At 55.7% G+C, this 230,686-nt stretch carries 203 protein-coding genes, 9 tRNA genes, 3 rRNA genes and 2 pseudogenes (2 of these 217 cut by a window edge); 110 read left to right on the plus strand and 107 right to left on the minus strand.

The window, feature by feature from the left end:
- A protein-coding gene (locus OR573_05485; GenBank protein ID XGA81100.1) for a VWA domain-containing protein crosses the window boundary here: on the minus strand, positions 1-949 show its 5' portion. Its footprint begins 1,046 nt before the window's first position; the window shows 949 of its 1,995 coding nt (coding positions 1-949); the start codon lies at positions 947-949; its stop codon lies off the left edge, out of view.
- A 236-nt stretch (positions 950-1,185) separates the two neighbouring features.
- Between OR573_05485 and thiO the strand changes: the two genes are divergently transcribed.
- Complete coding sequence (thiO, locus tag OR573_05490) at positions 1,186-2,292, plus strand: glycine oxidase ThiO (GenBank protein XGA81101.1); 1,107 nt, start codon at positions 1,186-1,188, stop codon at positions 2,290-2,292.
- On the opposite strand, the gene OR573_05495 is transcribed toward thiO, so the two are convergent.
- Entirely contained in the window at positions 2,273-3,490 is a 1,218-nt protein-coding gene (locus OR573_05495) for a CoA transferase (GenBank protein ID XGA81102.1), read from the minus strand. The two genes, thiO and OR573_05495, sit on opposite strands and share 20 nt — an antisense overlap.
- A 180-nt stretch (positions 3,491-3,670) precedes the next feature.
- Between OR573_05495 and OR573_05500 the strand changes: the two genes are divergently transcribed.
- Positions 3,671-4,360: a type 1 glutamine amidotransferase domain-containing protein gene (locus OR573_05500; protein ID XGA81103.1), complete on the plus strand. Its 690-nt coding sequence runs from the start codon at positions 3,671-3,673 to the stop codon at positions 4,358-4,360.
- Between the two features lie 179 nt (positions 4,361-4,539).
- Here the strand turns inward: OR573_05500 and OR573_05505 are convergent, their stop codons facing one another.
- Positions 4,540-5,886 (minus strand): M20/M25/M40 family metallo-hydrolase, encoded by a 1,347-nt coding sequence (locus tag OR573_05505; GenBank protein XGA81104.1) that lies wholly within the window; start codon positions 5,884-5,886, stop codon positions 4,540-4,542.
- A 365-nt stretch (positions 5,887-6,251) separates the two neighbouring features.
- Here OR573_05505 and OR573_05510 point away from each other — a divergent pair, with 365 nt between their 5' ends.
- The gene (locus OR573_05510) at positions 6,252-7,187 is read left to right on the plus strand and encodes an alpha/beta hydrolase (protein XGA81105.1); all 936 of its coding nucleotides are present in this window, start codon (positions 6,252-6,254) and stop codon (positions 7,185-7,187) included.
- Positions 7,174-8,226, plus strand: a complete 1,053-nt coding sequence (locus tag OR573_05515; protein ID XGA81106.1) for a patatin-like phospholipase family protein — start codon at positions 7,174-7,176, stop codon at positions 8,224-8,226. The genes OR573_05510 and OR573_05515 overlap by 14 nt, the downstream gene beginning before the upstream one ends.
- Here OR573_05515 and OR573_05520 read toward each other — a convergent pair.
- Positions 8,223-8,789 carry a Smr/MutS family protein gene (locus OR573_05520; GenBank protein ID XGA81107.1) on the minus strand — a complete coding sequence of 189 codons (567 nt, stop codon included), beginning with the start codon at positions 8,787-8,789 and terminating at the stop codon, positions 8,223-8,225. The genes OR573_05515 and OR573_05520 overlap by 4 nt on opposite strands.
- 241 nt (positions 8,790-9,030) lie before the next feature.
- Here OR573_05520 and prmB point away from each other — a divergent pair, with 241 nt between their 5' ends.
- From prmB to phaC, 5 genes are all read left to right on the plus strand, one after another.
- Entirely contained in the window at positions 9,031-9,966 is a 936-nt protein-coding gene (gene prmB, locus OR573_05525) for a 50S ribosomal protein L3 N(5)-glutamine methyltransferase (GenBank protein XGA81673.1), read from the plus strand.
- A gap of 14 nt (positions 9,967-9,980) precedes the next feature.
- Positions 9,981-11,072, plus strand: a complete 1,092-nt coding sequence (aroC, locus tag OR573_05530; protein XGA81108.1) for a chorismate synthase — start codon at positions 9,981-9,983, stop codon at positions 11,070-11,072.
- A 110-nt stretch (positions 11,073-11,182) separates the two neighbouring features.
- Positions 11,183-11,617 carry a DUF6489 family protein gene (locus tag OR573_05535; GenBank protein XGA81109.1) on the plus strand — a complete coding sequence of 145 codons (435 nt, stop codon included), beginning with the start codon at positions 11,183-11,185 and terminating at the stop codon, positions 11,615-11,617.
- A 182-nt stretch (positions 11,618-11,799) separates the two neighbouring features.
- A complete protein-coding gene (locus OR573_05540) occupies positions 11,800-12,225 on the plus strand; it encodes a phasin family protein (GenBank protein XGA81110.1) in 426 nt (141 codons plus the stop codon).
- A gap of 165 nt (positions 12,226-12,390) precedes the next feature.
- The gene (gene phaC / locus OR573_05545) at positions 12,391-14,253 is read left to right on the plus strand and encodes a class I poly(R)-hydroxyalkanoic acid synthase (protein ID XGA81111.1); all 1,863 of its coding nucleotides are present in this window, start codon (positions 12,391-12,393) and stop codon (positions 14,251-14,253) included.
- Between the two features lie 129 nt (positions 14,254-14,382).
- On the opposite strand, the gene lnt is transcribed toward phaC, so the two are convergent.
- The 5 genes from lnt to miaB all read right to left on the minus strand — a co-directional run bounded on the left by lnt (position 14,383) and on the right by miaB (position 19,794).
- Entirely contained in the window at positions 14,383-15,864 is a 1,482-nt protein-coding gene (gene lnt, locus OR573_05550) for an apolipoprotein N-acyltransferase (GenBank protein XGA81112.1), read from the minus strand.
- Positions 15,865-15,914: 50 nt separating this feature from the next.
- Positions 15,915-16,808, minus strand: a complete 894-nt coding sequence (locus OR573_05555) for a CBS domain-containing protein (protein ID XGA81113.1) — start codon at positions 16,806-16,808, stop codon at positions 15,915-15,917.
- Positions 16,809-16,834: 26 nt separating this feature from the next.
- Positions 16,835-17,302, minus strand: a complete 468-nt coding sequence (ybeY, locus tag OR573_05560; protein ID XGA81114.1) for an rRNA maturation RNase YbeY — start codon at positions 17,300-17,302, stop codon at positions 16,835-16,837.
- The gene (locus OR573_05565) at positions 17,299-18,363 is read right to left on the minus strand and encodes a PhoH family protein (protein XGA81115.1); all 1,065 of its coding nucleotides are present in this window, start codon (positions 18,361-18,363) and stop codon (positions 17,299-17,301) included. Before OR573_05565 ends, ybeY begins: the two co-directional genes overlap by 4 nt.
- An 87-nt stretch (positions 18,364-18,450) precedes the next feature.
- On the minus strand, positions 18,451-19,794 hold the full coding sequence (gene miaB / locus OR573_05570) for a tRNA (N6-isopentenyl adenosine(37)-C2)-methylthiotransferase MiaB (GenBank protein XGA81116.1): 1,344 nt from the start codon (positions 19,792-19,794) through the stop codon (positions 18,451-18,453).
- 172 nt (positions 19,795-19,966) lie between these two features.
- Between miaB and OR573_05575 the strand changes: the two genes are divergently transcribed.
- The 4 genes from OR573_05575 (at position 19,967) to OR573_05590 (ending at position 20,786) form a co-directional block, all read left to right on the plus strand.
- A tRNA-Asn gene (locus OR573_05575) sits at positions 19,967-20,042 on the plus strand.
- Between the two features lie 74 nt (positions 20,043-20,116).
- A tRNA-Asn gene (locus OR573_05580) sits at positions 20,117-20,192 on the plus strand.
- 25 nt (positions 20,193-20,217) lie between these two features.
- Positions 20,218-20,293, plus strand: a tRNA-Asn gene (locus OR573_05585).
- A gap of 151 nt (positions 20,294-20,444) precedes the next feature.
- Positions 20,445-20,786: a metalloregulator ArsR/SmtB family transcription factor gene (locus OR573_05590; GenBank protein XGA81674.1), complete on the plus strand. Its 342-nt coding sequence runs from the start codon at positions 20,445-20,447 to the stop codon at positions 20,784-20,786.
- A 106-nt stretch (positions 20,787-20,892) separates the two neighbouring features.
- Here OR573_05590 and OR573_05595 read toward each other — a convergent pair whose 3' ends face one another.
- Positions 20,893-22,986, minus strand: a complete 2,094-nt coding sequence (locus OR573_05595; GenBank protein XGA81117.1) for a carboxy terminal-processing peptidase — start codon at positions 22,984-22,986, stop codon at positions 20,893-20,895.
- Positions 22,987-23,223: 237 nt separating this feature from the next.
- On the opposite strand from OR573_05595, the gene OR573_05600 reads away from it, so the two are divergent.
- The gene (locus OR573_05600; protein XGA81118.1) at positions 23,224-24,543 is read left to right on the plus strand and encodes a M18 family aminopeptidase; all 1,320 of its coding nucleotides are present in this window, start codon (positions 23,224-23,226) and stop codon (positions 24,541-24,543) included.
- Between the two features lie 74 nt (positions 24,544-24,617).
- Here the strand turns inward: OR573_05600 and OR573_05605 are convergent.
- The 9 genes from OR573_05605 to OR573_05645 form a co-directional block, all read right to left on the minus strand.
- Positions 24,618-24,694 (minus strand) — tRNA-Met (locus tag OR573_05605).
- Positions 24,695-24,772: 78 nt separating this feature from the next.
- On the minus strand, positions 24,773-25,864 hold the full coding sequence (gene ychF, locus OR573_05610; GenBank protein XGA81119.1) for a redox-regulated ATPase YchF: 1,092 nt from the start codon (positions 25,862-25,864) through the stop codon (positions 24,773-24,775).
- 116 nt (positions 25,865-25,980) lie between these two features.
- Positions 25,981-26,574, minus strand: coding sequence for an aminoacyl-tRNA hydrolase (gene pth, locus OR573_05615; GenBank protein ID XGA81120.1), 594 nt, complete (start codon positions 26,572-26,574; stop codon positions 25,981-25,983).
- Between the two features lie 119 nt (positions 26,575-26,693).
- Positions 26,694-27,341, minus strand: coding sequence for a 50S ribosomal protein L25/general stress protein Ctc (locus OR573_05620; GenBank protein XGA81121.1), 648 nt, complete (start codon positions 27,339-27,341; stop codon positions 26,694-26,696).
- Between the two features lie 109 nt (positions 27,342-27,450).
- On the minus strand, positions 27,451-28,392 hold the full coding sequence (locus tag OR573_05625) for a ribose-phosphate pyrophosphokinase (GenBank protein XGA81122.1): 942 nt from the start codon (positions 28,390-28,392) through the stop codon (positions 27,451-27,453).
- Positions 28,393-28,450: 58 nt separating this feature from the next.
- Positions 28,451-28,525, minus strand: a tRNA-Gln gene (locus tag OR573_05630).
- Positions 28,526-28,605: 80 nt separating this feature from the next.
- Positions 28,606-29,484 (minus strand): 4-(cytidine 5'-diphospho)-2-C-methyl-D-erythritol kinase, encoded by an 879-nt coding sequence (ispE, locus tag OR573_05635; GenBank protein XGA81123.1) that lies wholly within the window; start codon positions 29,482-29,484, stop codon positions 28,606-28,608.
- Positions 29,485-29,494: 10 nt separating this feature from the next.
- On the minus strand, positions 29,495-30,136 hold the full coding sequence (lolB, locus tag OR573_05640) for a lipoprotein insertase outer membrane protein LolB (protein XGA81124.1): 642 nt from the start codon (positions 30,134-30,136) through the stop codon (positions 29,495-29,497).
- A gap of 93 nt (positions 30,137-30,229) precedes the next feature.
- On the minus strand, positions 30,230-31,999 hold the full coding sequence (locus OR573_05645) for a tetratricopeptide repeat protein (protein XGA81125.1): 1,770 nt from the start codon (positions 31,997-31,999) through the stop codon (positions 30,230-30,232).
- A gap of 171 nt (positions 32,000-32,170) precedes the next feature.
- On the opposite strand from OR573_05645, the gene hemA reads away from it, so the two are divergent.
- The 9 genes from hemA to OR573_05690 all read left to right on the plus strand — a co-directional run bounded on the left by hemA (position 32,171) and on the right by OR573_05690 (position 41,031).
- A complete protein-coding gene (gene hemA / locus OR573_05650) occupies positions 32,171-33,481 on the plus strand; it encodes a glutamyl-tRNA reductase (protein XGA81126.1) in 1,311 nt (436 codons plus the stop codon).
- Positions 33,478-34,569: a peptide chain release factor 1 gene (gene prfA, locus OR573_05655; protein XGA81127.1), complete on the plus strand. Its 1,092-nt coding sequence runs from the start codon at positions 33,478-33,480 to the stop codon at positions 34,567-34,569. The genes hemA and prfA overlap by 4 nt, the downstream gene beginning before the upstream one ends.
- Positions 34,566-35,423 (plus strand): peptide chain release factor N(5)-glutamine methyltransferase, encoded by an 858-nt coding sequence (gene prmC, locus OR573_05660; protein ID XGA81128.1) that lies wholly within the window; start codon positions 34,566-34,568, stop codon positions 35,421-35,423. Before prfA ends, prmC begins: the two co-directional genes overlap by 4 nt.
- Positions 35,424-35,443: 20 nt before the next feature.
- Positions 35,444-35,947: an Lrp/AsnC ligand binding domain-containing protein gene (locus OR573_05665; protein ID XGA81129.1), complete on the plus strand. Its 504-nt coding sequence runs from the start codon at positions 35,444-35,446 to the stop codon at positions 35,945-35,947.
- A 26-nt stretch (positions 35,948-35,973) separates the two neighbouring features.
- A complete protein-coding gene (moeB, locus tag OR573_05670; protein XGA81130.1) occupies positions 35,974-36,726 on the plus strand; it encodes a molybdopterin-synthase adenylyltransferase MoeB in 753 nt (250 codons plus the stop codon).
- Positions 36,727-36,852: 126 nt separating this feature from the next.
- The gene (locus OR573_05675) at positions 36,853-37,956 is read left to right on the plus strand and encodes a polyamine ABC transporter substrate-binding protein (GenBank protein XGA81131.1); all 1,104 of its coding nucleotides are present in this window, start codon (positions 36,853-36,855) and stop codon (positions 37,954-37,956) included.
- 133 nt (positions 37,957-38,089) lie between these two features.
- Positions 38,090-39,271: a polyamine ABC transporter ATP-binding protein gene (gene potA, locus OR573_05680; protein ID XGA81132.1), complete on the plus strand. Its 1,182-nt coding sequence runs from the start codon at positions 38,090-38,092 to the stop codon at positions 39,269-39,271.
- Positions 39,272-39,286: 15 nt separating this feature from the next.
- Entirely contained in the window at positions 39,287-40,192 is a 906-nt protein-coding gene (locus OR573_05685; GenBank protein XGA81133.1) for an ABC transporter permease subunit, read from the plus strand.
- Positions 40,189-41,031 carry an ABC transporter permease subunit gene (locus OR573_05690; GenBank protein ID XGA81134.1) on the plus strand — a complete coding sequence of 281 codons (843 nt, stop codon included), beginning with the start codon at positions 40,189-40,191 and terminating at the stop codon, positions 41,029-41,031. Before OR573_05685 ends, OR573_05690 begins: the two co-directional genes overlap by 4 nt.
- Positions 41,032-41,041: 10 nt before the next feature.
- On the opposite strand, the gene OR573_05695 is transcribed toward OR573_05690, so the two are convergent.
- The gene (locus OR573_05695) at positions 41,042-41,251 is read right to left on the minus strand and encodes a CPXCG motif-containing cysteine-rich protein (GenBank protein XGA81135.1); all 210 of its coding nucleotides are present in this window, start codon (positions 41,249-41,251) and stop codon (positions 41,042-41,044) included.
- A 152-nt stretch (positions 41,252-41,403) separates the two neighbouring features.
- On the opposite strand from OR573_05695, the gene OR573_05700 reads away from it, so the two are divergent.
- The gene (locus OR573_05700) at positions 41,404-41,829 is read left to right on the plus strand and encodes a DUF3617 family protein (protein XGA81136.1); all 426 of its coding nucleotides are present in this window, start codon (positions 41,404-41,406) and stop codon (positions 41,827-41,829) included.
- Between the two features lie 76 nt (positions 41,830-41,905).
- Here OR573_05700 and OR573_05705 read toward each other — a convergent pair whose 3' ends face one another.
- Together OR573_05705 and OR573_05710 are read right to left on the minus strand one after the other, a co-directional pair.
- Positions 41,906-45,022, minus strand: coding sequence for an efflux RND transporter permease subunit (locus tag OR573_05705; GenBank protein XGA81137.1), 3,117 nt, complete (start codon positions 45,020-45,022; stop codon positions 41,906-41,908).
- Positions 45,022-46,050: an efflux RND transporter periplasmic adaptor subunit gene (locus OR573_05710; protein XGA81675.1), complete on the minus strand. Its 1,029-nt coding sequence runs from the start codon at positions 46,048-46,050 to the stop codon at positions 45,022-45,024. Before OR573_05710 ends, OR573_05705 begins: the two co-directional genes overlap by 1 nt.
- A 441-nt stretch (positions 46,051-46,491) precedes the next feature.
- Between OR573_05710 and OR573_05715 the strand changes: the two genes are divergently transcribed.
- The gene (locus OR573_05715; GenBank protein ID XGA81676.1) at positions 46,492-47,676 is read left to right on the plus strand and encodes an NAD(P)/FAD-dependent oxidoreductase; all 1,185 of its coding nucleotides are present in this window, start codon (positions 46,492-46,494) and stop codon (positions 47,674-47,676) included.
- A 69-nt stretch (positions 47,677-47,745) separates the two neighbouring features.
- Here the strand turns inward: OR573_05715 and OR573_05720 are convergent, their stop codons facing one another.
- From OR573_05720 to OR573_05735, 4 genes are all read right to left on the minus strand, one after another.
- Positions 47,746-48,060, minus strand: a complete 315-nt coding sequence (locus OR573_05720) for a YqjK family protein (GenBank protein XGA81138.1) — start codon at positions 48,058-48,060, stop codon at positions 47,746-47,748.
- The gene (locus OR573_05725) at positions 48,035-48,439 is read right to left on the minus strand and encodes a phage holin family protein (GenBank protein ID XGA81139.1); all 405 of its coding nucleotides are present in this window, start codon (positions 48,437-48,439) and stop codon (positions 48,035-48,037) included. Before OR573_05725 ends, OR573_05720 begins: the two co-directional genes overlap by 26 nt.
- Entirely contained in the window at positions 48,440-48,772 is a 333-nt protein-coding gene (locus tag OR573_05730; protein ID XGA81140.1) for a DUF883 family protein, read from the minus strand. It lies immediately after the preceding gene.
- Positions 48,773-48,856: 84 nt separating this feature from the next.
- Entirely contained in the window at positions 48,857-49,942 is a 1,086-nt protein-coding gene (locus OR573_05735; GenBank protein XGA81141.1) for a phospholipase A, read from the minus strand.
- 242 nt (positions 49,943-50,184) lie between these two features.
- Between OR573_05735 and mscK the strand changes: the two genes are divergently transcribed.
- Entirely contained in the window at positions 50,185-53,487 is a 3,303-nt protein-coding gene (mscK, locus tag OR573_05740) for a mechanosensitive channel MscK (protein ID XGA81142.1), read from the plus strand.
- Here the strand turns inward: mscK and OR573_05745 are convergent.
- From OR573_05745 to OR573_05755, 3 genes are read right to left on the minus strand one after another with little or no spacing between them, the layout of a single operon-like run.
- Positions 53,475-54,239 (minus strand): TlyA family RNA methyltransferase, encoded by a 765-nt coding sequence (locus OR573_05745; GenBank protein XGA81143.1) that lies wholly within the window; start codon positions 54,237-54,239, stop codon positions 53,475-53,477. The genes mscK and OR573_05745 overlap by 13 nt on opposite strands.
- Before the next feature lie 7 nt (positions 54,240-54,246).
- Positions 54,247-56,292, minus strand: coding sequence for a hypothetical protein (locus OR573_05750; GenBank protein XGA81144.1), 2,046 nt, complete (start codon positions 56,290-56,292; stop codon positions 54,247-54,249).
- A 31-nt stretch (positions 56,293-56,323) separates the two neighbouring features.
- Entirely contained in the window at positions 56,324-57,547 is a 1,224-nt protein-coding gene (locus OR573_05755) for a carboxylate--amine ligase (protein ID XGA81145.1), read from the minus strand.
- Between the two features lie 212 nt (positions 57,548-57,759).
- On the opposite strand from OR573_05755, the gene OR573_05760 reads away from it, so the two are divergent.
- The 3 genes from OR573_05760 to OR573_05770 all read left to right on the plus strand — a co-directional run bounded on the left by OR573_05760 (position 57,760) and on the right by OR573_05770 (position 59,427).
- Positions 57,760-58,086 (plus strand): DUF1820 family protein, encoded by a 327-nt coding sequence (locus OR573_05760; GenBank protein ID XGA81146.1) that lies wholly within the window; start codon positions 57,760-57,762, stop codon positions 58,084-58,086.
- Positions 58,087-58,170: 84 nt separating this feature from the next.
- A complete protein-coding gene (locus OR573_05765; protein ID XGA81677.1) occupies positions 58,171-58,767 on the plus strand; it encodes a TIGR04211 family SH3 domain-containing protein in 597 nt (198 codons plus the stop codon).
- Between the two features lie 12 nt (positions 58,768-58,779).
- On the plus strand, positions 58,780-59,427 hold the full coding sequence (locus OR573_05770) for a thiopurine S-methyltransferase (GenBank protein ID XGA81147.1): 648 nt from the start codon (positions 58,780-58,782) through the stop codon (positions 59,425-59,427).
- Between the two features lie 38 nt (positions 59,428-59,465).
- On the opposite strand, the gene OR573_05775 is transcribed toward OR573_05770, so the two are convergent.
- The 5 genes from OR573_05775 to cysP are packed head-to-tail and all read right to left on the minus strand — an operon-like array spanning position 59,466 to position 63,949.
- Positions 59,466-60,059, minus strand: coding sequence for a YajG family lipoprotein (locus tag OR573_05775; protein ID XGA81148.1), 594 nt, complete (start codon positions 60,057-60,059; stop codon positions 59,466-59,468).
- Between the two features lie 56 nt (positions 60,060-60,115).
- Positions 60,116-61,219: a TOBE-like domain-containing protein gene (locus OR573_05780; protein ID XGA81149.1), complete on the minus strand. Its 1,104-nt coding sequence runs from the start codon at positions 61,217-61,219 to the stop codon at positions 60,116-60,118.
- A complete protein-coding gene (gene cysW, locus OR573_05785; protein XGA81150.1) occupies positions 61,216-62,043 on the minus strand; it encodes a sulfate ABC transporter permease subunit CysW in 828 nt (275 codons plus the stop codon). The genes OR573_05780 and cysW overlap by 4 nt, the downstream gene beginning before the upstream one ends.
- A complete protein-coding gene (gene cysT / locus OR573_05790) occupies positions 62,043-62,906 on the minus strand; it encodes a sulfate ABC transporter permease subunit CysT (GenBank protein XGA81151.1) in 864 nt (287 codons plus the stop codon). Before cysT ends, cysW begins: the two co-directional genes overlap by 1 nt.
- An 8-nt stretch (positions 62,907-62,914) precedes the next feature.
- The gene (cysP, locus tag OR573_05795) at positions 62,915-63,949 is read right to left on the minus strand and encodes a thiosulfate ABC transporter substrate-binding protein CysP (protein ID XGA81152.1); all 1,035 of its coding nucleotides are present in this window, start codon (positions 63,947-63,949) and stop codon (positions 62,915-62,917) included.
- 214 nt (positions 63,950-64,163) lie between these two features.
- Between cysP and rpe the strand changes: the two genes are divergently transcribed.
- The 6 genes from rpe to trpC all read left to right on the plus strand — a co-directional run bounded on the left by rpe (position 64,164) and on the right by trpC (position 69,599).
- Positions 64,164-64,865: a ribulose-phosphate 3-epimerase gene (gene rpe, locus OR573_05800; GenBank protein XGA81153.1), complete on the plus strand. Its 702-nt coding sequence runs from the start codon at positions 64,164-64,166 to the stop codon at positions 64,863-64,865.
- Between the two features lie 11 nt (positions 64,866-64,876).
- Entirely contained in the window at positions 64,877-65,575 is a 699-nt protein-coding gene (locus OR573_05805; GenBank protein ID XGA81154.1) for a phosphoglycolate phosphatase, read from the plus strand.
- The gene (gene trpE / locus OR573_05810) at positions 65,575-67,059 is read left to right on the plus strand and encodes an anthranilate synthase component I (protein ID XGA81678.1); all 1,485 of its coding nucleotides are present in this window, start codon (positions 65,575-65,577) and stop codon (positions 67,057-67,059) included. Before OR573_05805 ends, trpE begins: the two co-directional genes overlap by 1 nt.
- Before the next feature lie 78 nt (positions 67,060-67,137).
- Positions 67,138-67,728, plus strand: a complete 591-nt coding sequence (locus OR573_05815) for an aminodeoxychorismate/anthranilate synthase component II (protein XGA81155.1) — start codon at positions 67,138-67,140, stop codon at positions 67,726-67,728.
- Positions 67,729-67,765: 37 nt separating this feature from the next.
- Entirely contained in the window at positions 67,766-68,785 is a 1,020-nt protein-coding gene (gene trpD, locus OR573_05820) for an anthranilate phosphoribosyltransferase (GenBank protein XGA81156.1), read from the plus strand.
- A gap of 10 nt (positions 68,786-68,795) precedes the next feature.
- Positions 68,796-69,599, plus strand: a complete 804-nt coding sequence (gene trpC / locus OR573_05825; GenBank protein ID XGA81157.1) for an indole-3-glycerol phosphate synthase TrpC — start codon at positions 68,796-68,798, stop codon at positions 69,597-69,599.
- A 72-nt stretch (positions 69,600-69,671) separates the two neighbouring features.
- Here trpC and OR573_05830 read toward each other — a convergent pair whose 3' ends face one another.
- From OR573_05830 to OR573_05860, 7 genes are all read right to left on the minus strand, one after another.
- Complete coding sequence (locus OR573_05830) at positions 69,672-72,815, minus strand: FAD-binding and (Fe-S)-binding domain-containing protein (protein XGA81158.1); 3,144 nt, start codon at positions 72,813-72,815, stop codon at positions 69,672-69,674.
- 174 nt (positions 72,816-72,989) lie between these two features.
- A complete protein-coding gene (locus OR573_05835) occupies positions 72,990-73,148 on the minus strand; it encodes a hypothetical protein (protein ID XGA81159.1) in 159 nt (52 codons plus the stop codon).
- 162 nt (positions 73,149-73,310) lie between these two features.
- Positions 73,311-73,565, minus strand: a complete 255-nt coding sequence (locus tag OR573_05840; GenBank protein ID XGA81160.1) for a PD-(D/E)XK nuclease domain-containing protein — start codon at positions 73,563-73,565, stop codon at positions 73,311-73,313.
- A 49-nt stretch (positions 73,566-73,614) separates the two neighbouring features.
- Entirely contained in the window at positions 73,615-73,959 is a 345-nt protein-coding gene (locus tag OR573_05845) for an AAA family ATPase (protein XGA81161.1), read from the minus strand.
- Between the two features lie 122 nt (positions 73,960-74,081).
- Positions 74,082-74,843, minus strand: coding sequence for a DUF1828 domain-containing protein (locus tag OR573_05850; protein ID XGA81162.1), 762 nt, complete (start codon positions 74,841-74,843; stop codon positions 74,082-74,084).
- Positions 74,840-75,082 carry a hypothetical protein gene (locus OR573_05855; GenBank protein ID XGA81163.1) on the minus strand — a complete coding sequence of 81 codons (243 nt, stop codon included), beginning with the start codon at positions 75,080-75,082 and terminating at the stop codon, positions 74,840-74,842. Before OR573_05855 ends, OR573_05850 begins: the two co-directional genes overlap by 4 nt.
- A 120-nt stretch (positions 75,083-75,202) precedes the next feature.
- On the minus strand, positions 75,203-75,352 hold the full coding sequence (locus OR573_05860) for a hypothetical protein (GenBank protein ID XGA81164.1): 150 nt from the start codon (positions 75,350-75,352) through the stop codon (positions 75,203-75,205).
- A gap of 254 nt (positions 75,353-75,606) precedes the next feature.
- Here OR573_05860 and serS point away from each other — a divergent pair, with 254 nt between their 5' ends.
- Entirely contained in the window at positions 75,607-76,884 is a 1,278-nt protein-coding gene (gene serS / locus OR573_05865) for a serine--tRNA ligase (protein ID XGA81165.1), read from the plus strand.
- On the opposite strand, the gene OR573_05870 is transcribed toward serS, so the two are convergent.
- The gene (locus OR573_05870) at positions 76,874-77,587 is read right to left on the minus strand and encodes an SIMPL domain-containing protein (protein ID XGA81166.1); all 714 of its coding nucleotides are present in this window, start codon (positions 77,585-77,587) and stop codon (positions 76,874-76,876) included. The genes serS and OR573_05870 overlap by 11 nt on opposite strands.
- Positions 77,588-77,911: 324 nt before the next feature.
- On the opposite strand from OR573_05870, the gene OR573_05875 reads away from it, so the two are divergent.
- The gene (locus tag OR573_05875; protein XGA81167.1) at positions 77,912-79,036 is read left to right on the plus strand and encodes an AI-2E family transporter; all 1,125 of its coding nucleotides are present in this window, start codon (positions 77,912-77,914) and stop codon (positions 79,034-79,036) included.
- Positions 79,037-79,099: 63 nt separating this feature from the next.
- Here the strand turns inward: OR573_05875 and trxA are convergent, their stop codons facing one another.
- Positions 79,100-79,420 carry a thioredoxin gene (gene trxA, locus OR573_05880; protein ID XGA81168.1) on the minus strand — a complete coding sequence of 107 codons (321 nt, stop codon included), beginning with the start codon at positions 79,418-79,420 and terminating at the stop codon, positions 79,100-79,102.
- A 285-nt stretch (positions 79,421-79,705) separates the two neighbouring features.
- Between trxA and cysB the strand changes: the two genes are divergently transcribed.
- Positions 79,706-80,680: an HTH-type transcriptional regulator CysB gene (cysB, locus tag OR573_05885; GenBank protein XGA81169.1), complete on the plus strand. Its 975-nt coding sequence runs from the start codon at positions 79,706-79,708 to the stop codon at positions 80,678-80,680.
- A gap of 1 nt (position 80,681) precedes the next feature.
- Here the strand turns inward: cysB and pabB are convergent, their stop codons facing one another.
- A complete protein-coding gene (pabB, locus tag OR573_05890) occupies positions 80,682-82,046 on the minus strand; it encodes an aminodeoxychorismate synthase component I (protein ID XGA81170.1) in 1,365 nt (454 codons plus the stop codon).
- Positions 82,047-82,352: 306 nt separating this feature from the next.
- Between pabB and OR573_05895 the strand changes: the two genes are divergently transcribed.
- The 5 genes from OR573_05895 to prpF all read left to right on the plus strand — a co-directional run bounded on the left by OR573_05895 (position 82,353) and on the right by prpF (position 89,268).
- Entirely contained in the window at positions 82,353-83,093 is a 741-nt protein-coding gene (locus tag OR573_05895) for a GntR family transcriptional regulator (GenBank protein XGA81171.1), read from the plus strand.
- A gap of 68 nt (positions 83,094-83,161) precedes the next feature.
- Complete coding sequence (gene prpB / locus OR573_05900) at positions 83,162-84,064, plus strand: methylisocitrate lyase (protein ID XGA81172.1); 903 nt, start codon at positions 83,162-83,164, stop codon at positions 84,062-84,064.
- Positions 84,065-84,139: 75 nt separating this feature from the next.
- Positions 84,140-85,267 (plus strand): 2-methylcitrate synthase, encoded by a 1,128-nt coding sequence (gene prpC, locus OR573_05905; GenBank protein XGA81173.1) that lies wholly within the window; start codon positions 84,140-84,142, stop codon positions 85,265-85,267.
- 104 nt (positions 85,268-85,371) lie between these two features.
- The gene (gene acnD / locus OR573_05910) at positions 85,372-87,984 is read left to right on the plus strand and encodes a Fe/S-dependent 2-methylisocitrate dehydratase AcnD (GenBank protein XGA81174.1); all 2,613 of its coding nucleotides are present in this window, start codon (positions 85,372-85,374) and stop codon (positions 87,982-87,984) included.
- A 105-nt stretch (positions 87,985-88,089) separates the two neighbouring features.
- The gene (prpF, locus tag OR573_05915; GenBank protein ID XGA81175.1) at positions 88,090-89,268 is read left to right on the plus strand and encodes a 2-methylaconitate cis-trans isomerase PrpF; all 1,179 of its coding nucleotides are present in this window, start codon (positions 88,090-88,092) and stop codon (positions 89,266-89,268) included.
- A gap of 103 nt (positions 89,269-89,371) precedes the next feature.
- On the opposite strand, the gene OR573_05920 is transcribed toward prpF, so the two are convergent.
- The gene (locus tag OR573_05920; GenBank protein XGA81176.1) at positions 89,372-89,650 is read right to left on the minus strand and encodes a ComEA family DNA-binding protein; all 279 of its coding nucleotides are present in this window, start codon (positions 89,648-89,650) and stop codon (positions 89,372-89,374) included.
- A gap of 217 nt (positions 89,651-89,867) precedes the next feature.
- Here OR573_05920 and pyrF point away from each other — a divergent pair, with 217 nt between their 5' ends.
- Complete coding sequence (gene pyrF / locus OR573_05925) at positions 89,868-90,563, plus strand: orotidine-5'-phosphate decarboxylase (protein ID XGA81177.1); 696 nt, start codon at positions 89,868-89,870, stop codon at positions 90,561-90,563.
- Between the two features lie 31 nt (positions 90,564-90,594).
- Here pyrF and lapB read toward each other — a convergent pair whose 3' ends face one another.
- The 3 genes from lapB to OR573_05940 form a co-directional block, all read right to left on the minus strand.
- Positions 90,595-91,794, minus strand: a complete 1,200-nt coding sequence (gene lapB, locus OR573_05930) for a lipopolysaccharide assembly protein LapB (protein ID XGA81178.1) — start codon at positions 91,792-91,794, stop codon at positions 90,595-90,597.
- Entirely contained in the window at positions 91,795-92,100 is a 306-nt protein-coding gene (locus OR573_05935; GenBank protein XGA81179.1) for a LapA family protein, read from the minus strand.
- Between the two features lie 113 nt (positions 92,101-92,213).
- Positions 92,214-92,510 (minus strand): integration host factor subunit beta, encoded by a 297-nt coding sequence (locus OR573_05940; protein ID XGA81180.1) that lies wholly within the window; start codon positions 92,508-92,510, stop codon positions 92,214-92,216.
- Between the two features lie 254 nt (positions 92,511-92,764).
- Here OR573_05940 and OR573_05945 point away from each other — a divergent pair, with 254 nt between their 5' ends.
- Complete coding sequence (locus OR573_05945) at positions 92,765-93,058, plus strand: succinate dehydrogenase assembly factor 2 (GenBank protein XGA81181.1); 294 nt, start codon at positions 92,765-92,767, stop codon at positions 93,056-93,058.
- A gap of 500 nt (positions 93,059-93,558) precedes the next feature.
- Here the strand turns inward: OR573_05945 and nadB are convergent, their stop codons facing one another.
- The 7 genes from nadB to uvrY all read right to left on the minus strand — a co-directional run bounded on the left by nadB (position 93,559) and on the right by uvrY (position 99,098).
- On the minus strand, positions 93,559-95,151 hold the full coding sequence (gene nadB / locus OR573_05950) for an L-aspartate oxidase (GenBank protein XGA81182.1): 1,593 nt from the start codon (positions 95,149-95,151) through the stop codon (positions 93,559-93,561).
- A 241-nt stretch (positions 95,152-95,392) separates the two neighbouring features.
- Positions 95,393-95,479, minus strand: a tRNA-Leu gene (locus tag OR573_05955).
- A 47-nt stretch (positions 95,480-95,526) separates the two neighbouring features.
- A tRNA-Cys gene (locus tag OR573_05960) sits at positions 95,527-95,600 on the minus strand.
- Between the two features lie 193 nt (positions 95,601-95,793).
- Positions 95,794-95,868: transfer RNA gene (locus OR573_05965), tRNA-Gly, on the minus strand.
- A 74-nt stretch (positions 95,869-95,942) separates the two neighbouring features.
- Positions 95,943-96,491, minus strand: coding sequence for a CDP-diacylglycerol--glycerol-3-phosphate 3-phosphatidyltransferase (gene pgsA, locus OR573_05970; GenBank protein XGA81183.1), 549 nt, complete (start codon positions 96,489-96,491; stop codon positions 95,943-95,945).
- Between the two features lie 90 nt (positions 96,492-96,581).
- Complete coding sequence (gene uvrC, locus OR573_05975; GenBank protein XGA81184.1) at positions 96,582-98,396, minus strand: excinuclease ABC subunit UvrC; 1,815 nt, start codon at positions 98,394-98,396, stop codon at positions 96,582-96,584.
- 51 nt (positions 98,397-98,447) lie between these two features.
- Positions 98,448-99,098 carry a UvrY/SirA/GacA family response regulator transcription factor gene (gene uvrY, locus OR573_05980; protein ID XGA81185.1) on the minus strand — a complete coding sequence of 217 codons (651 nt, stop codon included), beginning with the start codon at positions 99,096-99,098 and terminating at the stop codon, positions 98,448-98,450.
- A gap of 177 nt (positions 99,099-99,275) precedes the next feature.
- On the opposite strand from uvrY, the gene OR573_05985 reads away from it, so the two are divergent.
- Positions 99,276-99,351 (plus strand) — tRNA-Ala (locus OR573_05985).
- 95 nt (positions 99,352-99,446) lie between these two features.
- Here OR573_05985 and argF read toward each other — a convergent pair.
- On the minus strand, positions 99,447-100,364 hold the full coding sequence (gene argF, locus OR573_05990; protein XGA81186.1) for an ornithine carbamoyltransferase: 918 nt from the start codon (positions 100,362-100,364) through the stop codon (positions 99,447-99,449).
- Positions 100,365-100,575: 211 nt separating this feature from the next.
- Here argF and grxD point away from each other — a divergent pair, with 211 nt between their 5' ends.
- From grxD to OR573_06025, 7 genes are all read left to right on the plus strand, one after another.
- Complete coding sequence (gene grxD / locus OR573_05995) at positions 100,576-100,926, plus strand: Grx4 family monothiol glutaredoxin (protein ID XGA81187.1); 351 nt, start codon at positions 100,576-100,578, stop codon at positions 100,924-100,926.
- A gap of 114 nt (positions 100,927-101,040) precedes the next feature.
- On the plus strand, positions 101,041-103,038 hold the full coding sequence (dnaX, locus tag OR573_06000; GenBank protein XGA81188.1) for a DNA polymerase III subunit gamma/tau: 1,998 nt from the start codon (positions 101,041-101,043) through the stop codon (positions 103,036-103,038).
- A 73-nt stretch (positions 103,039-103,111) separates the two neighbouring features.
- A complete protein-coding gene (locus tag OR573_06005; GenBank protein ID XGA81189.1) occupies positions 103,112-103,438 on the plus strand; it encodes a YbaB/EbfC family nucleoid-associated protein in 327 nt (108 codons plus the stop codon).
- Between the two features lie 3 nt (positions 103,439-103,441).
- A complete protein-coding gene (recR, locus tag OR573_06010) occupies positions 103,442-104,047 on the plus strand; it encodes a recombination mediator RecR (GenBank protein ID XGA81190.1) in 606 nt (201 codons plus the stop codon).
- A 54-nt stretch (positions 104,048-104,101) separates the two neighbouring features.
- Entirely contained in the window at positions 104,102-105,226 is a 1,125-nt protein-coding gene (gene rnd / locus OR573_06015; protein ID XGA81191.1) for a ribonuclease D, read from the plus strand.
- Complete coding sequence (locus OR573_06020) at positions 105,223-105,576, plus strand: YcgL domain-containing protein (GenBank protein ID XGA81192.1); 354 nt, start codon at positions 105,223-105,225, stop codon at positions 105,574-105,576. Before rnd ends, OR573_06020 begins: the two co-directional genes overlap by 4 nt.
- 31 nt (positions 105,577-105,607) lie before the next feature.
- Positions 105,608-106,069 carry a YcgN family cysteine cluster protein gene (locus OR573_06025; GenBank protein ID XGA81193.1) on the plus strand — a complete coding sequence of 154 codons (462 nt, stop codon included), beginning with the start codon at positions 105,608-105,610 and terminating at the stop codon, positions 106,067-106,069.
- A gap of 56 nt (positions 106,070-106,125) precedes the next feature.
- Here OR573_06025 and OR573_06030 read toward each other — a convergent pair whose 3' ends face one another.
- On the minus strand, positions 106,126-108,285 hold the full coding sequence (locus OR573_06030) for a prolyl oligopeptidase family serine peptidase (protein ID XGA81194.1): 2,160 nt from the start codon (positions 108,283-108,285) through the stop codon (positions 106,126-106,128).
- Between the two features lies 1 nt (position 108,286).
- Here OR573_06030 and OR573_06035 point away from each other — a divergent pair, with 1 nt between their 5' ends.
- The 8 genes from OR573_06035 (at position 108,287) to OR573_06070 (ending at position 119,520) form a co-directional block, all read left to right on the plus strand.
- Positions 108,287-108,721, plus strand: a complete 435-nt coding sequence (locus tag OR573_06035) for a hypothetical protein (GenBank protein ID XGA81195.1) — start codon at positions 108,287-108,289, stop codon at positions 108,719-108,721.
- Between the two features lie 73 nt (positions 108,722-108,794).
- Entirely contained in the window at positions 108,795-109,580 is a 786-nt protein-coding gene (locus OR573_06040; GenBank protein XGA81196.1) for a class II glutamine amidotransferase, read from the plus strand.
- A gap of 211 nt (positions 109,581-109,791) precedes the next feature.
- Complete coding sequence (locus OR573_06045; protein XGA81197.1) at positions 109,792-111,450, plus strand: AMP-binding protein; 1,659 nt, start codon at positions 109,792-109,794, stop codon at positions 111,448-111,450.
- A 172-nt stretch (positions 111,451-111,622) separates the two neighbouring features.
- Positions 111,623-115,609, plus strand: a complete 3,987-nt coding sequence (hrpA, locus tag OR573_06050) for an ATP-dependent RNA helicase HrpA (protein ID XGA81198.1) — start codon at positions 111,623-111,625, stop codon at positions 115,607-115,609.
- 157 nt (positions 115,610-115,766) lie between these two features.
- Positions 115,767-116,891, plus strand: coding sequence for a beta-ketoacyl-ACP synthase III (locus OR573_06055; protein ID XGA81199.1), 1,125 nt, complete (start codon positions 115,767-115,769; stop codon positions 116,889-116,891).
- Between the two features lie 109 nt (positions 116,892-117,000).
- Complete coding sequence (locus OR573_06060) at positions 117,001-117,816, plus strand: VacJ family lipoprotein (GenBank protein XGA81200.1); 816 nt, start codon at positions 117,001-117,003, stop codon at positions 117,814-117,816.
- Between the two features lie 8 nt (positions 117,817-117,824).
- Entirely contained in the window at positions 117,825-119,021 is a 1,197-nt protein-coding gene (locus OR573_06065) for a SpoIIE family protein phosphatase (GenBank protein ID XGA81201.1), read from the plus strand.
- Entirely contained in the window at positions 119,011-119,520 is a 510-nt protein-coding gene (locus OR573_06070; GenBank protein ID XGA81202.1) for an STAS domain-containing protein, read from the plus strand. Before OR573_06065 ends, OR573_06070 begins: the two co-directional genes overlap by 11 nt.
- A 67-nt stretch (positions 119,521-119,587) precedes the next feature.
- Here OR573_06070 and tal read toward each other — a convergent pair whose 3' ends face one another.
- The gene (tal, locus tag OR573_06075) at positions 119,588-120,526 is read right to left on the minus strand and encodes a transaldolase (protein XGA81203.1); all 939 of its coding nucleotides are present in this window, start codon (positions 120,524-120,526) and stop codon (positions 119,588-119,590) included.
- A 125-nt stretch (positions 120,527-120,651) separates the two neighbouring features.
- Here tal and OR573_06080 point away from each other — a divergent pair, with 125 nt between their 5' ends.
- The 7 genes from OR573_06080 to arsJ all read left to right on the plus strand — a co-directional run bounded on the left by OR573_06080 (position 120,652) and on the right by arsJ (position 128,813).
- Positions 120,652-121,845: a Bcr/CflA family multidrug efflux MFS transporter gene (locus OR573_06080; protein ID XGA81204.1), complete on the plus strand. Its 1,194-nt coding sequence runs from the start codon at positions 120,652-120,654 to the stop codon at positions 121,843-121,845.
- Between the two features lie 121 nt (positions 121,846-121,966).
- On the plus strand, positions 121,967-122,980 hold the full coding sequence (locus tag OR573_06085; GenBank protein XGA81205.1) for a substrate-binding domain-containing protein: 1,014 nt from the start codon (positions 121,967-121,969) through the stop codon (positions 122,978-122,980).
- Between the two features lie 138 nt (positions 122,981-123,118).
- On the plus strand, positions 123,119-124,369 hold the full coding sequence (gene pstC / locus OR573_06090) for a phosphate ABC transporter permease subunit PstC (protein ID XGA81679.1): 1,251 nt from the start codon (positions 123,119-123,121) through the stop codon (positions 124,367-124,369).
- Positions 124,370-124,387: 18 nt separating this feature from the next.
- Positions 124,388-125,554, plus strand: coding sequence for a phosphate ABC transporter permease PstA (gene pstA, locus OR573_06095; GenBank protein ID XGA81206.1), 1,167 nt, complete (start codon positions 124,388-124,390; stop codon positions 125,552-125,554).
- 34 nt (positions 125,555-125,588) lie between these two features.
- A complete protein-coding gene (gene pstB / locus OR573_06100) occupies positions 125,589-126,452 on the plus strand; it encodes a phosphate ABC transporter ATP-binding protein PstB (protein XGA81680.1) in 864 nt (287 codons plus the stop codon).
- A 94-nt stretch (positions 126,453-126,546) separates the two neighbouring features.
- Complete coding sequence (locus OR573_06105; GenBank protein XGA81207.1) at positions 126,547-127,572, plus strand: ArsJ-associated glyceraldehyde-3-phosphate dehydrogenase; 1,026 nt, start codon at positions 126,547-126,549, stop codon at positions 127,570-127,572.
- Positions 127,569-128,813 carry an organoarsenical effux MFS transporter ArsJ gene (gene arsJ / locus OR573_06110; GenBank protein ID XGA81208.1) on the plus strand — a complete coding sequence of 415 codons (1,245 nt, stop codon included), beginning with the start codon at positions 127,569-127,571 and terminating at the stop codon, positions 128,811-128,813. The genes OR573_06105 and arsJ overlap by 4 nt, the downstream gene beginning before the upstream one ends.
- Positions 128,814-128,815: 2 nt before the next feature.
- Here the strand turns inward: arsJ and OR573_06115 are convergent, their stop codons facing one another.
- From OR573_06115 to arsB, 8 genes are all read right to left on the minus strand, one after another.
- A complete protein-coding gene (locus OR573_06115) occupies positions 128,816-129,118 on the minus strand; it encodes a CC/Se motif family (seleno)protein (GenBank protein ID XGA81209.1) in 303 nt (100 codons plus the stop codon).
- 19 nt (positions 129,119-129,137) lie between these two features.
- The gene (gene arsC, locus OR573_06120) at positions 129,138-129,554 is read right to left on the minus strand and encodes an arsenate reductase (glutaredoxin) (protein ID XGA81210.1); all 417 of its coding nucleotides are present in this window, start codon (positions 129,552-129,554) and stop codon (positions 129,138-129,140) included.
- 19 nt (positions 129,555-129,573) lie between these two features.
- On the minus strand, positions 129,574-130,245 hold the full coding sequence (locus tag OR573_06125) for an NAD(P)H-dependent oxidoreductase (GenBank protein XGA81211.1): 672 nt from the start codon (positions 130,243-130,245) through the stop codon (positions 129,574-129,576).
- A 16-nt stretch (positions 130,246-130,261) separates the two neighbouring features.
- A complete protein-coding gene (gene arsH, locus OR573_06130) occupies positions 130,262-130,990 on the minus strand; it encodes an arsenical resistance protein ArsH (GenBank protein ID XGA81212.1) in 729 nt (242 codons plus the stop codon).
- Positions 130,991-131,126: 136 nt separating this feature from the next.
- Positions 131,127-131,363, minus strand: a complete 237-nt coding sequence (locus OR573_06135; protein ID XGA81213.1) for a thioredoxin family protein — start codon at positions 131,361-131,363, stop codon at positions 131,127-131,129.
- Between the two features lie 26 nt (positions 131,364-131,389).
- Entirely contained in the window at positions 131,390-132,400 is a 1,011-nt protein-coding gene (locus OR573_06140) for a permease (GenBank protein ID XGA81214.1), read from the minus strand.
- Between the two features lie 85 nt (positions 132,401-132,485).
- Complete coding sequence (locus OR573_06145) at positions 132,486-133,031, minus strand: RNA polymerase sigma factor (GenBank protein ID XGA81215.1); 546 nt, start codon at positions 133,029-133,031, stop codon at positions 132,486-132,488.
- A gap of 40 nt (positions 133,032-133,071) precedes the next feature.
- On the minus strand, positions 133,072-134,151 hold the full coding sequence (arsB, locus tag OR573_06150) for an ACR3 family arsenite efflux transporter (GenBank protein XGA81216.1): 1,080 nt from the start codon (positions 134,149-134,151) through the stop codon (positions 133,072-133,074).
- Positions 134,152-134,292: 141 nt separating this feature from the next.
- Here arsB and OR573_06155 point away from each other — a divergent pair, with 141 nt between their 5' ends.
- Positions 134,293-134,700: an arsenate reductase ArsC gene (locus tag OR573_06155; GenBank protein ID XGA81217.1), complete on the plus strand. Its 408-nt coding sequence runs from the start codon at positions 134,293-134,295 to the stop codon at positions 134,698-134,700.
- Positions 134,701-134,720: 20 nt separating this feature from the next.
- On the opposite strand, the gene OR573_06160 is transcribed toward OR573_06155, so the two are convergent.
- Both OR573_06160 and OR573_06165 read right to left on the minus strand, forming a co-directional pair.
- On the minus strand, positions 134,721-135,524 hold the full coding sequence (locus OR573_06160; protein XGA81218.1) for a universal stress protein: 804 nt from the start codon (positions 135,522-135,524) through the stop codon (positions 134,721-134,723).
- Positions 135,525-135,564: 40 nt separating this feature from the next.
- Positions 135,565-136,752, minus strand: coding sequence for an acetyl-CoA C-acyltransferase (locus OR573_06165; GenBank protein ID XGA81219.1), 1,188 nt, complete (start codon positions 136,750-136,752; stop codon positions 135,565-135,567).
- A gap of 119 nt (positions 136,753-136,871) precedes the next feature.
- Between OR573_06165 and OR573_06170 the strand changes: the two genes are divergently transcribed.
- The 7 genes from OR573_06170 to rrf all read left to right on the plus strand — a co-directional run bounded on the left by OR573_06170 (position 136,872) and on the right by rrf (position 147,587).
- Positions 136,872-137,438 (plus strand): TetR/AcrR family transcriptional regulator, encoded by a 567-nt coding sequence (locus OR573_06170; protein ID XGA81220.1) that lies wholly within the window; start codon positions 136,872-136,874, stop codon positions 137,436-137,438.
- A gap of 160 nt (positions 137,439-137,598) precedes the next feature.
- Entirely contained in the window at positions 137,599-139,266 is a 1,668-nt protein-coding gene (locus tag OR573_06175) for an AMP-binding protein (protein ID XGA81221.1), read from the plus strand.
- Positions 139,267-139,293: 27 nt separating this feature from the next.
- Positions 139,294-140,061 (plus strand): SDR family NAD(P)-dependent oxidoreductase, encoded by a 768-nt coding sequence (locus tag OR573_06180; GenBank protein XGA81222.1) that lies wholly within the window; start codon positions 139,294-139,296, stop codon positions 140,059-140,061.
- A 189-nt stretch (positions 140,062-140,250) separates the two neighbouring features.
- On the plus strand, positions 140,251-142,059 hold the full coding sequence (locus tag OR573_06185) for an acyl-CoA dehydrogenase C-terminal domain-containing protein (protein ID XGA81223.1): 1,809 nt from the start codon (positions 140,251-140,253) through the stop codon (positions 142,057-142,059).
- 525 nt (positions 142,060-142,584) lie between these two features.
- Positions 142,585-144,117 (plus strand): 16S ribosomal RNA (locus tag OR573_06190).
- Positions 144,118-144,453: 336 nt separating this feature from the next.
- Positions 144,454-147,341 (plus strand): 23S ribosomal RNA (locus tag OR573_06195).
- A gap of 130 nt (positions 147,342-147,471) precedes the next feature.
- Positions 147,472-147,587 (plus strand): 5S ribosomal RNA (rrf, locus tag OR573_06200).
- Together the 16S, 23S and 5S rRNA genes form the textbook arrangement of a ribosomal RNA operon.
- A gap of 165 nt (positions 147,588-147,752) precedes the next feature.
- On the opposite strand, the gene rnk is transcribed toward rrf, so the two are convergent.
- The 5 genes and pseudogenes from rnk to OR573_06225 form a co-directional block, all read right to left on the minus strand.
- Positions 147,753-148,166, minus strand: coding sequence for a nucleoside diphosphate kinase regulator (gene rnk, locus OR573_06205; GenBank protein XGA81224.1), 414 nt, complete (start codon positions 148,164-148,166; stop codon positions 147,753-147,755).
- A 136-nt stretch (positions 148,167-148,302) separates the two neighbouring features.
- Positions 148,303-149,562 (minus strand): annotated as a pseudogene (gene gdhA, locus OR573_06210) (NADP-specific glutamate dehydrogenase).
- Positions 149,563-149,606: 44 nt separating this feature from the next.
- The gene (locus tag OR573_06215) at positions 149,607-151,202 is read right to left on the minus strand and encodes an IS66 family transposase (protein XGA81225.1); all 1,596 of its coding nucleotides are present in this window, start codon (positions 151,200-151,202) and stop codon (positions 149,607-149,609) included.
- 56 nt (positions 151,203-151,258) lie between these two features.
- Complete coding sequence (gene tnpB / locus OR573_06220) at positions 151,259-151,594, minus strand: IS66 family insertion sequence element accessory protein TnpB (protein XGA81226.1); 336 nt, start codon at positions 151,592-151,594, stop codon at positions 151,259-151,261.
- 32 nt (positions 151,595-151,626) lie between these two features.
- On the minus strand, positions 151,627-151,947 hold the full coding sequence (locus tag OR573_06225) for a hypothetical protein (protein XGA81227.1): 321 nt from the start codon (positions 151,945-151,947) through the stop codon (positions 151,627-151,629).
- Between the two features lie 508 nt (positions 151,948-152,455).
- On the opposite strand from OR573_06225, the gene rlmM reads away from it, so the two are divergent.
- Entirely contained in the window at positions 152,456-153,520 is a 1,065-nt protein-coding gene (gene rlmM, locus OR573_06230) for a 23S rRNA (cytidine(2498)-2'-O)-methyltransferase RlmM (protein ID XGA81228.1), read from the plus strand.
- A 1-nt stretch (position 153,521) separates the two neighbouring features.
- Here the strand turns inward: rlmM and OR573_06235 are convergent, their stop codons facing one another.
- Complete coding sequence (locus OR573_06235) at positions 153,522-153,809, minus strand: antibiotic biosynthesis monooxygenase (protein ID XGA81229.1); 288 nt, start codon at positions 153,807-153,809, stop codon at positions 153,522-153,524.
- A 29-nt stretch (positions 153,810-153,838) separates the two neighbouring features.
- On the opposite strand from OR573_06235, the gene tusA reads away from it, so the two are divergent.
- Positions 153,839-154,084, plus strand: coding sequence for a sulfurtransferase TusA (tusA, locus tag OR573_06240; GenBank protein ID XGA81230.1), 246 nt, complete (start codon positions 153,839-153,841; stop codon positions 154,082-154,084).
- Positions 154,085-154,159: 75 nt separating this feature from the next.
- On the opposite strand, the gene OR573_06245 is transcribed toward tusA, so the two are convergent.
- The 3 genes from OR573_06245 to OR573_06255 all read right to left on the minus strand — a co-directional run bounded on the left by OR573_06245 (position 154,160) and on the right by OR573_06255 (position 157,437).
- A complete protein-coding gene (locus tag OR573_06245; GenBank protein XGA81231.1) occupies positions 154,160-154,858 on the minus strand; it encodes a hypothetical protein in 699 nt (232 codons plus the stop codon).
- Positions 154,859-155,008: 150 nt separating this feature from the next.
- A complete protein-coding gene (locus tag OR573_06250) occupies positions 155,009-156,016 on the minus strand; it encodes a DUF3080 family protein (protein XGA81232.1) in 1,008 nt (335 codons plus the stop codon).
- A 5-nt stretch (positions 156,017-156,021) separates the two neighbouring features.
- Positions 156,022-157,437: an MATE family efflux transporter gene (locus OR573_06255; GenBank protein ID XGA81233.1), complete on the minus strand. Its 1,416-nt coding sequence runs from the start codon at positions 157,435-157,437 to the stop codon at positions 156,022-156,024.
- A 158-nt stretch (positions 157,438-157,595) separates the two neighbouring features.
- Between OR573_06255 and OR573_06260 the strand changes: the two genes are divergently transcribed.
- Positions 157,596-158,180, plus strand: coding sequence for an elongation factor P hydroxylase (locus tag OR573_06260; GenBank protein ID XGA81234.1), 585 nt, complete (start codon positions 157,596-157,598; stop codon positions 158,178-158,180).
- Here the strand turns inward: OR573_06260 and OR573_06265 are convergent.
- Both OR573_06265 and OR573_06270 read right to left on the minus strand, forming a co-directional pair.
- Positions 158,150-158,635 carry a hypothetical protein gene (locus OR573_06265; protein XGA81235.1) on the minus strand — a complete coding sequence of 162 codons (486 nt, stop codon included), beginning with the start codon at positions 158,633-158,635 and terminating at the stop codon, positions 158,150-158,152. The genes OR573_06260 and OR573_06265 overlap by 31 nt on opposite strands.
- Positions 158,636-158,653: 18 nt before the next feature.
- Positions 158,654-159,532, minus strand: a complete 879-nt coding sequence (locus tag OR573_06270) for a TatD family hydrolase (protein ID XGA81236.1) — start codon at positions 159,530-159,532, stop codon at positions 158,654-158,656.
- 159 nt (positions 159,533-159,691) lie between these two features.
- Here OR573_06270 and OR573_06275 point away from each other — a divergent pair, with 159 nt between their 5' ends.
- The gene (locus OR573_06275) at positions 159,692-161,614 is read left to right on the plus strand and encodes an ATP-binding cassette domain-containing protein (protein XGA81237.1); all 1,923 of its coding nucleotides are present in this window, start codon (positions 159,692-159,694) and stop codon (positions 161,612-161,614) included.
- A 108-nt stretch (positions 161,615-161,722) separates the two neighbouring features.
- Here OR573_06275 and OR573_06280 read toward each other — a convergent pair whose 3' ends face one another.
- Entirely contained in the window at positions 161,723-162,175 is a 453-nt protein-coding gene (locus OR573_06280; protein ID XGA81238.1) for a universal stress protein, read from the minus strand.
- Between the two features lie 167 nt (positions 162,176-162,342).
- On the opposite strand from OR573_06280, the gene OR573_06285 reads away from it, so the two are divergent.
- A complete protein-coding gene (locus tag OR573_06285) occupies positions 162,343-162,897 on the plus strand; it encodes a preprotein translocase subunit YajC (GenBank protein XGA81239.1) in 555 nt (184 codons plus the stop codon).
- Here OR573_06285 and slyA read toward each other — a convergent pair.
- The gene (gene slyA, locus OR573_06290; GenBank protein ID XGA81240.1) at positions 162,867-163,328 is read right to left on the minus strand and encodes a transcriptional regulator SlyA; all 462 of its coding nucleotides are present in this window, start codon (positions 163,326-163,328) and stop codon (positions 162,867-162,869) included. The two genes, OR573_06285 and slyA, sit on opposite strands and share 31 nt — an antisense overlap.
- A 211-nt stretch (positions 163,329-163,539) precedes the next feature.
- Between slyA and fadB the strand changes: the two genes are divergently transcribed.
- Together fadB and fadA are read left to right on the plus strand one after the other, a co-directional pair.
- Positions 163,540-165,699 (plus strand): fatty acid oxidation complex subunit alpha FadB, encoded by a 2,160-nt coding sequence (gene fadB / locus OR573_06295; protein XGA81241.1) that lies wholly within the window; start codon positions 163,540-163,542, stop codon positions 165,697-165,699.
- 27 nt (positions 165,700-165,726) lie between these two features.
- The gene (gene fadA / locus OR573_06300; protein ID XGA81242.1) at positions 165,727-166,905 is read left to right on the plus strand and encodes an acetyl-CoA C-acyltransferase FadA; all 1,179 of its coding nucleotides are present in this window, start codon (positions 165,727-165,729) and stop codon (positions 166,903-166,905) included.
- 148 nt (positions 166,906-167,053) lie between these two features.
- Here the strand turns inward: fadA and OR573_06305 are convergent, their stop codons facing one another.
- From OR573_06305 to OR573_06335, 7 genes are all read right to left on the minus strand, one after another.
- Positions 167,054-167,824 (minus strand): IclR family transcriptional regulator, encoded by a 771-nt coding sequence (locus OR573_06305; protein XGA81243.1) that lies wholly within the window; start codon positions 167,822-167,824, stop codon positions 167,054-167,056.
- A 125-nt stretch (positions 167,825-167,949) separates the two neighbouring features.
- Positions 167,950-168,651 (minus strand): hypothetical protein, encoded by a 702-nt coding sequence (locus OR573_06310; protein ID XGA81244.1) that lies wholly within the window; start codon positions 168,649-168,651, stop codon positions 167,950-167,952.
- Between the two features lie 2 nt (positions 168,652-168,653).
- Positions 168,654-171,593, minus strand: a complete 2,940-nt coding sequence (locus OR573_06315; GenBank protein ID XGA81245.1) for a 2Fe-2S iron-sulfur cluster-binding protein — start codon at positions 171,591-171,593, stop codon at positions 168,654-168,656.
- Positions 171,590-171,880, minus strand: a complete 291-nt coding sequence (locus tag OR573_06320) for a sarcosine oxidase subunit delta (protein XGA81246.1) — start codon at positions 171,878-171,880, stop codon at positions 171,590-171,592. Before OR573_06320 ends, OR573_06315 begins: the two co-directional genes overlap by 4 nt.
- 15 nt (positions 171,881-171,895) lie before the next feature.
- Positions 171,896-173,137, minus strand: coding sequence for an FAD-dependent oxidoreductase (locus OR573_06325; protein ID XGA81247.1), 1,242 nt, complete (start codon positions 173,135-173,137; stop codon positions 171,896-171,898).
- Between the two features lie 383 nt (positions 173,138-173,520).
- On the minus strand, positions 173,521-174,057 hold the full coding sequence (locus tag OR573_06330) for a hypothetical protein (protein ID XGA81248.1): 537 nt from the start codon (positions 174,055-174,057) through the stop codon (positions 173,521-173,523).
- 52 nt (positions 174,058-174,109) lie between these two features.
- The gene (locus tag OR573_06335; GenBank protein ID XGA81249.1) at positions 174,110-174,427 is read right to left on the minus strand and encodes a hypothetical protein; all 318 of its coding nucleotides are present in this window, start codon (positions 174,425-174,427) and stop codon (positions 174,110-174,112) included.
- Positions 174,428-174,755: 328 nt separating this feature from the next.
- Between OR573_06335 and OR573_06340 the strand changes: the two genes are divergently transcribed.
- The 4 genes from OR573_06340 to OR573_06355 all read left to right on the plus strand — a co-directional run bounded on the left by OR573_06340 (position 174,756) and on the right by OR573_06355 (position 181,229).
- Entirely contained in the window at positions 174,756-175,616 is an 861-nt protein-coding gene (locus tag OR573_06340; protein ID XGA81250.1) for an ATP-binding protein, read from the plus strand.
- On the plus strand, positions 175,613-176,956 hold the full coding sequence (locus tag OR573_06345; GenBank protein ID XGA81251.1) for a response regulator: 1,344 nt from the start codon (positions 175,613-175,615) through the stop codon (positions 176,954-176,956). Before OR573_06340 ends, OR573_06345 begins: the two co-directional genes overlap by 4 nt.
- 27 nt (positions 176,957-176,983) lie before the next feature.
- Positions 176,984-179,794 carry an EAL domain-containing protein gene (locus OR573_06350; GenBank protein ID XGA81252.1) on the plus strand — a complete coding sequence of 937 codons (2,811 nt, stop codon included), beginning with the start codon at positions 176,984-176,986 and terminating at the stop codon, positions 179,792-179,794.
- Positions 179,795-180,323: 529 nt separating this feature from the next.
- Positions 180,324-181,229 (plus strand): DNA-binding protein, encoded by a 906-nt coding sequence (locus tag OR573_06355; GenBank protein XGA81253.1) that lies wholly within the window; start codon positions 180,324-180,326, stop codon positions 181,227-181,229.
- On the opposite strand, the gene OR573_06360 is transcribed toward OR573_06355, so the two are convergent.
- Entirely contained in the window at positions 181,226-182,305 is a 1,080-nt protein-coding gene (locus tag OR573_06360) for an extracellular solute-binding protein (protein ID XGA81254.1), read from the minus strand. The two genes, OR573_06355 and OR573_06360, sit on opposite strands and share 4 nt — an antisense overlap.
- Positions 182,292-184,010 (minus strand): chloride channel protein, encoded by a 1,719-nt coding sequence (locus OR573_06365; GenBank protein ID XGA81255.1) that lies wholly within the window; start codon positions 184,008-184,010, stop codon positions 182,292-182,294. The genes OR573_06360 and OR573_06365 overlap by 14 nt, the downstream gene beginning before the upstream one ends.
- Positions 184,011-184,139: 129 nt before the next feature.
- Between OR573_06365 and OR573_06370 the strand changes: the two genes are divergently transcribed.
- On the plus strand, positions 184,140-184,829 hold the full coding sequence (locus OR573_06370; protein XGA81256.1) for an aspartate/glutamate racemase family protein: 690 nt from the start codon (positions 184,140-184,142) through the stop codon (positions 184,827-184,829).
- A gap of 295 nt (positions 184,830-185,124) precedes the next feature.
- Positions 185,125-186,525: a xanthine/uracil/vitamin C permease gene (locus tag OR573_06375; GenBank protein XGA81257.1), complete on the plus strand. Its 1,401-nt coding sequence runs from the start codon at positions 185,125-185,127 to the stop codon at positions 186,523-186,525.
- A gap of 96 nt (positions 186,526-186,621) precedes the next feature.
- Here OR573_06375 and OR573_06380 read toward each other — a convergent pair whose 3' ends face one another.
- From OR573_06380 to OR573_06430, 11 genes are all read right to left on the minus strand, one after another.
- On the minus strand, positions 186,622-187,803 hold the full coding sequence (locus OR573_06380) for an acetyl-CoA C-acyltransferase family protein (GenBank protein ID XGA81258.1): 1,182 nt from the start codon (positions 187,801-187,803) through the stop codon (positions 186,622-186,624).
- A gap of 151 nt (positions 187,804-187,954) precedes the next feature.
- Positions 187,955-189,133, minus strand: coding sequence for a VWA domain-containing protein (locus tag OR573_06385; protein XGA81259.1), 1,179 nt, complete (start codon positions 189,131-189,133; stop codon positions 187,955-187,957).
- Between the two features lie 3 nt (positions 189,134-189,136).
- Positions 189,137-189,991, minus strand: coding sequence for a MoxR family ATPase (locus OR573_06390; GenBank protein XGA81260.1), 855 nt, complete (start codon positions 189,989-189,991; stop codon positions 189,137-189,139).
- A 415-nt stretch (positions 189,992-190,406) separates the two neighbouring features.
- Positions 190,407-191,705, minus strand: a complete 1,299-nt coding sequence (gene pepQ, locus OR573_06395) for a Xaa-Pro dipeptidase (GenBank protein XGA81261.1) — start codon at positions 191,703-191,705, stop codon at positions 190,407-190,409.
- 43 nt (positions 191,706-191,748) lie between these two features.
- On the minus strand, positions 191,749-192,669 hold the full coding sequence (locus OR573_06400; protein XGA81262.1) for a LysR family transcriptional regulator: 921 nt from the start codon (positions 192,667-192,669) through the stop codon (positions 191,749-191,751).
- A gap of 37 nt (positions 192,670-192,706) precedes the next feature.
- Positions 192,707-193,774 carry an ATP-binding cassette domain-containing protein gene (locus OR573_06405; protein ID XGA81263.1) on the minus strand — a complete coding sequence of 356 codons (1,068 nt, stop codon included), beginning with the start codon at positions 193,772-193,774 and terminating at the stop codon, positions 192,707-192,709.
- The gene (locus OR573_06410; protein ID XGA81264.1) at positions 193,771-194,787 is read right to left on the minus strand and encodes an ABC transporter ATP-binding protein; all 1,017 of its coding nucleotides are present in this window, start codon (positions 194,785-194,787) and stop codon (positions 193,771-193,773) included. Before OR573_06410 ends, OR573_06405 begins: the two co-directional genes overlap by 4 nt.
- A gap of 5 nt (positions 194,788-194,792) precedes the next feature.
- Positions 194,793-195,734: an ABC transporter permease gene (locus OR573_06415; GenBank protein ID XGA81265.1), complete on the minus strand. Its 942-nt coding sequence runs from the start codon at positions 195,732-195,734 to the stop codon at positions 194,793-194,795.
- On the minus strand, positions 195,731-196,777 hold the full coding sequence (locus OR573_06420) for an ABC transporter permease (GenBank protein XGA81266.1): 1,047 nt from the start codon (positions 196,775-196,777) through the stop codon (positions 195,731-195,733). The genes OR573_06415 and OR573_06420 overlap by 4 nt, the downstream gene beginning before the upstream one ends.
- A 92-nt stretch (positions 196,778-196,869) precedes the next feature.
- Positions 196,870-198,474 (minus strand): ABC transporter substrate-binding protein, encoded by a 1,605-nt coding sequence (locus OR573_06425; protein XGA81267.1) that lies wholly within the window; start codon positions 198,472-198,474, stop codon positions 196,870-196,872.
- A 295-nt stretch (positions 198,475-198,769) separates the two neighbouring features.
- Positions 198,770-199,156, minus strand: coding sequence for a glutathione S-transferase N-terminal domain-containing protein (locus OR573_06430; protein ID XGA81268.1), 387 nt, complete (start codon positions 199,154-199,156; stop codon positions 198,770-198,772).
- Between the two features lie 286 nt (positions 199,157-199,442).
- Here OR573_06430 and mpl point away from each other — a divergent pair, with 286 nt between their 5' ends.
- The 3 genes from mpl to OR573_06445 are packed head-to-tail and all read left to right on the plus strand — an operon-like array spanning position 199,443 to position 202,175.
- Positions 199,443-200,837 carry a UDP-N-acetylmuramate:L-alanyl-gamma-D-glutamyl-meso-diaminopimelate ligase gene (mpl, locus tag OR573_06435; GenBank protein ID XGA81269.1) on the plus strand — a complete coding sequence of 465 codons (1,395 nt, stop codon included), beginning with the start codon at positions 199,443-199,445 and terminating at the stop codon, positions 200,835-200,837.
- A gap of 42 nt (positions 200,838-200,879) precedes the next feature.
- Positions 200,880-201,509, plus strand: coding sequence for a UbiX family flavin prenyltransferase (locus tag OR573_06440; protein XGA81270.1), 630 nt, complete (start codon positions 200,880-200,882; stop codon positions 201,507-201,509).
- A gap of 42 nt (positions 201,510-201,551) precedes the next feature.
- Positions 201,552-202,175: a LysE family translocator gene (locus OR573_06445; GenBank protein XGA81271.1), complete on the plus strand. Its 624-nt coding sequence runs from the start codon at positions 201,552-201,554 to the stop codon at positions 202,173-202,175.
- A 2-nt stretch (positions 202,176-202,177) separates the two neighbouring features.
- On the opposite strand, the gene OR573_06450 is transcribed toward OR573_06445, so the two are convergent.
- From OR573_06450 to OR573_06460, 3 genes are all read right to left on the minus strand, one after another.
- On the minus strand, positions 202,178-203,563 hold the full coding sequence (locus OR573_06450; protein ID XGA81272.1) for a bifunctional DedA family/phosphatase PAP2 family protein: 1,386 nt from the start codon (positions 203,561-203,563) through the stop codon (positions 202,178-202,180).
- A 73-nt stretch (positions 203,564-203,636) separates the two neighbouring features.
- A complete protein-coding gene (locus OR573_06455; protein ID XGA81273.1) occupies positions 203,637-204,587 on the minus strand; it encodes a diguanylate cyclase in 951 nt (316 codons plus the stop codon).
- Positions 204,584-205,417 carry a hypothetical protein gene (locus tag OR573_06460; GenBank protein XGA81274.1) on the minus strand — a complete coding sequence of 278 codons (834 nt, stop codon included), beginning with the start codon at positions 205,415-205,417 and terminating at the stop codon, positions 204,584-204,586. Before OR573_06460 ends, OR573_06455 begins: the two co-directional genes overlap by 4 nt.
- Before the next feature lie 273 nt (positions 205,418-205,690).
- Here OR573_06460 and OR573_06465 point away from each other — a divergent pair, with 273 nt between their 5' ends.
- The 11 genes and pseudogenes from OR573_06465 to lipB all read left to right on the plus strand — a co-directional run bounded on the left by OR573_06465 (position 205,691) and on the right by lipB (position 216,273).
- Positions 205,691-206,992: a glutamate-5-semialdehyde dehydrogenase gene (locus tag OR573_06465; protein XGA81275.1), complete on the plus strand. Its 1,302-nt coding sequence runs from the start codon at positions 205,691-205,693 to the stop codon at positions 206,990-206,992.
- Positions 206,989-207,642 (plus strand): nicotinate-nucleotide adenylyltransferase, encoded by a 654-nt coding sequence (nadD, locus tag OR573_06470; GenBank protein ID XGA81276.1) that lies wholly within the window; start codon positions 206,989-206,991, stop codon positions 207,640-207,642. Before OR573_06465 ends, nadD begins: the two co-directional genes overlap by 4 nt.
- 128 nt (positions 207,643-207,770) lie before the next feature.
- Positions 207,771-208,160, plus strand: coding sequence for a ribosome silencing factor (gene rsfS, locus OR573_06475; protein ID XGA81277.1), 390 nt, complete (start codon positions 207,771-207,773; stop codon positions 208,158-208,160).
- Positions 208,157-208,624, plus strand: coding sequence for a 23S rRNA (pseudouridine(1915)-N(3))-methyltransferase RlmH (gene rlmH, locus OR573_06480; protein ID XGA81278.1), 468 nt, complete (start codon positions 208,157-208,159; stop codon positions 208,622-208,624). Before rsfS ends, rlmH begins: the two co-directional genes overlap by 4 nt.
- Before the next feature lie 121 nt (positions 208,625-208,745).
- Complete coding sequence (gene mrdA, locus OR573_06485; protein XGA81279.1) at positions 208,746-210,650, plus strand: penicillin-binding protein 2; 1,905 nt, start codon at positions 208,746-208,748, stop codon at positions 210,648-210,650.
- A 13-nt stretch (positions 210,651-210,663) separates the two neighbouring features.
- Positions 210,664-211,824 (plus strand): rod shape-determining protein RodA, encoded by a 1,161-nt coding sequence (gene rodA / locus OR573_06490; protein ID XGA81280.1) that lies wholly within the window; start codon positions 210,664-210,666, stop codon positions 211,822-211,824.
- A 34-nt stretch (positions 211,825-211,858) separates the two neighbouring features.
- A complete protein-coding gene (gene mltB / locus OR573_06495; protein ID XGA81281.1) occupies positions 211,859-212,965 on the plus strand; it encodes a lytic murein transglycosylase B in 1,107 nt (368 codons plus the stop codon).
- Positions 212,966-213,291: 326 nt separating this feature from the next.
- Positions 213,292-213,864, plus strand: a pseudogene (locus OR573_06500) (septal ring lytic transglycosylase RlpA family protein).
- A 189-nt stretch (positions 213,865-214,053) separates the two neighbouring features.
- Positions 214,054-215,202, plus strand: a complete 1,149-nt coding sequence (locus tag OR573_06505; GenBank protein XGA81282.1) for a D-alanyl-D-alanine carboxypeptidase — start codon at positions 214,054-214,056, stop codon at positions 215,200-215,202.
- Between the two features lie 103 nt (positions 215,203-215,305).
- Positions 215,306-215,623, plus strand: coding sequence for a DUF493 domain-containing protein (locus tag OR573_06510; GenBank protein XGA81283.1), 318 nt, complete (start codon positions 215,306-215,308; stop codon positions 215,621-215,623).
- Positions 215,623-216,273 carry a lipoyl(octanoyl) transferase LipB gene (lipB, locus tag OR573_06515; GenBank protein ID XGA81284.1) on the plus strand — a complete coding sequence of 217 codons (651 nt, stop codon included), beginning with the start codon at positions 215,623-215,625 and terminating at the stop codon, positions 216,271-216,273. The genes OR573_06510 and lipB overlap by 1 nt, the downstream gene beginning before the upstream one ends.
- An 8-nt stretch (positions 216,274-216,281) precedes the next feature.
- On the opposite strand, the gene lipA is transcribed toward lipB, so the two are convergent.
- Positions 216,282-217,343, minus strand: coding sequence for a lipoyl synthase (gene lipA / locus OR573_06520; GenBank protein ID XGA81285.1), 1,062 nt, complete (start codon positions 217,341-217,343; stop codon positions 216,282-216,284).
- Between the two features lie 382 nt (positions 217,344-217,725).
- On the opposite strand from lipA, the gene OR573_06525 reads away from it, so the two are divergent.
- The 6 genes from OR573_06525 (at position 217,726) to OR573_06550 (ending at position 225,313) form a co-directional block, all read left to right on the plus strand.
- Positions 217,726-220,209 carry a DUF3141 domain-containing protein gene (locus OR573_06525; GenBank protein XGA81286.1) on the plus strand — a complete coding sequence of 828 codons (2,484 nt, stop codon included), beginning with the start codon at positions 217,726-217,728 and terminating at the stop codon, positions 220,207-220,209.
- 277 nt (positions 220,210-220,486) lie between these two features.
- Positions 220,487-223,114 (plus strand): type I DNA topoisomerase, encoded by a 2,628-nt coding sequence (gene topA / locus OR573_06530; protein XGA81287.1) that lies wholly within the window; start codon positions 220,487-220,489, stop codon positions 223,112-223,114.
- Complete coding sequence (locus OR573_06535; GenBank protein XGA81288.1) at positions 223,111-223,572, plus strand: hypothetical protein; 462 nt, start codon at positions 223,111-223,113, stop codon at positions 223,570-223,572. Before topA ends, OR573_06535 begins: the two co-directional genes overlap by 4 nt.
- Positions 223,573-223,714: 142 nt before the next feature.
- Positions 223,715-224,182: a 2-hydroxyacyl-CoA dehydratase gene (locus tag OR573_06540; protein ID XGA81681.1), complete on the plus strand. Its 468-nt coding sequence runs from the start codon at positions 223,715-223,717 to the stop codon at positions 224,180-224,182.
- 38 nt (positions 224,183-224,220) lie between these two features.
- Entirely contained in the window at positions 224,221-224,841 is a 621-nt protein-coding gene (locus tag OR573_06545) for a L,D-transpeptidase (protein XGA81289.1), read from the plus strand.
- Between the two features lie 208 nt (positions 224,842-225,049).
- Positions 225,050-225,313 carry an Lpp/OprI family alanine-zipper lipoprotein gene (locus OR573_06550; GenBank protein XGA81290.1) on the plus strand — a complete coding sequence of 88 codons (264 nt, stop codon included), beginning with the start codon at positions 225,050-225,052 and terminating at the stop codon, positions 225,311-225,313.
- A gap of 196 nt (positions 225,314-225,509) precedes the next feature.
- Here OR573_06550 and OR573_06555 read toward each other — a convergent pair whose 3' ends face one another.
- Positions 225,510-226,634, minus strand: a complete 1,125-nt coding sequence (locus tag OR573_06555) for a L,D-transpeptidase family protein (GenBank protein XGA81291.1) — start codon at positions 226,632-226,634, stop codon at positions 225,510-225,512.
- A 120-nt stretch (positions 226,635-226,754) separates the two neighbouring features.
- Positions 226,755-230,204: a transcription-repair coupling factor gene (gene mfd, locus OR573_06560; protein ID XGA81292.1), complete on the minus strand. Its 3,450-nt coding sequence runs from the start codon at positions 230,202-230,204 to the stop codon at positions 226,755-226,757.
- 210 nt (positions 230,205-230,414) lie between these two features.
- Between mfd and OR573_06565 the strand changes: the two genes are divergently transcribed.
- On the plus strand, positions 230,415-230,686 hold the beginning of the coding sequence (locus tag OR573_06565) for a glyceraldehyde-3-phosphate dehydrogenase (GenBank protein XGA81293.1). 1,186 nt of this gene lie beyond the right edge of the window; only the first 272 of its 1,458 coding nucleotides appear in the window; the start codon lies at positions 230,415-230,417; its stop codon lies beyond the right edge, outside the window.

A 230,686-nucleotide genomic window follows, 5' to 3' on the forward strand; every position in this document is an offset into this window, starting at 1 on the left:
GGCTGGCTTCCACAGGGGTTAGGGTGATGGGGTGACTCGCCAGCGTCTCACTGCTTTGCTGATGCACATAGCGAATCTCGTGATCACCCAGCGCATCCGGGGCGGTAATCGTTAGCGGCGAGCCTGTACGGGTGCGTTCATAGTCAAGGTAGCTACCTTGCGGGGCGCCAGCTTCAACAATTGTGATGTAGTCTTTGTCGTCGTCCGGCCCCGTCCACGCCACCTCAATGATCGAGCCCGCAGGCGCCTGGTCAGGTGCCATCAGCTCGGCAGCGGGTGGAGGTTCTGGCTCGGGCTCGGGCTCGGTGACAGGGGCCGTCGCGGCCTGTTCCACCTGGTTCAGAGCGCTGGCCAACTCAGCCCCGGAATTCGTTTGAAACAGCTGCCCATCGGTCTCTTCGGTCACGCAGGAAAGCTGCTGAATCTCACTGTCGCTAAGCCCAAAGCCGACCACGTGGGCACGAATCGCCATTCCCTGCTCGGCCAGTCGCGCCGCTTCCGCGCAAGGGTCGCCGTCACAGGTCTCCAGACCATCGGTTACCAGGATAATATCGGCAGCTTCGGCGGTGCGAGGGATCTGCTCGGCAGCGAGGCGCAGACTTTCGGCGATGGGTGTCATGCCCTGAGGATTCAGAGCACGAATCTGCTCAGCCAGAGTGTCAGCATCCTGTAGAGTCATCGCGGCGATGATCTCGATATCTCCACAATCGCCCCGGCGGTTATGGCCATAGGCGAGGACACTCAGGGGAGTTTCAGCGTCGCGATCCTGGAGGTATTCTGCGATCACGTCGCGCGCCACCTCGATGCGTGTGATATCGCCGTCCATACGGTTCCACATCGAGCCTGAGGCATCGAGTACCATGACCCCGACGCGTTCGGCCATGGCAGGAGTAGCACCCAGCAACAGTGCTGCTGGCAGGAGGGATACGATCCGGTTCAAGCAAGCCATGCTGTATCTCCAGGTTACTAAGCGTAAAATCCCAGCATAGCAAAGGGGCTGGCACTGCACCCTCTCCATTCAGGTAGGGCCTGCCCCTGATCTTCAGTGCCAGAGAAGTGAGCGTGTAGCAGTAAGTGAAAGTAATACTGCAGGATTGAATAAGAGGAATAGGGTTTTATCAGAGTGGTTATGGTTGCCGGGCTTTGTTATGCAGGCTTGGCAGGTGCTGTTAAATGGAGTGCAATGTGAGTGACTTTTTGATTGTAGGCGGTGGCGTCATTGGCATGATGACGGCACTGCAACTGGCCGACAGTGGCTTTGGTGTAACCCTGGTGGAGCGCGGTGAGACCGGGCGTGAATCGTCCTGGGCAGGCGGCGGCATCGTCTCGCCGCTTTACCCCTGGCGCTACAGCACGGCGGTGTCCAATCTGTCACGCTGGTCAGAAGGTTTCTACCCTGAGCTTGCCCTGCGTCTGCTGGAAGAAACCGGCATTGATCCGGAATATCGCCAGAAAGGGCTTGTCTATCTGCGCGTGGATGATGAACAGCAAGCTCTGGACTGGGCGCGCCAGGTGGGTAAGCCTCTGGAGAGTGTAGCGGGGGACTTTCTCTACGCCAAAGAACCGAATGCTGCACCGGGCTTTGAAACAGCGCTGTGGATGCCGACCCTGGGCAGTATTCGCAACCCGCGTCTGGTACGCGCCCTGAAGGCCCGGCTGATGGCTATGCCAAAGGTAACGCTGCGTGAAGGCGTCAGCGTTAATGGTTTTGCCCGTCAGGGTGATCGGGTGCTAGGCGTTGAGACATCGGCTGGGCGAATCGAGGCTGACCAGATCATCGTGTGCGGGGGTGCCTGGACGGCTGAGCTGCTAGGGAGCCTTGATGTGCATCTGCCGGTGCGTCCCGTCAAAGGTCAGATGATTGTCTTCAAGGCTCCGCCGACCCTGGTCAACCGCGTGGTGCTGATGGACGGGCGCTATGTGATTCCGCGTGCCGATGGACGGGTGCTGGCAGGCTCAACCCTGGAAGAGGCTGGTTTCGACAAGACCCTGAGCGGCGAAGCGCGGGAATCCCTGTGGCACAGCGCCACGCGGATTATTCCTGGGTTGGCCAAGTGTGAGGTGGAACACCACTGGGCCGGATTGCGCCCCGGCTCGCCAGATGGTGTGCCCTTTATTGGCCGTTTGCCGGGGTTGGAGAATCTGCACGTCAATGCCGGGCACTACCGCAACGGCCTGGTGCTGGCGCCTGCCTCCACCCGCCTGTTGGTCGATCAGCTGCTAGGGCGTACGCCTATTGTGGATCCATCGCCCTATCTGCTATCCGCCAGCCTTACGGCACCTCCTGAATAATACCGGCCTGGCGCAGCTTGTCACGGGTATCGTGATCGATACCCAACTCGTCAAGCACTTCCTCGGTATGCTGGCCAAGGGCTGGCCCACCATTACCCAGCCGGCCCGGTGTGGCGCTGAGCTTGGGCAGCACGCCGGGAACCTTGAGCGGCTTGCCGTTGGGGCGCTTAAACGATTGGATCATCTCGCGGGCCAGATAGTGTGGGTCGCTGGCAATATCTGCTGCCGTATAAGGGTAGCCGACAGGCACTCGGGCGTTATCCAGCGCTTCCAGGATTTTTTCGCGCGGGTGCTGTTCACTCCACGCCTGAATGGCCGCATCAATCTTTTCCGCCTGCTGGCTGCGGCCATCGTTATGGGCCAGCGCTGGATCATTGGCCAGGTCGTCACGGCCAATCACGCCCATCAAGCGTTTAAAGATGCTGTCGCCGTTACCGGCAATCAACACATAGTCGCCACCCAGGCAACGGTAGGCATTAGATGGCGTAATGCCGGGAAGAGCGCTGCCGCTGGGTTGGCGAATCTCTCCGCTGGCGTCATATTCCGGTAACAGGCTTTCCATCATGGCAAACACGGATTCATACAGGGCGACGTCGATTTCCTGCCCGAGACCGCTGCGCTGGCGTTCCTGCAGGGCCAGCAGGGTACCAATCACGGCATACAGTGCCGAGAGCGAATCACCAATGCTGACCCCGACACGTACAGAAGGCTTGTCAGGCTGGCCGGTCAGGTAGCGCAGCCCGCCCATGGCTTCGCCTATCACGCCAAAGCCCGGTTTATCGCGATAGGGGCCTGTCTGGCCATAGCCTGAAATGTGCACCATGATCAGCCGTGGATTAAGCGCTGACAGAGCCGACCATCCCAACTCCCAGTTATCCAGAGTGCCGGGGCGGAAGTTCTCGACGACGACATCAGCTTCACAGGCCAGCTGGCGCACCAGTGCCTGGCCTTCTTCGCTACGCAGATCCAGCGCGACCGAGCGCTTGTTGCGGGTTTGAACGTGCCACCAAAGTGAGGTGCCGTCTTCTATTAGTCGCCATTTACGCAGTGGGTCGCCGGTGCCGGGTGGCTCAATCTTGATCACATCAGCGCCAAACTCGCCGAGCATCTTGGTGGCGAAAGGCCCGGCAATCAGTTGGCCAAGCTCCAGAACCTTCAGCCCTTCAAGCGGCAATTGGCGTGCTTCTGATGGTCGCATGGAAAGCTCCTTTTTTGTTGGTATCTTGTTGGTGTCGCGCATCAGTATACAACGCAAAAAAACCAGCGATTGGCAGGTGTGCCCTTGTATTTGCCTTATACATCTCCATCTAGGAGGTAAGCGTTAAGTTAACAAAGTTGAATAGCACTGTTTTCAAGCAGTCAACCTGCAGGAGCATGTATGAGCAAGCAGATTCTGGTAGTCCTGACATCACACGATCAACTAGGCGATACCGGTAACAAAACCGGTTTCTGGCTGGAAGAGCTGGCCGCCCCCTATTACGTGCTCAAGGATGCGGGCGCGACCCTGACGCTGGCATCACCGAAAGGTGGTCAGCCACCCTTGGATCCGGCCAGTGACGCTGAAGAGAGCCATACAGACGCCACTCGGCGTTTCGAGAAGGATGCTGAGGCCCAGGCGGCGCTGGCGTCTACTCATCGCTTAAGCGAGATGAAGGCCGAAGATTTTGATGGGGTTTTCTATCCCGGTGGCCATGGCCCGCTGTGGGATCTAGCGCAGGATGCTGACTCAATCCGCCTGATCGAAGACTTTATTGCCCAAGGCAAGCCCGTCGCCAGCGTCTGCCACGCACCGATTGTTCTGGTCAATGCCAAGACCAGCGACGGCGAGCCGCTGGTCAAGGGGCGCGAGGTGACTGGCTTTACCAACGGTGAGGAAGAAGCGGTTGGCCTTACCCAGGTAGTGCCGCACCTGGTGGAAGAAGCACTGCAAGCCTGTGGCGGGGTCTACTCCAAGGCGGATGATTTCACTCCCTATGTGCGCGTGGATGGCCAGCTGATTACCGGCCAGAACCCGCCGTCTTCAGCGCCCACGGCTGATGCTCTGCTGGAGTGGTTTGAAAAGCAGTGAGTGGTTAAACGTGAATGGTGAATGGTGAATAGTAAGTCGCCTTAACCCCGTCTTCCCGTGAGGCCCACTAACCCCGTCATTCCCGGGTGCTTTTAGCGGGAATGACAAATTAAAGCCCGCCCTGTTCAGACAGGACGGGCTTTTTTGTCGCGGGTGTTTCGTCAGCGCTTTAGCTCGGGTTACTTGCTTTTCTTGGTCTTTTTGGCCTTGGTGTCTTTGGCCGTTGGGGTCTCTTTCTTAGCGCCTTTCTGGGGTTCTTCCTTGTCGCTTTTGCTATCCTCGTCAGGCTTGGCGCTGCCCTGGTGGGCAAGCGGGCTGGCTTTGTCCAGACGCGGGTGGTTATCCAGAAATTCGCGCTTGAGATCCTTGATGCCATCCAGCGATTTGATGGTGTGAGTCAGGGCATGAATGGCGGCCAGCACGTCCTGGGTGTTACCCGTTTCGGAAATGGTGTGCATGTTGCGAATCGGAAAGCCAATTGAGGTGGCGGCGCTGTCTACGGAGGCCAGCACACCGGCCATGCCGTCGGTGCCGGTATCCACGCCGACAATATCGCGCTGCATGGGAATCTCGTTGTCGCTGGCGGCCTTGGCGATCACCCGGTTGAGCTGCTCGCTGGCGATGGAGCCCACGGCCATGGTGAAGCCTTTACCCATTTCCAGCGGCTGCATGCGCTTGTCACCAATGCCCGGTGCGGCGACATAGTCATGGTTAACGTCAACGCCAATCAGCGCATCCGGCTTGAGCTCACCGGCAAACACGCGGCTGCCAAAGCGGCCGATTTCCTCGTAGCTGGCAATCGCAAACATGACGCGTACCTGCTGGGTGCCACCAGCTTCGGCAATCAGGCGTGCCACTTCAGCGGTGACAAAACAGCCCAAGCCGTTATCCAGGTAGGCACCGTAGAAGGTGTCAGGGCTGAAGCCGGGGCGGATAGGGCGGTCAAAAATGATCGAATCGCCCGGGCGCACCCCCAGATTGAGCACCTGCTGCTTTTTATTCTCACCGTGAATCTGCAGATCAAGATAGATCTGCTCTTTCTTGATGCCTTTGTCACCGGTGCGCACCGCCGGGTCAGAGAAGTGGATGGCGCCAAGGGCTTCCACGGTGCCGCCTTCAATGCTGCGGTAGCTGCCCGGGGCTTCCGGGTCTTCGCTGAACAGCTTGACCTCATGGCCAATCAGTACGGTGGGCAGGAAGGAATCGGTGTTGATCCAGATTTTGCCGTCTTCACCAATTGAGCGCACCTGCATGCGGATCTTGTCGGCGTGACCAATGATCATCAGCTTGAACATATCATCCTGGCCCGGATGCGTATCCAGCACGACACCGGCGTTGCCGCGAAACTGATGCAGCTGCCAGCTTTTTGGCGCAAAGCTCTCGAAGTGCGGTTTCAGTACGCCGTAGGTCATCGCACCTTCAAGCCCCACGGGGCTGGGGGCGGCGAGAATGTCGCGCATCAGCTCGAACTGCTTTTCCGGCATGGGCTGTGCCCAGGGCTGGGTATTTGCGCTGCGTTCGCTCATTACAACCTTCTCCTTGATCGTGTGCCGATAGTGAAAAACGGCAAGGTAATTTAACCTGTCCAGTGTGCCAGACAACGGCGTTGCTTGCCTTGTCTATCTTGTGGTGACCGGGCTTCACCGTTAAACGCTGGGTTGATGGTGGTAGGGGGCCCGTCGACTTAACGTGCCAGCCAGATGCCGACTACGACGGCACTGATGACAGTGACAAAAAAGATCCAGTTGCGGCTGCGGGTATCACGGCGTTGATTCATAAAAGCCTCTTGCAGTTTAAAAATGAGCCAAAGTCGAGTTTGCTGATTAAGGCTGTCAGAGCCAATAATGGTAGCGATTCGATACCACAACGTCACCTGCAGATGGGCATAAACATGGGAGATACCAGGCTTTTGGAAACAACCGTATCAGCCGATTCACCGCAAGCGCTCACCCTGGCCGGAGGGCGCCTGGCGGCGCTGAGCTGGGGTAGCCCGTCAGCGCCGACCTGGCTGGCGCTACATGGATGGCTGGATAACGCCGCCAGCTTCAGCCATCTGGCGCCGCGCCTTGCCAGTACCTTGGGGGTGCGTATTGTCGCGCTGGATTTTCGCGGTCACGGGCACTCAGCCAGCCTTGCGCCATCGGAATCTCAGGATATTGCGCTGTGGGACTATTGCCATGATGTGCTGGATGCCATGCAAGCTCTTGAGCTTGAACAGGTAAGCTTACTGGCTCATTCCATGGGGGCCGCGGTCAGTTGCCTGCTGGCCTCAGCATTGCCTGAGCGCGTTAATCAGTTGATGTTACTCGATGGATTAGGGGCCTTGAGCACTCCGCCTGAAGAAACGCCTGACCAGTTGCGCAAGGGGTTACTGGCCCATCGCCGACCTGCATCAACGCCGCCACGTTATTCAGGGCTTGAAAGTGCTGTTGCGGCCAGGGTCGCTGGGGGCGTGACGCCCATTGATGCCGACACCGCACGGCCGTTAATGGCGCGTAATAGCTATACCGGTAACGACGGTGGCTGCTATCTGCGTACCGATAGGCGCCTGATGAAGCCTTCATTAGTGCGGTTTACGCCTGACCAGGTGTTGGCGCTTTTAACTGCAATACGCTGCCCGGTACTCCTAATTGAAGGCGATAAGGGCATTCTGGGGAACCGGCCCTGGGCAGAGCGTTGTCGTCGTGCTGTCGCCGACCTCAGCCGTCATGTGCTGGTAGGCGGCCATCATCTGCACCTGGAAAAACACACGGTTAACCAAGTCGCTGACGTTATTGTCCAACATCAGAATCTTCGAAAGGAAGCGCTTAATCATGCAATCTCATGAACTATCCACTCAGCAGGACTCACCGGCAGCGCAGCGCGAGAAACTGTCTCAGGCGGGCAACAAGGTTGCCCTGATATTGGGCAGTGGTGGGGCGCGTGGTTATGCGCATATTGGCGTGATCGATGCCCTGGAAGCCCGCGGCTACGAGGTGATCGCGATTGCTGGTTGCTCCATGGGGGCCCTGGTCGGGGGCGTGTATGCCGCAGGCAAGCTGGAGGAATATCGCGACTGGGTATCTCAGCTCGACTACCTGGACGTACTGAAACTGGTGGATGTCACCTGGAACCCGATGGGCGCCATGCGCGCCAACAAGGTCATGCAGAAACTCGAAAGCCTGCTCGGCGATAACCTGATTGAGGATCTGGCTATTCCGCTGACCACTGTCGCCACGGATCTGGTGCGCCAGCGCGAAGTCTGGTTTCAGGATGGCCCGCTATTGCAGGCCATTCGCGCTTCTATTGCGGTACCCGGGGTGATTACCCCGGTGCATCTGGGGGATCAGGTGCTGGTGGATGGCGGCCTGCTCAACCCCCTGCCGATTATGCCGGTGATTGCCGCCCATGAGGCGGATATGGTGCTGGCGGTGAATGTTACCGCCCACACGCCACAGCCGGTGACGCTGGAATCCTTGTTACCTGCAAACGCCGATGTTGCCAAGGCTGGCGCCGCTTCATCAGATGGCACAGATGATGACGCTGAAAACGACGATACCAGCAGCTGGGTTGACAACGTGCGCGAGACAACCCAGCGGCTCTGGAAAGGGCTGGGTAATCTGGGCGGTGAGGATGACGCAGGCGCGGAAGAACGTGGCAAGCGAGACTGGGGCAAGCTGGATATGGTGATGGAATCCTTTGATATTACCCAGGCGGCGTTAGCCAAGTATAAAGTGGCGGGTTACCCACCGGATATCCTGATTGAAATACCCAAAACCGTGTGCAGCGCCTATGAATTTCACCGCGCCAAAGAGTTGATCCAGCTGGGCAGAATGCTGACGGACGAAGCCCTCAATAAGCATCACCCACTCAAAGCGGGAAACTAGTGGCCTTTGCGGCGTAACAGCACATAAAGAGCACCGGTGCCGCCATCAATGTCAGTGGCCGAGCAGAAGGCCAGTACGCCCGGCCATTCCCGCAGCCAGGTATTGGTATGGCTTTTAAGCACCGGGTAGTCGGCATCGGTACCCCAGGCCTTACCGTGCACAATCAGGACGCTGCGCATTCGCTGGTTGATGGCATCACGTAGAAAGCCTTCCAGCTGATGGCGGGCTTCTTCCAGTGTATAGCCATGCAGGTCAAGGCCTGCCTGCCAGGCCAGCTGGCCGCGTTTTAACTGGCTGAAGGTGCGCCAGGGCAGATCCGGAACGCTGAACTCCAGGTATTCAGAAGGGCGAACCGCTTCAACACGACCATCAGAGGTACGGCCGTTGGTTTGCAATACCTGGTTTTCAACCGCCGCACGGCGGCGCGCCTCATGGGCTGGCTGGTGCTGTCTGGGGCGGCCAGGGTCAGCGCGGTTAGTGGTGATACGCCGAACGCCCGCTGTTTCCAGCGCATGGCGAAAGACATTGATCTCTTCCTCTTGGGGCGTATGGCGACGAGTCATGGCATGCTCTGATGGAAAAGGACGTAAAAATTGGACGCTAACAGTCGAACGCAAAAGCGCTACTTTAAAACTCTGTTAAAAAATGCAGCAACGCACAGTATAGCGAGATTAACGCTGCTGTGAACCGGCTGGAGTGAAAGGTACAATCATTGTCATACCGCTTACTCAAGTGTGATGTCACCATTAATCAGGAGCCATTGTGGCCACGTTATCTTCCACTGAATTAGCTGACCATGCTGCTATCGGCACCTCAACGCTGTGTTTGAGCGATGTCGAACTGGCGCAGGAACTCTTTACTCTGCGCGACTATCTGCGTTGGACGGCCAGCGAATTTCATCTCGCCGGGTTGTACTATGGCCATGGTACCCAATCCGCCTGGGACGAAGCGGTCGCGCTTTGCCTGGGGGCGTTGCACCTGCCCTGGAACGTTGACCCAGCAGTGCTGGAAGCTCGCCTGCTGCCCATGGAGCGCAGCCGTATCGTGGCGTTGACCCGGGCGCGCGTCAAGACGCGCCGCCCGCTGCCCTATCTGCTGGGCGAGGCGTTTTTTGCTGGCTACCCCTTCAATGTGGATGAGCGCGTGCTGATTCCACGCTCGCCGGTGGGCGAGTTGATTGAAGATGGTTTTGCCGCCTGGTTCCCGGAGGAGCCGCCAGAGCGGGTGCTTGATCTGTGTACCGGGTCAGGATGTATCGGGATTGCCACGGCGCTGCATCTGCCGACCTGTGACGTCATTCTGACGGATATCAGCCAGGAAGCGTTGGGTGTCGCCCGTGAGAATATCACCCGCCACGCCGTGGGTGACCGGGTGCGCGCGGTTGAATCCGATGTGTTTCAGAACCTTGAAGGGCAGCGCTTTGACCTGATCGTCTCCAACCCGCCTTATGTGGATGCCCGCGATCTGGCCACCATGCCGGCTGAGTTTCGCCATGAGCCTGACCTGGCGCTGGGAGCGGGCAGCGATGGTCTGGATATCGTCCGCCAGATTCTGCGCGATGCCCGAGCGCATTTGAGCGATGACGGCTGGCTGATAGTTGAGGTGGGCAATTCTGACCGCCATCTTGAACAAGCATTTCCCCAAGTGCCATTTATGTGGCTTGAATTCGAGCGCGGTGGCCAGGGCGTATTTGCCCTGAGCGCCGCTGAACTCGACGCCCATGCGGCGTCTTTTGCGTAAAGGAAATAACGCCCATGTCCGGCAATACAATTGGCAAACTGTTTACCGTTACGACCTTTGGTGAGAGCCATGGCGTCGCGCTTGGCGCCATTGTGGATGGCTGCCCGCCGGGGGTCATGCTCAGCGAGGCGGTTCTGCAGCGTGACCTGGATCGCCGCCGCCCCGGCAGCTCCCGCCATACCACCCAGCGCAAGGAGCCCGATCAGGTGCGGATTCTTTCCGGTGTGTTTGAAGGCATGACCACTGGCGCCTCGATTGGGCTGTTGATTGAAAATACCGATCAGCGCTCCAAGGACTACTCAAAGATCAAGGATCAGTTTCGTCCGGCCCATGCGGATTACACCTACCACCATAAATACGGCCACCGGGACTATCGCGGCGGAGGGCGTTCCAGCGCCCGCGAAACGGCCATGCGCGTGGCCGCCGGTGCGATTGCCAAACAGTTTCTGGCCAGCCAGGGAGTTCAGATACGCGGCTACATGAGCCAGTTAGGGCCGATCAAGATCGACTTCAAGACCTGGGACAGTGTCGACGACAACGCCTTTTTCAGCCCTGACCCGGCTAAGGTGCCGGAGCTTGAAGCCTATATGGATCAACTGCGCCGCGACCAGGATTCTGTGGGCGCCGAGGTGACCGTTGTGGCCGAAGGGGTGCCCGTAGGGCTGGGCGAGCCGGTGTTTGATCGCCTGGATGCTGAACTGGCCCATAGCCTGATGAGTATAAACGCGGTCAAGGGCATCGAAATCGGCGATGGCTTTGCCAGCATTGACCAGCGCGGCAGCACCCATCGCGATGAAATGACCCCGGAAGGCTTTCTTTCCAACCATGCGGGTGGGGTGCTCGGCGGTATCTCCAGCGGCCAACCGATTGTTGCCCGTCTTGCCCTCAAGCCAACCTCCAGCATTACCACGCCGGGGCGCTCTATCGATATCCATGGTGAGCCTGTCGAGGTGGTGACCAAGGGGCGTCACGACCCCTGTGTCGGTATACGCGCAACCCCGATTGCGGAAGCCATGATGGCCATTACACTAATGGACCACTGGCTGCGCCAGCGCGGCCAGAATGCCCATGTCAAGGTGGATACGCCACGCCTTGGCCAGTGCTGAAAAGCACCAAAGGCATAGCGTTGATAGCCGGGTGTCATAGCAGTGTCATCCGCAGCGGTGAAACTAACTTTTGACTGCTACACTCAGGGGAGAGCGATAAGGAGCCGCCGATGAAGATTAATGTGGAATTTGATCTGACCCCTGATGAATTTCGCCGTGCGCTGGGTCTGCCGGATGTAGAAGCCTTTCAGAAAAACCTGCTGGATAATATCCAGCGTCAGATGGAGTCCGGCGTTGAGGGTTATGATCCGATGAGCCTGATGAGTCCTTTCATGCAGCAGCCAATGATGCAGCAGGGGCTATCGCAGGGGCTGTCAAATTTTGGCACCTATCAACAGATGATGCTGGATATGCTGCGTCAGGCCGGTAATGCCAGTTACTCCTCGGGCGGTACTGATAGCGACAGTTCCGCCGCCAGTGAAAAAGGGTCATCAAGCGGTGATAGCGGCACCGCCAGCCGCAGTAGTCAGCAGAGCAGTAACAGTAAAAGCAAAACCGGTACCGCGTCAGCCAGTTCACGCGCCAAGCGGTCTAAAAGTGATTAGCCTTAAGCCTGACGCAACGGCGTAATAACCATGTTTTCTGCATGAAACGTGGCTAAAGATTAACCCGTTACAGTGTTAACGGTTGCAACGCTGAGTATTACGGGCTAGTCTTTGTGCAGTGCAGCATAGACGACAGGGCAGCTCAGTCGGCCGCCCAAATTTTTCAAAAAAGGGTGATAACGATGCAAGATAAAATGATGGATGCTTTCAACACGCAAACTCGCCAGATGTTTGAGCCGATGCGCAAGGTTAACTCGCTGATGCTTAACAACATGGAAAAGATGACCCAGTACCAGCTGGAAGCCATGAAGCGTTACAGCCAGATGGGTACTGACCGGATGCGTAGTGCCAGCGAAATTGATGACGCTGATGACCTGCGCGAATTTGCTGCCAAGCAGGCAGAAATGCTCAACGAGCTCTCCCAGCAGATGCAGGAAGATGCCAAGACCATGGGCGAGATGAGCATGGAATTTAAAGCTGAAATGGAAAAACTGTTCAGCGAAGCCACTCAGCAGATGAACGACCAGGTTAACACCGCTGCGGCCAAGAAAGACGAGACGCCCGCCAAGGCTACCAGCCAGGCATCTCGCGGTAGCAGCAAAAGCTGAATAAATGATTGCACGGCGCCAGATTAACGGCGCCGTGTTTGTTTTGTCGGTTAAAAAACACTCGCCTTTTCAAGGCTAGTGTTTTTTAGCGTGACGAAGAGAATAACGGTCAATGGCCTATGCGCAAAGCTGTCATGCGTTTGCCATAAGAGTGGGAGAGTAAGTATGCAATCAGGATGGGAAATGCCATCTCAGGTCGATATGGATGCCTGGAATACCCAGTTGAAAGAACTTGGGGAACAGTATCAGGGATTGATGCAGGATCTGATGGCGCGCATGGCGCCCAGCGACGCTGCAGATTCTGTCCATAAGGATATGCGCGAAAGTTTCGAGGCCGGTGCACAGGCGCTGATGCAGAACCCCACGCTCTTATGGCAAACCCAGGCGCGTCTATTGCAGGATCAATGGCTCCTGTGGCAGCAGAATGCCAGAGCCATGGCTGGCGAAAACGTTGACCCCTTGATCAAGCCTGCCAAGGGTGATCGTCGTTTCAAGGACGAAGCCTGGACCAAGGAACCTCAATACTTGGCGATCATGGAGCAATATCTGCTGTTTGCTCAACTGGTCGAGGAGCTGATCGATAACCTGGATGGGCTGGATGAGACGCATAAGCATCATCTGCAGTTCTATGCCCGTCAGTTAGTCAATGCCATGGCGCCCACCAACTTTGTGGCCACCAACCCTGAAGTGATGCGGCGCACCCTGGAAACTCGTGGTCAGAACCTGGTCGATGGCTTGGCGCTTCTACGTGAAGACCTTTCCAATTCGGCTGAAGGTATCAATGTGCGCATGACTGACCGAACCGCTTTTGCGGTAGGTGAGAATATTGCCGTCACGCCCGGTTCAGTCGTGTATGAAAATGAGCTGATGCAGCTGATTCAATATACGCCCACCACCGAAAAGACCTTCAAGACGCCGCTGCTGGTCGTGCCGCCCTGGATCAACAAGTACTACATTCTTGACCTGCGCCAGGATAATTCCATGGTCAAGTGGCTGGTGGATCAGGGCCATACGGTGTTTCTGATTTCCTGGCGTAACCCTGGGCCAGCCCAGCGCGATGTCACCTGGGCAGATTACATGCAGATGGGCCCGATCAGCGCGATTGAAGCCATTGAGCAGGCCTGTGGTGAAAAGTCGGTCAATCTGTTGAGCTACTGCATCGGCGGTACGCTGACGGCGTCTACCCTGGCTTATCTGACCAGTACCCGACGCGGGCGCAAGGTGAAATCGGTTACCTATATGGCGACCCTGCAGGATTTCCGTGACCCGGGCGACATCGGCGTTTTCCTGAATGAAGGTGTTATTGAAGGTATTGAAAAAACGCTGGAAACCAAAGGCTATCTGGATGGCCGTTCCATGGCGTATACCTTCAACCTGCTGAAGGAAAATGATCTCTTCTGGTCTTTCTACGTCAATAACTACCTGAAGGGCGAGCCGCCGGCGGCCTTTGACCTGCTTTACTGGAACACTGACGGTACCAACCTGGCGGCGGGTACCCATGCCTGGTACCTGCGCCATATGTATCTGGAAAACCGTCTGGTTGAACCGGGTGGTATTGAGCTGGATGGCGTCAAGATCGATCTGCGCAAGATTTCCACGCCCTCCTACTACGTTTCCACCAAGGAAGACCATATCGCCAAATGGAACAGCACCTATTATGGCGCCTTGTTACCTAAAGGGCCGATTACCTTCGTGCTGGGCGGTTCAGGCCATATTGCCGGTATTGTGAACCCGCCGCACAAGAACAAGTACGGCTACTGGACCAACAGTGAGCTGCCTGACAACCACGAGGACTGGATGGCCGGTGCGCAAGCCAATGAAGGCTCCTGGTGGCCTCACTGGCAGGCATGGATGGTGGAAAACGGCTTTGTTGACCAGGAGAAAGCGGTTGCTGCACGCCAGCCGGGTGAAGGTGAGTTGCCGACTATCGAAGCTGCACCGGGGCGTTACGTGCGTCAGACAATTCCTGAAATTATCAACGCAGATGAAGAAGCCATCAAGGCTGCCAGCGCTAACAGCAGCCGTTAAAGCATCGATTACTTCAGGTTGTGTTGATGTTGTTGTAGAAAGTACGTACACCACAAGGCGCCCCCAGGGGCGCCTTGTTGGTTTCAGGGTTTGTTTAAGGGCTTGCTTTGGGTTCTGGCGCGGAGGTGTTTACGCCTGATCCTTTCTGCCCAGCCGCAGGGAAGGTAGCACCAGCAGGCCAGCCAGCAGCCAGACCGGCCAGCTACCCATCTGGGTGAAAGGGGTCAGGCCTTGCATGGCATAGAACTCACCGGTCAGGGTGGTAGTTTCAAACTGCGGCGCGCGTTGGGTTATCTGGCCCTGCGGGTCGATGATCACGGTAATCCCATTGCTGGTAGCGCGCAGCACGTAGCGGCCGTTTTCCAGTGCACGAAGGCGTGCCATCTGCAGATGCTGGTGGGGGCCAATTGAGCGGCCAAACCAGGTGTCGTTGGAAATGGTAATGATGGCCTGGCTGTTGCGTGCCCGGCTGGCCACCAACTGAGGGTAGATAATCTCGTAGCAGATGGCATTGCCCAGAGAAATGCCTGCCGTCTGCATCGGTGGCTGTTGATCTGGCCCTGGCGTGATGAAGGAAGTGGGCAGGTCAAAGAAATTGATCAGACCCCGCAGCAAGCTTTCCAGTGGCAGGTACTCTCCAAAGGGCACCAGATGTTCTTTCTGATAATCGCCTTCGACGTTACCAACACCTATCACGCCGTTGAAAAATTGCTGGGCCTGTTCATCCTGTTGCAGGATGCCGGTAATCAGCGCTGTGTCAGCGGGAAGGCTGGACTGCACCTGCTCGAGTACAGGTCGCGCCTGATTTTCCAGCATGGGCAGCGCGGTTTCCGGCCATATAATCAGCTCAACGTCATCGCTGATAGTCTGGGTTTGGCGGGTATAGGTGGTAACGGCTTCGCGCTGACCGTCAGCGGTCCATTTGATCAGTTGGGGCAGGTTGCCCTGCACCATGGCGACCTTGGTGGGCTTCTCGCTGGGGGTCGTCCATTGGGTGGGCAGGATGAAGGGTGTCAACCAGATCGCCGCCAGGGGCGCGATGGCCCACAGGCGGCGCTTGATCAGCAGCGTTACCAATAAGATGCCACTGAAGGCGACCAGTAACGACAAGAGGTAAACGCCACCGATAGGTGCCCAGGCCGCCAGTGGCGAGTCGACAAAACCGCTGCCAAGCAGCAGCCAGGGAAAGCCGGTAAACAGATAAGTGCGTAGCACCTCGGCCAGCACCCAGATGCCCGCAAAGCCTAGCAGCGAGTAGCGCGGTGAGGTAAAACGTCGGTAGACCCACAGCATGGCGGCAAAAAATAACGCCAGTGCAAACACGAACAGCGCCGTGAGCAAGCCGGCAAGCAGGGGGCCGGTATGGCCATAATCGTGAATGGAAACGTAAACCCAGGAAGCCCCGCTGGCAAACAGTGCCAGCCCATAGACAAGGCCCTTGAGCGCGGCGTGGGCGGGCGTTAATGCATGGCTGCCCCAATACACTAGTGCTGCGGCCAAAGGCCCCAGCCACCAGAATTCAAACGGTGAGGCGGTCAGGGTTGTGAAGCCCCCGGCAATAACGGCAGCCAGAAGCTGCCAGCCCAGGGAAGGAGAGAATCCTGTATGCATCAATGACTATCCTTATCGATAGACGCGGGTAATCTGAAGGGTGTCGTCTATCAGCCTGATTGGCTGGTGAGGTCTTCTTCATTTCTGCTGTCGTCGAAGTGCACGTCGAGCAGGCGAATACGCCGATTGTCTGCGTTCATCACCACAAAGTGCCAGCCGCCGAGTGAGGTCTGTTCGCCGCGCCGGGGCAGGTGGCCAAACTGCTGCATGACCAGGCCGCCTACGGTGTCAAACTCATCGTCAGAAAACTGGGTGTTGAAGCGTTCGTTGAAATCTTCAATGGGGGTCAGGGCGCGAACAGCAAAATGACCGTCTTCCAGGGCACGGATATCATCTTCTTCATCTGTGTCGTGCTCATCTTCAATATCGCCGACAATCTGCTCAAGAATATCTTCGATGGTAATAATCCCAGCCGTGCCGCCGTACTCGTCCACCACAATCGCCATATGGTTGTGGGTATCACGAAACTCTTTCAGCAGGCTGTTGAGACGTTTGGATTCAGGGATAAACATCGCTGGGCGGGTGATATCCTCAAGCTGGAAGGCATCCCGCTGGGCCTGGGTCTGGGAGAGCAGGGGCAGCAGATCCTTGACCAGCACAATGCCTTTGACATCATCAAGATTCTCACCGATGACCGGATAGCGCGAGTGGCCGGTTTCCTGAATGAGCGGCAGATAGTCATCGCTGGTCTGATCAATTGGAATGGCGGCGACCTGAGAGCGAGGAATCAGGATCTCGCGTACCTGCTGGTCGCTGATCTGCAGCGCGCCTTCAATGATCATCATGGCATCCTGGTCGAGCTTCAGGCGGCCGGCCGTGTGGCGCAGAAAGGCCATCAGCTCTTCTCTTGAGCTGGGCTCATCGTTATCCCCCGTCAGGGCACCAAACAGCTTATCAAGCCAGGATTTTTGAGGGGGGGCGGTGCTCGATCGGTCTTCGCTCATACAGTTGATCTCTTGTTTTGACAGCGTTACTGCGTTTCACTCAGATACGGATCAGGAATATCAAACCTGGCCAGAAGCAGACGCTCAAGCTGCTCCATAGCCTCGGCTTCGTCGTCCTCAATATGATCATAACCCAATAAATGCAGGGTGCCATGTATGACCATATGCGCATAATGCTGCATCAGCGGTTTTTGCTGTTGCTGTGCTTCCTGTGCAACGACATTCTGGCAGATGACCAGGTCGCCAAGTAACGGTAGCTCAATACCCGGGGGCGCTTCAAAGGGAAAGGACAGTACATTGGTCGGTTTGTCCTTGCCACGGTAGTCAGCGTTGAGCGCTTGGCTTTCATCCGCATCCACGATGCGGATGGTCACTTCATGGCGACTTTCCTGCGGGTGCTGCTCCAGCACTGCAGCGACCCAGCGTTCAAGCTGAGCCGCATCGGGCACCTGGGTGGACTGTGTCGCCAATTGATAGTCAATCAATGCCGTCACTGAAGGGAATCCTCACGTTTTTGCAGACGCTCTTCGCGGGCTTGCTGACGTTCCTCGCGAACAGCGCGCTCCTTGGCTTCCTGCTCGGATTCAAAGCTGTCGTAGGCTTCGATAATACGCTGTACCAGCGGGTGACGGACAACGTCCTTGGCAGCAAAGTGGGTCACGCCTATCCCGGGGGTGTCCCTGAGAACTTCAAGCACCTGAATCAGGCCGGAGCGCTGGCCGCGGGGTAAATCCACCTGGGTCACATCGCCGGTAATCACCGCCGTGGAGCCAAAACCTATCCGGGTCAGGAACATCTTCATCTGCTCAGGGGTGGTGTTCTGGCTTTCATCCAGGATGATATAAGCGTTGTTCAGGGTGCGTCCGCGCATATAGGCCAACGGCGCTATTTCAATTACCTGACGCTCGATCAGTTTGGCGACCTGTTCGAAACCGATCATTTCATACAGGGCGTCATAGAGCGGGCGCAGGTAGGGGTCGATTTTCTGGGCCAGATCGCCAGGCAAAAAGCCCAGTTTCTCACCGGCTTCAACGGCCGGACGAACCAGCAGGATGCGGCGGACTTCCTGCTGGTTCAGTGCTTCAACCGCTGCCGCAACGGCCAGATACGTCTTGCCGGTACCTGCCGGTCCAATACCGAAGTTGATATCGTGCTCACGGATGCTGGATACGTAGCGCTGCTGATTCATCCCGCGGGGTTTGATCATGGTGCGTGGCGTGCGCATGATCACTTCGCCGTCTTCCGGTTCCTCTTCCTCGGCAAGCGCTTCAAGCCCGGATTCCTGCAGGAACAGGTGAACGGTGTCCGGGTCAAGCTCGTTGGCAGCGGTTTCCCGGTAAAGGTGTTCCAGTACGTTGGCGGCGGCCTTGATGCGGTTGGCCGCGCCCGCCAGTTGGAAGATGTTGCCGCGGTTACGCAGGGTAACGTCCAGACGGCTTTCAATCAGTTTCAGATGCTCATCCTGCTGCCCACACAGGCTGGCGAGCCGCTGCGGGTCATTGGGTTCAAGGCTGAGCGTGATAATGCGATTGGCCTGAGATGATGGCTGGCTCAAGAGTAAGAAACCCGTTGGTTAATGAGTGTGAGGTTCAGCTTACTGCCCCGAGTGGCCTCGGGGCAATTGCCTGGGCGATGAGAGTTGTTAATAACGCTCTGCCGAGGCGAGTTCTCCGCGCAGGGAGTTGGGTAGCGCCTCGGTGATATCGACATCCACAAAGTAGCCGATCAGCTCGGTCGGGTTGGCCGCACGGAAATTCACAACGCGATTGTTTTCCGTACGCCCGGACAGCTGCCCCGGATCCTTGGGTGAAAATCCGCTGACCAGAATGCGCTGGCGAGAGCCCACCATGCGACGACTGATCTGCTGGGTGTGCTGGATAATCCGCTCCTGCAGAATCGCCAGGCGCTGCTTTTTGACCTCAGCGGGAGTGTCGTCTTCAAGCGAAGCCGCCGGCGTGCCGGGACGAGCGGAATAGACAAAGCTGAACGAGTGGTCAAAGCCAATCTTGTGGATCAGGTCCATAGTGGCTTCAAAATCATCCTCAGTTTCACCGGGGAAGCCGATAATGAAGTCCGAGGAGAAGCTGATGTCCGGCCGGTTGGCGCGAATGCGCTCCATCTTGTCGATATATTCCTGCGCGGTATGGCCGCGTTTCATGGCGCTGAGAATGCGGTCAGAGCCGGACTGAACGGGCAGGTGCAGATGGCTGACCAGTTCAGGGATGTCGGCATAGGCATCGACCAGGCTATCGGTGAACTCAACCGGATGTGAGGTCGTGAAGCGAATCCGGTCAATGCCATCAACGGCGGCAATGCAGGCAATCAGTTCCGCCAGGTCGATCTCGTCACCGTAGTCGTTCTCGCCCCGGTAGGCATTAACGTTTTGGCCAAGCAGATTGACTTCGCGCACCCCTTGATCCGCCAGATGGAGAATTTCATCCATTACCGCTTCAAACGGACGCGAGACTTCTTCGCCACGGGTGTAGGGCACCACGCAGAAGGTGCAGTACTTGGAGCAGCCTTCCATAATTGAAACAAACGCCGTTGCACCATCTGAAGAGGGCTGCGGCAGGTGATCGAACTTCTCGATTTCCGGAAAGGTGACATCAACAGCGGCAATCTGGTTATTGCGCTTGGCATCCAGCATCCCAGGAACGCGGTGAAGTGTTTGCGGGCCAAAGACCATGTCGACGTGAGGCGCGCGCTTGCGTAATGCCTCACCTTCCTGACTGGCCACACAGCCACCGACACCAATTACCAGGTCGGGGTTGGCGTCCTTGAGTTTTTTCCAGCGGCCAAGCTGATGAAAGACCTTTTCCTGCGCTTTCTCACGAATAGAGCAGGTATTGAGCAAAATGACATCCGCTTCAAGCTCGTTATCAGTGAGCTCCATCTGGTGTGATTCGCCGAGCAGGTCTGCCATGCGTGACGAGTCATACTCGTTCATTTGGCAGCCGTGTGTTTTGATGAAGAGTTTCTTCGTCATCGGTACCTGTCATCTATGGGTCGTCGGGTGACGAGGATGAATGGTGGTGCGGCGGTGCCGCGACGTTGAGTGAGTATTATACGGGCACAGTAAAGCAGGGGCTAGCATTGGAATAAATCCACACTTGACCACAGCGTTTGTATGAGTATACTACGCACCGTGTTTAGGTAGTTCCCTGATAGCTCAGTTGGTAGAGCAAATGACTGTTAATCATTGGGTCGCAGGTTCGAGTCCTGCTCAGGGAGCCAATCACTACCCAAGCAATTACAATATCAGCCCTAGCATCAACTAGCTGGCAGATAGTGTAAAAGGTGTTGAATGTTCCTCGATAGCTCAGTTGGTAGAGCAAATGACTGTTAATCATTGGGTCGCAGGTTCGAGTCCTGCTCGAGGAGCCAACGTTCACATCGTCCTTTCGGTTATTCCCCGATAGCTCAGTTGGTAGAGCAAATGACTGTTAATCATTGGGTCACAGGTTCGAGTCCTGTTCGGGGAGCCAGCCAACTTCACGCTAGTTAATCCTCTCCTTTTTCCTCTTTCTTTTTGATTCTTCCTACCCTTTGCAAGTACCTAATTCGCTATACTAATCGTCAGCTTTCGTTTGTGAAAGGTTGGATGATTCTGTGAATGCCGCGACTGCATTACCGTTAATGCCGCTACAAGTCTTTAAATGTCTGAGCGACGACACGCGTCTGTCACTGGTGCTGCTGATTGCCCAGGAAGGCGAGCTTTGTGTGTGTGAAATGACCTACGCTCTCGAGCTCTCGCAACCCAAGGTGTCTCGCCATCTGGCTCAGCTGCGCCAATGTGGCCTGCTGAGCGATCAACGCGATGGCCAATGGGTGTATTACCGCCTTGCCTCTGGTCTGCCCGGTTGGGGGCAGGCGATTATTGAAGCAGGTCGAGAGGGTGAGCGTCAGCGTCTGGAAAAGCTCACTCGGCGGCTGCAGGCCATGGGTGAACGTCCGGGTCGTCGGGCGGCTTACTGTTAGGGCCTGATAGTTTGGCATTCACAGCTTGCCAATAAAAACCGAGGCCATGAGGCCTCGGTCAGTGTTCAAGGTGAAGAGATCGGGAAAAACGCTCAGCCCGTTTTGATCACTCCCGGTTGGCTAGGCGCTGAGCTGTCTGCAGCTGAGCATAGTCAAGAAGAATTTCAGCAGCTTCCAGCACCTGGGCGCGTTCAGCCGGCATGACGTCTTCCTCCTCTTCTTTTGCCTGCTCGCTGCCATTTTCTTCCTCGCTGTCTACCTGGGCGCTGGTCCATTCTTCCAATGGTTGGGCGCCAAGCGCAATGCGCCGCTGGTTTTCCAGAGCAAGCTGTTCGGCTTCCTGGGCCTGCATCTCCCTTTTGCGCTGTTCGCGGTTCAGGCTGACGCTGGTGTGCTGCTCACGCAGCTGGCGTGAAAGCTCTGTCTGACGCTCAAGGTAGAGGAAGTTGGGGTTATCTTCAGCGCGCGCCCGGTAGCGATTGATCAATGTATCAAGGTAGTTTTCCGGCTCCCCGTAGCGGCGATACTGCACGTTTTGAACGGAATCCCACGCCAGTGCATGGTCAAGGCTGCTTTCGCCGATTCTTTCCGGATCAATATCCATCGGGAAGCGAATATCCGGTTCAACGCCGCGATTCTGGGTGCTGTCACCTGAAATGCGGTAGAACTTGGCACGCGTGATCTTGATTTCACCATGGCTAAGATCGCTCAGCGTCTGCACGGTGCCTTTGCCAAAGGTGGGGGAGCCCACCACAATGCCACGGCCATAATCCTGAATGGCGCCGGCAAAGATTTCTGACGCAGAGGCCGACAAGCGGTTGGTAAGCACCGTTAATGGGCCATCGTAATGGGTGCCCGCGTCACTGTCGCCGTATAGCTGTATGCGCCCTCTGGCATCACGTACCTGAACGGTCGGGCCGCGATCGATAAACAGGCCAAGTAGGCTGTTGGCTTCCTGTAATGCGCCGCCGCCGTTGTCACGTAGATCCAGTACAATGCCTTCTACGCCGGCTTCCTTGAGGGCAGTGATTTCCTTGGCGACATCGCGAGTGGTACTGCGATAGTCATCTTCACCTGCTTGCCAGGCTTCAAAATCGACATAGAAGGTGGGCACGGTGACCACACCGACCTTGTGCTGTTGGCCATCACGTTCCAGCTCAATGACTTCACTTTGTGCGGCCTGGTCTTCAAGTTTCACGGTGTCACGGGTGATCTCGACCACTTGAGTACGCGTAACATCAACGGCCTGAGCGGGGATGACTTCCAGACGCACCACGCTGCCCTTGGGGCCGCGAATCAGGTCGACAACGTTATCCAGGCGCATGCCGATAACATTCACCAGATCTTCTTCGTCTTCCTGGCCAACCGCGACAATACGGTCGGCTGGATCCAGTACACCGGCCTGGTCAGCAGGGCCGCCTGGCACAAGGCTGGCAACCTTGACGTATTCGCCGTCGGCCTGAAGCATGGCGCCAATACCTTCCAGCGACAGGCTCATCTGGATATCAAAGGATTCTCCCTGGCGCGGTGAAAGGTAGCTGGTGTGGGGGTCCACGGTGCCGGTGACCGCTGCCATCAGCAGGCCGAACACATCTTCAGCTTCGGTTTGTTCAACCCGCGAAAGCTGTCCTTCGTAGCGTTGGCGCAGTGTGGTCTCAATCTGTTCGTTGTCCTGCTCTGCGAGTACTAGCGTCAGGGCAGCATTCTGCAGACGTTTTTCCCACAGGGCGTCAAGCTCACTGATATTGCTGGCCCAGTTGGCCTCTTCACGGTCAATTTCGAGGCGCTCATCACTATCGAACTGATAGTCCAGTCCCTCGTCGATGCGCTCAAGCAGCCAGTTCAGGCGGGCTTCACGGCGTTCGTTGGAACGTTCGTGCAAGGCAAAGGCGTCATCGATATCGCCTTCGAAGATCAGATCAGCCATCTGTGTTTCGAGGTGCCGATAAGGCGCGATATCACTTTCCAACAGATACAGGCGCTGGCCGTCGAGGTTGTCCAGATAGCGCTGAAAGGCTTCTGAAGACCAGTCATCGTCGAAGGTGATGTCAGCGTAGTGGCTATAGCGCAAGGAGTCCGCAATTTCAACGGCGACTTCACGCTGCTCATCGGTGGGTTCCAGTGCCCATAGCGCTGGACTTATAAAGGTCAGCGCGGTCGCCAAGGTCACCGAGCGCGTAAGAGTTGCAAACCAGCTCATTAATCAAGCTCTCCTGGATTTGTGTAAACTCGTACAGACTGCATGCTTTATATGACTGACAATCTGCCGCTGAGTTGCGAAATGGAGTTGCGAAATGCAGCCAATCACGGCCGTTAACCAACCACGTCGTTTATCTGCTGCAATAACAGTTACCTGAATACTTGCATGAAACAGACAAGTATTGTAACAGCTCTTGTGCGTTGCTGAGACTACTTCATCGTTGTTAAGAGGATTTTCATGTCACACATTTTAAAGTCTGGCCTGCTGGATCGGCTGTGTGCGTTTTTACAGGCATCGCCAACCCCCTGGCATGCTACCCGCAATATGGCGCTGCGCCTGGAGGCGGCGGGTTACCAACGGCTGCAGGAAACCGCCAGCTGGCAGCTGGAAGCAGGCAAGCGTTACTACGTGACCCGTAATGATTCATCCATCATTGCCTTTCAGTTGCCTGAAGGTGGAGTGCTGAAAGACTTGCGTATGGTCGGGGCTCATACCGATAGCCCAGGCCTACGCCTGAAGCCCAACGCAACTCAGCGCAGTGCTGGCTGGTTACAGTTAGGCATTGAGGTCTATGGTGGTGCCTTGCTGGCGCCCTGGTTCGATCGTGACCTGGGCATTGCCGGCCGGGTGCATCTGCGTCAGCCGGATGGACGTCTGACCAGTGTCTTACTGGATGTTGCTGAGCCGGTGGCTATCCTGCCGAGCCTTGCGATTCACCTTGATCGCGAAGCCAACAACGGTCGCGCGATCAACCCTCAGACCCAGATGGCGCCGGTCTTGATGCAGGACGATCAACAGGACCTTAACAGCCTGCTGCAGGCCTGGATTCAGGCACAGCATGCGATTGAAAACGCCGATATCGTCGATTTTGAATTGAGTTTTTATGATCTGCAGGCGCCGTCGCTGATCGGCGTTGAGCAATCGCTGCTTGCCAGCGCTCGGCTGGATAATCTGCTGTCGTGCTTTATCGGCCTGGAGGCGTTACTTGCCAATGATGGCCAGCAAGGTGCGCTCCTAGTGGCCAACGACCATGAAGAAGTGGGAAGTGCCAGTGCCTGCGGTGCCCAGGGGCCGTTTCTGGGCGATGTGCTAAGCCGCCTGAATGCCCAGCTGGGCGGCGGTAGCGAGGAGTCTCTGATTCAGCTGGTTCAGTCGTCCTGCATGGTTTCCTGTGACAACGCCCACGCTCTGCACCCCAATTTTCGCGACAAGCATGACGAACAGCACGGCCCCTTGATCAATGCAGGCCCGGTCATCAAGGTGAATGCCAATCAGCGCTATGCCACCAACAGTGCCACCAGCGCGCTGTTCCGCGATCTCTGTTGTGAAGCCGACGTGCCGGTGCAAGTGTTTGTGACCCGTGCGGATATGGGCTGCGGGAGCACTATCGGGCCAATTACGGCCACTCAGGTGGGGGTGCCAACGGTGGATGTGGGCGTGCCGCAGTGGGCGATGCATTCGATTCGTGAAACCGCAGGAAGCCAGGATGTAGAGTATCTGGTGCGGGCGCTGACGGCCTTCTATAACCGCGCCAGCCTGGGGCTGGTCGAAAGCTGATAACGCTTTCTGCCGACACAAAAAAGCCCGCTGGCGTTTCAGTAAACTGAAATTTCAGCGGGCTTTCTGGAATATGGTGGCTACGCCCTGATTTGAACAGGGGACCCCATCATTATGAGTGATGTGCTCTAACCAGCTGAGCTACGTAGCCATTCAACGGAGGCGGATATTACTCAGCATTTCTATCGGCGTCAAGTCTTTTCCGTCTTGTGCCAGGCAGGTGGCCCGTCTAGACGTTGAAGCGGAAGTGGATCACATCACCATCTTTGACGATATATTCCTTGCCTTCCAGCCGCCATTTACCGGCATCCTTGGCACCCTGTTCGCCACCCAGGGTGACAAAATCGTCATAGGCGATCACTTCAGCGCGGATAAAGCCTTTCTGGAAATCGGTGTGAATGACGCCTGCAGCTTCTGGTGCGCTGGCACCTTCCTTGACTGTCCAGGCGCGTACTTCTTTCACGCCGGCAGTAAAGTAGGTCTGCAGCCCCAAGAGGGCGTAACCGGCGCGAATGACCCGGTCAAGGCCAGGCTCGGACATGCCGATCTCATCCAGGAACATGGCGCGTTCATCGTCGTCGAGCTCGGCGATTTCCGCTTCAATCTGGTTGCATACCGGCACAACGATGGCGCCTTCTTCAGCGGCAATGTCATTGACCACATCAAGGTAGGGGTTGTTATCAAAGCCGTCTTCATTGACGTTGGCAATGTACATGGTGGGCTTGAGGGTCAGAAAGCCAAAACTTTTGACCTGTTGCTTTTCATCATCGCTGAGCCCGAAGCTGCGCAGTGGCATGCCTTCGGCCAGATGCGGCTGAATCTTGTCCAGCACGGCTTTGGTGGCGATGGCATCCTTGTCGCCGCCTTTTACCACGCGCACCAGCCGCTGGCTGGCTTTTTCGACCGTATCCAGATCGGCCAGGGCGAGCTCAAGGTTGATGGTTTCAATATCGGCCCGAGGGTCAATCTGGTTGGCAACGTGAATGACGTTATCGTTATCAAAGCAGCGCACCACATGGGCAATGGCCTGAGTTTCACGGATGTTGGCGAGAAACTTGTTGCCCAGACCTTCGCCCTTGGAGGCGCCTGCCACCAGCCCTGCTATATCGACAAACTCCATGGTCGTCGGAATGACTTTCTGGGGTTTGACAATCTCTGCGAGCTTGTCGAGCCGTGGGTCCGGCATGGGGACGATACCGACGTTAGGCTCAATGGTGCAGAACGGAAAGTTTTCTGCATCAATGCCAGATTTGGTAAGTGCATTGAACAAGGTGGATTTGCCGACGTTCGGCAGGCCGACGATACCGCAGTTAAAGCCCATGAGTGTTTCCTGAAAAGTGTTCGATGAAGTAAGTTGAAAAGCAGTCAATAAGACGGTTTGCCAGGCATTCTACGCGACACCGCTGAATACACTAAGCAGCGCCTGCCACTGAGGCGTCATTCGGGTACCGCCGAAAAACGATGCTGGCGATTCATGGCATTGGCCCAATCGCCGCCAAGCGCCAGCGGCAGGGTGGCCAGGCATTCATCAAGCGCTTGTTCAATGGCTAGTTGCTCGCTTTTACCCGGGCGCCCCAGCACGTAGTTGACGACCTGATTGGCGCTACCCGGATGGCCAATGCCAATACGTAAACGGTGAAACTGCTTTTGATTGCCCAGGGCACTGATAATGTCGCGTAGGCCGTTGTGGCCGCCGTGGCCACCGCCGGTCTTGTAGCGCGCCTGCCCGGCAGGCAGGTCAAGTTCGTCATGGGCAATCAGAAGCTGTTCAGGTGAGAGCTTGAAAAACTGACAGAGGGCGGCCACTGAAGCGCCACTGCGGTTCATGAAGGTTGTCGGATTAAGCAGGTGTAGCGTATGGCCAGAAAAGTTGACCTTGGCATAGAGGCCGAGAAACTTCTTTTCCGGGCGCAGTTGGGCGTTGGCCGCACGGGCCACAGCGTCGACTGCCCAGGCGCCAGCATTGTGGCGTGTGGCAGCATACTCGGGGCCGGGGTTACCCAGGCCGATCAAGGCCGATACGTGGCTCATCCTTAGTTCCTCATGGCGTTAGGTTGGGGCTGTCCAGACGGCAAAAAAAATCAAGCGCCAGAGGCGCTTGATCATGATACTGAAAAGGGGCCATGGTTGGCATGGCCCCAGGCAAGCGCTTATTCAGCGTTATCGCCTTCAGTGCTTTCACCTTCGCTGTCGCTTTCTTCTTCATCACCACCACGTACCTTGACCTTGGTGACGCTGAGAATGGCGTTATCGTGATCTTCGCCGTGGGACAGATCAACAGAAGTAACGCCTGCTGGCAGGGTCAGGTCAGACAGGTGCAGCGTCGTGCCTACCTCTACGGCGGAAATGTCGATTTCCAGGTAGTCAGGCAGATCCTTCGGCAAGCAGCTGATGGCCACTTCGTTGGCCAGGACGTGGAGTTCGCCGTCCTGATCCTTGATGCCGACACAGGTGTCTTCGCCAGCCACGTGCAGCGGCACGCTCATGGTGATTTCATGGGTAGCATCAACGCGCAGGAAGTCAGCGTGAGTCAGCAGGGGCTTGAACGGATGGCGCTGCAGGTCACGCACAACTACCTGCTGCTTCTTGCCTTCAATCACCAGCGTGATTACTGAGGAGAAGAAGGACTCATCTTCGATAGCTTTGTAAAAAGCGGTTTTTTCAACCGAAATCGACTGCGGCTCCTGAGTACCACCGTATACAACGGCAGGAACCTGCTGATTCGCACGACGCAGGCGGCGGCTCGCACCTTTCCCCAGGTCGTGGCGAATATCGGCGTTAAGGATAAAATCGGACATGTTGGTTGCCTCTTGGTTAAAGTAAGGAAACGCTGCCGCCCGCGACCAGACGACAGCGTTCCCAGAAGCTCTGAAATAGAGCCGTGTATGTCAGGCTCTGATGATCACATCAGTGGAACATGGCGCTGACAGATTCTTCGTTACTCACCCGACGAATGGCTTCCGCAATCAGGCCGGCAACGCTGAGTTGGCGGATGCGCCCGCTGCGGCGTGCGGTATCTGAAAGCGGGATAGTGTCGGTCACTACCACTTCATCCAGCACGGAATTGACGATGTTGTCGACTGCCGGTCCGGAAAGAATGGGGTGAGTCGCGTAGGCGACCACGCGCTTGGCGCCGTGGTCTTTAAGGGCCTCACCGGCTTTGCACAGCGTTCCCGCTGTATCAATCATGTCGTCAACGACGACACAGGTGCGACCTTCAATTTCGCCAATGATGTGCATGACCTGGGCCTGGTTGGCCTGGGGGCGACGCTTGTCAATAATCGCCAGATCGGCATTCAGCTGCTTGGCAATGGCACGGGCACGTACAACGCCGCCTACATCCGGTGAGACAACCACGAGATCGCTGTAATTCTGGCGTTCGATGTCATCAAGCAGGATGGGTGAGCCGTAGACGTTGTCGACCGGCACGTCGAAGAACCCCTGAATCTGGTCGGCGTGTAGATCCATGGTCATGACGCGATCCACGCCCGCTTTGACCATCATGTCAGCCACGACCTTGGCCGAGATGGGAACCCGAGCGGAGCGTACCCGGCGATCCTGGCGGGCATAGCCAAAGTAGGGCATTACCGCCGTGATACGCGTTGCCGAAGCGCGGCGCAGGGCATCCACCATCAGGATCATTTCCATCAGGTTGTCATTGGTCGGTGCACAGGTAGACTGCAGGATGAAAGCATCCTTACCGCGCACGTTTTCGTTGATTTCAACCGCGATTTCACCGTCGCTGAACTGTCCGACTGTCGCATTACCCATGCGGCTGTCAAGGCTGTCAGCAACCTTACGAGCGAGCTCGGGATTGGCGTTCCCGGCGAAAACCATCAATTTTGACACGCGCAGCCACCTTTGCAGTGTTGAGATTCGTGGGAGAGAACGCCATTTAATGCTGAGTTGGCTGGGGTACCAGGATTCGAACCTGGGAATGCCGATACCAAAAACCGGTGCCTTACCACTTGGCGATACCCCAGCAGGATGAACTGCCTGACTGGCCAGAAATCATTCGACCAGTATCAGCAATATCAGTGCCAGATTCAGCACAGGGTGCGTTCAGTCACCCAGAGCAACATGGAGAGGAGAGCGATTCAGCCCTTTGGCTACCCAGGCGGGCCAATGCTCAAGTGCCTTGTTGGCAACATCAACAGCCTCTGCCTGGTGTGTAAAACCAGCAAAAATACAGGCGCCCGTGCCGGTCAAACGTGTGTCTGCGAAGCCCCCAAGCCACTCGATGGCTGCCGCAATTGGCGGATAAGCCCGAGTAACCACGGCTTCACAGTCATTGCGCCATGACGACGCTCCCCCCTGCAATGCGCGCGCCATGGTAATAGGCGGCGTGTTGCGTGTCAATTGTGGATCCTTGAACACCTCAGGCGTTGAAACGCTAACCCCTGGGTGAATGACCACAAACCAGGGCGTATCCAGAGTGACCGGGGTGAGCCGTTCGCCAATCCCTTCTGCCCAGGCGCTGGTGCCATGTATGAAGACCGGCACATCGGCGCCCAGCCTTAAACCCAGCTCGGCAAGCTGATCAGGAGAAAGGCCGAGTTGCCACAGCTGGTTAAGGCCGACGAGGGTGGTGGCGGCGTTTGAGCTACCACCTCCCAGGCCGCCTCCCATGGGTAGTGTTTTGTCTTCAATGGCCAGGGTAGCGCCAAGGGGGCAGCCCGTGGTGTCTTGTAACAGGCGGGCGGCGCGCATTACCAGATTGTCCTCGCTGGCGATATCAGCAAGATCATCGCGCAGTACCAGCTGGCCATCCTGGCGCAGCGTGAAAGTCAGCGTATCGCACAGGTCAATCAGCTGGAACAGGGTCTGTAACTCGTGATAGCCATCCGCACGCTGGCCAACGATATTCAATAGCCGATTAAGCTTGGCCGGAGCGGGGAGTCTCAGAGTGTGTGCGGCAGCTGCTGGGGGAGACACTTGCATACTGGGGCCCTTATTGGCTATCCGGTTGCCATTGATTGATCACCAGGGTAATTCTCACCTCGTCATACTCCATTACCAGACGGCGGGGCAGCCAGAGTTCGTCGGTGCGTTCCCAGTCGCGATAGTCAATCGTCCAGCCGTCCTGGGTCAGGTGGCTGGGGAAGCCAAGTTCGTCGGTTTCGAGCTGATAGCTTTGTTCTTCATCCGGCAGGCCACGCACCCAGAAGGGCATGGCGCTGACGGGCAGCGACCAGCCCAGCTGCTCTTCCATCAAGGCCTCGGGGGATTCAGCTTCAAAGCGTCCTTCGTTGTTGGTCAGGCTGAAGCGTCCTTCGCGGCCTTCAAGTACGGTGCGCCCACCACCAAAGGGGCCGCTGACCAGCAGGCGAAAGTAATGCGGGTACTGGTTCCAGTCGAGGTTGGCGCTGGTGTTTTCTTCAGGGGAGCGCAAACCCGCCTTGCCGGCCAGCTTCCAGGTTTCCAGGGCCTCCAGTGATGCTTGCTGGGATTCCCACTGGCCGGACTGGCGGCTGCCATCATCGACAGGTGTTGATGTGGCGCAGCCAGTGAGCAGGGCAAGCGACAGTATGATGGTGGTAAAGCCGCTGGGTGAAAAGCGGCGCAGGATGTGCGGGATGGCGAGGGTAGGCATCTTGACTCCATTCAAAAAAGTAGCGTGTGGGCAGAGAGCGTGTGGACAAATCAGCGAGGTAAGCCCAGCAGTGTAAGCCCTGTGGTGTAAATATCAGGGCGCCAGGCTGGGCAGCCGCTCCAACAGTTCATCAATAGCAGGATGCTCGCTGGTCTGACGCATCAGGGCGTCGATTAGTTCACGGGCTTCTTCGTTGCGGCCTAGTGCATGCAGTACTTCAGCCAGATGGGCGGCTATTTCCTGATCCGGCATGGCCGCAAAAGCGCGCTGTAGCCAGTCAAGTGCACGTTGAGGTTGGCCCTGGCGGTAATAGACCCAGCCCATGCTATCCAGTACGGCAGGGTCATTGGGCGCCAGTTCGTAGGCACGTTCAATCAGACGCTGGGCTTCGTCAAGGCGTCCGTCAAGGTTTTCATCTGCCAGCGTATAGCCCAGGGCGTTCAGCGCATTGGCGTTGTCCGGCTCATTGGCCAGCAGACGCTTGAGGTCAGCTTCCATCTGCTCCAGGTCTCCGGCTTCCCAGGCCCGCATGGCGCGTTGATATAACAAGGTGCTGTCATCCGGCGTGCGGGCCAGTTCGCGGTCAAGCAGTTGGTCGGCTTCCTGGCTCTGGCCATATTCATCAAGCAGCTGTATTTCCAGCGTCAACAGGCTGTTGTAATACTCATCATGCGCCATGCGCTCAATGCGCAGAAACGCCCGGGCATCCAGAAGGCGCTGGTTGTCGATCAACATGCCAGCCGCTCGGGCGCGGGCAGGGATGAATTCATCACCTTCGCCAACCTGGCGGAAGTAAAGCAGGGCGTTATCAATTTCCTGCTCGGCCAGGGCGATTTCGCCCAGCAGGATATAGACAAGGTCCGGGATTTGCGGTTGGCCTATAAAAGGTTGCAGCAATTGTTGAGCGGGTTCGGGATAGCCTTCATCCAGATAAAGCTGGGAGAGCGCCAGGCGCAGTTCATCACCGCCTTGATGATTTTCAAGCAGCTGATCGGTTTGTTGCTGTGCAGCGTCGATATTACCCAGGCGAATTTCCGCTTGAGCCAGCAACAGAATGAAGCGGACATCTTCCGGGTTATCGGCAAGCCCCTGACGGGCAGCCTGACGCGCCTTTGTGTAGTCCTGGGTTTCCAGCCCCAGGCGTGCAACGGCCAGCCACAGTGGGCGGCCGTTGCCACCCTGTGCCCTGGCGGCCTCCAGATTGGCTTCAGCCGCCTGGGTATCGCCCAAGGCGATTTCCAGCAGGGCGGTCGCAATCAGGGGGTCGCTTTGCAGGCTTGCGGCGTCCTGTGTGGATACATAGGCGCGCAGGCGCTCAAGCAGGGCAGGAAGAGGGCCGTTTTCAGCGATGGCAAATTCCGCAAGAGCAGTCAGGTCGGTATCTTCTCCCGCCTGGGCAATGGCCAGGCGCTGTTCAAGGCTTTCAACCCACTGCCCTTGCTGCAGGGCAATAGCGGCCAGCAAACGGTTCGGCGCAGTGGTATCCGGGGCCAGTGCCTGCCAGCGGCGGGTAGCGGTGAGCAGAAGCTCAGGGGCATCACTGTAACGCGCGGTAAAGGTGGCGCGTTCGGCCAGGGCGGCGACAGGATAGCGCTGGGTGGCATCCAGGTAGCCCTGGCTTGCACGCTGGTAGTCGCCACGCTGAGCAGCCAGTTCGGCGCCGAGCAATAGGCTCAGGCCTTCAGCATCAAGGCCTTGGGTGATAGGCGGCGCGTTTTGCAGTGGGTTGTCATCGGCCACGGTAAAGGAAGACGAGCTGGACGAGTTGGCGACCAGCTGACAGCCTCCCAGCATCAGCATCGTTATAAGAACAATGGCCATGGCGGGAAATGGGGTGTGTTGAACAGCACTTGAGCGTGGCATGCATCCCTCGATTCGTTGGCCGGATGTCCAGCATAGCGGCTTGCAGGAAGATGGCAAAGTGGTATGGGCCTGTTGAGGGTGGATTGTGATAGAATCATCGCCTCAATATTTTGCATCAGCAAGCATCCATCTCACGTTTCAGACCGACACACTAGCGAAGACGCACAACGCATGACGCTTCTTGCCTTGGGAATTAATCATCGTACCGCCACGGTTGCCGTGCGCGAGCAGGTCGCTTTCACGCCGGCGCAGCTTGAACGTGCGCTGGAGGAATTGCGTAGTCTGCCACAAATCAGTGAGGCGGCGGTGTTATCGACGTGTAATCGCACCGAGCTCTACTGTGTGACAGACGCTGCTGGCGAGCAAACCGTACTTAAATGGCTAGGACGCTTTCACAACCTGCATGTCGATGAACTGGCGCGCTGCGCCTATCATTATCTGGATGGTGATGCAGCGCGTCATTTGATGCGCGTGGCCGTGGGGCTGGATTCCATGGTGCTGGGTGAACCGCAGATTCTGGGCCAACTCAAGGATGCCTACCAGCAGGCGCGTGATGCGCGTGGGCTGGGGGGCGAACTTGAGCGCCTGTTTCAACACACCTTTGCCGTCGCCAAACAGGTGCGCACCGAAACCGGGATCGGTAAGAACCCGGTTTCAGTGGCCTATGCGGCGGTGAGCATGGCCAGCCGCATTTTTGATGACTTCAGCCGTTCACGGGCGCTGCTCATTGGTGCGGGCGAAACCATTGAACTGGTGGCCCGCCACCTGAGTGAAGCCGGGGTGCGCCAGCTGACCGTCGCCAACCGCACCCGCGAACGGGCTGAGGGGATTTCGGCTGCGCTTGGAGGCAATGCCATCACGCTGTCGGAAATTCCCGATGCGCTGGAACATGCTGACATTGTGATTTCCTCTACCGCCGCGCCCTTGCCGATTGTGGGTAAGGGCATGATGGAGCGCGCCCTTAAGAAGCGTCGTCACCGGCCGGTGTTCATGGTGGATATTGCCGTACCACGGGATATCGAGCCGGAAGTTGGCGAACTCGCGGATGTATTTCTGTACACCGTGGACGATCTGGAAGAAGTGATTGAGGAAAATCGTCGCCATCGTCAGGTGGCGGCAGATCAGGCCGAATCGCTGATCGAACACGGTGTCAGCAGCTGGCAGCATGAACGCCGGGTGCGCCTTGGTGGCCACCTGATACGTGAATATCGCCAGCACGGTGAATCACTGCGTGACATGACACGGGATCAGGCGCTGGAGCGCCTGGCCCGCGGTGAAGACCCTGCCGCAGTGGTCGAGCGTCTGGCCCATCAGCTGGCCAATCGCCTGATGCACCAGCCGACCCAGTCGATCCGTGATGCTGCCTCTGTCGAGGAGCATGCACTGCTGGCCGCTGCACCGCGTTTATTGCTGCCGGCCAAAGCCGCTTTTGAAACCCCACCTGCCGCCAAGCGCCGCCAGAAGGATAATTCACCCGCATGAAAGAGTCGCTGCGCCAACGTCTGGATAGTTTTGTAGAACGTTTTGAAGAGCTGTCGCTGCTGTTATCAGAGCCTGATGTGATTCACGATCAGCAGCGCTTCCGCGATTATTCGCGTGAGTATTCTGAGCTGGAAGCCCTGGTGTCCCATTGGCAGCGCTACCGTGATATCGAAGGTGATATCGATGCTGCCGAACAGCTGATGCGCGACAGCGACGCTGACATGCGTGAGCTGGCGGAAATGGAGCTGTATGAAGGGCGTGACAAGCTGGAGGCGCTTGAAATTGAGCTCAAGCGTCTACTGGTGCCCAAAGACCCGGACGATGGCCGCGGCGTGTTTCTGGAAATTCGCGCAGGCACAGGGGGCGATGAAGCCGCACTGTTTGCGGGCGATCTGTTTCGGATGTACTCCCGCTATGCTGAAAAACGCGGCTGGAAGGTTGAGGTTATCAGCGCCAGTCACGGTGAAATGGGCGGCTACAAGGAAATCATTTCGCGTATCAAGGGGGATAGCGTCTACGCTAACCTGAAGTTTGAATCCGGCGCACACCGAGTTCAACGCGTGCCTGCAACGGAATCCCAGGGGCGTATTCACACGTCTGCCTGCACCGTGGCGGTCATGCCTGAAGTAGATGATGTCGGCGATATCAATATCAATTCAGCCGATTTGCGTGTGGATACCTTCCGCTCCAGCGGGGCAGGTGGGCAGCACGTCAACACCACGGATTCTGCCATTCGTATTACCCACCTGCCCACCGGCGTTGTGGTGGAGTGTCAGGAAGAGCGCAGCCAGCACAAAAACCGCGCCAAGGCCATGTCGCTGCTGGCAGCGCGGCTCAAGCAGAGCGCCGAGGACGCCCAGCGTCAGTCCCAGGCCGATGAGCGCCGTTCACTGGTTGGCTCCGGTGATCGCAGTGAACGTATCCGTACCTATAACTATCCTCAGGGGCGGATTACCGACCACCGTATTAACCTGACGCTTTACAAGTTGAATGAAGTCATCAGCGGTGAGCAGCTCGACGATGTGATTGACCCCTTGATTCATGAATACCAGGCTGAACAGCTCTCGGCCCTACAGGGCGGCGAATGACCCTGGATGCGCTGCTGATTGAGGCAAGCCTGCGCCTGAGCGCCGCAGGTTCGCTCACGCCCCGCCTGGATGCCGAAGTGCTATTGGCCCATTGCCTGGGGCGTGAGCGAACCTGGCTGTACACCTGGGGAGATCAGGCGTGTGATACCTGGGTTCAGGCGCGTTTTGCGGCCTTGGTCGCTGCCCGTGCACAAGGGCAGCCTATCGCTTATCTGACCGGAGAACGTGAGTTCTGGGGGCTTGCGCTGGCAACTTCCCGCCAGACATTGATTCCCCGCCCGGATACCGAGACCCTGGTAGAGGCTGCCTTGCAGCGCGCGCCTCATGGGTCAGGCGCGCTGCTTGATATGGGCACTGGCACCGGCGCCATTGCGCTGGCCTTTGCCAGTGAGCGCCCCGGCTGGCAGGTGGTGGGCGTAGATATCCGCCGTGAGGCGGTTGAACTGGCCGAAGGCAATGCCCGACGGCTGGGTATCGCCAACGCCACCTTTGTGTACAGCCACTGGTTTACTGCACTGGCCAGCACCGCAGCACCTGCCCGCTTTGATCTGATTGTGGCTAACCCTCCCTATATTGCCGAAAACGACCCTCATCTTGAGCAGGGCGATGTGCGTTTTGAGCCGCGCTCAGCGCTGGTGGCGGCGGATCAGGGCATGGCCGACCTTCACCATCTGATCAAATCTGCACAAGGGTTTCTGCACCCGGAAGGCTGTCTGCTGCTGGAGCATGGCTATACCCAGGCAGCTGCCGTGCGTCAGGCATTCATAAGTGCCGGTTATGAAAACGTTGAAAGCCTGTGTGACCTGGCAGGCCAGGAACGGGTTACGCTTGGCTGCTTTATGACATCGCCGTGATGCCTTTATTGGATCTTGCCATGAAATCAAAAAACAGAACGCTGGACCGTATTGATCTCAAAATTTTGCGCTGCCTACAGGAAAACGCGCGCATTTCCTATGTTGACCTGGCCGCTGAAGTTGGCCTTTCCACCACGCCCTGCCTGGAACGGGTCAAGCGCCTTGAGCGCTCGGGGATTATTCGTGGCTATCAGGCCCTGCTCGACCCTCAGGCGCTGAAGGCCAATCTTCTGGTGTTTGTTGAAATCAGCCTGGAAACCCAGTCACCGGCAGTGTTTGACGAGTTTCGGCGCGCCGTTGAGCAGTTGCCGCAAATTCAGGAGTGCCATCTGGTGTCCGGCCAGTTTGACTACATCCTGAAATGCCGGATTCCGGAAATGTCGGCTTATCGTCAGCTGCTGGGCGATGTGGTGCTAACCCTGCCGGGCGTGAAGGAATCCAAGAGCTATGTGGTGATGGAGGAAGTTAAAGAAAGCTTCAGCCTGCATATACCCGAGCTTGAGGAGCTTGATGATAAGCATTAAAGCCCTGTGGAGAGGAGTTCGCCAGGATGATGGATGACCAGGCCTTATTACGTTACAGCCGCCAGATCATGCTGCCGGAAGTGGAGATCGACGGTCAGCAGCGGCTGAATGACGCCCATGCGCTGATTATCGGCGCCGGTGGCCTGGGCTCGCCCGTGGCGCTTTACCTCGCCGCGGCTGGAGTCGGCAGGTTGACGATTGTCGATGCAGATGTGGTTGAGCTTTCCAACCTGCAGCGCCAGATTGCCCATCAACAGGCGGATCTGGGGCGCAACAAGGCGGCTTCAGCGGCGCAAAGTGCCCAGGCGGTCAACCCCGGCTGCCAGATCGTGGCGCTGGAAGAACATGCTGACAGGCAGCGGTTGGCGGCGCTGGCCGCCTCAGCCGATGTGGTGCTGGACTGCACCGACCGCTTTTCCAGCCGCTACGCAATCAATACCGCCTGCCTGGCCGCCGGTGTGCCGCTTGTTTCCGGGGCGGCCATCCGTTTTTCCGGCCAGCTGGCGGTGTTTGACCCACGCTTGCCCGATAGCCCTTGTTACGCCTGTCTTTATCCGGACGACGGCAGCGGCGACGAAGCACTTTCCTGTGCCGAAAGCGGCGTGATGGCGCCTTTGGTCGGGCTGATCGGCTGCTTTCAGGCGGTGGAGGCGTTCAAGTTGTTGAGTGGCGCGGGCCGTGCTCACCAGGGCCTGGCCACCTTTGATGGCTTGAGTGGCCAATGGCGCCATTTTCAGGTGCCGCGCGATCCGGCCTGCCCGGCGTGTGGCAATAGCTGAGTATTTCCGCCTGGCGAATACTTTCAAACACGAGAATTTTTGGCCCTAAACTTGCGATAGGGGTAAGAGCATCGCAGAATCTGGCGGTCATCACGGAACACAAGAGACACAAGAGGAGATGTCTTGATGGGTAAGCTACACAAACTTTCCGCAGCCGTTGTGGCCGCCACCTTGGCCACAGCGGCAGCCACCGCCCAGGCCAATGAAGTACGGGTATACAACTGGTCAGACTACATTGCCCCGGAAACATTGGATAAATTTACCGAGCAGACCGGTATCGACGTTGTCTACGACGTGTTTGACAGCAACGAAGTGCTGGATGCTGCCCTGCTGTCAGGGCGCTCAGGCTATGACGTCGTTGTTCCCTCTACCTATTTCCTGACCCGCCAGATCAAGGCAGGCGTCTATCAGGAACTGGATCACGACAAACTCCCCAATCTGGATAATCTTGATAGCCAGCTATTGCAGAACCTTGATGTGGTCGATGAAGGCAGCCGTTACTCGGTGCCGTACATGTGGGGCACCAACGGGATTGGCTATAACCGGGACCGAGTGACCGAGATTCTTGGCGACGATGCGCCGCTGGATAGCTGGGCGCTGTTGTTCGATGCCGATATTACCACCCAGCTGGCCGAGGCGGGCTGCGGGCTGTCAATGCTGGATTCCGGCTCTGAAATGCTGACACCGGCGCTTGCCTACCTGGGTCTTGACCCGCACAGCAATGACATGGACGACCTGCAGGCAGCAGGAGATCTGATTGCTTCCGTGCGTGACAACATGACCTACTTCCATTCTTCGCGCTATGTATCTGACCTGGCAAACGGCAATATCTGCGTGGCTGCTGGTTATTCCGGTGATGTCTTCCAGGCGGCGGATCGCGCCGAAGAAGCCGGTCGTGATTTTACCATTGCCTACTCCATCCCCAAGGAAGGCGCCGAGCTCTGGTTCGACATGATGGCGGTGCCGGCGGATGCGCCTAATCCTGACAATGCCCACGCCTTTATCAACTTTATTCTCGAACCCGAGATTGCCGCTGAAATTACCGAGTATGTCCGCTACGCCAACCCCAATGCGGCAGCGGATGAATTCCTGCCGGAAGACATTCTCAACGACCGTGCGATTTACCCCAGCGACGAGGTGATGGAAAACCTGTATGTCATTGCTGAAAAACCGCAGGACGTTCAGCGCGCGCGTACGCGTATCTGGAACCGGGTGAAATCCGGGCGCTAAGCTGTCGTGTACTTTGGATTTGGATAACTCTGATTCTGATGTCTCTGATATTGATCGCGGCGGGCTGAAAAGCCCGCTTTCAGTTTGAGTGCCATGCAGGCTTGACCTGGATGGCACGATTGGGGGAGTAGGCATGGCCACAACACCCTTGCCGGACGCAAGTGCGGGGTTAACGAACACGTCTCCAGCTGCCCAGCGTGCGCCGGGCAAAGCACCGCGCTTTCGTGAAGATATCGTCCTTAAGGTCAACCGGCTCAGCAAGCGTTTTGATGATGCCGTGGCGGTGGACGATGTCAATCTGCAGGTCAAGCGCGGGGAGATCTTTGCCTTGCTGGGGGGCTCCGGGTCGGGAAAATCGACCCTGCTGCGCATGCTGGCCGGGTTTGAAGCACCCAGTGAAGGGCGCATCGTGCTGGATGGCACAGACATTACCCAGATGCCGCCGCACAAGCGCCCGATCAACATGATGTTCCAGTCCTATGCACTATTCCCGCATCTCAGCGTTGCCCAGAATATTGCCTTCGGTCTGAAGCAGGATCGCTTGCCCAAACAGGAAGTGGATGAACGCGTAGCGCACATGCTCAAGCTGGTCCATATGCAGCGCCTGGCCAAGCGCAAACCTCATCAGCTTTCTGGCGGTCAGCGCCAACGGGTGGCACTGGCGCGTTCGTTGGCCAAGCGCCCCAAGCTATTGTTGCTGGATGAACCCATGGGGGCGCTGGATAAAAAGCTGCGTACTGAAATGCAGCTGGAAGTGGTGGAAATCATCGAGCAGGTCGGGGTGACCTGCATCATGGTCACCCACGACCAGGAAGAAGCCATGACCATGGCGGATCGCGTGGCGATTATGAGCGATGGCTGGATAGAGCAGGTGGGATCGCCGGTGGATATCTACGAAAGCCCGGCAAGCCGTATGGTTGCTGAGTTTGTCGGTACGGTAAATATGTTCGAAGGTGAGATTGCCATGGATGCGGCTGACCATTGCCGGATTGATTCACCGGTGCTTGAGCGGCCCGTGTTTATCGATCATGGGATTACCACCCAGGCAGACAACCTGCGGGTGTGGGCAGCGCTGCGACCGGAAAAGATCTGGCTGACCCGCGATAAGCCCGAAGGTGACTACAACTGGGAGCAGGGCGTGGTAGAAGACATTGCCTACCTGGGTGGTTTTTCGCTGTATTACATCCGCACTCATCTGGGCCAGCTGATCAAGGTCAGCATGGCCAATACCAAGCGTCGCGGTGACCGTCCTACCTGGGAAGACGCTGTCTACGTCTATTGGGAAGATCACAGCCCGATTGTGTTGAACCGCTAGGGAGGGGCAATCAGCATGCAGCCAATCAAAGTCTGGCTCAAGCGGTTAAAACTGGGGCGTCGTGCGGTCATTGCGCTGCCGCTTGTGTGGCTGACGCTGTTTTTTCTGATGCCCTTCGCGCTGGTGTTGAAAATCAGCCTGTCTGAAGCGGCGATCAGTATTCCACCCTATGGCCCGCTGGTCGAATATGCCGATCAGACGCTGCAGGTTTTTCTCAATCTGGGCAATTATCTTTTTCTGCTCAGTGACTCACTTTATATCGCTGCCTACTGGGGCTCGATCAAGACAGCCTTTGTGGCCACCCTGGTGTGTCTGCTGCTGGGTTACCCCATGGCCTATGCCATGGCACGTGCTTCCGCGCGCTGGCAGTTGATCTTGCTGCTGCTGGTCATGCTGCCGTCCTGGACGTCTTTTCTGATCCGGGTGTATGCCTGGATGGGGATTTTGAGTAACTCAGGCCTGATCAATAACACCCTGCTGTGGTTAGGCGTGATTGAAACCCCGCTGCAAATGATGAATACCCAGCTGGCGGTGATTATCGGCATCGTTTATGCCTATCTGCCGTTTATGGTGCTGCCGCTCTATGCCCACCTTGCCCGGCTGGACAATGCGTTACTGGAAGCCGCTTCAGATCTGGGGTCGCGTAAATTCAACACCTTCATCAAGATTACGCTGCCGCTTTCAACCGGCGGCATTATTGCCGGTTCCATGCTGGTATTCATTCCTGCGGTAGGAGAATTTGTGATTCCTGAGCTTTTGGGCGGGCCGGATACGCTGATGATCGGCAAGGTACTGTGGGAAGAGTTCTTCCTCAACCGTGATTGGCCCGTCGCCTCCGCCCTGGCGATGGTGATGCTGTTGCTGCTGTTGATTCCGATTGTCATGTTTCATCGCTACCAGTCGCGGGAGTTGGAAAAATGAGGCTGCTCTTTAAACGCCCGGACTTTACGACCGTCATGCTGGTGCTTGGCTTGCTCTTTCTGTACCTGCCCATGGGGGTGCTGGTGGTGTATTCATTCAATGAATCCCAGCTGGTGACCGTCTGGGCCGGGTTCTCGCCCAAGTGGTATGGCGAGCTGTTTGCTGACAGGCAGATTCTCTCGGCAGTGTGGACAAGCCTGCGGATTGCCTTCCTGGCGGCCAGCATGGCGGTGTGTCTGGGAACGGTCGCAGCCTTTGTAATGACGCGCTTTGGCAAGTTTCGCGGCAAAACAGCGCTTTCCAGTATGGTCACGGCGCCTCTGGTGATGCCGGAAGTGATTACCGGGCTTTCGCTGTTGCTGCTGTTTGTGCAGATGGCCCAGCTAATTGGTTGGCCGACGGATCGCGGGATGGCCACCATCTGGATCGCTCACACTACCTTCTGTAGCGCCTATGTGGCGGTCGTCGTCGCGGCCCGTCTGCGTGAAATCGACCGTTCGATTGAAGAGGCGGCGATGGATCTGGGTTCGCCGCCGCTGAAAACCTTCTTTACCGTTACCCTGCCGGTCATTTCACCTGCCCTGGCGGCAGGCTGGCTGCTGGCGTTTACCCTGTCGCTGGATGACTTGGTGATTGCAAGCTTCGTGTCCGGCCCGGGTGCCAATACGCTGCCCATGGTGGTGTTTTCATCGGTACGCATGGGGGTATCCCCGAAAATCAACGCCCTGGCCACGCTGATTATTCTGGTGGTGTCGGTGGCGACCCTGATTGCCTGGTGGTTGATGCATCGCAAGGAGAAAAAACGTCGTCTGGCGCTGCAGGAAGCTGAAAGCCAGTAATTCCGTGCGATTAAAGCACGTCGTCATCGCGCCCGTAGCGTATCTGTTCAAGTTCGCCGGAAACCGGGGATACGGTCACCTCCAGCTGGATGGGGGCGCAGCATCGCTGGCAATCTTCCCAGGTGGTGTGGCTACCTTGAGAGGCATCAATCAAAAGCGTCATGGGGGTGGCGCAGTAAGGGCAGTCAATCTCATACGAGATTAGCGCATCATCGTACATAAGAGCTCCTTGAAATTGTTGTTGAGTGAAAAAATTGGAGCAGCTGGAATAAAGTCGAGTAGAAGTATAGTCAACGATGATGGCGGGGGCGCATCCTGGCGCCGAATCGGTTACGATGACTTACTAACATCATTTAACACAGTGAGGATAACATGTCTTTTCGTATCTTTTTGGCCACAGCGGCTTTGACACTTCCTTTGGCGGCCCAGGCGGAATCTCCTAATGTGACGCCGGGTGAATGGGAGTTTGTCAGCGTGACTGAGGTGACCGCAGACGTCGATATTCCCAATCAGACCAATACTGAGCGCCAATGCATCAGCCAGGAAGAACTTGATAGCGCTGATTTTGGGTTTATTGAAGAAGAGCAAGGTTGCGAGCTGCTTGATCAGACCATGAACGCCGACGGTTTATCCTACAGTATGATTTGCCGCGCTGATGGTGGAGAAGCCACTATCGAGGGTGAAATGCGCTTTATGGGCGAACAGATCGAGGGCGACGTGGATATCGTGACCGAATCGCCCATGGGCGCCATGACCATGAATACGCGCATCGAAGGTGAGCGCCTCGGCGATTGCTAGTCTGATTGAACCTTGTTACGACCCTCTGAAAACACCGCCCCACTGAAAAGTGAGGCGGTGTTTTGCTTATGGCATGTTAATGGTTCCCTTCCTGGGAGCTGGCCAGTTCGCGTTCCAGCTGATGGCTTATGGCCTTGGGTGAACTGGTGCGGCGTGCCAGCAGGTCATAGGCAACCGGCACCACAAAGAGAGTAAATAGTGTCGCCGCGCCAACCCCCGCCATAATAACAGTACCGATCACCAGGCGGGATTCAGCCCCTGGGCCGGTAGAAATAATCAGCGGTATGGCGCCCGCCATGGTGGTGATGGCGGTCATCAGTATCGGCCGCAGGCGCGTGGTGGAAGCGTCAATCAGCGCGTCTCTGAATTCAAAGCCCTGGTCGCGCAACTGATTGGTGAATTCCACAATCAGGATGCCGTTCTTGGCCGCAAGACCTATCAGCATGACCAACCCCACCTGGCTATAGATGTTCAGCGACTGCCCGGTGAGGTATAGGGCAAACAGCGCCCCGCTAATCGCCAGTGGAACTGTCAGCATGATCACGAAAGGGTGGACGAAGCTTTCAAACTGCCCGGCGAGTACCAGGAAGACCACCAGTACGCCCAGGGCAAGCAGGAAGGTTGTCGCGCCACTGGCTTCCTGATAATCCCGGGAAGCCCCTTTGACATCTGTCTGAGCCTCGGCAGGAAGTACCTCGCTGACGGCATTATTAAGGTATTCCAGCGCTTCACCCAGTGGGTAGCCATCCACCAGATCAGCTTCTATGGTGACGGCACGCAAGCGGTTAAAGCGGTTGAGGTTACTGGGGCCGGCAAAGTCGGTCAGGGTGACCAGGCTAGCAAGCGGAATCAGCTCGCCGGAACGCGCCGAGCGTACCCGGATATTTTCCAGCGAGCGGGGGCTTGGATTGGCACCGCTTTCAGCTTCAAGAATCACATCATATTCCTGGCCGTCATCCACATAGCGGGTAACGCTGCGCCCGCCGAGCAGGGTTTCCAGGGTGCGGCCAATTTCAGTGATAGTGACGCCCAGCGCGGCAGCTCGGGTATAGTCGATATCTACCCTGAGCTGAGGCTGATTTTCCTCGAAATCGCTGTCAATCCTGGTCAGCTTTGGGTTGTCGCTTTCGATATGCTCAATCAGGGTGTCGCGCCACTCGGCAAGCTGCTCATAGGTACCCCCGCCGAGTACAAACTGCACTGGCTTTTCCGTTCTGCCGCCAAAGCCCTGTCGCATTACCGGGAAAGCTCTGATGCCGGGTAAGTCACTTAGCAACTCACGGACCTCCTGCATGATGGGCCAGGCGCTACGCCGCTCATCCCAATCGGCGAGGTTGACGATGACGAAACCGCCATTGAAGTTTTCAATATTGCCCCAGCCGCGGGGTGCCCGCACCAGCACCCGCTCGACCTCGCCATCGTCCAACATGGGTAGCATGCGCGCTTCGATTTCATCCATGTAATCGAGCATATAGGAATAGGTCGCGCCAGGTGGACCATTAACGATGACAAAAAAGTTACCACGATCCTCCTGAGGGGTATATTCATTGGGCAACTGCTCGTTGAGCCAGAGCATGGCGCCCACCAGCGCAAAAAAAGCCACAACCACCAGCCAGCGCAGAGTTAATACGCCTGTCAACATACGCCGATAGATGCGGCGTACTGCATCCAGAGTTGCGTGAATGGCTCTGGCAATAGGACCTTCGTGCATATCGGCGCTGAGGATTTTCGACGCCATCATCGGCGTCAGGGTCAGTGCCAGCACGCTGGATAGCGCCACGGCGGCGGCCAGGGTGAGGGCGAATTCCGAGAACAGGCGGCCAATGTCCCCCTGCAGGAAGCTTAAAGGTACAAAGACGGCTATCAGTACCAGAGTCGTCGCCACCACCGCAAAGGCAATCTGGCGTGAACCACGAAAGGCGGCAACCAGAGGGGTTTCACCGTATTCCTGCATGCGTCGATGGATATTTTCCAGTACTACAATGGCGTCATCGACAATCAGGCCGATGGCCAGCACCAGGGCGAGCAGGGTCAGCAGGTTGATGGTGAAACCCATGACTGCCAGAGCAGCAAAGGTGCCAATCAAGGCAATGGGAACCGTGATCGCCGGTATAAAGGTGGTGCGAATGTTACCCAGAAAGGCAAAGATCACGATCACTACCAAACCCATGGAGATCAGGAGGGTGATCATCACCTCCTTGATGGCACCGGATACAAACACCGATGCATCAAAGTTCAGGCTGAGTGACATGTCATCCGGCAAGGTGGCCTGAAGGCGTTCCATTTCAGCCTGAGCACCCTGGGAAATTTCCAGCACATTGGCGGTTGACTGCTTCATCAGACCAAGCCCGACCAGCGGCGTGCCGTTACCGCGAAAGATGGTTCTTTCCTCTACCGAGCCAATTTCCACCCGCGCCACATCATCCAGGCGAATCAGGTAGCCGCTGTCGCTTTCTGCCAGCACCAGGGAGCGAAAGTCTTCCGGCGTGCTGAAGTTACGTGGCAGGCGGACAATAAACTGGCGCTCCTGAGATTCCACTGCACCGCCGGGTAGTTCTACGTTTTCCTCCCGCAGAACCTGTTCCACATCGCCCACGGTGAGCTCGCGAGCCGACAGGGCATCGGCATCCAGCCAGACCCGCATGGCATATTCTCGCCCTCCACCCACACGTACCTGAGATACCCCGGGGAGAACTGACAGGCTGTCCACCAGATAGCGGTCGGCGTAATCGGTCAGCTCCGCCATGCTGTAGTTCTCACCTGAGAGGCTCATCCACAGCACCACATCAGAGCTTGAATCAGCTTTCTGAACTTCCGGTGGGTCGGCTTCTTCAGGGAGGTTATCCAGTGAGCCGGAAATCCGGTCGCGGATATCATTGGCAGCGGCATCGATATCCATATCAAGGCTAAATTCAACGTTAATGCTTGAGCGGCCATCCTCGCTGCTTGAGGAGATGACCTCAATGCCTTCCACTCCGGAAATACGGTCTTCCAGCAGTTGGGTGATGCGCGTCTCGACAATACTGGCCGAAGCGCCCGGGTAGCGGGTATCAATGCCCACCACCGGCGGATCAATGGACGGGTATTCCTGCAGCGGCAGGCGCTCCAGGGCAAGCAGGCCGAAGGCGACAATCAGTGCCGCCAGTACGGTGGCCAGTACCGGCCGCTGGACAGAAAGGTCAGAAATAACCATTAGCGCGACTCCTCACGGCGCAGCAGTTCAGCAATGCTGGTACTGTCATCCATGATGCCCAGAAGCTCAGGCTGCTGACCTTCACGAACCCGCTCTGTGCCGTGGGCGACGACCAGATCACCGCCGTCCAGCCCGCTGATGATCTCGACTTCGCCTTCGCGTCGCGAGCCGATCTCGACTTCCTGCCAGCTGACCCGGTTGCTATCGTCTTCATCCAGCTGCCATACAAAGTGATTCTGACCTTCCGGGACAATGGCAGATTCAGGAATCACCAGGGCTTCCCGGGCAGTCGGGGCCAGGGTGACCTGCATCAGCATGCCGGGGCGTAAATGTAGTGAAGGATTATCCACTTCCGCGCGCACCGTTACGCTGCGCGAGACCGGATCAACCCGGGTGCCGATGGTGGCCACTTCACCTTTAAATTCGTCATCAGGGTAAGCGGCGCTGGTGGCGGTGAGCGACAAACCGGCTTCCAACTGGCCAAGGTAGACCTCAGGCAGGTTGAAATCGAGCTGCATGATATCCAGCTTATCCAGGGTGACCAGTGACATGCCGGGCGTGACCAGGGCACCCAGGCTGATGTCCCTGAAGCCGACGCGCCCGTCAAAGGGGGCAGTCAGCCGGTAGTTGGTCAAGCGCGCTTCCAGGGCATCCGCTTCAGCGGACGCCTGACGCAGGCGTGCCTGATTGTCTTCCACATCGGCACGGGCAGACAGGTTACGCTCCTGCAGCTGAGTGACGCGGTTCAGCGCGTTGCGTCGCTCATCCTCTAGAGCTCTGGCCGCTCTGAGCTGGGCCTGTTCTTCATTATCGTTCAGCTGGATAAGCAGCTGACCGGCTTCTACCAGCTCGCCATCGCTGAAATTGATCTGTGTAATGGTATCGGTCACTGTTGCTGACAGGGTAATGCTTTCATCGGCTTCCAGGGTGCCGAGCGCCTTGATCGGGTCTGACCAGTCAGTTACGGCGACCCTGGCGGCAATAACCGGCGGCGGTGGCTGCTGTGCCCAAGTGGCCTGGATACTCATGAGTGCCAGGGCAAGCAGGGAAATAAATAGTGCCTTGGTTCGCAATGCCAATAAAAGTAATCGACTGATAGATCGCTGTCTGGGTTGAAATGGAAAACACGTCATAATCGTCATGGTACCCTGGGTAATAAAGTTAAATATTGATAATAAAGCGCTTTCGTTGTGCTTGATTGATCACTTGAGGTGATGTGCACATCAAAAAAATATATTGTACATAAGTTATACCATTTATGGATTGATGTACATTTTAGCCGCCTTATCGACTTTCCCTATCTATGCATCAGGTCAGGGTGTCTTGCGGCTATTGAGCAGTCTGACGCTGGTGAGATTCCAAGCCAACTGGTAGGCTAGCCGCCAAATATCTGTCAGCCGTTGAGCTGGCTATCGAATCTGCTTTTTACCCCTTAACCAATGGGAAGGCTGACCATGGGCCATGTTGCCATGACCTACGATGTTGTCGTTATCGGTGCCGGTGCGGCAGGTTTGATGTGCGCTGCTCAGGCTGGTTATGCCGGTCGGCGTGTGGCACTGCTGGATCATGCCAATAAAGCGGGCAAAAAAATCCTCATGTCTGGTGGCGGGCGCTGCAACTTTACCAACCTGGCCACCACACCACAGCATTTCTATTCGCAAAATCCTTATTTCAGCATTTCCGCTTTGAAGCGCTATCGACCGGAACATTTTGTCGAACTGGTGGAACGCCATGGCGTTGACTACGTTGAAAAAGCACCAGGGCAGCTGTTTTGTGCCTCCTCTGCCAAGGACATCGTTCAGCTGCTGTTAACCGAAGCGCAATGGGCGGGCGTGGATATCCAGCTTAAAACCCAGATACATCGCTTGGAGCGTCAAGGGGAGGGCATCTGCCTGGATACCTCAATGGGGCGTATCCAGGCCGGTGTAGTCGTAATCGCCACTGGAGGTTTGTCGATTCCGACCATGGGCGCGACGGGTTTTGGCTATGAGATTGCTCGTCAGTTCGGCCTGGAAGTGCTTCCCACCCGACCGGCGCTGGTACCCTTTACTTTGGGTGAACCCTGGAAAACCCGTTGTGCAGCACTTTCTGGTGTCAGCCTGGAAGTGGCCGTGGAATGCGGCGGCGGTTATTTCAAGGAGCCGATGCTGTTTACTCATCGCGGCATTTCGGGGCCTGCCATGCTGCAGATTTCGTCGCTCTGGCAGTCCGGCGAAGCGCTGCGCATTAACCTGCTGCCTGATGAGGATGTCGCCACCAGCCTGCGCTCAGCCCGTGAGCAGACGCCCAAACGCAAATTGCAGACCTGGCTAGGGGAGCGTTTTCCCAAGCGTGTGGCCCAAGCGTTAACTGAATGGTATGGCAATGATGCTAACGAAACGCCGCTGGCCCAGTACAGCAATGCCCAGCTGGATGAGTGGGCACAACGGCTTAACGATTGGCAGCTCAAGCCTACCGCGACCGAAGGTTGGCGAACCGCTGAGGTGACGTTGGGAGGTGTATCCACCGAGCATATTTCATCACGGGATTTCAGCGTCAAAGAGTTGCCGCAGTTGCGCTTTATTGGTGAAGTGCTGGATGTCACCGGGGAACTGGGGGGATACAACTTCCAGTGGGCCTGGGCGAGTGGCGTTGCCTGTGGGCAGGCGTGTTAGGCAAAAGGCTACAGGCAAGGGGGCATAGGCAAGTTGCTTGTGCTTGAAAGATGATTGGAAGCAAGGCGGTCAGCGTGTCAGCTGGCGCACTCTTTTGGCAACGGCATAGCCCGAGACGGCTTTTTTACCCAACTGCATCAGGCGGCCGGGTTTGCGCGTCAGCTTCCAGGCAACAAAGCCGCCGAGCAGGTAGAGCGGCTTTTTGAAACGAATCAGCTGTTGCCAAGTAGCATCAATGGGCGCAGCAGCTCTATTAAGGCGCAAGCTATCTACCATAATGTCGATACGCTGCTGTTCAAGGGTCTGCAGCAGGGCCTGCTTGCGTTCGCGCCGTGACGGCTGCTTATTCGGCGTCTTTTCAGCGCTTGTGTTCGGCGTTGGCATCCTGTTCAAGCTCCAGCAGGGCACGGTCGGTGGCGAATTGTTTCAAGGTTTCCTTGAACAGCGTATGCCGCCTTGCTTTGCGAATGGCGATCAGGGCAAGGAGCAGGCTTGTTGCAATCAGCATACCTGCGCTAATGGCAATGGCCGCAATCCGGTAGCTATCCCAGAAAATAATTACCACCAGTGCGGTAAGCGTTGCAATGCCCAGTAGCAAAAGCACCAGGCTTGCCCCTACCAGTAGCATCAGGCCGAGCAAGCGCGCACGTTCTTCTTCGAGTTCCAGTACCGCCAGACGCAAACGCGTCTCGCCATTGGCGAGAAGCGTTTTTAACAGGCGTCTGGCGGCATCCAGGGTACGTTGGGCTGGCCCTGAAGACATTTATTTACGTCCGAGCATCAGACCTACCAACAAACCGGCTGCAGCGCCGATGCCAATACTGGCCCAGGGGTTTTCACGCACATAGCGGTCGCAGCTGTCGGCTTGATCTGTCAGTACGTCGCGGGTGCCGGTATAGAGTTGCTCGCCACGTGCTTCAAGGCGCGCCCGGGTATCTTTCAGGCTACGTTCGGCGCGGCTGCGCAGGTCACGCATTTCCGAGCTGGCATCTTCAGAGGTGGCATTAACCAGCTCTTCAACGGTGTCAGTAAGATGGCGCAGGTCAGCTTTAAGTTGCTCTGTCTGATCAGCGTACTTGGACGAATGCTGGCTCATAACAATGTTCCTATAGGTTGGTGAAGGTAGCTTTACCTGATGACTTCAGGATAGCACCTTCAATCATTGTGACAACCCAGCGGCTTATCGGTTCAGCCCGCTGGGGGTGAAAAGCGGGTTCAGACTGAAGCCGAGGCTTAAACGGTGTACCCGGTGGTCGTAATCAATCAGGCTTTCACCGTACCCGTAGTAATACTGGACATGGGCTCGCAGGCCGTTGAACACCGGCCAGCTATAATCAATCTGGGTGCCGTGATTTCCCGCATTCGGGTTGCCGCGCCACTGGGCAATCATTTCGTGATCGTTGTTCAGGCGTTTAGCCAGGCGCAGGTCGCCGTAGCCCATATAACGCTGTATGTCCGGGTTGTCGTCTTCGCTGTCTGATTCAGGCACGCGCCAGTGGGGGGCAACGACAAACGCCCAGTCGCCACGCTGAAAGGTGCTTTCTGCATAGAGTCGGTTCCAGCTGCGCGAAAGTTCGCCAGAGCGACCGTTGGACTCATGGTTAATAGAAACCCGGTTGCGGGTATTGACCCATCCGAGCACCTCCCAGGCACTATCAAAGTCAACAAACAGTTCCGGTTCGTAATTGGTTTCGCGAAAGGGCGACGATGCTTCCGTATTATAGGCCTGCCACCAGCTTCGCTGTGAGTAGCCAAAGTAAAGATCTCCATAGTTGGCAAATAGCCCGGTGGCAAGGCCGACCTTGACACTTAGCTGAAATTTAAGTTCGGTGTTGTTTGGCTCATCGTCCGGGTCGATTTGTGCAAAACTTTCACGGTTAGGCTCACTGTTGTAGCTGACTGGCAGAAGATAGTTGGTGCGATGGGTAGTGATTGCGAAAGGATTGCGGTTGGAAGCCTGCTCCAGGTCGCGCCGTTCATTAAGGTCTTCGATGGCAATTGCCTGGGGTAACAGGCGCGGCTTCAGGATGTCAGAACCTGCGAATATATTATCCTCAAAGGCATTGTCTTTAACGTTTGAGGCGGAGATGTCGGGCCAGGTTTCAAGTTCCTGCTGGAGTACTTCCAGCTCATTGTTCAAGGCTTTGATCCGTGCCTCAATTTCAGCCCGGTTAGTGGGTTGTGCAAAGGTTTGCGCACCGGGAAGCGAAACACTCAATAAGGTGATGGGGAGTAGGCACAGTAACCATCGGTGTCGAATGAACATGGTAATAACTCATTGAACAAAAAATCCATGTTAGCGCTTTTTGCCATCTTCTGCCTGCCCAAGTCTTCAACCCGTCATCCTTGATTTTGGTGATTGCGCTTAGCGGTGACGCAACGGACAATGCTTCGGCAACCGATAAGATAACCTGGCAGTGAACAAGTGCTGCCAACCAGTTTATGGATACACAGGGGCAGCCGTTGCCAGCCAGGCTCACCCTGTCGCTGCTTTAAGAGGAAACGCCGGTGTCGAGACGTGTAAGCGGGTTGATCTGTCTGCTTTTATGCTGGCTAGTGGCCGGGGTGTCCATGAGCGCCATGGCGCTTGAAATTGAGGGTGTTCCTGAGCGCGGTGAACTTGACGCCCGGCTGGCAACGCTGGAAGACATGCAAAGCGAGCCCAGCGCTGCCCAGCTGCGCGAACAGCAAGCGCTGGAGGCGGCGTTAGGGGCCTATGATCGCTTGCTTGCTCTGGATGAGCGCCAGCGCCTGCTGGAGGAGCGTGTTGAACGTGCGCCGGATGAGCTTATCAGCCTGGAACGCCAGTTAGCGGAAATAGCCGCAGAAGGTGAACCTGTCTCCTTGGCACAGCTCAATAACCAGTCGCTTGAGGAACTGGATGCGCAGCAAGCACTGGCAGTGACACAGCTTCAGCAGCTACAGAACCAACAGGCAGAGATCAGCGCTCAACTGTTATCCGCACAAACCCTGCCAGAGCGTGCCCAGCAATCAATTGCCACCGCTTTACAGCGGATTGAGCGGCTGCGCCGTGACTATGATGCTCGCGATGCCCTTCTGAGTGAGCAGGAACGCAGCACCAACAGTGATGCACAGTTGATCCAGCTGCGCCTGGAAAGAGTGCTGGCCGAGCGGGAAGTGGCGTTTCATCAGCGTGAGCTGAGTACCAATAGCCGTTTGCGCGAAATTGCCCAACAGCGGCGTGATCTGGTTGCCCTGCAGATCGCCCGTCAGGAGCAAGCACTTGAAACCCTGCAGAGCGTGATTGATCGCAAACGTCGCTCGCAATCCGAACAGGCGATTGCCGATGTTGCGCGTGATAATTCACTGATTGTCGCGGAGCATCCATTAGTCGCCCGCGCTCAGGAAGCGAACCAGACCTTAAGCCAGGAACTGCTGCGTACCACTGACCGTGCCAATAGCGTGGTGCGTGAAAATATTGATACCCAGCGTCAGCTGGACTACACCCGTCAGTTGCAGCGTAGCCTTAACGAGCAGATTGAAGCGATTCGTGGCAGTCAGCTGCTTTCCCGCATCCTCCGTGAACAGCGTCAATCCCTGTTGACAGTGAGTGACCGCCGTGACTTGCAGGATGAAATTGCCGACTTGCGGCTCAAGCAGTTTGAACTGATTCGCCAACGCGATGAGCTGCGCCATGGCGATCGGCTGGCATCCCAGCGATTGACGGAAGCCGGGCTTGAACAAGCCCCGGAGCTTCTTGAGGCGTTAACGCGCCTTTATCAGGCTCGCCGTGAATTGGTTGAACGCCTGGAACAGGCTTACGGCACCCTGCTAAGCGCGGCAATTGAGCTGCAGCTTAATCACCAGCAGCTGGTCAGTATCACTCAGGATCTGCGCGCCACCATTGAAGAGCAGCTTTTTTGGGTCGCCAACAGCCGCCCGCTGGATTTGAACTGGTTACGTAGCCTTCCTACGGCCTTGCATGATGAGTGGTATAACGGCGAATGGCGCAGCGTGGTGAGTAACCGCTTATCGCTGGATTCCTGGTCGGTGTTTAAAGGCACTCCCGTCATACTGCTGGCCGCCGTTTTGCTGCTCCTGCGACGGAAAATCAAGCATCAGCTTGGCCTTCTGCATGCTCAGATAGGGCGGTTGAAAAGCGATACCCAGCTACATACGCCCAAGGCGGTGTTGTTGAATGCGCTGCTGGCACTGCCGCTGGCGACGCTGTTGGCAGGCGCTGGGCTATTGCTCAATGCGCCGGTGCTGATGCAGGTCGCGCTGCTCTGGGCGGTGGTGGCCTGGGGGCGCCGTATTCTGGTGGTGCACGGCGTTGCCGAACAACACTTCAAATGGCCAACCGGGTATTCACGCAGGTTGCGTTCGTTACTGGGTGGCTTGGGTATTGCCATGGTGCCGGTGGTGGCGATTGCCGCCATGGCAGAAGAGATTCAGACACCGCTTGCGATGCGGCCCTTTGCGTTTGCTCTGCTCACTGTGGGTTTGGTGGCGATGAGCGTGTTACTGGTCAAACTGGTGATTGCTCACCTGCCATTTTTTGGGGTGAGGCTGTTCCGTCTGACACTGGGGCTAAGCATGGCGGCGGTGCCGCTGGTGATGATGGGGCTAGTGGCTTGGGGGTATGAATACACCGCGCTCAAGCTGATTCAGCGCTTTGTGATCACCCTGTATATTCTCGGTATGTGGGTGGTGGTGGAGGCCACTGTGGTGCGCAGCTTGGCGGTGGCAGCGCGGCGCCTGGCCTATCAGCGTGCTCTGGCCAAGCGTCACGCCCAGTTGCAGGAAGATGCCGAAGGCAGCAACGAATTAGTGGAAGAGCCCCCTTTGGATATGGAGCAGATCAGCAACCAGTCGCTGCGCCTTTCCAAGCTGATTTTGCTGATTGCCTTCAGCACGCTGATTTATGGCGTCTGGTCGGATCTGCTCGGGGTTCTCAACTATCTCGATCAGGTGGCGCTGGTGAATCTTTCCGATGAGGCCCTGGTGGAAGATGTGCTGTCAATTTCCGACTTCTTTACGGCGCTGTTTATTATTGCCGTGACCACCATCATGGCGCGCAATCTGCCAGGGCTTTTAGAGGTAATGGTGCTGTCGCGGCTGGCCCTCAAGCAGGGCAGCGCCTATGCGATCAGCTCGCTGCTGTCCTATACCATCGTAGGGGTGGGCGTGGTGATGTCGCTTGCCGCGCTGGGCGTCTCCTGGGATAAGCTGCAATGGCTGGTGGCGGCCTTGAGTGTGGGCCTGGGCTTTGGGCTGCAGGAGATTTTTGCCAACTTCATTTCCGGCCTGATCATCCTGTTCGAACGGCCCATCCGGATTGGTGACACCATCACCCTGGGTAACCTGCATGGAACCGTTAACCGTATCCGTATTCGTGCCACCACGGTGACTGATTTTGATCGCAAGGAAATCATCATCCCCAACAAGACCTTTGTAACCGATCAGCTGATTAACTGGTCCCTGTCGGATAACGTCACCCGGGTCGTGCTGACCTATGGCGTGGCCCATGGTTCAGACCTTGCCATGGTGCATCGACTGTTGCATCAGGCGGCAGCGGAAAATACTCGGGTGCTTAGCGACCCGGAGCCGCAGGTGTTCTGCGTCCATTACGGGCCGCATAATTTCAACTTCGAACTGCGCATCTTCGTCAATGACATCATGGATCGTCTGTACGCGTCAGATGAGATCAACTGCCGGGTGGATGAGCTTTTCCGCAACGCCGGAATACGGGTCGCCTTCGAGCAGATGGATGTCTGGCTGCACAGTGATCGCTCAACGCCGGTGCAAGTGCAGTCCATTGCGGCGGATGCTCGCCGTCAGGCGGAATGATTCAAGCGGGCATGGAGCAGAAACTCCCGATTACCGTCGCCGCCGGTAATCGGGCTCTCCTGCCAGTCGAGAATCGTCAGCTGATTTACCTGGCAGGTGTGACGCAGCTTGTCTTCAACCTGAGCAAAATACCTCGAATCAGTCACCACGCCGCGCTTGTCCAGCGCCTGGGGGCTGAGCTCAAACTGCGGTTTGACCAGTGAATAAAGCTCACCACCATCAGGCAGCAGGGCGGCTATCTCGGGCACTATCAGGGTTTGCGAAATAAAGGAGACATCCATCACTACCGCATCCAGCGGTGCCTCACCCAAGGCGGCCAATACCTCTGGCTGCTGACTCATTCGCCGAGCATTGATACCTTCCAGGCAGATGACCTGAGGGTGTTGGCGAAGCGCTTCAGCCAACTGCCCGTGGCCTACCTCAATACCAATCACAATCTTTGCCCCAAAGCGCAGGGCGCAGTCAGTAAACCCGCCGGTGGACTGGCCAACATCCAGCACTGTCTGTCCATCAAAGCGTTTGTTTCTGGCCAGCAGCAAGGCTTCAAGCTTCAACCCGGCGCGGGAAACATAGCGTTCTTCCGGGTCATCCGCGACGGTAAGCGGGGTGTTTTCAGCCAGTTTTTCGCTGGCTTTGGTCAGAGTCTGTTGCGTATCCACACGGCTGACTCGCCCGTGGCGAATCAGCCGCTGAGCGCGGGTACGTGAAGCGGCCAGCCCAAGGCTGACCAGCAGTTGATCGAGTCGTGGCATAAAAGCGTCAGGTTTGAGGCGGCTCGGGCGGCGCCACGCCTTCCTCCGCCTGTAAGTCTGTCGGGGGAAGGCGGTCAGCGCCCCAGCTGCGTGCCAGGTGGCCCTTTACTGTTTCCAGCTCTGCGTCGGTGACGTTGGCAAGCTCGCCGCGCTCCAGAGGGTCGAAATGGTAAATATACAGGCGCGAGGCAAATTGCTCAAAAGGCAATGAAGCTTCACCGAAACGCTCGCCATGGCCAGAGGTGCTGACCACAACACCGTCGCCCCAGTTCTGTCCGCTATCGTTATTGGGGTTGTAGAAGTAGATGCGCATCTGATCATTGGGGCCAAGAGAGGCTCGCAGTATGGTAATCGCATGCCAGCCGATAAACCGCGCAGCGCTGTCAGTCACCGCAATACCCGCGGGCTGAGGGTGGATAAGCGGCTGATTGCCGTTGTAATAGGGGTGGTAGCTGGCGTAGAAGTGGCGCAGGAAGTCATCCACATCCATCAGCTGGCCGCTGGCCACATCGACGTTGATACGAAAACCGCGACCCGCCCACCAACCATGAAATTCCGGGTTGACCCAGCGGTGCGGGTCACCTTCACGGCCTATGCAGCGGCGGCCCATTTCGGCATAAATGCGGTCCAGATGCGGTACAACAATTAATGAGACCGCGTCCAGATCCATGGGAAGCTCGGTTGCCACGCCGCTCTGGCTTTGGAGTGACGAAATCGGCTGGCCTTCAAAATGCATGACGATTTCATCATCTCGGGCGGCCCAGGCAACCATCTGCAACATGTAATCCGGGTCGTTATAGGCCCACATGGAAAGCGCTCGCGCTGACTGGCAGGTCGGGTTATTGCCTTGACCAACCCCAAGCGGCAGGCCAAGCATGCACAGCACCCCTTCCAGCAAGCGCGCCTTGGGGGATGCATTGGTGCCATAGGCGATATTAAGCCGCGATTCTGACCACTCGGAAAGCGAAAGGCCAAGCTGGCGCCACAACGCAGGGGCAACAGGAGACTGATAGAGAATGCCGCGCTCAAGCATTAGCGCCAGACCGTAGACTGACTGGCAGGTGGCGGGGTACACGCCACCGCGTATCAGGGCGTGAACCAGTTCCCGGTAGCACAGCAGGCAGTCGCGCCCGGTGGAGGAAAGCCCCAGTGCCTCAGCTACCAGATAGTCGCTGACATCAAGCAGATGGCGGATAAGCACTGGGTGATAGGGCGAGACCAAGCCGGTGTCGTGCATGGCGCGGGCAAAGCCGGTGGCTTCTGCCTGCAGGGCGGCGTTGTCCATGACTTCCAGCCGCTGGCGATAAATATCAACGCCGGGGTCTTCCTGACAGGCCTGGGTCGGGCCATAAAGCGAGCTGACCAGCCGCGCAGCGCCCTGGCCGCTGCTACCCAGGTCAATCTCCGGGTTGGCCTGACACAGAGCAATCTGGGTGATCATTTGCTTGATTGAATCAACCTGGATGGGCCGCTGCTTGAGAATCCGCCAGATCTCGTCGATCAGCTGATCAATAATATGCTCGTAGCCGATGCGTTCAGCCAGGTGTTGAAACAGCTGGCGCGAAATCAGTGCTAAACGCCCCTGAGTTTCGCGCTCGGCCTCTGACGGAGCGGAGAACAGCTGCCACAGGTTAATGGCCATGACCTGGGTCAGGTAATGGTGGGAATGCTCAGCGGATACCGCAGGGTGAACATAGCTGCCTTTGGCCACCGCCAACAGACGCAGTTCGCTCAGTGCCTCAATGACCACCCTATTGGCATCGGCGCTTTGCAGCGCATAGGTCGTCAGGGAGGGCACCAGAAATTGGGGGGTTGCCCAGTCTGAACCTTCGAACACGCCAGCGTTTTCCAGGGTGGCGGCGTGAGATTCAAGTGCCGCACAGCCACCGGGCTGAAGCAGAACACGCCGCGCAGTATCGAATACTCGCGGCAGTTTAGCTGGCTTGGAAAAAGCCGGCGCCTGATCGAGCAGGCGCACGGCATCCAACAGCTTTTTGACTAACAGGTTCAGCTTTTCATCTTCGGGGGAAGATGTATCGTTTTCCGTCGTCACGGTGACTCCTTATCCCAACCTTTGGGTAGGATTATACATAGAAGTCGAGGTCTTCTTGGTGTTTTAGCAAATCGCGAATTGTGTGAGCATCATCGCCCTTGAAGTAAATCAGCCCCCAGTGGGTGCCGAAGGCGGTACGCTTGGTCACGGTTTCTTCCATCGGTGGCGTCAATTCGTGAGATTCAAAGTAAGGGTGATCTTCGACTTCTTCGGGGATTTCCAGACGGCTGACCACGCGGCGGCGTGGATACACCCCAAAGCAACCAGCGTAACCATCGGCGTCAACCACTTCTTTCGGGAAGAAGCTGGCGACTTCCTCTGGGGTGGTGTGGGGGTCGAACACCAGCATGGACGCCTGATAGGCGTTAAAACCATACACCCGCTCCAAAAGCTCAAATACCTTGAAGCCGGGGGGACGATAGGCCACTTCGCCAAAATACATCTCGCCATCGCTGGTGACAAAGTACTCGGGGTGGATCAGGCCGAATTCGATATCAAAGGTCTTGATCAGTTTCTCAATCTGAGCAGTGATCTGCGGGCGATACTTTTCGATTTCCGGCGAGCCGGGTACGAAGACCGAGTACCCCAGGGTGACGTATTCGGAAATGTTCAGAAAGGCAATCTTGCCGTTGTGAATCCAGGCTTCGACAGCAAATTCCCAGCCATCAAGGTGGGATTCCATCAATACCGGAAATTCTTCCTCGGGGATGGTATCCACTTCATCCGGGGTGCGAATCACCCGATGGCCCAAGCAGCCCGCCTTGTCGAACGCCTTCAGGTGAATGGGGTCGTTCGGGTCGCCATCCAGCTTGAGCAGCGTCTGATTGACGCGCTTCAAAAAGCGCACAACGTCTTCCTTGTCATGGGCTTCTTCAAAAATACCTACCCGGATACCACCCAGCTGGGCGCGACGCTTCATCAGTGCCTTGTCGCGCAGCAGCAGCGACTGGCCATAAAGGCGCGGATTATCGAGCAGTACCGAATTGATGGCACCGGCCCATTCGACGGTTTCCTCGAACAGTGGAATGGCAACATCGACCCCTTTTTCCTTCAGGGTCTCGGCAATTTCCATGGAGCGATCATTAAGGCGCTCAAAGTTCCATGGAACATGGGGGATATCATGTTTCTGGCAGTAATCTTCTGCCCAGTCGGGGGCAACCACGATATAACGTCGATCAAACGTTTCCGCAGCTTCAATAGCATTGAGGCTCCAGCCAAGTAAAGCGATATAACCTTTATTGGGATCCTTCTGCATAATGATAGCTCCTGAGTTTAAGGTGGGCGCTGAATGATGAACCGTAAAGCGATGGTTACTTTTCTACCATACAGGCCTAAACACGCACCGGCCATGGCTGTTTGAACTCTGCATCAACGCTTTGCAGGCAAAATACCCCAGCTGTGGTAGGCTTGCGGGTTTTTACGGGTAACAATGCCCAGAGGTTCAAATGCCAAGAGGAAAGGGTCAAAATGGCGGCTAAGCCGATTTATCGCGTCGTCGTTCACCAGCACGGTGAAGTATGGGAACTCTATGTGCGTGAAATCTTCCAAAGTGAGCTGTGGGGGTTCATTGAAGTGGAAGAATTTGTGTTTGGCGACCCCAACCGGGTTGTCGTGGATCCCACCAGCGAAAAGCTTGAGCGCACTCTGGAAGGTGTGAAACGCAGCTATCTGCCCCTGAATGCGATTATGCGCATTGATGAAGTGGAAAGGGGTGGGCCGCTGAAAGCGGTTAAAAGTGAGGCGCGGGTGGCTGAATTTCCGCGTCCTTTCCCACTGCCTTCGCGGGATAGCTGAGCGACTTCGCGATGACCACCCTTAGGATGAACATTTTTAGGACGAAAAATGAAGCAATTCACTCAACGCCGTGCCCGTGCAGCCATGACGATGTTACTGCTTGGGCTGACCAGTGGTACTGCGCTGGCGCAGTCTAACGAAGCCTGGGTGAGCGATGAACTGAGTACCTATGTGCGCAGTGGCCCAACCGATGGCTACCGGATTATCGGTACTCTGACCGCCGGTGAACAGGTCGAAGTACTGGAAACCAGCGGTGATTACACTCGCGTACGTAACAGCGACGGCAATGCTGTCTGGGTCCTGAGTGATGAACTTCAGGGTACTCCCAGCGCCCGAGAGCAGCTGCCTGCGCTTGAAGGCCGAGTTCAGGCGCTGTCTACCGAACTTGCAGGTATTAACGAGCAGTGGGAGCAGCGGGTGGCTAGCATGACCGAAACGCTGGATGTTCGTGAAAAACGTATCAGCGAGCTTGAAAACCGCAACGCTGCCCTTGAAGAAGAAGCCAGCCAGCAACTCCAGCAGGTGCGTGAACTGCAGGCGCGTCTGGATACTCAGGAAGAAGATCTACTATTACGCTACTTTATGTATGGCGGCGGTGTCGCGGGGGCAGGCCTGATAGTGGGCTTGATCGTGCCGCATCTGCCGCGTCGGCGCAAGAAACGTGATCGCTGGTTTCAGTAAGGAGGCAAACTGATGCGTGAACAATGGCTGCAACGCTGGCGTGAAGGGCGCATCGGTTTCCACCGCAACGACACCCATCCGGCGCTTGCGCACTTCTGGCCAAGCCTCGATATTCCCGCTGGCACCAAGGTGTTGGTGCCGCTTTGCGGCAAAAGTCTGGATATGCATTGGCTCGCTGACGCTGGCCATCCGGTGCTGGGCGTTGAGCTAGCGCCTGAAGCCATTGAGCAGTTTCTTGATGAGCAGCAGGGCAACCCCTCACAGGCGGGGGTATCACGTTATCGTCAGGGCGGTTTTGCGATTGCGCGGCAAGGCATGGTGGAACTGTGGCAAGGCGATTTTTTTCACCTGCATATCCGTCAGGTCGATGAGATAGGCGCGTTTTATGATAGAGCGTCGCTGATTGCCCTGCCGCCAGCAACGCGTCAGCGCTATGCGTTTCATCTGGCTCAGCTGGTGCCAGCCGGTGCACAGGGCTTGCTGGTCAGCCTTCATCATGATGAGGGTGATAAAGGCCCACCTTATAGCGTTAACAAAGCCGAAATCGAAACGCTATTTACCCCCAATTTTGTGCTCACCGAGCTTGGAAGCGGTGCCAGAGATGCCCAGGGGCGAGTGGAAAGCATCTGGGGGCTGCGCCGCCGTGGGCCGCTGGCCTGACAGGCTCAGCGGCGGAGAACGCCGCGGCGACACCATTGCTAGCGGGCCAGTAACTCGCCCAGTTGGCGGTCGCTGAAGGCGCGGTTCAGCGCATCACTGAGAAGCTCGTTAAGCATACGGGTATTGGCGCCCTGGCCTGGCTTGACCGCATAGCTCTGAACGCGACGGGACGTATAAGTACCCGTATAGGTCGCCCCCTGGTGTTGCACAATGGCGCGCAGCACTCCTTCAATGTTGGCTTCATTCAGGCCCAGCTGGCTGCTGTCACCGTGGGTATAGTTGAGGCTGGCAAGCTCCAGCGTCAATATCGGCCTGCCGTCAGCCCTTTCCTGTGTGGGTGTAAACCCCATATCCGCCACCGCGCGCTCGGCTTCTTCCTGAAGTTTCGGCATCAGCTGGTGGCTATCCACGGTAATCACAGAGGTCGACATGTCCTGACCGGTGCGATGGCCAATCACATCAGAGTCACGGGCATCCTGGGCAAATACGCTTACGGATTGCCCGTTGCCAAGCTGTGGCACCTCGGCCGTCCGCGTTGGTGAGAGTGCCAGGTAATGAGGGCTGGCGCAGCCGGCTAGCCAGACACCGGCTAACAGCACGCAGAAAAGTGGAACAAGTTGACGACGACCCATGCAAGACTCCGGTTTTATTATCTGAGGGTAAAAGCGTGAATCGTCATTATAGCGGTTCAGGCGACCGGCGCATTGGCTTTGGTGGTGCCCGGCTGTTGAAAACGATGATACTGGCGAGGATGTGCGTAAAGCCGCTGGCCACGGCTGAGCGCCAGCTGTTCAAAATCGGTATGGCGCACGGTGGCAAGCCAGGGTTTGGCGAGCCAGTCGGCTTCGAGTTCAACGCGCACTTCGGCACCCACGGGGGAAATCGCCGTGATGGTGACCGGCAGATGGCTTTCAGCCGTGGGGGAAGCCGCCAGGCGCACCTCGTGTGGCCGAAGCAACAGTTCCTCATGGCCATCGGGTAGGTCAACTTTCAAGCGTGCATCGCCACAGGTGAGTACCCCTTGGCTGACATAGCCTTCCAGATGATTGACGTCGCCCAGAAACTCAAACACAAAGCGGTTTTTGGGCGCACGGTACAGAGTTTCCGGGGCGTCGATCTGCTCGATACGGCCATTGCTCATCACGACCACTCGGTCAGATAGCTCCAGTGCCTCTTCCTGGTCGTGGGTGACAAACACGCTGGTGAAGTTGAGTTCGTCGTGAAGGTGGCGCAGCCAGCGGCGCAGTTCCTGGCGCACCTTGGCGTCGAGGGCACCAAAGGGTTCATCCAGTAACAGGACCTCAGGTTCTACTGCCAGCGCCCGAGCCAGGGAAACACGCTGCTGCTGGCCGCCGGAAAGCTGGGCCGGATAGCGGTTGGCCAGATGCTCAAGCTTGACCATTTCCAGCAGGCGCAATACCCGTGAGCGGATCTCGCCGCTGCTGGGGCGTTGCTTGCGTTCCATGACGGTCAGGCCAAAGGCCACGTTATCGAATACCGTCATATGCCGAAACAGGGCGTAATGCTGGAACACAAAGCCTATGCGACGATCGCGCACATGCACCTGAGTCACATCACGTTCGCCAAATAGAATCCTGCTCGGCTCTTGGGTGCGGTCAGCGCTTTCCAGCCCGGCAATGATCCGCAGCAAGGTGGTCTTACCTGAGCCTGACGGCCCCAAAAGACCCACCAGCTCACCGGAGTGAATATCAAGATTGACCGGTTCCAGCGCCAAGGTCTGATGGCGGCCACTGCCAAAGTGTTTGCCGATATTTTGCAAGCGAATGCTCATGCGAGTGCCTCCCGGCGCGCTTGGCGCCATTCCAGAGCGGCCTTGGCGGCCAGCGTCAGCAGGGCGATCAGGGCGAGTAATGCCGCGCTGGCAAAAGCGCCGACGGTGTTGTAGTCCTGATACAGTTGTTCAAGGTGCAGGGGCAAGGTGTTGGTCTTGCCGCGAATGGCCCCGGCAACCACTGAGACGGCGCCAAACTCACCCACCGCCCGGGCGTTGGTCAGGATCACGCCATACAGCAAGGCCCAGCGGATATTGGGCAGGGTCACTCGCCAGAAGGTTGTCCAGCCGCGCGCGCCCAGGGTAACGGCGGCTTCCTCTTCACGGGAGCCTTGGGCCTGCATGAGGGGTATCAGCTCCCGGGCAACGAAGGGGCAGGTCACAAACACGGTGACCATCAAAATACCCGGCCAAGCAAACATCAGCTGGATGTCGTAACCGTCCAGCCAGTTACCCAGCCAGCCGTTGCGCCCGTAAAGCAGCAGGTAGATCAGCCCCGCGACTACCGGCGACACCGCAAAAGGGATGTCGATCAAGGTCTGCAGCACCCGCCTGCCCGGAAAGCTGAAGCGCGTGACCAGCCAGGCCAGCGCCACGCCGAACACCAGGCAAACGGGAATGGTCAGCAGTGCAATGCCCAAGGTCAGACCAATGGCATGCAGGGTGTAGCGGTCACTGACGTTACTCCAGAACACATCAACACCCTGGGCAAAGGCCTGGGCAAAAATAGCCACCAGGGGTAGCAGCAGAAAAAGTGCCGACAGTGCAACGGCGGTGCCAATCAGCACACGGCGCACGGCAGGTGCATCACCAATACGGCGCATTAGCCTTTTCCTCCGTGTAAACGGCGAACAAACCGGCCCTGCCAGATATTGATCGCCAGCAGTAAGGCCAGTGAAACAAACAGCACCACAGAAGCAATCGCCGAGGCACCGGCATAGTCATATTCCTGGAGCTTGACGAAGATCATCAGGGCGGTGATTTCAGTCTCATAGGGCGTGTTGCCAGCAATGAAGATAATCGCGCCAAATTCCCCCAGCGAGCGCACAAACGCAAGCCCGGTGCCGGTGACCAGGGCCGGCCACAAGTGCGGCAGGATCACCCGGCGAAAAGCGACGCCATCGCGTGCGCCCAGCGTCATGGCCGCCTCATCCACCTCGGCAGGCATGTCCTCAAGCACCGGCTGCACGGTGCGCACGACAAAAGGAATACTGGTGAAGGCCATGGCCAGTGCAATACCCACCCAGGTATAGGCAACCGGAAACCCCAGCGGCTCAAGCCAACGGCCCATCCAGCCGTTGCTGGCGTAAAGGGTGGCCAGCGTGATACCTGCCACGGCGGTTGGCAGTGCAAAGGGCAGGTCCATCAGCGCATCCAGCAGGCGCTTGCCTGGGAATTCGTAACGCACTAGTACCCAGGCAAGCAGCAGGCCGAACACGGCGTTGACCAGGGCAGCGACCGCCGCGGCCCCTATGGTGACCATGTAGCTCGCCACCACCCGGCCTTCGCTGATGATGGCCCAGTATTCGGCCAGGCTAAGCCCCGCCAGCTGGCCGAACAGGCCGGTCATGGGCAGCAGCAGAACCAGCGAGATGAACAGTACGCTGATGCCCATGGAAAGACCGAAACCCGGAAGAACCCGTTTCTCCGTCTTGAAGGGCAGGGCGCCAAACCTAGCCAGGCTCATAGCAGACCTCAGCGACGCTGCAGCTGGTCAAGCAGACCGCCGCTACCGAAATGGGTTTCCATGGCGTTGTCCCAGCTACCGAAAACCTCTTCTACCTGCAAAAGCTCAGTCTCAGGGAAGTTATCGGCAAATTCAGCGACGACGTCGGGATGGTGAACGCGGTAGTTGAAGCCCGCGAGCAGGCGTTGGGTATCTTCAGTGTAGAGAAATTCCAGATAGCTCTGGGCCAGGTCGGCATTGCCGTTGCGCTCGGCGTTGGGGCCGACGACCGCGACCGGGAACTCAGCTAGAATGCTCACCGGCGGTACCACCACTTCGTAGTCGTCACTGCCGTACTCGCCGCGGATGTTGTTGACCTCGGATTCAAAGCTGATCAGCACATCGCCCATGCCACGCTCAATAAAACTGGTGGTGGCACCTCGGCCGCCGGTATCAAACACCACGACGTTGCTCAGGAAATCGCGCATGAAGTCGCGCACCTGCTCTTCATCACCGTCGAACTGGTCTTCAGCAAACCCCCAGGCCGCCAGGTAGGTGTAGCGCCCGTTGCCGGATGTTTTAGGGTTGGGGAACACAATCTCGATATCATCCCGCGCCAGGTCTGCCCAGCTTTCGATACCTTCCGGGTTGCCTTCACGTACCAGAAAGGCCGTCGTGGAATAGTAGGGTGAGGCGTTGTTGGCAAGCGCTTCCTGCCAGTCCTCAGCCACCAGGCCGGCATCAGCAAGCACCTGAACGTCGGTCACCTGGTTAAAGGTCACCACATCTGCGCGCAGGCCTTGCAGAATGGCCCGGGCCTGGGCGGAGGAGCCACCGTGGGATTGGCTGATGGTGATCTCTTCATCGTGTTCTTGCTGCCACCACGCCGCGAACTCAGGGTTGATCTCCGCGAACAGTTCACGGGCGATATCATAGGAAGAGTTCAGTAGCTCGCGATTATCTTGCGCCAGCGCATTGGTGGAGGCGCTGGCCGCCAGCGTCAGTGCCAGCAGGCTGGCACCCAGACGGGCGTTGCTGATGGTAGGCAGAACAGAAAATGCCATCTTGTAACTCCTTTAAGGCCGGTGAGCCTAACGTGTTAAGGGAATGGCAAAGAAGATTAAACCTACATTTATGGAATTACAATCACGTTTTATATTCTTTTTTAGAATATAAGTGTAGGCAATTTTTATCTTGATGCGCTAGCTTGCTGCAAACGCATGATTTTAAGGTCTGGTATCATAGGCACGAATTTTTCATCTATGACCTGGATAGCTCATGACCACTCCACGGGATTTTCTGATTGCGCCCTCTATTCTCTCCGCCAACTTTGCCTGTCTGGGTGAAGAAGTGGATAAGGTGCTGGCCTCCGGCGCTGACTGGGTGCACTTCGATGTGATGGATAACCACTATGTGCCTAACCTGACCATTGGCCCCATGGTTTGTGAAGCGCTACGCAAGCACGGTGTCACCGCACCGATTGATGTGCACCTGATGGTCACGCCGGTGGATCAGATGATCAGTAGCTTCATTGATGCCGGGGCCGATATGATTACCTTTCACCCCGAAGCCTCCCTGCATATTGACCGCTCGCTGCAGTTGATCCGCGATGGCGGCTGCAAAGCCGGGCTGGTTTTCAATCCGGCAACCCCCTTGTCCTATCTGGATTACGTAATGGACAAGATCGATATAGTGCTGCTGATGAGCGTTAACCCCGGTTTTGGCGGTCAGGCGTTTATCCCCGCGACGCTTGATAAGCTGCGTGAAGCGCGGGCCAGAATTGATGCCTCCGGCCGCGATATCCGCCTTGAGGTGGATGGCGGCGTCAAGGTTGATAACATTGCTGAGGTCGCGGCGGCGGGTGCCGATACCTTCGTGGCCGGCTCGGCTATTTTCAGTGCCCATCAGGCCGATGATCCGAACGGCTATGACAGCGTGATCAGCCAGATGCGCGCCCGACTGGCTGAAGCAGGGCAATAACGGAGGCGCCGGTGCACGCACAGCTGAAAGACAAGCAACTGGTCGCCTTTGACCTGGACGGCACCCTGATTGATTCGGTGCCGGATCTGGCCGTCGCGGTTCAGAAAACACTGGCAGGCGAGGGGCTTGCCCAGCCGCAACAAACTCATGTGCGCGACTGGGTAGGCAACGGTGCGCCGGTGCTGATCGAACGTGCGCTGCGCTGGGCGCTAGGCAAGGCGCCGGATACGACACTCAATGCGCGTGCCTATGATTCCTTTCTGGCCTATTACAGCCAGGCGCCTGACCATTTGACCCGCCTCTACCCAGGCGCATTGGACGTGCTCAGGGCTGTGCGTGCGGCGGGTTTACGCCAGGTATTGATCACCAACAAGCCCGAACGCTTTATCGTGCCGATTTTGCAGCACTTCGCCATGTTAGAGTATTTTGATCTGTACCTGGGGGGAGATTCCCTGGCGCAAAAGAAACCTCACCCGTTGCCACTGCTGCATGCGGCCAAAACATACGGCGTCAGCCCGGCTGATTGCGCCATGGTGGGGGATTCCCGTCACGATATCGGGGCAGGCAAGGCGGCAGGTTTTACCACCTTTGCATTGCCAGACGGCTATAACCACGGTGAGCCGATTGCCCTGAGCGCCCCTGATGTGCTGCTTGATTCCCTTTTTGATTTAATCGCTGAAACGCCCTGTGCGACAAGGATTGCCAGATGATGACGCCGGACACCTTTGCCGAGCTGGCCCAGGCGGGCTATAACCGTATTCCTGTTTCCCGTGATGTGCTGGCGGATCTGGATACGCCGCTTTCCACCTATCTGAAGCTGGCCAATACGCCCTGGACTTTCCTGCTGGAATCCGTTCAAGGCGGTGAAAAGTGGGGGCGCTATTCGATTATCGGCCTGCCTTGCCAGGAACGCATTGAGGTACGCGGTTTTACCGTGCGCCATATCCGCGAAGGCGAGTCTGAAGGGGTGACGGAAGTGGCTGACCCCCTGGACTGGATCGAGCAGTTCCAGCAGCGTTTCAAGGTGCCCAAGCTGGATAACCGGCCGCGTTTTGACGGTGGTCTGGTGGGGTATTTCGGCTATGATACGATTCGTTATATCGAACCCCGTCTGCGTGGCGTCGAGAAGCCCGACCCCTTGGGGGTGCCGGACATTCTGCTGATGGTGTGCAACGACCTGGTGGTGTTTGACAATCTCTCCGGGCGCTTGACGCTGCTGACCCATGCCGACCCATCCGAAACTGAGGCGTTGGCCAAGGCTGAGCAGCATCTTAACCATCTCGAACAGCGTCTTCGTGAGGCCTACACCCGGCCGGAAAGCAAAGGAAGCGGTCGCTCTGCCGTTGAAGAAAGCGACTTTGAATCCGGCTTTACCGAAGAAGGCTTCAAGGCGGCCGTGGAAAAAATCAAGGAATACGTGCTGGCCGGGGACATCATGCAGTGCGTGCCCTCCCAGCGTATGTCGACGCCTTATCAGGCGCCGCCGCTGGATCTGTACCGTGCCCTGCGCAGCCTGAATCCATCTCCTTACATGTTTTATCTCAATCTGGACGATCATCAGGTGGTCGGCTCATCGCCGGAAATCCTGACCCGCACCGAAGAGGGTGAGGTCACGGTACGCCCGATTGCAGGCACCCGTAAGCGCGGCAAGAACGAGGAAGAAGACAAGGCGCTGGAAGCTGAACTGCTGGCAGACCCCAAGGAGCTTGCCGAACACCTGATGCTGATCGACCTGGGCCGTAACGATGTTGGCCGCATCAGTCAGACGGGCAGTGTCGAGGTGACCGACCAGATGGTGGTGGAGCGCTATTCCCACGTCATGCATATCGTCTCCAATGTCACCGGCCAGCTGATGCCGTCATTGACCGCCATGGATGCGCTGCGCGCGACCTTCCCGGCAGGCACGGTATCCGGGGCGCCGAAGATTCGCGCACTGGAGATTATTGACGAAGTCGAACCGGTCAAGCGCGGTATCTATTCCGGCGCGGTGGGCTATCTGTCCTGGCATGGCAACATGGATACCGCCATTGCGATTCGTACTGCCATGATCAAGGATGGCCAGGTACACGTCCAGGCCGGAGCAGGCATCGTCGCTGACTCCGTCCCGGAACTCGAATGGCAGGAAACCCTTAACAAGGGCCGCGCCCTGTTCAGAGCGGTGGCCATGGCGGAAGGCGGATTGGACGAGCGCTAGTCTGCACAGAATCAGATCGGGTAATCTCCTGATTAAGGGGCATCACCTGAGAAATAAGTCGATGGAGTTTCAAACGTTATGCCTCAAAAAGTTCTGATGCTGGATAACTACGACAGTTTTACCTTCAATATCGTCCAGTATCTGGGTGAATTGGGCGCTGAGGTGCTGACACATCGTAATGATGAAATAAGCCTGGCTCAGATCGATGCCCTGGCGCCCAGCCATATCGTGATTTCACCCGGCCCCTGCACGCCAAATGAGGCGGGTCTTTCGATGGATCTGATCCGCCATTTTGCCGGTAAGCTACCTATTTTAGGGGTATGCCTTGGGCATCAGGCCATCGGTCAGGTGTATGGTGGTAAGGTGGTGCGCGCGCCTCAGGTAATGCATGGCAAGACGTCGGCCATCCAGCATGATGCGCAAGGCGTGTTTGCCGGGCTTGAAAACCCGCTGGAAGTCACCCGCTATCACTCCCTGGTAGTGGACAAGGACAGCCTTCCTGAGTGCCTGGAGATTACCGCCTGGACAGGAGCCGATGATGTGACGCCGGATCTGATTATGGGCCTGCGCCATCGTGAACTGGATATAGAAGGCGTACAGTTCCACCCGGAATCGATCCTGACCCGTCAGGGCCACCAACTGTTGGCCAATTTCCTCAAACGTAGCTGAAAACGCTCATTATCTCAGCCTGGAGGCTCACAAATTCATGCTCATGCGAGATGCCATTAACGCTGTGATGCAGCGCGAGAATCTGACTTTTGACCAGATGCACGCCTTGATGCGTCAGATCATGACCGGTGAGGCGACCGATGCCCAGATTGGCGGCTTGCTGGTGGGGCTGGCAATGAAAGGCGAGAGCGCGGTTGAAATCAGTGCAGCGGCCCAGGTGATGCGCGAGCTGATGAAGCGGGTGACTCTGGATACCGACAATGTGGTTGATATTGTTGGCACTGGGGGCGACGGTGCCAATCTTTTCAACGTCTCCACGGCGGCAAGCTTTGTGGCCGCCGGTGCCGGGGCGCATGTGGCCAAACACGGTAACCGCAGCGTTTCGTCTTCATCAGGCAGTGCGGATCTTTTTGATATTGCCGGTATTTATCTGGATCTCAATCCGGAGCAGGTCAGCCGCTGTATCGAGCAGGTTGGCGTAGGCTTCATGTTTGCCCCCAATCATCACCCGGCCATGCGCCACGCCATTGGCCCGCGCCGCGAGATGGGGGTACGCACTCTATTCAATATTCTCGGGCCACTGACCAACCCGGCCGGTGCGCCGAATCAGGTGCTGGGGGTTTACTCGCCTGAGCTGGTGCCGCTGATGGCTGAGGTGTTGCAACAGCTGGGTAGCCGCCATGTCATGGTAGTGCATTCCGAAGATGGGCTGGATGAAATCTCCCTGGCCGCGCCTACTCTTGTGGCAGAGCTGAAGGACGGTGCCATCCATCATTACACCATTGAGCCGGAAACCCTAGGCATCGAGCGCCAGAGCCTGGCTTCCCTGAAAGCCAACAGTGCGGCGGAAAGCCTGCAGTTGGTAAAGGCAGCCCTGGCAGGCGAAGGGGCGGCGGCGGATATGGTGGCGCTGAATGCCGGTGCGGCGCTTTACTGCGCCGGTGTGGCAGATACCCTGAAGGAAGGCGTGATGGTCGCCCAGGACGCCCAGGCTTCCGGCCTGCCATTGGAAAAACTGCGAGAGCTGGCGCATTTCACCAGCGTCTTCAAACAGTAAGAGAGACCTTATGACTGATCAGGCAACGCCCACCATTCTTACCCGTATTCTGGCCCGCAAGGATCAGGAAGTCGCCGAGCGCCGCGAGGCGGTGTCTGAAACTGACCTGTTGGCGCTGGCCAAGCATCAGAGTGCCCCGCGTGGGTTCATTCAGGCGTTGAACCAGCGGATCGCCAGCGGTGACCCGGCCGTGATCGCGGAGATCAAAAAAGCCTCACCGTCCAAGGGCGTGATTCGTGAGCACTTTGAGCCTGCCGAGATTGCCAGGCGCTATGCCGAAGGCGGTGCCGCCTGCCTGTCTGTGCTGACCGATGCGGACTATTTTCAGGGCCATGAAGACTACCTGATTGCCGCTCGGGATGCCTGCAGCCTGCCGGTCATCCGTAAGGATTTTATCACCCACGGCTATCAGGTCTCTGAAGCAAGGGCGATAGGCGCTGACTGTATTCTGCTGATTGTTTCGGCGCTGGATGATGCCAGAATGCGCGATCTTAACCAGCAGGCCCAGCAGCTGGGGATGGATGTGCTGGTGGAAGTTCACGACGGTGACGAGCTGGAACGGGCGCTGGCGCTGGATCTCAAGCTGGTGGGTATCAACAACCGTAACCTGCACACCTTTGATACCAGCCTGAACACCACCCTGGACCTTCTGACACGTATCCCCGCAGACGTGACCGTGATTACTGAGTCAGGCATTCATACCCGCGACGATGTTGAGCTGATGCGTGACCATGAGATCAACGGTTTTCTGGTCGGTGAAGCCTTTATGCGCGAAGAAGACCCCGGCCAGGCGCTGAAAAACCTGTTTTTCTAGCGCGTTTATCTTTGCGCTCCTGCGACAAGCCCCGCTTCAGGCGGGGCTTGTCGCGTTTCAGCGGGTGACTTTTCAGCGGATAACTTTCTGCTCGGCTGAATGCTCGGCGGATCTTAACTGCGTCAGCAGTGCCTGTAACGGGTGAGGCAAGGTCTGCTGTGAAAAGCGTTTGACTTGGCTGCGGCAGGAATAGCCGGTGGCCAGTAGCCGTCCGCTATTTTCCTCGGCTTCCACCTGAGGTTGCCAGGATTGGGCATAGATGGTTTTTGAGGTAGCCACGTTACGAGTTTCATGGCCGTAAGTGCCCGACATGCCACAGCAGCCGCTGCTGGCCAGTTCAAGCTGTAAACCAAAGGCGTTAAACACCTGCTGCCAAGCCTTGGGGCTGCCGGGGGCATTGGTTTTTTCAGTGCAATGGGAAAGCAGCCGAAACCCTGGGTCATCTAGTTCAAGCTGCTGTGGCGCCAGGGTGTTCAGGCGTGTGGCCAGCCATTCCTGTAGCAGCAGCACGGGGGGTACAGCTTCCTGACCAAGGGCTTTGACATATTCCTGACGGTAGGTCAGCGTCATGGCCGGATCAATGCCCACCAGCGGCACTTCAAAACGCGCCAGGGTGGCTAAGCGCTTGGCCTGCTGACGGGCGGTGCGTTCGAAAGCGCCCAGAAACCCCTGCACATGCAGCGGTTTGCCGTTGGCGGAAAAGGGCATGACCAACACCCGTATCTCCAGGCGCGTCAGCAGCTCGATAATGTCCATCACCAGGGTGGCTTCAAAATGGGTGGTAAAGGCATCCTGAACCAGAACCACGCTATTGGCGCGCTGCTTTTCCGTCAACATGGCCAGCGAGGTAGGCGTGGCTTCCGCGACGCCCCAGGCGCGCAGCTGTTTTTTGACACTGGCGCGGGAGACCTTGGGCGAATCGCTGATCCCCAAGCCCTTACGCATCAGGGTATCCACCCAGCGCTGGCCGATCACGGCATTATAAAGCGGGGCCGCTCTGGCCATGGTCGGCAGCATATGTTCGGTGCCGCCGACGATATAGTCGCGCAGCGGGCGCAGGTAACGGCCGTGGTAGACCTCCAGAAACTGGGAGCGGAACTGGGGCACGTTAACCTTGATGGGGCACTGCCCAGCGCAGGACTTACACGCCAGACAGCCCGCCATAGCGTCATACACCTGATGGGAGTAGTCGTGGCGCTGTTTTCTGCTCAAGGTATTCATGGCGCGCAGCGGAAAGCTTTTAATAAAGCCAAAGACACCTTCGGCTTTTTTCTTGCGTGACTCTTCCACTACGTCAATGCCCGCGGCCTGCTGCAAGCGCAGCCATTCGCGCATCAGGCTGGCGCGGCCCTTGGGTGAATGCACGCGATCCCGAGTCGCCTTCCACGATGGGCACATGGGGTCATCCACATCGTAGTTGTAGCAGGCGCCGTTGCCGTTGCAATACACCGCCGCGTCATAGGCCTGCCAGGCGCGTTCATCAATTTGACGGTCAAGCTGGCCGCGGGTGGTCACGCCATCCACCTTGAGCAGGGCAGGGTCGCTGTCCCGGGCAATCACGCCATCATCAGGGTTGACGGAAGCGGGCAGGGGCGAAGCAATCTTGCCCGGGTTGAGCTGGTTTTCCGGATCAAACGCTGCCTTGACCCGTTGCAGGCTAGGGTAGAGTTCAGAAAAGAATTTAGGGCCGAACTCGGAGCGTACTCCTTTACCATGCTCGCCCCATAGCAGGCCCCCATATTTCTGGGTCAGGGCGACGACTTCATCCGAGACCTCGCGGATCAGGCGCTCTTGTTGCGGGTCTTTCATATCAATGGCCGGGCGCACGTGAAGCACCCCGGCATCCACATGGCCAAACATGCCATATTGCAGCTCGCGGGCATCCAGTGCGGCACGGAACTCGGCGATAAAATCCGCCAGGTGCTCTGGCGGCACGGCGGTATCCTCGACAAAGGCAATCGGGCGTTTTTCACCTTTGACATTGCCTAACAGGCCCACGGCGCGTTTGCGCATGGCGTAGACTTTCTGAATGTCTGCACGCCCTTGGGCCAGGGTGTAGCCCAAGCGCTGAACGCTGGTATCCTGGCTCAAGTGATCCGTAAATGCCTTGATCCGGCGGGTCAGGCGCTCAGGGTCGTCGTCATTGAACTCGACCAGATTGATGCCGCGGATCGGTGTATCACCTTCGGGGAAAAAGGTGGCAACGCTATCCCACACAAAATCGTCCATGGCCAGCAGTAGCACCTGATCATCGACGGTTTCAATCGAGGTCGGCCGCTCGCTGCTGGCCATCAGCGCCTTGGCATCGCGCAGAGCATCCATGAAGCCCGCGTAGCGCACGTTGACCAGGGTAGAGTGCTTAGGAATCGGCAGCACATTCAGGACGGCTTCATTCAGAAAGCCCAGCGAACCTTCCGAGCCGCACAGCAGGCTGTTGATATCCAGCTCGCCCTGTTCAGTACGCAGATGGGCCAGGTCATAGCCGGTCAGGCAGCGGTTGAGGGGCGGGAACTTGGCCTCAATCAGGTCTCGCTGCTGGTCAATAATCCTGGCGGCGGTGCGGTGAATATCCCCGATGATGCCTGCCTGCTGGCAAGCAGCGTCTTCCTCAGCGCTGCTGAGTGGGCGGCTATGCAGGTGTTCACCGCCGATCAGGACGGTATCAAGCTCCAGCACGTGATGGCGGGTCTTGCCGTATTCACAGCTGCCCTGGCCGCTGGCGTCGGTTGAAATCATCCCGCCAATGGTGGCGCGGTTGGAGGTGGAAAGTTCCGGCGCGAAAAACAGCCCGTGGGGTTTAAGGGCCGCGTTAAGCTGATCCTTCACCACGCCTGCCTGAACCCGAACCCGACGGTTCTCTACATCAATATCCAGGATGCGGTTCATATGCCGCGACACATCAACCACGATGCCGTCAGTCAATGACTGGCCGTTGGTGCCAGTACCGCCGCCACGAGCAGTGAGCACAATATTGCGGTTAGGCACCTGAGCCGCCATTCGGGTAATGCGCGTGAGGTCTTCGCTGTGCTTAGGATACACCACCGCCTGGGGCCAACGTTGATAGATGGAGTTGTCGGTGGCCAGCACGGTGCGGCTGGCATAGTCCGGGCAAATCTCACCTTCAAAGCCATTGGCCTTGAGGATTTCAAGGAAGCGCACATAGTCACTGCTTAGCGACTCAAAGGCGACGCGGTCAGAATCCAGGGATGCAATCATGGTAGGGGCTACGCCATCGTTATCGGCTCGGCTGCCTCAGGCAGAACGAGGTGAAAGAACACGGCCAGATTCCAGCCATTCGAATGCTTCCACTTTACCGCAGGCACCCCCTGACTGCACACAGTAGCATCGGCAAAAAAGGCCATAAAATGGCCACTGAGCACCGGTAACTGATTAGCTTGCCTTGGCTTCCTGGGAATCTTTTTTCTCTTCAGCAGGCGCCGGCGCTTCGCTTGCGCGCAAACTCCGCCCAAGCCAGATCACGGTGCCAAAACACAAAACACTGAGTAAGATGATACCGCCGTATACATAAGGCATGACATTTTCCAACATGACCTCTACCTCTCATTTCGATACATGGATAACGCTATCCATATTAGCGGTTGGGTTGAGCCATTTATTGACCCAGGTCGTGTTTTGTGACTGCAAGTTGGAAATGTTCATATGCCTGGCTATTGGGTGAGGAAAAGACGTCTCGTTCTCGGCACTACATAATTACCCCAAGTGCAGCGTTTCCACCTCAAAGGCTATTATCTGCCGTCTAGCAATCGAGAACTCCACGCCAATCATATGGATAGGCTTACCGCTGGCAAGATGTCTATCGGCGTAGCCTTTGGTTTTGATCTGCTCCAGCGCTTTGCCCTGTGGTTCCTGCTCAACCACTTTGAATTCAAACAGATAAATATGGCCGCCAAAGTCAACGCTCATATCCACCTGGCCTTTGCTGCTGGCATCTTCCACCTCAGACATCAACATCAAACTGGCTGAGCAGTTCGTATTCAGCCTCCCAATGCTTTAGCTATGGCGTAAACACACCGCGTTCTTTCAGCAGGTTGACCAAAAAGGTGGGTGTGGCACTTTCAAACCAGTAGGGGCCAAATTCGCACTCTTCCATCAGCAACAGCACATCAAAAGGGTTGTAGACAGCATCAATCTCTTTATTACCCCAGCGGTAACCGTTATACCAGCGGCGGATTTCTTCCCGGTCAAGGCCCGGAAGCTCTGGCGTAAAAACGTTATCAATATCTTCGTCGGTATAGCCGCAGATGGCTGCATAATCCGGTGAAAGAGTGATATCGCGAAGGTTGTTCAACCCCGAAAACAGGCTTACCTTGCTGAACTTGGACACCCCGGTGAGTAGCACAAAATGCAGGTAGGGGTCGGCGTCCTAGAGGACGCTATTGTAGTGGTCGTGGTGATCATTCACATATTTTTGTGTAGGCAGAAAAACTGCTCTTCTATGGGCAGTTAGGCCGATCAATGGGATTAAGCGGCTAAATGGTTTATCAGCAGGCTTTCGTTGTTGAGTTCAAGTATGTTGGCATACTGAACCAAGGCAGCTTTGGCCTGTGCGGCACCTTCGGCATTGGCTCCGGGTTCTAGCACAACGAAGGCCGTGATGTTTTCATGTGCCTGTTTGAATTCTACCAGCTTGCCCAGGGTTTGCATGACAGTAGACCAGTGTGGATCCTGTCCTCGGATAGAAATGGGCTGAATCACCTTGGCATGGTCTGTATTGATATCAACCGCGAAGGGGAAGGTGAGTTGGTGCCCGCTAGCACCTTGGGTGGTGAAGTTGCGGGTGATACGTTGCCTGGCCAGCCCTTTGTTGAGAATCTCCCCAACCCTGTCTTCAAAGCTTTTGGGCGCGCCTGGAAACATCTCGCTTATTGCATCACTTAGACGAATAGAGGCTTCAAAATACCTGGGTAAAAAGAGGCTGAGTTCATCCTGCCTGCAGGTTCCAGTCACTTCCCCAGTGTTCTTGATGGATAAATGGTAGGCAGACAATAGCTTATCCAGCTTTTCTATTCGCCGCTTAGTGATGTTGACGCCGTGGGACTGCGCCGTAAAGAGCTGGTTGCCGTCATCGGTGATCACAAGGTTGCCTTGACCATCATCCACTACATAAATTCCCAATGATTCGGGATCATAACCATGTGTGAACGCAGAATTCAGGAAAAAAACACCCTCTTTAACCGGAGTGCATTGGTACCCAAGCGCCTCCTTTATGTTCATGCAATTCATGGTAGTAAACTCCCTTGTTCTTCAGGGGGCATGGTGAATGCAGGTGCCTGCCTGATGCCAGCTTCTTTTAAGAATAGCTGCCAAAGCAGCGTTGTGCCCATTGGTTTAAGCGGCTTTGCGTAGCCATAGCTGGCAGATTCAATCGGAATATGTAGATGGGGGTGGGGGATAATCTGCTCAAAGTATTTCAGCCCTTCACCAACTTTATTGGTATGAGTGGATGGCTTTCCATCATCCACGCCAACAATACGTGCATTATCAACAAAAAACGAGGCTGAAAAAGCGTCTTTTGCTAACCCGCTGGGTGAGCGTTTATAGGCAATCTCAACAAAGCATCCTTCTATGATAAGATCATCAACCTACAGTGAAGCACGGATCTTGAAGGTTGACGGTACGCTGTTTGAGCTAACCCAGCCTTTTGCAAAGGTAGCTGGGCCATTCCAGCGCTTATCCTTCTGAATAAACTCAATGGCACGGGCATAACTCACCTGTTTTTGGTTTTTACCCATTACGCCTCCTTGCTACATTGCCTTCTACTGTCATGCCAAGTATCCGTCATTAACCGCTTAAGTCATCTGCGTAACTTAAATATAAATTACCATATTCTTAAATTCAGAGTTTTGCTATAGCACAACGCTTACACGCTGACATCCATGGCTTACACCCAAACCCCATAGCCGTGCCTTGCGCTTTTGCCTACAATAGGCACCTTTATCACGGCGCTGGCCGTGACGTTCACTGAATTCAGGCGAAGGAATGACTCATGCTCGACCCGAAACTGCTGCGCGGTGACCTTGATACGGTGGCGCAACAACTGGCCCGCCGTGGTTTTATGTTGGATACACAGGCGCTGCAGGCGATGGAAGCCAGGCGGCGCGAACTGCAGACGCAGACCGAGCAGCTGCAGAGCGAACGCAATACCCGTTCCAAGGCGATTGGCAAGGCCAAGGCCAATGGTGAAGATATCCAGCCGCTTTTGAATGAGGTCAGTGACCTTGGCGAGCGCCTGGATGCCGCCAAACAGCAACTGGCCGAGGTGCAGGCGCAGTGGGATGACCTGGTCAGCGGTATTCCTAACCTGCCTCATGATAGCGTGCCTGAAGGCAAGAGCGAGGACGATAACGTTGAGCTGCACCGCTGGGGCACGCCGCGTGAGTTTGATTTCAAGGTGCTGGATCATGTCGATCTGGGCAAGCAGTCGGGGTATCTGGATTTTGACCTGGCGTCAAAGCTGACTGGCGCCCGCTTTGCGGTGATGCGCGGGCCGATTGCGCGCCTGCACCGGGCGTTGGCGCAGTTCATGCTGGATACGCAAACCCTCAAGCATGGCTATGAAGAATGCTATGTGCCTTATATGGTCAACCGTGATTCGCTGATGGGCACCGGTCAGCTGCCCAAGTTTGGGGAAGATCTGTTCCGGCTGGATGATGAGCGTGACTATCACCTGATTCCCACCTCGGAAGTGCCGCTGACCAATTTCGTCCGCGATGAGATTGTTGATCAGGCGGCGTTGCCGATGAAACTGACGGCGCATACGCCGTGCTTCCGCTCTGAAGCGGGCTCTCATGGGCGGGACACCCGTGGCATGATTCGTCAGCACCAGTTTGATAAGGTCGAGATGGTGCAGATCGTTGAGCCGGACAAGAGCTATGCGGCACTGGAAGACATGCGCGGCCACGCAGAGGCGCTGCTGCAGGCGTTGGATCTGCCGTACCGGGTAGTCACCCTGTGTACCGGTGATATGGGCTTTGGGGCTGCCAAGACTTATGACTTGGAAGTCTGGTTGCCTAGCCAGGAGACCTACCGGGAGATTTCGTCAATTTCCAATTGTGAAGACTTTCAGGCTCGGCGTATGCAGGCGCGTTTCCGCCATCCTGATGAGAAAAAGCCGCAACTGGTGCATACCCTGAACGGTTCTGGCCTGGCGGTGGGGCGTTGCCTGCTGGCGGTATTGGAAAATCACCAGCAGGCAGATGGTAGCGTGACGATCCCTGAGCCACTGCGGCCTTATATGGGCGGTAATGCCTCGGTCAATCTTTAAGTAGCCACTCCACGCTGACCTCGGCATCAATTCGGATGGTGCCGGGGCGGTATTCCGCCTGGGGCGCCTTGCTGCCAGCCGCATCGTTGAGCTCAGCGCTCACCGCCATCATGCGCGGCTGGTAATTGGGCGACTGGGTTTCCTGAATACGGTGTACCTTGCCCAGTTCTGCGTCCAGGGTGTTGGCCATCAGGTCAGCCTTGTGGCGGGCCTTTTCCAACGCCTTGACCAGCGCTTCGTCGGTCACGGCGTCTCTATCCTTAAGGTCAAATTCGACCCCATCCAGCTGATTGACGCCTGCACTGATCAGGGCATCCAGAATGGCGCTGACCTGTTCAATATCATCCAGCTGAACCTCGATAGGGCGCTCAAGCCGGGTGCGCTTGAGGGTTTCACCGTTGCCGTCTTCATTGCGGTTGTGGATCTGGCGCGGGTAGATGTTCAAGGAGCCAGCGGAAATGGCATCGCGCTCGATACCTTGTGATTCAAGCGTGGTGATCAGCTCGCTGGCGCGGGTTTCAAGCCTTGCTCTTGCTTCACTCAAGGCGGCATCTTCTTCCTCTGCCAGCCGCTCGATGGCGGGCGTTTCTTCCCATAGCCGTGCATTGAGGGTGGCCCTGTCGGGCACGACTTCGATATGCGCCTTGGCATCTACACTAAGCCGTGAGGTCTCGCTGGCCTGAGCAGCCGGGGCAAGTGCCATTGCCGTCATGCTGCCGGCCATGAGCCAGTAGGGGACACGTGGAAATGTTCTGGACAGTGTTCTGGAGAATGTTCTGGTGAGGGTTTTCATAAGAGCCTTCCTGACAGTATTTAACGATAGCGAAGGTGATTCGCTGAGTAGCTGTTGACCCTGACGGGTACCAAGTTCGCCTTTGAGACGATTAAAGAGCAAAAGTTCTTGCTACCAGCAAAGTTCCCTTTATTAGGGTTTTGCTCCATCCTAACGCGTCTGATGTTTGTGCAAAGTGTTTCAAGGCGTCATCATGCAGTATCCACCACCCTGCAAGGAGGCTTTGCGCGTCATATGCTTGACCCCGTTAACAAACCGCCACAAGACGACAGCTACAGCAGTATGCCGCTTAATGCCACGCTATCTCTGGCGGCGCTGGTGATTATTATTGGTGGCATGAAAGCGGGCTCCAGCTTGCTGGTGCCGCTGTTGCTGGCGTTTTTTATTGCGGTGGTGTGTACATCGCCGGTGCAGTGGCTTCACCGCTTGGGGTTGTCGATGCGTTTGGCGGTGTTGCTGACCTTGATGGTGCTGCTGGGGCTGGCATCGCTGCTGGGCTTGCTGGTGGTTAACAGTTTCAGCACCTTTGTCGATTCGCTGCCGGATATTGAGACGCGCCTTTATGCGGCCTATGAGAGTCTGCTGAATACCCTGTCTTCCATGGGGCTTGCGATTGACCCTGAACAACTGAATACCCTGTTTGATAATCAGAGCATCACGTCCTGGATGCCGGCGATTCTGGGTGAGATCGGCAATCTGTTCATGCAGAGCATAGTGGTGTCGCTACTGGTGGTGTTCATGTTGTTCGAAACGCTGCACTTTCGCGATAAGGTATCGTTGGCGCTGGAAAATCCGGCCCCTAGCCTGAAGCGGTTCTCTGAGTTCAGCCGTACGTTCAAGCGCTATCTGGCGGTTAAGACGATTATTAGTCTGGCCACGGCAGTGCTGGTGTGGATTTCCTGTCTGGTGGTGGGGGTTGAATTTCCGCTGTTGTGGGCGGTCTTGGCATTTGCGCTGAATTTTATACCCAATATTGGCTCGGCCATTGCGGCGGTGCCGCCGGTGTTGCTGTTGCTGGTTTCTCAGGATAGTGGTTTGTGGCAGGCGTTCTTGCTATCAATGTGCTATTTGGGTATTAACTTCGTGCTGGGTAATCTGGTGGAGCCACGCTTGATGGGGCGAGCCTTGGGATTGTCGACGCTGATCGCGTTTCTCTCCCTGGTGGTGTGGGGCTGGGTATTTGGTGCGGCGGGAATGCTGCTATCGGTATTGTTGACCATGACGCTCAAGATTGCTCTGGATAGCCATCCGCAAACCCGCTGGATGGCGCATTTGCTGGGACCAGGCGCGCATCTGGAGGATTCGGTTGAAAAGCCACTACGTGAAGCGACCAAGCCTCCCATGAAGCGGGATGAATAGCGGGCGGCAGATATAAAAAAAGACCGCCACAAACGGCGGTCTTTTTGATAGGCCTGATGGCTATCAGGCGTTTTGCTCAATAAACTGATTGAGTTGGGATTTGGATTGTGCGCCAACCAGTGAAGCAACCTTGGTGCCGGACTTGAACAGCATGACGGTGGGGACACCACGCACGCCTTGTTCAGCGGCAATTTCAGGCGCGTCGTCAACATTGATACTGACCACTTTCAAACCATCGCCGCGTTCCTCGGCAACTTCGTCAACCACCGGTGCCATTACTTTGCAAGGGCCACACCAGGGGGCCCAGAACTTCAGTAATACGGGCTGTTCGGCGTTGATCACTTCTTGCTCAAAATTGGCGTTAGTGACATCAACCTGGGACATAGAATTCTCCTGTTTGCGTTACTCTTGCAATGGCGTTGCTTAAGTCGTTGCTATAGTGAATGCAACATAGGTCGTGCGAATCAATAGCGCGTTTACAATGCGCCAAGCCGACAAATGTTAGCGGTCATCGGCACTGGTGGCAAATAAACCCGTCTGCCATGGATTTTTTTATACTATAACGATATTATGATTATGTTTTTTATTCTATTAGATTGAGCATCCGCTTGTCGCCTACGTGGGTCAAAAAAGGGGATAAACGTTCTGCTTAAGTTTCAGGGTGGTTCAATGAAGTTACAACAACTACGTTACATTTGGGAAGTCAATCGGCATAACCTGAACGTCTCTGCGACAGCGCAAAGCCTGTTCACCTCTCAGCCGGGTATTTCCAAGCAGATCCGCTTGCTTGAAGACGAATTGGGGGTCGAGATTTTCGCGCGCAGTGGCAAGCACCTGACGCGGGTGACGCCCGCCGGGCAGGCGATTATTGAACTGGCCGGCCAGGCCTTGCGATTATCTGAAAATATCAAGGATGTGGCCCAGGAATACAGCGATGAGCGCCGGGGTAGCCTGTCAATCTCGACGACTCACACCCAGGCGCGCTATGCGCTGCCGCCGATCATCACTGAGTTTACCCAGAAATATCCGGATGTTGCCCTGCATATGCAGCAGGGTACACCCAAACAGATTGCCCAGATGGTGAGTGAAGGGCAGGCTGATTTTGCGATTGCCACAGAGTCGTTGGAGCTGTTTACCGACCTGGTGCTGCTGCCTTGTTACCGGTGGAACCGCTGCGTACTGGTGCCGAAAGATCACCCGCTGGCAGCGCTAGACGGCCCGTTAACCCTGGAGGCCCTGGCCGACTATTCGCTGGTGACCTATGTCTTCGGGTTCACCGGACGCTCGCAGTTGGATGACGCCTTCAGAGAACATGGCCTGACCCCGAATGTGGTGCTGACAGCGGCTGATGCCGACGTTATCAAAACCTATGTGCGCCTGGGGATGGGCGTGGGGATTGTGGCCCATATGGCGGTTGACCCTGAGCATGACAGTGACCTGGTGGCGCTGGAAGCTGGGCATCTGTTTGCAAGTTCTACCACCAAGATCGGCATTCGGCGCGGCACCTTCATGCGCGGCTATATGTATGACTTTTTGGAGCGCTTTGCGCCGCACCTGACCCGCGAGCGGGTTGACGCGGCATTGACCGCTGGCCCGCGTAATGATCAGGATTTATTCAAGGACGTCACGCTGCCAGAATATTGACTCACGTTGAGGTCAGCGCATTGATCAGGTGGCGGATCTTGTCGAGGGTTTCATCGTACTCGGCATCCGGTTGGGAATCTGCCACCAGGCCGCCGCCGCCCCACAAGTGTAGCTGACCGGCGTCAGCCACCACGGTACGAATGGCAATCGACGTATCCATACTGCCAGTGTGATCAATATAGCCCAGGCTGCCGCAATAAACGCTGCGCTGGCAGGGTTCCAGCTCATCGATAATCTGCATGGCGCGAATCTTCGGCGCGCCGGTGATCGACCCGCCCGGTGAGGCGGCTTCAAGCAGTGCCAGCGGCGTGTTTGCCTTGTCCAGCTGGCCCCTCACCACACTCACCAGATGATGCACATTCGGGTAGCTTTCCAGTTCACATAGCTGGGGCACATGGATGCTGCCGAACTGGCACACCCGCCCCAGATCATTGCGCAACAAATCCACAATCATGACATTTTCAGCACGATCCTTAGTGCTGCTCAGCAGCTGCTGGGCAAGTTGCTGATCGTGTTCCCTGGTGGCGCCACGTGGGCGGGTACCTTTGATAGGTCGCGTTTCGACCTTGCCCCGGTGCGCCTGTATGAAACGTTCGGGCGATAGGGACAATACCGCCTTGTCCTGCCAGGCCATAAAGCCCGAAAACGGCGTAGGGGTAGCACGGCGCAGGCGCAGATAGGCAGACCAGACATCCCCTTCATAGTGTGCGGAAAAGCGCTGGGCCAGGTTGATCTGGTAGCAATCACCGGAACGGATATAACGCTGCACCTGAGCAAATCGCTGGCTATAGCCTTCGCGGGTCATTTGCGCTCGGAAAGCCGTCGTCAAGGCAAAGGGCCCATCAGGTGCAGCGGCGGCGTCCAGCCATTGCAGAACCTGCGCACGCCGGGCCTGGGAGGCCAGCAGGGTGACTTCCTGCTTCAGGTGGTCAATTACCAATGCCCAGTCATACAGGCCCAGGCGCGCCAGTGGCAGCGACGTAGGGGCTGGGCGTTGGCTATCGAGCTGCTGGGTATAACGCCCCAGATCATAGCTCCAGTACCCGATCAGGCCGCCGCTAAACGGCAGATCGTTCTTTGGCATCGTGATGTCAAGCTGCGCCAGTAACCATTCCTGCAGCGCAAAAGGAGCTTTGTGCAACGCATCCGGTGGCTTGGGTAACGCACGGGAGTTGAAAGCTGCCTCGCCGGTAGGGCCAATGGACAGTGTTGCCAGCGGGTCGCTGCTGATAATGTCATAGCGGCCGTTGGCGTCAGGTCGGCCACTATCGAGCAAGACGGCCCCAGGCCGTTTGCGCAAGCGTGCAAACACAGTAAGTGGGTCCGTTACATAAGGAAGAGACGTCAGTGTCAGCGCTACGTTCATGCACCATCAACCAGGCGAGTGAATGGCTGCACAGTTTAGGGGGGCAATGAGTGTTAAGCCAGTGTCGCCAGTCGACGCGGTTTCCACGTTTTATCCACCACCTGCCAGCGGTTTTGCCAGCCGGCGAGGCAAATAGCATTGACAAAGACAATGCTAACGCTGGTTTCAGGTAGATTGTTGACACTAAGTGGTAGACGAAAGGCAAGAGTACAACGAAAGATGCATAATATCGGCTATATTGGCTAGTTGACGCCAGTATCAGACGAGGATAAAGTTCATTCACACCATAATTGTCGACAATCAGCCATGACATCACTTGCTACGCGTTCATTACTTACCTCGGCCGAAACGGCTGAAGACGCATCACCGGAAGTACGTACCCTGGCAGAGCGGGTCTTCCATCAGTTGCAGGATGCGATTGTACGTGGAGAGATTGCGCCAGGCAGCAAGATTACCGAGCCGGGGCTTTCAAAAACCTATGGCATTTCCCGTGGGCCGCTGCGTGAAGCCATGCGTCGTCTGGAAGCTCATCGCCTGATTGAGCGGGTTCCCCATGTTGGCGCACGCGTGGTGCAGCTATCCATGCAGGAACTGCTGGAGCTCTTCGATGTGCGCGAGGCGTTGGAAAGCATGGCAGCGCGGCTGGCCGCCGAGCACATGACCAAGGATGAAATTGCCGGTCTGCGCAACGTATTGGCCGTGCATGAAAGCCAGGATGACCTTAAACGCGGTGAGGCCTATTACCAGCGTGAAGGGGATCTGGATTTTCACTACCGCATTGTATTGGGCAGCCATAACAAGATGTTGATGAATCTGTTATGCGATGACCTTTATTACCTGGTGCGGCTGTATCGCACCCAGTTCAGCGCCAGCGGTTCGCGGCCTCATCGCGCCTTTGTCGAGCATCATCGCATCGTGGATGCCATTGAAGCAGGAGATGCCGAACTGGCAGAGCTGTTGATGCGTCGTCACGTCAGCGCCTCGCGGGAAAACGTGGCTGACCGCTATGCGGCGGCACTTGAACAAAAAGCACAAACAAAAGGCTAGCGGATCAGTTAGCTATAGACGCTGGCCAACCAGCCGGCTACCCAACCGGATTTATAAGGAGACACTCCATGCCATCATCAGCTTCCTCACCACGTACCCCCGGCGCACGCTTTCGTGCCGCGCTGGAAGCTAATCGCCCGCTGCCGATTCTGGGCACTATCAACGCTTACACCGCCATGATGGCGGAGCGTGTGGGCCATCAGGCGATCTATCTTTCGGGTGGTGGCGTTGCCAACGCTTCCTTCGGCCTGCCAGACCTTGGCATGACGATGATGAACGATGTGGTTGAAGATGCCCACCGTATCTGCGGCGCCACGGACTTACCGCTGCTGGTGGATATTGATACCGGTTGGGGTGGTGCGTTCAACATTGAGCGTACCGTCAAGGAAATGCAGCGCGCAGGCGTTGCGGCAGTTCACATTGAAGATCAGGTTGCCCAGAAGCGCTGTGGTCATCGCCCGAACAAGGCAATTGTCTCCCAAGAAGAAATGGTTGACCGCATCAAGGCCGCCGCCGATGCGCGTATTGACCCGGATTTCTATCTGATCGCACGTACTGATGCCTTTCAGAAAGATGGCCTGGATGCGGCCATTGAGCGTTCTCAGGCGTGTATCGAAGCCGGTGCTGATGCCATCTTCGCCGAAGCGGTACACACCCTGGAAGATTACCAGGCCTTCTGCGAGCGCGTTGACGCGCCGATTCTGGCCAATATTACTGAATTTGGCGCCACGCCGCTGTTCAGCCAGCAAGAGCTGGGCGAGGTGGGCTGCCGTATGGTGCTGTATCCGTTGTCAGCTTTCCGTGCCATGAACGCTGCTGCGCTCAAGGTTTATCAAAGCATTCTGGATAACGGCCATCAGCGTGAAGTAGTCGATATCATGCAGACCCGCGATGAGCTGTATGACTTCCTCAACTATCACGACTTTGAGCAGAAGCTGGATAAGCTGTTTGCCGAGCAGGGCGGCAACTAAGCCGCAGATTGACCCCTATAAAAGGCGTCATGCCTAAGGCGTGACGACGAAATAACGCTTTCAGGAGTACGTAAGATGGCAGATGCAAAGAACAGTGGTGCAGGTCTTCGTGGGCAAAGCGCAGGTGAAACGGCGCTGTGTACGGTAGGTAAAACCGGTTCGGGCCTGACTTACCGGGGGTTCGATATCAAAGAGTTGGCCGAAAAAGCGACCTTTGAAGAAGTGGCTTACCTGCTGTTGAAAGGCAAATTGCCTAATCAGGCTGAGCTTTCTGCCTACATCGCCAAGATGAAAACCCTGCGCGGTTTGCCGGACGCGCTCAAGGCCGTACTGGAGCAGATTCCCAAGGACGCGCATCCAATGGATGTGATGCGCACCGGCACCTCCATGCTGGGTAACCTGGAAACCGAGCAGAGCTTTGATGAGCAGCAGGATGCGACTGACCGTCTGGTCGCTGTCCTGCCGTCAATCATCTGCTATTGGTACCGTTTCTCCCATGACGGTGTGCGTATTGAAACTGAAACCGACGATGATTCTGTCGGCGCTCACTTCCTGCATCTGCTGCGTGATGAAGCGCCCAGCAAGCTGCATGCGGATGTGATGAATGTGTCATTGATTCTGTACGCCGAGCACGAATTCAACGCCTCTACCTTCACTGCTCGCGTTTGTGCGTCGACTTTGTCTGACCTGCACTCCTGCGTGACCGGTGCGATTGGCTCTCTGCGTGGCCCGCTGCACGGCGGTGCCAACGAAGCGGCCATGGAAATGATCGAGGACTGGACCTCGCCGGAAGAAGCCGAGCGCGAAATGATGGGCATGCTGGAGCGCAAGGAAAAGATCATGGGCTTTGGCCATGCCATCTACCGCACCTCCGACCCGCGTAACGAGATCATCAAGCATTGGTCCGAGAAGCTTTCCCAGGATGTCGGCGACACCGTACTGTACCCGGTTTCCGTGCGCTGTGAAGAAGTGATGTGGCGCGAGAAGAAGCTGTTCTGTAACGCTGACTTCTTCCATGCCAGTGCCTATCACTTCATGGGCATTCCGACCAAGCTGTTTACACCGATCTTTGTTTGCTCGCGGGTGACTGGCTGGGCCGCTCACGTGTTCGAGCAGCGCGCCAACAACCGCATTATTCGCCCGAGTGCCGATTATACCGGCCCCGAGAAGAGCGAATGGGTACCGATCGAGCAGCGCGACTGATAGCAGCGTCTGTTCTGATCATTCTCCCGGCGGCCATGCCGTCGGGAGCTGATACCCCCGCTTTTATGATCCCGTCTTTTGATCTCTCGCCGTGAGTTGCCGCCATGAATACCGATTACCGCAAACCCTTACCAGGTACCGACCTGGATTACTTTGACACCCGCCAGGCCGTTGAAGATATCCACCCAGGTGCCTATGCCGAGCTTCCTTACACCTCCCGCGTGTTGGCCGAGCAGCTGGTGCGCCGCTGCGACCCAGCCATGCTGACCGATGCGCTCAAGCAGCTGATTGAGCGTCGCAGCGACCTGGATTTCCCCTGGTATCCTGCCCGTGTGGTGTGCCACGACATTCTTGGCCAGACGGCGCTTGTGGATCTGGCAGGTCTGCGTGATGCCATTGCTGAAATGGGCGGTGACCCGGCCAAGGTCAATCCTGTGGTGCCCACCCAGTTGATTGTTGACCACTCTCTGGCGGTCGAGCATGCCGGTTTTGAAAAGGATGCCTTCGAGAAAAACCGTCAGGTGGAAGATCGCCGCAACGATGACCGCTTCCACTTTATCAACTGGACCAAAACCGCGTTCGAAAACGTCGACGTGATTCCGCCTGGTAACGGCATCATGCACCAGATCAATCTGGAGAAAATGTCGCCGGTGGTTCAGAAGCAAAACGGCGTGGCTTTCCCGGATACCTGTGTCGGCACTGACAGCCACACGCCGATGGTTGATGCCCTCGGGGTCATTTCCGTCGGTGTCGGTGGCCTTGAAGCGGAAAGCGTTATGTTGGGCCGTGCCTCCATGATGCGCCTGCCGGACATTGTCGGCGTCAAGCTGACCGGCAAGCTGCAGCCGGGCGTTACGGGTACCGATATGGTGCTGGCGATTACCGAGTTTCTGCGTGAATCCAAGGTGGTCGGTGCCTACCTGGAGTTCTTCGGTGAAGGCGCTGATAGCCTGACCGTAGGCGACCGTGCCACCATCTCCAACATGACGCCTGAATACGGCGCCACGGCGGCCATGTTCTACATTGATGGCCAGACCATTGATTATCTCAAGCTGACCGGGCGTGATGACGACCAAGTGACGCTGGTGGAAACCTATGCCAAGCAGACGGGCCTGTGGGCGGATGACCTCAAGGGCGTCACTTACGAGCGTGTGCTGGAGTTTGATCTGTCATCGGTTTATCGCACCCTGGCAGGGCCTTCAAAACCGCATGCCAAGCTGCCTACCTCTGAACTTGCCCAGCGGGGGATTGCCGTTGGCCTGGAGGCGGCGCGTGCTGAAGAGGCGGAAGGTAAGATGCCGGATGGCGCTGTGATCATTGCCGCCATTACCAGCTGCACCAACACTTCCAACCCACGCAACATGGTGGCCGCAGGCCTGATTGCGCGCAATGCCAATGAGTTGGGGCTGATCCGTAAGCCCTGGGTCAAGTCTTCTCTGGCGCCGGGTTCCAAAACGGTCAAGATGTACCTGGAAGATGCGGGCCTGATGCACGAGCTGGAAAAGCTTGGTTTTGGCGTAGTGGCCTATGCCTGCACCACCTGTAACGGCATGTCTGGCGCTCTGGACCCGAAAATCCAGCAGGAAATCATCGAGCGTGATCTCTACGCTACCGCGGTGCTTTCCGGTAACCGTAACTTTGATGGGCGTATTCATCCCCATGCTCAGCAGGCGTTTCTGGCCTCGCCGCCGCTGGTGGTGGCCTATGCGATCGCCGGCACCATCCGTTTTGATATCGAAAAGGATGTGCTGGGTTATGATGCGGAGGGCAACCCGGTCACTCTGAAGGATATCTGGCCTGACGACGCGGAAATTGATGCTATCGTCAAAACCGCAGTTAAACCCGAGCAGTTCCGCCAGACCTATATCCCGATGTTTGATCTGGACAAGAGCGCCAAGGCACAGATTGAGCCGCTGTACGAATGGCGTCCGCAGAGTACCTACATCCGTCGTCCGCCGTACTGGGAAGGCAAGATGTCTGGCGAGCGTAACCTCAAGAACATGCGCCCGCTGGCGATTCTGCCTGACAATATCACCACCGATCACCTGTCGCCGTCCAACGCCATCATGATGAACAGCGCAGCAGGCGAATACCTGCACAAGATGGGCCTGCCGGAAGAGGATTTTAACTCCTACGCCACCCACCGTGGTGATCACCTGACCGCTCAGCGTGCCACGCTTGCCAACCCCAAGCTGTTCAATGAAATGGTGCGTGATGAAAACGGTGAGGTGAAGCAGGGCTCGCTGGCGCGTATCGAGCCGGAAGGTAAGGTGACGCGGATGTGGGAAGCCATTGAAACCTACATGGAGCGTAAGCAACCGCTGATCATTATTGCTGGTGACGATTATGGCCAGGGGTCATCACGTGACTGGGCGGCCAAAGGTGTGGCGCTTGCTGGCGTTGAAGCGATTGTGGCGGAAGGCTTTGAGCGCATTCACCGTACCAACCTGATTGGTATGGGGGTGATGCCGCTGCAGTTCCAGTCGGGCACGACGCGTCATACGCTGGCACTGGACGGTACTGAAATCTATGACGTTGAAGGCGAGCTTTCGCCGGGTACCGAGCTGACCCTGGTTATTCATCGCACGAGCGGCGAGGTTGAACGTGTGCCGGTCATCTGCCGTCTGGATACCGCTGAAGAAGTCACCATCTACACAGCGGGCGGTGTACTGCAGCGTTTCGCCCAGGACTTCCTCGAATCCAGTGAAACGGCCTGATCGCGATACCGGGTTGCAAGGACGTATCATCCTTTGATGATCAGAATAGGCCCGGCACCCTGGTGTGCCGGGCTTTTTATGAGATGTTAGCCGTGGAGCAAGACCATGAGTTCAGTGCCACAAATCAGAATTCCGGCCACCTATATGCGTGGCGGCACCAGTAAAGGCGTATTTTTCAACCTGACCGACCTGCCTGAAGCCGCGCAGGTACCCGGCGAAGCTCGGGATAAACTACTGCTGCGGGTGATCGGCAGCCCTGACCCGTACCAGAAGCAGATTGATGGTATGGGCGGTGCGACGTCGAGCACCAGCAAAAGCGTGATCCTGTCAAAAAGTGAATCCGCCGAGCATGACGTGGATTACCTGTTTGGCCAGGTGTCTATTGATAAACCCTTTGTTGACTGGAGCGGTAACTGCGGCAACCTGTCAGCGGCGGTGGGGCCTTTTGCGGTGAACAACGGCCTGGTGGACCCTGCGCGGATACCCGAGAACGGGGTGCTTGAGGTACGTATCTGGCAGGTGAATATCCAGAAAACCATTGTTGCCAAGGTAAGCATCACTAACGGCGAAGTGCAGGAAACCGGCGATTTCGAGCTGGATGGGGTGACCTTCCCCGCCGCCGAAGTGCCCGTGGCCTTTATGGATCCTGCAGACGGTGAGGGCGCCATCTTCCCGACCGGTAACCTGGTGGATGATCTTGAAGTCCCTGGCGTTGGCACACTCAAGGCGACCATGATCAATGCTGGCATCCCGACGGTGTTTGTCAACGCCGACGAGATTGGCTATACCGGCGCTGAGCTGCAGGAAGCCATCAATGGTGATCCGGTAGCACTTGAAAAGTTCGAGACCATCCGTGCCTATGGGGCACTCAAGATGGGGCTGATCAGCGATCTCAGCGAGGCAGCCAATCGCCAGCATACCCCCAAGGTGGCTTTTGTTGCCCCGCCAGCCAGCTACACGGCTTCAAGTGGCAAGGCGGTCAAGGCCGAGGATGTCGACCTTCTGGTTCGCGCGCTTTCCATGGGCAAACTGCACCATGCCATGATGGGCACGGCTGCCGTGGCGATTGGCGCAGCGGCGGCGATTGAAGGCACTCTGGTGAACATGGCCGCGGGTGGTGGTAAGCTTAATGCCGTTACCTTTGGGCATCCTTCCGGCAGTTTACAGGTAGGCGCTGAAGCCAGCCTGATAGACGGGCGCTGGCAGATTGATCAGGCGGTGATGAGCCGCAGTGCCCGCATACTGATGGAAGGCTGGGTGCGGGTTCCCGGCGATAGCTTCTAGAGCGGGGCGCTTTAGCCTTAAGTACTGCTCACGACTTCAGCTACCCGAATGTTACCGGGTAGCTGAAACGTGAGTATGGGTGAATGTGTTTGGAAACTACGAATCAGAATTCAATCTGGTCTTTGAGGCCTTCTACTGTGGCATTGCCGATACCGCTTACCCGGGTAAGGTCGTCAGCGCTGGTAAACTCTCCGTTGGTTTCACGCTCCTGAATGATGGCTTCAGCGCGGGAAGGTCCGATGCCGGGAAGTTCTTCCAGCAGGGCCGCATCGGCGGTGTTGATATTGATCGGGGCAACCTGCTGTGCCAGCAGGGGCGAAGACAGGCCCAGGCACGTGGTGATCAAAAGTGCTGCCAGCCATCCTTTTGTGGTGATTTTCATCGTCTTTCTCCTTTGCGATGTTAGATCTTTTGGTGTGGGGCGTGCCGAGCCTTCTGGCTTGCCACTCTTCTAAATTAGCTAAAGTTATTATAATTGCTGTAAGACATCGGCTTGCCTGTTTGTAAGAGATCTCGCAATTTTTTGTCATGCAGGGATTACGCTGACCATCAGACTGATATACTCCAGACTTTTATTGACGGGTAAATGGAGCGCTTCTGTGGCAGTCAACTCTCCTCTTATTATTGCCTTGGATTATCCTTCACTGGATGCGGCCCTGTGCATGGCTGATCAGCTCGACCCGGCTCAGTGCCGTGTCAAGGTAGGCAAAGAGCTGTTTACCCGCAGCGGGCCCGCTGTGTTGGAAGCCTTGCATGGCCGGGGCTTTGAGGTATTTCTGGATCTGAAATTTCACGATATTCCCAACACCGTGGCAGGCGCCGTTCAGGCGGCGGCCGAGCAGGGTGTGTGGATGGTCAATGTGCATGCCAGCGGTGGGCGCAGGATGATGGAGGCCGCCGTTGAGCGTTTGCAGTCGCACCGCCTGAGCACGCATTTGATTGCGGTCACCGTGCTGACTAGCCTGAGCGCTGAGGAACTGCATGAAACGGGCGTATCAGCGTCACCGGGTGAGCAGGTGGAGCATCTGGCGCGCCTGGCTCAACAGAGTGGTTTGCATGGGGTTGTCTGTTCGGCGCAGGAATCGGCGGCTATCCGGCAATCTTGTGGCGATGATTTTCTGAAAGTGACACCGGGCATCCGTCCTGCTTTTGCCGCAGTAGATGATCAGCAGCGTATCATGACGCCAGCGGCGGCCATGCAGGCGGGCAGCACGCATCTGGTGGTGGGCAGGCCGGTCACCCAGGCTGAAGACCCCATGACAGCGCTGGCAGCGATTGTGGCGGAATTATCCTGAATGTCTACTGGGTAGCAAGCCAGGCTGTCGGTTATTCGCCTTCTACGCCGGTAACGGGTTCGATGGTGCCCCAGTGGCGGCAGCTGGGGCATTGCCACTCTAAGGTATCACAGCTGAAACCGCAGTGACCGCAGCGGTGGCGTGTACGGTTCTTGAGCAAGGCGCGGGTATGGTGTTTGAGCAGTAGCAGGCGCTTATCCGGCTGTGTGCGGCCATCCAACTGCTGGCTTTCGATGTAAAGATCAATCAGGTGATCCAGGCCGCCCAGGCTTGGGGCCCTGGCGAGTAAGTCCCCGGTGATCCTGATCGCTTCCTCGACATCGTCCTGCTGACGTATCTGTTCGCTTAATCGAATGATCACACTGGTGAGGGGCGCTTGCTCAACCAGTGACGATAGATGCTGCCTGTAGCCGCCTATGTCATTGCCAAGCCAGTAGGCACGCTCAAGGGTCGGCAACATGCTGGGGATATGCGCAGGGGCGTGTTGTGCGAGTGCCTCCAGATGAGCGATGGCAGGGTGGTGGTGGCCATTGTCTATCTCCAGCTCTGCCAGTAGCAGGTAGGCTCGCGCACAGGCAGGATCCAGCTGCAGGGCCTTTTTCAGGTGGCGTTTGGCCAGTGAGCGGCTGGACTGTTGGATCTCCTGTTGAGCGATTTCACATAGCCAGTGGGCAGCAGGGCGCGCCATCCGAGGTTGCTGTCTGAGCATCGGTAAGAGGATGTCCAACGCCTCCTGCCAGGCCTTCTCGCGCTCAAGAAGGTCAACCAGCAGATGCTTGGCACTGATGCGCTGGGCATCCTGTTGAGGAGTTTCAATGATGCCGCGAAGCAACCGCTGGGCGCGGTCGTGAACGCCGAGGGCAATAAAGTCACGGGCCAGCTCAAGCTGTACCTGTTCATTCTGCTGCGGGCTTAAAGCGGGACGGGCAAGCAGATTCTGGTGGATGCGCGCCGCTTTATCGGCTTCTCCCCGAGTTCGGAACAGCTTACCCAGGGCAATATGGGTATCAACGTTTTCACTGTTGACTTCAAGCGCCTGGATAAAGGTGTGAATAGCTTCATCGGGCTGCTCGTTAAGCAGATAATTAAGCCCGACGAAGTATTCCCGCCTGGGGGTCTGAGACGATGACCTGGCGTTGAACGACGCACGCCTGCTGGCTTGCCGGTACCCCAGGCCGTAACCGATGGCAATCGCTGCCATTAATACAATCAGCAGCACGACATCGAGCATTTAGGCCAGTTCCTTTAGCTCCTGGGTACGCAGGCGATCAAGTTCTTTCTGTTGCTGCTTGTTGCGACGCTGAGCGCGTGCCAGATGTGCCTTGAGGCGCGCATAGACACCCAGCATGGCGACCATACCCAGAATGACGCCAGCTGTCAGAGTGGCCAGCAGCCAGACGGAGAGTGATATGGGTGGCAGTTCCAACCAGATCAGGTTAAGGCCAATTGTCTGCTGGTTGTTAACAGCAAATAGAATGCCAACCAAAAGCACCACTAGTAAGATGACGGCTAGAATCAGCCCTTTGATCCAACGCATGTTTAGGTTTCCTGATTTATGACGAATGCAATAACGCTATTGTGTATGACTCTTTGCCTCACGTCATCCCGCATAAGGTCGCAGAGACCGCGTTTGGTGGTATTTTTTGTGATTCAGTAGCCAAGTGTGCGGCTGGCATCTACCTGCTCGCGGAGTTCCTTGCCAGGTTTGAAGTGGGGAACGTATTTACCTTCCAGCTTCACCGGATCACCTGTCTTGGGGTTTCGTCCGGTGCGTGGTTCGCGATAATGAAGTGAAAAACTGCCGAAACCGCGAATTTCCACCCGTCCTCCTTCTGCCAGGGTGTCGGTAATATCATCAAGGATCAGCCGAACGGCGGTCTCAACGTCTTTGGCAGACAGCTCGGGCTGTCGCATTGCAATCTGTTCAATCAGTTCTGATTTAGTCATCAGTAGGCTCCATGCGAACTCGTTAGGCCTTAGTGCCTTGGCGGCATCGTCTCAGGTGCCGTTATGGGTACCGTTATTGAAGTAGTCACAGACAGTTCAGCATACTGTGCAATAGTGCATAAAACAATTGAGGTAAAACAACCCTCTAGCAAAAAATAACTGTTTCTTTGCTGGGTAGGCAAGTGGCATGGCTGCCTTGCCCTGTCTGCTCAGGTATACTGAGGCTTCATTTCATTGATTCAGTGAGGCTGACGTTGAACGACGACACTTCTGCACAGGCGGTTCTACGCAAGCGGCTATACTGGCACTCTCGTCGGGGGATGTGGGAATTGGATCTGCTACTGATCCCTTTCCTTGAGCAGCGTTACGATACGCTGGCCAGCGACGACCAAGAGGCGTTCCAGGAGCTGATCACAGAAGAGGATCAGGATCTTTTTGGCTGGTTGATGCGTCGCGAATGGCCTGAAACACCGCACCTGCGCCGAATCGTCCAGATGATCGTGGAACATGCTGAAACCGTCGATAACGCTGTCTATCGTACCCTCTAGATGGCAGATCGGTTGTCATGGCTGTCTGTTTGTCACTGGGCTGAGCCTGCTCGCCTGGCAGTTGGCAGGCTGGGGCCTATTGCTACTGGTGTGGCTGGCAGGATTGATACTGTTAAGCGTATTTTTCAACCGTGCTTGGCCATTTAGCGCCCATCAGCAACAACGGCAGACGAAAACCCTGTGGGTTGAGCCAGCTGCCAACGTCTTAAAGGGGCGTTGGCTGCAGAGTAACGGGGAATTGAGTCACCCGCATGCACTGACATGCCGCTACCTTGGGCCTTACCTGATATGCCTTAAGGTGGGTGGAAGAAGCCTCTGGCTGTGGCCTGATAGCGCCTCACCACAGGCGCAGCGAGAACTGCGCCGGTATCTGCTGCTATATCGCTCCTGAGTTTCCACTCTTCAACTCCGCCGCTAGGTGCACTATCTTTGGCTCGCTATGGCTTTTCTCGCAGGATGCCCTCTCTCTCAGAATAGCACTCAAACGTTCCGTTCAGAAATCAGCTTGCCAGCTTCGGTAAATCGGCAAGTCGCAGCCGTGAAGGGCGTGCGCCGGGCAGTTTTTCGGGCCAGTCAGGTGAGTAGTGTAGCCCGCGTGACTCATGGCGCTGTTGGGCAGCCAATACGCTCAGACGCGCCAGCTTAAGGCTATGCAGTAACCGCCGACTATCCGGGTGGGCCGTGTCAGGGTCGAGGGTGTGCAGCTGATGCGCCAGGTCGATAAGCTGCTGGGCAAGCGCTGCCATTCCTTCCTGATGACGGACTATCGCCAGGTGCTGGCTCATACTGGCGCGCATTGACTGACGCAGTGCATACAAGGCAGCTGAGTCTGGTGTTGTGGTGGTGCTGGTCATCAATGGTGCTGTGCCCAGCGATTGAGCAGGTGGAGCGATGGGGCGCGCCAGTAAGGTCTGGGCGCAACTGCGGGCAAATACCAGACACTCCAACAGCGAGTTGCTGGCCATGCGGTTGGCACCGTGCAAGCCGGTGTAGGCGACTTCCCCAATTGCATAAAGATGACTGACCTCAGTGGCGCCGTTCAGATCGGTAGCAACACCGCCGCAGCTGTAATGGGCAGCCGGAACCACGGGAATCGGCGCCTGGGTGATATCGATACCGCGTGAGGCGCAGTGCGCCAGAATGGTAGGGAAGTGGTGGCGAATGGCTGCTTCGCCCAGATGGCTGATATCCAACCATACATGGCCCAAGGTGCCTGCCTGAATTTGTGCGTCAATGGCTCTGGCAACCACGTCGCGGGGTGCCAGTTCGGCGCGGGCATCAATGCCCGGCATAAAGCGTTCACCCTGCTGGTTGAGCAGCTTTCCGCCTTCGCCTCTGACCGCTTCACTGATCAGGAATGCTGGGCCGTGGGGGTCGTATAAGCAGGTCGGATGAAACTGTTGGAATTCAAGATTCATCAGGGAGGCACCCAGGTTGGCTGCCATCATCATGCCTTCGCCGCTATTGGGTGAGGGAGTAGTGGTGTGCTGAAACAGACCGCTCGCACCGCCGGTTGCCAGCACGGTGTAATGGGCATACAGGGTGTGGCTCTGGCCAGCGCTGTCGACGGCCAGGGCGCCGTTGCATTCCCCGGCCTGGTTGGCGAACAGGTCAACCACGGTAAGGTTGTCGCGCTGGGTAATATTGGGGTGCTGCTGGGCGTTATGGTGGAGAGTTTCCACCACCGCCTTGCCGGTGGCGTCATCGGCATGGATGATACGCCGCGCATTGTGGCCGCCTTCCCGCGTCAGGTGATAAGGAAACGGAGCATCAGGTGAGGTATCCGGGGTAAAAGGAACGCCGCTGTCAATCAGCCACTGTATGGCCGCTGGACCGTTTTCCACAGTAAAACGTACGGCGGCTTCATCGCACAGGCCATCGCCTGCTACCAGGGTATCCTGAACGTGGGCATCCAGGTTGTCAGCGGGGGAGAGCACAGCGGCAATGCCGCCTTGCGCCCAACGGCTGGCGCCCTGATCATCCTGGGCAGGGCGAATCAAGGTAACCTCGTAACGACTTGCCAGCGTCAAGGCGAGGGTAAGGCCGGCGACACCGCCACCGATAATCAAAACGTCGCTATGAGACACGCCCATTAGCCGCTCCTGTTGCGCCAGATGATTTTTAAGATATTCCTGCAAACACTGCTGAATCGGTCTGCATAGATCGTCTTAAAACAAAGAAAACATAATAGCGCGCAAGGGATGGTTTGACGATGCACAGACGTCAAAAATCGGCCAAGGGGTTGGCTTCAGTCATCAAAGAATTCAGATATATAGAGAGATGATTAACAAATTGGAGGGCTAGTGCTGAGAATGCTATCAGGGGGGATATTTATGGTGCCCGGAGCCGGACTTGAACCGGCACGGAGTTACCTCCGAGAGATTTTAAGTCTCTTGCGTCTACCAATTTCGCCATCCGGGCTGGGCGGGAGTCAAACACCGAAGTAGTGATAATCGCCGCAAGAAATATGGAGGCTGGAGTCGGAATCGAACCGGCGTACACGGAGTTGCAGTCCGCTGCATAACCACTCTGCCATCCAGCCTTTAAGTCTGTTGAGAGACTTTTTCTGAGTTGGAGCGGGAAAGGAGCTTCGATCGGACTGGCGTTCCAGCTCACGACCCTCTCATTACCAGCTACATACTCTTTTCTGAGTTGGAGCGGGAAAGGAGATTTGATCGGACTGGCGTTCCAGCTCACGACCCTCTCATTGCCAACTACACACCCTTTTTCTGAGTTGGAGCGGGAAAGGAGATTCGAACTCCCGACCCTCGCCTTGGCAAGGCGATGCTCTACCACTGAGCTATTCCCGCTTGACTCGGATGCGAATTATACGCGCTGTTAAGGGTTTGTCAACGCATAATTTTTACGCCGAGCTACAAGACGCTCACATCGAGCGCGTCAGATGCGGCCAGGCGGCCTGCAGATACTGAATCATCGACCATAGTGTCAGCCCTGCTGCCACAAACAGGGTAATAATACCCACTGAGGCGATGGCATGACCGGGCGGGAAGGCAATCAGGATAAAAATCGACACCATCTGCAGAGTGGTTTTTATCTTGCCAATCCATGAAACGGCCACCATGCCTCGGTTGCCCATCTCCGCCATCCACTCGCGCAGCGCTGAAATCACGATTTCACGCCCGATAATAACCAGCGCAGGCAAGGTTAGCAGCCAGGAATCAAAGCGCTCGATCAATAGTGCCAGGGCAATGGCCACCATCAGTTTGTCAGCCACTGGGTCAAGAAAGGCGCCAAAGGGAGTCGATTGATCCCAGCGACGTGCCAGATAGCCATCGAGCCAATCTGTGATTGAGGCCAATCCAAACAGCACGGCAGCGGTGGGCATGCTCCATGAATAAGGAAGATAGAACAGCACCACCAATAAGGGGATGAAGGCTATTCTGATGAGTGTCAGGATATTAGGTATATTCATCGCGGGCTGCGATCCTTGCCAAGTAAGAGCGGTAAATTAATTTTGTTCATTCTATCCCCCTTGGGCAACGGCATCCATGCCGGGAAGCTTTTATCCGTGTAAAGATTGATAAATCGTCTCTGCCAGCGCCGCGCTAATGCCCGGTACGCGTGCCAGTTCGGCCTTGCTGGCTTTCTGTACGCCCTGCAAGCCGCCAAAAAATCGCAGCAGCTCACGCCGCCGCTTGGGGCCAATGCCAGCGATTTCCTGGAGAGTGGAGGTGCGCCGGGCCTTGTCGCGCTGTGCTCGGTGCCCGGCGATCGCAAAGCGGTGGGATTCATCGCGAATATGCTGAATCAGATGCAGGGCTGATGAGGTGCTGTCCAGCGGGAGAGGGTGCTCTGGCGAGTCAAGAAACAGGGTTTCCAGCCCGGCCTTGCGAGTGGTGCCCTTGGCAACTCCCAGCAGGGTGATGGCGTTGAGCTGCATTTCATCCAGTACGGCGCGGGCCATGTTTAACTGGCCTTTGCCGCCATCCACAATCAGCACATCTGGGGCAATGGCCTCACCGCTTTTAACTCTTTTCAAGCGTCGGGTCAGTGCCTGCTGCATGGCGGCATAGTCATCGCCCGCGGCGACGCCTTCAATCCTGAAATGGCGATAGTCGCCCTTACGTGGCCCGTTCTGGTCAAACACCACGCAGGAGGCCACAGTGGCTTCGCCATGGCTGTGGCTGATATCAAAGCACTCCATGCGTTGGGGCATCTCGCTAAGCCCAAGCGCCTCCTGGAGCGCCTTGAAGCGCGCTTCCATCTGTTGGTGGCTGGCTAAGCGTGAGGCCAGCTGTTGCTCTGCATTGGTGATTGCCAATTGCTGCCATTGAGCGCGCTGCCCGCGCACCTGATGCGTCACGCGGACACGCTTGCCAGCCTGCTGGGAAAATGCCTCGGCCAGCAGCTGGCTGTCCTCCAGCGGCAGGCTGGTGATGATTTCGGCTGGCAAGTCATGCGGTTGGCCAAGGTAAAATTGGCTGACGACGTTGGTTAGCAGAGTCGCCGGGTCAAGATCCAGGTCGTTGGTCGGGTTATGATGGCGGGCACCCAGCATGCGGCCATCGCGCACGCTGATGATGGATACCGCAAGCCCGCCCGGGCGCTGGGCGAGTGCAAAGACATCGGCGTTGCCCTGTTCATTATCCACAAACTGGCGCTGCTGTAGTTGGCGCAGCTGCTGGATCTGATCCCTGAAACGGGCCGCTTCTTCAAAGTTGAGCGCCTGGCTGGCTGCTTCCATTGAATCTGTCAGTGCCTGGGTGACGTGCTCGCTTTTGCCTTCCAGACACATCACCGCATGCTCAACATCACGCCGATATTCTTCTGCGGAGATATAGCCAACGCAAGGTGCGCTGCAGCGTTCAATCTGGTACTGCAGGCAGGGGCGTGAACGATGGGCAAAGACACTGTCCTCGCAGTTGCGGATCCGAAAAATCTTCTGCATCAGCGCCAGGCTTTCGCGCACTGCGCCACTGCTGGGGTAGGGGCCCAGATAGCGTCCGTCGTTACGCCGCTGGCGAACACGCTTATATTCGAGTGCCGGGTAGGCATGGCGGTCGCTGACAAAAATGAACGGGTAGGATTTGTCATCGCGCAGCAGGATGTTATAGGGCGGGCGCAGCTCCTTGATCAGCGTCTGTTCAAGCAGCAGGGCTTCCGTTTCGGTACGGGTAACCGTGATCTGGATATCCGCAATACGGCTGACCATGGCCTGGGTCTTGGCGTTAAGCTGACCACGGAAATAACTGGAAAGACGGGCATGCAGCCGCTTGGCTTTGCCGATGTACAGGGTGTTGCCCTGTTCATCGAGCATGCGATAGACCCCGGGAGCGGTGCTGACAGAGGCCAGAAACTGTTTTGCATTAAAACTCATAGAATGGCGTTAAATCCTGACGGCGCGCTGAAATGTGTGGGTGTTGATGCTTCAGCCAGTGGACGCCTCGTAGCCTTCAACCAGGCCGTGGCGCAGCGCCAGATGAGTGAGTTCTACGTCGCTTGCAACCTTGAGCTTTTCAAACAGGCGGTAGCGATAGGTGTTGACGGTCTTCGGGCTGAGGTGCAGGCGGTCGGATATCTCCTGCACCCGCTGGCAGTTGACGATCATGATGGCAATCTGCAGCTCGCGATGAGAGAGGTCTGCAAACGGGTTTTCCTGATCAGAGATATTGGAAAGTGCCAAGCGCTGGGCAATTTCCTGACTGATATAGTGGCTGCCATGAAATACCTGGCGAATGGCGTTGGTCATTTCGCTGGGGTCAGCGCCCTTGCTCAGGAACCCGGCAGCACCGGCTTCGTACATCTTTTTGGCGATGTTGTCATCCAGGTGCGCGGTCAGGATCAGGACACGGATATCAGACAGGCCGCGCTGAATTCTCCGCGTTGCCTCAAGGCCACCAATGCCGGGCATGCGAATATCCATCAACACGATATCCGGCCTGAGCTGGCGGCACTGGGAGACAGCGTTTTCGCCGTCGTTGGCTTCACCTACTACATGGATATCACCCTCGTTCTCAAGCAGAAGTGCAATGCTGCTTCTTACCAGATGGTGATCATCGGCAACCAACACATTGATCAAGGGGGCAGCTCCTGTTTTTTTAGCTCGCTAACGACACTGTCAGGCGTATATTGCCACAGTTATTATTCACTTCGCATTAGCGTTAAGGCGATGTCTTAACGACTTGACGCGCAGCAGCGGTGTGAGTACTATCTGCGCACTCTGAAGCAGAGTGTTTTCTGTAAATGATTAGTATCTGGGGCCTTAGCTCAGCTGGGAGAGCGCAACACTGGCAGTGTTGAGGTCAGCGGTTCGATCCCGCTAGGCTCCACCAGATTTTAAAAAAACCGCTCTAGGATATTCTCCTGAGCGGTTTTTTTGTGGCTACTGATTTGAACGTTGTAGTCACTGATAGTCAGCAGATGGCTGTCAGGCCACCTTGCCAAGCAGTAAGAATTCAATCAGTGCTTTTTGGGCATGCAGACGGTTACCGGCTTCCTGCCAGACAACGGCACGCGGGTCATCCAGCAGAGTGGTGCTGATTTCCTCGCCGCGATGAGCGGGCAAACAGTGCAGGAAAACAACATCCCTGGCAGCCTGATCGAGCATCGCTTCAGTCACCTGAAAACCCGCAAAGTCAGCTTCGCGCTTGGCCTGTTCCTCTTCCTGGCCCATGGAGGCCCAGACGTCGGTGGTCACCAGGTCAACGTCCTGAACCGCTGCCTGTGGGTCATGTAGAACCTCGACCCGGCTACCGGCAGCGGCCATGATATCTTCACGCGGCTCATAGCCTTTCGGGCAGCAGATACGCAGATTAAAATCAAACTGCCGGGCGGCATTGATCCATGAGTGGCACATGTTGTTGCCGTCACCAATCCACACAGCGGTGCGGCCTTTCACGCTACCGCGCAGCTCTGTCCAGGTCATGACATCGGCCAACAGCTGGCAGGGGTGGTAATCATCCGTCAGCGCATTGATCACCGGCACAGAGCTTGCGGATGCAAAGGTTTCAAGCCCTGAGTGCGAGAACGTACGCACCATGACGGCATCGACCATTTCGGACAGCACGCGCGCGGTGTCTTCGATGGGTTCGCCGCGGCCCAGTTGGGTGTCTCTGGGAGACAGAAACAGGGCGTGGCCACCAAAGTGGGCCATGGCTGTCTCAAAAGATACCCGGGTGCGCGTGGATGATTTTTCGAAAATCATCGCCAGAGTGCGGTTAGGCAGCGGAGTGTAGCTTGGCCCCTGGGTTTTCAGGTTGCTTTTGATCGTAATGGCACGCTGAATCAGGTAGCTCAACTCATCAGGTGTCAGATCCAGTAAGGTCAGGAAATGGCGTGTCGCCATGGTCGCTCTCCGCGTAAAACCTTTATCCTAGCGAGGCCTTAGGGGATGCGCAATGGCAATGCTCAGCGTAGAATAGCCGACATGTCTAAAGCCTAGTGCTATAGTCAGGTATTGCAGGTGTGTGGCATCATCAATATTAGCTAGCCTATTGACAGGCGTCAGTGCGTGGTCAACATAACGACGTTTATTTTTTTATTCCTCAGGAGGTCCTATGAGTTCAACGCTGGAAAACATTCAACAGCAAATCGGCGAAAACCCGATCCTGATTTACATGAAAGGCACGCCGCAGCTGCCCCAGTGTGGTTTTTCTGCGCAGACGGTACAGGCGCTGATGAACTGCGGTGAGCGTTTTGCGTTTGTCAACGTGCTGGACAATCCGGATATTCGCACTGAACTGCCCAAGTTCGCTAACTGGCCAACCTTCCCGCAGCTTTGGGTAGAAGGCGAACTGGTAGGCGGTTGCGATATTGTGATCGAAATGCACGAAAGCGGCGATCTTGAGAAACTGGTAAAAGCCGCTGCAGAGCGCGCTAACAGCGCCGAAAGCAGCGACAACGCCTGATTCAGCTTTGTATAGCCGCAGTTTCTGCGGTTGGCGGGCTGAGGCTCAGCCGCTAGAATGGCACATTAGCCATTTCATCAAGGCACCTCAGTCCGCCAAAGGAAATCCTGCTCCATGAGCTATCAGGTTCTGGCCCGTAAATGGCGGCCACGTACATTCCATGAGTTAGTCGGTCAGGCCCATGTGCAGCGCGCACTGGTCAATGCGCTTGATCAGGGGCGACTCCATCACGCCTACCTGTTTACCGGCACGCGAGGCGTGGGTAAGACCACCCTGGCAAGAATTCTGGCCAAGTGCCTTAACTGCACGGCCGGTGGGCGAGGCGATGAAGGCGTCACCTCGAACCCTTGCGGCGAATGTGATAGCTGCCGCGCCATTGATGAAGGGCGCTTTGTTGACCTCATTGAAGTTGACGCAGCCTCTCGCACCAAGGTTGAAGACACCCGCGAACTCCTTGATAACGTCCAGTACGCTCCCACTCAGGGGCGCTATAAGGTGTACCTGATTGATGAGGTACACATGCTATCCACCAGCAGTTTCAATGCTCTGTTGAAAACGCTGGAAGAGCCGCCGCCTCACGTCAAATTCCTGCTGGCCACGACCGATCCACATAAATTGCCCGCCACGGTGCTGTCCCGCTGTCTGCAGTTTACGCTCAAGCATATGCCGCCTGAGCGGGTGGTTGAGCACCTCCAGCATGTACTGAGTGCCGAGCAGGTAAGCTTTGAAGAGCGTGCTCTGTGGTTATTGGGGAAGGCGGCGGAAGGCTCCATGCGCGATGCCATGAGCCTGACCGATCAGGCCATTGCCTTTGGCCAGGGCGAGGTGCGCTATGCGGATGTGGCGGCCATGCTGGGCACTCTGGATCATCGCCATGTGCTGGCGCTGGTGGAGGCGCTGGCGGAAGTCGATGTGGCCAAGCTGTTGAGCGAAGTGGCGATTCTGGCAGAGCAGGGGCCGGACTTCGCAGCCGTACTGGATGATATCAGCGCGATTCTGCATCGTCTGGCTGTCGCCCAGATGGTGCCGGATGCGGTGGACAATAGCCATGGCGACCGTGACCTTATACTGGCTCTGGCCGCGCGCTTTACCGCTGAAGACGTGCAACTTTACTATCAGATTGGGATTCAGGGCCGAGGCGATATGGCCCACGCGCCGGATCTGCGCAGCGCACTGGAAATGACGCTGCTGCGTATGCTGGCGTTTCGCCCACAAGGGGTGCCCAAACCGCCGCAGACGCCTTTGCCGCTCAAACCTGAACCTCATTCTGAACCTCATGAGGATACGGGCACCCCCTCCGCTGAACCTGTTACATCGGCAACGGCTGACCGGCCAACGCCGCAGGTTGAGGGGCAACCGGCCAGTGAGCAGGCCGCCGTTGAGCCAGCGCCTGTTGAGCCAATGCCCGTTGAATCGGCGTCCAGTGAGCCAGCGCCTGCGGAGCGTGTGGCAGTGGAATCGGCCCCACCCTGGGATGCTGGCGAAAAAGCAGAAGACGCGGCTGAGTCAGGCGCTCCCTCAGAGCCAAGTCTCGAGCAGCCCGTCATTGAGTCGGGCGTTGCTAAGCCTGACATTGCTGAGCCTGATATTGCTGAGCGGGCATCTCCCGAGCCTGACGAAGCTGCTGAAACTGGAACTGCTGGTACTGAAACTGCTGAACAGAGCACTTCCGAGCAAGCTGGCTCTGAGCAAGCTGATTCTGAGCATTCCTCTTATCTGGATCACAGCCGCTGGCTGGCGCTTTTCGACTCTTTAGGCCTGGGCGGACTGACGCGCAATCTGGCTGCGCATTGCCAGTGCGGTCACGATGACGGTCATACCCTGGTGCTGTTGCTGGCACCCAGCCAGGAGGCGATGCGTGCGGAAATCCATCAGCAGCGCATTGCCAAAGCGCTGCAAGCCCAAGGCGTTGAGCGCCAGGTGGTGTTTGAAGTACAGGCCCTTGACCCTGCGCTGGAAACACCCCAGCAGCGAGACCAGCGGATTGCCCAGCAGCGCCATGCAGAGGCCATTGATACCCTGAACCGCGACCCCAACATACAGAAACTCCAGCAGGCTTTTGGTGCCACACTATTAGAATCCAGTGTCAAACCGGCGTCGGCTAGCCGATAATTAACTAGGTTAACAGACCCTAACAATCTTTTTACCAGCAACGTTGACTGGTTCGTTAAACGGGAGAAATACCATGATGAAAGGCGGAATGGGTAACCTGATGAAGCAGGCCCAGGAAATGCAGGAAAAGATGCAGCAGGCTCAGGAAGAAGTCGCCAAGGCGGAAGTACATGGCGAAGCCGGTGCGGGCATGGTGAAAGTCATCATGAACGGTCGCCACGATGTGATCAACGTGGACGTTGACCCCAGCGTGCTCGAAGAAGATAAAGAGCTGCTTGAGGATCTGCTGGCAGCAGCCGTCAACGACGCCGTGCGTAAGGTAGAAGCCAGTTCCAAGGCTATGATGGAAGAAGCCACTGCCGGGCTTAACCTGCCGCCTGGTTTCAAGATGCCGTTCTAGTCCATGCGCTTTTCACCCCTTATTGAACAACTGATGGAAGCGTTTCGGGTGCTGCCCGGCGTTGGGCCTAAAACGGCCCAGCGCATGGCGTTGCATCTACTGGAGCGGGAGCGGGAAGGAGGAAGTCGGCTGGCCGCTTCAATTACTCAGGCTATTGACGACGTGGGCTATTGCCAACGTTGCAGAACCCTCACGGAAGCGCCGCTATGCGCGCTGTGCGAAAGCCCGCGCCGCGATGACGCCCTCTTGTGTGTGGTTGAATCCCCCGCAGATCAGCTGGCGATTGAAGAAGCTGGCGGGTTCAATGGCCGATATTTTGTCCTGCATGGGCACCTGTCTCCCATTGATGGCGTTGGCCCTGAAACGATAGGGCTGGATCAGCTTGAACAGCGGGTGGCTCAAGGCGAGGTGGCCGAAGTGGTTCTGGCCACCAACCCTACCGTGGAAGGCGAGGCGACAGCCCACTACATTGCATCGCAGCTGGGTGACTATGGCGTACGCTTCTCACGCCTGGCCTATGGCGTGCCGATGGGGGGTGAGCTTGAGTACGTCGATGGTGGCACCCTGAGCCGCGCTTTCAATGGTCGCCTGCCTTTCAGCAGCGACTAGACGCTGTCAAGCCGCGCCCTACTGCACGTTATTTATTAACCGGGAATCAAGCCTTTGTCTATTGCCTCACCGTCTTACCGCTGGATTGATACACCCCAGGCGTTGGATGATGCCTGCGCTGATGTTGCCCATGCCAGCGTGATTGCGCTGGATACGGAGTTCTTCCGCGAGAACTCTTTTTACCCGGTGCCCGCCCTGGTGCAATTCGCCTGTGATGACACCGCCTATCTGGTCGACCCGCTGGCGGTTGAATGTACGCCAGCGTTTCAGGCCTTGCTGACAGGGCCAGCGGTTAAGCTGTTGCATGCCAGCAGTGAAGATCTGGATGTGTTCCAGCGCTGGGCCGGGGTTTTGCCGTCGCCACTGATTGATACTCAGGTAGCTCAGGGATTTCTGGGCGACAATCCGGGAATGGGCTATCAGAAGCTGGTAGAGCACTGGACTCAGGAAGTGTTGCCCAAGGAAGAAACCCGCTCGAACTGGCTTGAGCGCCCGCTAAGCCCGGCGCAGTGTGATTATGCGGCCCTGGATGTGATTTATCTGCTCAAGGTCTGGGCCCAGCAGAAGGCCCAGTTAGAATCACTCGGCCGGCTGGCGTGGGTTGAAGAGGAATGCCAAGCGGTCGTCGATCAGGCGCACACTGAGAACGCAGATCAGTGGTTTACCCGCCAGCGCTTGCTGTGGCGGTTGACGCCGCGCCAGATTGAAGCCTATCGCCTGATGACCCTCTGGCGTGAAGCCGAAACCCGCCGGCGTAATCTGCCCCGGAACTGGCTGGTAGGCGATAAGCTGCTGTTTGCGATTGCTGATGCCATGCCTAAAAACCGTTATGAGCTGGCGGCGGTAGAAGGCGTCAAACCTGTGCTGGTCAAGAAGGAGGGGGATACCCTGCTGGCGTTGGTCAAGCAGGCCTACGAAACGGCGCCTGAGGCGTTACCCCTCGCCTGGCCAGACCCGGCCAGGCCCCCCTTCAAACCACTCTTCAAGGCACTTAAGAAAGCGGTGGTTGCCCAGGCAGACGTACTCGGCGTGGCACCAGAGATGCTGATGCGCCGCCGCGATATTGAACGCCTGGTAATGCAGTCAATGGCTGGCGAGCCTTTGACACTGCCCCAGGGCTGGCGCGGTGAATATCTCAATGCGCCTATCCAAGAAGCGCTACAGGAAACTAGCCAATGAGTCATCACACCCGTGGTTCCCAGATCAGTTCCAGTGACAGTTCAAACAACTATCTCAATGCCAAACGCTTGATCTGTGAAGTGTTCAGAAGCCCGCGTAAGGAAGAAATGTATCTTTACGTTGATAAGCGCAACGGGCTGGCCGACGTTCCGGAGGGCTTGTTGGAGCGTTTTGGCAAGCCGATATCGATCATGACCCTGATGCTGACTCCGGATAAGCCACTGGCGCGCGCCAATAGCGCCGATGTGTTGGCCGCAATCCGCGATAAGGGCTTCTACTTCCAGATGCCGCCAGCCAAAGATGATTACTTGCTGGATCTTTACCGGGCACCCACAGAAGCACGTTATTGAGCCATACGCAGCCGAAAAAAGGAGGGCCTGAGTGTCTGAACAACTACGTGAACGCTTCTGGGAGCGCTATCCGCTGGAAGCGCTCACCCAGCCAGAGTGGGAAGCGCTGTGCGACGGTTGCGGGCAGTGTTGCCTGCTGAAGCTCCATGATGATGACACTCAGGAAGTGGCGGTGCTGAATGTGGCCTGCCGCCTGTTGGATACCCACAGTTGTCAGTGTAGCGATTATGAAAACCGCTTTGATAGCGTGCCGGACTGCACTCAGTTGACACCTGAACGGGTGAAAGAGTTTACCTGGCTGCCACACAGCTGTGCCTATCGGCGGGTTGCCGAAGGGCGCAAGCTGGCCGGTTGGCATCCTCTGCTGAGTAATGATGCCGAACGCGTCCACCGTAAAGGCGTCAGCGTTCGTCACTTTGCGGTTTCCCAGGACGATGTCCCCGAGAAAAAGCTGGAAGAGCATATTATTGCCATCCTGCCGATATCACCTTGAGTGAATGCCTTAAAGGTTTGCCATTCAGCAATAAGGGTGCTTTAACCAGTCTCCGGTCATTCAGCTTCGGTGCGACCTAATGCCCACAGGATAAACGCATCCTGTCGGGCGGCTTCTCGCCATGCCTTGAAGCGACCCGAAGCGCCGCCGTGGCCGCTGCTCATATCGGTATGCAGCAGGATGGGGGCGTCGCTCTGCTGGCATTGGCGCAATTTGGCGTAATACTTGGCGGGCTCCCAGTAGCTGACCCGCGTATCGAACCAGCTGCCTTCGATCCAGATGGCGGGATAATGGCGAGGCGCAATATTATCAATCGGTGAGTAGCCCTGAATGCGTTCGGCGACGCTTGCGTCAGCCGGGTTGCCCCATTCGCTATATTCTGCGGTGGTCAGCGGTAACTCGGGGTTTTGCATGGTGCGCAGCACATCGACAAAGGGCACATCAAGCACGGCGCCACAGAATGCTTGCGGGGCGCGGTTCAGGCAGGCGCCTACCAGCAAGCCGCCTGCGCTGGCGCCGCAAGCCAGGATGCGATCCGCCAAGCTCAGCCCTTCGCTGACCAAGGCGTTACGGGCGGCCAGAAAATCATGAAAGCTGTTTTCCTTGTTGGCCATCTTGCCATCCAGATACCAGGGCTCGCCGCGTTCGCCGCCACCGCGTACATGGGCAACCGCAAAGGCGATGCCGCGTGATAGCAACTCCAGTCGGGCAATCGAAAACCAGGGGTCAAGCGGCTCGCCGTAAGCACCATAGCCGTACAGCAAGGTGGGCAGGGCTTGCCCTGCCAGGTCAGCGCGCATCACGATGGATACCGGCACTTTTTCGCCATCATGGCTGGTGGCCCAGATGCGCTGGCTGATCAGGTGTTCCGGCTGGAGATCACCGTGAAGCGGCTGTGTCTTGATCACACGGCGCTCAAGGGTGGCGAGGTCCAGTTCGACCCAGCGCGGTAGCTGAGTGAAGGATTCTTCGCGTAAGCGCAGCTGGGTGGTATCAAAATGCGGAGCATCTTCAAGTAACTGTGAGCAGGGCGTTTCCGGGAGAGCAAGGCGTTCATCCACTGTCGCCCTGTGCTGCGGGTCTAACACCAGGCGACGGAGATAGACCTGCGCCTGCTGGTGGTCACGTTCAGCGATCACCAGCCCCCAGCTAAAGGCATCGACACCTTCCAGGGTGGTGTCATTGCGGTGCTCAATCAGTGTCTGCCAGGCATCTGCCTGGCTGATGCGAGCTTCGTCGATAACGTCCAGCTGGAAATGCGCACTTTGCTGATTATGCAGGCGGTAGAAGAAACCAGGGCGATGCTCAATGCTGGCTTCAACGCCTGGCTGGCGCGGGTGCAGGCAATCAAGTGGCGAATCTGGAGCTTTGGCAGCCAGTAGCAGCACTTCGCTGGTGTCCTTGGAGGCCGATTCAATCAGCAGCCACTGGCGTGAGCGGGTCTTGCCGACGCCCACCCAGAACTCCGGATCAGCTTCCCGGTAGACCAGTGTTTCGGGCAGCGCCGTGGCCGTGTCCTGATCAAACGTCAGCGGTAGCCGCCATACGCTGTCTGGCCGCTGGGTGGCATCAAAGCGGGTAAACAGTAGGGTGGCGCTGGTGTCAGTCTGGTCTTCTGCCCAGCACAGGCCAGGGCCAATATCCTTGAGCAGGCAGTGTGCTGAACCCTTGGGTAAACGTTTGATCCATAGCGAAAAGCGCTCATCGCCCTGGGTATCCTCGGTCCATGCCAGCCACTGTTCATCAGCGGGCAGGGCCATATCGCCAATATCGAAGAACTCATGCTGAGCAGCACGTTCCGGTAGATTGAAAAAACACTCGCGCTGCTCGGGCTGGCCGTTGGGGTAACGCCACCAGCAGGGGTAATCCTGATCAGCGTCGGTTACCGTCCAGAACGTAAAGTGATCAAGCGCTGTCTCAAGCCCTGTAACGGCCAGCTCCCTGCGGGCCAGATGGCCTTGGTAGAGTTTTTCGGCCAGAGGCTCTAGTGGTCTAAACCATTCGGCGTGTTGTGCGTTGGCAGCCGACAGGAAATCACTCACCTTGGGGTCCTTGGCATCCTCAAGCCAGTGCCAGTCTGGGTCATCTGGGTGATAATAATGGTTAAAATCGTGGCTGATCGCTGAACTGGGCTCGTGTTGCGGCTGTGCTTTGGTCAATTGATAGGTACCATAGAAAAAGTGAATGTTGGGTGAGAGCACCCTGATAAGGAGCATTATGCTGGTTGAAGAATCAATGTCACTGCTTTGGGCGAGTTACTATGCAATCTCGCTGTTGGTTTTTGTTGCGGTCTATCTGACCTTTATCATTCTGCCGCGCTTTTTGCGCCTGCTGTTGACCTGGATAATTGCGGGCGCCATGTGGGCGCCTGCACGTTTCAGCCTGCCGCTGGTGGAAGAGGGCGAGTTTTACACGGGCTGGGCGCCTGCGGCCATGGTCGCGGCGGTTGGGTTTCTGGAAAACAACACCTCGGCATTCAAGGAAGGCCTTTTGTGGTTATTGATGGGAGTAACGCTGGGCGCCTTGATCGGGCTTGCCATCTGGTGGCTGCGCCGCCCGTCGCCAGACGCCAAGGCGGATGCTGCCTCACAAACACCCACCCAGGCCGCGGAAGATACCAAAGGGGCCCAACGTCAGGAGCCGGTCTTATAAGTTCGTTGGATTTTATAAGAAACGTCAGTTTATACACACCTTGAGTCAGTAAGGGAAAACAGGATGCCGCCGCATGTGTGAGCTCATGGGCATGAGTGCCAATGTGCCAACCGATATCTGCTTCAGTTTTGCCGGGTTTTTACACCGTGGTGGTGGGACAGGCCCTCATCGAGATGGTTGGGGAATCGCCTTCTATGAGGAAGGTGGCTACCGGGAATTCCGCGACCCTCATCCGTCGGTGGATTCTCCGATTGCGCGCCTGATCTGCGATTACCCGATCAAATCCAATGTGGTCATCAGCCATATACGCCAGGCTAATGTGGGCGGGGTCAAGCTGGCCAACACCCACCCCTTTACCCGTGAAATGTGGGGTAGACCCTGGTGTTACGCCCACAACGGCCAGCTCAGCAGTGATTGGACAAGCCTGCCTCTTAATGGCTTCACGCCGGTTGGCACCACCGACAGTGAACATGCTTTTTGCTTCATAATGGGGCAGTTGCGTGAGCATTTTCCGCAGCCGCCAGATGACCCTGAAAGGCTCTGGGCGCTTCTACATCGCCTATGTGAACAGCTGCGTGGGTTGGGTGTTTTCAACATGCTGCTTTCCGATGGCCATTATCTGTATACCTACTGCTCAACGAAGCTGGCGCATATCACCCGCCGCGCGCCCTTTGGCGAAGCGGAACTGTCTGACGCGGAAATGACCGTCAATTTTGTGGAGCACACCACACCGGATGACATTGTGTCAGTTATTGCGACCGAGCCGCTCACCCATAATGAGTGTTGGCAACGGCTGCAGCCAGGTGAATTAGTTGTCTGGAAGTCGGGAGAAATTTGCGCACGTTACTTGTCAAACTAGTCAATGCTTGATGTTTGTGTACTCATCACTGTGCTGGATAGATGGTTAAGCAGGTGCGGTTGAAGAGGTAGCTTTTAAACGATAGTTTCAATCACTCGTTTTACAGCTTGTTCAGCATCGTATATTGTTAATACATCGGTGGCGCCCAAGTCACCGTCAACAATAATAACGTGTCGGTGTCCAGCATCGACTCTGACAGTGGAGATTGCCGATGAGTGCACATGCCAATGCCCCGATTCTCACAGGGCCAGCGCTGGAAGGTCTCGATCAATACAGCTCGGTCACCGATATCTTTCATGCTGCGGTCAAGCGCTTCGCCCCCAAGCCTGCCTTCACTTGCATGGGGCAGACGCTTAGTTTTGCTGACCTTGACCGCCTGTCAGGCGACTTTGCCGCCTGGCTTCAGCACGAAACCGATCTGGAACCCGGGGATCGCATCGCTATCCAGTTGCCTAACCTGCTGCAGTTCCCCGTTGCGGTGTTTGGTGCGCTGCGGGCGGGCCTTGTGGTGGTTAATACCAATCCGCTGTATACCGAGCGGGAGATGGCCCACCAGTTCAAGGATTCCAACGCCAAGGCCATCGTGATTCTGGCCAATATGGCCAGCAAACTTGAAAAGGTGCTCGATAAAACCGAGATCAAGCATGTCTTGGTGACCCAGTTGGCCGACCTGCATGGGGCACCCAAGCGCTGGCTGATCAACACTGTGGTCAAGCACGTGAAAAAAATGGTGCCTGCCTATTCGCTTCCCGGGGCATTGAGCTTTCGCAGTGCCTTGCAAAAAGGTTCTAAGCTGTCGCATCAGGATGTCCACCGCGACCTGGATGATCTGGCAGCTCTACAATACACGGGGGGAACCACCGGCAAGCCAAAAGGGGCCATGCTGACCCACCGCAACCTGGTAGCGAATATGCTGCAGGCACGGAAGGCGATTGGCAGTACTCTCACAGATGGTGAAGAGCTGATTATTGCTCCATTGCCGGTGTACCACATTTATACCTTTACGGTTAACTGCCTGTTCCTGATGGAAACCGGTAATCACTCATTGCTGATTACCAACCCGCGTGACCTGGATGCTTTTGTCAAGCAACTCAAAGGCCTGCCGTTCACTGGTTTTATCGGTCTGAACACGCTTTTCAATGCACTATGTAACCGTGAAGATTTCAAGCAGTTGGATTTTTCCAAGCTGCGATTGACGATCTCAGGTGGGATGGCATTGACCAGCGCCTCAGCCAAACGCTGGAAAGAGGTGACCGGTTGTGATGTGGCCGAAGGTTATGGGCTCACTGAGACATCGCCCATCGTAAGCTTCAACCCGGTTGACGCCAGCAAGCTGGGCAGTATTGGCAAGCCGGTGGCTGGCACGGCCGTCAAAGTGGTGGATGGCAATGACCTTGAATTCGGCCAGCCGGGCGAGCTTTGTGTGCAAGGGCCGCAGGTCATGAAAGGCTACTGGCAGCGTGAAGAAGAAACGGCCAACGCCATTGATGCCGATGGCTGGTTCCACACCGGGGATATCGCGGTGATTGACGATGATGGCTACATCCGCATCGTTGATCGTAAAAAGGATATGATTCTGGTGTCGGGTTTCAACGTTTATCCCAACGAAGTAGAAGATGTGATTTCCGGCCATCCGGATGTTCTGGAAGCGGCCGCCGTTGGCGTCGCAGATGAAGAGAGTGGGGAGGCTATCAAACTGTTTGTTGTCTCCAAAAACGACCAGTTAAGCGTTGAAGACGTGCGTAAATGGTGCAAGAAAGATCTGACAGGCTACAAGGTGCCGAGATATGTGGAGTTCCGTGATGAACTGCCCAAGACCAATGTGGGCAAGGTGCTGAGGCGTCAACTACGCGATGAGCCAGCAGGTTGATGCTGGTAGGCTGACGTTGGCTGTAAGCCATAATTTATTGTGCAAAGCCGCACGCCGTTAGCCGTCTTTTGCACAAAGGCGTTACAATAGATGGCCCGTTCATATAGAGCGGGCCATCTTGGTATAAGTTGTAAACCACCGTGGCCCGACCTGACAGGAAAATACGCTGATTGTGACTTCAGAAACGCCGGTAAGCAGTAGTGATGCGCAGCGCCTTGAGCAGCTGCGTCAAGCAAGCTCCCGCGTGATGGTGCGCGAGGCTGAACAGCTGGAAAAGCGTCTGGCAGGTTTGCAGCGTCGGCTGCACAACCGCCAGCCGATTGACCGTGGGCTTGATAAGGTCGAGCACGAATTACAGCGCGCCCAGGCAACGCTGGCCAAGCGTGAGGCGCTCAAGGTGGCGTTGAATTACCCGGCTGAACTACCGGTTGTCGAGCGCCGCGAGGACATCATGCAGGCGCTTGAAGCGCATCAGGTAGTCGTGGTGGCCGGGGAAACCGGGTCAGGTAAAACCACCCAGCTGCCCAAGATCTGTCTGGAACTGGGGCGCGGGCGGCGTGGCCTGATTGGCCATACCCAGCCGCGCCGCCTGGCAGCGCGCAGTGTTGCCACTCGCCTGGCGGAAGAGCTGGAAGTGCCGCTGGGTGATCAGGTAGGTTATCAAGTACGTTTTCATGACCAGAGCAGTGCCAGCACCCTGGTCAAGCTGATGACCGACGGCATCCTGCTGGCGGAAACCCAGCATGATCCTTTGCTGTTACGCTACGACACCATCATTATTGACGAAGCCCACGAGCGTAGCCTCAATATTGATTTCCTGCTGGGCTATCTTAAACGTCTGCTGCCTAAACGGCCGGACCTGAAAATTATCATTACCTCGGCGACCATTGACGTTGAGCGCTTTGCTGCGCACTTCGGCAGCACTCATACACCTGCTCCTGTCGTGGAAGTGTCTGGCCGCACTTATCCGGTCGAGGTGCACTACCGGCCACTGGTACGCGATACCGACGATGAAGAAGATCGCACCCTGCAGGAAGGGATTATTCATGCGGTAGAAGAAATCGAGCAGATAGAACGCGAAAAAGGCTGGCTACACGGTCCGCGAGACGTGCTGATCTTTCTGCCCGGTGAGCGCGAGATTCGTGAAACAGCGGATACCCTGCGCCGTGCAGAGCTGAGAGGCACGGAAATCCTGCCGCTGTATGCGCGTCTGTCCAATGCTGAACAGAACCGGGTGTTTTCCTCCCATAGCGGGCGGCGCATTGTGCTCGCTACCAATGTGGCGGAAACCTCGCTGACCGTGCCGGGCATTCGCTACGTGATCGACCCTGGGTTGGTGCGCATCAGCCGCTACAGTTATCGCTCGAAAATCCAGCGTCTGCCGGTGGAGCCGGTCAGCCAGGCCAGTGCCAACCAGCGTAAAGGGCGCTGTGGGCGGGTGGCAGAAGGGGTTTGCCTGCGCCTGTATGACGAAGAGGATTTTCTCTCGCGGCCCGCCTTTACTGACCCGGAGATCCAGCGCACCAATCTGGCCTCGGTGATTCTCTCCATGCTGGCGCTGAAGCTGGGCAACATTGAGGCATTTCCTTTTGTTGACCCGCCGGACAGCCGCTTTGTTACCGATGGGTTTCGGCTGCTTTTCGAACTGGGCGCGGTGACCGAGCAGCAGCACCTGACGCCCCTTGGGCGTAAGCTGGCGCGACTGCCTATCGACCCACGTCTGGCGCGGATGGTGCTGGAAGGCGCTGAACGCGGCAGCTTGCGGGATGTGCTGATTGTCGTCTCAGCGCTGGCCATTCAGGATCCTCGCGATCGCCCGGCGGATAAACGCCAGGCCGCCGATCAGGCGCATTTGCGCTGGCACGATCCGGATTCGGACTTTGTCGCCATCCTCAACCTCTGGCATGGCATAGAAAACGCCCGGGAAGCGCTCTCGGGTAACCAGCTGCGCCGCTGGTGTCGCGAACATTATATCAACTACCTGCGGGTGCGCGAATGGCACGATACCTTCCGCCAGCTGCGTCAGCTGCTGCGTGATATGGCGATTGAAGTGCCGCCCCCGCTACTGCTGGATCCAGAGCAAAGTGAAGAGCAGGCCCGTCAGCTGCGTCGTAAGACTTCCAGCAAACTGCATCAGGCGCTGCTTTCCGGCCTGCTGTCGCACCTGGGTATGCTCAGTGAAAACCGCGAATACCTGGGGGCGCGCAATCGTAAGTTGATGATTCACCCAGGCTCGGGGCTGGCCAAGAAGTCGCCCAAGTGGCTGATGGCGTTTGAGCTGGTGGAAACCTCGCGGCTGTTTGCGCGCACCGTGGCCAAGATCGACCCGGCATGGATCGAGCCTCAGGCGTTGCATCTGGTCAAGCGCAGCTACGCTGACCCGCACTGGGAGATGAAGCGTGCCCAGGTCGTGGCCAAAGAGCAGGTCACTCTGTTTGGCCTGCCAATTGTGGCCGGGCGCCGGGTGCACTATGGGCCGATTGCGCCGCAGGAATCCCGTGAACTCTTCATTCGGCGTGCCCTGGTTGAAGGCGAGTTCCAGACGCGGGGTGAGTTCTTTGCCCATAACCGGGCGCTGATTGATGAAGTCACCGACCTTGAGGATCGCGCGCGGCGTCGGGATATTCTGGTGGACGAAGAGACCCTGTTCGCCTTTTATGATCAGCGTCTGCCGGACAATATTGTTAACGGCAAAGGGTTTGAACACTGGCGTAAAAAAGCCGAGCGTCACGATCCTGACTGCCTCAAGTTTGATATCGAAACCCTCAAGGCGCGGGATGCCGCCGAAGTTACCCAGTCAGATTATCCGGATCATCTGATTCTCAACGGTAATGCTTATCCGTTGAGCTATCATTTTGATCCTGAAGCCGAGGATGACGGGGTCACGCTGACGGTGCCCGCTGCCATGCTGCCGCAGCTGCCGGTACACGCGCTGGAATGGCTAGTGCCTGGGCTGCTGCGGGAAAAGTGCATCGCACTGATGAAGTCTCTGCCCAAAGCGATACGTCGCCAGGTGGTGCCGATTCCCGACTGGGTCGATGCCGCCCTGGAAACTCTGGTGCCGGACGAGCGCCCGCTGACTGAAGCGTTGGGTGAGTTTATTCGTCGGCGCACGGCGACACGTGTTCACCCAGATGACTGGCGGCTGGATCAGTTGGCACCGCATCTGTTCATGAATCTTAGGGTGGTCAACCACGCCGGTGAGGTGATTGGCCAGGGGCGCGATGTGCGTGCCCTTGAAAAGCGCTTTGAAGAAGCGGCCAGCGCAGGTGCCAGAGCCATGGCAGAGCAGGCCAGCCAGGCGCCGGCTGTCCGCCGGTTGCCGGATGAGCCACTGCCAGCGTCTAAGGTCACCGAGCAGGCCGGTATCCGGGTAGAGGCGTACCCTGCGCTGGTCAACGAAGACGCTCAGTTCAATATCGTCCTGTTTGATCACCCCGCTAAGGCGGAAGCAGCGCACCGGGATGGCGTCACCCAGTTGGCGATTACCCAGCGGCCAGATGCGGTCAAGGCCATCAAGCAGCTTAAGGGGCTTGAAACCTGTGCGCTCCTGTTTGCCAAAGTAGGCAGCAAGCAGGCGCTGGTTGATGATCTGGTCAAGGCGGTTTTCTCCCAGGTCGTGGCGGTAGAACCGCTGCCGCGCTCTGCAGCAGAGCTTGAACAACGCCTGGCAGGTTGCGAAGACGCGCTGCTGGCGCATGCAGAAACCCTGCTGGCACAGACAGAGATTGCGTTGAAAGCTCATCTTGAGGTCGCCAAGCGGCTTAAAGGTAAGCTTAACTTTGCGCTGGCATTGACCTACAGTGATATCAAGGCGCAGATGCAGCGCCTTGTCTATCCCGGCTTTATCACTGATGCGGGTGAATGGCTGGCGGAATACCCACGTTACATGGAGGCTGCCTTGATCCGTCTTGAAAAGGCGCCACGTGAACGGGGGCGCGACCAGATGATGATGGCCGAAGTCCAGGCCCTTGAAGAGCGCTGGGAGGCACGCCGGGCTGCTGAGCGACGTGGCCAGCTCGAAGCCCCAGAACTGGTGGCGTTTGGCTGGTGGCTGCAGGAGTTGCGGGTTTCTCTGTTTGCCCAGCAGTTAGGCACCCATATGCCGGTCTCGGTAAAGCGTCTGGAAAAACACTGGGAAACCATTACTCGGCAGTAATGCGATGAATCTTTGTTAAAACGCTAGTTAAGCAGCGCAGAAAAGCACAAAGTAGACGTTAAACCCAGTACGCTATCCACCCATGATGCAGGTGAACTGTGATATGAGTGGCTAGATGGCATTAAAAAGGCGCCGTGTCGTCTAAAGGAGAGAGTGCATGACAGATGTGGTGATTACCGGTACGGGGTTGTACACGCCGGAACACGCCATTGATAACGACGCTCTGGTGGCGACGTTCAACGCCTGGGTAGAACAGGAAAATGCACGAAACGCCGAGGCCATTGCCGCCGGTGACTGCCAACCGCTGGCATTTTCGAGCAGCGACTTTATCGACAAGGCTTCGGGCATCAAAAGCCGCTATGTGCTGGATGCCGACGGTATTCTTGACCCTCAGCGCATGCGCCCCAGGCTGCCCCAACGCGCTAATGATGAACTGTCGATTCAGGCTGAAATGGCGCTGGCAGCGGCCAGGCAGGCGTTAACTACTGCCAGGGTCGATGGCGCTGATATCGAACTGGTGATTGTCGGCTGCTCAAACCTGGAGCGCGCCTATCCGGCGGTGGCCATTGAGGTACAGCAAGCTCTGGGTGCCCAGGGTTATGGGTTTGATATGAATGTGGCGTGCAGTTCAGCCACCTTTGCGATTCAGACGGCCGCCAATGCTATTGCCTCAGGCAGCGTAAAACGCGCGCTGGTGGTCAACCCTGAAATCTGTTCTGCGCACTTGAATTTCAGAGACCGTGACAGCCACTTTATTTTCGGCGATGCTTGTACAGCAGTGGTACTGGAAAACCGGGCCGATGCGATAGCACCCGAACAGTTTTTACTGCTGGGCACACGGTTGACGACGCGTTTTTCCAACGCCATACGCAACAACGCGGGTTTTTTGAACAGAGTGACCGATAGTGATCCTCAGGCGCTGGATAAATTGTTTGTGCAGGAAGGGCGACGCGTCTTCAAGGAGGTCTGTCCGCTGGTGGCTCGCTTGATCACTGAGCATTTGGCGTCGCTTCAGCTGGCAGGCAGCGATCTGAAGCGTATGTGGCTACATCAGGCAAATCGCCATATGAATGATCTGATTGCCCGTAAGGTTCTGGGCCACGAACCCGATGCATCACAGGCGCCGATTATTCTGGATCGTTATGCCAATACCAGCTCAGCAGGGTCAATCATTGCGTTTCACCTGCATCGTGAAGGGATTGAAGAGGGTGATGTCGGCGTTATCTGTTCTTTTGGCGCCGGCTACAGTGCCGGATGCGTGGTGTTGGAGAAAGTGGCCTAGCGCCAGGTGAGCCTTGCCATACCCATGGCTGCTTGCGAGTAATTAATGGGGCTTGCCCTCTGATTCTGATAGTGACATTTTGAGAGTGAATGCTTTGAGAGACAATGCAATGCTAACGCCGTCGGCTAAGCGTAATAAGGTCACCGGGTACAACCCAGGGCGGCTTGTCGTTCCCTTGATGTTAAGCCTGATTATGGTGCTGGGAGGCTGTGCCACGACGCAACCATCCGAGTCTGAGGAGGAGTCTTTCAGTGCCCATCCGGAAGACCCTTGGGAAGGCTTCAACCGCCGCGTTTTTGCGTTTAATGACGTCTTGGACCGTTATACGCTCAAGCCCATTTCACAAACCTATGTCAAGGTAATTCCCAGCCCGGTTCGAACGGGTGTGGGTAACGTCTTTTCCAACCTGGGTGAGATGCGCACGGCAGTCAACAGCCTGCTGCAGGGGAAGCCTAGCAACGCCGGTCTTGCAACTTCCCGTTTCCTGATCAACTCGACCGTGGGGATAGGTGGCCTGCTGGATTATGCCACCCTGATGGAAATTAGCGCAGACAAGGAAGACTTTGGCCAGACTCTGGGCGTATGGGGCTGGGAAGATTCCCGTTACCTGGTGTTGCCTCTATGGGGCCCAAGCACCCTGCGTGACACGGTAGGCCTGCTGCCGGATCGCGAGCTGTATCCGATCACCTACCTGGATGGCGATGTTGAAATCCCTTTACAGATCCTGAGGATTGTCCATGCGCGTGCCGGCATTCTTGATCAGGAATCCATGATTCAGGGGGAGCGCTACCGCTTTGTGCGTGATGCTTATCTGCAGCGGCGTAACTTCGTGATCAATGATGGTGAACTGGGTGAAGACCCGTTTGCGTCAGACGACTTTGAATTTGATGACGCGGACTTTGACGACGACGCGTTTGCCGATTGAGGCTTCTCATGCAGCGTTCGAAGCAGTTAATTGCGGTCATTGACGAGCCAGGTGAAGAAAGAGATGCTCTGGCGGAAGCGATCACCTGTAATGGCCTAGGGGTGTTTGCCGCCGATAGCGTTGAGCACCTGCCTGCGGAAACGGCATTGATTGTCGCTCATGCGCGAGCCGTGCCACGTCAGCATTGGTCGGGCCTGTCGCATCGCCTGCCTACCCTGGTGGTCAGTGAATCCCGCCAGGATGCTGACCTGATCAAGGCGATTGATGTTGGTCTGGTGGACTATATTGTTCACCCTTTGCGCCATGCAGAACTGTTGCGCAGAATGATTCGCAAAGCCATTGAGCTGCATCAGCTGGCCCAGGAGCGCGAGCAAGATCGTCTGCGTCTGGCTGAGCTTAACGAAAGCCTTGAAACGCATCTGGCATTACTGCGGATGGACCAGCAAAGTGGTGGTCATATTCAGCGGCGATTGCTGCCAGCACATGCCATGACCATCAATAATGCCTACTTTGATTACTGGTTTGCACCTTCGCTGTATCTGTCAGGCGATTTTCTTGACTATCAAGGTTTTGATGAGCGTTTCAGTACCTTCTATTTTGCCGATGTGTCCGGCCATGGGGCCTCGTCGGCATTTGTCACCGTGTTGCTAAAATACCTTTGCAACCGCTGGCTGCACGAGTGGGATGGCCAGCACCCAGAGCGGCTACCTGCCGACTGGCTGCTGGGATTGAACCGTGAGCTACAAGGCACCGATATTGGCAAACATGCCACTCTGTTTGTGGCGGTTATTGACCATCTTGAACACAGGCTTCACTATTCGCTTGGCGCTCAATTACCTATGCCGTTTTTGAATATTAACGGCCAGATAACACGCCTTGAGGGCGAAGGAATGCCGGTTGGGCTATTTCCCGATGTGGAGTATCCCTCGTTCAGCCTGGATTTACCCGAACAGTTCTCACTGTGGCTATGTTCCGATGGTGTCCTTGAATGTCTTGCCGGCGCAACGCTGGATGAAAGACTCGCGGAACTGGAGCTATTGATCAGTCAAAGCACTACCCTGGAACAACTAAGAGACCAGCTGGCGTTTACCAGTCAGCTGATCAGTGATGATGAAGCATTCGATAGCGACATAACGCCTGATCGTAATGCTCTGCCCGACGATCTGACAATCATGATGGTGAGCGGATTTGGTCATGTTGATTGAAGAAGGCCGTATTAAAGCCGCATTCGAGTCTGGCGTATTTGTTCTCAAGTTATGTGGAGATGTGCGCCTGACACTGTGTGCTACCCTGGATTCGCAAGCGCAGCGCCTGGCGAAAACCCCCGGCCTTGAGGCCGTCATGATTGACCTGCGTGAAGCCACTAACGTGGATTCGACCGCATTGGGGTTTCTGGCCAAGGTGGCAATTGCGGTAAAGGGGCGATTGGAGCAACCACCCACTATTATTGTGGATAACCCGGACGTGCGGAAAATGCTTGATGTCATGGGCTTTTCGCACTTCTTTACCTTGATGAAAATGCCCCTGGAGCAGCCGTTGCCTGAAGCCGCTGAAACGGTTGCGGAAGTGCCTGCCGATGAGCAAGGGATGCGCCAGCGTATTCTGGAAGCACATCGCATCCTGATGCACATGAATGAGCACAATCGCGAACAGTTTCAGCCGCTGGTGGAAATGCTTGAAGACCAGGATAAACCACCCGAGTAAACAGGCAGCGAAACTCGGGTTAACCAGGCGCCGCCGATGTACGTCGGCACCTGGGGGTTTGTTTCGCTTAGCGGCGGCTCAGTTCGCCAAGTAGTTTTTCCAGCTGGTATTGATCGGCCATAAACTTGCGAATGCCTTCAGCTAGCTTGTCATGGGCCATTTCGTCTTCGTTCATCTCCCAGCGAAAGCTGGCCTCGTCAAGTGGTGCGTCAGCCGTGATGGTGTCCAGGTTGGCAGTCAGCTGCTGAGGCAGGTCACCTGTCTGCTGGTCGAGTTCATCCAGCAGCTTGGGTGAAATGGTCAAACGGTCACAGCCAGCCAGGGCTTGAATTTCCCCTATGTTACGAAAGCTGGCACCCATCACGATGGTGCTGTAACCGGCCGCCTTGTAATAGTCATAGATACGCTTGACCGATTGTACGCCGGGATCCTTGCTGCCGCTGAAATCAGCTTCCGGCTGGCGAGCCTTGTGCCAGTCGAGAATGCGCCCGACGAAAGGGGAGATCAGGGTAGCACCCGCGTCTGCGCAGGCCTGAGCCTGAGCGAAGCCGAACAGCAGGGTCAGGTTGGTGCGAATTCCGTTACGTTCCAGTTCCCGCGCGGCCTGAATGCCTTCCCAGGTGGAGGCAACCTTGATCAGTATACGTTCGGCGCCAACGCCTTCGCGCTGGTAGCGCTCGATCAGAGAGTATGCTCTGCTGATGGTGGCTTCGCGGTCAAATGATAGTCGGGCACTGACTTCCGTTGATACATAGCCGGGCACCAGTTCGCTGATTTCACGACCGATTTCCACAGCGACCCGGTCAACGGCTTCGTTGATATCAGCGCTGTCTTTGGCAATCTGCGCTAACCGCTCGCGCCGGGCTTCCTGCTGTGAGGCCTGCAGAATCAGCGAGGGATTGGTAGTGGCATCCTGCGGTTGAAAACGGCGAATCGCTTCAAGGTCGCCTGTATCAGCAACCACTGTGGTCATCGTTTTAAGTTGAGAAAGCAAGCTCGTCGCCATATAACACTCCTGGGTAGTTGTTGCGGCTACTTTACCAAGGTGTTGGCGCTTCGAACAGCTACCGACATTGCTGAAAAAAGGCGATATAATTAGCATGCTAATAACTTTGCTGAAAAAGGAAACTCATGCAACTTAATGCACGCCGTGTAGCGATACTCGTTGCTGCAAATACGGCATTGGCGCCCTTTGCTATTGATGCTTACCTGCCCGCCATGTCGGCACTGGCAGCCGATGTGGGGGCCAGTATTCACCATACCGAGCTTTCAATCAGTGTGTTTCTGTTTGGGTTTGCGTTTGGCCAGCTGTGCTTTGGACCATTATCTGACCGCCTGGGGCGTAAACCGGTGCTCCTGGGTGGCCTTTTGGCGTTTGCCTTGGCCAGCCTGGTGATTACTCAGGTGGATAGCCTGACATCGCTACTGGTCTGGCGTTTTATTCAAGCGCTGGGCGGCGGGGCCTGTGTGGTCAACTCTGCGGCCATTGTGCGCGACTGCTTCCAGGGCCGCGAAGCTGCCAAGGTGATGTCGACCATGGCGATGATCATGATGCTGGCGCCGCTGGTAGCACCTGCCGTGGGGAGTGTGCTGCTGTTTGTGGCGGGCTGGTGGTTGATCTTTGTATTTCTGGCGGCGTACGCGGCTTTTCTTGCCTGGCTTTTAGGCACGCGTTTGCCGGAAACCCGCGATATGACTCAGCCGGTGGCCTCACCGCGCCAGGTTATCCGTAATTACGCCAGCGTGCTCAAGCATCGCGAAGGCATGGGCTATATCTGTGCGGCCGCGGCGTCTTTTGCCGGCCTGTTTGCTTTCGTGACCGCCTCGCCGTTTTTGTACCTGGAACATTTTTCGCTTTCTCCAGCGGTGTACCCCTTTGTATTCGGGGTAAATGTGGTGGTGATTGCGCTTTCTAACCGGGTCAATATCTATCTGCTTAAAAAGCGCACACCCCAGCAGAACCTGCGGCTTGGCTTAACGGTGCAGCTCTTTGCCGCTTCGGCGCTAGTGGCCGTCATGCTGTTGGATCTGGCCAGTCTGCCCGTGGTGGTGGTGCTGGTGATGATGTTTACCGGAATGATTGGCCTGATTACGCCTAATGCCATTTCGTCATTACTGGATCATTTTGGGCATATAAGCGCCACAGCCACAGCGCTGCTCGGCGGTATCCAGTTTGGCTGTGGGGCGCTGGCAGGCATGATGGTGGGGTTGTTCGAGGTCGAGCATATCGCGCCCATGGTGCTGACCATGCTGGCCGCCTCGCTGTTGGGTAATATCGGCGTGCGCTTGCTCACCCCACCGGCCGTGGTCGAAGGCGCCAGCTAAAGGAAAATTCATTACACAAATTAACAAAATCGTTTTGGCGGTTGTCATGAATCTGTCATGGAAGGTGGGCACTGTGTGTATTGCGAAGGCTAGTCCCCTTACATGAACAGGAGTATTTCGCATGAACCGTATTCTCAAGACGACCGTAATCGCCGCTGCCGTAATGAGCGTTGCCGGTGTTGCTCAAGCCCGCGACCAGATCAACATCGTGGGTTCAAGCACGGTTTATCCTTTTGCCAGTTTTGTGACTGAAGAATTTGGCGCCACTACCAATTACCCAACACCGGTAATTGAATCCACCGGTTCTGGTGGTGGTCTGCGTCTGTTCTGTAACGGTGTTGGCGATGACACGCCGGATATTACCAACGCCTCACGTCGCATGAAGGTATCTGAATTTGAGCGCTGTGAAGAGAACGGCGTAACCGACATCACTGAAGCCAAGATCGGTTCTGACGGTATCGTCATGGGTCAGTCAACTGAAAATGATTCAGCCGACTTCACCCTTGAGCAGATCTTCATGGCAGTAGCGGCTCAGGTACCGGTTGACGGCGAGCTGGTTGACAACCCTTACACTAACTGGAGTGAAATCGATTCTTCCTTGCCGGATCGTGAAATCTCCATTTATGGCCCGCCCTCCACGTCAGGTACCCGTGATGCTTTCGAAGAGCTGGTCATGGAAGCTGCCTCTGAAGAAATGGATGTTTACGGTGGTGAAGGCTACACCACTGTTCGTGATGACGGCCCTTACATCGACGCCGGCGAAAACGACAACCTGATTATTCAGCGCCTTTCTGAAGATACAGAGGCTTTTGGTATCTTCGGTTATTCCTTCCTGGTTGAAAACCCCGATACCATTCAGGGTGCCAGCATTGGTGGCGTAGAGCCTGAAGCTGAAGCCATCAGCTCGGGTGATTACCCGGTAGCCCGTTCACTGTGGTTCTACGTCAAGAACCAGCACGCTGACGCTGTGCCGCCGATGTATGAATACGTTGATATGTTCATGGAAGAGCAAATGATCAGCGATTCTGGTTACCTGGCTGAAATCGGTTTGATTCCGCTGCCGGAAGCTGAGCGTGCTGAGTGGCGTGAAAGCGTTGCTAACCGCACTGCGATGACGGTTGACGTCCTGAAGTAAGCTGCAAAGCTAAGTAAGTTAAAAGCCGGCAACTTGGGTTGCCGGCTTTTGTTTTAATGGGGTGTTGTCATTTAAGTGTCATGTTTATGACTTAGTATCACTTGAAATAGCTCCGATGGTTAACCTGAGATATCAATGATGCAGACCAACCAGCTACTCTTAATATTTTGTAGTGTCCTCTTAATTCTGGGCCTGATTGCTTTCTTCGTCGGCCGTTCAAAAGCAGCTCGCCTGCGTGCTTCAGGCTCTTCCATGTATGCCCAACCAGATCAATATGCCTGGTTTGCGGTGCTTTCTACCGCCGGCCCTGCAGTATTGGTGGGTGTGTTAGGGGCCTTTGTTTTACTGCTTTTGGGTGCTGAAATCCATCCGCTTTATCTCTTATCAGCAAGTCTGGTGGTGGCTGCGGCCGGCTTGGCTGTCGGTGTCGTACAAGTAAGGGCTGATTTTCATGCTCGCAAAGCCATTGAGCGCGTCATTCGCTGGGTGCTTGCAGGCGCTGCATTGATATCGATCTTCACTACCTTTGGGATTTTGATTTCGATTATTTTCGAGTCGCTGCGTTTCTTCAAGATGCACAGCTTTTGGGAATTTATAACTGGAACGACCTGGAATCCAGGCGCCAGCTTCCTGGCGGCTGCCGGTCGTGGTGATGGCAGCGGCGCTGAGTTTGGCTCAGTGCCACTGTTTGCTGGCACCTTCATGATCACTCTGATTGCCATGCTGGTGGCGGTCCCCATCGGTCTGGCTTCAGCCATATACATGTCGGAATATGCGCCTACCAAGGTGCGCACGATTGCCAAGCCACTACTCGAAGTGCTGGCCGGTATCCCAACCGTGGTGTATGGCTTTTTTGCCGCCATTACCGTGGCGCCCATCATTGTCAATATCGCCGGTTTTTTTGGTCTGGATGCGTCCTACAACAATGCCGTGGCGCCAGGGATTGTGATGGGCATTATGATTATCCCATTTATTTCTTCTCTGTCTGATGATGTTATCAACGCCGTGCCGGACAGCATGCGTCAGGGATCGCTAGCCTTGGGCATGACCAAGGGCGAGACGATACGCGATGTGGTTGTGCCAGCAGCACTTCCCGGGGTTATTTCTGCTTCTCTGCTGGGTATGTCTCGGGCTTTGGGTGAAACCATGATAGTGGTGATGGCCGCGGGTATGCGTCCTAATCTAACGGCCAACCCTCTAGAGGATATGACCACAGTTACCGTACGTATTGTGGCGGCACTGACCGGCGACCAGGAATTTGAAAGTGCCGAAACGCTCTCCGCGTTTGCTCTGGGGCTTGTGTTGTTTGCAGTGACCCTGACGCTGAACTTGGTATCAGTGATCATGATCCGTCGCTTCCGTGAAAAATACCGTGTTAATAACCTGTAACGCTCGGGATATACATCAATGAGTGATTCATTCGATCAAATCAGTCAGCAACTCAAGCGTCGTCACCGCAAATCAGCACGTTTGAAGTGGCTATCCATGGGAGCACTTGGGCTAGCCGGGTTGTTCTTGCTGTGGTTCTTTACCGATATGTTAATAAAAGGGCTGCCTGCGTTTCAGCAAGCCTACGTTGAAACCGAGATAAGTTATTCCGAGGAAGCTGCCAAGGACGCGCGACAGGCCATAGACTCAGACCTGATCCCTATCGTAAGTCGTACCGAGATTCGCAGCATTCCACTCTTGCTACGCAACGAGCCGGATAGGATTGGTAGTCGAGAAACCCGTTGGCTACTAGCGAACAGTGAAGTGGACCAGTACCTCAAAGGCCATCGCAGTAAGTTGAGTGATAAAGAGATCGCCACGGTAGAACGCTTGGTAGCCTCTGGACAGGTTGAACAAAAATTCAACTCGACTTTCTTTACCCAGGGCGATTCAAAAACGGCCGAAAGCGCAGGTATCCTTTCGGCGGTTGTCGGCACCATCATGACTATGATTGTGACCTTGGCGATTGCCTTTCCGATTGGCGTGATGACGGCTATATATCTTGAAGAATTCGCACCGGATAACCGTTTTACCCAGCTGATTGAAATCAATATCAACAACCTGGCGGCGATACCTTCCATTCTATTTGGTCTGTTGGGGTTGGCAATATTCATCAACTTCTTCGGTGTACCTCGCTCCTCGCCACTTGTGGGTGGTATGACGCTGGCGCTAATGACGCTACCTGTGATTATCATTTCCACGCGTACTGCATTACGTAGCGTGCCGGAATCCATTCGACACGCGGCCTTTGGATTAGGATGTTCACGTTGGCAGGTGGTGAAAGACCACGTTTTGCCGCTGGCCATGCCGGGTATCATGACCGGTTCTATTATCGGCCTGGCCCAAGCCATGGGCGAAACGGCCCCTTTGATTATTGTCGGTATGGTGGCGTTTATTCCTGATGTCGGGGCCTCCTTTACAGAGGCGGCAACCGTGATGCCTGCCCAGATATTTACCTGGGCCAGCGAACCTGAAAAAGCCTTTGTAGAAAAGACGGCCGGCGGAATTCTGGTACTGCTGACTATTTTGATTTCACTCAATGCCTCTGCGGTTGTATTACGCAAGAAATTTGAACGTCGCTGGTAAGCCGGCCGTTATCAAGGAACTCACTATGAACAGCATGAACACTCAAGCAACTGTACAAACACCTGGGCAATCAGCTGAAAGGGTTGAGCAGCAAACACCAGCGGTTGGGCAACCTTATACCCGCAACAACGAGGCCAGCCATGAGCTAAGCATTCGTGTGCGTGATTTGAACCTTTGGTACGGCAAATCACAGGCGCTGAGCAATATCAGTATCGATCTTTTTCAAAAAAACGTGACTGCCCTGATTGGCCCGTCGGGCTGTGGCAAATCAACTTTCTTGCGTTGTCTTAATCGCATGAATGACCTGATTCCCAGCGTCAGCGTCTCAGGGCTGGTGGAAATGGACGGCCGTGATGTTAATGCCGCCAAAATGGATGAAGTGGCGCTGCGCCGTCGTGTTGGCATGGTGTTCCAGAAACCTAATCCGTTTCCCAAGTCGATCTATGAGAATATCGCCTACGCACCGCGCATGCATGACATGGTCAGCCGCAAAGCCGATCAGGATGAGCTGGTTGAAAAGGCGCTGCGTGATTCCGGTTTGTGGAATGAAGTAAAAGATAAGCTGCAGGAACCGGGCACCTCGCTATCCGGTGGTCAGCAGCAGCGCCTGTGTATTGCCCGCGCCATTGCGGTTCAGCCGGATGTGATCCTGATGGACGAGCCAACCTCGGCGCTTGACCCCATATCGACGGCAACCATCGAAGATCTGATGGACAAGCTCAAAGAGCAGTTCACGATTGTAACGGTGACACACAATATGCAGCAGGCGGCCCGTGTGGCAGATTACACCGCTTTCTTCCATCTGGGTGAGATTATCGAGTACAACGACACTAAAGTGATGTTCTCGACCCCGGCCCAGAAAAAAACCGAAGACTATATTTCCGGTCGCTACGGTTAATCGTGCCAAGCCCGTGAGCATCACGGGCTTTTTTCGTTCGTTATATATATGGAAAATTGTATATTCAAGGCGTTCTGATCAGGAGGGTAACAGCATGGCAATCAAAATCGGTATCAATGGCCTGGGGCGGATCGGGCGTTTGGCCCTGCGTTGCCTGTGGGCTGCAGTCACAGAAGGGCGCGTAGAGCTGGTGCGGGTGAATGACCCCGGCGGCGATGCGGCCACCTTTGCCCATCTGCTGGAATTTGATTCCGTACACGGTCATTGGTCGCCAGGGCAGGGGCTTGAATCCACGTCAGAACAGATTCGCATAGACGGGCATGGCATTGCATTCAGTGCGAACCGCCAGATCGACGAGTGCGACTGGTCAGGCTGTGACGTGGTTATCGAGTGTTCCGGTAAGCATAAAACGGCGGCGGTGCTGCAGGGCTATCTGGATCAGGGCGTCAAGCGCGTTGTGGTTAGCGCACCGGTCAAGGAAGAGGGCGTGCTAAATCTGGTGATGGGTGTTAATGATCACCTCTACGACCCTGCTCAACACGCGATTGTGACGGCCGCCAGCTGTACCACCAACTGTCTGGCGCCGATCGTCAAGGTGATTCAGGAAACCTTTGGCATTCGCCATGGCTCGATGACCACGGTTCACGATATCACCAATACCCAGACGATTCTGGATGCGCCGCATAAAGACTTGCGCCGGGCCCGCGCCTGCGGAATGAGCCTGATCCCGACCACAACCGGTTCAGCCAAGGCGATTACTGCCATCTTCCCGGAGCTGGAAGGCAAGATCAATGGTCACGCCGTGCGGGTGCCGCTGGCTAATGCGTCTTTGACCGATATGGTGTTTGAGCTGGAACGCAGCGTTACGGTGGAAGAGGTCAATGCGGCACTGAAAGCGGCGGCAGAAGGTGAGCTGGCGGGAATTCTGGGCTACGAAGAGCGCCCTCTGGTATCGATTGATTACCGCACCGACCCACGCAGTACCATCGTCGATGCGCCCTCAACCATGGTGATTAACGGTACCCAGCTCAAGCTTTACGCCTGGTACGACAACGAGTGGGGCTATGCCAACCGTACCGCGGAACTCGCGCTGAAAGTGGGTGGAGCAGATGGGCTGTGAGTGATTCCGTACTGAGCCGTATTCGGGCGCTGCCTTTCGAGGTGCGCCAGTATATGCTGATTACCGGCAACTATTGGGCGTTCACCATCACCGATGGCGCCCTGCGTATGCTGGTCGTGCTGCACTTTCATCAGCTAGGCTATTCACCGTTTGAAATCGCCATGCTGTTTCTGTTCTATGAGGCCTTTGGCGTGGTGACCAATCTGGTCGGCGGCTGGCTGGGCGCACGGCTGGGTTTGAACCGCACCATGAATATGGGGCTGGCGATCCAGATTGTGGCTCTGAGTATGCTGCTGGTGCCTGCCGGCATGTTGACCGTGGTGTGGGTGATGATTGCCCAGGCGCTTTCGGGAATCGCCAAGGATCTGAACAAGATGAGCGCCAAGAGTGCCGTCAAGGTGCTGGTGCCCAGCGATAGCGCCAATGCCAACAGCGCGCTTTACCGTTGGGTGGCGATGCTTACCGGCTCCAAGAATGCCTTGAAGGGGCTGGGCTTTTTCGTTGGCGGTGTCCTGCTGACGCTGATTGGTTTTCGTGGGGCGGTATTGGTCATGGCGCTGATGCTGTGCGTGGTTCTGATGCTGTCATTATGGCGCTTGAAAGCCGATCTGGGGCGCCAGAAGCGCAAGCCCAAATTTTCCGAGATATTTTCCAAATCCCGCGCCATCAATGTGCTTTCTGCCGCGCGTCTGTGTTTGTTCGCCTCTCGGGATGTTTGGTTTGTCGTAGCCCTGCCGGTATTTCTGTATGACCAGCATGGCTGGACTCACTGGACGGTGGGCGGCCTGTTGGCCGTATGGATTATCGGCTATGGCGGCGTGCAAACCCAGGCGCCCAAGCTGACTCGGCTGATCAAGGGCGACGCCCGCGTGCTGACCGCCAGCTGGGCGGCAGCGCTTGCCGTGCTGGCAATTGCCCTGGCGCTACTGCCGCTGGCGCAGGTCGGCTGGCTGGTGGTGGGGCTTTTGGCATTTGGTGTGCTGTTTGCCATCAACTCCAGCTGGCATAGCTACCTGATTGTGCACTACGCCCGGGCGGATGGTGTTTCTATGGATGTCGGTTTTTATTATATGGCCAACGCCATGGGTCGCCTGATTGGCACCTTGCTGTCCGGCTGGCTGTATATGGCCTATGGCTTGAGCGCCTGCCTGTGGGTTGCAGCGGTTCTGGTGGCGGCGAGTGCCATCATGGCACTGGCATTGCCAGCAGATGATAGTAGCGCTGGATCATCCCTGGCCTGAGCCTAGCGCTGGCGCGGCGTTTGTACTGCCGCGCCATCCACGTATAGGCGGCGCAGCTTCCACCAGCCTTCGCAATCAATTCGCAAGCCTTCACCCACCAGTTCATTGTCCATGTAAACCTGAATACCGTTGAAATCAAAGCTGGCATAGTCCGCAGGCGCGTCTGGCGCACGGGTTTCGGCAATCGCCAGGCTGGCTATGCCGCCACAACAGCCGTGACGCGGGGCCAGTCGGACAGTGACAACACCGCCATGTTGTTTGATGAAGTCTACGGCGTTGCTGTCGATATCAATGACATAGTTCATTGCTAACTCTGAAACATTGTTACGGTATTAGCTTGCGGGGATAGTAGATGGTTTCGCCATCTTCTTTGGTAAAGTGTGCAATGGGCTGCTCAAGCAGTTCCAAAACCTGTTCGGATGGACGACACAGGCGCGCGCCTTTTGGCGTGATGACGATAGGGCGGTTGATCAGAATCGGGTGCACCATCATGGCATCAATAAGTTGTTCATCGTCTAGCGAAGTATCATCCAATTTTAGCTCATCATAGGGTGTGCCCTTTTGGCGTAGTAGTTCTCGCGGGGATATCTTCATCATCGCTAGTAGCGCAACTAAGCGCTCTCGACTGGGCGGTGTGTCTACGTAGTGAATTACCTCGGGATCTTCGCCTGACGCTTTTATCATTGCTAGCGTATTGCGCGAGGTCCCGCAGTTAGGGTTATGGTAGATAGTAACTGACATGGTGAGTTATCTCTCTTCCCTAGGTGGTAGGGTCGGTTTTAGGCGCATTGCGCTGAGTGGGCGACTTATTAAACGCAGGTGATAGCGTTGTGGGATCTTGCTTGGCTTTGTGCGATTTGGCCGCTTCTGCCCACCACGTTAATTGACCCAGTGTGCGCCCAAAATAGCTTCCCCAGCGTTCTTGCTCCTGGGTAAATTCTCCATAGGTGTTTAGTGCTTCATGAGCTTTCGGTATATGGATCATGGCGGAGACTGGCAGGCATCCCAGCTCAGATAGAAATGTGCGCATACTGACCGCAGCGCGTGCTCCTCCCCACTGTCCCATGGAGTAAGTCACGATAGCGCTGGGTTTGAAGGCAAACAGTGACGCGCCAAAATGATTGAGCAAATGGCTCAGTGCCGGGCTCATGGAATGGTTGTATTCAGGGCTGACCATCACATAGCCATCAGCTTGTTCAATTTTGCTAGCCAGTTCTGCCAAGTCATCCGGCACTTTGCTTTTTGCGTAGGCAAAATGCGGTTTGAACGCTACCGGAAGTGATAATGACAGTGGGTCAATAATTTCTGCAGTGGTATTGGGTAGCGATGAAAGTAGGCGTTCACAGGCTTTGGCTACCCGTTCGCCCAGGCGAGCAGGGGCGGGTGGTGTCGTTGTCCGAGTTGAACCCAAAAATACCAGATAATGTGCCATCCGCTTTATCCTTCGCTTATATAGATCGCTGATTAACGCGTGTAGAGAGTTCTTCAGCACTTTCTTTACGTTCAGAGTAGCGATCGGTCAACCAGTCAGTTTTATCCCGGGTAAGATAAGTGAATTTAACCAGTTCCTCCATTACATCCACAATACGGTCGTAGTACGCCGAGGGCTTCATACGGCCGTTGTCATCAAATTCCATAAATGCCTTGGGTACCGAGGACTGGTTCGGGATCGTCAGCATGCGCATCCAGCGGCCCAGAACGCGCAGCTGGTTGACCGTGTTGAACGACTGAGAACCGCCATTCACCTGCATAACAGCCAGCGTTTTACCCTGAGTCGGGCGTACGGCACCCAATGATAAAGGTATCCAGTCAATCTGGGTTTTCATGATGCCGGTCATGGCGCCATGGCGTTCAGGCGAGCACCACACCATGCCTTCTGCCCATTCAGCCAGGTCACGTAACTCGGTCACTTTGGGATGCGATGTTTCTTCTGCATCCGGCAGTGGCAGATCTCGCGGATTGAAAATGCGCGTTTCAGCGCCCATTGCCTGCAACAGGCGTGCAGCCTCTTCCACGGCGAGCCGACTGAAGGAGCGTTCACGCAGTGAGCCGTAAAGCAGCAGGATACGCGGAGGATGAGCAGCATCAGTCAAGGAACCTAGCGCCTCGGCGGTGGGTGGGTTAAAAAGAGCCTGATCAATATTGGGCAGATCATCAAGGGAAGAAGGGGTAACCATACTGAGCGCTATCCTCGGCTAGAATATCCATGGGAAATTATATCTGCATCATGTGGGTCACAGAACAACTGACAACAACAACGCCCCTAGCGGTCACTTGTTAACAGTCAGTGGGCAAGGGGCGCTGGTTAGGGCTTCAACCTTGCAGCATGCTCTCAATCTTGTGGCGATTCGGCACGCTGCCGCTGTGGGCGAGTTTGCCGTCGATGGCGACTGCTGGCGTTGACATGACCTGATAACCCATGATGGCCGCAGGATCGGTCACTTTTGCCACGTCAACCTCGACGCCAAGCTCTTGCGCGATGGCCTCAATCTGTTCGGCGGTGGTGGTGCATTTTTTGCAGCCTGTGCCTAAAACTTCGATCTTTTTCATCTTGATTCTCCTTGCGTGGATTTTGTTTAGAACCTGCCGCTGAAAAGCCAGGGGCTCAGCAGGTTGATCACCCAGCCAACGACCATGAAGTTGGCCAACAGGATGACAAAAATGATGGCGAGTAAGCGCCACTGCATGACTTGCTTGAGCATGATGAATTCCGGGAAACTGGCGGCGACCGTGCTCATGCAGAAAGCCAGGGTAGTACCGACAGGGAGTCCTTTCATAATCAGGCTTTCCATGATGGGGATAACGCCAGTGGCATTGGAGTATAGCGGCAGGCCAGCCAGCACCGCCGCTGGCACATTCCACCACTGGCCGCTGCCAAGGTTGTCGGCAAACCAGCCGTCAGGCACAAAACCATGCAGTGCAGCGCCGAGGCCAACACCGATAATTACCCATTTCCAGATGCGTCCGACGATTTCCTTGAGTTCATCGCGTGCAAATTCGTGGCGGTCTTTAAGGGTTAACTGGGGTGTTTCCCCTTGAGACTGATTGTCAGTGGGGTTTTCTGCCGCCTGCTGGTAGGCTTTGGCAGCGAAATCTTTTAGCCAGCGTTCACCGCGCACAGCATCCAGGAGCATGCCGCCGCCAATGCCCACTGCCATGCCGATGGCTATATACACTAAGGTGAATTCCCAACCCAGCAGGCTCCACAGCATGATCACCGCGACTTCATTAATGATCGGCGAGGTGAACAGAAAGGCCATGGTGATGCCCAGCGGGATGCCCGCGCTGGTAAAACCCAGAAACAATGGAATGCTGGAACAGGAGCAAAACGGTGTGATAGCGCCGAAGCCTGCTCCAAAACCATAGCCCGCCAGACGGTTTTTCTGCTGGATGTAATGTCGCACACGCTCAAGATTCAGGGAGGCGCGCATCAGCGCAATGATGTAGATCATCACCACGAGAAGGGCAAAAATCTTGGTGGTGTCCTCGACGAAAAAATGCACCGATGTTCCCAACTTGCTGTTGGGGTTGAATCCGCCAAGATCGTAGACCAGCCAGTTGGCGAACCAGGTAAATACGTCCAGCATGGTAGTCAACCTCGTTGAGTGCCTATAGAAGAATGTCTATAGAGAAGACGCACCAGACAGGAAAAGGATACTTCTGCAAGGCTCATTAATTCTCAGGCAAGGCACGATGGCAGCAGATACGCCCGTTGGCATCAAAGGTGATCTGGCACTGCTGGATCAAGCGCTCACGGAGGCGCTGGCGGGCACGCCGCAGGCGCGCCTTGGTGGCGGCTAACGTCAGGCCATGGCGACGGGCATAATCGGCCTGCTTTATGCCGTTAAGGTCACATTCGCTCAGAATGTGGGCATCGTCGGCCTCACAGTGGGGCAAGGCGTTGGCAATACAGGCCGCCAGGCTATCTACCGGCATGCCGGCGGCGGGTTCGTCGGCAATGTCAATATCATCAACATCGACCCAGGGTTTACGGCGACGCTGTTCATCAATCCATTGACGTTTAGCGACGGTATAAAGCCAGGCTCTTGGCGTTGTCAGTTCACAAAACTCGGTTTTATGGGTGAGCGCTTGCATATAGACACGCTGGAGCAGCTCGTCGGCGGCATCTTTGTCCCCGCAGTGTTTGGTCAGAAAACGGTAGAGTTCCTGATGATGCGACTGCCATGCGGCTTCAATGCAGGAAACTTTTTTGTGCATGTTCAGGTGGCCTCCGTCAGCGTGGCTCAAGGTGAGGAGATTATCCTTTCGCAGGTGCCGGAAAATGCTGGCGTGTCTTATTGGCAATCCGCACCAGCGCGAGCATCAGCGGGACTTCTACCAGCACGCCGACAACGGTGGCCAGCGCCGCACCGGATTGAAGGCCAAACAGGGCAATGGCTGCCGCAACGGCCAGCTCAAAAAAGTTGCTGGCTCCTATCATGGCACCGGGTGCTGCGATGTTATGCGGTACCTGCCAGGCTTTGGCCCAACCGTAAGCGATAAAGAAGATCAGGAAGGTTTGCAGAATCAGCGGGATGGCAATCAAGACAATATGCAGCGGGTTATTGAGGATCACTTCACCCTGAAAAGCAAACAGTAGTACCAGGGTAATAATCAGAGCGGCGGGCGTAATGGGCCCAACGCGTTTCATAAAGACGTTGTCGTACCATTCGCTGCCGTGTTTCTTGATCAGCGACTGACGGGTGATATAGCCCGCTGTCAGCGGTATGACGATATACAAAAGTACCGAAAGGGCAACGGTGTTCCAAGGCACCTGAATATTCGAAATACCCAGCAGAAAGACAACAATCGGCGCAAAGGCAAACAGCATGATGAGGTCATTCAGAGAGACCTGAACCAGGGTATAGGCCGCATCGCCGCGGGTCAGGTAACTCCACACAAAGACCATAGCCGTGCAAGGCGCAGCGCCTAACAGAATGGCACCGGCCAGGTATTGATTAGCCAGTTCAGGGGCGATAAAGGGGCTGAACACCACGGTTAGAAAGAACCAGGCAATGGCGAACATGCTGAAGGGCTTGATCAGCCAGTTCACAGTAGTGGTGATAATCAGCCCCTTGGGCTGGCGCCGAACGCCGAGGATGGCAGTGAAATCTATCTGCGCCATCATGGGGAAGATCATCGCCCAGATCAGTATCGCCACCGGAATGGATACCTGCGCATACTCAAAGCGCGATAAGGTTTCCGGCACGGCAGGCGCCCATTGCCCCAGGGCAATGCCGGCAATAATTGCCAAGGCCACCCAAAGGGATAAAAAGCGTTCGAAGAGCCCCATGCCTGAAGACGTGCTGGGGGCGCTATTGTCTTTATCAGTGGTCATGACATTCCCTCGGTTTTGAGCAAAGTGCTGATCGTCAGTGTTATCATATACGTTATTGCGTATATTTTTAATGATTGCCACAGAAATGTCATTTTGCAGGTGTAGCGTTAGCAACACATCAACCTGAAGAGTGTTACCGCTATGTCTAAACGCCGCGTTCTGTTTTTGTGCAACGCTAACTCCGCCCGTTCCCTGATGGGAGAGGTGCTTCTGCGCTCCATGGCGGGTGACCGGTTTGAGGCGTTCAGTGCGGGTTCCGAGCCGGATCAGCCGCATGCATTTACGCTGGAAGCGCTTGAAAAGCAGGGCTTACCGGTGACCAATCTAAAGAGTAAGTCACTGGATCTGTTTGAAGGCGAACACTTTGATTGCGTGATTGTGCTTTGCGATAAAGCACGCCAGGCATGTCGCGAATTTGAAGGCGGAGCAGGTGAAATTCTGCACTGGGATATCCGTGACCCGAGACTGATCGGTAAGCCTGATGCCTATGAACAGGCGCTGTTGGAAATTCGCCGCCGCTTGCAGCTGTGGATTCCTCTACATAAATAACAGCCGTCAACAGGCGCTAGCTATGGGTGGGGAACCACCAGAACGGGGCAGTCAATTCCTTCAAGAAGCGCTTCTGCGGTATTGCCCAGCAGGCGCTCTTTGAACCTGCTGTGGCCTTGTTGGCCAATGATCAGCAGATCGGCCTCCCAGCGCTTGGCTTCGTCGATCAAGGCTTTGCGAGCCTGGCCTGAGACAATCACACTATCGAGCTTGGGAATGCGAGTGGCCAGGGCGATAAGGTGAAGTTCAGCCACTTCACGGCCACGGCCGTCCGCGTAAAGTAAAGCCTCTGAGATCAGCGCCACCCGGTTGCGGAAATGTTCCGCCAGTTGTTCAAACAGTCGCTCGGCAGGTACTGCAGAAGACGAAACATCTGTCGCCAGTATCAGTGTCGTGTAACCATGGCGAAGCTCATACGCAGCGTTGATAGGTTCCATCCATAAAGGTGTCTGGCTTAAATGGGAAAGCCGTTGGATGGTGCTGCCCAGCAGCCTTTCAGTAAAGCCGCCGCTACCTTTGCTGCCGCACAGAATGACGTCGGCTTGCTGTGCTACTGCCATTGCTGCCAGGCATTCACTGGGTTTGCCTGCGTCAATCAGGCAAGTGACTGCCAAGCCGATATCCCTGAACGGCTGCGCTTCATTTTCCAGACGTTGCTGCAGCTGTTGTCTGTCGCTCAAGGTGGGGTTAGCAATTTCTTTTGGGCTGATGATGCTCGCCAGCGTAATGGTGTTAACCCCTTTGCCACGCAGGCGCATCAGACGCTGCTGAAGAACTGGCCAGGCGGCAGAAAAATCAACGCCAATCAATACGTGAGCGAACATCAGTCAGGCTCCTGTTAAACGTTCCTGTTGTCAGGTAAGTCTAGTTGATCAGCTCGATGGCAACCGCTGTGGCTTCACCGCCGCCAATGCACAGGCTGGCAATGCCGCGCTTGCCTCCCTGGGTACGCAAGGCATGAATCAGAGTAACAATGATCCGTGAGCCGGTAGAGCCAATCGGATGGCCTTGGGCACAGGCACCGCCATAGATGTTCACTTTCTCATGGGGCAGGCCCAGATCATCCATCGCCATCAGGGTAACCACAGAAAAGGCTTCGTTGATTTCAAACAGATCTACATCGTCAACCGTCCAGTCAAGCTTGGCCATCAGCTTTTCAATGGCGCCAACCGGGGCGATGGTGAACTCACTGGGATGGCGCGAATTTGTGCTGTGCCCGAGCATGCGTGCGAGCGGTTGCAGGCCTCTCTGATCCGCGAGGCTCTGGCGCGTTATGATCAGCGCGGAAGCACCGTCCGAGATAGAGCTTGAGTTAGCGGCGGTCAGGGTGCCATCTTTGGCAAACGCCGGGCGTAATTCACGGATCTTGTCCAGCTTGGCCTGAAACGGCTGTTCATCGTGGGAAACCACGCTTTCGCCTTTGCGGCTTTTGACTGTGACAGGGGCCATTTCTGCGTCCAGGTGGCCAGCATTGGTAGCCTCCATGGCGCGTTCCAGGGAGGCGATAGCAAAGTCATCCAGCCGCTCTCGGCTGTAACCGCGCTGGGTGGCAATCTCCTGGGCAAAAACCCCCATCAGCTTGCCGGTCTCGGCATCTTCCAGCCCGTCCAGGAACATATGGTCTTTGAGTTCCCCATGGCCCAGACGATAACCGGCACGCGCTTTGGTCATCAGGTGAGGAGCGTTAGACATGGATTCCATGCCGCCCGCCAGTACAAAGTCGCCACTGCCCGCCTTGATAATATCGTGAGCCAGCATGGCAGCTTTCATGCCTGAGCCACACAGCTTGTTGATGGTGGTGGCACCGTTGGCATCAGGAATGCCGGCCTGGCGCATGGCTTGCCGAGCCGGGCCCTGCTTGACGCCCGCGGGAAGCACACAGCCCATGATGCCTTCATTGATATCCTCGCCTTGAATACCTGCACGCTCAACCGCAGCGCTGATGGCCACTGCCGCCAGCTCGGGAGCTGTCATGCTGGAAAGGCTACCCATCATGCCGCCCATTGGCGTGCGTGTGGCGGAAAGAAATACAACATCGTCACGTTGGCTCATACGTTTCTCCTGCAATGAATTGGCTTGTTATGATTGTTCATGGGTCGTTGACCCCAAGGCAGCGCTATGGTCTTCTTGATAGTAACCAAGCAAGCGCTAGTGTAAACACTATGAATGTAATGAATGCATCGCCCCGTCGCAAGGAGTTAACCCGCCTGGCCGCCCAGTTGTTTGTTCAGGAGGGCTTTGATCGCACAACGGTGCGTATGCTCGCCCAAGAGATGGGGATCAAGTCGGGAAGCCTGTTTCACCACTTCAAGGATAAGCAGGAAATTCTGGCGGCGGTGATTGAAGAGGGCACACATAACGCCCTGGCAATCGCCAAACGCTCTCTGGATGAAAGTTCGCCTTCACCGGAGGCCCGCCTGCGGGCGATGGCCAGGGCGCATCTGGAAACCCTGTTCACTGATCGCAATGCCCATGTGGTAGCACTGTTCGAATGGCGCCGCCTGGACGATTCAGCAAAGGCGCACCTGAGTCATTTACGCGATGCCTATGAAGCACTCTGGGTGCAGGTGATTGAAGAAGCGCTGGCGGCAGGCCTGATCCACGGCGACCGCTTTCTGATCTCGCGTTTTGTACTGGGCGCTCTTAACTGGACAGTGCGCTGGTATGACCCGGCGGGCCCACGAACGCCGGATGAGCTGGCCGAAGAGTTGATTGCCATGATCATGCCAGCCCGTTAACTCAACCCTTCTTTTGACTATTGTCTAATTATTCCCTTCCCGCGAAGACTTGCGCTTCCCGCCGATTCCTTTTAGCTTGTGAGTAAGTTTCCGTTAACGTAAACGGATAATATTGGTTATTTAACGCTCACCATCATAATCACAACACAAGAGAGCCATCATGACTGCAACTTCATTGCCAGCTTATCAGGACTATCTTGACGATTTTTCTGTTGATGACGTCATCAGTCGTCTCGACGACCATCAGGATGGGTGCTTCAACGCCTATGAGGCGTGCTGTGGTCGCCATGTGCGAGCAGGGCGGGGGGATGTGCTAGCTCTGGTTCAGGAAGATACCCAAGGTAATACGCACAAGTTGACGTATACGGAACTTGATCAGGCCAGCGCCCGTCTTGCTGGCTGGTTTCAGTCGCAAGGCTTAGGGGCAGGTGACCGTATCGCTTGCATGTTGCCACGTACACCGGAACTGTTGATTGCGGTGGTGGCCTCCTGGCGTATCGGGGCGGTGTATCAGCCTTTGTTTACCGCTTTCGGGCCAGATGCAGTGGATTATCGCCTGGGCCGTGCTAATACCAAGCTGGTGATCACCGATCATGCCAATCGCTATAAGTTCGACGGTTTGACTCAGTGCCCACCGGTGCTGGCGCATGGTGGGGCGACCAGCGAGCACTCTGATGATCTTGACTGGCAAGATGCCCTTGGGCATGCCGCGATGACCGACAAGCCGCCACGCTTGCGGGCGGATCAACCGTTTCTGCAAATGTTTACCTCAGGTACTGTCGGTAAGCCCAAAGGGGTGGCTGTGCCCTTGGCGGGGATGACGGCCTTTGCGCTATATATGGAGCTGGCGATTGATCTGCGTGAAGACGATCGCTTTTGGAACATGGCTGACCCCGGCTGGGCCTATGGCCTTTATTACGCGATTGCTGGACCGCTCCTGCTGGGTGTCACCACGCATTTCTGCGAAGCCGGTTTCAGTGCGGAAGGCGCGCTGGCCTTTATGAAGCGCCACCGGATTACCAACTTTGCCGCAGCGCCCACAGCTTATCGTCTGATGAAAGCGTCCGGTCTGTTTGATGATGCCCATCAGACCCTGGAGCTGCGTGCGGCCAGTTCAGCAGGCGAGCCGCTTAACACAGAGGTGGTCACCTGGGTTGAGAAATCATTAGGTTGCCCGGTGATGGATCATTATGGCCAGACCGAAACAGGCATGACCTGTAATAATCATCATGCGCTTGACCACCCCAAGCATGTCGGTGCCATGGGGGTGCCCATGCCGGGCTATCGGCTGGCGATTCTGGATGCGGAATACAAGGAGCTGCCGGCTGGCCAACCTGGCGTGCTGGCGGTTGATATCAAGAATTCACCCGCGCATTTCTTCCAGGGCTATACCTGGCAGGAAAAACATCCGTTCGCGGAAGGTTATTACCTGACCGGCGATGTGGTGATTCGTAATGAAGATGGTACCTTCCAGTTTGCCGGGCGTGATGATGACATCATTACCACAGCGGGCTATCGGGTAGGACCTACTGACGTTGAGAATAGCGTGATGACGCATCCAGCCGTTGCGGAATCTGCAGCCGTGGGCCAACCGGATGATATTCGCGGTGAGGTGATCAAATCCTATATTGTGCTGCGTGACGGCTATGAAGCCAGCGATGATCTTGCAGAAGAAATTCGCCAGCAGGTACGTGAGCGTCTTTCTACTCATGCTTTCCCACGTGTCATTGAATTTGTCGATGAGCTGCCCAAGACGCCCAGTGGTAAGATTCAGCGTTTCAAATTACGTGCCCAGGCGGCGCAGGAAGCCACGTCAGATAGCCACTGATGCACTGGTTCAAACGAGGATATGTAAATGCAGCTGACTGATAACACCTTTTTGATTACCGGTGCAGCATCGGGGCTTGGCGCCGCGTCTGCCCGGCGGATTGTCAATGCGGGTGGGCGGGTCGTTTTGTGCGACCTGCAGGAAAGTGTCGCGGATCAGGCAAAGGAATTGGGCGAGGCCGCTACCTTTTGCCTGGGGGATATTACCTCCGATACTGATATGCAGCAGGTCATTGATACCTGTGTGGCGCACAGCCAAGGGCGCGGTCTGGCAGGTGTGGTGCACTGTGCGGGCATTGTCAGTGTTGGCAAGCTGGTGGATCGCGACGGTCATCCGGCCAGCCTGGAAGCCTATAGCAAAACCATCAATATCAACCTGGTGGGCACGTTTAACATCATGCGATTGGCGGCGGCGGCGATGGCAGCCAATACGCCGGGCGAAGACGGTGAGCGGGGCGTTATTATCAATACAGCCTCTGTTGCTGCCTTTGATGGCCAGGTCGGCCAGTGTGCCTATAGCGCTTCCAAGGCAGGCGTTGCGGGCATGAGTTTGCCCGCTGCCCGGGAACTCTCGCGCCACGGTATTCGCGTCATGGCCATTGCCCCAGGTGTTTTTGAAACGCCCATGATGAGTGATATTCCTGAAGATGCCGTTAAAGCGCTTTCTGCGGCCGTGCCATTTCCCAAGCGTTTGGGCAAGCCTGATGAGTTTGCACTCATGGTCGAACAAATCATTGTGAACACCATGCTCAATGGCGAGGTGATCCGCCTGGATGGTGGTATTCGCATGCAGTAGCCAACAAGTTAATTCGCCAATCCTTGTTGAAAACCCGCGATATCGCGGGTTTTTTCATGTGGTGCGACTAATGTCGGGGTTCAGGTTTTTGCTTGATGGTCAGGAACGCCTTGACGCAGTGACCGACGAGGGATAGATTCAAACGTATGTTTGAAAACCTTGCTTTTGTCACTGACCGGGAGTTCCACCATGCCTACCTATCAAGCACCTTTGCGTGATCTGCGTTTTGTTATGGAAGAAATGTTTGATTACCCAGCTCATTATGCGCGTTTGCCTGCGGGTGAAGATGCAACGGTAGATGTGGTTAACGCGATTCTTGAAGAGGGCGCACGTTTCACTCGTGAAGTGCTCCTTCCACTGAACCAGAGTGGTGACACCCAAGGGTGCTCATTGGACAGCGGCAAGGTAACCGCCCCGGATGGTTTCAGAGAGGCCTATCAGCAATATGTGGATGGTGGCTGGCCGAGTCTGGCGGCAGACCCTGCGTTTGGCGGTCAGGGGTTGCCACATTCCTTGTCTATGGTGTTTTCGGAAATGATCAGCTCCGCCAACCTGGCGTGGGGCATGTATCCTGGGCTTTCCCATGGAGCTGCAGATGCGTTAAGTCATCACGGCACCCAGGAGCAGAAATCTACCTATCTGAGCAAGCTGACGGAAGGTGTCTGGACAGGCACCATGTGCCTTACCGAGCCGCATTGCGGTACAGACCTTGGGTTGATCAAGACACGTGCAGTACCGGTCGAGAATAGTGATGGCTACACCCTGACCGGAACCAAGATATTTATCTCTGCTGGCGACCATGATCTGGCAGACAATATTGTGCATTTGGTGTTGGCCAAGCTGCCCGATGCGCCAGAAGGCTCAAAAGGTATTTCGCTATTTGTAGTTCCCAAGTTTCTGCCGGATGCTGAAGGGAACCCGGGGGAGCGAAATGGCGTCAGCTGTGGGTCGCTCGAACATAAAATGGGCATTCACGGTAATGCCACCTGTGTAATGAATTTCGATGATGCCGTTGGTTACCTAGTCGGTGCGCCGCATAAAGGCCTGGCCTGCATGTTTACCATGATGAATGCCGCCCGTCTTGGCGTTGGAATCCAGGGGCTTGGGTTGATCGAAACCAGTTTTCAGAACTCGCTGAGCTATGCCCGTGACCGATTGCAGATGCGGGCGCTGTCGGGCGCCAAAGCACCGGAAAAAATGGCAGACCCGATTATTGTTCACCCTGATGTGCGTCGTATGCTGCTTACCCAGAAAGCCTTTGCCGAAGGTGGGCGCATGCTGGTGCTTTATACGGCAAAAATGCTGGATATTGCTGATCATGTTGAAGCCGGTGATGAAAAGCAACGCGCAGAGACTCTGCTGGGGCTACTAACGCCGATTGTTAAGGCGTTTCTGACCGAAGTGGCTTTCGAATGCACTAATGAAGGTGTGCAGATTTTTGGTGGACACGGCTTTATTAAAGAGTGGGGTATGGAGCAGCTGGTTCGCGATGCACGTATTACTCGACTCTATGAAGGCACAACGGGCATTCAGGCGCTAGACCTGCTGGGTCGCAAGGTGCTGATGAGTCAGGGCGAGTCGCTGAAAGTATTGACCAAGGAGATCCATGTCTTCTGTAAGACAGAAGCTAACAATCCATTGATGAAAGAATTTGTTGAGCCGCTGGCAACGTTAAATGCTGAATGGGGTGAGCTGACCATGGGGGTAGGCATGAAGGCCATGCAGGATCGTGACGAAGTAGGGGCGGCTAGCGTTGACTATCTGATGTATGCGGGCTACGTATCACTGGCCTATATGTTTGCCCTGGCCGCCAAAAAAGCCCTGGCACCTGAAAAGGAAGGCGACGGTGCATTCTATACCGCCAAGCTGGATACTGCGCGATTCTACTATCAGCGTATCTTGCCACGCACGCGTGGCCATGCAGCCATGGTTCAGGCAGGAGCCGCTAGCCTGATGGCAATTTCCAGTGAAAATATGGGGTTAGGTTTTGAAATTTGAAGAACAAGACCTTGGTATAGTGATTTTTTCAAATAACTCTTGCATCCCCGCGGGTAAATCCGTAGAGTACGCATCCGCTGCCGGGGACGCACAGCGTTACTAGCGGTGATTGAAGGTGAAAACCTTCGGTTTGTCAGAGGGTTAGAGAAAACGTCGACGAGAAGTTGCCGCGTCTAATTTCCTCGCTGAAATCGATCGAAATACGGTATCGAAATCAGCAGTTGACAAGCACACAGGAATGCGTAGAATATGCCTTCCTCGCTGAGGCAAGTCATTCAGGTCACCGAATGACAAGGGTTAATAACCGTCTCGCGAACAGCTCTTTAAAAATTTGATCAGGTAATTCATGTGGGCGCTTGCCGATGAGGGTGATAAATCACCAACTATCAAGGCAAGCGGTCATGAGAACGACAGTTTATAAACGTAAGTTTTTAAACAATAGTTGAATGAATTCGTTTGAACCTTGAGCCAAGTTTGATGCGCTTTTGTTACCTTCGGGTGACGAGTAAGCATCACAATGATTTTAAACTGAAGAGTTTGATCATGGCTCAGATTGAACGCTGGCGGCAGGCCTAACACATGCAAGTCGAGCGGTAACAGGGGTAGCTTGCTACCCGCTGACGAGCGGCGGACGGGTGAGTAATGCATAGGAATTTACCCGATAGTGGGGGATAACCTGGGGAAACCCAGGCTAATACCGCATACGTCCTACGGGAGAAAGGGGGCTTCGGCTCCCGCTATCGGATGAGCCTATGCCGGATTAGCTGGTTGGTGAGGTAATGGCTCACCAAGGCGACGATCCGTAGCTGGTCTGAGAGGATGATCAGCCACATCGGGACTGAGACACGGCCCGAACTCCTACGGGAGGCAGCAGTGGGGAATATTGGACAATGGGCGCAAGCCTGATCCAGCCATGCCGCGTGTGTGAAGAAGGCCCTCGGGTTGTAAAGCACTTTCAGCGAGGAAGAACGCCTGGCGGTTAATACCCGCCAGGAAAGACATCACTCGCAGAAGAAGCACCGGCTAACTCCGTGCCAGCAGCCGCGGTAATACGGAGGGTGCAAGCGTTAATCGGAATTACTGGGCGTAAAGCGCGCGTAGGTGGCTTGATAAGCCGGTTGTGAAAGCCCCGGGCTCAACCTGGGAACGGCATCCGGAACTGTCAGGCTAGAGTGCAGGAGAGGAAGGTAGAATTCCCGGTGTAGCGGTGAAATGCGTAGAGATCGGGAGGAATACCAGTGGCGAAGGCGGCCTTCTGGACTGACACTGACACTGAGGTGCGAAAGCGTGGGTAGCAAACAGGATTAGATACCCTGGTAGTCCACGCCGTAAACGATGTCGACCAGCCGTTGGGTGCCTAGCGCACTTTGTGGCGAAGTTAACGCGATAAGTCGACCGCCTGGGGAGTACGGCCGCAAGGTTAAAACTCAAATGAATTGACGGGGGCCCGCACAAGCGGTGGAGCATGTGGTTTAATTCGATGCAACGCGAAGAACCTTACCTACTCTTGACATCCTGCGAACTGGTGAGAGATCACTGGGTGCCTTCGGGAACGCAGAGACAGGTGCTGCATGGCTGTCGTCAGCTCGTGTTGTGAAATGTTGGGTTAAGTCCCGTAACGAGCGCAACCCTTGTCCTTATTTGCCAGCACGTAATGGTGGGAACTCTAAGGAGACTGCCGGTGACAAACCGGAGGAAGGTGGGGACGACGTCAAGTCATCATGGCCCTTACGAGTAGGGCTACACACGTGCTACAATGGCCGGTACAAAGGGCGGCGAACTCGCGAGAGTCAGCGAATCCCTTAAAGCCGGTCTCAGTCCGGATCGGAGTCTGCAACTCGACTCCGTGAAGTCGGAATCGCTAGTAATCGTGAATCAGAATGTCACGGTGAATACGTTCCCGGGCCTTGTACACACCGCCCGTCACACCATGGGAGTGGACTGCACCAGAAGTGGTTAGCCTAACGCAAGAGGGCGATCACCACGGTGTGGTTCATGACTGGGGTGAAGTCGTAACAAGGTAGCCGTAGGGGAACCTGCGGCTGGATCACCTCCTTAAACGATGCATCATCCCTCGCGGTAAGCGCTCACAATGAATTACCTGATCAGATAAACGCTGACATTGCGCAGTGATAAACGAACACACGCCTCTGGCAACAGATGCGCTTGGAAGAAAACGTCTTCCTTATCGGTTCTTTTATCACTGCGCATAGCAGTCGCTCTTTAACAAGATATATCAAGCTGATAAACCTTTTGAAAGGTCAGTGATTCATCACGTTTTACGTGGTGAGACCCTGCCTGAAAAAAGGTGTACGTAGTAAATTGTTGTGTGATACGTCTCAAGCGTATCCGGCAATCGTTATCATTGCGCGACCAGACTCCTTCGGGTTATAGGGTCAAGCAATGAAGCGCACACGGTGGATGCCTAGGCAGCCAGAGGCGATGAAAGACGTGGAAGCCTGCGATAAGGCTCGGCGAGGTGGCAAACAACCTGTGACCCGGGCATTTCTGAATGGGGAAACCCACTCATCACAAGATGAGTATCTTACGCTGAATACATAGGCGTAAGAGGCGAACCAGGGGAACTGAAACATCTAAGTACCCTGAGGAAAAGAAATCAACCGAGATTCCCCTAGTAGCGGCGAGCGAACGGGGACCAGCCCTTAAGCATGTGACTGATTAGGCGAATGCGCTGGGAAGCGCGGCCATAGTGGGTGATAGCCCCGTAGTCGAAAATCTGATCATGTGAAATCGAGTAGGTCGGGGCACGAGAAACCTTGACTGAAGACGGGGGGACCATCCTCCAAGGCTAAATACTCCTGGCTGACCGATAGTGAACCAGTACCGTGAGGGAAAGGCGAAAAGAACCCCGGAGAGGGGAGTGAAATAGACCCTGAAACCGTGTGCGTACAAGCAGTCGGAGCGGACTTGTTCCGTGACGGCGTACCTTTTGTATAATGGGTCAGCGACTTATATTCTGTGGCGAGGTTAACCGATTAGGGGAGCCGTAGCGAAAGCGAGTCTTAACTGGGCGATGCAGTCGCAGGATATAGACCCGAAACCGAGCGATCTATCCATGAGCAGGGTGAAGATTGAGTAACATCAATTGGAGGCCCGAACCAGGATCTGTTGAAAAAGATTTGGATGACTTGTGGATCGGAGTGAAAGGCTAATCAAGCTCGGAGATAGCTGGTTCTCCTCGAAAGCTATTTAGGTAGCGCCTCATGTAGCACCACCGGGGGTAGAGCACTGTTTCGGCTAGGGGGTCATCCCGACTTACCAACCCGAGGCAAACTCCGAATACCGGTGAGTGACGCGTGGGAGACACACAGCGGGTGCTAACGTCCGTTGTGAAAAGGGAAACAACCCAGACCGTCAGCTAAGGTCCCGAAATCCTGATTAAGTGGGAAACGATGTGGGAAGGCTCAGACAGCTAGGAGGTTGGCTTAGAAGCAGCCATCCTTTAAAGAAAGCGTAATAGCTCACTAGTCGAGTCGGCCTGCGCGGAAGATGTAACGGGGCTAAATCAGGTACCGAAGCTACGGGTTCATCCTCTGGATGAGCGGTAGAGGAGCGTCGTGTAAGCCAATGAAGGGGAATTGAGAAGTTCGCTGGAGGTATCACGAGTGCGAATGCTGACATGAGTAACGATAAAGGGCGTGAAAAACGCCCTCGCCGGAAGACCAAGGGTTTCTGTTCGACGCTAATCGGAGCAGAGTGAGTCGGCCCCTAAGGCGAGGCCGAAAGGCGTAGTCGATGGGAAACGGGTCAATATTCCCGTACCGGACATGATTGCGATGGGGGGACGGAGAAGGCTAGGTGAGCCAGGCGTTGGTTGTCCTGGTGAAAGCAAGTAGGCCGAGTGCTCAGGTAAATCCGGGCGCTTAAAGCCGAGATGCGAAACGAACTGACCACGGTCAGGAAGTCACTGATGCCACGCTTCCAGGAAAAGCCTCTAAGCTTCAGATCATGTGCGACCGTACCCCAAACCGACACAGGTGGTCAGGGTGAGAATCCCAAGGCGCTTGAGAGAACTCGGGTGAAGGAACTAGGCAAAATGGTGCCGTAACTTCGGGAGAAGGCACGCCGGCGTAGGGTGACGAGACTTGCTCTCCAAGCCCGAACCGGTCGAAGATACCAGGTGGCTGCAACTGTTTAGTAAAAACACAGCACTCTGCCAAGTCGCAAGACGACGTATAGGGTGTGACGCCTGCCCGGTGCCGGAAGGTTAAGTGATGGTGTTATCCTCGGAGAAGCTCTTGATCGAAGCCCCGGTAAACGGCGGCCGTAACTATAACGGTCCTAAGGTAGCGAAATTCCTTGTCGGGTAAGTTCCGACCTGCACGAATGGCGTAATGATGGCCACGCTGTCTCCACCCGAGACTCAGTGAAATTGAAATCGCCGTGAAGATGCGGTGTACCCGCGGCTAGACGGAAAGACCCCGTGAACCTTTACTATAGCTTCACACTGGACGCTGATGTTGCCTGTGTAGGATAGCTGGGAGGCTTTGAACCTCGGACGCCAGTTCGAGCGGAGCCACCCTTGAAATACCAGCCTGGCATCATTGGCGTTCTCACTCAGGTCCGTTATCCGGATCGAGGACAGTGTGTGGTGGGTAGTTTGACTGGGGCGGTCTCCTCCCAAAGCGTAACGGAGGAGCACGAAGGTACCCTCAGCACGGTCGGACATCGTGCAATGAGTGCAAGAGCATAAGGGTGCTTGACTGCGAGACAGACACGTCGAGCAGGTGCGAAAGCAGGTTCTAGTGATCCGGTGGTTCTGTATGGAAGGGCCATCGCTCAACGGATAAAAGGTACTCCGGGGATAACAGGCTGATACCGCCCAAGAGTTCACATCGACGGCGGTGTTTGGCACCTCGATGTCGGCTCATCACATCCTGGGGCTGAAGTCGGTCCCAAGGGTATGGCTGTTCGCCATTTAAAGTGGTACGCGAGCTGGGTTTAGAACGTCGTGAGACAGTTCGGTCCCTATCTGCCGTGGGCGTAGGATGTTTGAGAAGGGCTGCTCCTAGTACGAGAGGACCGGAGTGGACGCACCTCTGGTGTTCCGGTTGTCACGCCAGTGGCATTGCCGGGTAGCTAAGTGCGGACGGGATAACCGCTGAAAGCATCTAAGCGGGAAGCCCCCTTCAAGATGAGACATCCCTGAGGCCTAGAGCCTCCTGAAGGGCCCAGCGAGACCAGCTGGTTGATAGGCACGGTGTGGAAGCGCTGCAAGGCGTTGAGCTAACGTGTACTAATGGCCCGTGAGGCTTGACCCTATAACACCCAAGGGGTCTGAAGCTAGTGATAACGACGCGCGAAAGCGCACCGGATACGCAGAGACGATCACCGACATTACGCAGCGGCCATTGAACGCCGTTGAATCAGCTTGCTATATCACCTGTTACGCCTGACGACCATAGCGAGTGGGAACCACCTGATCTCTTGCCGAACTCAGCAGTGAAACCGCTTAGCGCCGATGGTAGTGTGGGGTCTCCCCATGCGAGAGTAGGTCATCGTCAGGCACCTATATAGAAACGTCCCATGCACACCGTGTACGGGGCGTTTTGCTGTGCGTGTGTTAAAAAAACCTTGCCCTCCGGCAGAGGGCTTTGCTTTTCTGTTCACGATTCACGATTCACGATTCACGATTCACGATTCACGATTCACGATTCACGATTCACACCAAATCACCGGTGAAACTGCTTTTCCCGTTCAGGTTGCCAGAAGATTGCGTCAATACGTAAGCTAACATCTCCATGATTAGGCACTGGCCAATCGATAACATCGCCTATTTTGAGACCAATCAGACCAGTACCTATAGGGGCCATAACAGATATGGCATCTTCTATGTTAGCCAGTGAATGAGGGTAGACCAGTGTGCGTACCATTTGTCTTCCGCGCGATAGATCAGTGAACTGAATCTGACTATTCATACTGACCACGTCTTGAGGAATATCTTCAGGATCCACTACCTCACCGCGCGCCAACTCTACTTCAAGTAATTTGGCCACTGCATGATCTTTACTCTCTGCGTTATCGATCAGGCGTTGGAGACGTTCGGCATCCAAACGGTTTATCAGGATAGGGGGACGGAATCCCATCTTATTTGTGCTCCATGGTAAGGACGTATTTTATATGCGCAAAAATCATATCTTAAAATAAAAAACAGTCCTTTCTTGCAAGCAAGAAAGGACCGATAAGATCAATCAGGCGGTGCCGATCAGCAAATATATAGGGTCATGTTACTCCTTGCTCGATCATGGCGTTAGCCACTTTTCTGAATCCAGCAATATTGGCACCTAAGACCAGATTTGTCGGTTCGCCAAATTCTTCAGCTGTTTCTGCACATTGGGTATGTATATTTTCCATAATGGCCTTAAGCTTACTATCTACCTTATCCAGCGACCATTTCTCCATGCTGCTGTTTTGAGCCATTTCCAGCTGACTGGTTGCAACGCCGCCGGCATTTGCAGCCTTGCCGGGACCATAAGCAATTTTGGCAGTGAAGAACTTATCGACGGCATCAGCCGTGGATGGCATGTTGGCGCCTTCGCTGATGCAATAAATGCCGTTCTCAAGCAACGCATCAGCATCTGCACCCGTCAGTTCATTCTGGGTAGCGCAAGGGAAAGCCAGGTTGGCCTTGAGTCGCCAAACACTATGACCATCCTCTGGGTATTCCGAGTTGGGTATATAGTTTGCCTGTGTACGCTTTTCCAAATAATGTTTCAATGAGACGCGCCTGGTTTCCTTCAGTTCTTTTAGCAAATCAAGGTCAATACCATTCTCATCAACGATAGTGCCAGATGAATCTGAGCAGGTAATAGGTTTGCCACCTAATTCGTATAGTTTTTCTATCGTATAAATTGCCACATTGCCGGCACCGGAAATAAGGCATGTTTTATTGCTGATCTCCTGACCGCGGGCTTTTAGCATATTCTGAGCAAAATAAACGGCACCATAGCCGGTTGCTTCTTTTCTTCCAATAGAGCAGCCCCAATCCAGGCCTTTGCCAGTCAATACACCTTCATATAGCCCAGTGATACGTTTATATTGGCCAAACAAGTAACCGATTTCACGCTTACCTACTCCAATATCACCTGCCGGTACATCTGTGTTTGGCCCGATATGGCGGTAAAGTTCTGACATGAATGCCTGACAAAAGCGCATGATTTCCCCATCGGACTTTCCCTTGGGGTTAAAGTCAGAACCGCCTTTACCTCCGCCAATAGGCAGCCCGGTAAGCGCATTTTTAAAAATCTGTTCAAACCCAAGAAATTTTATCGTGCCTGAGGTAACACTCGGATGGAAGCGTAACCCTCCTTTATAGGGTCCCAGTGCAGAGTTGAACTGGACTCTGTAGCCTTTGTTGACCTGCACTGTCCCCTTGTCGTCTACCCAGCAGATGCGAAACATGATCTGACGTTCGGGCTCAACGATTCGCTCGATAATGCTGTGCTCAAGGTATTCTGGATAGCGCTCAAACAGCGGGCGTAAGGTAAGCGCCCTTAAATCGACACACTTGACCTAGCCGTGTTCTTTCACTTTTTTTCGGCGGGCGCCAAGTTCACGTTCCAGGGCAGCAGCGTTTCCAGTGCCTCTAACGTATCAGCGGTGGCGATGTGCTCCAGCACATAATGGATATAGGCAGCAGGCTCCAAGCCATTGGCTTTTGCCGTTTCGATGAGTGAATAACAGGTGGCACTGGCGTGAGCGCCGCGGGAGGTATCCGCGAACAGCCAGGCTCTTCGACCAACGGCAAACGGGCGAATGGCGTTTTCTGCCAGAACATTACTGATATGCAGGTCGCCGCGCGCACAATAGCCGATGAGGAAGTCCCATTGGTTCAGCGTATATTCCATCGCCTGACGCGTCAGGCTGCCTTTCATGACGCGGGTAACATTAGCCTCTAGCCAAGCCTTGAAGGCCTCAAGACGCGGAAGGCTCAGCTCCTGGCGGACACGGTAGCGTTCCACTTCGCTGAGATCCTTGATCTGCCGTTCGATGGCGTAGAGTTTGTTGATATGGCTAAGCCCTACCTCGGCCTTGGCCGGCGTGGCGCCCTTGCCTTTCGCGTTGACCTTGGCTGCCTTAGACGCTTCCACGAACTTGCGTCGCGCATGGTCCCAACAGCCAATGCGGGTAATGCCGTTGGCACGGCATACCTGGCCGTAACCGGCGTAGCCATCGGCCTGCAGGATCCCTGAGAAGTCGTCGAGTAGGCGCACCGGCACGCTGCCGCCGCGGGACGGGTCGTAGGCAAAGAGCACCGACGGTTGATCCGGTGGGCCACCTCGGGTGACCCACATCCATTTATCTGACTGAGCGGTCTTGCCGTCTTCCTTGAGCACTTGCAGCCGCGTTTCATCGGCTTGCAGATACGCGCTGCTGTTTTGCACTTCGCGCATCAGCGTGATCAAGGGCGTGAAGACGTCATTCAGGCGGATGATCCAGTTGGCCATCTGCGTGCGGCTAACAGCGTGGCCTAACCGCTTGAACATGCCTTCCAAGCGGTACAGCGGCAAACCGTCTGCGTACTTGGAGGTGATCACGTACGCTAGCAGTGACGTCGACGCCGTGCACTTGCCTAGCGGATGAACCGGACGCTCCGCAGTAAGGAGATGGTCGTTGCCCTCAAGCGGGAACACCGCTTTTTCCTGCCAGTATTCGAGGACTTTCAGCTGCGCGGGGATGAACTGAAGCTCTTCTTTTACCTTGGCGAAGAAGGTCTTGGTCGCCCCGACTTTTTCTTCTTCGCTGAGCGTAAGCTCAATACGCTCACGGACCAGAGTGTCGGAGAAGCCACGTTGGCGACGTTGACGTGAGGGACGCGGCGCGTCTTGCTCTTCGACATCGTCGGGTAACTGATCGCGTAGCGCCTCGATGTCAGCTTCCAACTCCGTCTCATCGAACAGATGAGCCTGGTTCGCAGACTTTTCACTGCGCGCGGCGAACTGCTGAATGCGCTGCAAGCGCAGCTTCTCTTCGAGCAATTGAATATAGAGATTACGTTGCTGTAACGCCGTCTGTTGAGCCGTCACCTGTTGCTGAAGCCCCGCCACAAGAGCCACTACCTCAGCGGCGGAGAGGCCACTGAGATCAGGCAGTTGGGAGGAGACTTCGGGGTGCTTTTTCATGGGCCAATGATACCAGATTCGGTGTGTTAAAGCACTGAAAATAAGAGCTTTATGGCCTATCCGACGCTGTCGTAATGCAGTGTTTTATGGCCGCGCATCAGGGTGATATCGTAGCCATCCAACAGCCAGTTGATCTGCTCGCCAGTCAACGCCATAACGTCATCCGAGGGGCCGGGCCACTTGAAGCGCTCCTCGGCCAGCGCCTTGTAGTAGAGCACGAAGCCATTGTCTTCCCACATCAGGCACTTGATTTTATTTCGCTGCCGGTTAGTAAAGGCATACAGCGCCCCGCTAAAGGGGTTGTGTCCCAGTTCTTGCTCCACCAGTAACGCCAGGCCGTTGGCTTGCTTGCGAAAATCGACCGGTGCGCGGTACAGGTAGATCTCGGGCATTTCCCACGCGGGGCGTAAATAGCGCGGCCGCTTCACAGTTGCCTCAGGATATCGCCCAGTAACGCCACGTTGCCCGCGTGCAAGCCCGTGACCGTGATACCGCCGGGCAGTGATACCGTAAGCCCCGTGGAGTCTATTTCTTTTGCGGTGCCGGTATTGGGATATGCGACGGTGGCAAAACCGGCGACTGGCTCTTTTGTTGACGATGCGCTGGCCAAGAGCTTTTGACGCCAGTAAGAAAACTGATGGTACTTTAGCGCTTGTTGCTTGCAAAACGCCATGCCGGACAAGCCAGAGGTTTGCCATTCGGTGACTTGTTGCTGCCAATATTGCTCACGTTCTTGATGCGTCATGACACCCCCTCACAAAGATCTGATGGCATCAGTGTGAGGGGATAAAAGCGAGAGCGGTAGATGCCGGTTTAAGGGCGCTTACGGCGTAAGCACTCGAGCACTTCTTCAGCGGCCTGATAAAATTCTGTTTGCGCTGGGCTGTTTTTATGCAGGCATTCTAAGGTGTTGTGGACGTAGGGCATTGTTTATCTGTTCAATCCTTGTTTATATGATGTCGAAAGTTGTATGAGTAACTTGCCCTATTAAACGTGCGTTATGCGGCAAATGCATACCCCATTACAGTGCTGCTATGCTCTATGAGAGGGAGAAATTAGACTAAAGGCGAATTATTCTATGCACCAAAAATTAACATATGGATAATCACATCTATGTTATTTAAACGATATGTTTGAGTTCTGCTGGTCTATTGGCCAACATGCTATGATGTCCGAATATTTGCCATTGTTGGCCGATAATCCGAAACTCCGCTGTTTGTTGTTAAATTATCCATCGTTTTAAGGTGAGCTAAGTGCCCCAGATTTTTCCGGCAACCTGGCTGGTTTATTGCCGACCTGGTTTTGAAAGGGATGCATTGGCAGAGTTGCTGCACCATGCCCAAAGACATGACGTGGCTTGTGAAGGTGATAGTGGTGAAGGGTGGGCGAGTGTTACCCGTTTGGATAACGAACCTATCAACGAGCTTCATCGTCTTGTTTATTTTGACTTGCTGATTTTTGCTCGCCAGACGCTGATCGCGTTGCCGCTGCTGGACGTTGGACGTGAAGACCGTCTGACATCCCTGGTTGCTCAGGTGGTTGATGCAGGTTGGAGCTTTGAAGACATCTGGCATGAAACGCCGGATACTAACGAAGGTAAAGCACTTAGTCGCCTGATAAAGACACTGTCTCGGCCATTGGAAAGTCTACTGAAAAAAAGAGGAGCTTTGCGACGTAAGGCAGGTGGACGCAGGCTACACCTGTTATGGGTCAGCGGCTCTTCGCTGCAGGTTGGTCTTTCATTTCCGGGCAATCGCAGTGATCTGCCTAATGGAATTCGCAGGTTGCGTGTGCCTTCCCGAGCGCCAAGTCGTTCGACGCTTAAACTTGAAGAAGCCTGGCATGAGTTCATTCCTCGGTCGCAGTGGGAAGAGCGCCTGGAAGGGCATCTGACGGCGGCGGACCTGGGAGCGGCACCGGGTGGTTGGACGTGGCAGTTAGTTCAAAAAGGTATGTATGTCTACGCTATCGATAATGGGCCAATGGCAGCTGATCTGATGGCATCAGGGCAGGTTGAGCATCTGAAGGAAGATGGGTTTACCTGGGAGCCACCTTATCGTTTGGATTGGCTGGTCTGTGATATTGTCGATAAACCAATAAGGGTCATCGCCATGATGGAGCGCTGGCTGGTCGGGCGCTGGTGCAGGGAAGCAGTATTCAATTTGAAATTACCGATGAAAAAGCGCTGGGAAGAAGTTACCAAGTGCTTGTCACATCTTGAGGATGTTTTGCATGCAGCTGGTGTGAAATACACATTACGCTGCCGTCACCTCTACCATGACAGGGAAGAGGTGACAGTGCATATCCGCTTGCAATAGATCAGAAGCTGGGTTCATAGATGCGAATGGTTTCTTCCTCGGTGAGTAGAGGTAAAATATGTTGCATCGCATTGGACCGGGCTTCACTGGTATACCATTCTTTCCAGGCGCGTAGATCACGCCATTTGGTTATCATCAAGCGCCTATCCGAATGACCCATCTCAACCAGTGTCTCTCCACCGACAAAGCCTCTGGCACCCAGGGAAACACGCATTGCCTGGCGTGCTGCCTGTTCATAATCTTCTTCCAAACCAGGCATAATACGTCGTTCAATGATAATTTTGATCATACCTTACACTTCCTGAATCGAGAATCTGAATGAGTGAAACTTTACCTGAATATGATGAACAATTGGACACCCGTGGGCTATTTTGTCCAGAGCCAATCATGATGCTTCATAATAAAGTGGCTGAGTTAAAGCCGGGGCAAGTGTTGCAAGTTGTCGCCACGGACCCGGCGACTACCCGAGATGTGCCCAAGTTCTGCCAGTTTCTTAGCCACGAGCTAGTGACTCAAACAGCCGTTGACGATGAGTTTTATTACTATATACGGGTTTGTGATTAATCGCTTTCATAGCAAGGGAAACGTGTACGAGGGAAGCAGGTTTTAATTGCTTCCCTTTGCTGCAAAAAACTCATTTCAATGCGCAGGTGGAACCACCATAAGCGCAAGACTTTCCAGCGTATCCGGATCTTCCTCAACGATCTGATTGGCAATATGGCGTTGAAAGAAGTAAACCTTGGGATGACGTGAACGAGTACTGTAGAGGCAGGCATCTTTCAACAGTATGGGTGTCATTGTGGCTTTACTTTCATCAGCAACCAAGGCATCGACACTGCCATCGCTGTATAGATTCCAGCCGTAGACAAGCTTCATCTGCCAAGGTTGATGGTGGCCCTCCATGCACAGGGCATGGGTGCCCTGATGATCGGGGATCTGCTGGATAAGGGTGAGTTCCTGAGAGGCTTCGTAATCAAAATACTCAGCGGACGCGGAGAGTTCATGCCACTTGTGTTCGGGAGGGTCAGTAAATATTTCTTCTGTTTCTGGATCACGATAGCCAACGAAACACCCCTGTTCCCTGCTATTGAGCAGGTGGCAAGGGGTCAGTTTTTCCATCCATGGAATCAGACCGACAACATGGCCATCTTCACGTAACCCCCAGGCAAGCACAGGCATGCTGTAAAAGCTTTCAGGGTCAGCATCCAGCTGGTAGACCATTTCCAGCCCATCAAGCTCCGGAGAAAGACGTACCAGACATTTTTGCGCTTCATGCCGCTGACGTGCGGTTTCCAGGTCGATAACCTGGGCAAAACGGGGTGACAAGGTGGCGCCCATGGTGTCCCTCCTGGTGCTGCGTGGTTTCGACGTTGGCAAAGCAGAGATTTATGCCCGCCACATATGTCACCAATAGCACAGCTTTAGCCGAAGGTTAAGCCTATTGGATGATTTTTTATAGTCGGGTACTCGCTTCGCGCCTTCTTCAGCTTACCCTGGGCAGGCTGCGAACTGGCTACGAATAGCCTGGTGGCGGTTCAAGGCGCTATTGAAAACACGCCATGGCGCCTCGTCATTGGTCAGCGACAGCCAGTTCTGCTGATAGTCTTGCCATGCTTCAGGCGGGTCAATCGGGTGGCTATTGACGAGTTGATTGATCGCCTTGAGCCATTCATGAGCAACGTTTTCCAACTGTTGCACCTCTGTCATGTCCCAATCCGGCAGGCACTCAGCGCTGGCCTGTTCGAGCATCAGGCTGGCCTCGTCAAGCCGTTGAGAGGCCAGGAGCAAAGCACGCAGTATTTCAGCGCTGAGAGGGCGCTGATTTAATTCTTTAAGGTGATTTTCCAAACGGCTTGAGTCCTGTTCCCACTGGCGGTCAAACTGATGCAGCGTCATGCGTTGCAGATAGTCCACAGCCTCCAGTGCGGCGTCGATATCTTGCAGCGTTGTGGAAGATAAAGGAGTGCTCGCGCGGGAAAAGCTTTTTTGCCACTCTGTTGACTCGAAGATGGCATTCCAGCTGACGTAGGGAAGCTGTGCCGTCTTGTTCATCGTCATATCGAGTAGGCGTTCACGATTCTCTTCGGAGAGCTGCTCAGGCGTATTGGTGTTCCAGCAGCTGCTTAGCTGTTGCCAGAGCTCGCGTTCGTATAACCATTGCTGGCTGGGTGGCGCTACCTTGCCTAGCTGGTTGTTACGTGCTGCGATAAGCGAGGTAATCTGGCATCCACGCAGGGCGTAGATATTGAGCATTCCCTCGCGCATTTCTTCAATCTCAAAAACCAGGCGCTGTGTCTCCGGGAAGGAGGGAATATTATCAGGTTCAGTGGTTTCAATCGGCGTACTGCTGAGAGCATCGCCAAGCTGTTGGTGATACTGCTGCCAGTCATCGTTGTCATTGTTGCCACAGCCTTGCAATACCATCAAAGGGAACGCCCATAACGCAGCATTCAAAACATGACGCAATCCGGGTACAAACTCGGAAACAAACGACATAGCAGCTACTCCGGTCGGCTTATCACATGTAATCGCCAGGCCAATAATAGTGCGGCGGTGCTAAGGCCTGCAATCAAACCGATCCAATAACCGTGTACCCCGAGTGCGGAAATCTCACCGAAACCTTGGCGGCCCAACCAATGACCACCGCCCAGGCCGACACTCCAATAGGAAACCACGGTAATCAGCATGACGACCCGGGTGTCCTTATAGCCGCGCAGAGCCCCTGCCAGGTTTGCCTGCAAGGAATCCGAGACCTGAAAAAAGACGGCCAGGGTCAATAGGGAGGCGGCAAGTGCTTGGACGTCTGGGTCCGGTGTATAGAGCGAGATCACCCAACGGCCTGTTAACCAGAGAAGAGAACTATTGATTGCCGCTGTTAGCAGACTGATAGCAATGCCGTTCCAGGCAACCTGGCGAGCGCGTTCAGGGCGTTGTTGTCCAAGGGTATTACCCACCCTGACGGTGAGTGCCATGCTTAGCGACATGGGGAGCATGAACAGTATGGTGGTGAAACTCAGGGCAATCTGGTGGGCTGCCACCGTAATTTCACCCAGGCTGGCAATAAACAGCGCAATCAGGGTGAACAGAGTGACTTCAACAAAAATCGCCACCCCGATAGGAATCCCGACAACCAGCAGTTCGCGTATGCCAATCCATTGGGGCAGAGCAATTTGCTGCCACAAGGATACCTCACGGTAGGCTCGGCCCTTTTGGGTGTAGAGCATCATGGCTAATGCCATTGTCCACATCGATATGGCCGTGGCGATGCCACAACCCAGCGCACCCAGCGCAGGTAGTTGCTGCAACGATGCGGGAATCCAGGTGCCGAACAGCTCGACCAGGCCGTCCCCACCGTAAATCAACAGATAGTTAGCGGGTATATTGACGCCCAGCCCTACCAGGCTGATCCACAGGGCAGGACGGGTATGATTCATGCCATCAGAAAAGGCGCGCAGTGCCTGAAACAACGCAATACCGGGCATACCGAAGGCAACCGCCGACAGATAGGCGGCTGAACTGCGGGCAACATGCTCAGGCACTGCCATTAGCTGAAAAACCGGTGTCACCAGAAACCATAGCAAGCCTGCTGAAATAGCCCCGAGCAGAAGGGCTATCCATAATGCCTGGTGTACGGCAGGCCGGATGCCTGCATGGCGTTTGCCGCCCAGCATATGGGCGACAATCGGCGTTAAGCCCATCAGGGTGCCGGTCATGAACAGCATCAATGGCATCCACAGGCTTGAACCAACGGAGACAGCTGCCAATGCCGTCGGGCTTTGGCGTCCGGTCATCATGACGTCGACCACGCTCATGCCGGCCTGAGCCAGTTGGGCACCGCAAATCGGCAGTGCCAGGCGCACCAGTAACCGGGTCTCCGGCCAATAAAGGGTTTTGAGTTGCTTGCTCAGGCTTTCCAAGGTGGACTTCCTAGATAGTGGATATTCCTGTTTAAAAAAACGATTCTAGCAGCTATTGCTGTTCGTTGATCACACCACATGACGTCATAGGGTGTCGGTCTTTATAATCATCATCATGTGCCATTTTTTCGTGATCAATATTCAACCGGATAGAATTTATGCATGACGAGACCCGCTGGACGCTTGCCGATATTATCGCTCTGTTTGATGGTGTATTTGCCAAGCGTTACCGCACCCGGCTGACGCGTGGTGGCGATGAACCTTTGTATCAGCCAGCCAGCGGCGATGCTGACTACCATCAGGTGATTTTTGCCCATGGGTTCTATGCCAGCGCATTGCATGAAATCAGCCACTGGTGCATCGCTGGCGAGCAGCGAAGACAGCTTGAGGATTACGGCTACTGGTACCTGCCCGACGGTCGTGATGCCCAACAGCAAGGTGCCTTTGAAGCCGCAGAGATTGCTCCACAGGCACTTGAATCACTGTTCTGTGAGGCCAGCCAGCGCCCCTTTCATGTCAGCGTGGATAATCTGGGGGGCGAGGCAGAAGTAGACCGGGAAAGTTTTGCTAACAAGGTGTTATCGCGGGCGCAGCGCTATCGGGCTGAAGGGTTGCCACGCCGCGCGGCTGCTTTCCAGATGGCCTTGCAGCGTTATTATCAACAGGCAGCTTCACTGGATCAGGCGTGCAGGGCCGGGCTGGCGGTGCTGGATCACTCGGCGTCATCACCTTCAAGTCGTTGATGTAACGCCAGCATGGCGCTTACCTCATCTTCAGGGCGCATTGGCTCCAGGCCCAGTTGATCAAACACCTCGCGGCGTTGACGCTGCCATTCTGCGTCGTTCAAGCCTGGGTACAGGCTTTCCGCAGGGGCAAGCTCAACGAAGGGGTCAATGCCGTAGGTGTCAAACAGGCGCGCCAAGGCGAGCTCATCTTCGCCGCTGCCACTGGTGTAGAGAGTCTCATTGAAATAATCGGTTTCCAGCTCACGAATGACATCCAGCGGGCTGACGCCAAAGCTCTCCAGTTCCTCTGCGCTATATTCGTTGGTGACATGGTCGGATTCTGCAATCCAGCTGTCATCTGGCTGAATCAGGGTGTGCTTGATGCGCCCATCCGCCAAAGACCAGGCAACCGAAAGTGGCAAGCCTTCCTCGTCGCCTGTTTCAATGGCAATAAAGCCGGGTAATTCACTCATTAGGGTTCCTTTTAGGTGTTACAGGTGCTTTGCAGCGGCTGACTCATTGACCAGCGATGGTAACCGGAAAAAGCGCTGCGCCGTCGCGCTGCTGGCGGCTGCCAGCCGAGCTTCACTGACGCCGTGCCAATGGGCAATTTCACGCACAATCCACGGCAGCAGTGCAGGTTCATGGCGCCGCCCCTTCAACTTGGCCGGTAAATTGCGCGGTAAAAGATACGGGCAGTCGGTTTCTACCATAAGCCGATCAAGAGGGATATCCTTGACCAGTGGCTGCAGGTGGTGACCGCGTCGCTCGTCGCAAATCCAGCCGGTGAGCCCTATGTGCAAGTCTAGGTCCAGATAGCCGTAAAGGGTATCTTTGTCGGCGGTAAAGCAATGAATAACAGCGTCGCTGATATCTCCGCGCCAGTGCTGCAGCATATCGCGCATGCGCGGCCCCGCATCACGCTCATGCAGAAAAAGGGGCAAGCCGCTGCTGGCGGCCAGCGCAAGCTGTGCTTCAAAGGCGCGTTCCTGCTCCTGCGGAGTTGAAAAGTTGCGGTTGAAATCCAGCCCGCATTCGCCCACCGCCACAACGCCCGGATGCTGATGCAGTTCAGCCAGTTGCTGGCCGAGCGTGTCTGTCCACTGGCTGGCATCGTGAGGGTGAATGCCCGCCGTGGCAAAGACACCGCTGTACTGCTCGCTGAGGCTGGCTGCCTGACGAGCATGAAGTAGATCGGTGCCGGTCAGGATCAGGGTGGTGACGTTGGCAGCATGGGCGCGTTCAATGACCTCTGGGAGATCACGCTGAAAACTGTCGTGAGTCAGGTTGGCACCAATGTCCACCAGCGGGGCAGGTGATTGAAAGCGCAAGGCTTCGGGTAGTGTCGAATTGTCACGCAGAGTGGTCACACAAGGCTCCTTCAGGAATTTAGCCACAGCGAATTTGCAGCGCTCAGTCTACCTTGCCAAGAAAGCTTCCACGAGACGTCTGCAAGGTAAACATTATCAAGGCAGCATGCGTTACACTATGGCCTTTATTATGCGTTTCATGATGATGGAGAACACTGAGTGACCTTGTTACGACTTGAACAGCTGCAACTCGCTTACGGCACCCAAGTATTGCTTGACCGCGCTGACCTGACGGTCGAAAAAGGCGAGCGGCTGGCGCTGGTCGGGCGCAACGGCACCGGTAAATCAACGCTTTTAAAGCTGGTGGCTGGCGATATCAAACCCGATGATGGCACCATCTGGCGTGCGCCTGGGCTGAAAATTGGTGTTCTGTCTCAGGAGTTGCCGGAGTCTTCCGGTATGACCATCTTCGATATGGTTGCCCAGGGGCTGCCTGAAGCCGGTGACTTGCTTTCCGAGTATCACCATCTGATCAACGATCCTGACCCTGACATGAACCGCATGGCGGTGTTGCAAACCCGGATCGAGGCGATTGATGGCTGGTCATTCCATCAGCGTATTGATGTGGTGCTTACTCGCCTGGGGTTGCCACCTGAAGCTGAAATGAGTGCGCTTTCCGGCGGCTGGCGGCGGCGCGTAGCCCTGGCGCGGGCCCTGGTGGCCGAGCCTGATCTGCTGTTGCTGGACGAGCCGACCAACCACCTGGATCTTGACACCATCGCCTGGCTGGAAGAGCAGTTGCTGGCGTTTAATGGCGCTGTGCTACTGATTACCCACGACCGTGCCTTCCTGTCCAAACTGGCCACCCATATTCTCGAACTGGATCGTGGCAAGCTGGGCCGCTACCCCGGGAAATACGCTGAATACCAGGAACGCAAGCAGCACGAACTGGAAGTCGAAGCGCGTGAGAATGCGCTTTTTGACAAAAAGCTGGCCCAGGAGGAAGCCTGGATTCGTCAAGGCGTCAAGGCACGTCGTACCCGTAATGAAGGCCGTGTACGCGAGCTTGAGCAGATGCGCATGGAGCGCAGCCAGCGTCGCGAACGTCAGGGCACGGCCAATCTGTCGGTGGATAGCGGCGAGCGTACCGGTAAGCGGGTCGTCAAGCTGAAAGGCGTGACCCAACGCTTTGGTGATGAGGTCATCCTGCGCGATGTCAATCTGGAAGTCATGCGCGGCGACCGGATTGGTTTTCTGGGCCGTAACGGCGCCGGTAAGACAACCTTGCTTAAAATTCTGCTGGGAGAGTTGGCTCCCACAGAAGGCAGCGTACAGCTGGGTACTAACCTGCAGGTAGCCTATTTCGACCAGCTGCGTGCCGGGCTTGAGTTGAACAAAACCGTCTATGATAACGTGGCCCAAGGCAGCGACCGTGTCAGCGTAGGGGGCAAGGATCGCCATGTCATGAGCTATCTGCAGGACTTCCTGTTTACGCCTGATCGGGTGCGTCAGCCGGTCAAGGCGCTGTCTGGCGGTGAATCCAATCGTCTTCTGCTGGCCAAACTGTTTACCCAGCCTGCCAATGTTCTGGTTCTTGATGAGCCGACCAACGATCTGGATATGGAAACCCTGGAGCTGCTTGAAGAGCTGCTACTGGATTTCGACGGAACCCTGTTGCTGGTCTCTCACGACCGTACCTTTATGGATAACGTTGTCACCAGTATGTTGGCGTTTGAAGGTCAAGGCTGCGTGCGTGAGTATGTGGGCGGCTATACCGACTGGATTCGTCAGGGTGGCAAGTTGCCCCCGGCGCCGTGGGACGGTGCGGCTCGTCAACACACCGAGCCAACCAGCGAGGTGGCCGAGAAAGCTCAGGATAAACCGGCGGCCGAGCCTGCGCGTAAAACCGTCAAACTTTCCTACAAGTTGCAGCGTGAACTGGATGGGTTGCCGGCCGATATCGAGCGCCTTGAAGGCGAAATAGAAACCTTGGAGCAGGAGGTGGGTGATCCAGCGTTTTACCAGCAGGACGCCAGTGTCGTCACGGCCAGGCTGCAGGCGCTGGAAAACGTCCAGCAATCATTGGAAGCCGCCATGGAGCGTTGGATGGAGCTTGAAGCGATGGCTAACGGTGAGCAGTAATTAGCGGCTTGGCAAGGCAGTTCTGTCAGTAGCGACCCAGTAAGAACAACAAGGCACCCGAACGGGTGCCTTGTCAGATTCACTAAGAGCTTGTGTTGAACGATACGGTTACTCGGCGCTTTCTTCGCCTTTCTTACCAACGCGCACAGCAAGTACATCGCACTGAGCGCCGTGCAGTACACCAGTTGATGTAGAACCCAGCAACAATGCGAAACCATGACGGCCATGGGAGCCAACGACAATCAGGTCCACGTCGTGTTCCTGGGCAAAACGATGGATTTCAGTATCCGGCATGCCCACCAGCACGTGCTGGTCTTCGCTGGGAATATGCGTTTCGGCAATTTCTGCCAGGCGCTTTTTGGCGTGATCATCCAATTGATCCTGAATGCTGGTGAGATCCATGGGAATATCGCCGCCATAGGCAAAACCGAGGGGCTCCAGGGTATGCATGATGGAGATCTTGGCGTCATTGTTACGTTCGGCAATCGCCACGGCGCGTTCAAGGACTTTATGGGAATCTTTGGTCAAATCCACCGCGACCAGAATATGATGGTAGCTCATGGGTGCTCCTCAAAATAAGACAGTCAGCTGAGAACAATAAAGTGTGTACTCTTTACTTTAGGCGGGTTTTCGTTAAGTAACAACGACCTGGATCATTATTTTGAAGATCTGCTAGATTTTCGGGCAGATCGTCCATGTCGTCATCCCTATACCCAGAGAGGCAAGCAATGGAATGGTTTTTTATTATTATCGTGGTGATGCTTGTGGCGGCACCGGTGATGTGGCTGAAGCCTAGCCCGCGTCAGCAGCGTCAGGCGTTGCTGCGCAACAGTGTGCGCAAGCAGGGCGTTGATGTGAAAATGGCTGTGCCGCCGCTGCATGATGTCAAACAGGCAATGCCTGGTTACCAATGGCGTTACCCGCAGCAAGCCCCCGGGCCGGATTTTCTTCTCGTCCGAGACAGCGATGCCAGTGATGCCCTGACCCCCTACCATGCAGGCTGGCGCTGGCGGATAGCACCGTTACGCGCCTGGCCGGAACCGGCGGATAGCGTTCTCAAGGCCTTACTGGAGCGTTTGCCCCAGGATGCCTTGGTGCTGGAGTCCAGCGAATCCTCACTGACCTTATGGTGGTGGGAGTCGCAGAATGCCGAACGCTTTTCCAGCTATATCGAAGATTTTGTCACGCTGCGTGATTGCCTGAAAGGCCACGCGGACCGCCCGAAAAAACAGCATAAAGCATCGGCCTTGACTCATGGCAGGGACGACGTCTCTGCCTCCTGATCCTGTGCCTGAATCGCCAGGCCGTTAGCCTCGATATGCGCAAGCCAGTCCTCAAGCTGTTGTATTTGCTGGTCACTTAAGCCAGCAAGCATTTCCTGACGGGCCTTTGAGGCAATCGCATCAATCTGTTCAAGCAGAGGCAATGCTTCATCGGTCAGATAGATACGTTTGGCCCGCCGATCATTGCCACAGGCCTGGCGTGTAATCAGCCCCTGGGATTCCAACTGACTCAGCGTGCGTACCAGCGAAGGTGCTTCAACGCCGATATTACGCGCAAGCTCGCATTGGGTTTGCCCATTTCCCATGCGCCAGAGGTGGTACAAGGTGACCCAGCGGGTCTGAGTGAGGCCTAGCGGCGCCAGACGACGATCAATGATCGAGCGCCATAAATGTGGGAGTCGGGCAATGCGGAAGCCAATAGTAGACGCCATAAATCAACCTGCAGATGGTGGCTATGTTAAATACCCATGTTCATTACCAAGTGTCGATAGGCAATGAGTTGAATGCAAGTCCTGGTTGAGAGCGCCATCCACTGGACAGATGTCATTCAAGGCTTGACGTCTGAAATAATCTCGACCAAGCTAAGGCAATCAAACGGTCGTATGAATTTGTTTCTGTCACCAGTCCAATGGAGTAAGGCGGATGATCTATCAAGGTAATGCCATTTCGGTGGCGCGCAGCGATGACGATATCGCAACCCTCACTTTTGACCTGCAGGGTGAATCTGTCAACAAGCTTTCCAGCGCGGTGATCAAAGAGCTTGGTGAGGCCGTCCAGGCCCTGAATGCCGAGCATGGCCTGAATGGCCTGATTATCGCCAGCGGGAAAGAGGCATTTATTGTCGGCGCGGATATTACCGAGTTTCATCAGCTCTTCGATAAAGGCCAGGATTATCTTGTTGAGATGAACCTCAAGGTGCATGAAATTTTTAATGCCATCGAAGATCTGCCTTTCCCCACTGTCACGGCTATCAATGGGCTAGCGCTGGGCGGTGGCTGTGAAGTGCTGCTGACCACCGATTTTCGCGTGATGAGCGAAAAAGCCAAGATTGGTCTGCCGGAAACCAAGCTGGGGATTATTCCCGGCTGGGGTGGCTGTGTGCGCCTGCCACGCATGATAGGCGCAGATAATGCCATTGAATGGATCGCCGGAGGAACGGAAAACCGGGCCGATGCCGCTTTAAAAGTCGGTGCCGTTGATGCGGTAGTGCCGCAGGACGACCTGCTGGATGCCGCCGCTGATATTCTGCACCGCGCCAATGCCGGTGAGCTGGATATTGAAGCACGTCGTAATGAAAAGAAATCAGCGCTGAAACTCAATGCCATTGAACAGATGATGGTGTTTGAAACGGCCAAAGGTTACGTTGCAGGTAAGGCGGGGCCGCATTATCCGGCACCGATTGAAGCCATCAAGGTGATCCAGAAAGGCGCCGGTGAAGAGCGCGAACGTGCTCAGCAGATTGAAGCCAACACCTTTGCGCGCATGGCCCTGACGGATGTGGCCTTTAACCTTGTTGGCCTGTTCATGAATGACCAGCTGGTCAAGAAAAAGGGCAGCGGTTACGAAAAGCAGTCTCAACCGGTTAAGCAGACTGCCGTGCTGGGCGCCGGCATCATGGGGGGCGGTATTGCCTATCAAAGTGCCTCCAAGGGCACCCCCATCCTGATGAAGGATATCAAAGACGATGCCATTGAGCTGGGCCTTAAGGAGGCGCGCAAGCTGTTTGCCAAACAGGTTGACCGCAAGAAACTCAGCGTTGACCAGATGGCAGCTCGGCTTTCCAATATTCGCCCCACGCTTTCCTATGGTGATTTTGGCAACGTTGATCTGGTGGTCGAAGCCGTGGTTGAAAACCCCAAGGTGAAAGACGCCGTTCTGACTGAGGTAGAAGACAAGGTCAGCGACAGCACCATCCTGACCTCCAACACGTCAACGATTTCGATTAACCGTCTGGCGAAAAACCTTAAGCGCCCGGAAAATTTCTGCGGCATGCACTTTTTTAACCCGGTACATCGTATGCCGCTGGTGGAAGTCATCCGCGGTGAAAAGACCTCGGACGCCGCCGTTGCCGCGACCGTTGCCTATGCCCGTGCCATGGGCAAGACGCCGATTGTAGTCAACGATTGCCCGGGCTTTCTGGTCAACCGTGTGCTGTTTCCCTACTTTGGCGGTTTCAGCTTCCTGATGGAGCAAGGCGCTGATTTCCAGCGAGTCGATAAGGTCATGGAAAAATTCGGCTGGCCGATGGGGCCTGCCTATCTGCTGGATGTGGTCGGGCTGGATACCGCCGTGCATGCCAATGAAGTGATGGCCGAGGGTTTCCCGGATCGTATGGCGCGTGAGACGAAAACGGCCATTCAGGTGATGTTTGACAATGACCGCCTGGGGCAGAAAAACGCCAAGGGTTTTTACACTTATGAAGAAGACAAGAAAGGTAAACCCGTCAAGGTAAGCGATGAGCAGGCGCATTCGCTGGTCAGCAGCGTGGTCAAGGAAACCAAGGAGTTTTCCGATGACGATATTATCGCCCGCATGATGGTGCCGCTATGCCTTGAAACGGTGCGCTGCCTGGAAGATGGCATTGTTGATTCTGCCGCAGAGGCAGATATGGCCTTGATCTATGGGATTGGTTTCCCGCCTTTCCGTGGGGGCGCGCTGCGCTATATCGATGCCATGGGTGTCGCTGAGTTTGTCGCCCAGGCGGATGCGCTGGCCGAGGAGCTGGGCGCACTCTATGCCCCGACCCCGAAACTACGTGAAATGGCGCGTGATCATTCACGTTTTTATCCCGCTAACGCCTGATCAACCACCGCACAGAGGAGATTGAAAATGAGTTTGAACCCGAGAGATATCGTGGTGGTTGATGCAACCCGTACCGCCATGGCTAAAGCCAAGCAGGGTGCCTTTCGCCATGTTCGTGCTGAAAACCTGTCGGCCGCTGTCATGCAGTCACTGTTTGATCGCAACCCCAACCTTGATCCGTCAGAAGTGGATGATGTGATCTGGGGGTGTGTCAACCAGACCCTGGAACAGGCCATGAACATCGCCCGCAACGCGGCGATCATGACCGGCATTCCCCGCTCTGTGCCTGCGCAGACGGTCAATCGGCTGTGTGGATCCTCCATGAGCGCCCTGCATATTGCAGCGGCGAACATCAAGGCGGGTATGGGAGACTTCTTTATTATCGGCGGCGTTGAGCACATGGAGCATGTGCCCATGACCCACGGCGTGGATGTTAACCCGGCTGCCAGCAAACATGCGGCCAAGGCCGCCATGATGATGGGCCTGACGGCAGAACTGCTGGGCAAGATGCACGGCATTAGTCGCGAAGATCAGGACAAGTTTGGCGTGCGTTCCCACCAGCGCGCTCAGGCGGCGATGGAAAACGGCTACTTTGCTAACGAAATTGTTGGTGTGGAAGGGCATGATGCCAAGGGCTTCAAGGTGCTGGTGAAAAACGACGAAGTGATTCGCCCGGAAAGCACTCTGGAATCCATGGCGGCTCTGAAGCCGGTGTTTGATCCGCGCAGCGGCACCGTGACCGCTGGCACCTCATCGGCCCTTTCGGTCGGGGCTTCTGCCATGGCGGTAATGAGCTATGAGCGTGCCCAAGCATTGGGCCTGACACCCATGGCCAGGGTTCTGTCAACCGGTGTAGCTGGTTGCGATGCGTCTATCATGGGCTATGGCCCGGTGCCTGCTTCCAAAAAGGCGCTTAAAGCGGCTGGGCTTAAAGCAGACGATATCGACACCGTTGAGCTTAATGAAGCCTTTGCAGCCCAAGGCCTACCCGTATTGAAAGATCTTGGCTTCCTCGATGCCATGGATGAAAAGGTCAACCTGCACGGTGGCGCGATTGCCCTGGGGCACCCCTTGGGCTGTTCGGGCTCACGTATCTGCACCACCTTGCTGAACGTGATGAATCAGCAGGACACGTCACTTGGCCTGGCCACCATGTGTATTGGTATGGGGCAGGGCGTCGCTACGGTGTTTGAACGCCTGAAATAAACGCGCCAGAGCGCTATGCGGGCGCTTTGAACGTTGCATAAGCCAGCCATGTAAGGCGGCGGCATCTTGATAAAAGGTGCCGCCATTTTTGCGTCAGGAGCAGGCGTTTTTAGCGGCCGTTTTTAACAAATTTTTTAACACCCGCTTTTTAACAACCCAGTTCAAAGGAAATACGCTCTGCAGTATCGAGCAATTGTCCCTTGAGCGCGCTGATGTGGTCATCGCTACTCATCAGGGCGTCAGGGCCTGAAATATTGATCGCGGCGACGATATTCCCTTGATAGTCCTTCAGCCCGGTGGCAATGGCGGTGGCATAGTCAGAGCGGTGCATCACCCAGCCGTTGGCTCTATCCTGGATAACCGTCTGTTTGAGTTCAGGCAGGGTGCGGGGTGCTGGCGCCGGATAGCCGTCCAGACGTACGTGTTGATAGAGCGCATCCAACTCCGCTTCGTCTAGGGCGGTAAGCAGCACTCGCCCCATGGCGCAGCTATGGCAGGCAATGCGGGTACCCACCGGGATGTTCACCGATAGCCGCTGAGACGCAAAGGAGCGGTAGATATACACCGCTTCACGGCCCTCGCGCACACTGAGATGGCAGGACATTGATACCTGATTGCGCAGGTTATTCAGGTGCGGCATGACGATATCGACAATATCCCGACTGGCCAGGTAGCTAAAGCCCTGGGAGATTACCTGAGGGCCCAGCTGATAGGTGTTCTTGGCGACCTTTTCAAGATAATGCATCTCGGTCAGAGTCGACACGATGCGGTAGATGGAGGCTGTAGTGACATCAAGAGCGTCAGCAAACTCCTGGGTCGTCAGAACCCGATGCTGGCTGTCGAACAGCTCAAGAATTCTAAGACCGCGATAGAGGGCGGGAACCGTATAGTCGTTCTCTTTGCTGGAATGTTTCGCCATAAGCGTGATGAGGCTCAGCTGAAGGGTGGGGAGATTAAAACGGCCGGGTATTGTTCCAGACCGTTTTGATTGCGCGCTATTTTAAGGGGCGCTTGGTTGGCTGACTAGCATGGCGCACCACCGCATCAGCTTTCCAGCGCGTGCTGCAAGGCCGTCACGCTCAAGGGCTGGTCGTCAAATTCCTGCATTGCATCCAGCATCACCGACCAGAAATAACAGGCCAAAGCCGTGTCGACCAGCAGATAGAAGCAGGCACCGGCATTAATGACGATGGCGTTGGCGCGGGCAACCGAGGTTTGCGCCACCTGGCCCGGCGCAAAGACGTTCGGGCGCATATCAACACCGCACAGCTTGGCCATCACTGCGCTGATGTGTGGGCCACTCAATGCCAGCCAGGCGTGGGTGTCCTGGCGTGGCAGGCAGTAGACGCCGCTCTGGTGAGAAGGCCATTGTGTTTCATGCTGGCTGATCCGCTGGCCTGCATCCGCAAGGCTGCCCAGGAGCAGATATTCGCTGGCGGAAAGCCGTGCCACCAGGCTGCCATCCGGCTGTTTTACCGCCTGATTCGGGGCTGATGGCAGCTGATAACCATGCTTAGTGAGAAAACCTGCCGCCTTTTGGCCACGCACCCCAAGGCGAGCCAGCGCAGACAGATCCGACAGGCTGCACTGGGTGAGCCGTGCAGCATTTGCCTCCTTGCCATCATCCGGCGTTCCCTCAACGGCATAGCCATTCAACGGTTGCCAGTGGTCGTTTACTGAGCGGGCCTGATGAAGGTGGTAAAGCGGCGTGCGCTTGGGAGCAAGAGCCTCTTGTAGAGTCGCCATGGTTACATCTCCTGTCGGCTATTCTGGGCATCGTAGAAAGGTAGCTTGACGACCTCGGCGTTGACTTCTGAACCACCTTCGACACGGATGGTAATCTGGCTGCCGGGGGATTTATCAGGGCTGGCATAGGCCAAGCCAATAATGCTCTCCAGGGTGGCCGAGTATTCACAGGAGGTGACGTTACCAGTGATATCCGCCCCGTCGAGTACCAGATGGCCTTCCAACGGTTGGGCGCTGGAAGCGGGCAGCTGGAAAGCCACCAGGCGGCGCTTGGCAGGCTGGCTTTCGAGGATATCCACGGCGCGGCGGCCAACGAAAAACGGTTTCTTTCGGTTGACGGCCCAGCTCATGCCAATCTCGCCAGGGTGGCTCATGCCGTCGGTATCCTGGCCGATGATGACATGGCCTTTCTCAAGGCGTAGCAGGCGCTGGGCCTCAACGCCGAAGGGGCGGATATTCAGCTCGGCACCGGCTTCCATCAAGAGGTCCCAAAGGTACTCGCCGTAACGCGAGGGTACGTGCAGCTCATAGCTGAGTTCACCGACAAAGCCGGTGCGCATGATGCGCGTTGGCGCCTCACCGATATGACCTTCACGCAATTCCAGATAGGGTAGCGCCTCTGCACTGAGGTCAACGCCGGTGCACACTTTTTCCAGTACCTGGCGTGATAACGGGCCTGCAATGTTTACTGCGGCATACGCCGAGGTGACATTGGCAATATCAACGTCCAGTCGCCACTGGGCATTCCACTGCAACATACTCTGGAAGACGCGACCGACACCGCTGGTCGTCGCGGTCACGTAAAAATGATCGTCAGCGAGGCGGCAGGAGACGCCGTCATCGATGACCACGCCCTGTTCGTTGGTCATGGCCGCGTAACGGGTGCGTCCCACCGGCTGCTTGAGGAACCCAAAGGTGAAAATGCGGTTAATAAACTCTGCCGCATCAGGCCCGCGAATGTCGATGCCGCCCAGGGACGAGACATCAATTAGCCCGACGCGCTGCCGGACCTGCTGGGCCTCTTCCTGCATGCACTGATGACGGTCAAGGCGGCCATCTGCGCAGGGGTAGTACGCCGGGCGTTGCCAGTCGCCGGCGGGCATCATTTTCGCCCCCAGTTGCACATGGCGCTGGTGCATGGTGGTCATCCGGTAGGGGTCAAAGCTGCGCCCGGCAAGGTGCGCCAGGGTTTCGGCGCTAAAGGGCGGGCGCGCCGTGGTGACGCCGGTTTCACTGACAGAGCGCTGGGTGGCATCAGCCACCAGCCGCGCAGTTGGCAGCGCCGAGTGGCGGCCCTGGGAAGGGCCCATGCCAACGGTGGAAAAGCGTTTGACCAGTTGCACATCTCGGTAACCGTGGCGAGTGGCGTTGACGATATCGCGGATCTGCAGGTCTTCGTCAAAATCGACAAATTCCTTGCCTTTGGGGTGGGCGAAAATGGGCCAGGGAAAGTTGACCTGTTTAGCGGGCGGCCCTATGGGCGCCGTGCCCGGTGTTGGCAAGCCGAGGCTTAACAGTGCCTGAGTAGCCGCGTAGGCGCCGTCCTGAATCACCTGATCCAGATCATGCAGGCCATTAACCGAACCAGCCACGTATAAATGCTGGGGCAGGTTGGAAAGTGAGAACTCAGCGGCAGCGTCGTTATAGCTGAGCTTGCCGCCTGCCTGGCACACCAGCTGATAGACCGGCATGTAGCCTGCGGTCATGCACAGCAGATCACAGTCAAGGGTAATGCTGTCGGTTGCGACCTCACCTCGACGGCTGATACGGCGTATATCAACGCCTGTCACCCGGTGCAGGTGCTTATCGCTCAGCGCTTCAAACACCGTGTGTTCCTGGTACAACGCAATGGCGTGTTGCTTGAGCGTTTCCATCAGCGCCGCATCCGCCGGGCCAGATCGCATATCGACCAGAGCAGCCACCTTGACGCCTTGCTCATGCAGATCAAGAGCGGCCAAATAGCCATCATCATTACCGGTAAGTACCACCGCGCATTGCCCTGGACGAACGGCGTAATGGCGCATCAAGCGCTGGGCGGCGCTGGCCAGCATGACCCCTGGCAAATCGTTGTTACGAAAGATAACGGGCTGGTCGAAGGCGCCGCTGGCGACGATGCATTCCTTGGCACGCACCTTGTACATCCGCTTGCCCTGAATGACCGGCAGGTAGTTATCGGTGAACCAGCCATTGCAGGTGGCATCAACGAGCACCCGGATATTGGGGTGGGCTTCCACAGCCGCGACCTGTTCCTGACGCACCTGGGAGGCGCGATGGCCCTGCGCATCGAAACGGGCATAAGTCAGCGCACCGCCGAGCAAGGGGGATTGTTCGACCAACAGTACCTGAGCGCCTGCCTCGGCGGCGGTCAAGGCCGCGTTGAGCCCGGCAGGGCCACTGCCCACTACCATGATGTCGGTAAACAGGTAGGCCTTGTCGTGATAATCACCGCTTGCCTTGAGGTCAAAGCGTCCTAGCCCGGCTTTTTTGCGAATCAGCGGCTCCCAGACTTTCCAGGCGCCCTTGGGCTTATAAAATGAGCGGTAATAAAAACCCACCGGCATGAATTTCGAGAACTTGCCAAGCCGCATGTCACGGTCATGGTCGAGGCTGCCGTTATAGTTCTGGCCTGTGGCGTTCAATCCCTCAGAAACAGGGTGGGTATCGGCCAGCACGTTGGGTTCATCGGGTAGCTGCACCAGGGTATTGGCATCCTGGCCGGCCATGGTCAACGGGCCGCGCGGGCGGTGGTACTTGAACGAGCGCGACAGCAGGTAGCGGCCATCAGCCGCCAGGGCGCTGGCAATGGTATCGCCCGCAAAACCTTGGTAGCGCACCCCTTCAAAGCATATTTCAACCGCTGCCTGACGGTCGATATGGCTGCCCATGGGGGCGGGTAGGCGCGTTGAAGCCGTCTGGGAGTCCGTGGCGTCGTGTTGGCTCATGCGTCGGTCTCCTGTGTGGAAAATTCAACCCGCTCCCGGAAGATTTCCTGAGGGTCAAAAGTGCGCAGAATCTCGTCCGTGACGGTATGCCGTTCGGCCAGAAACCAGTAGCTGGACGCCGCATGCATCCACCACTCGGTGACAACGACTGCGGTGTTGTCGCTGTAAAACACGTAGCCTGCCCATTCCCGGTCGCTACAGGCGTCGGGCATTGGCTTGAGCTCGCCGCCATAGATAAATTCACTGATATTACGCGGCCCGTTGAGCGGGCAATGCATGACTTTCATGGAACCTGCCTCTTGTTAGTGGCTGGCCGCTGTCGCGCCCATTTCGTTGACTTGCTGGAAGTTGGCAAAACGTTCCAGCTGGAATGGCTTTATCAGTGTGGGCACCTTGCCGCCACTGGCGACCAGTTCGGCCATGGTCTTGCCGCAGATAGGCGTGGCCTTGAAGCCCCAGGTGCCCCAGCCGGCATCCAGGTAATAGTTCTCGACCGGACTTTCGCCCATGATCGGGCTGTAATCAGGGGTCATGTCAGTAATCCCGCCCCATTGGCGCATCAGTTTGGCCTTGGCCAGGAAGGGAAACATCTCGATGCCACTGGCAATCAGGCTTTCTTTCATTTCAAGCGTAGAGCGGGTGTTGTAGAGCGGATAAGGGTCTGAGCCACCGCCGAAGACCACTTCCCCTCGGCTGGTCTGCTGCACATAGCAGTGCAGGGCAGAGGAGCTGACCAAGGGGTCGAGAAAGGGCTTCACTGGCTGGGTAACCATGGCTTGCAGCGGATAGCTGACGATAGGTAGGCGAAAGCCCGCCTTCTGGGCCAGCACCGAGCTGTAACCGGCCACGGCCTGGACGGCGCAACCACACTGGACGGTGCCGCGATTGGTTTTGACGCCGGTAATTCGCCCGCCCTCGATGATCAGGTCCTGAACGTCGGTCAACTGATGGATTTCCACGCCACGCTTGGCGGCTTCCTTGGCATAGCCCCAGGCCACGGCATCGTGGCGGGCCGTCGCGCCGTCGCGGTGCCAAAGACCTGCCAACACTGGCAGGTGTCCCGGGTCGAGGTTGAGTGTCGGCACCAGTTCCTGAATCTGCTGGCGGTCGATCATCTCGGTGCGTCCGCCAAAGTGCTTGTTGACTTCAGCCCGCTGACGAAAGGCGCGCACGGTTGCATCGGTGTGCGCCAGGGTCAGTTGGCCGCGCTCGGAATACATGATGTTGAAGTCAAATTCGTTTGAGAGGTTCTGGAACAGCTTGACCGACTCGCTATAGAACTTGACCCCTTCCGAGGTCAGGTAGTTGGAACGGATCACGGCCGTATTACGCGCTGTGTTGCCGCCGCCAAGGTAGGCCTTCTCAAGTACGGCAACCTTGGTGATGTGGTGATATTTCGCCAGATAATAAGCGATGGCCAGCCCATGACCTCCGCCACCGATGATCACCACATCGTAGGAGGGCTTGAGCTCTTTGGGGGGAGGCAGATCCACATCGACCGTGTAGTCCGAGGACAAGCCGTACTTCAATAATCCAAAAGGCATGGGAGCCCTCCTGTGGTGCATCGATTAATGACTGGCCCAGCGTTAACGTCAGGAGTGGTTATCTAGCCAGTTCATTGCTGTAGGTGTCTTTATTTTTATATGAATACTTAAATTCATATATGTATTATAAATGGGGTTATTTTCCATTTTTAGCCATATTTTATTCACAATAAAGATTATCTTTATATTTAGACGTTTGTCGAGCCGAAAATTGTCCAGCGTCGTTGAGAGACCAGCATCCGTCGAGGAAGGATCACTGTCTCTCAAAGCGTGCAGCGCAAATGGCTAAGTGTGTGGCGTGTAGTGATGTGTACTTATATAGCGAGGGGGCGTGCAGCTTGGGAAAAGGCGAGAGTGAAATATCTGGCGTTCAGGCAGTCGGCTCAAACATCCGAGCGTAAATATGGCAATCGACGGCATAGCAGAGGCAAGCCGCTGCTTCGAGGCCAAGGCGGTTCTCGTGCCAGGCGTGCCTGTAATTCATGAAAATGAGCGCAGGCCGCTGATTGGGCAATCTGGTTCATCAAGACGTCAAGATAACGTTTCATCAGCTGCTCAATCACCGGGCTTTTTGCCAGGTGCGCCTGAAAGCGTGCCGATGACATGCAAAGCGCCTGGCCCGCACCCTGAACCAGCATCTGTAGCGAGCTTGTGTGAGAGCCGAGTATCAGCGAGACACCCACCATGCCTTCATTGCCGGCCATGGCAACTTCCAGGCGGTTACCGCCTTCCAGCGTGGCAATCAGGGAAATAAGGCAGTCAATGGGAAACAAGGCATACGAGACTCTTTCACCTGGCTCGGTCAATATATCGCCAAAGTTCATCTCGACTATTTCGCAGTCAGCAAGAAAGGCGTTTTTTTCTGTGTTGGGCAAGCTATCGAGAAGTTGATTAGTATTGAAAGCATGAAAGGTGCCCATGTGCTTACTCCTGATGGGAACAATTGGCCAGCGGCACAGTTGCTGATCAAGGCTATGGTGGCGATTGCACACGGCTGGGAGTGGTTTCGCCGCCCATAAACAGCGAAATACCCACAATTCCCTCGGCGCCGACGACGGCAATCTCGGTCGAATCACCATCTTCCATAACACATAGCAAGGATACGATAGAATCTGTCGGAAAATAGACATGCTGCATCGCTTGTCCGGACTCGACCAGCGAATCGCCCAGTACCAGATCGACCTTTTCCATATCAGGTGCCAAGCGCTGATATTCATCCATCGGTAACGCCGCTAAAAGGTCATTCTGACGAGGGTCGCAGCCGTGCGGATCATGATGTGGCGGGATCATGAGTAAAACCTTCATGTGAGTTAATGGGGCAGTGATAAAGCGCTACTTAATAGGTGAGTTTATAGAAAATCAGAGAATCGCTATGTACGCTAGCGTACTAAAGCGGTGCCGTCACACCATTATTATTACTTTTTATTGGATAAGCCCCAGAATTTCATCCAAACTGGCATTATTGAAGCGTGACTTGGCAAAGCGATAAACTTAAACATCCATTTATATTAAAATTGTCTTTTTTAGATTTATATTTATAATGAATTCTGAAAAATGCCTGGCGCTATAAACCACCGATAAACCTTTGTTATCGGGAGAGATTCGTCGAGTAAACATAATGATGAAACAACAAGATGCTCGCTGTACGCCAGCGTTGATTGACGACCTGGAGCAGGTCAATGCTCATATGCTGCAGTCAGAGAAACTCGCTGCCATTGGCCAGCTTGCCGCAGGAGTTGCCCATGAGATCAATAGCCCGATCGGTTATGTGTCCTCCAATCTTGCTACCCTATCAGAATATCTCAGCGATATTCTGCGTCTGACCGACGGTATCGATAAGGTGGCGAGTCTGGATGAACTCAAGGAGCTGAGGCAGCAGCTTGATTACGGCTATATTCGCGACGATATCGAGCAGCTGGTAGCTGAATCCAATGAAGGTATCCAGCGGGTCAAGCGTATTGTCATGGCGCTCAAGGATTTTTCGCATATTGAAGATGAGACGTTTCGCCTGGCGGATCTGCATGATGGACTCGATACCACCCTCAACCTGGTCAGTCACGAAATCAAGCACAAGGCCAAGGTGAGCCTGGAATATGCAGATTTGCCCCAGGTGGAATGCATGCCTTCCCAGATCAATCAGGTGGCGCTGAATCTCCTGACCAATGCGGCTCATGCGGTAGAGGTGGGTGGCCAGATTATCCTGCGCACGGGCCGTGATGCGGATAGCGTCTGGTTTGAGGTAGAGGATAATGGCCATGGAGTGGCTGCCGAAAACGTTGATCGACTTTTTGAGCCGTTTTTTACCACCAAACCCAAAGGAGAGGGAACAGGGCTTGGTCTGGCGCTTTCCTATAGCATTGTATGTAAGCACCACGGTTGCATTGAAGCCTTTAGTGCCGAAAACAAGGGGAGCCGCTTTCGTGTGTGCTTGCCGATCACCCAGCCAGCCCATGAGCCTACGCTGGCGGAAAGCCCATGAGCATAGCGCTGAGTGTACCCGTAGGTGAGACGACCCTTTTACTGGTGGACGATGAACCTGAGGTGCTTCACGCCCTTGGGCGCCTGTTGCGTAATGAACCCTATCGTCTGCTGTTTGCAGCTGATGCTGACCAGGCGCTAGCGCTGTGTGCGGATAATGTTGTAGATCTGGTCATGACTGACTATCGCCTACAGGGGCAGGATGGCGTTGAGCTGCTGGGCCGTATCCAGCAAAGCCACCCGGATTGCCTGCGCCTGTTACTGACCGGGCAGGCCGATATGCAGGCAACCATTCGTGCCATCAATGATGGTCATGTCTATCGCTTTATCGCCAAGCCATGGAATAACGAAGAACTGCGCCAGGTACTTAAGCAAGCGCTTTCCCATCAGCAGTCCGAGCGTGAGCAGCAACGTCTGAAAGTGGTGACCCAGCAGCAGAATCAAGCGCTTGAGGCACTTAATGCCAGCCTTGAAGAGCGAGTTGAAGCCCGTACTCAAGAGCTTCGCCAGTCTGCTGCTATGTTGGATGCCGCCTATAGTGAGCTGCAGCAAAGCTATGTTACCGCTACCCAGGTGTTCTCCACCTTACTGAATCTGCGCTTGCCCAAACGATTGCAGAGCAACGGCCAGGTCGGTGATCTGCTGGAGGGGTTTGCATCTCGTTATGGGCTTGACGCCGAGCTTGCCAGAGACCTTGCCATGGCCGCAGCGCTCTATAATCTTGGCAAGCTGTGCTGGGACGACCGCCTTCTTGATACCCCGTCCGAACAGCTTTACGGGGCGGATCTGGATATCTACCGTAACTACCCGGTGGTTGGTGAAAGTCTTCTCATGTCGCTTGAGCACCTGGCCCCGACAGCACATATTATTGGCCATCACCATGAGCGCTGGAATGGCAGCGGATTCCCTAACCACCTTAAAGAAGAGGCGATTCCCTATGGTGCTCGCCTGCTGGGAATTGCGGTGGATTTCATCGAGCTGCAGCGGGGCATGCTGCTTAAACGCAAAGTGCCGCGTGATGATGCCTTGATGTTGCTTGAGAAACTGGCGGGTCGGGTCTACGACCCGGTGCTATGCCGTGACTTCATTACCCTGTGCCGCGAAGACGCCCCGGACCTGGGGGTTAAAGACCCGGATATTCAGGCGCTGGCAACCCGCCAGGTAGAGGAGGGCATGGTGCTTGCTGAAGATCTCTATACGCAAAGCGGTGTGCTGTTACTGAATGCTGGCAAGGTTCTGGAGCAGACATTGATCGACAAACTGATACGCTTTGAGGAGCTTGAACATACGCGCTATACGCTGCTTGTCAGACCACCGGAAGAGCCATCCGACGATGAATAAACATGCCCTTGTATCCCGCGTGACAGCATGAAGATTTCTGACCTGCTGCTTGAAAAGGATCCGTTTTTTACGCTTTCTCTTGACCTCTTTGCCTGGGTGGATCGCGCTGGAAACTTTCTGCAGCTTAACCCTGCTTTCAAGCGCTTTCTGGGTTACGAAATTGATGAACTAAAAGGTCAATCCTTTACTTATCTGGTGATCGCTGAGGATTGCTATCTGGTGGAGAACGCGCTCCAGTGCCTGGATGCCGAGTCGCCAGTGCAGGATCTGGTGGTTCGCGTTGAGGATTCATGGGGGCACATACACTGGATGGAGGTCAAGGCCGCTCTGTGCGCGCAGGCGCTGATTCATATGGTCGCCCGGGATATCACGCATCGCCGACGCCTGGGGCAGGAGGTTGACCGTCTGGCTGAGCGTCTTACCACCACGCTGGATAGCATTACGGATGGGTTTTTTACGCTGGATCACGAATGGCGCTTCACCTATCTGAATGTCACTGCGCAGCGTCTGTTGAAACATGAGCTGGGCGAGCTTGAAGGTGTCAGCCTATGGGATGCCTTCCCCGAGGGGCTGGGCACCCAGTTTGAACGCCAATACCGACGCGCTCTTGACGATAACATCAGCGTCTCCTTTGAGGCTCGCTATCCGGATCTTGGGCTCTGGCTTGAAATCACTGCCTACCCTTCCCGCGAAGGGTTGGCCGTGTATTTTCGTGATATCACTACACGCAAGGCCAATGAGCAGCGGCTGTATATTCTGGAACGCAGCATCGCCGCGAGCATCAATGGCGTGGTGATTACCGATGCCACCCAGAGTGACCATCCGATTATTTATGCCAACCCGGAATTCGAGCGGCTGACCGGCTATCAATATGAGGAAATTCGAGGGCGAAACTGTCGCTTTCTCCAGGGGCCAGACACTGATCCCCAGGGCATTGCCAAGGTGCGCGCCGCTATACTTAATGGCCAGAAAACCCAGGTTATATTGCGCAACTACCGCAAGGATGGCACGCCATTCTGGAACGAGTTGAATGTTTCACCCGTCGTGGATGAACAGGGTCAAGTCACCCACTTTATCGGTGTACAGCACGATATCACCATTCAGCGCAATTACGAGCAGCGTCTGGCCTTTAACGCCACCCATGATCTTTTAACTGGGCTGGCTAATCGCACTTTGCTGGAAGACCAATTGACAGAAGCGGTTAACAACACCCCCAAGGACACTGTGTTGGGCGTGCTGTTTGTCGATCTTGATGGCTTCAAACCGATCAACGATACGCTTGGGCACCGGGTTGGCGATAAGCTGCTTAAGCAGGTTGCCAAGCGCCTTTTGCAAGAAATTGAACCTGACAACACGGTTGCCCGTTTTGGTGCCGATGAGTTTGTGGTGGTCATGCCAGCCTGTACAAGCCTGGCGATAGTGCAATCCATGGCCGAAAGGCTGCTTGCCATCATTGCCCAGCCCTATCGGATTAGCGACAACGAATTGCGCATCACGGCTAGTATTGGTGTCGCCATCAAGGAGGGGTTGTTGGCGTCGCCGATGATTCTGGTACAACAGGCGGATATGGCCATGTATCGAGCCAAGCACCAGGGCCACAATGCCATTTACTGGTACCGCAAAGAGCTTGGGCAAAAGGCAAGCGAGAGTGTTTCATTGCGTCGTGACCTGCAAAAAGCCATTGATAACGAGCAGTTTAAACTGTATTACCAACCCCAGATTCACAGCCCAAGCGGGCGAGTGACCGGCTTTGAGGCGTTAATCCGCTGGCAGCATCCTGAACGTGGCCGCGTATCGCCTGCGGATTTCATTAGCCTTGCTGAAAGCACTGGCCAGATTATTCCGATCAGCGATTGGGTGTTGGCTACCGCCTGCCGTGATGGTAAAGCGCTCAATGCCCTTGGCCTGGGTGATTTCAGCATGGCGGTCAATATCTCACCCATGCAGTTTCAGCGTACCTACTTTGTGCGCGATCTTCTCCGCGTGCTCAAGAAGAGTGGCCTGCCGCCGGGATTGCTTGAACTTGAGTTGACCGAAGGGGTGTTGATGGAAAGTGCGGATTGGGCACTGAACACCTTGAAAGGCATAAGAAGAGAAGGGATTCAGCTAGCGATTGATGATTTCGGCACCGGCTTTTCGAGTCTTAGCTACCTTAAGCATCTGCCCGTCAGCAAGATCAAGATAGACCGTGCATTTATCAAAGACATCATCAGCGACCATCGTGATGCAGCGATTGTGCGGGGAACCATTGCCATGGCGCGGGCGATGGAGTTTGAAGTGTTGGCTGAAGGCGTTGAGACCCATGCCCAGTTTGCTTATCTTTCCCGCCAACTGTGCACACACTATCAGGGTTTCTATTTCGCAAGGCCCATGCCGCTGGATCGCTTGAAAGTATTTCTTGAGCAACATCATCGCGAGCAGGAGGCCTTTGAAGCCCAGGTGGATGAACCCACAAGGCCGACGCTTTTACTCCTTGATGATGAGGTGAATATCTTGCGCGCTCTTTCGCGTCTGCTGCGTCGTGAAGGGTACCGTATCCTGACGGCGCAAAGTGTCCATCAAGCCTTTGAACTATTGGCCAGCGAGGAAGTTCACGTCATTATCAGCGACCAACGAATGCCGGAAATGAGCGGTACCGTGTTTTTCCGTCGGGTCAAAGAGATTTATCCTGACATCGTTCAGGTCATGCTGTCGGGGTACACTGACCTGAAAACAGTCACGGAGGCAATTAACGAAGGGGCAATCTACAAATTTCTGACCAAACCCTGGGATGACAGCGAGCTGCGCCAGGTGGTCAGGAAAGCCTTTCAGCAATCAGCCTTGCAAGCGCTATCCTGAAATAGGCGTCATGCTTATAGATTGCAATGGCGTAATCGTGAGGGAAAAGCAGCAGGTTCTGTTGATCACATCAATCAACAGGTTTATGCAGTTTGGGCTTGCTACGCTTTGAGCGCATAGCGCAACATCCTTGTTTAAGCATTTCCCTTGCCATGCTCAACCTGAGTATGACGCTTATGATATTCAGTCACCGTGCGCTAGCGAACGCAGGGTTGAAAAGAACAATTAATATGATTTATAGCTGCTTGTGTGCGTTAGCGCACAGAGCAGGCACCGCCCATGGCCTATGCTGATTGTAGATGCTGCAAGGGAGGGAGGGAACAAGCTTTACATGGAATGTTGCATCGTGCGTCGCAAGGATTGCGACGTCACCAATACGAACATATCAAAACAACGCCATCAAGGCTATTCGCTAACGTGGCAGTATCAGACCTGGCCAGACGCTCTCATGAAAACATTTTGTATTGTATTTAATACGATATGAAATACTATTAAGCCTTTACGAATATGGCTATCACGGAGACGTCTCATGCCTCGCCCCGGTATCACTTATGAACAGGTCGCCCAGGCGGCCAACATATTAGTTGAGCAAGGCAATAAACCCACCATACAGCGCATTCGGGATGAGCTGGGCACGGGAAGCCCGAACACTATTCATCGCCACCTGCGCGATTGGAAAGCAACCCAGGTACCTGCAGAACGTAAATCCATTCAGCTGCCTGACGCCTTGATCCGCGCAATAGCCGATGAAATAGAGCGCCAGGTGTCGGTAACGCGGGCTGAAGTGGAAGCACAGGCCCAAGAGTCACAGCAAACCGCTGATACACTGGCAGAAATCGGTGAAGAGCTGGAAGCTCAGGTTGAGCAGTTGCTGTCTCAGGTCAGCCGTCTGGAAGGCGAGCGTGATGATGTCATTGAAGAACGTGATACCGCACAAAAAGAGGTTGAGCGCCTGGGTAAAGCACTGAATGAAGAACGCCTGGACGCCGAAAAAACGCGAGAGGCTCTAACCCAGGCTCAAGCGCGTATCAAACTGCTTAGCGAGCAGCGCGATGAATATTATCATACAAGCATGGAAAACCAGCGCAAGCTTCAGGCGATTGAGCGCCTTCAACGTACCACCGAGCGTGCCAAGGCGGCCGCTGAAGCCAAGCAGGCCGCTGCAGAACACAATGCAATAGATCAGCGCGAGGCCCTGAAAGCAGAACGCCAAGCCCGCAAGCAAGATGCTGACGCCGTGCGTAAGGAGATCGCCCAGATGCGCAACGAGTGGAAAGAGCGCCTGACAGTTCTGGAGCAAGGCGTTCACAGCGCCGAGCAGCGCGCCATCGCCGCTGAACGGGCACGCTCCAAAGTGGAGATACAGCTAAAAGCGTTCAAGAGCCAGGATGGTGTCAGGCCGCCGGGTAAGCGGCGTTTGAGCAAAGACGGTTAGGAGCTGCCTCCTGCTTGCCACTGTTCGAATCGCTTATGTAAATGGTCTCGCACCCGTGCATACCAGCCAACATCCTTGGTGATGGCCGTCCGGTTGTTATAGGGATGCGTAGGTATGTGTGGGCGAATATCAAAGCCGTCAGGGTGTTTATGAAGCAGGGCCGAGGCAGAGTGGCGGGCGGGGCCATAGGCAATACGTTCTGCGACGGCTGCCAGTCGTTGGGTGCTGGTAGCAAAGCGAATAAATTGTTGAGCGGCCACCTGATTGGTAGCCGACGTTGGAATTGCCCAGGTCTGATGTTCCTGTATCTGGCTGTCCCAGATAATCTGAATCGGGCTGCCCTTGGCAATGGCGGCAAAAAAACGTCCGTTATAGCCAGATGCCATAACTACTTCGCCGCTTTCCAGCAGTTCTACCGGTTCGCTACCTGCCTGCCACCACAAAGTGTGCGGCCTGAGCGCGTCAAGGCGCTCAAATACCAATGCCATGCCCCGCGGCGTACTCAGCAGTGGGTAAAGGGATTCGCGGGGTACATCAAACGAACGTAAGGCCCACTCAATATTGGCATCGGGGATGTCCTGAAGGGCGCGCTTGCCCGGAAAATCCTGCAGGTTGAACAGGTCATGAACGCGGCTGGGAATAAAGCCTTTGAACGCTCGGGTATCGTAGGCAATCACGGTGGCATACAGAAGATGGGTTAGCGCACATTCACTAAAAGCGCTGTCAATAAAGTCGCGCCTGGCGGGTGTGCCATCAGCGCCATCAGGCAGGTCATCAAACGTCAGAGGGATAAGCTGCCCTTGTTCGCATGCGGCCATGGCAGCGTTTTTGGTCATGTCGATCAGATCGGGCGGCGTTGCCTCAAGTATTTCCAGTCCACCGCTATACGGCACTGTTTCGACTTGAATGCCGGTAGCGGCCGTAAAGGGTTCAAACAATACTTCTTCAAGTACTGCCTGGTAGGCACCGCCCCATGAAGCCACTACCAGAGGCGTTGGCTGGGGCTGTGGAGAAGCGGCTGCCAGCACAGGCAAGCTGGTTGAAACGCATACCAGCAAAGTATTAATTAGGCGCATATTCCTCCCGGCGCATATCAGCCAGAATATCCAGATAGGCGCGAATCACATCCGATTCAACAACAGCTCCAATCAGGCGATATTGCCTGTCGATAACCGGTACCCGCTCGCCCACAAATTCACGCAGGGCCTGCATGCTTTCCCATAGAGGGGTATCGCTATACAGGCAGAGGTCGTCCGGCGGGGCGTATTGACGGGCTTCATCCTGTGGCGCTGCGCCGATCAGCGCATGCAGGTGCACGGTGCCAAGGTAGTGGCCAGCAGCGTCTACCAGATAGGCTTCTGCGACTTGCGCCTGGCTCATTGCCAACATGGCGTCCTTGACGCTGGCGCGGGGGCTGAGCTGCAGACAGTTCGGGTTGATCAGTGCTTGCAGCGTATGGGCTGTCAATAGCGCCTTACTGCGCCCGCCGGATAGGTCGATGCCGCGCTGATGGAGCTGGCGATCAAACAGAGAGCGCCCAAACAGGCGAGACGTGGTCAGGCTGGCAAGCGCCACGCTGCTCAATGCGGCAATGGTCAAGGGATAATGGCCGGTCATCTCGAATACGATGACTACTGTGGTCATGGGCGCGCCAATTACCGGTGCGGTCACCGCCACCATGCCGCACACGGCATACACCACCACGGCTGAGCTGTTGACTCCGCTTAACGTGGCAACCAGGCTGCCGAACAAGGCCCCGAACAGGCTGCCAATCAGCAGGGCGGGGCTGAATACGCCGCCTGCAAAGCCCATGCCGAGGCACCAGGCGGTGGCCAGTATTTTCAGTATCAGCAATATCGCCAGCTCCCAGCGGCTGAAAGCTTCATCAATCAGTGCAAAGCGCAGATTTTCACCACCCGCGCCGAGGATTTCGGGAAACCATAGCGCCACAACCCCCAGCGCTGCGCCAGCAAATGCCGGCCGGGTGATGGCTGGAATGGGCATGGCGCTGGCGCAACGCCCAACCCAGAGGATGGATTGCATATAAGCCACGGCCACCAGCGCGCTGGCCATACCAAGCAACAGAAAAAGCCCGAATTCCCAGAAATGCAGGATTTCGGCAGATTCGATCTGCAAAAGAGGCGGTTGAGGAAGAATGGTATTGGCAGCCACATAGCCAACAATCGAAGCAACGGCGATAGGCGCCAGGGCGCGCAGTGAAAAATGGCGCAGGATAACTTCCTGAGCAAACAGGATTCCCGCAATCGGGGCATGGAAAATGGTCGAGATAGCGGCGGCCACGCCGCAGGCAATCGCGATATTGCCCATGGAAATATCCATGCGGAAAAGCCGTGACCATAGTGAGCCTAGCAAGCCGCCAAGATGCACCAGCGGGCCGTATTGGCCCACTGAAGCGCCACTTCCCAATGAGAGCAGGCTGGCAATACCCGATAAAAGCCCTGGCTGGGTAGCGGGCACTCCCTGGCGGGTCTGTACGGTGGCAATGATATCCGGCGGGCCATGAAAACGTTTGCCATCAATAAAGTGTCGGATAATGCCCACGGCCAGCCCACCTAGTGCGGGCACCATCACGGTAGCTATCAATAACAGCCATTCGCTGCTTGCCATCATGCGGCTGCGCGGTGAGATCAAGAGGCTATCGTTCATCCACACGATGCCGGCCACAAAGAGGTTGGCAATAACCGCCGCAGACAAGCCAATCAGGATACCCAGGCCGGCGACATAGCTGGTTCGCAGCAGCGTGTTTAGCGTTGCCTTCATCCGCATTCCCGGACGCTTTTTTGAGTGGTTATTTTTGTTTGCATTATTATGAGTGTAGCCAGAATATCCTTGTGCCTGAATAGCTGAATAACAACATACGTTAATATCTGGATTATTAAGGGGCAGTTAATGAAAACTCTTGGCCTTTTGGGTGGCATGAGCTGGGAATCTACTCAGACCTATTATCGACTGCTTAATCAGCAGGTTGCGCAGCGTCTGGGCGGCTTGCATTCGGCAAAGTTAATTCTCGATAGCCTGGATTTTGCCGACGTTGAAGTGTTGCAGCGGGAAGGGCAGTGGGATGCCCTGGCGGATCTGCTGGTTAAGCATGCCCTTCGGGTCGAAGCCGCTGGCGCTGACGGCCTGATAATTGGCACCAACACCATGCACCGTGTTGCACCACAGGTAGAAGCCGCGCTGTCCATTCCGCTGTTACATATTGCCGATGCCACGGCACAGGCGTTACTGGAGGATGGCGTTCAAACCGTTGGGCTTTTAGGCACCCGATTTACCATGGAACAGGCATTCTACCGCGAGCGTCTGGAAGCCCAGGGGATTACCGTGCTGGTGCCGAATGATGCTCAACGTGAGGAGGTTCACCGGATTATTTACCAGGAACTATGCCGGGGTGTGCTGGATAAGAACTCCCGCGCGGCGTATCTGGACGTAGTGGAAGATCTGCATCGACGCGGTGTTGGAGGGGTCATTCTGGGCTGTACGGAGATCGGTTTATTGATCAATCAGCATGACACCACTGTTGCGCTGTATGACACCACCTTCCTGCATGCAAAAAGCGGCGTTGAATGGGCGCTTGCATGATAAATCAGGGGTTTAAGACCAAAGAATGACGTTTACGTAAAGGCGCTGTGAGTGATTTTCGCTTGTCGACAGATCAGCCGGTTTTCGAGTTTTATATAGCGATTTTGGCGTTATTTAGACACTTTTAGCTTTTTTCTCACTGTGATTGTCAACACTTTTGGCGGGGTGTTCGTGCTGCAATGCACGAAAGGTCGAATGTTCTCTTGGCTTTCAGCCACGTAAAACAGCTTCAACCAATAACAACAATAGCCATGAGGATTCGATAATGAACAACCAGACACCGTGAGGAAACGTCGTGCTGCTTAAACGTAAATACGGGGAAGAACATCCCTACTGGCCGCTTGGCCCTTTCAAGCTTCGCCTGCCCTTTATCCATTTCCGCTGGGAAATTCCCGAGACCATTCAGGCGCTGGTCATGTTTGTCATCGGCTTGGGCATGATACCGCTGCTTGAGCAGTATCTTGGGCTTCCTTATGAGGTGGCACTTGCCTACGTGGTAGTGTGCGGCATCGGCTTTATCCTGCCGCCGCTTTTAGGGGTGCCCTTTGTAGCGGGCTGGATTACCCCGGCAATTCCAGTGGTTTTGTTGTTTATTGGCCAGTTTGAACCGGGGCCTGAAGCCATTCGTGCCATGGTGGCCCTGCAGCTGATGGTCACCCTGATATTTCTGTTTATGGCGGTGACCCGGCTGGGAACAAAGCTGGTTAACAGCGTGCCGGATTCAATCAAGGCGGGCATTCTGCTTGGCGCGGGTATTGCTGCTATCAGCGGTGAGATCAGTGAAGGCGGGCGTCTGTATGAAACGCCTATTTCCCTGGGTATCGGTGGCCTGATTACGCTTTATGTGCTGTTTTCTCTATCGTTTCGTGACCTGACCGAAAAATTCCGCTGGGCGCGTAACATCGCTGCCTATGGCATGGTGCCGGGCATGCTGGTGACCATGGCGATTGGCTGGGGCGTGGGTGAGTACCCAATGCCAAGCGTTGAGTGGGGCATTGCGGTGCCTGATTTTGGCGGCATCTGGGCGTATCTGCCCTTCAGTATTGGCCTGCCGGGTATAGAGCTTTTGTTGGCGGCGATTCCTACGGCCATCATTGCCTATATCATTGCCTTTGGTGACATCATCGTCGGCCAGAGCCTGATCAAGCGCGTTGATCATCTGCGTCCGGATGAAAAAATCGAAGTGAATGTTGATCGCGTTCACCTGATTACTGGCCTGCGTAACCTGATGCATTCCTTCCTTGCCCCTTACCCGGGTCTTGCAGGGCCACTGTTTACCGGTGCCATGGCCACCATTGCCGAGCGCTACCGTTATGGGCGTGGTGCCATGGATACCATCTACTCAGGGGCTTCGGTTTTCTGGATTGTTGGCTTTCTGGCGCTGTTCCTGCTGCCGCTGGTCACCCTTTTCCGCCCGGTATTGCCGATTGCGCTGTCAATTACCCTGCTGATTACCGGTTACCTGTGTATTGCCGTGGCCGTTGAGCAGATCAAGAACGCTACCGCCATGGGCGTTGCCGGTATCATGGGTGTGGTGTTGGCAACCCATGGCGCCGCCTGGGGGCTGGGCGTTGGTGTGGTGTTGTATCTGATGATTGAGCATCGTTCACGTCGCCACGCTGAGGATGAAGCCGATGAGCCGATCCATGTTGAAGATGATATGGCGGTAGAAGCTGAGGAAAAACCGGCTAACTAAGCTGCTATGTCAGCATGATGAGTAGTTAAACAAAAAACCGGCGGGCTCAATAAAGCCCGCCGGTTTTTTTGATTTGTATTGCCAGTGACTGACTGTTTACAGGCGCTCAAAAATGGTCGCAATTCCCTGGCCGCCGCCAATACACATGGTAACCAGCGCATAGCGTCCACCGGTACGCTCAAGCTCATAGAGCGCCTTGGTGGCAATAAAGGCCCCGGAACAACCCACCGGGTGCCCCAATGCAATGGCGCCGCCATTCGGGTTGGTTTTCTGCATGTCCAGCCCCAGGCCTTTGGCGACGGCCAGTGCCTGAGCGGCAAAGGCTTCGTTGGATTCAATCACATCCATATCGTCAAGCGACAAGCCAGCCTTTTCCAGCGCCAGACGCGAGGCAGGGATAGGCCCTTCGCCCATGATCTCATTCGGCACACCAGCCACTGCGTAAGACACTATGCGGGCAATCGGCTTGTGTCCGGCACTTTCGGCGGCTTCTGCAGACGCCAGCACCATAAAGGCGGCACCATCGTTAATCCCTGAGGCATTACCGGCAGTGACGGTGCCGTCTTTCTTGAAGGCCGGGCGCATTTTCCCCAGGCTTTCCATGCTGGTGCCCGGTTTTACATGCTCATCGGTATCGACGACGACGGTGCCCTTGCGGGTCTCAAAGGTGATCGGGACGATCTGTGACTTGAAGCGTCCTTCCTCAATGGCGCGGGTTGCGCGGGCGTGGGACTCCATTGCAAAGGCGTCCTGCTCCTCGCGGCTGATATCCCACTTTTCGGCCAGATTCTCAGCGGTTATGCCCATGTGCCCAACCCCGAAAGGGTCATTCAGAGTAGCCACCATCATGTCGACCATGCTGGTATCGCCCATCCGTGCCCCTGAGCGCATGGCAGGTGACAGGTAACCGCCCCGCGACATCACTTCAACGCCGCCCCCGACGCCATAGTCGCAATCACCCAGCATGATGTTCTGGGCAGTGGTCACGATGGCCTGCAAACCAGAGCTGCACAGGCGGTTAACCGCCATGGCGACGGAATCCATCGGCAGCCCGGCCTGAATGGAGGCAACGCGTGCAACATAGGCAAAACGGGAATCGGTTGGAATGCAGTTGCCCACAGTGACATAGTTGATCAAGGCGGCATCTACCTGGGAGCGGTTGACTGCCTCTTTCATGACCTGGCCCGCAAGCTCATGGGGTTCTATGGAGCTTAATCCGCCACCAAAGGCGCCAATGGCAGAACGTACGGCACTTAATACAACGACTTCTCGACTCATTACGGGCGTTCCTATTGTTGTCTGTTGTTTTCCGCTGCTTAAAAACTGACGCATTAATACTTACAAATATGTAACAAACTCATTTATGAGGGTAGCACATGGCAGCGGTTTTACATGATCAAAATGGTATTACAGGCGTTGATTCAGCGTTTTAGCGGGCCAGTTGGCTCATCGCCGCTTCCAGGCCCTCCAGCGTCATCGGGTACATGCGGTCATCAATCAGTTCACGAACCAGCTGGGTAGAGTAGGTCATTTCCCAGGCGCGTGGTGGCATGGGGTTGAGCCACGCCAGACGCGGAAACGTTGCCGTCAGGCGCTTTAACCAGATGCCGCCGGCTTCGTCGTTGAAGTGTTCGACGCTGCCACCTGGGTGAGTGATTTCATAGGGCGACATGGCGGCATCGCCGACCACCACGACCTGATAATCATCGCCGTAGGTATGCAGCACATCCATGGTCGGAAGTCGTTCATTGCCACGACGGCGATTGTTTTTCCAGACGCCTTCATACAGGCAGTTATGAAAGTAATAGTGCTCAAGATGTTTGAACTCCGAACGCGCGGCGGAAAACAGCTCCTCGCAGACGCGGATATGGTCATCCATGGAACCACCAACATCGAGAAACAGCAGAATCTTGACGGCGTTGTGGCGTTCCGGGCGCATTTGGATATTCAGCAGGCCCGCATCCCGGGCGGTTTCACGAATGGTGCTGTCGATATCAAATTCTTCGAGCGCCCCTTGACGGGCAAACTTGCGCAAGCGGCGCAGTGCCATCTTGATATTGCGGGTGCCAAGCTCGAGAGAATCATCGTAATCGCGAAAGCGACGCTCATCCCACACCTTGACGGCGCGTCGATGGCGCGAGCCGTCCTGGCCAATGCGAATGCCTTCCGGGTTGTAGCCATAAGCCCCAAACGGGCTGGTGCCGCCGATACCAATCCATTTGTTGCCGCCCGCATGGCGCTCTTTCTGCTCTTCAAGGCGTTTCTTGAAGGTGTCGATTAACTGTTCGAGCCCGCCCAAGGATTCGATCTTGGCCTTTTCTTCATCACTGAGCTGTTTTTCAAACTCACGGCGCAGCCATTCATCGGGGATCAGGGCGTCAATCGCGGCATCCATATCCTCAATACCCTTGAACCAGGCCGCAAAGGCGCGATCAAAACGGTCGAAATGACGCTCATCCTTGACCATGACGGTGCGTGCCACCTGATAGAAAGCGTCCATATCGGCAAACACCACGCCACGTTCAACGACAGCGTGTAAGTCCAGCAGCTCGCGCAGCGACACCGGCACGCCAGCACGTTTCAGCGTTTCAAACAGGCCGATAAACATGGCTTAGCGCCCCGTGTTCTTCTGGCGACGCAGCATGAAGGCCAGCCGTTCAAGCAGTTGGGTATCCTGCTCGTTCTTGACCAGCGCACCTGCCATCGGCGGGAGGGCCTTGACCGGGTCGCGGTGATAAAGGGCTTCCTGGGCCAGCTCGTCGGCCATCAGCAGTTTCAGCCAATCCACCAGTTCGGAGGTCGAAGGTTTTTTCTTAAGCCCCGGTGCGCCACGTAAATCAAAGAAGACTTCCAGCGCTTCGCTGACCAGACGGGGCGCAATATCGGGGAAGTGAACGTCCACAATCGCCTGCATGGTCTCGCGGTCGGGGAATTCGATGTAATGGAAAAAGCAGCGGCGCAAAAAGGCATCCGGCAGCTCTTTTTCGTTATTCGAGGTGATCACGATGATCGGACGCTGCTCGGCACGAATGGTTTCACCGGTCTCATAGACGTGAAACTCCATACGGTCGAGCTCTTGCAGCAGGTCGTTGGGGAACTCGATGTCCGCCTTGTCGATTTCATCAATCAGCAACACCACGCGCTCACCGGCGCTGAAGGCTTCCCACAGCTTGCCGGGCTTGATGTAGTTGCCGACATTTTCCACCCCTTCCACCCCGAGCTGCGAATCGCGCAGGCGGCTGACGGCGTCATATTCATAAAGCCCCTGGGCCGCCTTGGTGCTGGACTTGATATGCCAGGTGATCAGGCGTGTACCCAAGGATTCGGCCAACTCCTCGGCCAGCAGGGTCTTACCGGTGCCCGGCTCACCCTTGATCAAAAGCGGCCGCTCCAGCACAACGGCAGCATTGACGGCTTGCTTGAGGGCATCGGTAGCAATGTAGGAGGACGTGGATTCAAACGCCATGGCGGTTCCTTAACGAGTGAGAACTGAATTCAAACAAGTGTACGTGAGGAGAATGAGGATGTCTTGGCAGAAGCGCTGCACTATCATGTGGCAGTGCAGCAAATTTTTGCGCTACCAAAGAGCGTGTTGCAGTGCGTCAACACCCAGTGGCTGGCTTGAAGAAATAGGTTTATTTTTTAACTATTTGAAAATAAAAAGATAATTATTTTTTGGCACGTAAGTCGCAATATATAAAGTACAAGGCGGATAAGTCGCCGCCTACATCGCTGCCACGCAACATACAGCGTCATTTCAGACTAACCTGTATTTGCACTGGCAACGGTACACCGAGTGAGCTGGCGTGCTCCACCTGGTCCCCTTCGGGGGGCCTTTTTTATGTGCGCCTTTTATACTTTATGGGCGCTATGACGAAGGGTCAGGGCGTCAGATTCTCGTGGCCATTTTCTGTAATCACAATATTGTCTTCGATGCGAATACCGCCGCAGGGCGTAAGTTGCTCGACCAGAATCCAGTTGATGGGCAGTGGCTGGTGACGCAAGGGTGCCAACAGCATGGGAATGAAGTAAAGCCCCGGCTCGATGGTGATGACCATGCCCACTTCCAGTTCCCGAGTCAGGCGCAGGGCCGGGTGTTCAGACGGTGCGGGGGCTGGCTCGCCAGCTGGGGTGCGTAGCCCAGCCACATCGTGAACCTGAATGCCCATCAGATGCCCCAAGCCGTGGGGGCAGAAGGCGCGGGTAACGCCTTCACTAACCGCCGACTCGGCGCTACCGCGATACAAGTCATGATGAATAAGAATGTCCGCCAGGGACTGATGCATTTCTTCCTGTAGGGCAGTGAAGCGTTGGCCGGGTTTGGCTTTTTCGATCAGCTGATCCTTCAGATCATGCAGGGCGTCAATCAGGGCCTCAAACAGAGCAGGGGCATCCGGGCCCAGGTGGGTGCGGGTGATATCGGCGCTGTAACCGCGATAGCGGCTCCCGGCATCCACCAGCAGGCTGAACCGCTGATGGGTCGTCTGGGCATTGTAGTGTTGGTAATGCAGAATGCCCGCATGCTCATTCATGCCCACGATGTTGGCATAAGGCAGCTGGGATTCACGCTGACGGCTGGCCGCGAGGTAAGCGAGTTGGATATCCAGCTCGCTGGCAGCCCCGGCAAAGGCGGCATGCGCTGCCTGATGGCCGGCCATGGCCAGGCGGTTGGCTTCACGGATGCAGCTGATTTCATAGTCGCTTTTGATCACCCTCAGCTCATCCAGGGCCAGCAGCAGAGCGTGTGGGTTGACATCGCCTTCAGGCATTGCCAAGCCGGCCTGCTCAAGCGCTGCCGCATCGCCGATCCAGGCGCTGTTCTGGCTCAGCTGGGGTGCCTGAATGTCGTTGCACAACACTACCTCAAACTCACCAACCCAAGGCTCTTCCGGCAGGGTAGTGGGCTGATGCCAGAAATCAGCCGGTGCGTGCAGGTGGAGGGTGGGCCTTGCGTCCGGGTGAATCACCAGCCAGCTATGCGCGGCATCCACCAGCGGCACCCAATGCACGAAATGGCCGTAAGCCTGGAAGTTGGTCAGCTGGTCATCCGCGTAATGTGCGCTCGGGTGTCCGCTGTAGATGGCAATGGCATCCAGGTTGAACTGGCTCATCAATGAGCGGTAGGCGTTAAGCAAATGGCGTAGGTGGTCAAGTTGCTGTTGGTGGAGCGATTCGGGCATTGTGGTTGACCTTTCAGAATATGGGAAGGCTATAAAGAAAGCACTAGCGATGTGGAAATGAGTATGTTGGAAGCGCGTTCCAGAAAGCGTCAAGGTCGGTATGCTGTTGTACTTGATGGCGGTATAAGCGTATTTCCAGGGGTACGTCCCAGCGCTTATCACCCGCTCTAATCAGCGCACCGTTAGATAGTTCAGCCTGAACACAGCGCTCAGGCAGCCAGCTCATGCCATAGCCAAGAACCACTAGCTCCTTGATATTGGCGGCAAACAGGTTTTCACTTTGAGTGTTTAAATAGCTGCTGATGGGCATTCGCGTAAGGTGTGCTTTGAGCGCCGACCCCAGCAACCCGCGTTCAGGGTAGGCAAGCCACGGCAAAGGGGCGCTTCGCTTACCGGGTAACAGGTTACGCGGCGCGCCATTGTCATCACAGGCGGTAACTGGAATCAGCCGTTCTTCGCCTACGACCCGGTAGCGACAGTTGGATGTGTCGATATCCAGATCGCAGCGTTCTATGGGCCAATAGCACAAAGCCAGGTCACACTCCGCCCGTGCCAACGCCTGAAAATAATCACCTGCGACCCAGGCGGTTGCCCGCAGGTAAGGCTGAATACGATCTTGGCCACCCTGTGCTGCAAGCCATTCGGGCATAAAATGTGCCAGTAGGCTCTGCGGCGCGGCCAGCATAATTCGTCGCTGCTGCCCGGCGCTGATTTCGCGTACTCTGTCACGGGTCAACCGCACCCGTTCAGTGACCTGTTGGCACAGTGTTAGAAACTCCTCACCGGCTGGTGTGAGGGATAAGGGTAGGGTCTGGCGGTTGATCAGTGTTACCCCCATTTCCTCTTCCAGCAGCTTGATGCGCCGTGAAAAAGTGGGCTGGGTGACATGCTGTTCATCCGCCGCCCGTGAGAAGTGCCGAGTTCTGGCCAGGGCAATAAAATCTTCTAGCCAGCGAATTTCCATGGGCCTTCCTGGTTGGTAGAACTATTAAAGGTAATGATTATAACCGGTCTTCCTCTACGGCGTGGCAAGCGACCCGGGTTCCATCATTCTGCGTTTGCAGAACTGGGATTTCCTGCTTGCAGCGCGCATTGGCGTAAGGGCAGCGTCCATGGAAAACGCAGCCGCTGGGTAGATTAACCGGCGTGGGGACTTCGCCTTCCAGGCGAATATGCTGTGGGCGATCGTCTTCCAGGCGTGGAATAGCCGATAGTAGGGCCTGAGTATACGGATGACGCGGCTTGGCAAACAGCGTTGCGGTGCTGGAGACTTCGCACACCGTTCCCAGATACATCACGGCAACGCGGGTGCCAAAATGTTCGACCACAGCCAAGTCATGGGTGATGAACAGGTAAGTGAGGTTATGCTGGCTCTGGGCCTCCATCAGCAGGTTCAACACCTGCGCCTGGATGGATACATCAAGTGCCGAAATCGGCTCGTCGGCGACAATAAATTCAGGGTCTACTGCCAGAGCGCGGGCAATGGCAATACGCTGGCGTTGGCCACCGGAAAACTCATGACCAAAGCGTTTGCCCCAGTCAGGGTCAATACCGACAGAGTGCATGACCTCTTCGACCTTCTCGACGATGCGTGCGCGGTTCCAGTCCGGGTGGTGAAGGCGCAGCGGTTCTTCCAGTGTCTGCTGAATGGTCATGCGCGGGTTCAGCGAGGCGTAGGGGTTCTGAAAGATCATCTGCATGCGTTTGCGATAGGGCAAAAGCTGGCGTGAGCTCAGGTTATCAATCCGCTGGCCGTCATAGTGGATCTCGCCTTCTGACGGGTTGAGCAACCCCATAACGGTGCGTGCCACGGTGGATTTGCCGCAGCCGGACTCACCCACAACGCAAAGCGCTTCGCCGCGTTTGATATCCAGGTTTACGCCATTGATGGCATGCACATGCTCCTGATGACGCACCAGCTTGCCGCCTTTGAACTTTAGCTGGTCGAGAAAATCACCCGATAACGAAAAGCGTTTTTTCAGATTGCGAATCTGCAACAGTGAATCCGCACTTTCTTCATTTTGGGTCGGAATCGTTGGATCCCGCATCGCCTCTGCCTGTGCGCTCATGAGGTTTCCTCCTTAAGTCGGCGATCTTCCAGCAATTCAGCCACCATATGGCAGGCGACACGACAGTTGCCGGATTCAACGAATTCAGGTACTTGCTGCATACATGCTGGCCTTGGCTGGCCATCGGCACGGTTGATGAAATCGCAGCGCGGATGAAAGGCGCAGCCACTTGGCAGGTTGGACAGTGACGGCATGCTGCCGCGAATCTGGTTGAGCCGTTCACCCGGTGTGGCCATCTGCGGTAGGGCGTTGATCAGCCCCTGAGTGTAGGGGTGCTGAGGATCATTGATGATCTCGCGGGTTGGCCCTTGCTCAATCACGCGTCCGGCGTACATCACCAACATACGCTGGGTCACCTGGCTGACCACACCCAGGTCATGGGTAATCAGAATCAGGCCGACATTGTGCTTTTCACACAGTTCCAGCAGCAGCGCCATAATCTCTGCCTGAATGGTGACATCCAGTGCGGTGGTGGGCTCATCGGCAACGATGATATCCGGGTCAAGCAGCAGGGCGATGGCAATGATAATGCGCTGACGCATACCGCCCGACAGTTCATGAGGGTACTGATCAAGCCGCGTTTCCGGTGAGGGAATCTGTACCTGGCGGAGTTTGTCCAGGCAAATATCGCGGGCTTCCCGGGAGGAAATACGCCGATGGGCTTTCAGACATTCGACCATCTGTTCTCCGATGGACAGCACCGGGTTCAGGGTCATCATCGGGTCCTGAAAAATCATCGAAATACGGTTGCCGCGCACTTTGCGTAAAGCGCGCTCGGACATGGTATTCAGCGGCTTGCCATCGAAATTGATGCTGCCACCGGCGATGTAGCCAGGTTTGGCAATCAGATTAAGCAGCGAAAAGGCCGCGACCGATTTGCCCGCGCCGGACTCACCGACGATCCCCAGACGCTCACCACGTTCGAGAGTGAAATTAACATCGCGCAGGGCGTGAACATCGCCCTGACGCAAGGCGAAACGAACATCCAGTTGATTGACTTCCAGCAGTGCCATGGTCTTCAGCCTTTGTAGAGTCGTGGGTTCATGACATCGCGCAGCCAGTCCCCAAGCAGATTGATCGACAGCACGAGCACGATCAGCACAGCACCGGGAATCAGGGTGATCCACCAGGAACCGGACTGGATATAGTCGAAGCCTGCCTTGATCAGCGAACCGAGTGACGGATGGGTTTCTGGCATCCCCAGGCCCAGAAACGACAGGGCGGCCTCGGAAATAATTGCATTGGCAATCTGCACCGTGGAAATAACGAAAATCGGTGACAGCGTGTTGGGCAACACATGGCGGAACATGATGCGTTTGCTGGATAACCCCATGACGCGGGCGGCATCCACATATTCCTTGCTTTTCTCGGCCAGCACTGAGGCGCGCACGGTACGTGCATACTGCGGCCATTCTGCCAGACCGATAATCAGTACCAGCAGCGGCACGGCGTAAGCACTGAACGTCGCGCTACCGAAGACAGCTTTCACAAGGGCACCGACAATGATGGCGACCATAAGGGTGGAAAACGACAGTTGGATATCCGCCAGACGCATCAGGAAGGCATCAATGCGTCCGCCCAGGTAGCCGGCCATCAGGCCAAATACCACCCCAAGCAGGGCCTGCAGGGCGACAGCGCCAAACCCGATGATTAGTGATACGCGGGCACCATAAAGAATGGTGGAAAGCATGTCACGACCCTGGGCATCAGTGCCGAGCAGGTATTGGGCATCACTTCCCGATACCCAGAAGGGGGGGAGTTCCGAGGCCAGAATATCGATCTGCGCCAGGTCGTAAGGGTTCATCGGCGAAAGCCAGGGAGCCAGCACTGCCACGGCGACCAGCAAAATAAAGACCGCGAGACTGACTTGAGCGATGACATCACGCTTGAAACTGTAAAACAGATAAGAGTCGCGGAAGCGTTCCCAGCGGCTGGGAAGCCTTGTGGATGTTTCATTCATGAGGGCTTTCCAGTCAGTTTAACGGTGGGATTCACCAGTCCGTAGATCAAATCGACAATCGTGTTGGTGATAACGAAAATAAGACCCACGATCATCAGATAGGTCACAATCAGTGGAATGTCGGAGCGCTCAATGGCATCAAGAAACATCAACCCCATCCCTGGCCATTGAAAAACGGTTTCGGTCAGAATGGTGTAAGCCACGAGGGTGCCGATCTGAACCCCCCCCACGGTGATCACAGGAAGCATGGTGTTTTTCAGGGCATGCAGAAAGTAGATGCGGCGCATGGAAATGCCTTTGGCCCGTGCAAATTTGACGTAATCTGACTGCAGGACTTCCAGCATTTCGGCACGAATCAGGCGAATAAACAGCGGCAGCATGATGGAGGCCAGCGAAATGGCGGGCAGGACGAGATAGCTCAGCCCTTTAAAACTGGCAAAGTTGGTATCCCAGGTGCCAAACACAGTGACCGGGTCACCGCGCCCATAGGCGGGCATGCCACCCTCGGTGGAAATCAGCTCGTTAAGCCAGTTTCCCCAGCCAGTGTTGGCTGGAAAGGGTGTCCAACTAATGCCAATAGCGAATATTTGAATCAGCATGATGGCAGTGAGGAAAACGGGAATCGAAATACCCACAATCGATATGCTCATAAAAAACCGCGTGAGCAGAGCGCGTGGTTTTATTGCGCTGTAAACGCCAATGGGCACCGAGAAGACGATAATCAGAAACGTTGAGGCAGCGACAAGCTCCAGGGTTGCCGGAAGGTGGCGTGCAATAACCTCTGTGGTGGGTTGGTTGAAGACATACGAATAACCAAAGTCAAACTGCGCCGCATTGACGGCAAAGCGGGCGTACTGAACCAGCATGGGGTCGTTGAGCCCAAGCTCTTCGCGCAGGGCTTCGCGTTCATCTTCTGGCACCGACTGACCGACCATCTGTTGGATCGGGTCGCCGAGGTTATCCTGTATGGCAAAGGCGATAATGCTGATGACGAACATCACCAGCAGCGCATGGAAAAGGCGCTTGACCAGGAAGGCGATCATGGGGATGGTTCCGTGGAGACAGGTGAGTAGCGCGCTGAAACTTAAGTTTCAGCGCGCGCGGGTTAAATAAACGGGGTTAATACCTGCTAGCGTTACTCGCTATCTTCTATCACCAGATCACCCAGGTAGGGGAAGTTCATCACGTTGAGGACAGGTTCAATGTTGACCCGGTTGGAAGACGCCCAGGCCAGATCCTGCCAGTGAAGCGGAAGGATAGCCGCTTGATCGTAAAGCGTCTGTTCAACCTGCTGAAGCATTTCAGCACGCTGCTCACGATCGACTTCAACGTTGGCGGCAGCAATCAACGCATCCAGTTCCGGGTTACAGAAGTTACCCGCGTTGTACTGGCCTGCGCCGCTGTCCGCATCTGGGCAGGCGGTCAGGTATTCGTGGAAGTTGGCGCTATCTTCAGTATCAGCATGCCAGCCAATCATCATCATGTCGGCGGCGCGGTCGTCAAACTCGCCCCAGTACTGCGCTTTGGGCATGGTTTTCAAGTCAACGGTAACGTTGATACGCGCCAGCATTGCAGCCACTGCCTGGGCAATTTTGGCGTCATTCACATAGCGGTTGTTAGGCGCCATCATGGTTATGTCGAAACCGTCGGCATAACCCGCCTCAGCCATGAGTTCTTTGGCACGTTCAACGTCATAACGGGGTTCCAGGCTTTCTACATGCCCGGCGTAGCCTTCGGGGGAGAACTGCGCCGCCGGTGTGGCGAAACCTTTCATCAATCTATCGGCAATACCTTCCTGGTTGACGGCATAGGCAAATGCCTCACGCACGCGCTGATCCTGGAACGCCTCGACACGCTCCTGATTCATGTGGAAAAAGATGATCCGTGTGCCGGACATCGTCACCAATTGGGTGTCGTCGCTTTCACGAACCCTGTCGAGGTCATTGGGCGGTACCGGCGCAATGAAGTCGACATCGCCGGAAAGCAGCGCGGCAACACGCGTGGCATTCTCGCTGATCGGCGTCAGGATGATATTGTCAACGTTACCAGGCGATTCGTTATCCCAGTAATTGGGGTTTCGAGTAAATTGGGTACGAACGCCCTGTTGGCGGTCGGTGACGGTGTAGGGGCCAGTGCCCGATACATTGCGAGAGGCATAGGAGTTGCCGTTTTTGACGATTTCATCTTTCGGATCGCCGTCTTCATCGTTGCCGGAATAGAACTCGCTATCCATGGGAAAGACATAGGTCGCCAGATTCAACAACAGCGGGTACGGCTCTTTTGTGTTGATTTCGACAGTGTAATCGTCGATGACTTCAACGCTTTCAATAGGCTCAAAAATCGCTCTGAAGTCAGGGCTCTGCTTCAATCGTTTAATGGTCCAGGCGACATCGTTGGCAGTGAAAGGGTTGCCGCTATGGAACTCGACGCCCTCACGCAGTGACATGCGCATGGTAGTGTCATCCACCTGCTCCCATTCGGTCGCCAGACGGGGTTCAAAATCCAATGATTTTGTCCAGCGAACCAGAGGGTCATGCGTCATATGCGAAAGCTGGAGGATGCCGCCGGAAAGCTGCTCATGAATATCCAGAGAAACCGGGTCGGCGTCATAAGCCATACGCAATGTTTCAGCGCTAGCCGTCATTGGCAGCAGTGCTGCTCCCGCCATGGAAGCGCCCACCAGAGAAGCCAGTAGCGTCTTTTTAAAGGTCTTTTTTGTCGCAACAGCATTGAGCGTCATAGTCGTTCCCGAATTGTCTTGCCGATTGATTCCAGGGTGTCGAAATGCGTTCACTCACTTGCAAGCACTCCCCGGCGTTTGTTGTTGGTGCCGTTCACTTATTGCGAACGCTCTCGTTAACATAGAGAGCGACACACAAGGTTCACAATCGAAATAATGACACGGGTTATTCAACTTATGAATAAAGCCGCCATTCAGGGTGCTGCCGCCGTTGTGCATAAGACTAAAGGCGAGGTGATAGGCCAACGGTTGTTTGATTGCTCAGTCGGCTGTTTGCAGTAACGCAAGCCTGGATTTACCCAAACCGCTGTTGCAAATAGGCATTGATATCATCGGATTCATACAGCCACTTTACGCTGCCGTCATCTTGCTGGATTTGCAGGCAGGGCACCTTGACCTTACCACCACCCTCTAACAGATCCTGCTTGTGCTGAGGATCAAGCTGTGAGTCACGTACCTCAATGTTCAGCCCCAGGCGCGCCATCTGCTTGCGTACCTTGATGCAGAAAGGGCAGGTGCGAAACTGATAGAGCGCGAGTTTTTCACACGCCTTGTCCACCTCGGCCTGGGCTTCAGGGCTGCGCTCAACGGATTTCGGGGTCGATAGCTTTTCAGCCACGATCATGAAAGGTGCCAGCAGAATACGCAGAGTACGGAAAAAATAGCGCAAGACGATACGCATGATTTAACTCCAGGGTTGGTGTTCAGGGGTTGAATGATCAAGGGTGAATAAATGCACCAGGCGCATCCTGCATCAATCCTTGTGTATTGTCACATTGATGCGCCTAATCCAGGTGAGACTCGTCCGCTTCCATGCTAGGCTGAGCGTTGTTATGTGGTTGTCACACAAGGCATTGGTAGGCGTTGCCGCTGGGTTGTTCCGCCAGCCCTATGGTGTTCCGCCAGCCCTGTGGGCAGCTACTGGCATATTATCTTACCAGAGCCATTATCAGAGGAAACAAGGCGCGATGCATCTGCATATTATAGGGATTTGCGGGACTTTCATGGGTAGCCTGGCGCTGTTGGCGCGAGAGCTTGGCTACACAGTGAGTGGCTCGGATGCCAATGTGTATCCCCCCATGAGTACACAGCTGGAAGCGGCGGGTATTGCGTTACAGCAAGGCTACCGAGCAGAGAACCTGTCACCTGCGCCTGACCTGGTGGTGGTAGGCAACGCGCTTTCACGTGGCAATGCCGAGGTGGAGGCTCTGCTCGATAGCGGCCTGCCCTATACATCTGGCGCCCAGTGGCTGGCTGAGCATGTGCTCCAGGGGCGTAAGGTGATTGCCGTCGCGGGTACTCACGGCAAAACCACAACCGCCAGTCTGCTGGCCTGGCTGCTGGAAAGCAGCGGGCTGAAACCAGGCTTTCTGATTGGCGGTGTGCCGCGTAACTTCGGTGTTTCCGCTCGGCTGGGTGAAGCTGATGCGCCCTTTGTAGTGGAAGCAGACGAATACGATACGGCGTTTTTCGACAAGCGCTCCAAGTTTGTCCATTACCGTCCGGATATTGCCCTGCTGAATAACCTCGAGTTTGATCATGCCGATATCTTCCCTGATCTGGCAGCGATTGAGCGGCAGTTTCACCATCTGGTAAGAACCGTGCCCGGTAAGGGAAAACTGTTGGTGGCGGATGATCAGCCCGCGCTGCAGCGTGTGTTAGAGCAGGGGGCCTGGACGCCGGTAGTGCATTTCGGTGCCCATGCGCAAAGTGACTGGCAGCTGGTGCTGGAGCGCGACGATGCCAGCCGTTTCCAGGTAATTCACCGTACGCCCGATGGCGATGAAGAGGGCGACGAGGATAGCGTGGTGGACTGGTCTTTGAATGGTGAATATAACGCTCGCAATGCGTTGGGTGCCCTGGCAGCCGCCCATGCCTGCGGGGCTGATCTGGCGCGCAGTTGTGCCGCACTTTCACGTTTTGAAAGCCCCAGGCGCCGCCAGGAGGTGCGTGGCGAGGTCAATGGCATTCAGGTGATTGACGATTTTGCCCATCACCCGACAGCTATAGCGGCGACGCTTGGCGGGTTACGCGCGGCGACCCCCAGAGGGCGTCTCTTGGCAGTGATTGAGCCGCGTTCCAATACCATGCGTCTGGGGGCGTTGAAGGCGCGTTTGAATGACAGCGTTGCCGCAGCAGATCACGCCTTCTGGTATCAGCCAGCCGGTATTGACTGGTCTATGCAGGCATTGATTGAACCTCAGGGCGAACGCGCAACCCTGTGTGATCAGATGGATGAACTGGTACAGGCGGTGGTGTCTGAGGCCGCCCCGCTGGATCGAATTGTGGTGATGTCTAACGGTGGTTTTGACGGAATTCATGAGCGCCTGCTGGACGCCTTGAAGACCCGTTGGCCCACCTGAAGCTGTCACTGTGCAGCGTCTATTTCTTGCAGGAGTGTTTTCTTGAATCAGGCAATAACGTTTAAACCGCCGATAACGGTGGCGCTGACCGGTGCGTCAGGTGCCCAGTATGGCCTGCGGCTGATTGACGTGCTGGCCGCTGCCGGGCATGAAGTCTGGGTGATGATTTCCAAGGCGGCACATATGGTGATTGCCACCGAAACGGAGATTTCATTACCGGCACAACCCCAGCGTCTGGCTGAGGCGCTGATCGAGCGCAGCGGCGCCCAGCCCGGCCAGATTCGCTGCTTTGGCCGTGAGGACTGGATGGCGCCGGTAGCCTCTGGGTCTGGCGCGCCATCGGCCATGGTGATCTGCCCTTGCTCTACGGGAACGCTTTCCTCAGTGGCTACCGGCGCCAGTAATAACCTGATTGAGCGGGCTGCAGACGTGGCCATCAAGGAACGCCGCACCTTGGTTATGGTGCCCCGGGAAACGCCGTTTTCCCCGATTCACCTTGAACATATGCTCACCCTGAGCCGCATGGGCGTAGTGATACTGCCGGCGGCACCTGGCTTTTATCATCAGCCAGCCTGTATTGACGACCTGATTGATTTTATCGTTGCGCGAATTCTTAACCAGCTGCAAATCAGCCATAATCTGATGCCGCGCTGGGGCGAGCCGTCAGCCTGACTGCTTGCGAACCATTCGCTATTGATGCAAGGAAACCCACTGATGCTTTCATGGGCAACGCTGTCTGTGTTTGTGCCGACTTTTCTGCTTGTCTCGTTAACGCCGGGCATGTGCATGACCCTTGCCATGGTGCTGGGGATGACCCAGGGCGTGAAGCGAACCTTATGGATGATGGCTGGAGAACTGCTTGGCGTCGGCCTGGTGGCCATGGCGGCGGGCGCCGGAGTGGCGGCACTGATGCTCAAGCATCCCGAGATTTTTGCCCTGTTCAAGTGGCTAGGCGGTGCTTATCTGGGCTATCTGGGCGTAATGATGTGGCGCTCTCGTGGGCGTATGGCAATTCCTTCCGAGCTTGAGGCGGGGCCGCCAGCAGGTCGCTTACAGCTTGCTATTCAGGGCTTTTTAACCGCAGTGGCCAACCCCAAGGGGTGGGCGTTTTTCATGGTGTTGTTGCCGCCGTTTCTGGATAGCAGTCGCCCTCTGGTAGTTCAGTTGAGTGTCTTGATCAGCGTGATTCTGAGCATTGAGCTCGCCAGTATGTTGATTTACGCCACCGGCGGTAAAACCCTGCGCCGGGTGCTGGGCAAGAGCGGCAATGTGCGTTTGATGAATCGCATTGCAGGCACCTTGATGGTGGGGGTCGGGTTATGGCTGGCCCTTGGCTGATGTCAAGCGGTGGGCAGCCAGGTCATACGCGCTATTAGCAGCACACCAGAGGCAAGGATTAACCATTGCCAAGGCAACCAGACTTCTACATGCGGTCGCTGCTGCCAGTTTAACCGTACCAGGGCGCATACCATCAAACCCAAGAGAGCGCCGCCGACCAGATCCGTCAACCAGTGAACGCCCAGCACCAGGCGTGAAAGTGCCATGGGTAGCACTGTTGCTATCGCTGCCCAGTACACCCATACCCGCTGGGAGCGTTCAAGCCTGGCGGCGCCAAACGCCGCTGCCAACCCGACGATCACCACAGCGCTGGATGTATGGGCGCTGGGGTAGGCCATGGAATCCGCCAGTTGCTCTGTGGCAAGCGGCCGCTCACGCCCTATCAATGCCTTGCCAAGACTATTCAGTAGCGCAATGCCCAAGATGGCGGCCAACCAGTGACCCAGCAACGCCCAATAGCGTTTAACCAGCATCCAGATGCCCCAAGGCGCTAATAGGGCGCAAAGTCCATATAGATCGCCAACTCGTGCCAGGATGGATGATAGCGCTATCAGGGTATCATTACGCAGCCAGTCGAAAAGTCGCTGAGCAGACACATCCAGCGGGGTGGGGCCTTGTTGAACCATGACCCACAGTGTCCAGGCGGATAGCCCCCCAACACTAAGTACCAGCAGCAATAGGGTGGCAACCGGCACGTCGCCGTACTGGCTCATGGCCAACCAGGGGCGCCTGAGCAGCGGGAGGCGTTTTACAGCGAGTAATGACCAGCGGTACACAGCCCCTTGTCGGCCTGCCTGCAGGCGGCCCCAGGAGAAAAATACCGCAAGCAGCACAATGCTGGCTGCCAGTGTGAGCAGCGCCATTTCCAGCCCGGCGGGCATCGCCAGGCGCTGTTGCCAGGTATGGCCCAGCCAGTAACCAGGTAGAGTGTAGGCGGGCGCCCAAAGCAGTGCGGAACTGACATTTGCGCCTAGAAAAGTGACGGGTGGCATACGCATCATGCCTGCCACCAAGGGAATAATGGGCCTGATGGGGCCAATGAAGCGGCCAATAAAAACCGAATAAACGCCATAGCGGTCAAAAAACCGCTGGCCACGTATCACCCAGTCAGGGTGTTGCGAAAGCGGCCAGCGCTTGAGTACACGGCCGTTTTCCCAGTAACCGAGCCTGAAACTGATCATGTCGCCGCTTACGGCACCGATAAAGGCAGCCGCCAGCATCCAGGAAATGGCAACTTCTTGGTGGCCTGCCAGCGAGCTTGCTGCGGTGATCAACACGACGCCGGGTACCAAGAGCCCCACCAGCGCCAGGGATTCCAGCAGCGCAATAATGCCAACCAATAACATCAGCATCATAGGTGACGGGTTTAACTGCTGTATAAAATCCATGTCTGAATAGTTCCTCAACCATTGCGGTGGAGGATGATAACGCTAACACTCGTAAAAAAGGAGAATAACTGGCTTATGCGGGCGTCTCTGGCAGTGTGTTGGCAATAGCGTGGCTGCGTTCTTCCAGGCGCTGTATAAACAGATGGAAAAACTCCTGGTGTCTGGGCAAGTAAACAACAATATCGGCAACCAGCAGTCCTGTTTCAACCAGCACGCAGCAGGACAGGCTGCGCTTTAAGCGCTCACGTACCAGTAAGGCGCCGCTTTCTGAGGTGTCTGGCAGTACCAGCCAGAAGGTCGCCTGGCTGGCTCGCCCCAGCAAGTCGTGGTCGCGGCAGCTATCATTCACTTCATTGCACAAGGTTTCCAGTAAAGTGAGCTGGGCTTTGCGTCCAAACTGTTCTCCTGCCATATCAAATTGTGGCAGATGTATCACCAATACCGCCAGGCGGTTACCGAGGATACTGGACCTTTGGTATTCATTGCGTAGACGCTCTTTCAGGGCATCACTCTGGTAGGCGTTACAGTCGCTGTCGTTGGGGTCTGTGGCAAACAGCAAAGCCTGACGGCGCAAGTGCTCCCAGCGGGGTAATGCAAGTAACAGCAGGAGCGTGAGGATACTCTTCCAGCCTTCCTGGTCGCCCGATTGTGCCAACAGCCACCACCAGATAGGCAACAGGAGTATATTCAGGGTTAGTGCTGGAATAAGCGGCAGGAAAATCATTGATACCGCAATGGGAAGCCCTAACCACAGGGGGGAAGTGCCGCTGGAGGGTTCTAAAGCCGCCTGGCTGACCACCAGATAGAGGCAACCAAGCAATATAAGGCGAGGTATATAGGGGCTGACCCCTTGCCCGATATGCATCAAAAGGGCTGAGAGTGCCAGCAGCGTCAAAAAAGCCGGCATGAAAAAAAAGCTATAATGGCCAACTACATACAGCCATGTAGTGTAAGTGATCAGTAAAAGCAGGCTGGTGATATAGGCAATCGTCATCAATCGATGAGAGATGTTAGGATCAATCACAAAAGCTCCAACGGAAACAGGGCTTGCTTTTCCATGATGAAGTTATCCAGGTTTAGCTCTGTAAGTTCAATATCTGATATCTCGATATAACGGCAGGCGCTTTTGTCGGGAACTGCCTGAATCAAATGTTGGCGTCGTTTAAGGCCTTCACTGGGGCTGCGTGATAGGATTAACGTCGCTAGCATCCTGTTGTTAAGGCGGTAGACATTTTCGAAATGATAAATTATCTGACAAAGTTGGTGGGCGGTATGCCAAAGCTGATGACGCTTGACCTGCAAGATAATCAGCTCAGCGTGGATGCCTTCGCGTTTGCAGCGGGTCTGTTCACGTGGTAAATCCTGTGCAAGTTGCTCTTTGGCCCAGATGCTCATCCCGGGCACCAGCCGGGCACGCTGGCGAATGGCGCTATTGATGGTATTCAATTGGCGGGCGCGGGCCACTGACAGTACGCACATCATCAATAGGGCTGCAAACATCAGCCATTGGTCAGGGAAGGGCAGGTAAGGTGCGAGCAAAAACAGGCTAATGGCGGCAAGCAAAGCGTTCAGGGCGACCAAACTGTAACTTTGTGGCAACATGAAAACGGCGACCCAAGCCCATACTAGCATGCTGCTACTTTCGGGCATTGTCGCCAGTAATGCCGCAATTAATGCACCAGGAATCAACTGCCAGGGAATCTTAATGGTTCGCCTGTGGCTGAAATCAAGTAGCAGGGCAGTAGTGAACAGCCAACCAACGGCCACCCAGACAACCGCCAGTGCATTAAGCGTGGATTCAGGCGTAAATAACGCTAGACCCACCGCTGCCGCTAGCAGGTTAGCGCGTAACATGTTTACTTTGTATTTATTTTGCATGGCGCCTTACTATTCATGCATGTGACATTTATGCATCTTATTAAAGATAACCTGATAGTGTCAGGTCTAAGTTTTCTTTAATAAGAGTACTCCTTGTACAATGGTTTGTCATTGTCACAAGCCAGTATATTTTTTTGTGTTACGAAGGTAACAAAACTTTGTGCCGTTTAATGCGCTTGAAGTACATGATATGCCAGCTTTAAACGGCATTTAAGCCGAGAATTTAAAATGGGCAATATTGGAGATACCATGAACGATACCACCCTCAGCCCGGAAAGAATGTCAGCCGCTGGCGAGGATATCACCGCTTATATGCAGACAGTAGGTGCCGCTGCGCGTGATGCTGCCCGTATGACGCGTCGGGCCAATACACAGCAGAAAAATGCTGCTCTGCTGGCAATGGCCAAGCACCTTGAAAGTGGCCGTAGCCGTGTGCTGGAAGCCAACGCAGACGATCTGTGCCGCGGCCAGGAAAACGGCCTGGACGCTGCCTTGCTTGACCGCCTGGCACTGAATAATGCGCGTGTGGATGCGATGATCGAAGGTCTGCGTCAGGTGGCTGCCTTGCCTGACCCCGTCGGGGAGATCGACGGCCTACGCGCGCGGCCCAGCGGTATTCAGGTGGGCAAGATGCGTGTTCCACTAGGCGTGATCGGGATCATTTATGAGTCGCGCCCCAATGTCACTCTGGAAGCGGCCAGCCTGTGCCTTAAATCAGGTAATGCCTGTATCTTGCGTGGCGGCTCGGAAGCCAGTGCGTCTAACGCTGCCTTGAATGAATGTATTCAGGCGGGTTTACGCGATGCGGGTTTACCTGCTGGCAGCGTCCAGGTGGTGGTTACCACTGATCGCGCGGCGGTGGGCGAATTGATCAGTATGCCTGAATTTGTGGATGTGATTATTCCACGTGGTGGCAAGTCGTTGATTGAACGAATCTCTCGGGAAGCGCGAGTGCCGGTGATCAAGCATCTGGACGGCATCTGCCATGTTTACATTGATGCCAGTGCCGACCTTGAGAAAGCGCTGGCAATCGCTGTTAACGCCAAAACCCATCGCTACGGCACCTGCAACACCATGGAAACCCTGTTGCTGGATGCACCGATTGCGGATGCCTTGCTGCCGCATCTGGCCAGCGCCTATGGCGAACACCAGGTTGAGCTACGCGGCTGTGCGCGAACCTGCGGTATCTTGCCTGACGCTGTCGCAGCAAGCGAAGAGGACTGGTCAACCGAATACCTGGCTCCGCTACTGGCCATCAAGATCGTGGACGGTATTGACGAGGCAATCAGTCACATCGAGCGCTTTGGCTCTCATCACACGGATGCCATCGTGACGGAAAACTACCACCTTGCGCGCCACTTTATGGCCAGTGTGGATTCAAGCTCGGTGATCGTTAATGCCTCCACCCGTTTTGCTGATGGCTTTGAGTATGGCCTGGGAGCCGAAATCGGCATTTCCACCGACAAGCTTCACGTGCGTGGGCCAGTAGGGCTAGAAGGCCTGACTACCCAGAAATATGTGGTGCTCGGCGATGGTCAGGTACGCCAATGAGTGAGGCACCGCTGCGGGTGGGGATGTTTGGCGGCACCTTTGACCCCGTACATCTGGGGCATTTGCGTAGTGCCGTTGAAATTTCCGAATGTTTGCAGCTCGACAGGCTGCATATGATTCCGGCACCCCAGCCACCCTTGCGCGACCAGCCGCAGGTGTCGGCGCAGGACAGGCTGGCGCTTCTGGAGGCCGGCGTAAAAGACACGCCCGGCCTGATAGCCGATGGCCGCGAGTTGCGCAGGCAAGGCCCTTCATACTCGACCTTGACGTTGGCGGAGCTGCGCGAGGAATACGGGGATACGGCGCGCCTTGTCATGGTGCTGGGCCAGGATGCGTTCTTGCGCCTGGCGGATTGGCACCAGCCAGAGCAACTTTTTGCGCTTGCCCATGTGGTGGTGATGGCTCGTCCGGGATATCAGCCCAACCGTTCGGCAGCGCTTAAGGAACTGATTGGTCAGCGTGAAGTCGATAATGTGGAGTCATTGATGGAAAAGCCCAAAGGCAAGCTTCTGGCTTTGACGCTGCCGACGCCAATGGGTATTTCTGCCACGCATATTCGCCAGCGCCTTGCTGAACATTACAGCGTGCGTTATTTACTGCCTGAAGCCGTTGAAGAGCAGATTCATGCTCGGCAGCTGTATACATTTTAATTTGTGTGACGGGTTTCAATAAGCGCTGGCAGTCATACGAATAGCCGTTACAATGGCCGACTGAAGGGTATTTATTGAGATTTTATGCTCACTACTATCGCAACCAAAGGGGTTGGCAATTAGACGTCATGCAAACTGAAACACTGAAAACACTCGCCGTCGATGCACTTGAAGAATTGAAAGCCCGTGATATTACCCACCTGGATGTAGCGAAGCTGACCGATGTAACCGATCTGATGATTATCGCCAGCGGTACGTCTACCCGTCATGTTTCTGCGCTGGCGCAGAATCTGGTGGAAAAAGCCAAGGAGCAGGAGCTGCAGCCGCGCGGTGTTGAAGGCGGAGCCAACGCCGACTGGGTGCTGGTCGACCTGGGTGATGTTGTTGTACATGTCATGTTGCCGGAAGCCCGTGCCTTATACGACCTGGAGCGCCTGTGGGCAGATTTGCCAGCTGACAGTGCACTGGCCCACGATATGCTGCGCGAACGTATGGACGGGCAGGTAACGGATTCATGAAACTACGCATGCTGGCGGTAGGCAACAAGATGCCAGCCTGGGTAGAAGAAGGTGTTGAAACATATCGCAAACGCCTGCCACGTGAATTCAGCCTGGAAATTGAGGAAATAGCGCTGGGCCAGCGTGGCAAGAATGCCGATGTGACCAAGGCGCGATTGCAGGAAGCAGAACGTATCAAAGCCAGACTTAAAGGCGATGAATACCTTGTGGCACTGGAAGTCAAGGGCAAGGCCTGGTCAACGCCGCAGCTGGCCAGTGAAGCTGACCAGTGGCGAATGCAGGCTAAGGATGTCGTGCTGTTGGTGGGAGGGCCGGATGGATTAGACCCTGCACTTTCGGCACAGGCAGATGCCGCCTGGTCGCTTTCACCCCTCACATTACCTCACCCGCTGGTGCGTATCATGTTGGCTGAGCAGCTTTACCGTGCCTGGACGCTACTTGTTGGGCACCCTTATCATCGTTAAACACATTATCGTTAGATACTTAATCATTAAATACAACAGGCAGTGGCGTTAAGGAAATGGCGTTTGGATAAAGCTCCATTGTTGATCGCCGCTGCCGGTTAAGTGAGAAACTGGTTGCCTAATGCCGCAGCGCCCCGAGACATTGAAAAACAGTGAGACTGAGCTACAGATTTTCCGGGTACGCGCCTTCCTCGCTATCTTGGTTGTCATTGTGCTGACGGGTCTCTTGATGGGGCGTCTGGGCTATCTTCAGGTTGTTCAGCATGACCTTTACAGCACCCGTTCGGAAAATAACCGGGTGCGCGTTGAGCCACTGCCACCCACCCGAGGGCTGATATTTGACCGCAATGGTGAAATGCTGGCTGAAAACCGCCCTACCTATAACCTCACCCTTGTGCGTGAACGCGTCGATGACCTTGATGAAACCCTGGGCTTTCTGATCGAGTTGTTGGCCTTGCCGGATGAGGAGGTTGAGGCGTTCAAGCAACGCTCGCGCCAGCGTCAGCGGCCTTATCAGCCAGCGCTATTGATGAGTGATCTGACCGAGACCCAAATTGCCAGACTTTCAGTCAATCGCCACCGTTTGCCGGGGGTCGAAGTTGAAGCTCAGCTGTTGCGCTACTATCCCGACGCCGAAATCATGGCTCATGCGCTGGGTTACGTTGGGCGCATCAATGCTGACGAACTTAAATCCCTTGACCTTGGTAGCTATGCAGGCACGCACTTTATCGGCAAGACCGGGGTGGAGCGCTTTTACGAAACTGAACTGCATGGTGAAGCAGGCTTACGCAAAGTGGAAACCAATGCCCGTGGGCGTGTGTTGCGTGAGCTGGGTAAGAACGACCCTGTTCCTGGAAAAAACCTGACTCTGACGATTGATAAAGAGCTACAGATGTTGGCTTATGAACTGCTGGACGGCCGGCGAGGTTCCATCGTCGCCATTGAGCCGGCTAGCGGCGATATTCTGGCGATGGTGTCTGTGCCGGGGTTTGACAGCAATCAGTTTGTCACCGGCATCAGCGTCGAGAACTACCGTGGTCTTCAGCAGGATCTGGATTTGCCGCTATTTAACCGCGCCATTCGCGGACATTATCCGCCCGGTTCGACGATCAAGCCTTTTCTGGCTCTGGCCGGGCTGCGCGAAGGTGTTCGCACACCCAGTACCACCATTAACGACCCGGGCTACTACCAGCTGCCCAACGACTCACGGCGCTACCGTAACTGGCTGCGCTGGGGGCATGGGCGGGTTGATCTTGAGCGTTCGATTGCGGTCTCGAATAACACCTATTATTACTCGCTTGCTCATGACCTAGGCATTGACCGCCTACATGAACAGATGAGTGCCTTTGGGTTTGGTCAGCGCGTTGCCCATGATGTACAAGGTGAAAGTGATGCTTTGATGCCTTCCCGTGAGTGGAAGCAGGCACGCTACAACCAGCCCTGGTACCCAGGAGAAACCCTCTCGGTCGGCATAGGGCAAGGCTATTGGCAGATTACGCCGCTACAGCTGGCCACCGCTACGGCAACATTGGCCAATCGCGGTAAATGGGTCAAGCCGCACCTGGCCCGCATGATCGGTGATACACCTCTGCCTGAAGTGCTACCTGAGACGCCTGCTGATATCGAGCTTAGCAGTGACAGCTGGTGGGACGATGTATTTCAAGGTATGGAAAAAGTGCTGACGGGGCGTGAAGGTACGGCGCGTCGCACTGGCGTAGGGCTTGACTATCGAATGGGCGGTAAATCCGGTACGGCTCAGGTGTTTTCGCTTGGCCAGGATCAGCGTTATGACGCCGAAGAACTGGAAGAGCGCTTGCGCGACCACGCCCTGTTCATGGCCTTTGCGCCCTTGGAAAATCCTCAGATTGCGGTGTCAGTGATTGTTGAAAACGCTGGCGGTGGCAGCACCCATGCCGCGCATCTTGCCCGTGCCATGACTGATGCCTGGTTACTGGAAGATGAGACACCTGACGTTGAAGAGGTGCGCGAGATCCTGGAGCAGGATGACGCCAACCTTGATGGATAAAGGATACTAACGCATGGCCTGGCAAAAGCTGACACGTCCTTTGCGACGCTACCCCGTTAGGCCACCTGACAGTGGGATCGCGCGGCGTAAAAGTTTCTGGGAGAAAATCCATATTGACCCAGTGCTGGTCGGATTGCTGCTGGTGTTGATGGCCTCTGGTCTGGTGGTGCTGTACAGCGCCTCCGGTCAGCGCATTGACGTCGTTTACGCTCAGGGTATCCGCTTTATTGTGGCGCTGGTCGGGATGCTGGTGATTGCCCAGCTTTCACCGACGACCTTTTTACGCTGGGCGCCCGCTGCGTATCTGGTTGGGGTAATGATGCTGCTGGCCGTGGAGTTTTTCGGTGATATGGGGATGGGCGCGCAGCGTTGGCTGGTGATTCCCGGAGTGATACGCTTTCAACCGTCAGAAATGATGAAGCTGGCTGTTCCACTGATGGTGGCTGCCTATCTGAATCGCTGCCAGTTGCCTCCGCGTCTGCGCGATATTGTGGTCTGCGCTATCATCATCGGTATACCGGTGGTGTTGATTGCGACACAGCCGGATCTGGGGACTTCCTTGCTGGTGGCCAGTGCCGCTGTGATTGTGGTTTTGCTGGCGGGACTTTCCTGGCGCCTGATTACTTTTGCCGCTGCCTTGTTGGCTTCGGCACTGCCGTTTTTGTGGATGAGTCTGCATAATTATCAGCGCCAGCGAGTGCTGACCTTTCTGAACCCGGATTCTGATCCTTTGGGGGCCGGTTGGAATATCATCCAGTCGACCACTGCGATTGGCAGCGGTGGGGTATGGGGGAAAGGCTGGCTACAGGGAACCCAGTCACAGCTGGAGTTTCTGCCCGAGCGTCATACTGACTTCATCATTGCCGTGCTGGGGGAAGAGTTTGGCCTGGTAGGGATGCTGCTGACCCTGATGCTGTACTTTCTGATTGTCTCCCGTGGCCTATGGCTGGCGGGAGCTTCCCAGGATACTTTCGGGCGTCTGGTGGCAGGCAGTATCATTCTGACCTTTTTTATTTATGTCTTTGTTAATGTTGGTATGGTCAGCGGGATTCTGCCTGTAGTCGGGGTGCCTTTGCCGCTGGTCAGTTATGGCGGCACATCCAGCGTTACCCTGCTGGCGGGTTTTGGTATTCTTATGTCCATTCATGCGCATCGCAGGCTTTTGCCGCGTTAATGCATACAACGATAATCTCTAAGGAGTCGCATTGATGACAAGGGCCAAGGGAGGCTTTCGGCGCGCCTGTGTAATGATGCTGCTGATGGGGGGAAGCGTGTCCAGCGCTGCGGCCAGTACGCCTGAGGTGGTGAGTTTTCATCCTGACCACCACCCTGATACGGCGGCCCTGGTATCTGAACTGATGGCACAGGGCCTGTCACAAGAGTGGCTATACGATGTTCTGGCGCGGACGTTTTATCGTCAAGAGGTGCTGGATGCCATGGAAGGTGCTGCAGAGCGTCGCCTGGTATGGCACGAGTATCGCAATATCTTCCTGAAAGATGAGCGTATTGAGCAGGGCGCTGATTTTATGCGCCTGCACTTGCCAACCCTGGAGCGCGCTACTGAACAGTACGGAGTGCCTGCAGAAATCATTACCGCCATTATTGGTGTGGAAACCTACTATGGGCGCTTTAAAGGCAAACACCCGGTACTTGATTCTCTCGCCACCCTGGGGTTTCACCATCCTACTCGTGGACGTTTCTTCCGCGGCGAACTAGCCGCCATGCTGAAAATTGCCTATGAACAAGGCGTTGATCCGGCCGAGCTGAGAGGTTCATATGCCGGGGCGATGGGCTACCCTCAGTTCATACCCACTAGTTATCAGGCGTATGCGGTGGATTTCGATCAGGACGGCATTCGTGATCTGTGGAATAACCCGATAGATGCCATTGGTAGTGTTGCCAACTACTTTGCTGAGCATAAATGGCAAGCTGGGGAGCCGGTCTATCAGCAGGCTGAAGGGCCGCCAAGCCCGCCTGAAACGCTTGAGTTCAACCAGTCCAGTACGCCCACCCTGACTTTGAACGAGGTAATGGAGGCGGGTATAACCCCCCAAGGGCAGGGGGCTGAAAATTTTATGTCCGACCCTGAACGGCGGGTGGTTCCGCTGTATCTGGATATAAGTGAGGACGTGCAGGATTATCGGTTGGGTGGCTTTAACTTCTACGTAATTATGCGTTATAACCATAGTCATCTTTATGCAATGGCGGTTACCGAGTTAGCACAAGCCATTGCGGAAAAGGCGGCAGTGGAAGACATCAGTACTCTGGAGGGGACAAGAAGTGACACCATGGCGAGTGAAAAGGATATCCAATGAGTAAGCAAGCCCCCACTCTTGGTTGTAAGGGGAGTCTTCCAGCCTGGCTGGCGCCTGGGGCTATGACATTTGCCTTGATGATGACAGGTTGTGCCAGTAAGGCGCCACCACCAGCTCCGGCTACCGCTGAGCCACCCGAACTGACGGGCGGTGGGCGTTATGCCATCAGCGCTGATGCCTATCCGCTTGACCCGCCGGATGTGTCTCAGGTGCCGAATGCTGAACCGAGAGTAGAGCCGCTTTCCCGCGCTGGCAATCGTCCAAGCTATGAAGTGTGGGGCAAGGTCTATCAGGTGCTACCGAGTGCCAGAGGCTATGTGCAGGAAGGCACGGCTTCCTGGTATGGCGAAAAGTTTCATGGCTATGCCACGTCCAACGGTGAAATCTACGATATGTATAAAATGTCGGCCGCCCACCGCTCGCTGCCCTTACCCACCTTTGCCAGGGTGACCAGTCTGGATAGCGGTAATTCTGTTATCGTCCGTATCAACGACAGAGGGCCTTTTCATAGCGAGCGTGAAATTGATCTTTCCTATGCCGCGGCCTATCAACTTGGTTTTACCGAGGCCGGAACAGGGCGGGTAAGAGTCGAGGCAATCGACCCGCAGGAGCTGACGTTAGCCTCATCTGCAAGCGCGGTTCAGACACCAGAAAGCCAAATATTAGATACCCGTACCGATTCATCGGGATATCTGCAAGTAGCCGCGTTGAGTGATCGTGGCAGTGCGACACAGCTGAAGCGCCAGTTGGAAAGTCGCCTTGATCAGAACGTCAGGATAGCTGATGACGGCGGTGTCTATCGCGTTCAGGTAGGCCCGGTAGGCCACCAGCAGGAAGAGTTGGCGCTGCGTGAGACGCTACGTCAAGCGGGCTACCCGCAAGCATTTATTGTAAAGTAAGCCATAAAGTACATAGTTCCTTTGTATGCCTCTTGTGAGGCCAATGATTTTAACGAGATATTTTTAGTTATGAAGACGATTTCAACGCTGTTTAAAAAGGTACCACTACCGGATCTATCACGTCTTGGTCGCAGGTTTTCGCTCTCTCTGCGACTAAGACGCGCAAGCCTTGTTGTTGGCGCAGGCGTGATGACCACAGTGTTGGCAGTAACCGCCAATGCCCAGGCGATTCCCCAGCCTCAGACGATTATTCCCTCGCCGCCCCAGCTGGCTGCCAAGTCGTGGATTCTGATGGACGCCAATAGCGGCCACGTATTGGCAGCACATAAACCGGATGAGCAGCTGCCGCCTGCTAGCCTAACCAAGCTGATGACGGCCTATCTGGTTGAGCGCGAACTGGACCGCGGTACCATCAAGCCCAACGATATGGTCAATATCAGCGAAAAGGCCTGGCGTACCGGTGGTTCCAAGATGTTTATTGAGGTGGGTACCCAGGTGTCGGTGGATGACCTCTTGCACGGTATCATCATTGTCTCGGGTAACGATGCCAGTGTGGCCATGGCAGAGCATCTGGCCGGGGGAGAAGTGCCTTTTGCGGACCTGATGAACCAGCATGCCACTCGCTTGGGAATGCATAACACCAATTTTGAAAACCCGACTGGGCTTCCGGGCGAAAATCATTATTCAAGTGCAAGGGATATGGCGTTGCTCGCCCAGTACATTATCAATGACTATCCTGAGCACTATGCGATTTATTCTCAGCGAGCCTTTTCATTTGGCGGGATTGATCAGCCTAACCGTAACCGTCTGCTGTGGCGCGACCCAACCGTGGATGGCCTGAAAACCGGCTGGACCTCTGAGGCGGGTTATGGTCTGGTGGCGTCAGCTGAGCGTGATGGTATGCGTCTGGTGTCGGTGGTGATGGGTACCAACTCTGAGGAAGCCCGCGCTCAGGAAACTCAGAAACTGCTCAGCTACGGTTATCGTTTTTACGAAACGCTGCCGATCTATGAGCAGGATGAAGTGCTGGCTTCGCCGCGCATCTGGGGCGGCGCCAGCAATGAAGTCAGCGCGGGTGTCGGCGATGAAGTTCATGTCACCCTGCCGCGCAACCGTAACGAGGAATTACGTGCCAGACTGAACTTGAATCGTGATCTGATGGCCCCCATCTCAAAAGGTGATCAGGTAGGCCAGTTGGAAATTGTGCTTGGTGAAGACGTGGTGGGAGCGCGCACCCTTGTTGCGCTGGAAGACGTTGAAGAGGGTGGCCTGTTCAAGCGTCTACTGGATCAGGTGCGGCGTTTCTTTAGCGGCTTGATCAGTGGGTTTCTGGACTAGCCGCCAGAAAGTGACTTTTTTCTCACCGGAGGGTTCCCTCTGGTAAGCTGAACGGCCTGGAAACTCCAGGTCGTTTTTGTTGATAAACCGTTTGGATGTTGCGATGAAATCAAGTGGTAAAAAAACGTTTCGGGATATGCGTCAGCCGGTGACTAATGACCCTTCGGCAGCCAAAATTACCTTCCCCTGTGATTATCCTATCAAGGTGGTTGGTGATGCGGCCGACGACTTTGCAGAAGCCGTATGTAAGGTGGTAGAAACCCACTCGCCAGCATTTGATGCCAGTACGGTGGTCGTGGTGGATAGCCGCAATGGCCGTTTTCAATCCGTCCGGCTGACGATTCAGGCCACCAGCGAGGAGCAGATCAAGCGGCTATTTGTCGACCTTAAGGCCACTGGCCGCGTGCATATGGTGCTGTGATGGATAAACAGTCCATTGAGTTACACCTGTTGGGGATGCGTCCCTATCTGCCCGTCTGGGAGGCCATGCGTTCACTGACGGATACCCGTGACGCTGGAACGCCCGATCAGTTCTGGTTGGTGGAACATGAGCCTGTTTTCACCCAAGGGCGCGCCGGTAAACCTGAGCACCTTTTGATGCCAGGCGATATTCCTGTGGTGCATACCGACCGTGGTGGGCAGGTGACCTACCATGGCCCCGGGCAGGTCGTGCTGTATCCGCTTTTGGATGTACGTCGGGCGGAAGTTGGGGTGAGAGACCTGGTAAGCGCGCTTGAAAACGCGGTGATTGATGTCCTGGAAAACTATGGAGTAAGAGCCAGAGCCAAGCCGGATGCGCCAGGCGTCTATGTCACTACTGCGATGGGCGAGGCCAAAATCGCATCATTGGGCCTGCGCATTCGGCGGGGGGGCAGCTTTCACGGCGTAGCGCTCAATGTGGATGCTGACCTGTCACCGTTTGAGCGCATTAACCCTTGCGGCTATGCTGGCATGCAGATGACTAATCTGGCTGATCTGGTTGAACGCCAGGTTAGCTGTGACTCTGTGGGCAGAGAGCTTGCAGAAGCCTTGGCAGCACGGCTTCAGCGTCGGTTAACGCCAAAGCCGTAAAAACCCAGCTAGCCGACGTTGAAAGCCGGAATAAGATTGCTGTCTTCTTCTGCCTGGCCAGGCACTTTGGCAGGCGTTGCCAGGCCAAGGTTGTTTTTCTCGAATACCCGGTCAGCGCGATAGCTGGAGCGTACCAGAGGTCCGGAAGGCACTTCCATAAAGCCCTTTTCGAGCCCAAGTTGACGCAGCTCTTCAAACTCTTCCGGTGTTACGTAGCGTTCAACCGGTAAGTGATTCTTGGTGGGGCGCAAGTACTGGCCGAGCGTCACGATATCCACACCAATCTCGCGCAGGTCGTCAAAGGTCTTGAGGATTTCTTCCTTGGTTTCGCCCAGCCCCAGCATCAAGCTGGTCTTGGTGATGATATCAGGACGATAGCGCTTGGCATGGGCCAGAACGTCCAGCGTCTTGCGATAGCCAGCACGAGGGTCGCGAACCCTTCGCGTCAGCCGCTCAACGGTCTCGACGTTCTGGGCAAACACCTGCAAGCCTGAATCAACCACCCGCTCAATGGCTTTGGGTTCAGCGTCAAAATCCGGTGTCAAGGCTTCCACGACCACCTCAGGCGTATGGCGCTTGATGGCTTGTATGCAGGCCGCGTAATGGGAGGCGCCGCCATCGTCAAGATCATCCCGATCCACCGAGGTAAGCACCACATAACGTAGCCCCATCAGTTCAACCGACTTAGCCGTATTCTCAGGCTCATCATGATCCAGCCAGCCTTTGGGGTTACCCGTATCGACTGCACAGAAGCGGCATGCCCGTGTGCAAACAGAGCCCATCAGCATGATGGTTGCCGTGCCATTGCTCCAGCATTCACCCATGTTGGGGCAGTGGGACTCAGCGCATACGGTGCTTAACCCATGCGACTTGACGTTTTTCTTGACGGCTTCAAAACGTCCGCCGCCGGGCATTTTGGCGCGCAGCCAGGCAGGTTTACGCTCAGGTAAGGTAGACGGTGTTTCCGGTACTTGCTTGCTTTGTTTGATGCCGTCCTTGATGACGGCCATGCCATGTTCATTACGGAATTTTTCGCCGCTGGAAATACGCTGCGAGGGGTGATTGCTCATAATAAAGCGCCTCTGCTATGGCGAGAGCGGTCAGTATCTGGCCTCGTTAACCGCTCGGGAATATGGGTCAATGTCGACAGAAGTCTATGGGGCTCAATGTAACATATTTGGCAGAAAGCGGGGTATCGTTACGTCAGTGTAAGGTAGCGCTATAAAGGATGATGAATAACAGCGGCGAATATTGTCATGATCAAATCCTGTTTCTGTGTCTGATGCTTTGGTTTTCCGGTTGGTGCAGCGTTAAAAGTGAACAATCACAACATTGGCAGCGATAAAGTAGCATTCTTCATCGACGTTGAGGGCTGTGTGAATTACACTATATTGCGTTGCAGCATAAAACGATTTAGGGCCATGGCACTCATGCTGGCCCAAGGGAGAATCCATGAACTTTCTCGCCAACCCTTTTATGCCATCAGCGCCGACTGGCAATGATGGCGCCATCGCCGACTTTCCGTTAAATGCCGGAACCCAAGCGATGATGACCCTGTGTGACCCCTTTGGTTTTGGCCGCGCTGCGCTTGACTACTGGCGCGACGGCCTGGAACGCAGCATTCTCTACTGCGATGTGATGCGCCAACGGGGTAATCAATACCTTGAGCACATGGAGCAAACCAAGCCCAATGTGCTTGGCTTTAAAACCGAAGTGGTCATGGATGGCCGCGAGCTTGAGCATCCTACCAACTACGAATTATTGCGCGTTCTGCCGCCGGAAGGCGTAGAGATTGACGAGCTCAAGCGCCCCTTTGTGGTCGTCGACCCCCGCGCCGGGCACGGCCCGGGCATTGGCGGTTTCAAGCCTGACAGCGAGCTGGGTGTTGCCATGCGCGCTGGGCACCCTTGCTACTTTATCGGCTTTCTGCCTTTCCCGGAGCCAGGGCAGACGGTTGAAGACGTTGTAGAAGCGGAAATCGCCTTTCTGCGCCACGTAAGCTCTCTGCATCCGGATACCTGTGAAAAGCCGATGGTGGTGGGTAACTGCCAGGCGGGCTGGCAGATCATGATGGCGGCAGCGCTGGAACCTGACGTGTTTGGCCCCATCCTGATTGCGGGTGCACCGCTTTCCTACTGGGCAGGTGAACGTGGCAAGGCGCCGATGCGCTATACCGGCGGGATTACCGGCGGCAGCTGGGTGACTGCCTTGACCAGTGATATTGGTAACGGTCTGTTTGACGGTGCCTGGCTGGTGCAAAACTTCGAGCGCCTGAACCCGGCCAATACCTATTGGAAAAAGCAGTATCACCTGTTTGATAATATCGATAACGAAGCCGAACGTTATCTGGAATTTGAACGCTGGTGGGGCGGCCACGTGGTGCTGGGTGGCGAAGAAATCCAGTACATCGTGGATAACCTGTTTGTCGGTAACCGTCTGTCGACCGCTCAGCTGGTGACCCGTGATGGGCGTCGCGTTGACTTACGCAATGTCCGCTCGCCGGTCGTGGTGTTCTGTTCGCGCGGTGACGATATTACGCCGCCGCCCCAGGCGCTTGGCTGGATTCGTGATCTTTACGAAGGCGAAGAGGACATCATTGCCAACGACCAGACCATTGTCTATTGCCTGCATGACACCACGGGCCATCTGGGCATCTTTGTCTCCGGTAGTGTTTCCCGCAAGGAGCATTCCGAGTTCACGGCTAACATGGATTATATCGATGTGATGCCGCCTGGGCTCTATGAAACCAAGATTACCCGTGCTTCCGAACGATCAGACGCTGAGCTGATCGAGCGTGAGTATCTGCTCGAATTCGAGACGCGCAACTTTGATGAGCTTGATCAGGAAGTCAAGCCTATCGCCGAAGATGATCGTCGTTTCGCGACCGTTGCGCGCGTATCAGAAATTAATCTGGGTATTTACCGTTTAGCGGTTCAGCCCTGGATTCAAGCGCTTAATACGCCTGAAATGGCGCGCTGGATCCGGCGCATGCACCCGATCCGCCTGGGCTACCGGTTAATGTCGGATCGTAACCCTCTGACCGTTCCCTTGCCGGTCATGGCAGATGCGGTGCGCGCTAACCGTCATCAGGTAGGCCACGATAATCTGTTTAAATCCATGGAAGGTATTGTGTCCGAGCAGATCGTGTCCAATCTGAACGCCGTGCGTGATCTGCGTGATAGCTCGCTAGAGCGCATCTTCCTGGATGTTTATGGCCAGCCTCTTCTGCAGGCCGCCGTTGGTCTCTATGGCGATGCCCATGTCCATCGTCGTCGTCCAGGCGCAGAGCCTGAGCATCGTCGCTTTATCCAGCAGCGCCGTGAAGAGCTGCGCGAGCGGATTGCGCATGGTGGTGACCACGAAGCGGTAATGCGTGCGGTTATTTACGTGCTCGGCGGTTCGCCAGCCACGGATGAGCGTAACTTCAAGCGTCTGCGGGCGTCACGCGCTGAGCTTGAGCCGGGCAGCTCGCTGGATGAGTTCAAGAAACTGGTACGTGAGCAGTTCTTTATTCTCAAGCTTGATCGTGAAGAAGCCCTTGCTACCCTGCCGCAGCTACTGGCTGGTCAGAGTAATGCCCAGATTGATGCGCATATTGATCATCTCGATCATGTACTGGCCGCCAGCGGTGATCTGTCGGAACACTCATCAGAACGTTTTGAGCAGGTCAAGGCATTGTTTGATCAGGCGCGCCCTGAAACACTGGCTGAAGTGCCAGTCGAGTCAGCGCCGGTTGAGCCAGCGCCAGTTAAGCCAGCCCCTGAGGCTGAAGTAAAAGCAGAGCAAGCGTCCGCCAAGGCGGAAAACGCTGAAACGGCTGCCAAGCCAGCTGCTACGCCTGAGCCAAAAGAGCCGGAAGCGCCTGTAAAAACGCAAGCAAAAAAGGCCCCCGCTGCCAATAAAACCACTACCCGTGGTCAATCGCGCAAGCGCTGATTGAGCGGTTAACTCAACGCCCCGGCAAAATGGCTGGGGCGTTTTTGTATATATCAAATTTTTCGAAGGTTGCCGTTTTGCGCCTGGCAGTCTAGTGTCTAGCTGAAGTTGTCAGGCAAGTGTACGCTGGTTTAACGTTGTTCTAGGCTGGCGCTTCTGCATGGCCTGGGGTAGGGTAAGCGCTTTTTTTCAGGCGTGCAGTGGTCATCAGCTTGTGCACGTTTTTGCATTCATTTGCCGCCTCACATCAGCCGGCACGTTATTTAAGTGGAGCACTATGGGCAAGTCACTGGTCATCGTCGAGTCGCCTGCCAAGGCGAAGACGATCAATAAGTATCTCGGCAACGATTTCATCGTGAAGTCGAGCGTGGGTCATATTCGTGACCTGCCGACCAGCGGCTCGGGCAAGACGGCCTCCGATCCAAAGGAGCGTGCCCGTCAGGCGGCGCTAACGCGCAAAATGTCGCCGGAAGAAAAGGCCGTTTACAAACAGCGTAAAGCGCACGATCAGCTGATCCGACGCATGGGTATAGACCCTGATAATGGCTGGCAGGCCCATTATGAAATTCTGCCCGGCAAGGAAAAAGTGGTTGCCGAGCTGAAAAAACTGGCAGAGAAAGCCGATGCGGTTTATCTGGCTACGGATTTGGACCGTGAAGGAGAGGCGATAGCCTGGCACCTGCGTGAAACCATTGGTGGCGATAACGAGCGCTACAAACGTGTGGTGTTTAACGAGATTACCAAGAATGCCATCCAGGATGCGTTCAAGGCCCCTGGTGCGCTTAATATTCCCAGGGTAGAGGCGCAGCAAGCCCGGCGCTTTCTTGATCGTGTAGTGGGTTTTATGCTGTCGCCACTGCTGTGGGCCAAGATTGCGCGCGGCTTATCGGCGGGGCGGGTGCAGTCGGTGGCCGTTCGCCTGATTGTTGAGCGCGAGCGTGAGATTCGCGCCTTTGTGCCGGAGGAGTTCTGGGACGTGCACGCGGATCTGGTTTCGCCAGAAGGTGAGCTGATACGCTTTGAGCTGGCACGTTACAACGGCAAAGCCTTTCGGCCTGCCAGCGAAGCGGAAACCATGGAGCAGATTGCCGCCTTGCGCCACGCACAGTTGGCAATCACCTCGCGGGAAGACAAACCGACCCGTTCAAAGCCGAATGCCCCCTTTATTACCTCAACGTTGCAACAAGCGGCCAGCAGCCGTCTGGGATTCTCGGTCAAGAAGACCATGACCATGGCTCAGCGTCTCTATGAGGCGGGCTATATCACTTATATGCGTACCGATTCGACCAATCTTTCCAAGGATGCTGTGGAAAGTGCCCGTACCTATATTGGTGATGCCTTCGGCGCACAATATCTTCCAGAAGAGCCTATTCGCTACTCCAGCAAGGAAAGTGCTCAGGAAGCCCACGAGGCTATCCGTCCTTCCAGCGTAGAGCGTAAAGCGACAGAGCTTGCCAGCATGGAAAGAGACGCCGAGCGCCTGTATGAACTGATCTGGCGGCAATTTTTAGCCTGCCAGATGACACCTGCCGAATACCTTTCCACCACCCTGAACGTGCAGGTTGACGGCTATGAACTACGCGCCAAAGGACGGGTACTCAAGTTCGATGGTTATACTCGGGTGATGAAGCCGGGTGGCAAAAATGAAGATCAGCAGCTGCCAGATCTGGCGGAAGGCACCCCGATGCAGCTGGAAAAGCTCGACCCGCAGCAGCACTTCACCAAACCAACGGCGCGGTATTCGGAAGCGGCGCTGGTGAAAGAACTCGAAAAACAGGGCATTGGCCGGCCGTCCACCTATGCGTCGATTATTTCAACGATTCAGGATCGTGGTTATGTAAAGCTTGAAAATCGGCGTTTCTATGCTGAGAAACTTGGCGATATTGTCACCGAGCGGTTGAAAGAATCTTTCCCTGATCTGATGGATTTTTCATTCACCGCACGCATGGAAGACAGCCTGGATGAAGTAGCCGAAGGTGAGCGCAACTGGCGGGCCTTGCTGGATGCCTTCTATCACGAATTTCGCGATGAACTGGCAAAAGCCGAAAGTGAAGATGGCATGCGCCCCAATCAGCCAGTGCCGACGGATATCGACTGCCCAAGCTGTGGGCGTAAGATGCAGATTCGTACTGCGTCGACCGGGGTTTTCCTGGGCTGCAGTGGTTATAACCTACCGCCGAAGGAACGCTGTAAGACCACCATTGACCTGATTCCCGGTGAAGAAGCGGTGGCCGCCGATGCCGGGGAGGAAGCCGAAGTTGATGCGCTGCGCGCCAAGCGTCGCTGCCCCAAGTGCGGCACGGCCATGGATAATTACCTGATTGATGAAACCCGCAAGCTGCATATCTGTGGTAACAGCCCTGATTGCGATGGCTACGAAGTGGAAGCGGGCAAGTTCAAGATCAAGGGTTATGACGGGCCGGTTATCGAATGTGATAAGTGCGGCAGTGAAATGCAGCTCAAGTCAGGTCGCTTTGGCAAATATTTTGGCTGTACCAACAGCGAATGTAAAAATACCCGTAAGTTGCTAAAAAGTGGTGAGGTGGCGCCACCGAAAATGGATCCGATTGCGATGCCGGAACTGGCTTGCCAGAAAGTCGAGGATCATTATGTGCTGCGCGATGGTGCCAGCGGCCTGTTCCTGGCGGCCAGCAAGTTTCCGAAAAACCGTGAAACCCGCCCGCCTCTGGTCAAGGAGTTGAAAGCCCACGCGGATGAGCTGCCTGAGAAATATCACTTTATTCTCAAGGCGCCGACCGAAGACCCGGATGGACGCTCTGCCCAGATTCGCTTCTCGCGCAAGAACAAGGAGCAATATGTGATGACCGATGAAGACGGTAAGGCCACAGGGTGGAAAGCAACCTTTGCTAACGGTCAATGGCAGGTTGAGGACAAGCGTAAATGACCCCGAAATCGCGTACCAATCAGCTCTTCTATCATGCCCAGCTAATGGCAGATACACCTGCAGGCGATGATGAGCATGCGACGGCACGTAAGATGGCTATGGAGGAGAGCGCCCTGGCGCTTCTTGAGCTGGCACTTGAATCGATGCTCAAGGAGCTGACTGAGCATGCCCGCCTGGACACTCACCGCTGGCAGTTACTGCTGGCAGCCGATGGCCCTGATGTGGCTGAGCTGCAACGGCTTAGAGACGTTGCCGCTGACGCCGATTCATGGCTGGGCTGGCTGATCTTTCAGCTTGAACGCTTGCATAGCGACCAGGGGGCTGCCCGCCGACCGGTCGCCAACCCCGGCATGATAGCACTCGGTAGTGAAACCGAGTTCGCCGATCAGCTGTTGCAGTGCATTCAGTCGGCCAAAACTGAAGTGGCACAGCTGCGCGAAACCAGCCAGGAATGGTAGCTGTAAAGGGCATGTGCTCAAGCGTGATGGCTATCCGCTAATTATCCACTAAAAAAGCATGCCGTCAGCGAGCAAACCTTGTTAATTTGCTATTTGAGCAAAATACATAAACCATTGATCATGAGTAAACGAGGAGACAATGATGCGCTATCACCGGGTAAAGGATCTGGTTGTCTGGGCAGCTGACTTCCATCAACGTATGGCTCAACAGTTTGAAGAGGCGGCACGCAAGTCCGAGTCAGAGCGCGCCAGTATGGTGTTGGATTATCTTGCCGGGCGTGAAAAACGTATGGGTAAAGGTCTTGAAAGCGTGTTTGACGATGGCTCTGATCATACCGATGTACTGGAAACCTGGTTTGATGACCCTGCTGATTTTCCGCAGCCCCCTGTGCTTGTCCAGATGGCTGAGCAGGCCGTAGCCCATGATGATATTGATGCAGCCATGAAAACGGCCTTGAGCGCAAACGACACTCTGAAAGCAATGTACGAGTACCGTGCAGAAAAAGCGGTGATTGAGCCAGAACAGGCGTTCTTTGTTTCTTTGGCCGAAGGCCATGAAAGTGAAGCGCGCCAGATTGTCACTCACCTTGAGGAATTTTCTGACCTTTAAGCATGCAAGCGTTAAAGTCAGTGTTTTGAGACATCATAATGCCCGTCAATCGTCGTCAGTTTCTTGCTTATGCGCTGTGTTTGCCCGCATCCGTTTCCATGGCATATGTACCCGCTGGAGAGGAGCCGGATCTGATTGAGACGCTCATTTCCCGCGCCCATGTGCCGCGTTTTACCGATGAAGTCTGGGTGTTGATTGATGATCAGGAAGCCACTCTGAGCGTTTATCGGGGAAACAGACGGCTCGAGCATTATGCGCCGGTATCGCTGGGACGCTCTGGGGCAAAAACCCAACGTCTCAGAGGAAGTAATGTAACCCCTAAGGGGGAGTTTCGTATCAACCGGTTTAATTACGAAAGCCAGTGGCATATCTTTGTGGGTATTGATTATCCGACACCGGCGCATGCGCGAATGGCCTTAAAGACGGGCGTTTACTCTCAGCAGGACTACGATGACTATTTCGATTACTACCGTCGCTATGGCTCTCCGCCACAGGACACCGTGCTAGGCGGTGCCATAGGCGTTCATGGCCTGGGTGGGGCAGACCCTGAAATTCACCAGCAATTTCACTGGACGCAAGGTTGTGTTGCATTAACAAACGCCCAGATTGAACGTTTTAGCCAATTGATCGGGATTGGCACCCGGGTTGTAATCCGCTAGGCTGAATCTGTTAAGATAAAATCTAGTTTTTAAAAACGCGGCTATAGACAAATGTTGTGGACTATAATACAACAGCTTCTGTCGATTTTGCCAAAAGGCATAAGTCGCTGAAATGAACCTGCATCGCAGGTAGATAACGTCCAATAGCAGTTGCTGCAGCGTTATCTTGCCTTTAACGTAGTACCAAGGAAGACTCAAGGAGAACTATATGACTCTGAAGACTACTCTCAAGCTGTCCGTCGCTGCTGCTTCTCTGGCCGTTCTGGCAGGTTGTGCTTCTACCAGCGCCCTGGAAGAAGTTCGCATGACGGCTGAATCTGCCCAGGCAGACGCTGCAGAAGCACGCAGCATGGCTTCTCAGGCAATGAACACTGCTAACCAGGCGCAGCGTGACGCGCGTGCGGCCATGCAGATGTCTGAGCAGAACCGTGAAGAAATGAACCGCATGTTCCAGCGTTCCATGCAGAAGTAAGACAGGTTGATAACCCACCTGAAAGCTGGCTTTCAGGTGGGTTTAACCAACTGCTAGCATCACTTGGTTGTAATGAAACATCGTTGAGTGTTTCAGGTCTGTAAAGGTGTTTCTAGATAACAGGCTCTTATCAGCCAGCGTGAACAAAAAACCCTGCCTCGGCAGGGTTTTTTGTCTTCAGACATCAGGTTTGTCTTCAGGCATCAGGTGAGTGTTCGGAAGTATCACCGAGTTCGATCTCATCAATCAGGTTGTTATCCCATTTCTTAGGTTCCGGTGCGGCAGGCATTTGCGGGCCATGTACGGCGATCATCTGCCCGTTGGGCTGCTCTATCACTTTCTTGACCTGAGCATAATCGACACTGATGTCATCGGGGGCTTTTTCCGCGACACGCTCAAGCGCATTCAGCAAGGGCTCGAAGTTACCCATGTTTTCTTCAAGCTGTGGGAAGGATTGCACGAAGAGGGTGCCACCCTTAGCCCAGCCAGCTTTGAACGGGATATCGACCAGGTTTACCTTGGTGCCGCTTGGCAAGCGCTCATATAGCGACTTGATATCTTCCGGATACATGCGAATGCAGCCGCGGCTGACCCGCATGCCCACACCGTCAGGACGGTTGGTGCCATGTATCAGGTAGCTGGGCATGTCCAATAGAATGGCATGTTCTCCCAGCGGGTTCTGTGGCCCCGGTGGGACGATTTTGGGCGGTGGGTCGCCGCGTTCAGCGGCTTCCCGGCGCATGGAAGCAGGCGGTGCCCAGGCAGGATTTTCGACCTTGATGGTGGTCCGAGTGACGCCCACCGGGGTTGCAAACTCATCACGGCCTACACTGACAGGGTAGGTTTCGACAATCTCCGGGTTATCGGCCGGGTAATAATAGAGGCGCAGCTCCGACAGGTTGATCACAACGCCTTCGCGAGGTACAGGCGGAAGAATGTATCGGGCGGGGATGACCACTTCGGTGCCTTCTCCAGGAACCCAGAGGCTGACATCCGGGTTCGCCATGCGAATCTCTTCATAACCGATATTATGGCGACGTGCGATATCGATCAGCGTCTCGGCGTGATCATCGACCGTGATGGTGTAGTGCTGGCCAATGAGGTCGCCTTCTTCAGGCATGACGAACTGGCCGCGAGGCAGCTCATTGGGGCGAGCGCTATCCGGCGTTGCGGCCTGGTTTGAGATGGCGGGCGATGACGTTGCCTCCTTGGCCGTTTGAGCAAGACTTGGAGCGGCGGCCAGTGCAGTGGCCACCAGCATCACTGCAGGCAGGCTATCGTGAAACAGCCTGGCCAACCTAAGGAGCGGGTGAGTGGTCATGCATTTTCCCTCTATGTTTTAGATTGCGTCTGTGCGATCGGTACTGATGCGTTCAGGGGTGAATGGCCAATACATTGCAGGCCAATCGACGTTGTGTTTCAGGACAGTTTGCCCCAGACGTCAAGCGGCGGCTACTTTTTGATTCAGTTGATCAAGCAGTGCCTCCAGCTGTTTAAAGCGGGCGTCGACGGATTCCATCGGCAGTTCAAAGCGCAAGGTGTCTGAGCCTTCAAGACGAAACTGCTGGGGTGAGCGCTGGATCAGGTTGACCAGCGTCATGGGGTCAACCGGTGTCTCGCTTTCGAAGGTGATTTTGCCGCGTGTTTCGCCGGCTTCCAGCCGCTTGATACCCAGTTGATCCGCCCGCTGGCGCAATTGGGTCTGGCGGATCAGGTTTTTCAAGGGGGCAGGGAGTAACCCGAAACGGTCTATCAATTCGACCTGCAATTCCTTGAGCTGTTCGCGGTTCTGGGTATTGGCGATGCGTTTATACATCACCAGCCGCTGCTGGACATCGTGGATATAGTCGGCGGGTATCAGAGCCGGAAGGTTCAGGCTGATTTCCACGCCGGTATTGAACGGGGCGTTAATGTTGGGTGTCTTGCCTGAACGGATGGCCTTGACAGCGCGGTCGAGCATTTCCATATACAGCGTGTAGCCAATCGTTTCCATCTGCCCGCTCTGCTCGTCACCCAGCAGCTCGCCAGCGCCGCGAATTTCCATATCGTGGCTGGCGAGAGTAAAGCCTGCGCCGAGGTCATCGGAAGCGCTGATCGCTTCCAGGCGTTTTATAGCGTCCCGGGTCATGGCCTTGGGAGGTGGTGTCATCAGGTAGGCGTAAGCCTGGTGGTGGCTGCGGCCTACCCGGCCTCGCAGCTGGTGCAGCTGGGCAAGCCCGAACTTGTCCGCGCGCTCAATGATAATGGTGTTGGCATTAGGCACATCAATGCCGGTTTCAATAATGGTCGAGCAGACCAGTACATTGAAGCGGCGGTGGTAAAAGTCCGACATGACGCGTTCAAGGCTGCGTTCGGGAAGCTGACCGTGAGCCACAGCAACCCGGGCGTCAGGCACCAGCTCGCGAATCTTTTCTGCGGCGTTTTCAATCGTCTTGACTTCGTTATGCAGAAAGTAGACTTGTCCCCCGCGGAGGATTTCGCGAAGCAGAGCTTCTTTTATCGTGCCATCTTCATGGCGCTGAACGAAGGTCTTGACGGATAAGCGCCGGGCGGGAGGAGTGGCAATGATCGAGAGGTCACGAATGCCGCTCATGGCCATATTCAGGGTGCGTGGAATAGGTGTGGCGGTCAGAGTCAGAATATCGACCTCGGCGCGCAGGGTTTTGAGCTTTTCTTTCTGGGCTACGCCAAAACGGTGCTCTTCATCGATAATCAGCAAGCCCATCCTGGGCAACTCCACGCTCTTGGAGAGCAGTTTGTGGGTACCAATCACGATATCGGTCTGCCCGTTGCGGATACGCTCCAGGGTGTCGTTCATGGTCTTGCCCTGGGTGAAGCGGGATACCAGGCTGATGTTCACCGCCGTATCGGCAAAACGGTCGCGAAAGTTTTCGTAGTGCTGGCGAGCCAGCAGAGTAGTGGGCACCAGCACCACTACCTGGCGATTGGACTGGGCCGCCAGGAAGGCGGCGCGCATGGCGACTTCTGTCTTGCCAAACCCTACGTCCCCGCAGACGACTCTATCCATGGGCTGGGGGGAGGTCATGTCGTTGGTCACTGCTTCAATGGCGGCCTGCTGGTCCGGCGTTTCCTCAAAGGGGAAACTGGCCGCAAAACGTTGATATTCATCGTCCGGCGCGGCATAAACCACGCCTTCCTGAGCTTCACGGCGCGCGTAGATATCCAGCAGCTCGGCGGCGGTGTCGCGGATTTTTTCAGCGGCTTTCTTGCGCGCTTTTTCCCACTGATCGGAGCCGAGCTTATGCAGCGGCGCCAATTCATCCGCGCTGCCGCTGTAGCGTGAAATCAGGTGCAGGCTGTCTACTGGTACATAAAGCTTGGCGCCATTGGCATACTCCAGGGCAAGAAATTCACTGGCCTGGCCGCCTGCTTCAAGGGTTTCAAGCCCCAGGTAGCGCCCAACCCCATGGGCCTGATGGACGACTGGCGCGCCTTCTTTCAGTTCGGAAAGATGGCGGACAGCAAACTCATTGTCGTCGGTTACTTTTTCACGTCGGCGGCTCTGGCGTACCACCTCACCAAACAGCTCTGATTCGGTGATGACGGCCAGGTCAGGGCTTTCAAGCCACAAACCCTGCGCCACCAGGCCCTCGCTAATCGCATAAGGCAACTGGCTGTCAAGAAAGTCAGCAAAGCGGCTGACATAAGGCAGCTTGAGTGCCAGCGGGGCGAGAAGGTCTTCAAGCGCTTCCCGGCGGCCACGGGATTCAACAACAAAGAGGACGCGTGTGTGAGTATGCGTGGTCAGGAAGTGCTCAAGCGCTGCCAGCGGCGTCTTGCTGCGGGCATTGATGGTGACCTCCGGCAGGGTACGGGCTTGCGGTACCTGAGCATGCCGATTGTCTTGATCCCTGGTTAACTCAACCCGTGGGCGCTGGTTGATAGCGCTAAAAATATCGTTACTGGCAATAAAGGCGCGATGGGGCGGCAGCAAGGGGCGTGTCGGGTCGACGCCGAGATTAGCGTAACGCGCTTCGATAGACGCCCAGTGCTGCTCAGCAGCTTCGCGAATACCTGGCAGCAGGGCAACCTGAGTGGCGTCGCTCAGGTGTTCAAACAGGGACGCCGTCTGTTCAAAAAATAGCGGCAGGTATTGTTCAAGCCCTGGTGAGGGAATGGCTTTTAGAGCGTCGTTATACAAAGGGCATTGACGCGGATCAACGTCGAAAAGCGTTTCAAAGTTTTCACGAAAGCAGGCAATGGCACTACGGCTGAGCGAATACTCGTGGGCAGGCAGAAGCTCAATATCGTTGATCTTTTCAGTCGTGCGCTGGGAGCCCGGATCAAACAGACGCAGGGTTTCGATCTCGTCGTCAAACAGGTCAATACGGATGGGCGCATCGACGCCCATGGGGTAGAGGTCAATCAAGGCGCCACGCAGGGCGTACTCGCCTGGCTCATAGACGGTTTCCACGGCGCGGTAACCTGCTCGGGAAAGCGCTTCACGGAAAGCTTCGCGATCCAGTCTATCACCTGCCTTGAGCGACATCACACGCCCGGCGATATATTCCACCGGTGGCAGGCGCTGCATCAAGGTGTTGATGGGTACCAGCACGATGCCGTGAAGGCCGTCCTGCAGCTGGCGCAAGGTGCGCAGGCGTGCGGAGACAATATCTTGGTGGGGAGAAAAACTGTCATAAGGCAGCGTTTCCCAATCAGGAAAGGGCAGCACCGGTGTTTCGGTGTAAAAACTCAGCGCCTGTTCCAGGGTTTGCGCATCCGCCGTGCTGGGGGTAATCACCAGCAAGGGCGCCTTGCGCGCTAGGCGGGCCAGCCCCAGTGCGACCGCGCTGCCTGGTGGGTTTTCCCAGTAAAGCGTTTCACGCGCCCCTTTAGGCGCAGGCGGTTCCAGCAAAGAGAAAGTCGGCATAATAGAAATATCGGCTGCACAAAAAATGAAAACCCCGATGATACACGACCATGGCGACTGGCGGCTTGAGCTGACGCGTTTTTGTAGTCAAAAACGCGTTTGTGTAATCTCCTTACACGTAGTGCGACTATCCAGTGATTGCAGCCCTTATTCCAGGTCGGGATAATAGCCACGTCCGTACCCTACTATTTCACTATGAAGAGGTTGCCCGTGAGTCAGCAAACGCTCGATAACATATTCCAGGAATGGCAAAGCAATGAAGCGCTCGCCGAGCAGATGATCCCCCTCGTCGGCCGTCTCTATCGCCAGAATAACGTTGTCGCTACCATGTTCGGGCGTTCGCTGATCAAGCGCTCTGTCATTCGCATCCTGAAAGACCATCGCTTTGTGCGCAAGATTGAAGGCACTGAGCTGTCCGTTCAGGATACCTTTCCGATTGTCAAAGCCATGTGCGACCTTAATCTTGGGCCTGCTCATGTCGA

Origin of the sequence: Halomonas sp. CH40 (assembly GCA_041875495.1) — a bacterium.
In the GTDB taxonomy this organism is placed as follows: Bacteria; Pseudomonadota; Gammaproteobacteria; order Pseudomonadales; family Halomonadaceae; genus Vreelandella.

Excerpts from the sequence above, each read along its gene's own strand:
- OR573_05495 (XGA81102.1), bottom strand. The coding sequence starts at position 3,490 with ATGCGACCATCAGAAGCACGCCAATTGCCGCTTGAAGGGCTGAAGGTT.
- OR573_05500 (XGA81103.1), top strand. The coding sequence starts at position 3,671 with ATGAGCAAGCAGATTCTGGTAGTCCTGACATCACACGATCAACTAGGC.
- OR573_05505 (XGA81104.1), bottom strand. The coding sequence starts at position 5,886 with ATGAGCGAACGCAGCGCAAATACCCAGCCCTGGGCACAGCCCATGCCG.
- OR573_05510 (XGA81105.1), top strand. The coding sequence starts at position 6,252 with ATGGGAGATACCAGGCTTTTGGAAACAACCGTATCAGCCGATTCACCG.
- OR573_05515 (XGA81106.1), top strand. The coding sequence starts at position 7,174 with ATGCAATCTCATGAACTATCCACTCAGCAGGACTCACCGGCAGCGCAG.
- OR573_05520 (XGA81107.1), bottom strand. The coding sequence starts at position 8,789 with ATGACTCGTCGCCATACGCCCCAAGAGGAAGAGATCAATGTCTTTCGC.
- aroC (XGA81108.1), top strand. The coding sequence starts at position 9,981 with ATGTCCGGCAATACAATTGGCAAACTGTTTACCGTTACGACCTTTGGT.
- OR573_05535 (XGA81109.1), top strand. The coding sequence starts at position 11,183 with ATGAAGATTAATGTGGAATTTGATCTGACCCCTGATGAATTTCGCCGT.
- OR573_05540 (XGA81110.1), top strand. The coding sequence starts at position 11,800 with ATGCAAGATAAAATGATGGATGCTTTCAACACGCAAACTCGCCAGATG.
- phaC (XGA81111.1), top strand. The coding sequence starts at position 12,391 with ATGCAATCAGGATGGGAAATGCCATCTCAGGTCGATATGGATGCCTGG.
- lnt (XGA81112.1), bottom strand. The coding sequence starts at position 15,864 with ATGCATACAGGATTCTCTCCTTCCCTGGGCTGGCAGCTTCTGGCTGCC.
- OR573_05555 (XGA81113.1), bottom strand. The coding sequence starts at position 16,808 with ATGAGCGAAGACCGATCGAGCACCGCCCCCCCTCAAAAATCCTGGCTT.
- miaB (XGA81116.1), bottom strand. The coding sequence starts at position 19,794 with ATGACGAAGAAACTCTTCATCAAAACACACGGCTGCCAAATGAACGAG.
- OR573_05590 (XGA81674.1), top strand. The coding sequence starts at position 20,445 with ATGCCGCTACAAGTCTTTAAATGTCTGAGCGACGACACGCGTCTGTCA.
- OR573_05595 (XGA81117.1), bottom strand. The coding sequence starts at position 22,986 with ATGAGCTGGTTTGCAACTCTTACGCGCTCGGTGACCTTGGCGACCGCG.
- OR573_05600 (XGA81118.1), top strand. The coding sequence starts at position 23,224 with ATGTCACACATTTTAAAGTCTGGCCTGCTGGATCGGCTGTGTGCGTTT.
- ychF (XGA81119.1), bottom strand. The coding sequence starts at position 25,864 with ATGGGCTTTAACTGCGGTATCGTCGGCCTGCCGAACGTCGGCAAATCC.
- pth (XGA81120.1), bottom strand. The coding sequence starts at position 26,574 with ATGAGCCACGTATCGGCCTTGATCGGCCTGGGTAACCCCGGCCCCGAG.
- OR573_05620 (XGA81121.1), bottom strand. The coding sequence starts at position 27,341 with ATGTCCGATTTTATCCTTAACGCCGATATTCGCCACGACCTGGGGAAA.
- ispE (XGA81123.1), bottom strand. The coding sequence starts at position 29,484 with ATGCAAGTGTCTCCCCCAGCAGCTGCCGCACACACTCTGAGACTCCCC.
- lolB (XGA81124.1), bottom strand. The coding sequence starts at position 30,136 with ATGCCTACCCTCGCCATCCCGCACATCCTGCGCCGCTTTTCACCCAGC.
- OR573_05645 (XGA81125.1), bottom strand. The coding sequence starts at position 31,999 with ATGCCACGCTCAAGTGCTGTTCAACACACCCCATTTCCCGCCATGGCC.
- hemA (XGA81126.1), top strand. The coding sequence starts at position 32,171 with ATGACGCTTCTTGCCTTGGGAATTAATCATCGTACCGCCACGGTTGCC.
- prfA (XGA81127.1), top strand. The coding sequence starts at position 33,478 with ATGAAAGAGTCGCTGCGCCAACGTCTGGATAGTTTTGTAGAACGTTTT.
- prmC (XGA81128.1), top strand. The coding sequence starts at position 34,566 with ATGACCCTGGATGCGCTGCTGATTGAGGCAAGCCTGCGCCTGAGCGCC.
- OR573_05665 (XGA81129.1), top strand. The coding sequence starts at position 35,444 with ATGAAATCAAAAAACAGAACGCTGGACCGTATTGATCTCAAAATTTTG.
- moeB (XGA81130.1), top strand. The coding sequence starts at position 35,974 with ATGATGGATGACCAGGCCTTATTACGTTACAGCCGCCAGATCATGCTG.
- OR573_05675 (XGA81131.1), top strand. The coding sequence starts at position 36,853 with ATGGGTAAGCTACACAAACTTTCCGCAGCCGTTGTGGCCGCCACCTTG.
- potA (XGA81132.1), top strand. The coding sequence starts at position 38,090 with ATGGCCACAACACCCTTGCCGGACGCAAGTGCGGGGTTAACGAACACG.
- OR573_05685 (XGA81133.1), top strand. The coding sequence starts at position 39,287 with ATGCAGCCAATCAAAGTCTGGCTCAAGCGGTTAAAACTGGGGCGTCGT.
- OR573_05690 (XGA81134.1), top strand. The coding sequence starts at position 40,189 with ATGAGGCTGCTCTTTAAACGCCCGGACTTTACGACCGTCATGCTGGTG.
- OR573_05695 (XGA81135.1), bottom strand. The coding sequence starts at position 41,251 with ATGTACGATGATGCGCTAATCTCGTATGAGATTGACTGCCCTTACTGC.
- OR573_05700 (XGA81136.1), top strand. The coding sequence starts at position 41,404 with ATGTCTTTTCGTATCTTTTTGGCCACAGCGGCTTTGACACTTCCTTTG.
- OR573_05705 (XGA81137.1), bottom strand. The coding sequence starts at position 45,022 with ATGGTTATTTCTGACCTTTCTGTCCAGCGGCCGGTACTGGCCACCGTA.
- OR573_05710 (XGA81675.1), bottom strand. The coding sequence starts at position 46,050 with ATGAGTATCCAGGCCACTTGGGCACAGCAGCCACCGCCGCCGGTTATT.
- OR573_05715 (XGA81676.1), top strand. The coding sequence starts at position 46,492 with ATGACCTACGATGTTGTCGTTATCGGTGCCGGTGCGGCAGGTTTGATG.
- OR573_05720 (XGA81138.1), bottom strand. The coding sequence starts at position 48,060 with ATGCCAACGCCGAACACAAGCGCTGAAAAGACGCCGAATAAGCAGCCG.
- OR573_05725 (XGA81139.1), bottom strand. The coding sequence starts at position 48,439 with ATGTCTTCAGGGCCAGCCCAACGTACCCTGGATGCCGCCAGACGCCTG.
- OR573_05730 (XGA81140.1), bottom strand. The coding sequence starts at position 48,772 with ATGAGCCAGCATTCGTCCAAGTACGCTGATCAGACAGAGCAACTTAAA.
- OR573_05735 (XGA81141.1), bottom strand. The coding sequence starts at position 49,942 with ATGTTCATTCGACACCGATGGTTACTGTGCCTACTCCCCATCACCTTA.
- OR573_05745 (XGA81143.1), bottom strand. The coding sequence starts at position 54,239 with ATGCCACGACTCGATCAACTGCTGGTCAGCCTTGGGCTGGCCGCTTCA.
- OR573_05755 (XGA81145.1), bottom strand. The coding sequence starts at position 57,547 with ATGCAGAAGGATCCCAATAAAGGTTATATCGCTTTACTTGGCTGGAGC.
- OR573_05760 (XGA81146.1), top strand. The coding sequence starts at position 57,760 with ATGGCGGCTAAGCCGATTTATCGCGTCGTCGTTCACCAGCACGGTGAA.
- OR573_05765 (XGA81677.1), top strand. The coding sequence starts at position 58,171 with ATGACGATGTTACTGCTTGGGCTGACCAGTGGTACTGCGCTGGCGCAG.
- OR573_05770 (XGA81147.1), top strand. The coding sequence starts at position 58,780 with ATGCGTGAACAATGGCTGCAACGCTGGCGTGAAGGGCGCATCGGTTTC.
- OR573_05775 (XGA81148.1), bottom strand. The coding sequence starts at position 60,059 with ATGGGTCGTCGTCAACTTGTTCCACTTTTCTGCGTGCTGTTAGCCGGT.
- OR573_05780 (XGA81149.1), bottom strand. The coding sequence starts at position 61,219 with ATGAGCATTCGCTTGCAAAATATCGGCAAACACTTTGGCAGTGGCCGC.
- cysW (XGA81150.1), bottom strand. The coding sequence starts at position 62,043 with ATGCGCCGTATTGGTGATGCACCTGCCGTGCGCCGTGTGCTGATTGGC.
- cysT (XGA81151.1), bottom strand. The coding sequence starts at position 62,906 with ATGAGCCTGGCTAGGTTTGGCGCCCTGCCCTTCAAGACGGAGAAACGG.
- cysP (XGA81152.1), bottom strand. The coding sequence starts at position 63,949 with ATGGCATTTTCTGTTCTGCCTACCATCAGCAACGCCCGTCTGGGTGCC.
- rpe (XGA81153.1), top strand. The coding sequence starts at position 64,164 with ATGACCACTCCACGGGATTTTCTGATTGCGCCCTCTATTCTCTCCGCC.
- trpE (XGA81678.1), top strand. The coding sequence starts at position 65,575 with ATGACGCCGGACACCTTTGCCGAGCTGGCCCAGGCGGGCTATAACCGT.
- OR573_05815 (XGA81155.1), top strand. The coding sequence starts at position 67,138 with ATGCCTCAAAAAGTTCTGATGCTGGATAACTACGACAGTTTTACCTTC.
- trpD (XGA81156.1), top strand. The coding sequence starts at position 67,766 with ATGCTCATGCGAGATGCCATTAACGCTGTGATGCAGCGCGAGAATCTG.
- trpC (XGA81157.1), top strand. The coding sequence starts at position 68,796 with ATGACTGATCAGGCAACGCCCACCATTCTTACCCGTATTCTGGCCCGC.
- OR573_05830 (XGA81158.1), bottom strand. The coding sequence starts at position 72,815 with ATGATTGCATCCCTGGATTCTGACCGCGTCGCCTTTGAGTCGCTAAGC.
- OR573_05835 (XGA81159.1), bottom strand. The coding sequence starts at position 73,148 with ATGTTGGAAAATGTCATGCCTTATGTATACGGCGGTATCATCTTACTC.
- OR573_05840 (XGA81160.1), bottom strand. The coding sequence starts at position 73,565 with ATGTCTGAGGTGGAAGATGCCAGCAGCAAAGGCCAGGTGGATATGAGC.
- OR573_05850 (XGA81162.1), bottom strand. The coding sequence starts at position 74,843 with ATGAATTGCATGAACATAAAGGAGGCGCTTGGGTACCAATGCACTCCG.
- OR573_05860 (XGA81164.1), bottom strand. The coding sequence starts at position 75,352 with ATGGGTAAAAACCAAAAACAGGTGAGTTATGCCCGTGCCATTGAGTTT.
- serS (XGA81165.1), top strand. The coding sequence starts at position 75,607 with ATGCTCGACCCGAAACTGCTGCGCGGTGACCTTGATACGGTGGCGCAA.
- OR573_05870 (XGA81166.1), bottom strand. The coding sequence starts at position 77,587 with ATGGCACTTGCCCCGGCTGCTCAGGCCAGCGAGACCTCACGGCTTAGT.
- OR573_05875 (XGA81167.1), top strand. The coding sequence starts at position 77,912 with ATGCTTGACCCCGTTAACAAACCGCCACAAGACGACAGCTACAGCAGT.
- trxA (XGA81168.1), bottom strand. The coding sequence starts at position 79,420 with ATGTCCCAGGTTGATGTCACTAACGCCAATTTTGAGCAAGAAGTGATC.
- cysB (XGA81169.1), top strand. The coding sequence starts at position 79,706 with ATGAAGTTACAACAACTACGTTACATTTGGGAAGTCAATCGGCATAAC.
- pabB (XGA81170.1), bottom strand. The coding sequence starts at position 82,046 with ATGAACGTAGCGCTGACACTGACGTCTCTTCCTTATGTAACGGACCCA.
- OR573_05895 (XGA81171.1), top strand. The coding sequence starts at position 82,353 with ATGACATCACTTGCTACGCGTTCATTACTTACCTCGGCCGAAACGGCT.
- prpB (XGA81172.1), top strand. The coding sequence starts at position 83,162 with ATGCCATCATCAGCTTCCTCACCACGTACCCCCGGCGCACGCTTTCGT.
- prpC (XGA81173.1), top strand. The coding sequence starts at position 84,140 with ATGGCAGATGCAAAGAACAGTGGTGCAGGTCTTCGTGGGCAAAGCGCA.
- acnD (XGA81174.1), top strand. The coding sequence starts at position 85,372 with ATGAATACCGATTACCGCAAACCCTTACCAGGTACCGACCTGGATTAC.
- prpF (XGA81175.1), top strand. The coding sequence starts at position 88,090 with ATGAGTTCAGTGCCACAAATCAGAATTCCGGCCACCTATATGCGTGGC.
- OR573_05920 (XGA81176.1), bottom strand. The coding sequence starts at position 89,650 with ATGAAAATCACCACAAAAGGATGGCTGGCAGCACTTTTGATCACCACG.
- lapB (XGA81178.1), bottom strand. The coding sequence starts at position 91,794 with ATGCTCGATGTCGTGCTGCTGATTGTATTAATGGCAGCGATTGCCATC.
- OR573_05935 (XGA81179.1), bottom strand. The coding sequence starts at position 92,100 with ATGCGTTGGATCAAAGGGCTGATTCTAGCCGTCATCTTACTAGTGGTG.
- OR573_05940 (XGA81180.1), bottom strand. The coding sequence starts at position 92,510 with ATGACTAAATCAGAACTGATTGAACAGATTGCAATGCGACAGCCCGAG.
- nadB (XGA81182.1), bottom strand. The coding sequence starts at position 95,151 with ATGGGCGTGTCTCATAGCGACGTTTTGATTATCGGTGGCGGTGTCGCC.
- pgsA (XGA81183.1), bottom strand. The coding sequence starts at position 96,491 with ATGAATATACCTAATATCCTGACACTCATCAGAATAGCCTTCATCCCC.
- uvrC (XGA81184.1), bottom strand. The coding sequence starts at position 98,396 with ATGAGTTTTAATGCAAAACAGTTTCTGGCCTCTGTCAGCACCGCTCCC.
- argF (XGA81186.1), bottom strand. The coding sequence starts at position 100,364 with ATGGCGACACGCCATTTCCTGACCTTACTGGATCTGACACCTGATGAG.
- grxD (XGA81187.1), top strand. The coding sequence starts at position 100,576 with ATGAGTTCAACGCTGGAAAACATTCAACAGCAAATCGGCGAAAACCCG.
- dnaX (XGA81188.1), top strand. The coding sequence starts at position 101,041 with ATGAGCTATCAGGTTCTGGCCCGTAAATGGCGGCCACGTACATTCCAT.
- OR573_06005 (XGA81189.1), top strand. The coding sequence starts at position 103,112 with ATGATGAAAGGCGGAATGGGTAACCTGATGAAGCAGGCCCAGGAAATG.
- recR (XGA81190.1), top strand. The coding sequence starts at position 103,442 with ATGCGCTTTTCACCCCTTATTGAACAACTGATGGAAGCGTTTCGGGTG.
- OR573_06020 (XGA81192.1), top strand. The coding sequence starts at position 105,223 with ATGAGTCATCACACCCGTGGTTCCCAGATCAGTTCCAGTGACAGTTCA.
- OR573_06030 (XGA81194.1), bottom strand. The coding sequence starts at position 108,285 with ATGCTCCTTATCAGGGTGCTCTCACCCAACATTCACTTTTTCTATGGT.
- OR573_06035 (XGA81195.1), top strand. The coding sequence starts at position 108,287 with ATGCTGGTTGAAGAATCAATGTCACTGCTTTGGGCGAGTTACTATGCA.
- OR573_06040 (XGA81196.1), top strand. The coding sequence starts at position 108,795 with ATGTGTGAGCTCATGGGCATGAGTGCCAATGTGCCAACCGATATCTGC.
- OR573_06045 (XGA81197.1), top strand. The coding sequence starts at position 109,792 with ATGAGTGCACATGCCAATGCCCCGATTCTCACAGGGCCAGCGCTGGAA.
- OR573_06055 (XGA81199.1), top strand. The coding sequence starts at position 115,767 with ATGACAGATGTGGTGATTACCGGTACGGGGTTGTACACGCCGGAACAC.
- OR573_06060 (XGA81200.1), top strand. The coding sequence starts at position 117,001 with ATGCTAACGCCGTCGGCTAAGCGTAATAAGGTCACCGGGTACAACCCA.
- OR573_06065 (XGA81201.1), top strand. The coding sequence starts at position 117,825 with ATGCAGCGTTCGAAGCAGTTAATTGCGGTCATTGACGAGCCAGGTGAA.
- OR573_06070 (XGA81202.1), top strand. The coding sequence starts at position 119,011 with ATGTTGATTGAAGAAGGCCGTATTAAAGCCGCATTCGAGTCTGGCGTA.
- tal (XGA81203.1), bottom strand. The coding sequence starts at position 120,526 with ATGGCGACGAGCTTGCTTTCTCAACTTAAAACGATGACCACAGTGGTT.
- OR573_06080 (XGA81204.1), top strand. The coding sequence starts at position 120,652 with ATGCAACTTAATGCACGCCGTGTAGCGATACTCGTTGCTGCAAATACG.
- OR573_06085 (XGA81205.1), top strand. The coding sequence starts at position 121,967 with ATGAACCGTATTCTCAAGACGACCGTAATCGCCGCTGCCGTAATGAGC.
- pstC (XGA81679.1), top strand. The coding sequence starts at position 123,119 with ATGCAGACCAACCAGCTACTCTTAATATTTTGTAGTGTCCTCTTAATT.
- pstA (XGA81206.1), top strand. The coding sequence starts at position 124,388 with ATGAGTGATTCATTCGATCAAATCAGTCAGCAACTCAAGCGTCGTCAC.
- pstB (XGA81680.1), top strand. The coding sequence starts at position 125,589 with ATGAACACTCAAGCAACTGTACAAACACCTGGGCAATCAGCTGAAAGG.
- OR573_06105 (XGA81207.1), top strand. The coding sequence starts at position 126,547 with ATGGCAATCAAAATCGGTATCAATGGCCTGGGGCGGATCGGGCGTTTG.
- OR573_06115 (XGA81209.1), bottom strand. The coding sequence starts at position 129,118 with ATGAACTATGTCATTGATATCGACAGCAACGCCGTAGACTTCATCAAA.
- arsC (XGA81210.1), bottom strand. The coding sequence starts at position 129,554 with ATGTCAGTTACTATCTACCATAACCCTAACTGCGGGACCTCGCGCAAT.
- OR573_06125 (XGA81211.1), bottom strand. The coding sequence starts at position 130,245 with ATGGCACATTATCTGGTATTTTTGGGTTCAACTCGGACAACGACACCA.
- arsH (XGA81212.1), bottom strand. The coding sequence starts at position 130,990 with ATGGTTACCCCTTCTTCCCTTGATGATCTGCCCAATATTGATCAGGCT.
- OR573_06135 (XGA81213.1), bottom strand. The coding sequence starts at position 131,363 with ATGAAAAAGATCGAAGTTTTAGGCACAGGCTGCAAAAAATGCACCACC.
- OR573_06140 (XGA81214.1), bottom strand. The coding sequence starts at position 132,400 with ATGCTGGACGTATTTACCTGGTTCGCCAACTGGCTGGTCTACGATCTT.
- OR573_06145 (XGA81215.1), bottom strand. The coding sequence starts at position 133,031 with ATGCACAAAAAAGTTTCCTGCATTGAAGCCGCATGGCAGTCGCATCAT.
- arsB (XGA81216.1), bottom strand. The coding sequence starts at position 134,151 with ATGACCACTGATAAAGACAATAGCGCCCCCAGCACGTCTTCAGGCATG.
- OR573_06155 (XGA81217.1), top strand. The coding sequence starts at position 134,293 with ATGTCTAAACGCCGCGTTCTGTTTTTGTGCAACGCTAACTCCGCCCGT.
- OR573_06160 (XGA81218.1), bottom strand. The coding sequence starts at position 135,524 with ATGTTCGCTCACGTATTGATTGGCGTTGATTTTTCTGCCGCCTGGCCA.
- OR573_06165 (XGA81219.1), bottom strand. The coding sequence starts at position 136,752 with ATGAGCCAACGTGACGATGTTGTATTTCTTTCCGCCACACGCACGCCA.
- OR573_06170 (XGA81220.1), top strand. The coding sequence starts at position 136,872 with ATGAATGCATCGCCCCGTCGCAAGGAGTTAACCCGCCTGGCCGCCCAG.
- OR573_06175 (XGA81221.1), top strand. The coding sequence starts at position 137,599 with ATGACTGCAACTTCATTGCCAGCTTATCAGGACTATCTTGACGATTTT.
- OR573_06180 (XGA81222.1), top strand. The coding sequence starts at position 139,294 with ATGCAGCTGACTGATAACACCTTTTTGATTACCGGTGCAGCATCGGGG.
- OR573_06185 (XGA81223.1), top strand. The coding sequence starts at position 140,251 with ATGCCTACCTATCAAGCACCTTTGCGTGATCTGCGTTTTGTTATGGAA.
- rnk (XGA81224.1), bottom strand. The coding sequence starts at position 148,166 with ATGGGATTCCGTCCCCCTATCCTGATAAACCGTTTGGATGCCGAACGT.
- OR573_06215 (XGA81225.1), bottom strand. The coding sequence starts at position 151,202 with ATGAAAAAGCACCCCGAAGTCTCCTCCCAACTGCCTGATCTCAGTGGC.
- tnpB (XGA81226.1), bottom strand. The coding sequence starts at position 151,594 with ATGCCCGAGATCTACCTGTACCGCGCACCGGTCGATTTTCGCAAGCAA.
- OR573_06225 (XGA81227.1), bottom strand. The coding sequence starts at position 151,947 with ATGACGCATCAAGAACGTGAGCAATATTGGCAGCAACAAGTCACCGAA.
- OR573_06235 (XGA81229.1), bottom strand. The coding sequence starts at position 153,809 with ATGATCAAAATTATCATTGAACGACGTATTATGCCTGGTTTGGAAGAA.
- tusA (XGA81230.1), top strand. The coding sequence starts at position 153,839 with ATGAGTGAAACTTTACCTGAATATGATGAACAATTGGACACCCGTGGG.
- OR573_06245 (XGA81231.1), bottom strand. The coding sequence starts at position 154,858 with ATGGGCGCCACCTTGTCACCCCGTTTTGCCCAGGTTATCGACCTGGAA.
- OR573_06250 (XGA81232.1), bottom strand. The coding sequence starts at position 156,016 with ATGTCGTTTGTTTCCGAGTTTGTACCCGGATTGCGTCATGTTTTGAAT.
- OR573_06260 (XGA81234.1), top strand. The coding sequence starts at position 157,596 with ATGCATGACGAGACCCGCTGGACGCTTGCCGATATTATCGCTCTGTTT.
- OR573_06265 (XGA81235.1), bottom strand. The coding sequence starts at position 158,635 with ATGAGTGAATTACCCGGCTTTATTGCCATTGAAACAGGCGACGAGGAA.
- OR573_06280 (XGA81238.1), bottom strand. The coding sequence starts at position 162,175 with ATGAGCTACCATCATATTCTGGTCGCGGTGGATTTGACCAAAGATTCC.
- OR573_06285 (XGA81239.1), top strand. The coding sequence starts at position 162,343 with ATGGAATGGTTTTTTATTATTATCGTGGTGATGCTTGTGGCGGCACCG.
- slyA (XGA81240.1), bottom strand. The coding sequence starts at position 163,328 with ATGGCGTCTACTATTGGCTTCCGCATTGCCCGACTCCCACATTTATGG.
- fadB (XGA81241.1), top strand. The coding sequence starts at position 163,540 with ATGATCTATCAAGGTAATGCCATTTCGGTGGCGCGCAGCGATGACGAT.
- fadA (XGA81242.1), top strand. The coding sequence starts at position 165,727 with ATGAGTTTGAACCCGAGAGATATCGTGGTGGTTGATGCAACCCGTACC.
- OR573_06305 (XGA81243.1), bottom strand. The coding sequence starts at position 167,824 with ATGGCGAAACATTCCAGCAAAGAGAACGACTATACGGTTCCCGCCCTC.
- OR573_06310 (XGA81244.1), bottom strand. The coding sequence starts at position 168,651 with ATGGCGACTCTACAAGAGGCTCTTGCTCCCAAGCGCACGCCGCTTTAC.
- OR573_06315 (XGA81245.1), bottom strand. The coding sequence starts at position 171,593 with ATGAGCCAACACGACGCCACGGACTCCCAGACGGCTTCAACGCGCCTA.
- OR573_06320 (XGA81246.1), bottom strand. The coding sequence starts at position 171,880 with ATGAAAGTCATGCATTGCCCGCTCAACGGGCCGCGTAATATCAGTGAA.
- OR573_06325 (XGA81247.1), bottom strand. The coding sequence starts at position 173,137 with ATGCCTTTTGGATTATTGAAGTACGGCTTGTCCTCGGACTACACGGTC.
- OR573_06330 (XGA81248.1), bottom strand. The coding sequence starts at position 174,057 with ATGGGCACCTTTCATGCTTTCAATACTAATCAACTTCTCGATAGCTTG.
- OR573_06335 (XGA81249.1), bottom strand. The coding sequence starts at position 174,427 with ATGATCCCGCCACATCATGATCCGCACGGCTGCGACCCTCGTCAGAAT.
- OR573_06340 (XGA81250.1), top strand. The coding sequence starts at position 174,756 with ATGATGAAACAACAAGATGCTCGCTGTACGCCAGCGTTGATTGACGAC.
- OR573_06345 (XGA81251.1), top strand. The coding sequence starts at position 175,613 with ATGAGCATAGCGCTGAGTGTACCCGTAGGTGAGACGACCCTTTTACTG.
- OR573_06350 (XGA81252.1), top strand. The coding sequence starts at position 176,984 with ATGAAGATTTCTGACCTGCTGCTTGAAAAGGATCCGTTTTTTACGCTT.
- OR573_06355 (XGA81253.1), top strand. The coding sequence starts at position 180,324 with ATGCCTCGCCCCGGTATCACTTATGAACAGGTCGCCCAGGCGGCCAAC.
- OR573_06360 (XGA81254.1), bottom strand. The coding sequence starts at position 182,305 with ATGCGCCTAATTAATACTTTGCTGGTATGCGTTTCAACCAGCTTGCCT.
- OR573_06365 (XGA81255.1), bottom strand. The coding sequence starts at position 184,010 with ATGAAGGCAACGCTAAACACGCTGCTGCGAACCAGCTATGTCGCCGGC.
- OR573_06370 (XGA81256.1), top strand. The coding sequence starts at position 184,140 with ATGAAAACTCTTGGCCTTTTGGGTGGCATGAGCTGGGAATCTACTCAG.
- OR573_06380 (XGA81258.1), bottom strand. The coding sequence starts at position 187,803 with ATGAGTCGAGAAGTCGTTGTATTAAGTGCCGTACGTTCTGCCATTGGC.
- OR573_06385 (XGA81259.1), bottom strand. The coding sequence starts at position 189,133 with ATGTTTATCGGCCTGTTTGAAACGCTGAAACGTGCTGGCGTGCCGGTG.
- OR573_06390 (XGA81260.1), bottom strand. The coding sequence starts at position 189,991 with ATGGCGTTTGAATCCACGTCCTCCTACATTGCTACCGATGCCCTCAAG.
- pepQ (XGA81261.1), bottom strand. The coding sequence starts at position 191,705 with ATGCCCGAATCGCTCCACCAACAGCAACTTGACCACCTACGCCATTTG.
- OR573_06400 (XGA81262.1), bottom strand. The coding sequence starts at position 192,669 with ATGGAAATTCGCTGGCTAGAAGATTTTATTGCCCTGGCCAGAACTCGG.
- OR573_06405 (XGA81263.1), bottom strand. The coding sequence starts at position 193,774 with ATGAGCGCACAGGCAGAGGCGATGCGGGATCCAACGATTCCGACCCAA.
- OR573_06410 (XGA81264.1), bottom strand. The coding sequence starts at position 194,787 with ATGGCACTGCTGGAAGTCAATCAACTGGATGTTCGTTTCGCCTTGCGT.
- OR573_06415 (XGA81265.1), bottom strand. The coding sequence starts at position 195,734 with ATGAATGAAACATCCACAAGGCTTCCCAGCCGCTGGGAACGCTTCCGC.
- OR573_06420 (XGA81266.1), bottom strand. The coding sequence starts at position 196,777 with ATGATCGCCTTCCTGGTCAAGCGCCTTTTCCATGCGCTGCTGGTGATG.
- OR573_06425 (XGA81267.1), bottom strand. The coding sequence starts at position 198,474 with ATGACGCTCAATGCTGTTGCGACAAAAAAGACCTTTAAAAAGACGCTA.
- OR573_06430 (XGA81268.1), bottom strand. The coding sequence starts at position 199,156 with ATGCGTATCGTCTTGCGCTATTTTTTCCGTACTCTGCGTATTCTGCTG.
- mpl (XGA81269.1), top strand. The coding sequence starts at position 199,443 with ATGCATCTGCATATTATAGGGATTTGCGGGACTTTCATGGGTAGCCTG.
- OR573_06445 (XGA81271.1), top strand. The coding sequence starts at position 201,552 with ATGCTTTCATGGGCAACGCTGTCTGTGTTTGTGCCGACTTTTCTGCTT.
- OR573_06450 (XGA81272.1), bottom strand. The coding sequence starts at position 203,563 with ATGGATTTTATACAGCAGTTAAACCCGTCACCTATGATGCTGATGTTA.
- OR573_06460 (XGA81274.1), bottom strand. The coding sequence starts at position 205,417 with ATGTTACGCGCTAACCTGCTAGCGGCAGCGGTGGGTCTAGCGTTATTT.
- OR573_06465 (XGA81275.1), top strand. The coding sequence starts at position 205,691 with ATGAACGATACCACCCTCAGCCCGGAAAGAATGTCAGCCGCTGGCGAG.
- nadD (XGA81276.1), top strand. The coding sequence starts at position 206,989 with ATGAGTGAGGCACCGCTGCGGGTGGGGATGTTTGGCGGCACCTTTGAC.
- rsfS (XGA81277.1), top strand. The coding sequence starts at position 207,771 with ATGCAAACTGAAACACTGAAAACACTCGCCGTCGATGCACTTGAAGAA.
- rlmH (XGA81278.1), top strand. The coding sequence starts at position 208,157 with ATGAAACTACGCATGCTGGCGGTAGGCAACAAGATGCCAGCCTGGGTA.
- mrdA (XGA81279.1), top strand. The coding sequence starts at position 208,746 with ATGCCGCAGCGCCCCGAGACATTGAAAAACAGTGAGACTGAGCTACAG.
- rodA (XGA81280.1), top strand. The coding sequence starts at position 210,664 with ATGGCCTGGCAAAAGCTGACACGTCCTTTGCGACGCTACCCCGTTAGG.
- mltB (XGA81281.1), top strand. The coding sequence starts at position 211,859 with ATGACAAGGGCCAAGGGAGGCTTTCGGCGCGCCTGTGTAATGATGCTG.
- OR573_06505 (XGA81282.1), top strand. The coding sequence starts at position 214,054 with ATGACCACAGTGTTGGCAGTAACCGCCAATGCCCAGGCGATTCCCCAG.
- OR573_06510 (XGA81283.1), top strand. The coding sequence starts at position 215,306 with ATGAAATCAAGTGGTAAAAAAACGTTTCGGGATATGCGTCAGCCGGTG.
- lipB (XGA81284.1), top strand. The coding sequence starts at position 215,623 with ATGGATAAACAGTCCATTGAGTTACACCTGTTGGGGATGCGTCCCTAT.
- lipA (XGA81285.1), bottom strand. The coding sequence starts at position 217,343 with ATGAGCAATCACCCCTCGCAGCGTATTTCCAGCGGCGAAAAATTCCGT.
- OR573_06525 (XGA81286.1), top strand. The coding sequence starts at position 217,726 with ATGAACTTTCTCGCCAACCCTTTTATGCCATCAGCGCCGACTGGCAAT.
- topA (XGA81287.1), top strand. The coding sequence starts at position 220,487 with ATGGGCAAGTCACTGGTCATCGTCGAGTCGCCTGCCAAGGCGAAGACG.
- OR573_06535 (XGA81288.1), top strand. The coding sequence starts at position 223,111 with ATGACCCCGAAATCGCGTACCAATCAGCTCTTCTATCATGCCCAGCTA.
- OR573_06540 (XGA81681.1), top strand. The coding sequence starts at position 223,715 with ATGCGCTATCACCGGGTAAAGGATCTGGTTGTCTGGGCAGCTGACTTC.
- OR573_06545 (XGA81289.1), top strand. The coding sequence starts at position 224,221 with ATGCCCGTCAATCGTCGTCAGTTTCTTGCTTATGCGCTGTGTTTGCCC.
- OR573_06550 (XGA81290.1), top strand. The coding sequence starts at position 225,050 with ATGACTCTGAAGACTACTCTCAAGCTGTCCGTCGCTGCTGCTTCTCTG.
- OR573_06555 (XGA81291.1), bottom strand. The coding sequence starts at position 226,634 with ATGACCACTCACCCGCTCCTTAGGTTGGCCAGGCTGTTTCACGATAGC.
- mfd (XGA81292.1), bottom strand. The coding sequence starts at position 230,204 with ATGCCGACTTTCTCTTTGCTGGAACCGCCTGCGCCTAAAGGGGCGCGT.